Origin of the sequence: Legionella hackeliae, from assembly GCF_000953655.1 — a bacterium.
GTDB classification, from domain to species: Bacteria; Pseudomonadota; Gammaproteobacteria; order Legionellales; family Legionellaceae; genus Tatlockia; species Tatlockia hackeliae.
This window is the reverse complement of the sequence record NZ_LN681225.1, coordinates 2985172-3215857: the sequence shown is the minus strand read 5'-3', so window position 1 is coordinate 3215857 and position 230686 is coordinate 2985172. Positions and strand designations below refer to the sequence as shown.

Genomic DNA, 230686 nt, shown 5'->3' with positions numbered 1-230686 from the left:
AATTCGGCCAATTCCAATAGTTCCTACATAAGATGAGTAATCGAGAGAACTGATTTGCATTTGGAAAGGACCGTTGGCATCCACTGCTGGAGGTTCTACTTGATCAACAATCGTTTGCAGTAACGCTGACATATCACTCGCTTCATCTTCAAGTGCAAGTTGGGCATAGCCATTGAGGGCGGATGCATAAACTACTGGGAAATCAAGTTGTTCGTCCGTTGCGCCTAAGTTATCGAATAAATCAAATACTTGATCCATAACCCAGTGCGGTCTTGCTCCTGGTCTGTCAATTTTATTAATAACGACAATGGGATTTAAGCCGCGAGCGAATGCTTTTTGAGTAACAAATCGTGTTTGCGGCATCGGACCATCCACTGCATCAACAAGCAGAAGAACGCTATCTACCATCGAGAGAATTCGCTCAACTTCGCCTCCGAAGTCGGCATGCCCTGGGGTATCAACAATATTAATTTGATAACCGTTCCAATGGACGCAGGTATTTTTAGCAAGAATCGTAATGCCACGTTCTTTTTCTAACGCATTGGAATCCATGATTCGCTCAACTTTAGGAGCGCGCTCGTTCAGAGTTCCGGTTTGTTGAAGTAGTTTATCAACTAAAGTAGTTTTACCATGATCGACGTGTGCGATAATGGCAATATTACGAATTTTTTCAATCATAATGACCTATTGCGGTAAGAGTGTTACATGACTTAAGCAGTGATACAAACAAAGAAGACATGTGTTCATGAATTTATCATTATACATGGATTCATAGCGTTTGCCATTATAGCATAGTGATTTTCCTTCCCCCCAGAGGGAGAAGGAGAGATGTCATTAAAATGAAGCTACAGGGGATTGGTAGGCTTCATCAGCATGTTTGAGAAGCTCCATAGCATCAGAATTAATTTGTAGCCTATTTTGGTAGACCTGTTTTGGTTCGAATATAGCATCGAAGTTATTAAACATTTCGTAATAGGAATATCCCATTAAACCAAACGAAACCGCAGCGAAGGCTACCCCACCGACTGGATCCGCTGGTATGCTTGCTATAGAAAGGGTCATGGCAACAATAGAAATCGTGAACACACCCAGCCAGAATGCTACAGCCAGAGCGTTACCAACACGACTTAATGCTTCCAATCCTGGTATATTCTTATTTGATTTCTGAAGTTCCGCGATTTGAGCAGTAACTTGTGTATGATCAATTGAGTTTGTGGAAATTTGTTCCAAACAACCAATGACCTCTTCATAACCTTTGAGTAATTTCTTTCTCTGATAATCACTGTTGCAATTAACTATTGCACTACGATAGTTCGTCGCTACTTTGTCAAGATCACGTTGAGCCAGCGTAAATTTTACCTCTAAGCCATTACTTTGCTGCTTACTAGTCTCTGCTGCCTTTGCAAGAGTTGCTTTTAGCTCTTCCATGCGTTGATTCAGTCTATCAAGTTCCTCGGAAAAATTACGTCGAAAAAATAAAGCCATCTAAAATCTCCTCTAGTCGAATTATTAATGCATGGCCATAGGAATGCACATTAAAAAAGTCATGGCATAAAACACGGCTTTTTTAAATGCGTGACGCCCTTTTATTACTATTGCCATTAGTGTTAATGCAATAATCCCGGGATAGGTTAACTCAAGGATTGGGGCTAAAAAGGCGGCAATTCCTCTAAAATCCAGCAGAGAAATGATAAAAGATAAACCAGTTGTAAACAATAAGATCAAGTAAAACTTTTTGTCTTCAAGTTTTAAAAGCGAGCAAAGATAGCGCGCATAAAGATTATTTAGTGCGACTGCAGTAGTTAAACAGGAAAAAAACATCGCTATTCCCATAAAGAAGGTGGCGTAATTGCCCATCGCTTGTTTAGCAATGCTAGGTAACATCAGTTCTGGCTTAATTCCGGCAATTAATGGCGAATAATGTGAGCCTAAAAAAACAAATCCTAAATAAATAAGAGCCAATAACGAGGCACCAAGGATGCTGGGTTTAATGGCAAAGAGAAGTACTTGGCGAGCTGATGCATTCGGTAAAGATTGTTGAATTTGTGTGAAAATAAGTGCTGAGAAGAAAAATGCCGCGAAAAGATCCATGGTTTGATAACCTGTAATAAATCCATAATTAAAGGCTTGCTTGCCAGAGATTGACTCTGTGGCAGAGGGGGCTTTAAAAATAGCAATTACGATTAAAACGCTTAACGTGATGAGCAAAATGGGACTCATCCATTTGCCCAGGATTTTAACCATGACTTTGTCATTAAGACATAGGAAAAAAGTAATCACACAAAATAAAAGACTAAAATGGATGAGTTTAATTTGCGGTAAAAGATAGTTGAAACTTCCATAAGCAACTGTGATGCAGCGCGGTACTACCCCAAAAGATCCCAACAGCGATAACATAAAAAGAGGCAGTAAAAATGCTGCAACTTTACCTGCTTCTCCAAAGAATGCTTGATAATTACCTTGATATAATTTAATAACAAAAAGTCCGGTCAAGGGTAATAAAATGCCCGTTAACAGAAGACCAATGAAGCCTACCATCCAATGATTTCCAGCAGCCTCGCCAATTTGCAAGGGGAAAACTAAGTTCCCTGAACCAAAAAACATGGCGAAAATTGCAAAACCATAAATAAAAATGGATTTATATTGTTGCATAATCAAGTTCCTAAATTTGTTAGCGATGATGTTAAGTGTGATTGGGGGAAATTAGATGGCCGCGGGGGCCACATTGATTACGCTAACGACAGATGAAATCAAGGTAAGAAACAAACTTTCAGGTTTTTCTTTAAGTTGAAATGATAATAAAAAAGCAGAGGAAAGTTTCATTTCTAGCTAGTGTGCCTATTTATATTACAAACAAATTCCTTTATACACAGATTATGAGTGCTTTGCAATTGGTAGTCAAAAAATAAATTGCATTCAGTATGAATCCAGTGATGGGTGTTCACAAAGATGTTAGGATTGAAGCGACTTTGCGAGCAACGCGAAGCAATCCAATAGGTGCTTCTGGTAATTGGGAGTGTCTCATCAAAAAGAGCAAATTCCTTACAAAGAGTATATTAAAATCAAATTGTAAAAAATCTAATCTTTGGGGGGATTGTGTTATACTTACGCCCCTGAATTGATAAGTAATCATGTAGGTGAACTATGTTTCGATTAAAATGGTTGAAGAAAGAAAAGACGAAAACGAATGAAGTAATTACTACGGAAGTCGCAACCACTAACCCTGGGGAGACTCGTCCCAAAATAGCGAGACGCTCAATGAGTACACCTGATCTTCAACTTCAAAGAGCTGATGCTCAAAAGCAAGTTAAAGCAGAACAAGAAAAGAAAAAAGAAGGCTTTTTTTCTGGGTTGCGCAAGAGAACAACGACAACAATAATAACAAAGCCAAGTAATTTAACCCAAAGCGAACCAAGATCACGAAGAAGCAATACTCTTTTCGCCAGCCAAATGAATGAAGGCTCCAAGGATAGTGCTGAAATTAATACATTTCTTGTGGCTGTCAAAAAAAGTTGTCCAAGCACATGTAAAACAGAGGGAGGATATTTTAAAGATTTAGATGGGGAGAATATTAAAGTTTTAAATAAGGTCGCTCAATTAGGGAGTTTTTCGGAAAATGTTGAATTTTTGATTCAATTTAATACCTACATGGAGGGAAATATGACCGCAAAGGAGCTCTATTCTTTCCTGGATGGCTTAAACCTTGATGACTGTCAATACCACAAATATTTAATCAAGTGCAAAGAAAACGATCAATTAGATAATATGGATAATGCAGCAGAAGTAAAGCAGGCCTACCAGGAAGTTGCTGATACAATTCAAGGTATGCTCTTTTTCAATCTACATTCCAAGAGTTCTACTATTCGAGATGCATTATGGGCATCAAAGGGGCTTGATTACTAATTCCACGACGAGGTAAATCTGGATGCTATTTATTAATTATCTGAATAGCATCATCTCTATCTGCAGCAAGAATTTCCATGAGGTAGCGATGTAACACGGCAGCTTCTGAGGCTAAACCTATTAGCTGCTCGTTTTCATCAAGCACGGCAATTTCCCCCGCGGAGTTTTCTCCAAGTTTTTCAACATAATTAATCAACGGTTCATTTTTACGCACACAGAACTTAGGTTTCCTGGCCAAGTTACACAGGGGTAAAACCGGTGTGGAATGAAATGTTTCCAGTAGTTCATTGCAGCTTATTAAGCCCGCAAAACGTCTTCCTCTTTCTTCGAGTGCAATAACATTCAAATCAGTTGCGGTTGTTATTGCTAGGGCGGAGTCGATAGAGGTTTCCAGAGATACGCGCGGTGGATTGTTAAGTTGTAAATCACCAAACGTTAATTCTCTCAAACGGCCAATATCTCGAGGACCTAAAAGATCATTGCCGCGAATATGAAAACGCCAGGTTGAGAACGAATAACCAAACCAGTAGCGGGTTAAATGACTGGCAATAATGACAGTGATTGCCGTAGTCACTACACCCGTTTGCAACCCAGCAGTTTCAACCATCAATAAAACAATAGCAATGGGGGTTCCAATAATCGATGTGGCTACACCGGCCATACCAGCAACAACTGCCAAGTCCAGAGGAATTGTCGGACCAAAAATAGGAACTAATAACAGTCCATGAACTAAATATCCTAACGTGGCTCCAAGAAACAAGGATGCTGAGAACAATCCTCCACGAAATCCAGAGCCCACACAGGCTACTGACGCGGCAATTTTTGCCAGTAAAAGAACCAGCATTCCCCCTAATATATTACTGCCCGAAAGAATTTCGTTAATGCTATGATGTCCTGGCCCCATCACTTCAGGCACACGCAGCGAAATTAAACCAAGAAGTAATCCGCCGACAACCGGTTTTACAATGGTAGGCGCATGAACAGAAGAGAGAAATTTTTCAAAACTGGTTGTTCCGCGCATGACCGCAATACCAATAAGTGCTGCTGCGATCCCAGTGATAATGGCTAGGGGAAAATGCCATAGTGCGGGAGGACCTATATCGCTGGCTAGAAAAATAGGTTGGTAGCCGATGAGAATATAAATAATATGACTACTCATCGCGCTGGCCAGTAAAGTCGGTAATAAAGCACGCATCGCATAACCACCTACGACCAACTCTAACGCATAAAAAGTTCCAGCAAGAGGCGCTCCAAAAATTGCAGCAATCCCAGCTCCCGTGCCGCAGGAAACAAGAATTCTTAAATCACGTCGCTCGAGTTTTAATCGTTGGCCAATAAAGCTCAAACAACCAGCACCAAGCTGGGTCATGGCCGCTTCAAAGCCCACTGAACCTCCAATGGTGATAGAAACAACAGATAGGCCGACCAGTATCAAGCTATCACCTAATGACATTTTACCGCCTTCCAGAGCATTGGCTTCAACAGGGTCAACGATTGCTAAACGCTTGAAACGGCCTGCAGTCAATAATAGCCATCCCAGAAATACGCCGCCTATAAGAGTTACTAACATAATACGCCAAGACGGAACGGTAGCTGGACTATACAAATCAACATTGGTACCAAATAATATCGTTTGGATGAAACCGACACTCAAACGAATACCGGCAACGGCCGCCCCAATAAATAATCCACCAAAGGCTGCCAACGCCAATATTTTGCTATTAGCAAAATCCTTAGACGGCGATTCAGAGGAAAGAACTTTAGAACGAGAAGTCATGCAATCCAGCCCATTATTAACAATTATCCTTACTAGTTGTTCTAATCACGGTTTAAGGATATACCCAGGTCTCAATTAATAAAAGTTTTATGAGGTTTTTTAAAAGCTTGCTGGTTACTACCGTGAATTGTCGTCCCCCCTAGGTGCAAACTCTGTCGCTTATGTGCACACATGGGAGGATGTTCGAATTAAATTCGTATTCTAATAAGTTCATGCATTACATTTATACGAAAAATAATACACTTGATTCAGACCTTCCCTGGATACCTCGGACAAGCCGAGGCAGGTAGGTGGTAGAGGCCTGTTTGCTGAGGGCTCTAAAAGAGTGTCGAGGCGGGTAGATGAAGTCTGTTTGTTGGGGGTTCTAAAAGGGGCCGAGGGACGTAGGTGCTAGAGGCCTGCTTATTAAACAGACTTCAGGGCCAGCTTTTATAGGAACCTCATAAAGTTTGAGCGGTGACGCTACACTAGTCTACCTGCCTCGGCTTGTCCGAGGTATCTAGGACGGGCCTGAGACCATATTACGTTTACTAAAAAGTTAAACAAATGTACAATTGGTTATATTTTATCCCTTTAGAAATGAAATGAAACGATATTTTTTCAAACCGGCCAAACGAAAACTCAAATATTCAGAGTATTTGGACGAAATACTTATTCTCGCAAGACGTATTGGAGAAGTTTCCCCGGGTAAACAACTTTATTCTAGTGCTCAATTTGAGTTGGCACTTGTTTCTTTCGGTGATTTAAAAGCGCTAAAAAAAGAAATGGCTCCAGATATTGAGGTGGAATTCCCTGAATTAAAATCCGATTGGTTAGCTGGCTTTGATTGGCTAGACTTGGCGGTCAGTTATCATGATGAAGATGCAATTTCCTATTTTCAGGAAAGGTTGGAAAATAAAAATTTTTCTAAGATTTACAAGCAATATAAAGAAAACTGTCGGCCCGACTGTGCCTTACAGCGCTATGAATTAAATATACCGCAACTAAATTCATAATATTTTTCGCTAGGGATAGTGAATAATATTATGAAAAAATGCACTCATTGAACCTTTATTACGATAGCCATGCGGTTGATGGGCGTCAAAACGCAAGCCTTCTCCACATCGCAAACAGTGCCAGACTTGGTTAATTAAGACCTCCATGTCACCGCCAATAACAATAACATGTTCAATAACCCCGGGCTCATGAGGGGACGATAGTTGTTCGCAACCTGGTAATAATTCAATGACAAACATTTCAAAGCCTAATTGTTCGTCAAAGGGAAATAATGCATTAATGCGAATTTGCTCCTCATTTGATTGAGGGTTCAATTGAGATGCAGAGCGATCGATCAATGTTTCCGAGTTTAGCGTTGATTCTGCTAAAAACGTTGAAAAAGACACTTGAAAACCGGTAGCTATTTTCCACAAAATAGCCACAGTAGGACTAGATTCTTCCCGCTCAATTTGGCCTAGCATGGCTTTGCTAACGCCAGTTTTCTGGGCGGTTTTATCAAGACTCCAGCCTCGTTGTTGTCGTAATGCTTTTAACGTTTTAGCAATATGTCCCGACATTGACTGCATTCGGTAAATCTCCAGTTGTGCGTTATAGCGCACGATGATACAATGTGCGTTATGACGCACAACTTGCCTGTCATTGTAGCATAAAATTAATCGTTACTTTTTGATGTAGGATACTTATGTTTAAACATTTTTCTTTCTCAGCGCTGACAGCCGGCCTAGTGGCAGTTATGGTTGGATATACCAGCACGGCGGTAATAATTTTTCAGGCCGCAGCGGCAGCAGGTGCAAATGCTGCAGAGGTGAGCTCCTGGTTGTTAGCACTTGGAGTCGGTATGGGGCTGACTTGTATCGGCCTTTCTGTCTATTTTCGCATGCCCATTTTAACGGCTTGGTCAACACCGGGCGCTGCTTTATTGGTAACCAGTCTATCGGGGGTGTCGATGGCTCAGGCGATAGGGGCTTTTATTTTTTCAGGTTTACTCATCTTGTTATCCGGAGTAACAGGGTGGTTTGAAAAAGTGATGGCTTATGTTCCTCGAGCTCTAACTTCTGCCATGCTTGCCGGTATTTTGCTGCATTTTGGTATGAATGTTTTTGTCGCGATGCAAGATCAATTTTTGTTAGTCTGTGTAATGTTTATTGTTTATTTGTTAGGAAAGCGGCTATTTCCGCGCTATGTCATCCTGTGGGTGCTTTTATTAGGAGCTCTTATTGCTAACATGGAGGGACTGTTTCATTTCAATAACTTTCATTTTGTGTTATCTAAACCTGTTTTTACCTCGCCTGAATTTTCCTGGTCTGTTCTAATTAGTGTCGGTATTCCGTTATTTATTGTTACGATGGCATCACAAAATATTCCGGGTGTTGCGGTTATCCATGCTGCGGGCTATAAACCACCCATCTCCTCATTAATTAGCTGGACTGGATTAACCACACTGTTGCTAGCTCCTTGGGGTGGGTTTGCATTCAATTTGGCGGCAATTTCCGCGGCAATTTGTATGGGAGAAGAGGTTCATCCTGTGCCTGAAAAGCGCTATCTTGCTGGAGTGTATGCGGGTTTATTTTATCTAATCACAGGAATTTTTGGAGCAACTGTGGTGGCTTTATTCTCTGCCTTTCCAAAGGAATTGATTCTTGCCGTCACAGGTTTAGCGCTATTAACACCTATTGCGAATAGTTTAAAAGCAGTTGTTGATGATGAAAAACAAAGGGATGCTGCTTTAATTACCTTTTTAGTATCTGCCTCTGGTATTTCTTTGTTTGGAATTGGAGCTGCATTTTGGGGACTGGTTTCAGGTGTACTATCATTAACGTTATTAAACTATCGTAAATATCGTATTGAAAATGCTTAATATTCTAAAGAAACGACGGCACTTTTTTTTAAATGCTGAACAGTCGCCAACCCATTTTAACTTGTCGCGTTATTTGCAAGCACAGGGTTGGCATTATAGTCGTTTCAATTGGCAAGCAAGTTTCAGTGATAAGAATTTACAATTCAATAGTGAGGCCGCACAATGTTTGGAATATAAGCATTTGCTGGCACAATTAATCGCTCACTATTGTCCAGAGGTGATGCCACTAACTTATTGTATTAACGACGAAAATTGGCCCGTTATTTTGGCGCAAATCGCCGATAAGCATTATAACCATTCTGAGGAGGAGCTCGTTTGGATTTTAAAACCTGCTTTGCTGAATAATGGTGAAGCCATCAAAATTTTTCAGAATCTTGCTGACTTGGAGAGTCATTTTCTGCGAAGTGATAGATTTGGAGGCGAGCATGTGTTGCAACGCTACATTAACAACCCTCATTTACTAAGACCGCCTCAAGGGCATAAATATAGCATTCGTATGTTCGTTATTCTTACTAACTATGCAGGTGTTTATCTTTATCCCCAAGGCTATTTTAATGTGGCAATGCATCCTTTTAAGAAAAATAAGTTTGTTGATTTACGCCCACATCTAACCAATGAACATTTGCATCATGATGAGGAGAATGTCATTCAAATACCCGCCTGGCGTTTTGATTTTTTTGGCGCACTGTATCCTTCTATTAAGCAAATTATTACTGTTACGATAAAAGCCCTACAGCATCAATATTCGCAAGCATTTGTCGTTGACAAAGAGAAAGCTCTGGCAATCTTTGGTTTTGATTTCATAGTTGATAATGACCAACGCGTCTGGTTATTGGAGGCAAATCACGGGCCTTGCTTCCCAGTGGATGATAATCATCCTCTGCAAAAATATTTGTATAATGAGTTTTGGCAAGCATTTATCAAAACGTTTGTGTTGCCTATCGCATCTCCTGGGCAAGCCTTTGAAACTGAGCAATGTTTTGAAAAGATAAGTATCAGCTAAAAAAAGGGCGTAAGCGTTTGGCTGAAGCACGTTGCTCGAGTTCCTCTGAACTTTTAGCGGGAAAATGACCTAACGAGTAGTTAGGTGATGGCTGGTAAAGTGATGGCATCAGATTCAAGACCTGTTCAGCCTGCTTTAAAAGTTGAGATAAATTAGGCTCAATGTTCTGATTTTTATTCACTTTTTGATAAATTAGCTGTGATTGTCCAAGTCCATGTATGATTGCCTGATAAAATTGCGAAATTGGGCCTCGTAGAGCGGCAATGTGATCGCGCACAGGACCTAGCGCTTCTAATTTCACTAATTGTTTGATACTCGAGTCTAATTTATTAATTAGATTCATAAAAAGCTCTTGCTTTAAAATAAGTTTTTTTAGGCTTTTGATAACTCTATTCGGTGTAGTCGTTTTATTCTGCATATCAAGATGAGGATGATGTTGCACATCATGCTGCTGGCGTCGAGCAATTTTTAATAGTGCTTCCACCAATTGAGACAAGGCATGCAGAATGTGTTTTAAGTCATCACTTCCCAAAGCATAAGCCATGCGCTCCAGATTCACCGTTGCTGAGTGTCCAGGCTGAATTCCCAGGATATAAAGTAGATGATGATCAAGATTAAGCAAAGCAACAAGCGCATCCTCGCAATTTAAACGATATTGAAGAACCAATTGCAAACTTTGAGCAAGCTCATCAAATGAGGTTTCCCCGCTTTGCGAGTCGTTAAGAATGTCATCTGTAATTTGCTGACAGATTTGCAGCGATTGTCGAGCTTGGTCAATAAGGCTATTGGCTACATCAAAATTTTCAGGACTCATGGTATGTGTCGGAAAATAATCATGAGATTATTATACAATGTTTACTGAGATTATTGATTAATAAAAAGAGATTAGTTTTAGACTAAGCTCTTTTTAAAATTTATGGATTATTATTTTTAATTCTTGATTAAGATCTTGAGATTTACTACAGCATCAGAGGATTTAATTGTAAAAAAGCCTTTGTGGTTGGAAGTTCCCAGCGTTGCTACATAAGCTACCCTTGAGGTAACAGCATTAGCAGACGTTTGGCTAGATTCGCCAAATAATCCCCTAATCTAAATGAATTCAGCAAACATAGACTGGTTAAGTCACACGGATTCAAATTATTGATGTCAACTAAAGCTGCTGCCACGCTAGGCTTTAATCGTCATTAGGCCAGCCATTAATTTTTATATCTAAATGACTTAACAAGGCAATGACATCCGGGAATGAAAAACTTGCTTTGGTTACTGTATTAGATTGAATATCAATATTGTAATTGATGGAATGCGTGAAATCCGTGTGTTTTAAATTGGTGTGCATAAAGAGGCTATTTTGTAAGTCCGTCCCTACAAAACTTGCATGACTTAAGTTAGCTTCTCTAAAATCGACATCATGAGCTTTACAGCCTTCTATAATTAAATCAGCAAGTGTGAGCCCAAAAAAATTAGAATGACTGAGGTTGCTTTCATAAAAGTAGAGTGGGCTTGCGAGTTTTACTAATGGCCAGCTTAATTCTGTCCAATTGATTCCCACAAGTTTAGAGTGCTTAAATGCAACCTCTGAAAATTTACATCCGGGAAATTTTGATAGGGTGAGATCACAGGACTCGAAATCACAGTCTGTAAATTTTACTTTGCTAAACGTCACTCCAAGAAATTTGCATTTTTTGAATTGACAGTTCTGAAACTCGATGTTTTCAACTTGAGTTTCCTCAAATATTAATTGGTTGAAGGTTTCCTCAAAATAGCTATTAAGATTAAATGCAGTCATCATAAACTCAAAAAATAAGATCCCAACTCTATTAAATATCGAGAACTTTAAGCGTCACAATTTTAACATTTTCACGCGAATTAATACCACTTCAATCAATCACATGAGAGGGTTTAGGATTCTTAAACTCACCCCTGGATGCCAGCTAAGCTGTCATCCAGAGTGATGCTGATTCCGTGTGGAGGAGGTTATATTTTAAACTGCTCAACAGGTGGTTCATTAATTTCCGATTGATTAGAAACTTGCAGAAACTTAGCAATATCTTCTCTCTTAGCAGTATATGAGCGAGTTAATTTTTCATATAGGTCTGAATTATGTTTCGTTAGTTTACCATTTTTTACGCTACATACACGAACGAAGTCAGGTTTACCGGTTTCAGTCTGCTTATTACAAATTAACTCATATTCAACAGGGTACTTTGTATCATTATGAGTGCATACCTTAATAATTCTAACCTCACGAGTATTTTGACCGGTATTGGCTGTCGAAAGGGCATTGTCAAATGTACTATTATCATCTGTTACCGTAATTTTTTCCCGTTGACATAAGCGTACCACAGCATTTTCTGGTATCTCAGGAGCAACTTCAATAATTCTAATATTTCTACCTGCGTAATCCTTATCGATCGTTTTACTAAATCGAAAATTATCTACATAAGCTCCTGTAACGAATAAATTTTTGATATTAGCCGAACTAATCGTATCCTTTAAAATTGCCGCCTCAAAGTGATAATCAGAGCGAGTGACTTGAACTTCTTTACTTTGCTGAATCATAAAATCGTTTAGAGCATCTACACTGAATTCAACTAAAGATTTATCTTGTAGTCTAAAAACAGAATTCGTATAGGTAGTTTTTCCACTGCCATAAGGTCCTATTACAACTAAGGCATTCAACAGATTTTCAGTAGGCATTAGCGCAGCGATTTCAGCACTCACCTGATTTAAAGTACTTGCATAATTTTCCATTATTGTCTTATGCTGATTTCGCCTTGCAGCGACATACAAGCGATCTAATCTAGCATGTATATCATCATCCATCTCAGCTGTAGTAGCCCATTTAGTTACTCTATAAGTGCCATTTCCTTGTGGTTCTAATGCTGCTTCAAATGGATATGGCCAACCCTTTCTTCCTTTTTCTTCTTGCGCTTTTATCTGCTTTAACATGTCCTGAGAAATAATGTCATCTTTATCAAAGGCTATCGTTCCTTTATAAATACCCATCATTTGTTCATCATAGGCATCTTTATTCGGTGCTTTCCACAATTTTGAATAAACCAGCCAATGAGTTAGAAGCGGTACAGGACTTTTGGAGTAAAAATAATGTTTCTCAAAACGCGAATCTTCATACATTTTTTTATAAGCATTTGCCGCCTTCTCTCTTAATGAAAGCGTATTGGTACTACTCCCATTTTCAACTACAGTTGCTAGTAACAGGTATAACATGGGATTGGAGGTAATCAAGGTTTCATTAACTTTTGCACCGTTCACATAATTAAAATCATCGATGTAATCAATTAATAAATTATTCAACAATTCTATTGTTTTATTGGTTTGAAAAATTCTGTCATGAATCAAGGCATCAATTAAGTCTTGTATCTGCTGTGCTTTGAAAATCTTTTCTAACTCTGTTTTAACCAACATAATTTCCACCAAACAAAATAAGTAGGAATAGGCTAATCAATTGATCGATTTTAATACAACTAAAAACACTCTTTTTTTTATTCCATTTTGGAATAGGGTTGATAATTAATGATTCTCACCCGAATTAATACCACTTCAATTAATAACATTTTTAGATAGCATTAATCCTGGTGAGAATATTGAACGAGGAAATTAAGAAACCTTGATTGGTTTTAAATTTATCCCACAAGTGATAGTTGCTCGCATGGAGCGTTTTCAAGTTCAGTAATATAAGTTGAGAGCATATCAACAATAGTTTTTTCTGTAGCCCCTTTTATTTTAATATCAAATATCATGCCTATGTTTCGTCGCGTATAATGATCAAGTTTAAAATTAGCACCAAATGTTGATAATATTGTTTGAGCCTCAGTGGTTATAAAAGTAACTTGTTCAATGCAGATGGACTCTATTTCTTCCACAGAGCGAGAATCAACGCCTAAAGTTTGCCGAGTTGTTTCATCCCCAATAGCTTGGATCTCCCTGTTTTTTCGCTGGAGTAAGCCATTAGCGTACTTGCAATAGAGGTGAACTAAAAATAAATCAACATAATCACCATACAAACTCTTTAGAGGATCCAATTCAATTTTAATCTCGTTTAATTTTTTTTTGCAGGACGGGAGATCGTCTTCGTTTGAATGCGTTTCAATTTTATCGGCTATCTTTACTAACAGGGCGCAAAGATTATTTTTGTTGATCGCCTTTTGTAGAAGGCTATCGTATTCGCTTGTTAGTTTATCGAGTGAAGCCATCTTTGTTGGGGTGAGTGCATTTATACTAAATATACCTGCTAGAGCAAATTGGGCGGCTTCTGCACTAAACTGAACCTGAAGCTCTTTTTCAAGCGCACTTATTTCAGTCGATAATTTTTGTGCTTTCTCAAAATAATAATACCCTTCGTATAGAGAACTAAAAGCAAAATTCTGTACCCTGGGAATAAATATCACAAAGTTATGGTGATAAGAATAATACTGTATCCCTTTTGGAGACATGATGATGTCTCTAAAGCGCTTACTAGTCTCACTTAATCTTAAAATATCTTTTAATGATAGGTTTTTACTGATGCTTAAAATTAGATCGTCATTAAGAACTTGCATATTTAATTCCTGGCTCTTGTAAAATGACGACTTTATCACACCATTAGCTCAATAAATACAAATATTGGTCAGAATGCTTTTAAATTAACTCAATCCGTTGTTCTAATTGTAAAATTGCGCACAAAAACACAGACCCCAAAAGTTTAGGGTTCCTAAATTTTTGGACATGGCAGACTAAGATTTTTTGTGTCTTCTAATGTTTCTTAAATTTTTCTCTACCTTGAGATTTCTTTAGGTGAGAAGTCGATTTTTTTACCGTTGATTTATCAGAATCCACCGCAAAATTTGCTATTTCCATGAGTGCCTGCTGAGGACTGAAACTTGCAGTGGCAAGCATGGGGTCCAACAGCGGCTTAGTGATGTCAATTGCTGCTTTTGTAGGAGCCATGGTTAATTTTGTTGGATCTAACAATGCTTTTAAAGTTCTTGCCGTGTCCAAGGTTGATTTTGAGGAATTTTTAACTGACTCGGTAATGGGACGTAGGGTTTGTTCAAAGATTGCAAACGATTGTTGAAAATAATTAAGTGCTCTATGGCCATTTTCTATGGCAAGGTTCACTTGTTTTTCAATAAATTCTTCAGGACTTTTGATAGTAGCCAAATCTTCAGCTTTAATAAATTTAAAGTTTTTTAACGTTGTCAGATTCAGTTCGAGCATTTCAAGAAATGGTTTTTGCATATGCTTTGCTATTTCACTCCATTGCTCTAAATACCGCTGATTCATACCCCCCTCCCTGCTATGCAAATGAAGTATCTTATCTTTTAAGTTTAGGACTTAAGCTGCGAATTAGCAAAGTGCATCGCCATTTGATTGATGGCGATGCGAATCTCACGATATCAGGCTTTGATTGAAATCAAACCACTAAACTTTTTGCAACCACTTCACGCAAGTCTCTTGACAGCTCAAGTGAAGCCAATTGTCTGAGTTCTTGTTTGATTAGCTCTTGTCGTTTTAAATCATAGCGACGCCAACGAGTAAAAGGAGTGGCGAGTCTTGCAGTAATTTGTGGATTTATTTTGTCGAGCTTAACTATCATCTCTGTCAAGAAAGCATAGCCACTACCATCTTTGGCATGGAAGTTTCGTGGATTGCTTTGACAAAAAGCGCCAATTAATGCTCTTACTTTATTAGGATTTTTTATATTAAACGCAGGGTGTTTTAACAGCGTTTTAACTCGCGCTAAGGTATCGGGCAACTCACTGCTTGCCTGAATTGCAAACCATTTATCCAAGACCAACTCATCTTGAGACCATTGTTGATAGAAACTATCAATAGACTGTTCTCTGAACGACTCTTGAGTACAATTGTTTAATAAGGCAAAACTCGCCATCTGGTCAGTCATGGTTCGGGACTTGATAAATTGCTGTCGGCATACACTTAAACTACGTTTTTCATCCGCCTTCATCATTAACCATAAACAGATATTTCTTAATTGTCTTTGGCCATAGGCTTGTGCATTCATAGCATGACTTTCAATTTGCCATAAGCGTTGATAGGTAGAAGAAGCCTCTTCAATTAAATACATGCCTAATGTTTTACGGAAATAATCACGTGCAGCCTCAACGTTATCAACATCCACCCCAGTTAAACTCGCAGCAACCTCCTCAAATGAGGGGGGGGTTAGAATTTCTGCTCGCAATGCATTATCCAGTGACTCATCTAACAAAACATGACGATAGGCAGCAAGCAATGCATCAGGAATACCCCACTCTTGCTGAGGGGAGTTGAAATAAGTTTGTATGCAGTTTAATGCTAATCGCTGAGCTGCATCCCATTTTGCAAAACCATCTGTTTCAAAACGCAGTAACGCCAATAGCTCTTTTTCACTGGCCTGAGAATATAATTTAATTGGCGCTGAAAAATCGCGTAACAAAGAAACAATAGGCTCGCCTTTTAATCCTGTAAAGCTAAACGTCTGTTCTGCTTCACGCAGTTCTAAAACATCTTTTTCGATAGCTAATTTCTGACCATTTGCGTCAAATAACGCGACGCGAATCGGAATATGAAAAGGTTTTTTATCCGTGCACTCTGGAGTAGCTGGACATGATTGGGTCATGGTAATGGTCAAGGTGTCACCCCTAAAGTGCTTGGAAACCCTCACCTCGGGTGTTCCTGCCTGACTATACCAGCGTTTAAATTGGGTTAAATCAACCTGATTAGCATCTTCCATCGCGGCCACAAAGTCATCAATTGTTACCGCCTGACCATCATGTCTTTCAAAGTACAAATCCATTCCGCGGCGAAATCCATCTTTGCCTAACAAAGTCTGCTGCATACGGATAACTTCAGCGCCTTTGTTGTAGACCGTAGCCGTATAGAAGTTATTAATTTCTTGATAGGATTCAGGGCGAACTGGATGCGCCATGGTACCCGCATCCTCGGGGAACTGGGTGCTGCGTAACGTTTTCACATCTTGAATACGGTTAACATCGCGAGAATTCATATCTCGAGAAAACTCTTGATCACGAAATACAGTCAGGCCTTCTTTGAGGCTTAGTTGGAACCAATCACGGCAAGTGACGCGATTTCCTGTCCAATTGTGAAAGTACTCATGGCCAACAACGCCTTCAATATCGGCAAAATCTTGATCGGTTGCCGTATCGGAACGTGCCAAAATGTATTTTGAATTAAAAATATTTAATCCTTTGTTTTCCATCGCCCCCATATTGAAATCACTAACTGCAACAATCATAAAGATTGCTAAATCATATTCGCGTCCATACATCTCTTCATCCCAACGCATCGCACGCTTTAAAGACGCCATCGCATGCTCACATTTATCTTCATTCCCAGGTTCTACATACACATGCAAGTCAACATGCTTACCCGAACGAGTTTGGAATGTGTCTGAAATGTGCGCTAAATCACCTGCCACTAATGCAAAAAGATAAGAGGGCTTTTTGAAAGGATCTTGCCATTTCACCCAGTGACGTCCTGCGGGTAGATCACCAGAATCAATTAAATTACCATTGGAAAGTAAAACAGGGTATTTCTCTTTGTCTGCGGTAATAGTGGTGGTAAAGGGTGCTAATACATCGGGTCTATCCGGGAAAAAAGTAATACGTCTAAAACCCTCGGCTTCACATTGGGTACAAAAAAGGTGGTTAGAACGATAAAGGCCAGATAGCTGAGTATTTTCCTGTGGGCGTATGCGTGTAACTATCTTCAAAGTCAACTCATCAGGGCAATTTTTAATCAGTAGATCTCCCTCACGCAACTCATAGTCAGACTCAGTCAATTGCCGGCTATTTATATGAATACTAACCAGTTCTAACTCATCCCCATACAAGTGCAGCCCTCCTTGATGCTGACGCTTCAATTCCAATTGGCTAGTGACAAGAGCATGGTCATCATAGAGATCAAAATTAAGATCAACATTTTTTACTGTAAAAACAGGTGGTTGGTAATTTTTTAAATAAATAGTAGTGTCTGGCATGGAGTTTGCTCCTGTTCTTGCTATAGACCAAAAAATATTAAAATAATAGTTTGAATTTTTTATTAAATTTGTCTGACTAAGGCTATACTAAATTTAAGTAGTGTCTCGCTTTTACAGGCGAAATGCAAAAAAATTGAAGTTAGAAAAAAAGCTGAGCTATTTTCCCAAATTAGGCAGGGATAAGTAAAAGGGGATTGACTTATGAATACAAATGATTTTTTAACTGGCTATACTCAACGCTTTGTGGATAACAAAGAGGAGGAGCTGACCCTCAATGAATACCTCGAATTATGTCGCACAGACCCTTCTGCCTACGCTAACCCAGCCGAACGCTTGTTGATGGCTATTGGTGAGCCTGAACGCATTGATACACGCCACGATCCAATTTTATCGCGTCTTTTTTCAAATAAGGTTATTCATCAATATCCTGTATTTAAAGAATTTTTTGGAATGGAAGAACCTATTGAGCAAATTGTAGGCTTCCTGAGACACTCCGCTCAAGGCTTGGAAGAAACGAAACAGGTTCTTTATCTTTTAGGGCCAGTAGGGGGCGGTAAATCATCCTTGGCTGAAAAATTAAAAGATTTGATGCAGAAAGTTCCTTTTTACGCCATTAAAGGCTCACCCGTCTTTGATTCCCCACTTTCTCTGTTTGACCCGGAAGAAGATGGTGAATTACTTTTTGAGCGCTTTGGTATTCCACCGCGACATTTACGTTATGTCATGTCTCCCTGGGCTGTTAAACGCCTTCAAGAATACAATGGGGATATTAGCCAGTTTAAAGTTATTAAAGTAAAACCTTCTCGCTTAAAACAAATTGCCATTGCGAAAACTGAACCTGGTGATGAAAATAACCAGGATATTTCCTCTCTGGTCGGTAAGGTAGATATCCGTAAGTTAGAGGAGTTTTCTCAAGATGATCCTGATGCTTATAGTTATTCAGGGGGCTTGTGCCGCGCTAACCGCGGTTTATTGGAGTTCGTGGAGATGTTTAAAGCACCTATTAAAGTGCTTCATCCGTTGTTAACCGCAACCCAGGAAGGAAATTACAATGCCACAGAGGGATTATCCGCAATCCCCTTCGAAGGTATTATCCTTGCTCATTCTAACGAAGCTGAGTGGCAGACATTCCGCAATAACAAAAACAATGAGGCATTTATTGACCGTATTAATATTGTCAAAGTACCTTATTGCTTACGAGTCTCTGAAGAGTTAAGAATTTATAAAAAGCTCGTAGACCACAGTTCTCTTAAAGATGCCCCTTGTGCACCGGGGACATTAGATATGCTCGCTCAATTTTCTGTGTTAACTCGCTTAAAAGAGCCACAAAATTCAAGCATTTATTCAAAGATGCGCGTTTATAATGGCGAAAGCTTAAAAGACACTGATCCTAAAGCAAAATCTTATCAGGAATATCGAGATTTTGCCGGAGTGGACGAAGGTATGAGTGGTATATCAACCCGTTTTGCCTTTAAGATTTTGTCCAAAGTATTTAATTTCGATCACACTGAGATTGCTGCTAACCCTGTGCACTTGCTCTATGTTCTTGAACGTCAAATTGAACAAGAACAATTTCCTCAAGAGCTTCATGAAAAATATTTAACGTTCATGAAAGAATATTTAACACCAAAATACGTTGAATTTATTGGCAAAGAGATTCAAACAGCTTATCTCGAATCGTATTCTGAATACGGACAAAATATTTTTGACAGATATATTACTTATGCCGATTTTTGGATTCAAGATCAGGACTATCGAGATCCTGATACGGGAGAAATTTTTGATCGTAGTTCCTTAAATCTCGAGCTTGAGAAAATAGAAAAACCAGCTGGAATTTCCAATCCAAAAGATTTTCGTAATGAAGTGGTTAATTTTGTTCTTAGAGCTCGTGCCAATAATCATGGAAAAAATCCGGTATGGAATAGTTATGAGAAGTTAAAAACTGTGATTGAGAAAAAAATGTTTACCAATACAGAGGATTTATTACCAGTAATATCCTTCAATGCCAAAGCGTCTGAAGACGATAAGAAAAAACATGAGGAATTTATTGCGCGCATGGTAGACAAAGGCTATACCCGCAAGCAAGTAAGGTTACTGTGCGAGTGGTATTTGCGAGTCCGCAAATCACAATAACTAAGTGCAGAGCTTATCTTAATAATTAGTCTATCAATTCATTAAGATAAGCGATGAATAAGGATTCTAGTTATGTCGCAAATCATTGATAGACGGCTAAATGCTGGTAAAAAAAGCACAGTAAACCGCCAGCGTTTTTTACGCCGCTACAAGAACCAGATCAAACGTGCCGTTTCTGACGCAGTTGGTAAGCGTAGTATTACGGAAATTGATCAAGGTGAAGAAATCAGTATTCCTTCGCGTGATATCTCTGAGCCGCGCTTTCATCGTGGACAAGGTGGTCGGGTAGAGCGCATTCTGCCCGGTAATGATGAATTCTTAGCGGGCGATAGAATCAAACGTCCTTCAGGTGGTGGTGATGGCGGTGGCGGCGGCGGTCAAGCCAGTGATTCCGGTGAGGGTGAGGATGAGTTTGTCTTTCAATTATCTCGCGAAGAATTTCTAGATCTGTATTTCGAAGATTTGGAATTACCTGATTTAATCAAAAAAGAATTGGCAAGAATGACCACCTACAAAACTATTCGCGCTGGGGTGACTAGTAGTGGTATTCCGACGAATATAAACGTTGTGCGCTCTATGCGTCAGGCGACAGGTCGTCGTATGGCATTAGCCTCACCTTACAAGCGACAGTTACGTCAGGCTGAAGAGGAATTAAGCGAATTAGAAGCCAATCCCAATGCACAAAAAATTGATATTCTTCGCCTGAAACGGGATATTGAATTCCTTAAGAAAAAGATCAAATCAGTTCCCTTCATTGATACCATCGACTTACGATATAACAATCGTGTTCGGGTACCCTCCCCGTCAACGCAAGCCGTTATGTTTTGTGTAATGGATGTTTCCGGCTCGATGGATGAGGCTAAAAAAGACATCGCGAAACGTTTTTTTATCCTGCTTTATCTTTTTTTAACGAAGAATTATGAAAAAATAGAATTAGTCTTCATTCGTCATCATACTTCAGCGAAGGAAGTGAATGAGGAAGAGTTTTTTTACTCCCGTGAAACCGGGGGAACAGTAGTATCCAGCGCGCTCGAGTTATTATCTGCAACGATTGAAGCACGATATCCGCCCTCGGCCTGGAATATTTACGTCGCTCAAGCCTCTGATGGCGATAATTGGAATGCTGACTCTCCTTATTGCCAGGAGTTATTGCAAGAAAAAATTATGCCTTTGCTGCAATATTTTGCCTACATAGAAATTATGCCGCGTCATCATCAAAGTCTTTGGGAAGTTTATCAACAGGTTCGCAATTCCTATCCCAATTTTGCGATGGAAAATATTGATAATGTAGCTGATATTTACCCAGTTTTTCGCGAATTATTCAAAAGGAAAACCACATGAGAAAAAAACCTTTATCCATTGGAGCTGAATGGACCTTTGAGCTTATTCAAGCCTATGATAAAGAAATTGCTCGTTTGGCAAAAGATTTCAAATTAGACACCTATCCCAATCAAATTGAAATCATCTCTGCTGAGCAGATGATGGATGCTTATGCATCGGTGGGCATGCCCATTGGTTATCATCATTGGTCATTTGGAAAACATTTTGTTGGTGTTGAAAAAAGTTATAAACGCGGACAAATGGGATTAGCTTATGAATTAGTCATTAATTCAAATCCTTGTATCTCTTACCTCATGGAAGAAAATACCATGGCAATGCAGGCCCTGGTAATTGCGCATGCTTGCTATGGCCATAATTCTTTCTTTAAAAATAATTATTTATTCAAAATGTGGACGTCAGCAGATGCCATTATTGACTACCTGGTTTTTGCGAGAAATTATATTAGCGAATGTGAGCAACGCTACGGCATTGATGAGGTAGAAGCCATTCTTGATGCGTGTCATTCCCTTATGAATTACGGTGTAGACCGATACAAGCATCCTGCCAGTTTGTCCATTCAAGAAGAAAAAATTCGTCAACAAAATCGCGAGATGTATTTACAATCACAAGTGAATGAATTGTGGCGCACCATTCCTCAAAGCAAACAGGTTGATGAAAATGGATATAAAAAACGTTTCCCTGAAGAACCGCAGGAAAACATTCTCTACTTCATTGAAAAAAACGCGCCTTTATTAAAATCCTGGCAGCGGGAAATCGTGCGCATTGTGAGAAAAATTGCTCAGTATTTTTATCCTCAAGGACAAACTAAAGTCATGAACGAAGGATGGGCCTGCTTTTGGCATTACACCTTACTCAATGCCCTCTATGATGAAAGATTAGTAACCGATGAGTTCATGCTTGAAATTTTGCAAAGTCATACTAATGTGATTATGCAACCCTCATTTAATAGCCCTTATTTCAGCGGGATAAATCCTTACACTCTAGGCTATCACATGATGCAGGATATTAAGCGCATCTGTGAAAATCCTACAAAAGAAGATGAACAATGGTTCCCTTATCTAGCGAATACTGATTGGTTGACAAGCCTGGATACTGCGATGCGAAATTTCAAAGATGAAAGTTTCATTGCGCAATATCTATCACCCAACTTAATACGCGAACTTAAACTGTTTTACATCATAGACGATGACAGGCAACCTGATCTCTATGTCGGCGCTATTCACAACGAACAAGGCTATCAAACTATTCGGGAAGCATTATCCCGGCAATACAATCTGGGTTATCTTGAACCTGATATCCAAATTTACTCTGTTGATATAGAAGGGGACCGGTCCTTAACGTTACGCTACACACAACATCATCGCGTTCCGCTTGGAGACAGTACTGCTGAGGTGTTAAAACATTTATATACCTTATGGAAATTTCCTGTTGCCATACAATCTGTGGATGACACAGGGCAAGTTACTGCTGAATATTTTTGTCCTCAACCTCAGGCAAAAAATCCGCCAAAGGAAACTCATTAATCATGTTTGTTGGGTCAACACGCCCAGCAAACATGATGCATCACCGTCACATAATAGGATTTTGCACCAGAATCAAACGAACTATACTTATAAAGATATCTTAACTTTTTAAGTATTATGAAGAAGTTTTCTCCTAAAGAATTTGACCTCTTAATTCATCAAATTGGTTTACAAACTGATTGGGCTAGCACTCGCTTTTATAATTCAAAAGAAGGAAATGATAGAGGACGGAGATAACACTGGAGCCAGGACCAAACTTCAGGAACTTAATGCAAAAAATCTTCAAATTGGCACTCTCAAAGATATGCTTGCGGTTACGAAGGGTGAAAAACATATGTACAATCAACAGGGTGAGCGAGTGAGTTCCTTCACAGAAGCCGACTTTATTGTCCCTTCGGATAAACAACTGGTTAAGGAAGGTAATGAATTTTACTTATTGGATCAAGGTAAATCTCTCAATGATTCGAATAGAGACACAGCAAAACAAGATTTTTTACGAGCGCAATCAGAAATGACCAGTGTAAAAAATCTTATCGATAGCAATCGTACAATAGAAACAAGTGAAGTCGATAAAAAAATTGCTAATATCGCTCAAAAAATTGAACATTTACAGCAACAAAAATCTTTTGCTGAGAAAAATACCATGGGAACAATCTCAGATACACATGATTCAGACAAAGGCTTAGATCTTAGCTCATTAGCAAGCCAACAGGATAAAACACAAACTGAAACTCAAGATGATTTAGCGACCTATAAACACTAAAAAAACCACCCAACAAAGGGTGGTTTTGGTTTTAAAAACAAACTGTTTAGTCTGTATTATTCACTAGCCAATTCAATTGCGAAAGCAATTCCTAATTTAGCAAAATTAGTCATATGCTCAGGATAGAGTCTGTTCATTGTGTCTTCTTTTGAATGGATGTAGGGGTTGTGATCTTCAAAGCTTGTTTCACATGGAAATGCTGCTGGAATACCTACCTTAGTCCAGGAAGCATGATCGCTACAACCATAACCGCATTTTGAATAACTCACAGGAACTTTGACATAGGTCTGAATCAGATCCACCATAAAATTACTTAGAGTCTTGTCGGTGTAGTCACGGAATACCCACATTGTTTGATCGGTAGGATCATTTCGGAATCCAGTCATATCAAATTGAATCGCTGCTTTCACAGGGATTCCTTTTTCCTGGAAATCTTCTACGACATAGCTTGAACCTACAAGACCTCGCTCTTCAGCAGCATACCAAATAATGTAAATTGGGCGTTTGAATTCCATTTTAGATGCTAAAAGTACACGCGCAATTTCCATAACACTGGAAGAACCACTACCATCATCTCCAGCCCCTGGCATGCGACCATCTAATGTATCCATGTGGGCACCGATAACAATACCAGGCTCTTTCAGATCTTTTCCAATCACGGTCACTAAAGAAGGTTGCTTATACCAGCCAGTTTCTACAAAATAAGTCGTTGTATCTTCCCGACCATTCGCTATAGCCATTGCCTCAAATTCTTGCTGTAGCCACTGAGCAACCTCTTTTCCGCGATCAGTTGTAGCAGAACGATTATAGTAATTCGTTAAATGCGTTAAAGTACTCATGATGTTCTGAGTATCAACGGCCGCTAAAGCGGTATTAACTTCTGCTGGATGCTTAATTTCATACATCGCTTCCGGGATATTTGCTTTAAACTCAGGTTTTGCTAAGAGAGCCTGTGCCGTCTTTACTTTAGAACTCGCCGTCTTGGTAGTGAGATGATGGCTCACATTAATAAAACGTCCACAATGAACCTTATCAGCAAGCAGAGCAATTTTAGTTATGTCTGCAACAGGAACTTCAATAATCTTAAATTCTTTATTTTCAGCAAGCACGGGGTAAAAAGACAATTGGCTTGCGAGGCATTGTGGTACTTGCAATTGTTCAACAGTGGGGACAGAGGCAGCCGACAGTGAATTGGTTGCCATAAGTAAACTAGTGGATAGACCAGCTATCCAATGACTAAAACGCATCATCACTCCTTGTTAACGTTTAAAAAATCGCTTCCATGGTACATGAGGATGCAAAACTATGTCACCCCTATTTTCCAACTCCATCACTTTATTTTTTTATAAGCGATCTCCGTCGCTCGAGATGTTATTTTTTTGCCCTCGAAGTTATTGATAATCATTTTCATTTGTTATAAAGTTTCATTTCTTTTTATCTGCCTACTTGGTGAACAATGAAAGCAAAAAAAATCCCTTATTATCTTCTTTTGATATTACTTACTATGGGTGCAAGCTTAATTCTTGGTTTCTTAAGCTTTGGAGGCATGTTTGTTTTATCACCAGCATTATCACTAGCCCTTGGCTCTTTCGTTCTTTCTGTCGCTTACGAGGGCGAAATTTATCTACAAAATATCAAAGGTGCATTAAATAAATTATTCTTCAAGCGAGAGTATCTGAAACATCATCTAGCGAATGAATATTTGCTCACTCATTTTCCTAATACTGCCGATGAAAACTGCCCTGAATTTTTTAAAGATTATGAAAAGCAATTAAAATTATTGCATTTGTTTGCTCATAAAAAATTGGACAAGCAGAGTCTTGCTGATAAACAACGAATTGAAAAAACCTTGCGTAATATGGAGAAATGGTTTGCGCAACAACTTTCAGGACAAGTTTCAAACCAAACCCTCTCTGATTCTGAGACAACAACCGTCAATATCTACGAAAACCAACTGAAACAGTGGTTAAGTAATCATGATCAGGAAGAGTGGCAAACTAAATTAAAAGAACGTCGTGCTCACTTTAATAAAGTAAAACTTTTTAGTTTACTTGCCAGTATCTTTATGGGATTTGGTACGACTTATTTATTAGTGGAGGCCTTTGCTGCTATTCCTCTTTTAGCGGCTATTTCTATGACTGCACTTCCATTTTTGATTGTCCCTATGGCGATAATCGCTGGTGCTGCCTATGGCTTCCTCACTTACAATGCTGTAACGGATATGATTAATAATGACACTATTCGCAAATGGTATAACAAAATTCGTCATAATTTATCAGAAGGTCTTACTGTTCGTTCTGTTTTTATCGCCACGGTTGCTATTTTGTTAGTTGGTTTAGCGGTGGCTCTTACTGTTTGTACTGCAGGTACCTGGTGGACAGTTGTTAAGCATACTCGCCCCATTTTTACTTGGATGGAGAAAATACCAAGCTTTGTAATGGGGGTTATCCATCCAGTGGTTACCGGCATGTCCTCTTTAGTGTTTAACTTACAAAATACCAGCGAATCCTTGGATATCATTGATAAGGCTACTCAAGTAAAGCATGGATTTTTAAAGCGCTTTGGCAAATCAATTGTTGAGGGTTGGCAGAATCTTAAGGCCCGAGAAAACTGGTTGCAAATTGTTAACCCTGCGCGTATTTTGTTAAAGCTTACTGTTACTCCCCTGCGGATAGTCTTCTTTCTAGGTCATTTAATTAGTATTGGAGTTACTGCTGATAGGGTACCGGGAGTTCCTGAAATTGTGTCCGCTTTACTTGGAATCATCAGTGAAGGTTTTGAAGATGCACATTACTTCTTCGATCATAGCCATGACGGACACCAGCACCATCATGACGATGAACATCATCACCATCACTCAGACTCGCATGAAGTTGAAATGCAGGACATACATCAACATACCAATAAACCATCCAAACAGACTAAAGCACTGTTAAAAGAGCGTTTAAGCGCAGGCCATGGTCATGATCATAGTGTTGATATTCCTACACGAGTAATAAAAGGTTTCTTCTTCCTATTCTATATTGCTGCTGCAAAATGGGATTCTTGGGCAAGTCAAAGAAATGAAGGAACGTTTCGTCATGTTCTTGATTACAAACAAGCACGGGAAAAGCAAATGGGTGAGAAAGAAATCAGCCATGTTAATTTAAAGGGAGTCGAGCAACCTTCTGCTAATTGGAAAGCTCATCATGCCATTTACCGTATTGATCGATTTAAAGAAAAGCATTTAGGAAAAGTAGTTTGGCAGCAAGGTATTGCCCATGAAAAACTGGATGCGCTTAATACTCTGCAAAATGACTTACGTAACGGTAAATCGGTTGTAGAGCGATTAGAAGAGGAGAAAGGAAACCACGTTCACTATAAACAACGCTTTTTTGATAGACCGGACAGCAAAACCAAAACAAGTAAATTTATTGACGAATTACCCACACAAATTTCATCTCCTGCCGCTTAGCGTTCTCAATGATGCAGTACAACGTATGTTGGGTCGTTTGACCCAACATATATTTCACTTAAATCTCGTTAGACATTGGCCAATCAATATAGCCATGAGCCCCGCCACCATACCATAATTCTTTGGGAGCTTCCGCTAAGGACGCTCCATTTTGCAGGCGTGCGACCAAATCAGGATTAGCAATAAAAGGGCGGCCTAAGCAAATTAAATCCGCTGTATTGTCGCGACGAGCTTTCAATGCAAGTTCTAAATCATAACCATTATTAGCCATGTACTGTCCACTGAAGAGAGCTCGTAACTCAGTAAAACTAAAGTTAGCCGGAATATTGCGTGGCCCTGTAGTTACCCCTTCAACACAATGAAGATAAGATAAATTAAAATGATTAATTGCTTTAACCACATAAGAAAATGTCTCCATTGGTTTGCTATCCGCAATATCATTAGCGGGGCTCACAGGAGATAAACGAATCCCTATTCTTTCTGAAGGCCACACTGAGACAAGGGCTTCTAGCAACTCCAGCAAAAAACGTGTTCGATTTCCCAAACTGCCACCATAGCGATCAGTTCTGAGATTGGTTTTATCACGTAGAAATTGGTCGATTAGATAGCCATTGGCAGCATGTAACTCAATGCCATCAAACCCTGCTTGCTTAGCACATTGAGCCGCATGAACATACTGTTTTATCACTTCAGGAATTTCGCTTGTTACAAGAGCACGTGGAGTCACCAACTCTTTAAACCCAGTTTCAGTAAATGCCTGTCCCACTGGTTTAACGGCAGAAGGCGCGACAGGTAATTGATGATCGGGTTGTAAATCAGGATGTGAAATACGTCCCACGTGCCAAAGCTGAGCAAAGATTAATCCTTGTTCAGCATGAACCGCGTCGGTGACCAATTTCCAACCGGCAACTTGTTCTTGCGAATAAATACCAGGAGTAAATGCATAACCTTTGCCTTGCTGCGAAATTTGCGTCGCTTCACTGATAATTAACCCAGCGCTTGCTCTTTGGGCATAATATTCAGCATTCATTAGACCTTGGACATCATGTTTGCCAGCACGACTGCGAGTCAAAGGAGCCATCACAATGCGATTAGCTAATCGCAGTGAGCCAAGCATTGTTGGCTGGAATAAATCCGTTTTATTCAAAAGAACCATCCTTGTAGTAATCATCTAAGTATCAAATAAGTTAACGTAGACTAAAAGGAAATAAAAGCCTTCTCGTATTTAATCCTGGAGTAGATTTTTTAATCCCGCTAAATGAGATTGAGCTGTCGCTTTTGCTTTCGCTTCATTTCGTTCACCTGATTTGCCAAACCATTCCAGGCTATCTTGAGGCAGCTCCTCTAAAAAACGACTTGGTTGGCAGTCTTGTAATTCGCCCCCACGGCGACGTTTTTTAGCCAACGTTAAGCACAACGCTTTTTGGGCACGTGTAATTCCCACATAGGCTAAGCGGCGCTCTTCTTCGATTTGATCTTCGTCAATACTTACTCGATGCGGTAATAATTCCTCTTCCATACCCACCAAGTACACATAGGGAAACTCAAGGCCTTTAGAGGCATGTAAGGTCATTAATTGCAAACTTTCGCCATCATGCTCGTCGGATTGCTCTAAAATATCGATAAGAATCAGTTTGTTAACCACATCAGACAACTGTTGATCGGTATCTTTTGCAAGTAAACGGCCCACCCACTCAATAAGTTCCCATACATTGTCCATGCGTTTTTGCGCTTTTGCAGGTGCATCACATTGCTCATAAATATAAGCCTCATAACCACTGTCATCCACCATCTCACGCAATACCTCAACTGCACCGCGCTTTTTTAGTTGCTGTTTGATTTCCTCAAACCATTGCTTGAAATGGAGTAAGGCTGCCCGTGGTTTATCCGCAAGTAGCTCAGCTAAAGCCAAATGATCTGCACAACTGTAAAGACTTTGTCCTCTGCCTTGTGCGTAATGTCCTAACGCATCGAGACTGGTATCGCCAATCCCTCGTTTTGGAGTGTTAATTACTCTTAAGAAGGCGGCATCATCAGCGTCATTACACAGTAGTTTTAAGTAAGCAAAAATATCCTTAACCTCGCTGCGAGCAAACCACGATTGTCCTCCACTAATACGGTATGGAATACCGTGATGACGCAAAATTTTTTCAAAAATGCGTGACTGATGATTTCCTCGATATAAAATTGCATATTCGCCATATTGCGTACGATTGCGTAATTTATGACTAATCAAATCAGCCACAACTTGCTCAGCCTCATCATTATCATCTTTACATACCAAAACACGCAAAGGTTCCCCATGGCCTAAGGCACTCCACAATTTCTTGCTAAACAAATGGGTATTGTTGGCGATTAAATGATTGGCGACATGTAAAATTCGTGCGGTAGACCGATAATTTTGTTCAAGTTTAATCACTTTAAGTTGGGGATAATCTTTTTGCAGTTGTGCCAAATTTTCAGGTTTAGCGCCTCGCCATGCATAGATAGACTGATCATCATCACCCACAACAGTAAATTGTGCTCGAATCCCGGTAAGCAATTTAACCAACAAATATTGGCAGGTGTTGGAATCCTGGTATTCATCGACTAACAAATGACGAATTTTATTTTGCCATTTTTCCCGGACCTCAGCATGATTGGTTAACAAGTGAACCGGCAAGCGAATCAAATCATCAAAATCAACTGCATTATAGGCTTTCAAGGCCTGTTGGTAGACAGGATAAATGCGTGCAATCTCATCATCAACTGCAAGTTTTGAAACATCTTCAGGACTTAATAATTCATTCTTCCAGCGTGAAATTTGCTGTTGTATTTGAAATAAATAATCGCGTTCTGTGGCTTTATTTGCAGGTAAAAAACTTCGTAATAATTGCAGACAATCTTCACTATCAAAAATTGAAAACCCAGCTTTTAAACCACACAAAGCCACATTGTGCTTAATGATCGTTAAACCTAAAGTATGAAATGTAGCTACCTTTAACCCACGTCGAATCGTTGCGGGTAGAACAGAAGCAATACGGGCTCGCATTTCATTGGCTGCTTTGTTAGTAAATGTCACCGCACAAACACTGGTAGCAGCATAGCCACATTGTTCAAGCAAATAGGCTATCTTTTGGGTGATGACCCTAGTTTTACCACTCCCAGCACCAGCCAGCACCAACAAAGGGCCATCAATATAGCGCACTGCTGCCGTTTGTTGAGGATTTAACATTGTCTTTTTATCTCGAACAAAAAAAGATCATTATCTCGTGACAAATCGAGGCGTGCAATCTTCTTTATGCTAGAATATGTCCATTTTGCAGATCCACAGGTTCAATAATGAAAGAAATTGACTCTCTTCAGCGTTTTATTTTTGAGAATGCCAATATTCGCGGTGAAATTGCTCATCTACAAGACACTTATCAAACCATCATGGGACAACGTTCTTACCCTCCTATGATAAAAAATCTGTTGGGCGAAGCGCTGGTTTCCTGTCTTCTTCTGGTGGGAAGCATAAAGTTTGAGGGCAATTTAAGCTTGCAGTTCCAGGGCGATAAACGTCTGCCCTTGCTGATTGTTCAATGTGATCATCACCTGAACTTAAGGGCATTTGCAAAATATGAAGAAGACTTACAAATTGTTGATTATGCTGAAGCATTTTTGAAAGGACAAATTGTATTAACCATTAATCAATATAATCAAACACAAGCTTATCAAAGTGTCGTCCCCATTCAATCCACCTCCATGAGTGAAAATTTAATGGCCTATTTTGCCCAATCTGAGCAAATTGCTACTCGTGTATGGCTAGCTGTGAACGAAGACATGGCAGCGGGTATGTTGTTGCAATTAATGCCTGGTCAAGATACTCAGCAACGTGAGAACTTCTGGGAATATGCTGTACAACTTGGGCAAACCGTGAGTGAGCAGGAATTGTTGACCCTCGATAACCAAACGTTACTTTACCGTCTTTATAATGAAACAGAAGTTCGCCTTTTCGATGCCCGTAGAGTACGCTTTCAATGCCGTTGCAGTGAAGAAAAAATGAAACAAGTCTTAACCATTCTTGGCGAAGAAGAAGCAAAACAGTTATTGAAAGAAAAAGGAAAAATCGACGTAACCTGTGATTTTTGCAATAAGCAGTATTCGTTTGATGCTATCGATGTCACTATGCTATTTCGGAAATAAGAGGGTTATTTTGGAAGATTCATGCCCTTGGAAGTTCTAATGGCATGAATCTTCGTAGGATTAGATTACAAATCTATCGTTTTTTCATTGAGGGAAATAGTTCAGCCTCAAATGCCTTAAGTTCGCTACTAGATTCAGTCTCTACTTTAAAAAACATAAAATCCTTTTTTTGCGCCACATTGTAGAGTCCTACAGCGATGTAGGGAATAACCAGCATACTAACTGCAAGGCCCACGTTGTAGAAAACTTCTTTCCAACCGCGATGATGTTTAAGTTCTGATTGGGCAGCCTCTATGGCAGCTAATGCGTTCTTTTTGAATTCTTCAGCAGAAGTAGAGGAGCGTTCTGCATCGTCAAATTTTACATATTCTGCCTCTAAGGTAGTACAAAGATCCTTGGCAGCCCTTACCGCCTTCTCATACTTGTTAGGATTCAATGTGGATTTCGTTTCTAAATCTTTCTGTAATTTCTTTGCTTTATTAAGTTGCTCTGTAAAATATCCATCTACATCCAGACGATTGGCTAAATTAAAATTGTCAATGAATTGAGTCTCTTCTTCATGGCTAATGTAACCAGACCGCTTCAAAACTTCTACGATTTCTATTAAAAAGGGCTCATCAATAACTTTTTTAAATTTCGCATGAGAGTGTCTTCCTTCCCTATCAAAAGCATCCTGATGTAACAAGTGGTGCCCATCATGTTCTAATTTTACCCACTGAATCACGCCCAGTTCATCCATAAGTCGTCTTTCTGTCGTATATTTATCGCGTTCAGAAATGTAATAACAAGGCTCTTGTACGGAACGAAACCCACCAATCTTGTGATCAAGGATCAATCGCTCTTCATATTCACCATTGGGTTTCACATAGATAGTCAATGTGTCGTTAAAAATACTGAAATTTGCTTTTTTGCAAAGTTGAGAAAACGCACGAGGAGCCATTGTTAGATTCCTGTTATGGCAAATGTGATTTAATTTTATACAAAAAAGATTAAGAATTTATTAAGTAATAACACTTTAAAAAAGCAATTTTTAAAAAAATTATTTGGCATGGCATATGTATAAAAAATAATCTTTAGCTATTTCGGAGAATCCCATGTCAAGGCTAATCCTCGCGTTTAGTTTTTGGTTATTCTCCCCATTATTTGCCGGCAATGTTCATATTATTGCCGTCGGTGATGTGCTTCTCCATAAACCCTTACAAAAAACGGGGATGGAAAAAGGGTTTAGTACCTTGTGGTTAGCTGTCATTCCTCAATTGGATAACGCCGATATTACGTATGGAAATTTAGAAGGCCCTGCAGCTGAGATGCTTGACAGTCGAGGTAATAGTACGACAAATATTAAAGAGGCTTATACTGCTTTTCCTATGTTTAACTATCCGCCTTCCTTAATTAGTGCATTAAAACTCTCAGGCTTTGATGTGGTTTCCACCGCCAATAACCATACTTTGGATCGTTGGGGAACTGGTATCGATAAAACCATCGCCAATTTACAGACCAATGCAATAGCCTTTACTGGCACACGTCGGCAAAATAGCGAGGATGCCTGGTTTGCTGAAACAACGAGTAATAATGTCTCTATTGCCTGGTTGGCCTGTACTCAGGATACCAATGGCATTGCAGACAAACATCGCCAAGTTCTTCATTGTTACCGCGATAAACAACAAGTACTGCAATTAATTAGTGAACTCGCTAAAACCCACGACGCTGTTATTGTCACGCCCCATTGGGGGGTGGAATATCAAACTCGTCCTAATAAAGCGCAACAGGCATTGGCAAAAGAATTTGCTGAAGCAGGAGCGCTTGCGATTCTGGGGTCACATCCACATTGCGTGCAACCTTTTGCCTGGTTAACCACCCAAAATGGCAGAAAAGTGTTCGTCGCTTATTCTTTGGGGAATTTTATATCGAATCAGGGTAGTCTTAAAAATCGAAGCAGTGGTTTATTGTCACTACATCTTGAAAAAAATGAGAATGGTCGTATTTCGATTGCAAAGATTCTCTATCAACCCACGTTTATGGAAAATCGTGGCAATCAAATGCGTTTAACATTAGTCACTTCAAAAAAGCATCCTGCTTATCAATGGCTGAAAAAGGTGATTGGGGAGGGCTATCTAATTTTGCCCACCGAGGAGAAGGCAATGGCTAACACGTCTGCGCGCTCCTCATTGTAAGGGTGAATCAAATTTTGATAATACAATGCTATTTAATGATGAAGCCTCAAAGAACTCTCCGCGCATTGCTCGCAGTATTTGTTGCAGAGAAAGAAATTGGGCACTTAACTGAAAATACAAATCACCGGTCTGTCTCTCGTAGAGCTCTCCAACCGTAAGATAGGCCGCTTGACCAATATCGGCAAAATAGTCAAGGCTAACGTGACGCTTTTTGGCAATACCCGGGAAAAGCCCGCAGAACAATAGACTTTTGTCTCCCACATCTTTTAATAACTCAACTTGTCGACGCGGATTATTCATTGATTCCAGGAAATCCAAGGCAATAACGGATTCAATCAGTCTTGGTCCTTGAGAAAACCTCATCAGCAAAAATACCAGATAACTCTCTGTATTTTCGTTGAGAACCAGCTGTGTAGTGGCTTGCGCTTCATTAACCAGCGCATGCCATTGACTGATTTCGGTGGGATGCAAAATCAATTGCTTCATAGTATCCCCCAATCCATGCTTTTGCTTTTACTGTTAGTTTAGCAAACTACATACCAATATGCGGGAAACAATGTCTTTTATCTAAATACAGCAAGCGATAGGATTAATCTCGCTAAAAGGAGCCTCAGGTAGATAATCATTCGTGTAGCATTCATTCAGAGGAAACTGCTTATCAATGACTGCTAAATGCTGTGCATAACGTGCTACCTTTGCCCAATCGCGCTCGACATTCATTAAAGATCGCGAGAAAAAAGGCAATGTCCTTAAGAAAATTTTGCGATACATTTCACTGGCCAATTGTGGTTTTTGTTCGCACAGCAATTCAAACGCTTCGTCAGGGTTTTCCAGGGTATAGGCCATGCCACGCGATGTAGCTTTGAGAAATCCTTTAACCAACTCAGGATTTTTCAAGGTAGCATCAGGGACAATAAACTGAACAGAGCAAAAACAACAGCAACCCAGGCCTGCTAATTGATCAAGCCGTAAAAAAATGGTCTCTCCTTTTAAATAGTCCAATTCCACACGTTGAAAATTAATGAAACCCACTCCAATGTCTACTTTCTGACGACAAATTGCATCACTAAGATTCATGCCAATGCGTACTGTTTCATAACTACCAGCATCAATGCCGGCAAGTGTTGCCAAATCATCAATAATCTTCTTACCGAATTCACCAATATATCCAACCCGCTTACCGACAATATCATAAAAAGTTTTTATCCCGCTCGATTTTAAAGCGATTAGCCCTGTGGGTGGCTCATCAAGAAGAGTCCCAATGGAACTTACCGGGTAGCCTTTGGCGCGAGCAACTACCGTATGAATCATTGCTTTGACCCCAAAATCGACCTGCCCCAAACCAACAATTTCAGTCACATCACTGGGATCATTAGGTTCTAAAATAGCTAAATGAATACCCTCGTCTTTGTAATAACCTAGCGCTTGGGCTACAAAAAGCGGTGTATGATAGGGATTTGCATACCAATTTAATAATAATGTGGTTCTAGAATGAAGCTGATGCATTTGCCAAGTCTCCTTAATAATTAAAAATGTGAGATGGCAAAAGGCACACAGCAGTAGATGCGTGATTTCAAGGCAATCCTTACGCTGGTATTAACCAGTTCAAGTTCGACGGGTATTTCTCAGCCGTTACCGGCACCCCGAGCCATCTATAGATCCAGAAAATCGGTGGATACTTACCTGCTTTTCGGATTGCAGCTATGCTAAGCGAGCATTGGATTTCTTGTCAATGAATGAAAAATTATTTCACTCTTTTATTTGGATAAAAGCTTAGTTTTAATGGATAAACTTATGCACATTTCTACAGCTTGGTTCCTTTTAATGTGTGATTGAAGATTCCCGAGTGGATATAGCTACATTATGGAAAATACTAAGTAAAGGCAGAATCTACGCTTAATTAACTAATTGTTAACCGAATATTTTCTAATTGTTTTAATGATCCATGGCCTGGTTTTAGATTAAAGATACCGCGTTTAATTCTAAAAAATTTTCCTAAGTTTGAGGATTTATCTAAACAATCAGTTATTAATTCTTTTTTTCTCTTCAAAGATAATGTTTGTATGTGTTTCACAACACTCTCTTTATGCATAGCAAGGGCTTTTAATTGAGAAGGGGCAATGAATTGTTTTGTTGTAAGTGCTGATACTATAAGTTCAGCACTGTCTTTATGCTGAAGAAATGTTTGTATTTCGTCCTCGTGCATTATTTTTTCAGCAGGTAGTGTTTTAAAAAAACTAAATGGGTCGTCGATATTACCCGGATTATAGGTCTCCAAATTAACATCAGTGGCTTTATGATAATACCATTTACCGGGATGGCGAATTGAACTATAAATCCCGAGTTGTCTATCGGTGGGGAAAATTATTCCTGGTCTAATTTTAGCGTTTAGTAAATGTTCTTCTATTTTTTCCAAAGTTTTCTGACACTCCTTTTCAAATCCAGGAGAAATATAGATAGTAAACTGCATTCCTTCCTAGAATCGTAAGCTGTTTTTTACTTTTTGTTTTCTAAAATCGATGAGGTTCTCATAGATATTTTTTGTATAAATAAATAGCTCGTCTCTATTTAAAGAGTATTGGAAAAAGAAACTACGTAATTTAGGTAAGTTTGTATGAAAGAAATGAATCGCCATTCGCTACGGCGGTATGAATCTATTTCTTGATATATTTTATGAAAAGTCTTTCTTAAAAACTTTAGATTTGGAGAGTTCTGATTCTGTAAAAACCGCTTATGTTCTTCAAGAAGATGCTCGAGTCTGTCCTGTCTACCCTGTTTAAATTTTTCAATTACATTAAGGTTGGCTACTTTGAAACACATATTTTCTTGAGCAAGCAAAGGGAGGATTATTTCCCAGGCCTGATTCATGTCTTCTTGATGGACGCTAACGCGTGCTTTCCAATTGGTATAAAGTTTTCTATAGACCCTATTTGGTATTTGCCATGGACGAAAATTTATAAAATAGGATATGTCAGTTAAATATCTCTTAATGGTATATTTTTTACACAGATTACTGTTAGAAGAAATCACGTAATCAGGATCAATTAAATCAGTATATCTCATGGAAGCGTTTTCAAGACAGCATGAGAAATTGTAGCATTCTGTTCAAAAAAATCACAATTAATTCTCTAGTATAAGAAAACCCCATATCATTGAAAAGAATACATTATGATACATATCATTTCATTTTACTTCAAAATAGCATATTATGCGCGTTTTAGGAGGAGTCTATGGGCATCGTAAAAATATCTGATGAATTACATGAGGCAACAAAACTAATGGCTAGAGCTATGAGTCGCTCAATAAATTCACAAGCGGAGTATTGGATTCGGGTAGGGAAATTGGCAGAAGAGAATCCTACCATCACTTATCCTGAAATTCTTAAAATTATGGTAAATCAAGCCTCATTAGGTGAAATGCATTATGTTAGTGAAGACGCCTGAAGAAATAGAAAAAATGCGAGTAGCCGGAAACTTGGCGGCATTAGTACTTCATATGATTGAGCCTTATGTAGTTGCGGGTGTAAGTACGCATGAGCTTGAACAAAGATGTCGTAAATATATTATTGAAGACTTAAATGCAATTCCTTCGACCTTAAATCACTATGGATTTCCGGCGTGCATTTGCACATCCATCAATCATGTTGTCTGTCATGGAATACCCTCTGATAAAATTATTAAAGACGGGGACATTCTTAATATTGACGTTACAGTACAAAAAGATGGATATATTGGTGATACAAGTAAAATGTTTTTAGTCGGCAATGTCAGCCCCTTTGCTAAAAAGCTGGTGAAGATTACTCAAGAATGTCTTTATAAAGCCATTGATATCGTTCGTCCTGGTATTCGACTTGGAGATATAGGAAGTATTATCCAGGAGCATGCTGAAAAAAATCGATATTCTGTTGTTCGTGAATTTGGGGGGCATGGGATTGGTAAAACAATGTGGGAGAAACCCGATGTTATGCATTTTGGAAAACCCAATACGGGTTTACAACTACAGGCTGGAATGACCTTTACTATTGAGCCAATGATCAATTTGGGGAGTAAGGACATCAAAACTTTAGGGGATGGATGGACTGTTGTCACGAAGGACCATAAATTATCTGCACAATGGGAACATACAATTTTAGTCACAAGCAGTGGGTATGAGGTGCTTACTCTAAGACCAGATGAGCATATAGTTATTTAATAAAGGTGTAAGAAAGAATATATGAGGTATTCCCTTAAGCGGTGGGCAAATCAAGGAATAAGTTACCATGACAACAGGGTACAATGGCTTGCTATGTTATAAACAAACGGAAATTCATAGTCAGGGAAAACTGAAGTTTTTCCTTGAAAAACACAGTACAAAAGAGGGAACCTGGGGAAAGCTTTCCTTGCACGAAGGAGAAATTGATTTTGTATTTATGAATGGTCAGGGAGAAGAGCAGTCACGGATTAGACTTGATAAAAAACATCCTCAACTTCTTATTCCTCCTGCCATATGGCACAAAGTGGTTCCAGTGAGTGAAACATTTAATGCAACTTTAGAGTTTTATTGCATACCCCTTCGTTATTTTAACAAGAAATACGGTTTAGGGGCTGTGCATAGCGATTTAGTCTATGTCTACGAGACTTATTTAGGCCATTTACAAAACCTAACTATTTTGGATGTTGGCTGTGGGTCTGGCAGAAACTTGCTGTACTTAGCAAAAATGGGGCATCGAGTAACCGGGATTGATCACAGTCAATCTGCACTGAAAACTATCCACGATATCGTTGAAAAAGAAGCGTTGCCGGGGATTAATACAATATTATACGACTTAAATAAGCCCTTGGAACTTGAATCTGCCCACTATGATTTTGTTCTTGCAACGGTTTCTTTGCAGTTCTTAAATGCGCGACGCATACCGTCATTATTGGCTGAACTTCAAGAGATCACAAAGAAAAATGGTTATCATTTTTTAGTATTTCCTGTTCAATCAGAACTTTATTCACTCCCAAATATATTCACCTTTCTTCCACAACAAGACGAGCTTTATCATGTTTATCAAGATAGCGGCTGGTCTATTTTAGAGTATAAAGAAACGACAGGTCATCTGCACAAGAAGGATAAAGCAGGCAGACACATTCCCGGTTTGTTTGGTATCTTATTGGCGCAAAAAAAGACCTAAAAAAGATAGATTGTCTTTGCTGGTTCTTTCTACATAATCAACCGCTTGCTCACTTTTTAACAATCAGCTTGTACCTTGACCGGTCCATATTAGTATCTATCACATTTATTTATTAAAGTAAGCTATACTGAAAAAAAATGATTCTTTTAGGTGCTAAATGATGAAAAAAAATTCAGATAAAGATAAAGCAAAAAAAATATCAAAATCAAAGTTGAATAAAATTTCTGGTGGAAACAAAGTTACAATTGTTAGAACACCTATTATTTCTACTCCCGTAGAGAACCATCCAGGACCAAAACCTCCTCTAGATTGGGAAAATAATAAAATAGAGTGGTAATACGTTTGCCATTAAGAAAGGTCAGTCAGCAAACTCTGGGAATCTAGCTTTCATGTAAAAGTGAGGTGTATCAGGTTTGTGAGAAATTATAATGCCTCAGAGAAAGAGAAATTTGCGGTAATACCTGTAAGCAGTCCTATTTTATTGACTCCTTAAAGCCGATACAAAGTCTCATTACTCACTAATAGTATTGCCTCACTGGTGGTATGTTTAAATAAACCAGTCCAATTGTTGCTAGCCCCAATAGCCTTCAACTTTTCTCGACAAGCATATCCTTCTACATCTTGATATTTACCGGTGATTATTTGCTCTGTTAGAGTATGTCGCTGCCAATTTATTTGGTATAGCGTCGCTAACTCTTCTTGGATTTTAATTAATTTAGAAGATTGGGGTTGTTTTGTAAGGGCTTGAGCAAAATTTTGCATTTCTTTTAGATTTAAGTACAAACTAACAGGATTAAAATTAAAGTGGTGTTGGTTAATGACCAGAAATAAATTTTCCCACTGCTCTTGTTCGATAAAAAATTTACAATAGCAATATTTGATTTTATCACTAGTCATCCAATCAAATAATAAATCCCAGACAGGTTCTATTTTAGCTTGGGCTTTAAGCAATGTGGAAACGATATCAGCGACTGCATCTGTCATTAAAAATCGACTTACACTGGTAGCATAGAGCAGTGGTAATTTCCCCAGGTAAGAAACATTAACATCAGCACCATAGCCTACTAACAATTCGATAGTTTTCGCTGTATCTTGAATGCCAACTTTTCCTGGTTTTTTAATGGGTTTTTTAGGCCTTATATATTTGTAATTCTCAGTGACACGCCGCGTATTGATTTCTTGGGAATGGATTTCGATATTTAATATCGCGTCATGTAACATAGTTTTGCCCTGTGAATCGTTATCATTGATCATTTTTTGCAGATCGTTATCTTGTAATAAAAAAGTGACCATTTCGACATCGCTATCAATAATTGCTATACGTAACATGTCATGGAGCATTTTGGTATTACCCTCATTTTTGACATACGCGATGAGAAGTTTTTGTAATTTGGGTTGTTTTAAATCGAGCAATAATTGCCATAACGGCAAAAAATCTTGAATCAAATTGATGCGCAGTAGATAACAAAATTCTTCTTCCAGACTTTTTCTGGTTATCTGCATTAATAGCTGAGCAACTATTTCTATTCCCGGATGTCTTAAAATGTCGGATGTTTCTAATTGACCTTGGCCTACTGGCAGGAATGGAGTTCTATAACGGATTAATCGTTCTAAACCATAAATACCTTTTTCAGCCTGTAGATGGGGAATATCTAAGACGGTCTCGTAAACTCCATAATCTGTTACGCCATTATTGTATTTACGGGGCTCGAAAAACCTGCAAAACACGGACTTGAAGCCGTAATGACTGTATTTATCCATATTCGCTTTAACAATATCAAATGCATTCTTCCCATCCTCATTTTTGCGAAGTAAAGAAGCATCCGCGGCAACTAAATGTTTTACGATAGTAAAATCATAATATTGTGGATCAAGTGCTAAATGAATTGGGTAGCATCGAAAGGGCGGGGAATATTCATTCACATTCGCTTTCATTGTGATTAATTGCTGGGTGATCTGCGATTTTTTTTCGATAATAGTCGCGATAAATGGTGTAATTCCTTTTTGATCAGCGATAGTAAAATCTGCGCCATGTTGCAACAAGGATTCAGCGGTTGAACTATAGCCTTGTACATGAATAGCTTTTCGTAAAGGCGTAAAGCCATTAGCATCTTGAGCATTAATTTGGGCGCCGTTTTGTAGTAATTTTTCTACAAAGCCACCAAAAAAATTACGTGCTACCGCACTATGCAATGGGGTTTCTTGGCGGCAATTTGTGGAGTTTGTTGTTGCGCCATTCTCTAGCAACGCTTTAAATGCTTCATAAGAGTTGGCAAAATGCAAAGGCGTATTTTGTTCTAAGTCTTGAGCATCTAAATTGCTTCCACAATGTTTGAAAAAAGCGATTATTTCTTCTAAATCAACCCCGCCGATTGGCTCTTTTGGCATTTCAATTTGGCTAATCAATGTGCGAATAAAAGGTGTAACACGATGTGGATAGCGTGCAAAAGAGTCCGTGGTAATCTGTTTATATAAGCTTGCTCGATAGTGTTCTTGCGTATGCGGGTTAGCTCCCAATTTCATTAGTAACAGGACTAATTGTTCATTTCCGTCGAGAGCGACTTCTGAGAGGACTGTTAGTTCGTTAGTTATCCTAAGAGACACGTCTGCGCAATAACTTCCTAATACTTCAATGATTGGAACGGCATGTTCACCATGGACATGATAACAGATGCTAAGTAATGGCAATTGTGCCAAATTTGGGTATGCGCCATGATTTAGCAATAATTTGATGATGTTAATTCTTGTCCAAATATCTTGATATTTTTTACTGATAATTGCCAATTGTAATGGGGTTGTTCTGTCTTTAAATAAATGATTGAGATCAAGTGGTTTTTGATTGAGTAATACTTTTAATTCGTCGTATTTTCCTTCGGAAATGTAATGAAATAACTCGTCTTGGCTACTCGAATTAGTATAAACGAGAGGAAAATCCAGGCGTTCTGAAACAATTTTATGAAGCAATGTTCTGCCTTGTTCATCCTTTTGAGTGAGGTCGAATTGAAGTTTTTGTACGAGTACTTTTAGGTAGGGCAAATCTCTATGATGTACTGCTGCAAAGAAGGATGAAAGCGTAGTAAGTCTGAAGCTTGCGTTAGGAGTTGAGGTGAATGTAGTTTCTAAACTCCATCCTAAAGTTTTATAGAGAATCCGTTTCATACTCGTTTTGAGATGTTCTTAATTATTTATTTTAAAGATTACATTGCGAAACAAAAACTATCCATCCAAAGGAAAACTATATAATTCTTTAACAATTTGCCCTTGTGCATCCGCTAAACCAATCCCGATAGCAATAGCTCGAATAGTAACGCGTTGCTGCGATTTATTAAAATTATTAATTAAAGGAGTTAATGATGTACGCAATCTTGTCATATCAGTTGTTGTTAAATGATTGACGGCAAATATAGACATATGAGGTGAAAAATTTTCAAAAACATTCGGACTGCCAAACCGTAAAAAAGATAATTTTTTATCGTTATCGTGCACCCAGGATGGAAGTGGTGTGCGTTTATCTCGATACTTCATTAAATGAAGGACGACTTGATTACTAAGTTCTTGCAAATGTTTGTTGTTGGCGATAAACAACATGGTGTACATCCCGGAGCTCATTTCAATAGTTTTGGTTTGCATCCTGACCGGCTTGGTTTTCCTGGCGATATCTTGAATTTGCTGACGAAGACGTGTTACATAGCGGGAATCATAATTGGTTAAATACAAGGTAACGTGCACGGGATGTTTGGCCAAAAAAGGAGTAAAACGGTATTGTGAAAAAATATTCTTTTCACAAAGGTAGGCATTAAATTTTTGAATAAGCTCTAGCGCTGCGTTATCAGGGGCAAATTTTAAATAGATATTGACCGATTCAGAGTGTGTTTGTGCTGCAAAAATTTGCGCAGAACTCCATAAAAGCAGGCTTAAATATAAATTAAAAAAGAGAGTCGTATGCAGAATCTTTTTGCTGTGATGGGAAATCCTATAGCCCATAGCTTGTCTCCATTTATTCATCAACAGTTTGCAAAGCAAACTGAGCAATCCCTTGTTTATGAAAAAATGCTCATTGATGAAGATAGCTTTGAAAAACAAGTATCCGATTTTTTTGCGCGAGGAGGCAAGGGGTTAAATATTACCTTACCTTTTAAAGAGCGTTCTTTTGCTATGGCTGAAGTAAAAACAGCGCGTTGTTTGCAAGCAAAGGCGGCAAATACTTTATGGATGCAAAATGGATTGCTTCATGCTGATAATACTGATGGTATCGGCTTGATACGCGATTTAACACGTTACATGGACTTAACCAACAAACAAATCCTTATCCTAGGCGCGGGCGGAGCAGCACGGGGTATCCTCGGTCCTTTGTTAGATAGTGGTATTAGTGAGTTAACGTTGGCAAATCGTACTGTAGAAAAAGCACTTGCTCTGCAAAATGAATTTCAAGCTATTGATTGTTGTAGCTTAATGGAATTAAAAGGACAGTTTGATTTGATTATTAATGCGACTTCTGCAAGTTTGGAAAAAGAAACTATCCAGTTGCCTTTAGGGCTCTTAAAGTCAACCACCTATTGCTATGACTTGGCTTATAATGCCAAGGAACCTACGGCTTTTGTAAAATGGGCATCGGCACATCATTGTAAAAGCAGTGATGGACTCGGCATGCTAGTTGAGCAAGCTGCCGAATCCTTTTTTATCTGGCATGGAATACGAGTAAATACTAATGTCGTATTGGCTCAATTGCGTTCGTCATAATGCGCCTAAGCCTTAATTGGCAAAGAATTTTATGACATCTGGTGCGACAGAAAGCGTATCCTGATAGCCAAGATCGATTAATTCTCGAGTAAATTCTTTTTCAAAGAGTAAGAAACTTAATAAATCTCCTGAATGATCCTTGGCACCCAATACATTTAATAAAAAGCGTAATAATGTAGGCATATTATTGTATTGAGATTGAGCGATTTGCGACACGTCCATACTAGGTCTTAAATGCAGTGTTTCAATTGGGCGCCAGGGAGAGTGGCGTTTTTTCCACATAGATAAAAGTCGCGCAATATCATTCATGCGATTGACCATTTCAATGTCGCGATCAAGATTATCGAGGAATATACCGTTTAACATACCGCCTAAAATACGTGCAAAACCTATACTGCCATTTTTTAGCTGCTCTGGATTGGTAAATACGGGTAATTGTCGCGTGCCCAAAATTAATATTTTTTCGACTTGAAAACGAATGGCTCCTCTCAACGGAGCAACCAATCCCATACTGCCATCCCCATAATGAAAACCATTAAGACGCACTGTTGGGAAAAAAAGAGGCAAGGCACTTGAGGCAAGGATATGTTCCATGGTTAATGTGGTGCGCTGGCTCACATGGCGAGGATAATGCCAATCTACAAAATCAGGTGCATCGTAATGTTGATAGAATGAAATAGTTTGTTGAGTTTCATAACATTGGCTAATCACCTCCATGACTTCCAAGTGATTACTGGCAATATTAATCCGAATTAAATCAAAATCGATATTATCAAGCACAAACTCCTTTAAAGGACTGGTGTCAAGCAAATGACCGGTTTGACGTTGCTTAATAATTAGATGGCTCAAATTTCGTAAAACAGATTTACTTAATTCATAATTACTGGCGTTAAAGATACGATTACAGGATATATCTGCCCACATTGATTCAAGCTTTTCAACGCCAGTAGGAAAGTCATGGGCATTTTCAGCAAGTACTGCTGCATTAATACTGCCTACACTAACACCGCTAATCATATGAAAAGGTAATGGTTTAACCTGTAAAATATCATTAATGGCTTTCAATACCCCGGCTTGATAAGCACCGCGGGCTCCTCCTCCAGCCAGGTAAAGGCCTCTTTTTGTCATAACTACTTATTTTTTTTAAAGATATAAAAATATAGTTGACTATAGTGGCTTCTTGCAAGAGGAAGAGATAGAGACACTCAAAAATTAGAATTATTTAATAAAATTGGTTAATCATTGACTAGATTTAATTTTCTGCTAATGATCAATTGATATAGTAGAAGAAATAGCAGCAGGTGAAACGACTATGGGCGATGAAGGTAAAAAACTCCTCCAGCCGCAAGAGGAAAAGCTAATGCCTGCAGAAGAAATTTTAAAAAAACTGCAGGAGATTCAGGAAATACATTTTGTTGGTCGTCGGTTATCTGACAAGACAATTATCTTGATACTGTTAAAAAAACTTCCTCTCTTTACTAATTTTCTTCATAGTATTGATAACACCGGTAACACCTTAAGCAAATTGGCTGTCATTCAGGGACAGGCTGTTCAAAGTGCTCTGGCAGCTAGCCAAGGCTTCCAATGGGCAAATTTAGGCCTCGCTTTAGTCGATTTTTTTCGTATTCCATTAATTTATCTTGCTGCAATTTTAATTGGCCAAAAACCGCCGATTACTCTTAACAAAAACGCGCGTTGGCTATATTCAGCAGTGCTGTTAGCGTTCACTATTACAGCATTGGCAGTTCCTGTAGCAGCTCCGCCTATTGCCATGGTGACAGCCATTATTGGTCTTGGGGTTAGTATATTTTTACTGGCAAAACATTTAAGAAATTATCAACGCATTAAAGCAGCATTGCAGGCGATTAATACAAAAATTGCAGATAAAGAAGATGAACTCCAGGAGCTGCAAACTCTGGCAAAAAATTTACAACAAACAATAAAAGGCAACCCAGAAAAACTGGAGGAATTAAGAGCAGAATTTGTGCGCCTTGAAAAAATCTTTCAGGCGTTAGCTCAAGAAATGCAACCCTTGTACGACGAGCAAACGCATCTTTCGCAAAAGCTTGCCAAGATGAATGTTGTGAGCTTGATTGATAAAACAATGGCTATTGCTTTATCGTCTCTTGTCATTATTGGTTTAGCTATCAGTTTGGCGTTTCCTGTCATTGGATTGGGGATAGTTGCTGCAACGGCTGCCTTAGGTGGAGCTTATATTCTTGCCCGTATCTTAACACCCCTATTTATTGATTTGGGTAAAAAGCTAATGAATAAGTTGTTTAAAAAAGATGACGCTTTCTCAACAGAGTCAACAAAGGGGCTTTCTCCTAAAATGCAATTAGAGTCAACAGGTGTGGCAATGGTGAAGCTTCATAGTGAACAAGGTGCTATGCATGCACTGGAAGAACAAGTGTCATTGCTTCAGCAATTAGAATATCTTGAGAATAAATTACATGCTGCAGCTCAACATGAAGGTTCAGCCGAATTTTTGCAGGTCATGAAAGAGATAGCACGATTTGCTCAAGAGCATCCACTCAATTTAGAAGAATGGCGAGAGTTGTTAAGCCGTGAAGCAATCCAACCTTATATTCATCCGCTTCAACAAGCAATAATGAAAATGGAAATGATTGCGAAAGAGAAAGAACAGCTGATAAGTCATGAGCCGCTAGTGACTGCACTGCAGGAAAAAGGGATTGATCTTGCTCAAATTAAAGTGAAAAATTTAACGCCAGCCAAGCATGTACCGGGATTATTTCACGAAGAACATGACACTGCGCCACCCTCTACTCTCCAGAAAACAAAAGACTTTTCGTCAAGTCATTAGCATTGCAATTAGCACTAAAGTATTATAGCGTGATTGTATCCCTTATCTAAAAAACTAGGAAAAAATGCTCGCATTGTTTCGTGCACAACCTCGTGCCTTTCATATGATTTTTTTGTTGGAAATTTGGGAGCGCTTTGGTTTCTACACTGTACAAGGCATTTTAACTTTATATTTCATTCGATTTCTGGGATATAGCGATACGGTTGCTTATTACACATTCGGTGCTTTTTCTGCTTTAGTTTATGGCTTGGTGTCTTTAGGAGGCTATCTTGGCGATAATGTTTTAGGAACGAAGCGCACCATTGTTTTGGGTTTGATAACACTTGCTCTTGGTTATTTATCACTGGCCATTACAGATAAAGCGCATGTCTTTTTGGCGTTAGGCTTGGTATGCGTCGGTAATGGCTTATTCAAAGCCAATCCCTCAAGTTTACTGGCAAAATGCTATGAGGAAAATGATCCTCGTCTTCATGGTGGTTTTACGCTGTATTATATGGCCATTAATTTAGGATCAACGGTAGCTCTCTTTGTTGGCCCCGCACTGTCTAGCAGATACGGCTACTCCTATGCTTACTTTATTAGCTTTATTGGTCTTGTTTTGGGGCTGGCTAACTATCTGTTTCAACGACAATATGTAGCTCATGTAAATACGATTTCAGACAGGAAAACCATTAAATTTTGGCAATGGTTGTTAGTGATAGCAGGTATCATTGTTGTCACAATTATTTCAGCCTACCTGTTGCAACATGTGATTTTGGCTAAAAACCTTGTTTGGGTCATTACTGCTGTTGTTGTTATCGTGTATTTTTTATACATGCGCAAAGAAAATAAAGCGTCTTTTATGAGAATGTTAGTCGCTTTAATTTTGATGCTGGAAGCTATTGTTTTTTTTACGCTTTATCAGCAAATGCCGACATCTTTGAATTTATTTGCCGTACATAATGTGGTGCCCATTATGTTTGGTATTCCTATTGATCCTCAAAGTTTCCAAGCTTTAAATCCAATTTGGATCATAACGATGAGTCCTGTTTTAGCGATGTTATATAGCAAGCTTCACCAGCGCGGGATTTCATTTCCAATACCTTATAAATTTGCCGTGGGCATGTTTTGCTGTGGAATAAGTTTCGGATTGCTTTATTTTGCTCGATTCTTTCACGATCAGGCCGGAATAGTTTCATCTTGGTGGCTAGTAGCAAGCTATTTTTTTCAAAGTACCGGTGAATTATTGGTCTCAGCGCTTGGAGTGGCGATGGTTGCTGAATTAGTACCCTCTGGTATTGCAGGCTTTGTAATGGGAATGTGGTTTTTGACCTCTGCTATTGCAGGATTTATCGGAGCATCAGTCGCGTCGTTTACTTCATTACCTGAAAATATAACGCCTGGGATTGAATCGTTAATGATTTATACCAAAGTATTCGCCTGGATAGGTTTAGTTACTTTATCAATTGGTGTGGTAATGCTGGCGACATCAACTCATTTAAGCCGATATATCAAGAGAAACCCAAGTGTTGATATCTAAATGAAAGTGAATGTTCTTGCCATTAGTGGTATTTCTGGTGCTGGTAAAACAACGTTAGCAAAGGCCTTGGCCAAGCAATTAAAGGCTACTTGTCTTCATTTGGATGAGTTCGATGAGACATCAACAGCACCAGAAGACTACCTCCGTTGGTATGAGGAGGGTGAAAATTATGCACAATGGGATTACGCTACACTTGCCCAAACTTTACAGACATTAAAAACTGGAGAGATTGTTATACATCCTGCGTCAAAAAGTCTACTCAAACCAACCCGATATATTATTTTTGATGCCCCTCTAGGATATTTACATCAGCAAACAGGTAAATTCATTGATACCTGTATTCATCTTGAATTACCACTGGATGTTTCTCTGGCAAGGCGGACCATTCGTGATTTTAAACAAAACGGGAAGTCAAAAGAGGAGCTGCTTGCCGAACTGGATTTTTATTTACATTATTCCAGGAAATTGTTTTGTGATAAAAATTTAAAAGAAAGTGCCGATTTGATTATTGATGGTTTATTCGATACGGCACTTCAAGTGCAGACAATTAATGATTATTTAGGGCTTTCCCGGTAGTGCGGCGGTACATTGAACTTCAACCAATAATCCTGGCATTGCTAATTTTGAAATCCCGATAGAAGCACTTGTAAATGAATTCACAGGCATTAATTTTGCCCTTGCTGCAAAAAAATCAGGACCATTTTTTTCAATATCAACGATAAAACATGTCATTGCCAACATGTCTGCCAAGCTAGCACCGGCGGCTTTTAGAATAGTTTGGATGTTTTCAAAGGTTTTAATGGCTTGTTCTTTAATTCCAGGACCAACCAGATTGCCTTGTTCATCAATGCCTGCCTGCCCTGTAATATAAATAACCCCATTGTGGGTCACACAATTGGTAAAGCCCAAATAGTCATAGTTATAAACATGAGTCACTTCGATTAGTTTTTTTTCCATGTGTTATGGTCCTGTCATAAATATCATTAAAAGTATAGTAATGGATGAGGGATGCTGCAATTTGTAGAAACAAGTTCGCTATTAAAAAATACTCCAAAGGCTGGGTAAACTTACCCATATGTCAATAAGAGATCAATGTGTATAATAATTGCTCTCTGTTGTGTATGTTGTCAATACATAAAATCTCGAGGTCCCTATGTCATTGTTTAATGAAAGTCTATTAGAGAGCTGCAGGTCGGGCAATTTAAACCGGGTACAAGCACTTGTTGAGTCAAACATAGTGAATATTAATTATCGCAATGACTCTTCTCCGACCCCCATTGCTTTGGCTGCTCAGTATGGACATCTCGATATTGTCGATTATTTGTTTCATAAGCAAGGAATAGACGTTGTTTATTCTGATACCGATCCGGGTCTTTTATATTATATTTGTCAATGCAGAGATTTAGAGCGACGCCATGATTTATTGAATTGGCTGCTAATTCATGAGCGCTATAAAGCGTTAGATGTGAGTAGAGAGCATATTGATGCGGCCCTTGGACTTTCTTGTCCAGAGTTATCTACTGAAGTTTCAGAAGGTCTTTCTCCTTTCCATTATGCATGTATAGCAGGCAATGAAAAAGTAATGGAGAAGGCAACAACCTCTGCCATGAATCGTATTATTGAGAGTGGTAGTTTAAAAGGGGCGACACCATTCTATTTGCTCTGCTTGTATAGTAAATGGGATATTATTGAGTCACTTATTAAAAAAGGAATATCACCTGACTCGTTGAATAACCGTGTTTTGGCCAATTCTGGTTTAAAAGACATTACCTTGGCTTATATGCTTGCTGCCTATGAGCAATTTGATCTACTTGTCCAATTGGCTGAAGAAAGCAAGGAAGAAATTGATTTAGATGCAGCTCCGAGTGCCAAAGGGTGGGCAAGTGAAGGGCAAACCTTGGCTTTGTTATTACTTATCAAGAACAGACGAGACATTCTTATTCAATTGTCTGAGAAATATAAGAAAGTTCCTGCGTTGAGTAAGGGTATAACTGCTAATACTCCGGATAAGGGATTAAATGTTGCCTGGAAACTAGCATTTGATATGGACTATGAATTGTTCGCGACATTCATTTCAAATACTACAGAATATATCGATCTTAATTGTAACGTTGCTGGCGGACCCTACCGGGGAATGACCTTAGGATGGTTGATAGCTCGCGAGGACACAAAAGATTTATTTCAGAGATTGGCAAATTCTCAACAAGACCCCCTTGATTTAAATGCAATGCCGCAAGCAGAAGAGCATCGTTATAGAGGAGTTTCACTGGCCTCATTGTTATTAGATTTGGAACTATTGGATAAATTTGCTGAAGAGAGTAAGCAACCTATTCTTTTAAATGCAGCGACCTTCCATGATGATACCTTATTTGAACGCTTGGTATGTTTGAAGAAATTTAATACACTCAGGATTATAGTTAATAATTATTTGCAACAGCCCAATTGTGAAGACTTATTCTCTGAGATTTACAAAGCTCACTCGCCAGAGAAAACAGCAATTATACGTCTTTGTCTTGCAGAGGATTTGCTGAAGGGTACTCGTTCTTTATTGGCTGAAAAAAAGAAACTTGGTGAAGCATTTACCGAGTTTAATGTGTTATTTCAAAAACATCTGTTTTCTTTTTTAGAACACATAAAAGCTGTACCTGCCTCTTCACCCCAATATAAGGACGCACAATTACTGAAAGGCCATTTGTTACTAGAACTCGTACAAGCCAAGAAATTGGACGATAGTATTAATCTGGATTGGTATCAGAAAGAGCTGGAATCTTATGAATTTTTTCATCCTGTTCATGGCACCGATATAATTCTCACCGTGGCACTTGAAGCATTTACGAAAGCGGGCGAGTCTAACTTGATCATGCAACTATTTGCTGAAGAAAAAGCAAGAAATGAAAGACTGCAAAAAGAGCTTACTGCGTTAAAATCTGCAAATGCTCCAACCACTTCAGGCAATCGATTCGCATTATTTGGAGGAAATATGGAGATAGTGTCAACTGCTTCTTCAAGTTCATCAAGAAAAAGAAGCTTAGGAGAAATTGAAGTTGAGGACGTGAAAAATAATTCAAAAAAATTTAAAAGCAACACGAACCAATGAGACTTAATCTTAAGTGTTCAAACGATTAATTCTTAGATATTTTAAATTTTTTATATAAAATGTCGTCTTTTTTGCGCCCTTAATATTTGGTTAATAATTTGTCAGTATCATATGGAGAACATGGCCCAAGGTGCTTCAAAAAGGATGGGCTAAACTTCGTGTTTTGGAGGTAGGTAAAAGCATGGCAATTATTAGTCTGAGCACAAAAAGCCAAGATTTGATTTCTAAATTGTCCCAAAATCCGGATTATGCGGCGTTATTTACATCTCAGCAAACCACGATAGAACGACAACAGATACTTCAATGGATTGAAAAAACACACGCTATTGCCTCCAGTGATAAATATGCCTCTCAAGTAGCCTCTTTGAATGCCTCCTTATTAAGAGATCTTCATGATTCGCTTAATCCCCCAAGTAAGAAAAAAGACAAATCGGCAAATTGGTATAACAGAGCGAAATACGCCTTCCTGGCTATAGCCGGAACGATTTATTTTGGTTGTGAAGGTTTTGATGGTGTTACTGCAGTATTAGCTGTTTTTTCTTCAGTACCAACAATGGTAATCTTTGCTGCCGGTGCCTTCTTTTCAGTTCTTTCAATTTTCGTTTTTTATAGTTTTGATCTTGCTGCAATCTCCAAAAACTTAGGGGTAAAAAAGAAAGATACCTCTCAGTTATTGGACGCGTTGTTTACTGAGTCTAAACAAATTCAAGCGATGCGTGAGGAATTGCGAAATTCAGTGGTGACCACACAAGAGGAACTTGAGGAAAATAAAGCTCTAGCTATCGTTCTTTTAAAAAGATATCAAGCATTAGAAGAGACACGCAAACAACTCAAGCTAGCATTAGATAATCCCTATTTAATTGCCGCAAAAAAAGGAACAGCATTTGTTGTAGGATTAATATTCTTAAGCGGTGGTTATTTTGCTGGACAAACAGTAGCAATGGCTCTGGCTGGCTTGGCTTTAGCCTCAGTGACCCATGGGTTAGGAGTGATTATCGCAGCCAGTTGTGTTGTTGCTTTGGCAGCTTTTCTTGTGTATTGGTATGTTGAGCGCCCTGGAATTGAAAACCTTATTGGTCGTTGGAGAGGATTAGACCAAGAAAAAATTGATGTTTTATGCGATCCTGAGACTGTGAAGAAAGAGACTCGAGCACTGCAAAGTTTAGTTGATGGGCTTGAACTTCAACAGCAATTATTACAATCAAATACTGAACTTACAGCACAGAAAACCACCTTATCACATCAATTAGATGATTTAATGCAATTAAATGGCTTATTGACTATCAGGGCATCAGAGTTTGAGTCTCAAGTTGATGCTTTAAAAAAACAATTAAAGAGTCTCCAGTTGGAGTTAGATAGAGCGCATAACTCGTTGATTGGTGTTCAGGATGCTAGTAAGGCCAAAAATACACATAATGAGCGTATAGATTCTATTGTTGTGAGCTTGCCGAATGCCACAAAAAACGGGGATGCCAATACTGGTGTTAACATGAACACTTTTTTTGGTAAACCTCAATCTGAAGAAAAAGAAGGTACTTGTATCCACGCGAGCGAGCTTGGAGTTGAGGGTAAGGAACAAAAAGTTGCAAACTTCTGATTTCAGGACAGTACTAAATCTTTAAAGTAGATTTAACAAAAGGAATGGTAATTTTGCGTTGCGCTGCCAGGGAGGCTTCATCCAGTTGATTCAGTATTATCTGTAATTCATGCATGCCGCGACCGCAGCGGCTAAGCAAAAACTGACCTACACTCGTTGGTAATTCAAAACCGCGATGGTGGGCATGTCGTTGTAAGGTTTTAATTTTTAATTCATCAGTCAGCTCATGAACCTGCATCACTAAGCCCCAACTTAAACGCGACCGTAGATCAGGCAAGTCAATTTTTATCGCGGTGAGAGGTTGGCCACTACTCATGATTAAGGTTGTATGGTCATTGTCACGTATTTTATTGTACAGATGAAATAAGGCTTCTTCCCAGTCGGAGTTCCCAGCAATTAAATCAATGTCATCAATGGCAATAAAATTGTGCTTATCTACCCCATCAATACTTTCAGGTCCCCATTCTTTTAAAATTTGTAAGGGAAGATAAATCGCGTGTTGAGTATTAAGAGCTTGGCAACATGCTTGTAATAAATGTGATTTACCGCTCCCCAAATTGCCCCAAATTGTTAGTAAACGTTCACCAGTTCCTTTAAGACAATTAAAAATCTGTTGTTGTAATAAGTGATTATTTCCCCAGCAAAAATCCTCGAGGGTGGCATCATCATTTAATTGTATTGCTAACGCTAGTTGCCGGTTCATTTATCAAGAGCGTTCCGCGAGTAAGCTTTTTTGCCCCAAGTCCACACGTAATCGATATAGCTTGCCGCTGTAGTAATTGCCGTTGAAAAAAGAAGCACTTCTACTAGGTAAGGCGCAAAGGTAAAAAAAGCAAGCTCAAAGAGACACAAGGTGACTAAAGCAAGTTGCAATGACGTGTTCACTTTACTTAATAGAGTAGGCACGAAATCAAGCTGTCGTTGGACAAGCCAATACCAAGCTATGACGCCTAGAGAAATGGTCAAGTCGCGTAAAAATACCAAAACGACCAACCACCAGGGCAATGAACCAATTAGTGCCAGGGAAATAAAGCTTGAGGCAACCAGTAGCTTATCGGCCATCGGATCTATAAAAGAGCCTAAAGGACTTTGCCATTGAAAATGTCTGGCTAACCAACCATCAAAACCATCTGTAAGTCCTGCTACCAGAAATAAATAAAAAGCGTGCGTATATTCCTTTTCGTACAAAAAGACCAAGAATGGTACTATCAATACGAAACGCAATACGGTAAGCGCATTAGGTATATATTTTAGAACTGGAAATTTAAACATACCCTCGTCTGACTTAGATTTCTGCATTTTAGCGGCTATTGCCACTGGGTAGCACAACCAGGGCAAGTGATTTTGTTCAAGTGTATACAATCCTTTCGTCACTGTCACGTTGTTGGGCTTTGCATTTGCTCAAATTGCTGTTTTGAATCGCTTTTTAAGAGTAAGAGCGTCGTGTTATTAGAAATAACGAATTTCCAACTTATAAAGCTTAACATACTGATTAAACTGATAAGAAACATAAACGGTGTAACTTGTTGAATAGCCAAAAAGCCGCTTAATAAACTAAATAGCGCAGAAAAATTAAATTGAAAAAATAATGATAATGCCATTGCCATCACCATTTGTTTAGGAAAGGGGCGCACGATAGCCGCGGCAGTGGAGGCAACAATAAAGCCAGTACCAAAATAGTAAATCATCATGGGCAAAATTAAACAAAGCGAAATTGAATCGGCAAACAAGTGAAAAATTCCCATGCAAATGGAAGTGATAACAAATAAATAGACACCGATGCCTACTAACCGAGAACTTGCAAAATAACGCACAAGCAAACCACAAGTTGCTGTGCCCAAGAGATGCATTAGAGCCATTAATGTTTTGATTTTACCGTAACTATTTAAACTATAATCAGCTCCCTTGATTAAGATAAATGAGGCACTGGTATTAAACGCGGATTCTCCTGCCATCATTAAGGCAGCAATCATTAAATAACCGATAAATTGACGATTTTTAAATACCACGGCCACACTTTGACTTAGTGTGGTCGAATCATTTTTATCGGATTTAGTTTCATCAAATTTAGTGAAAAAAAGTAAGATAAAACTATAGAGTCCCATAATGAGGAAACCGATTCGCCATCCAAAATTGCTATTAATAAATGCTCCAAGTAAAGGGAGAAAACAAATGATTACGCCAGCAGCTGTAAATAAATAAGAAAATTGTCGTAACGCTTGTTGTTCGTTATGTGTTTCATTAATGATGCATCGCCCCATCAACAATGTGGCACCCACTGCAAGTCCTTGTAGTAGGCGGCAAAATAGAAGGGAATAAATGGTAAAGCTACCTGCTGCTAGGAAGTTACTAAGGCTATAAAGTATCAAACCCAGAATGAGAACAGGCTTTCTACCTAGACGCTCTGACACCATACACCAAATTAACACTCCACAGGCCTTTCCCACTAAGAATAGGCCAATGATTAATTGAGTAAAACGTGGTGTACTGACAAAATTTTCTGCAATTTCAGGCAATGCGGGTGTTAAAAAATGAATACTCAAGTTGCCTAAAAACCAGGAAAGTAAAATGAGAGTTGACGTTTGCTTTTTCATCCAGGACTCTGAAGAATTAGGGGTGAGGGAGAAACAAAAGAGGCGCTTATTTGATTTACAATGAGCATAAGGAAGTAAACGCCTGCAACAATTAAGAAAATAAAATTTAAAGACAATATACCGGCAATCCATCCTCCCAAAAGGATACCTGCCAAGTTACCCAATTTGGCACAGGAGTTAGCCAGGCCAAGCCAATACCCTTGGTTGTCTGCGTTATCACTAATTAGGGCAAATAAAGCAGGCAGCACGGCTGCAAGTACAACACCCCAGGAAAAGCGGACTACAGCTAATAAGAGAGGAGTTTGTATAAAGAGAAGAGCGATCATGAGGGCAATTGCCAATAGGAAATAACCACGAAAATAATTTTTAACAAGGCTGCTATTCCCGCGGCAGCGATCAAATTGGCGACCACACCAACTTGAGGTCAATAAAATTGCAACGGCAGGCAAAGAATACATTAACCCGATTACCCAAGGTTTTTTATGAAGTATTTGTGTCACGTAAAGTGAGAAAACAGGATCAGGCAAAAATTTTGCGACTTGTGCCAAAACAATTAGCAGAGCTAACACCGAAAAGAATGCTCTGAAGCTGGTTCCAGAAGAGATATTCGATGTTGAAGACAATTCTTTATAATGGCTGACTGGCAAATAATAGTGCATCATCAGGGTGGTTGCTAAGCAAAGCAGGCTAGTTAGCAGGAATAATCCATGAAAGCTCACAAGGCTAAGGAGCAGTCCACCACTTAAACCTGCACAGGATGTGGCAATGGCTTTTGCTGTTTGTAAACGTGTTAATTGCTGCGTTTTTTCATACCAACCACACAATGATAACGTATAGGTTTGCATTGCGGCAATGAAGCCTGCAAAGCCTCCTTGCAGGAAGCGAATAATCAGAATAAATCCAATAGTATTGGCAAAAGCCATAAGAAGTTGGGATATGACCAAGGCCCAGGCTGCTCGCATTAACATGGGTTTATAACCATAGCGATCTGCCAATTTACCCCATACAGGACTCATGATCATGTTAGCAATCATGGGCAGGGCGAATGCCATTGCATTAAACCATATTGCTTCATCGGTTGAGATGTTTGTTTGATTGGCGATAAATAAAGGTAAAAAAGGATTACCCATTTCTAATGCCAGTAACATGATAAACTGGCTGACCAAAATCAATCGTTGCAAAGATTTATTCATGACTATTTAAAGGATTAGCGATTAACGTTGCTATAAAATCAGGGTTTTCTTTATAAAGACGCATGGTGAGTAATGCTTTATGCTGCCATTGCTTGGAAAACAACAGATTTTTATGGTAATTGAAAAGCTCTTTATTGATGTCAGGGGAGAGTTTCTCCAGGAGTTTATACAGTTCTTGACGTACCAATTGCCATAAATCATGGGTGGAAAAACCATGATAATGCGCCAGATGTTCAATCCAATAAGCCAGGTTACTGGTAAGATTCCCATGAATAAATTTGCTGTTTAATGCGGCTAGTTCTTCCGTTGTTATTCGCGATTCAGGATGAAGTGTGGGTTTCGAAATGGATTCATAAAAACGGTGCAGGCAAATAGTAATATTTCCAAGATCCCGAATTACCACCGCAGTTGGTCGATGATTGGTGAAGGCAATCAGGGTATTTTGTTGATGAGCTTCAAGCGCAATACCGTAACGTAACAAAAGATGTAATTGTCCTGATAACAAACATTGGCAATACTGCTTTAAATAGTCGAGAGGCTCCAATCCACTGGCATTGATTATATCAATCAGAAGCGAGTTATCAGAGAGTGGTGTTTGGGCAAAAAGAGCCCCAACTGGCACTAAAATTTGCTCTTCTTTAAGTTGTGAGATTGGATTTTCACGCACGATGACGGCGAGTTGTTTGTGCTGATGCTCAGGAATAGTGTTACCGCTTACACGCATACCTGCTAAATCAGCAGCAATAAAAAGAGTGTGTTGATAATGGTGATGTTTTTCTAACAAACCATGAATCCATGAAGATAAGAGTGGACCATTTTCAATAGAGGCTGGTGAAACGGTGCGCAATGCTGAAGTTGTATGAACGGCTGCAGCCAGTTTTAAATGACATCCTGCGTTTAGTGGCATCATGGTACGAAATGACATGGATGGTTTGACTAGCTGATGGTGGGGCAGCAGAATTAATTCTTTATTGTCAATCAATTGAGAAAATTGATGTTGAATCTGATTGCGCCACTGCCACGGGTGCAGCGGCAGTGGTAGATAACAGTCAGGATCATAATGTTTAAAGGTTAATTGACTTTGCCATAGTTGATACTCTCTGGGTAATTGCTGGGCAATTAGAGCCTTATAATTTTTACTATGTTCTGGAAGATAGGTATGCTGTTGATGTAAAGCACACCAATGCAGACTGAGTTGTGCGTTAAATTCGGGGGAATATTGAAGGATTTCCCGGCGACTAAAACCTATCTTGGCGCGGAAATTAGGGTGATAGGGATGACCAAGACAGCCCCATTGTTCTAGAAATTGTAAAATTTCCTGAGTATCCTCTTTCTGACATAACCATGCCCAAAAATTTGTAAAACCGCTGGCTTGTTTCCTTATTTCCTGTTGCCAACATTGACGATAGGCTTGAGCCATCGCTTCGTTAGCTACAGTTTCATCTAATTCATGTTGGACTGCTCGCCAATTGAAGAATCTTGATGATGGCTGCTTGTGCTTAAGCTGCTCTTGCAATTGTTCAAGATAGTCATGGATATGGTGACTTGTAATGGGGGCCTGGATTAAGCTTTCAAGAGAGGCTGCTTGTTGTAAACGTCGGAGACATTCCCGATGTGCGTTACTAATGAAATATTCAATCGTACGTTGAGGAAGACCAATTCCGATTTCAAAAAGTAAAAATCGAAGTTGATGAGTTAATTCATGAAAATCACCATAGGCTAAGGCCATAAAAAACTCCCTTGCAAAACACATCATTAGTTGAATTTAATATAAATGATAATCATTCTCATTTGCAAGGAAAATTATTTCCTACATCGAAGGGGACATTATTTTCGTTTGATTGCTGTTACACAGGCTAATACACCAAAAAGCAGAGCAGCTATGAAGACAAAACAAAAGCGCATCCAAATGGCGATATTATTACCAACGGTAACATGTTTTGGGTCGTGCTTATGATAAAGCACAGGAATACTATCACCAACACGGTATTGATGAAGATAAAAACCTAAGTTGGCTGTTGTTGTTATTGTATCTCCAGTTTTAGTTTTGAAACGAATCACAGGATATTGCAGTGTTTCAGCACGGGCTACATTATTTTGTGAGGGTCTAGATTGAAAACTAACAACCTGCCCTTTTGTAGAAATAGTATTATGAGTGAAACGCCAGGCTTCAACAAAATAAAAACCGGCGAGTAGAAAAGTTGCGACACTGGCTAAAATTAGAAGAGCAGTTAAGGATTTCATAAGGTTTAATGTCGGATAATATGTTAAATATATAGCACACAAAAGAGAGTAACTTGAAGAAAATAATTGTAGAAATCGATAGTTATCGTTTTAGTAATAAAACAAATCACATAATCATTACACGAGGTATTTCAACTTGTATTGCCTTTGTTGTCCAGGGAAATTACTGCGAGGAAAGTGAGGCTAAGACGCTTCCCTGTTTTGGTTTATATCATTGGTCGGGTTTCCCTGCTAATTTCGAGGGTGACTGTATCGCATATGTGAAGGAAGAGCTTTTAGGTTTTTTTCAAAATATGCGTGACGAACTCTCAATCAGTGATGAAGAAATTATTCAGTTGCAAAGTTTAAGTTTTATTGGTGGTGAGACTAAACAATTCGACAATACTGGAGAACTTACTTTAAGCGGTACCGAAAAGGAAGTTGAAGCTTTAATAACAGCCCTTGAGAAATTTAATTTTGCTGAAGTAGGAATCAATCTTAAGCCTAATGCAATTGCCCACCATCATTTTATTACGAAAGATGAGCAGTCATTAGAGGTTAATGTTAGTCATAATAAACTAGAGACTTGTTATGAGTCTATCGAGACAGGGCCTGAGGAAGATGAGGCCTGTGATCATGCATCTTCTTCATTCTTTCTGTAAATAATAGCAATGTTACCAATTAACTGGATTAATTCGGCAGAAAGTTGCTGGCAAATTTCTGCCGCGATCATATGCCGCTCTTCTTTTTCAATCCCACTCAGTTTAATCTTAATTAATTCATGTGCGGTCAATGCTACATTTGTTTCTTCGATGACTGCAGAGGTTAGACCTTTAGCGCCGAGAAGGATGACAGGTTTTAAGTGATGGGCTTTAGCTTTTAATGATTGTCTAAAACTGGTGTCCATAGGGGACTATCCTTTAATTAAATGGCAAATTATTGCACGTTTTGCTGGGAAAAGGTAGTAAATTTCAGTATGATTCAGTAATTCTTTAGTGAGACAAAAGTTTATGCCCCGCTCCAAAAGTAGTAAACGCTGGCTACAGGAACATTTTGATGATGTTTTTGTAAAGAAAGCACAGGCAGAAGGCTATCGTAGCCGAGCAGTTTACAAGTTAAAAGAAGTTGATGAAAAGGAACATTTGTTAAAGCCTGGCATGACTGTGGTTGATTTAGGTGCGGCTCCAGGTGGCTGGACACAATATGTCTCTGAAAAACTGGAAGGACGCGGCACGATTATTGCACTTGATATTCTACCAATAGATGCATTACCTGGAGTAAATTTTATTCTTGGTGATTTTCGTGAGGATGACATTTTCCAACAATTAATAAATATGGTACCTGAGCATGGGGTAGACTTGCTTTTATCAGATATGGCCCCAAATATGAGTGGTTCGGCAGCAGTAGATATTCCGCGAGCCATGTATTTAGCAGAGTTAGCTTTTGATTTTGGTGCTAAGATGCTAAAACCAGGAGGCGCTTTATTAATGAAGGTTTTCCATGGTGCTGGATTTGATGATTTAATTAAACAAGCGCGTGCGCAGTTTGATAAAGTAGTGATTCGTAAGCCTAACGCTTCGCGTTCTCGTTCGCGAGAAACCTATTTGCTGGCGAAGGGCTATAATTTATAGTAACGTTATCGTTCGTAGAAATACGTCACAAAACGAGGTTAATGCTTTGAACGACATGGTAAAAAATTTATTTTTGTGGCTGATAATAGCAATTGTGCTGGTTTCAGTATTTAGTAATTTTGGCCCTCGCCACACGTCCGCTGAAAAACTATCTTATAGCAAATTTCTGAAGGAAGTTGATCAAGGCATGATTAGCACCGTGACCATTGAGGACAACAAAGTCATCAAGGGACTTACGAAAAATAATCATCGTTTTGTCACCTACATGCCTATGCAAGATGATGCATTGCTCGGAGAGTTGCTAAAAAATCAGGTTGATATTAGTGGCCAAGAAAAACAACAAGAGAGCTTCCTGCTGCATCTTTTTATCAACTGGTTCCCGATGTTGTTGCTAATTGGGGTTTGGGTTTTCTTTATGCGACAAATGCAGGGCGGCGGTGGCCGTGGTGCAATGTCGTTTGGCCGCTCTCGTGCGCGTTTGTTAGGTGAAGACCAAGTCAAAGTCACTTTTGCGGATGTTGCCGGAGTTGATGAAGCTAAAGAAGAAGTCAAAGAATTAGTTGATTTCTTACGAGATCCTTCTAAGTTTCAGAACTTAGGTGGTCGTATTCCGCGCGGGGTTCTACTGGTTGGTCCTCCTGGAACGGGTAAAACCTTATTGGCGAAAGCAGTAGCTGGTGAAGCAAAAGTACCCTTTTTCACCATTTCAGGTTCAGATTTCGTGGAAATGTTTGTCGGTGTGGGTGCTTCACGTGTTCGAGATATGTTTGAACAAGCAAAAAAACATGCGCCTTGCATTATTTTCATTGATGAGATCGATGCGGTAGGTCGACATCGTGGCGCTGGATTAGGCGGTGGTCATGACGAACGTGAACAAACACTAAATCAATTACTCGTCGAAATGGACGGTTTTGAGGGAAATGAAGGGGTAATTGTAGTTTCTGCAACTAACCGTCCCGATGTTCTTGATCCAGCATTACTACGTCCAGGTCGTTTTGACCGTCAGGTTGTTGTTCCTCTACCCGACATTCGTGGCCGTGAGCATATTCTTAAAGTTCATCTACAAAAAGTCCCTATTGATAAGGATGTAGAAATATTACCTATCGCACGCGGTACACCAGGGTTTTCTGGTGCCGACTTGGCGAACTTGGTAAACGAAGCTGCTTTATTTGCTGCTCGGGCCAATAAACGTAAAGTAGGTATGATTGAACTTGATAAAGCCAAAGATAAAATTATGATGGGGGCGGAAAGACGCTCCATGGTCATGGATGAAAATGAGAAAAAGTTAACAGCTTACCATGAGGCTGGTCATGCAATTGTTGGCCTTTCAGTACCTGAGCATGATCCCGTTTATAAGGTTACGATTATTCCTCGTGGAAGGGCGCTGGGTGTGACAATGTTTTTACCAGAACAAGATCGTTATAGTCATAGCAAACGCCGTTTGGAAAGCCAACTGTCTAGTCTCTTTGGCGGCCGAATTGCTGAAGAACTAATTTTTGGCACTGAGAGTGTAACCACTGGTGCATCCAATGACATTATGCGTGCGACTGAAATTGCGCGTAAAATGGTTACCACGTGGGGACTTTCAAATATGGGTCCGCTTACTTTCGGTGAGGAACAAGGTGAAGTATTTTTAGGTCGAACAGTCAATCAACATAAAGAAATTTCTGATAAAACCGCTCAAGAAATTGATGTGGAAGTAAAAGAAATCGTTGATAGAAATTATCAACGAGCAAAAGAAATTCTCTTGGCAAATATGGAAAAATTACACCTAATGGCCGAAGGACTAATCAAGTACGAAACTATTGATGCCAAACAAATTCAAGAGATTATGTCTGGACAGGAACCTTCTCCTCCCGCTGATTGGGAAGCTGCGAAGCTTATCGATAAGGATAAGCAAGGGGGCGATACCACTCCTAAAACAATAAACGGTAAGCCCGTTGATCACCCTGCTAGTGATCATTAGTCAATTAAAACTTGGCATCCAATAGAATACTCAAAATATTGGATGCCGCTTAATTAAATCTGTAATCAATAATGTTGTGATCCGATGAATAGCAGACAATTTCAACAATGGTGCGAATTATATCAACAACCATCCGCATATCAGCAAAAACCTTTAATCATGGGAATTCTTAATGTCACCCCGGATTCTTTTTCGGACGGTGGGAAATTCTTGCAGCGTGATCTAGCTGTGAAGCATGCGCTCAATATGATAGCGTCAGGTGCTGACCTTATTGATATTGGTGGCGAATCGTCTAGACCTGGTGCAGAATCTGTAAGTTGTGAGGAAGAATTAGCCCGGGTAATTCCTGTGATTGAACGATTAAGAGAAGAAACAGACAGTTGTATCTCGATTGATACTACAAAAGCACAAGTGATGGAAGCGGCGGTGGCAGCCGGGGCTAATATGATTAATGATATCAGCGCGTTAAGTACAGAGGAGTCGTTAAATAAGGCTGCAAAACTTAATGTTCCTATTTGCCTGATGCATATGCAAGGCGAGCCAATGACAATGCAGGAGCAGCCTCACTATGACCACGATATCCTTGATGAGTTGCATTCATTTTTTCAGAAAAAAATAAAGCGTTGTCTGGCAGCGGGAATAAAATTTGAAAATTTGATTTTGGACCCTGGTTTTGGTTTCGGAAAACTGCCTCAGCACAATCTGCGTCTGGTTAAGCACGTCGCGAGTTTTACTCAATACAATCGCCCAGTAATGCTAGGTGCCTCACGTAAAACTACAATCGGAGTAATATTACAAAAGCCTGTAGAGGAGCGATTATTAGGTGGATTAACAATCGCAATTGTTGCTGCCTTACAAGGAGTAGCTATCTTAAGAACCCATGATATTGATGAAACACAGCAAATGCTTACAATGCTGGGAGCAATTTTTAATGAGACAGCAGCCAATGGCTCATGTTAACTTTCAACACAATGATTGTGTTGAAATAAGATGTCTCATTGAGTGTCAGGACAATTTGACGCAAAATGAGAATAGTTTAATAGCAGAATAAGTAGGGGAATTAAAGGATGAATCAACGCAAATATTTTGGTACAGACGGAATTCGCGGTCGAGTTGGCTTATCCAATATTAATCCAGAATTTATTTTAAAATTAGGTTGGGCGTTAGGTCGTGTCATCGCCAAGGGAGAAAACCGAAAAGTTATCATTGGTAAAGACACACGGGTTTCTGGTTATATGCTTGAATCAGCTCTGGAGGCAGGATTGTCGGCTGCCGGTGTTAATGTGGGTTTGTTAGGGCCGATGCCTACTCCTGGAATAGCTTATTTAACACAAACTTTGCGCGCTAATGCGGGGATTGTTATTAGTGCCTCACACAATTTATTTGAAGATAATGGAATTAAGTTTTTTTCCGCTGATGGAAGTAAATTTCCCGATGAAATGGAGCTGGCTATAGAAGCTGAACTGGAAAAACCATTGGAAATTGTTCCTTCAGCAAAATTAGGGAAAGCTGCGCGTATTGGCGATGCACCTGGTCGTTATATTGAATTTTGCAAATCAACAGTTCCTTCATTGACGCGTCTAACGGGCCTTAAGATTGTCGTGGATTGTGCCCATGGTGCGACTTATCATATTGCTCCGAATGTATTTACTGAGTTGGGTGCTGATGTAGTAACGATAAGCAATAAGCCTGATGGTTTTAATATTAATGACGCTTGCGGCTCCACTGCCCCAGACGCTTTGCGTCAACAAGTTCTACAAACAAAGGCTGATATTGGTATTGCTTTAGATGGTGATGGTGATCGATTAATTTTGGTTGATGCATCCGGCAATATAGTCGATGGTGATCAAATCCTATACATCATTGCAAAAGACCGCCATCAAATGAACCTTTTACATGGGGGTGTTGTTGGTACTTTAATGAGCAACTATGGTTTGGAGAAAGCATTTCTGGAAATGAAAATTCCATTCCTGCGGACTAAAGTAGGTGATCGCTATGTGCTCGAAACCTTAAAACAACACGATTGGAAAATTGGTGGTGAATCCTCAGGTCATATCGTTTGTTTGGATAAAACCACTACCGGAGATGGTATTGTAGCTGCATTGCAAGTTTTGGCATGTATGATAAGAGATCAAAAAAGCTTACAAGAACTCGCAGCTGATGTTCAATTGCTACCACAAACATTAATTAATATAAAAACATCCAATGCGAAACAGTTGGCTGAACATAGTCGCGTTATGGAGGTTGTTGCCACACTTAGTAATGAATGGCAAGGTGAAGGACGTATTTTATTACGTCCGTCAGGTACTGAGCCTGTGCTAAGAATTATGGTCGAAGGCAAAGATGGCAACAAAGTAAAAATGCTGTCTCAGCAATTGACTGACGAAATCATGCACATTGAAAAACAGTATTTTACAATACCCGCTACCCCACCATACAACTAATAAGTTCTGCTTTGGTATCCTGTAAAAGCTTGACAGTTTTTGTAGGTTTGAAAAAGAAAGATTGCCGATAATTTGTTCGTTCTTGCTGATTTTTAATTAAATCAAACAAGAGCGAACAAAATTTTGCCAGCCATTCATTGACTATATTAAATCCACGATGCTTTTGTAGAATTTCATAGCGAGGATCGTCGACATTAGAAATTAAATATTGTAGTGCTGGATGTTTCGGATTCGATTCATATAACAAACATCCCTGATGGAGATTCTGAATAGCCTGTAGTAGCAATTCACTTTCTTTGGAGTGATACTTTTCTAACACTTGTTGTTGTTCATAAAGTGCCTGCAAGTAACGAGACAAGGCAGGATGTTGAACCGCAGCAAGTTCGTTATTATCATTCACTAAAGGCAGTGGAGGCTTAAATTGAATTAACTGTTGCCATTGATTCTGAGGATCAGCGCAAAGTGTTTGATAATGAGTTAAAACGTCATTATTGGGAGATTGCAGCTCAAAATGAATATCGCGTAAAAGTTGACAGGCTTGGTAGCAACTAGTCTCATCGAAGGTATGCATTTGCAATGCTATGTATAGTTGCTGATACCATTTTTGAAATGAAGGAGTTGCTCGCTGATTATTGGAACAAATTAACGAATTCCAGGAACATAGATCATCTTGATATTTCTTAAGCATTGTAAACTCTGTGTTTACTTCGTTCTCAGGCTCAATGGGTATTTCCATTTCAGTTGGCAAGTTCTGACAAGTGACTAAACTGCTAATTTGTAGATTAATCGTGTCTTGAATTTGCATAATTCTCGACTCATAAGTATTGCAATCAGGTATTTGAGTTTGACTAGCATTTTTAAGCTGCATCTCGGTCTGCAGTCGCTTTTTTTCTTTTCGAAGTGTGTCTTGCTCTGAACTGATCTTAATTATTGCTGCCAAGTGTGATAAACACGTTTTGCATAGGGTGATTTTTTCTTGCAGGATAAGTATTTCTTGTTGTCTTTGCAACTCAGTTGAACGTAGTTCAATAATCTCCTCATTGTTTGGTATGAGTGTTTCAGTTTCATCAGTCAATGAGTGATTTGTTCGTAATTCCAATATCTCACTGTCTGCCTCAATCAATTTTTCTAATAATTGTAGGCTCTTTTCAGCGTCATCAATACGTTTATCTAGTGAATTAAGGCTATCAGCAATTTCAGTAACTAATGAAACATTGCTAACATTTGTTAGCTTGCGATTTGGAGCGTATTCACTAAATAATTGAAGAATATGTTCTTGGAGTTTCTTAAGATCAATAAGAGAGTTTGGTGCGGTAGACGATTGATTTACAAGAACACTCGTGCTTGTTAATTGCTCACCAAGTAATTTGATCCGTGATGTTAATTCTCCACGCTGATGTAAAAGTTGTAGATAGTTAAATTCAGCCTGCGAACGTTTTAAATCGGTGTTGAATGAGGAGTTAGTACTCCATGAATACCAAGAATGAAGATTAAATGCTGAGTTTGTCCATTGCAGTGAATTTTGTTGTTTGATAAGGAATTCTTCTTTGTTGGGTGCAATTTCATAATCACTTTCCAGCATTGTTTTGATATCTTGTCCTAAATCACTCTTTGCGATTTTTACACCAACACTAAGCAATTCAGCTTTGGAAGTTTCAATTAAACTCAATTTGTATTCAATTTCCTTTTGAACCTCCTGATTAGAGAGATTCTCGGTTAATTCGCGCTGAGCCTTTGCAAATTCAGTTTTAAAATGAACTAACCGAGCTTTGATAGCTTTCATTTTTTCATAAATTTGCGGTGCATCTGTAGAGGTTTCAGTGACAATAATGTTTAACTGTTTCAAATTTGCACTAAAACTTCGTCGTCTATGTAAAACATCGGCAAGATTAAGCCTAACTGTTTTTAATACCAATGCATTGAGTTGTTCTTCAAGAATAGTTAAATAAGCACTAAGCACGCGCTGTTGCTGCGAAGGATGGGTTGGAATTGCTGTAGCAAGGAGAGGAGTTTTTGATAGAAGATAGGAATGGTAAGTATCAAAAAGAGGTTTTGCATTATGGTTAAAATAGCCTTTCTTTTGTAAAAGCTCAGTCTTGATTTTCTTAAGGCGGCTTTGAATGATTTTGTGTTGGCTAGAAAGAGCAGTAATTTCGAGTTTTAAATTTGCAACTTTTTGTAGTTCAGCTTGTAGTCGTTGCCATTCAACAATTTCAGAGTTAATGTCACACAAAACTAACCAATGAGAGGTGTATTTTTCATTGAGTTTTACATCTTTAACAAACAATTCCTTCTTTTTTTCGAAGATGAGCCTTAATGATTCCAGGGAGTAAGGCTGTTGTAAATTTGCTAAGTCATGAAGCAATTCCTTAATTTTGTCTGTCATCATAGCACCTCCTTGCGCATGTAATATTGATTCTAACTAAACTAATTAGATTGACAAGGGGCAAATAGATCTAAAATTCATCAAATAAAACATGCAAAAAAAGAAAAAACATATTAACACTAGGATTTAAATTAACTTTGCTGTATATTCTCGCACCATAATCCGGTGGGGGATCAATGAGGAAAAAAATAGTCGCTGGTAACTGGAAAATGAATGGAAACATTCACCAGATTAAAATGCTTTGCCAACAGTTAACAACATTAACAAAAGGCATTGATAATGCCAACTGCCTGGTATTCCCTCCTGCGATATATATGGCACTTGTGCAACAAGAATTGCAAGATAGCGCTATTAAATGGGGTGCACAAAATGTGTATCCAAGAGAGACGGGTGCCTTTACTGGAGAAATCTCAGGTCCTATGCTCAAAGGTTATGGTTGCAGCTATGTATTAGTAGGCCATTCTGAGCGTAGACAAATATTTGGTGAAGATGAAAAATTTGTTGCGGATAAATTCCACCATGTAAAAGAACATGGTATGATACCGGTTCTTTGCATTGGTGAAACACTCAAAGAGCGTGAAAAAGGACTAACACAAAGTATTTTGACTAAGCAATTGCTAGCAGTTACAGGAACTGATAACCATTGTTTTAGTAATTGTGTGGTAGCCTATGAGCCTGTCTGGGCTATAGGAACAGGGCAAACAGCCTTGCCTGAGCAAGTGCAAGAAGTTCATAGCTTGATTAGAGCCTTGGTGGCAAAGTTTGACCATAATGACGCCAAGCAGTTATCGATACTGTACGGCGGTAGCGTGAACGAAAAAAATGCCAGTGCATTGTTTGCAATGCCAGATGTTGATGGTGGTTTGGTCGGTGGTGCATCACTTAATGCACAACAGTTTGTGGATATTGTAAAATGTATCAATTGATTCTAATAATTCACGTGCTGGTTGCCATAGTCTTGATTGGCTTGGTATTGATTCAGCATGGTAAAGGTGCCGACATAGGTGCGGCTTTTGGCTCTGGTGCATCAAATACGGTGTTCGGTAGCCAAGGTACAGGCAGTTTCTTGTTCAAATTGACCGGCGGTTTGGCCTTGACATTTTTTGTCACGAGTTTGTCTCTGTCGTATATGGTATCCTCTCAATACCAGAAAGCAGCACAGCAAGCCATGCCTCAGCAAACCAGCGTACCGGAAAGTAAAATTCCAGTGCCGGTTGATAGCAGTAAGAGCGGAAAACAATAACTAAACATGCCGAAGTGGTGGAATTGGTAGACACGCCGTCTTGAGGGGGCGGTGGCGTAAGCCGTGCCGGTTCGAGTCCGGCCTTCGGCACCATTTTAATCCGAGCGATGTGGAATGATGCTATCACAATATTTACCAATACTAGTTTTTATCGTAATAGGGCTTGTAATAGGCCTTGTGATGTTGGCAGCAGGTTCACTGCTTGGCAAACATAATCCAGACTCCGTCAAAAATGCACCTTATGAATGCGGTTTTGGTGTATTTGAAAGCTCTCACATACCTTTTGATGTCCGATTTTATTTAGTAGCTATACTTTTTATTATATTTGATTTGGAAACTGCATTTTTCTTTCCTTGGGCTTTAGTTTTACGTAAGATTGGTTGGTTCGGTTTTTCCGCAATGATGATCTTTTTAGGCCTATTGGTAATTGGCTTTATCTATGAGTGGAAACGAGGCGCTCTTGAATGGGAGTAAGCGTCTTTATATTTCACAATAGGAATAACCATAACGTTACATTAAACCCAGATATTATAGAGGCTTGCTATGGCTGTTGCTGAATTGCAGAAGACTGGCTTTGTCACAACCTCAGTGGAGAAACTAGTAGGTTGGGCTCGAAGCGGTTCAATGTGGCCCATGACTTTCGGTTTGGCATGTTGCGCCGTTGAGATGATGCATGTCGGTGCTGCACGATATGATTTAGATCGTTTTGGCATTATTTTTAGACCTAGCCCACGTCAATCAGATGTCATGATTGTTGCTGGTACATTATGTAATAAAATGGCACCTGCTTTACGTCGCGTATATGATCAAATGCCAGAGCCCAGATGGGTAATCTCCATGGGGTCTTGTGCTAACGGTGGCGGATATTACCATTATTCATACTCTGTAGTTCGTGGCTGCGATCGCATTGTGCCTGTTGATATTTATGTACCAGGTTGTCCTCCAACTGCTGAAGCCCTGCTTTACGGAATTATTCAATTACAGAATAAAATTAGGCGTAAGCAGATAATTGAAGCATAGAACATCACAGGTGCATCAGATGACTAAATTAACAAATTTGGCTGAAAAATTAGCGGCGGAATTGAATGGCTTGATTGTCTCAGCAAAAGTAGCTCATGGTGAGATTACTTTAGAATGCGAAGCCAACTACCTAAAAACTGCACTATATCAATTGCGCGATCATGAGGCATTTGAATTTAATCAACTCGTCGACGTTTGTGGCGTGGATTATTTACTCTATGGTGATTATGATTGGGAAACAGAATCAGCTACTGAACATGGTTTTTCCAGAGGGGTAGAGCGTCAGTCTGCAAAAGCATATGCGCTTTCTAAGCCACGCTTTGCAGTTGTTTATCATCTATTATCTACAACAAAAAATCATCGTGTACGTGTGAAAGTATTTTTAAATGAATCACATTTAATAGTTCCTTCTGTTCATGACATATGGAAATCTGCCAATTGGTTTGAGCGTGAAGCTTATGATTTATATGGAATTTTATTTGATGGCCACCCTGATTTACGTCGAATTTTGACAGATTATGGATTTATTGGTCATCCATTCCGTAAAGATTTTCCCCTAAGTGGGCACGTGGAAATGCGTTACGATGCTCGCGTACAGCAAGTCATTTATGAACCAGTAGATATCGAGCCAAGAATACTCGTACCTAAGGTAATTCGGAATGATAACCGCTATATCGATCCAAAAACACAAGGGGATGAGCAATGATTGAATTAAAAAATTATACGCTCAATTTTGGTCCGCAACACCCTGCGGCGCATGGAGTATTACGGCTTGTCATGGAGCTGGAAGGTGAAACAATTGTGCGGGCTGATCCACACATTGGCCTATTACACCGTGCTACTGAAAAATTAGCTGAAACAAAACCTTTTTTACAAAATGTTGGTTACATGGACCGTTTGGATTACGTGTCCATGATGTGTAATGAACATGCTTACGTACTAGCAATCGAAAAATTGCTCGGAATTGAAGCCCCTATTCGAGCACAATATATTCGAACCATGTTTGATGAAGTGACTCGTATTCTAAACCATCTTCTCTGGTTGGGAGCTACGGCACTGGATATTGGTGCAATGACTGTATTTCTTTATTGCTTCAGAGAAAGAGAAGATTTATTTGATTGTTATGAGGCTGTTTCTGGTGCACGCATGCATGCCAAATACTACCGTCCTGGTGGAGTGGCTCGCGACCTACCAAATACCATGCCACAATATAAACCTTCGCGTTGGCATAGTGAGCGTGAAGTTGAGAGAATGAATGAACACCGACATGGTAGTTTACTTGATTTTCTATGGGCATTTACAGAACGTTTCCCTAAGTGTGTAGACGAATACGAAACGCTTCTAACGGACAATCGTATATGGAAACAACGGACTGTCGATATCGGTGTTGTTTCTCCTGATATGGCATTACAATGGGGCTTTACTGGTCCTATGCTTCGAGGCTCAGGTGTTGCTTGGGACTTGCGTAAAAAGCAACCTTACGCGGTTTATGACAAGATGGATTTTGATATCCCAGTAGGTAAAACTGGTGACTGTTACGACCGATACCTCGTTCGTGTAGCTGAATTACGCCAATCTAACCAAATCGTTAGACAATGTATTGAATGGCTTCGAAAAAATCCAGGTCCTGTAAGAGTAGATGACCATAAAATTACGCCGCCGACACGTGAAGAAATGAAACATGATATGGAAGCATTAATTCATCATTTCAAATTATTTACGGAAGGTTTCTGCTTACCTCAAGGCGAGGTGTATGCTGCAGTAGAAGCGCCTAAAGGAGAGTTTGGTATTTATCTGGTTTCAGATGGAGCCAATAAACCTTACCGTCTAAAAATTCGAGCGCCTGGGTTTGCTCATTTATCCAGCTATGATGAAATGGTTCGAGGACACATGCTTGCTGACGGTGTGGCAATTTTGGCAAGTCAGGATATTGTCTTTGGTGAGATTGATCGCTAGATTAAGCAGGCAATACCTGCATAACTAAAAATGTATTAGGGTTAGAAAACAATGTCTGAGAATTCAGCTAAATTACTTCGTCAATTTGTATCATCTGCAGGTATGGATGACATTGATCATTGGATTGCTAAATATCCGGTTACTGAAAGACAATCGGCTGTCATGAGTGTGTTGAGAATAGTGCAAGAAGAGCATGGCTATTTGACACCCGAATTGATGGATGCGGTAGCTGATTACCTGAATATGCCTGCAATAGCAGTTTATGAGGTGTCTACATTTTATACAATGTATGAGCACAAACCTATTGGTCGACATTTAATTAATGTATGTACCAATATCTCATGCAAACTTTGTGGCTCTTCAAAAATAGTTAGTCATTTACAAAAGAAATTAGGTATCAAACTTGGTGAGACAACGCCTGATGGTAAATATACCTTACGAACAGTAGAATGCTTGGGCGCATGTGTAAATGCACCTATGATGCAAGTGGATAAAGATTATCACGAAAGCTTGACCCCTGAAAAAATTGACCAGGTTTTGGAACAATACCAATGAACGATAGAGGTGAGTTGTCATGGTTGAATTAAATCAAATCTGTTACCGTACATTTCACTTGGACAAGCCTTGGACGTTGGCTGCTTATCAAAGTATCGGTGGTTATAGTGCGTGGCAGCGTATTCTGAAAGAGCAAATCCCACCTCAGCAAATTATTGAAGAGCTGAAAACATCTGCATTACGAGGTCGAGGTGGTGCTGGTTTCCCAACTGGACTAAAGTGGAGCTTCATGAATCGCAATACACCCGTACAAAAATACGTTGTGTGTAATTCAGATGAGGGTGAGCCTGGTACTTGCAAAGATCGCGAAATTTTAAGCTTAAATCCGCATCAGTTAATTGAAGGAATGGCGATTGCCGGTTACACCATGGGTGCAACCGTGGGTTACAATTATATTCGTGGTGAATTTTGGCTCCCATTTGAACGTACGGAGTCAGCTCTAAAAGAAGCTTACGAGGCAGGACTTCTTGGAAAAAATATTTTAGGCTCTGGTGTCGATTTTGACTTGTTCAACCACTTAGGTGCTGGTGCTTATATCTGTGGTGAAGAAACTGCATTATTGAATTCACTGGAAGGTAAAAAAGGCCAACCCCGCTTTAAGCCTCCATTTCCTGCAAACTACGGTTTGTATGGCAAGCCCACAACAATTAATAATACAGAAACATTTGCCTCTGTTCCTGTGATTATGGAAAAGGGCGGCGAATGGTTCCTTAAGCTAGGCAAACCCAATAATGGTGGCGCAAAATGCTTTAGTGTCAGTGGACATGTTAATAAGCCTGGAAATTTTGAAATACCGTTAGGGACCCCTTTTAAAACGCTACTCGAGTTGGCTGGTGGCGTGCGAGAAGGTCGAAAAATTAAAGCTGTTATCCCGGGGGGTACTTCAATGAAAGTATTACCTGGCGATGTCATGATGAATCTGGATATGGATTATGACAGTATCCAAAAAGCTGGTTCTGGTTTGGGTTCTGGCGCAGTAATAATTATGGATGAAACAACCTGCATGGTAGATACTCTTTATCGCATTTCTGAGTTTTATATGGATGAATCATGTGGACAATGTACACCTTGTCGTGAAGGCACAGGCTGGCTAGTTCGTCTTATTCATCGTATTAAAGAAGGCCACGGAGAGCCGGGTGATATTGAAAAATTGGCAAACGTTGCAGATAAGATTGAGGGACGTACCATTTGTGCTTTAGGAGAAGCGGCGGCATGGCCGGTGCAAAGTTTCGTAAAGCATTTTTATCATGAATTTGAATATTTCATTAAGCATAAACGCTCGATCGTCGCAGCATAATTGAGAAGGTTTAAACAATGGCCACCATTGAAATCGACGGTAAAACATTTGAAGTTGAAAACGGTAAGATGATTATTGAGGTAGCAGATGAAGCCGGAATTTATATTCCGCGCTTTTGTTACCATAAAAAATTATCAGTTGCTGCTAATTGCCGCATGTGCCTGGTTGAGGTTGAAAATGGCCGTAAGCCAGTGCCCGCTTGTGCTACGCCTATCACAAATGGCATGAAAGTTTTCACTAAATCAGAAGAAACTCTTCGTTCACAAAAAGCGGTTATGGAGTTTCTCTTAATTAATCATCCACTTGATTGCCCTATTTGCGATCAGGGTGGTGAGTGTGAATTGCAAGATATCTCAATGGGATTTGGCTATGACGATTCTGAATATCAGGAAAGTAAGCGATCAGTAGATGATGATAACCTGGGTTCGCTTATCTCCACGGAAATGACTCGTTGTATTCACTGCACGCGATGCGTACGTTTTGGCGAAGAAGTCGCTGGAGTCAGGGAACTAGGTGCTACAGGTCGTGGCGAGAAGATGCAAATTGGCACTTATGTACAACATAGCATGACGTCTGAAGTGTCTGGAAATATCATTGATCTCTGCCCAGTAGGTGCCCTAACTTCAAAACCCTACCGCTTTACAGCGAGAGCTTGGGAGCTTGTCCAACATGACAGTGTGGCTCCACATGACTGCCTAGGCTCCAACGTCCATTTGCATGTTCGACGTAACAAGCTTTTGCGTGTTGTTCCACGCGAAAATGAGTCTATCAATGAGACTTGGTTATCAGATAGAGATCGATTTAGCTACTTAGGATTGAACCATGAGGCACGGGCAAGTCAGCCTAGAATTAAGCGCAATGGCCAATGGGAAACAGTAGACTGGACTACGGCTCTTAAATTTGCTGCCGAAGGTATTAGTCGTGTTATCAAGCAACATGGTCCAGAACAATTTGCAGCATTTGCATCCTCTTCATCGACACTGGAAGAATTATATTTATTACAAAAATTAATGAGAGAGCTTGGGGTTAATAATATCGACCACCGTATCCAACAAGTAGATTTTGCAGACCAGGCCACACAGGCTACTATTCCCAGCAGCTCGTTAGACTACTTCGAATTAGAAAACCAAAGTGCTCTTCTTTTATTGGGTTGTAACATCCATCGTGAAGTTCCACTAGCTGGTGTGCGTGTTCGCAAGGCATTTCGTAATGGTGCTTCAATCTTTGCAATTAATCCTGTGGACTACGAGTATCATTTCGAACTGACCAATAAAATCATAGCATCGCCACAAGAATTGCCAATGCAAATGGCAAAATTGGTATTAGCGATGACAGATGATGTTACCAAGCTTCCTGAAGCCGTACAAAAATTGTTATTAGGCTTGCAAGTTGATGAATCTACCACGGCTATTGCAAATGCCTTACGTCAACCGAAGGCTGCTATTGTTACGGGTGCAATATGTGAGAATCATCCTGAAGCTTCCTTGTTACGTACGTTAGTCAATCAGATAGAACAGCTCGGTGTTCGAGTATTAAGACTAACAACTGGCTCTAACAGTGCAGGTGCATGGTTAGCGGGTATGTTGCCTCACCGAACAGTGGCTGGTAAGGAAGTTGAAGTTCCGGGGCTTGATGTGCAAGCTGCTTTAAATGCCAAGCTAAAAGGCTACTTCCTTATGGCAGTTGAACCGGGATATGATTTTGCAAATCCTTATCGCGCTCGTCAGTCAATGCTGGGAGCTGAATTTGTGGTTATGCTTTCAGCATTTCAACACGAGTCAATGCAAGATTATGCCGATGTAATATTGCCAATAGCACCCTATGCTGAAACATCTGGCACATATATCAATGTCAACCAGGCTTGGCAAACTGTGAAAGGTGCTGTAACCCCTCATGGCGAGGCAAGGCCTGCCTGGAAAATACTAAGAGTTTTAGGTAATTTGTTGCATTGCAAACAGTTTGACTATCTCTCTACAGAAGATGTACTGCAAGAAATTAAGTCGTTAGCGAATATGACAACAGAGACTAAGTATCAACCTTATTACCCTGAGTCATTGCCAGTGAATAATCAAGATTTGGTTCGCGTGGGTGAGTGGCCTTTGTATCGCTCAGATATGATTGTTCGACATGCACAGGCATTACAAGTTTGTGCCGCAGCAGAAACTGCATGCATAAGAATTCATCCAGAAACTGCTCAACGATTGAAATTAGATGAGGTTGCTACTGTATCTCAAGGTGATATTGAGATAACATTGCCGCTTAAACGAGACGAACGTATAGCCCCCGATGTCGTCTGGGTGGCAAATGCAATGCCAGAGACAATTGATCTAGGGCACTCTTTTGCTGCAATAACAATAAAGGGTTAGGATAAAAATATGCTACAAGATATTGGCATTCTGCTTTGGATCATCATTAAAATTGTGATCATTGTTGTACCGCTGCTGTTGGTAGTGGCGTATCTAACCTATGCTGAACGAAAGGTTATCGGCTATATTCAAGTGCGTATCGGTCCAAACCGAGTAGGTTGGCGTGGATTAACGCAACCTTTTGCTGACTTGTTAAAACTGATTACCAAAGAAATCATTGTTCCGACAAAGTCTAACAAGTACTTATTTGTTATAGCGCCACTCTTTGCTTTAGCACCAGCTTTAGCGGGTTGGGCAGTGATTCCTTTTTCTGAAGGAATCGCTTTAACAAATATTAATGCCGGTGCTCTGTATTTATTTGCCATGAGTTCATTGGGTGTTTATGGTGTTCTAATTGCAGGGTGGGCTTCTAACTCCAAGTACGCTATGTTTGGAGCCTTGCGAAGTGCTGCACAAACCGTCTCTTATGAAATCGCCATGGGCTTTTCCTTCGTAGGTGTCTTGCTTGCTGCGGGCAGCATGAATTTAACAGACATTGTAATGTCTCAACAAGGTGGTATATGGCATTGGTGGTTTTTACCATTATTGCCCCTCTTTCTGGCATTTTGGATTTCTGGTATTGCCGAAACTAATCGTGCCCCATTCGATTTAGCTGAAGGTGAGTCTGAAATTGTTGCAGGCTTTCATGTGGAATATTCTGGGATAGGGTTTGCATTATTTTTCCTATCTGAATATGCCAGTATGATTTTGATATCTACTGTCATAGCATTGCTCTTCCTAGGAGGATGGTTATCCCCATTCGAAGGAATACCTTTTTTAAATGATATTTTCTTTGTGGTGCCTGGCTTTATCTGGTTGTTTATCAAGGTCGCATTTTTCCTCTTCGTTTATCTGTGGATTCGTGCAACCTTTCCGCGTTATCGCTACGATCAGTTAATGCGTTTAGGATGGAAGGTATTGATCCCGGTGACTATAGTTTGGGTGATTGTTACGGCCTTAATGGTAGTAGCACAACTAAAACCATGGTTTTAACCAGTCATAATTGAGCAAGCTAATGAAACAAGCATACCGATACATTAAACACTATCTTCGCAGCTTTTTGCTTCTGGAGTTATTTACCGGTTTGAAATTAACTGGTAAGTACTTCTTTAAGAAAAAAATTACTGTGCAGTTTCCTGAAGAAAAAACACCATTATCTCCACGTTTCCGTGGGATGCTGGCTTTAAGACGTTATCCTAATGGTGAAGAGCGATGCATCGCTTGTAAGTTATGCGAAGCTGTATGCCCAGCTTTAGCGATTACCATTGAGTCTGAGCCACGTGAAGATGGTTCACGACGTACAACACGCTATGATATTGATATGTTCAAGTGTATCAACTGTGGCTTATGTGAAGAATCTTGTCCTGTTGATTCAATCGTTGTAACGCCAATTCATCATTATCATGTCAGTGAACGCGGTCAAAACATAATGACAAAAGAAAAATTGTTGGCTGTTGGTGATTTAATGGAAAAACAATTGGCCGCTGATCGAGAAGCCGATAAAGAATGGCGCTAATGGGGTGAGAAATGCATGACTTATTGGTACAAATAGTTTTCTATATCTTTGCTGGACTAGCACTGCTGTCTGCTGTGATGGTTATTACTCAAAATAACCCTGTTCGCTGTGTTCTATTCTTAGTGGTAACGTTTTTTGCAAGCGCTGTACTATGGATTATTGCTGAGGCTGAATTTTTAGCACTGATTTTAGTACTTGTGTATGTCGGGGCAGTAATGACATTATTTTTATTCGTGGTCATGATGCTAAATATCGATGTTGAATCGATGAAGTCGCATTTTGTTCGTTATCTGCCCTTTGGTTTGATATTAGTAGCATTACTGACAGGCCTACTACTCGTGGCAATTCCCGAAGAATCATTTAACAAAGCAGTTGAGACTACAGCGCACGCAACAGCAACAAGTGTAGACGATGAAAATTATGTCGCGCCTTTAAAGGCAGTCTCTAATACTGAAGAAATCGGCTTGGTTCTTTACACCGATTACGTCTTTGCTTTTGAAATTGCGGCAGTATTGCTATTGGTAGCGATTGTCTCTGCCATTACTCTTGCTCATCGAGGAGCTATTCGCTCCAAGCGTCAAGATATTACCAAGCAAATCATGACGCGCCATGAGGATAGAGTTGAACTTATTAAAATGAAATCAGAGAAATAACCAGGACAAATTAATGATACCAGTAAATAACTATCTGATATTGGCTGCAATTTTGTTTGGATTAAGCTTAGTCGGCATCATGCTTAACCGTAAGAACGTCATATTGCTGTTGGTTTGTATCGAACTCATGTTGTTGTCGGTAAATACCAACTTTATCGCCTTTTCTCACTATTACGGGGGAGTCACTGGCGAGGTTTTTGTCTTCTTTATCTTAACCGTTGCTGCTGCCGAAGCGGCAATAGGTTTAGCCATTGTGATGTTGCTCTATCGTAATCGGGGCAATATTGATGTTGACAAGATGAATCATTTAAAAGGTTGATAACGTGAGTATACAACAACTATGTCTCGTAATTGTTCTCGCACCTCTGGTTGGCTCAGTGGTTGCTGGATTATTTCGCAATCAAATTGGGCGTGTAGGAGCACATTCGGTAACTATTGCCGGCGTGGGTATCTCGTTAATATTGTCCATTTATGTTGCTGTAGAAATTCTTAGCGGAAAAGTTGACCCAGTAAATATAAATTTATACACTTGGGCAAATGGTGGTGATTTATTTCCCTATGCGTTTCATATTGGCTTTTTAATTGACCCATTAACCGTGGTCATGCTGGTCATTGTAAATTTTGTCTCATTTCTTGTGCATATTTACAGTATTGGTTATATGGTTGATGATGATGGCTATCAACGCTTTTTTAGCTATATCTCTTTATTCACATTTATGATGTTAATGTTGGTAACAGCCAATAATTTCTTACAACTATTCTTTGGTTGGGAAGGTGTGGGCTTAGTTTCCTATTTGCTAATCAGTTTTTGGTATCAAAAAGAATCTGCCATCGAAGGTGGCTTAAAAGCATTCCTCGTAAATCGTGTTGGTGATTTCGGATTTGTTTTAGGCATTGGTATGGTTCTGGCTTATACAGGCAGTTTAGATTATGAAACAGTGTTCCGCAGCGCAAATGCATTGACAAGCCAAACGATAGATATTTTCACAGGTCATTCTTGGTCAGTAATTACAGTGATCTGCTTATTACTTTTCGTTGGAGCAATGGGTAAATCTGCTCAAGTTCCCTTGCATGTATGGTTGCCTGAATCCATGGAGGGTCCTACACCAATTTCAGCGCTCATCCATGCAGCAACGATGGTAACCGCGGGTGTTTTCATGATTGCCCGCATTTCGCCATTGGTCGAATTGTCTACTACAGCACTTAGCACCATTTTAGTCATTGGTGCGACTGGTGCTCTATTTACTGGAATACTTGCCATAGTCATGAACGACATTAAGCGAGTAGTGGCATATTCAACGCTGTCTCAATTAGGATATATGATGGTAGCTATGGGTGCTTCAGCTTATAGCGCAGGAATGTTTCATTTACTAACGCACGCCTGTTTTAAAGCGCTATTATTCTTGGGAGCCGGTTCAGTAATCATCGGTATGCACCATGAACAAGATATGCGTAAAATGGGTGGACTTTGGAATAAAATGCCTATTACCTACATTACATTTGTCATCGGTAGTTTAGCGCTTTGTGCCCTGCCTCCTTTTGCTGGTTTTTATTCAAAAGATACCATTATCGAAGCAGCAAAACTTTCAGAAATCCCTGGTAGTGGTTATGCCTATTTCTGTGTGGCAGTCGGTGCTATGGTCACTGCAGTCTATACCTTCCGCGCTTTGTTTATGACATTCCATGGTACGCCAAGAATGGACGAACATACGCTGTCCCATTTACACGAATCACCATGGGTCGTATGGCTTCCTTTAGTATTGTTGGCGATTCCATCGCTAATCATTGGCTATATCCTTTACATGCCAATGCTTTTTGATGCTCCTTCATTATTAGGAAAGTCATTGTTTGTCTTACCAGAGCATAATGTTCTTGGTGAAATTGCTAAAGAAGTTTCTTCACCATGGAAAGAAGCGTTGCATTCAGTAACCACCTTAACTTTTTGGATTACTATAGCAGGAATATTGATCGCATGGGTTTGCTATATTGCTATGCCTCAAATACCTGTAATTTTGTCGCAAAGATTGTCCTGGTTGTATCGCATTCTTGTTAATAAATATGGGTTTGATGCCTTTAATAATCTTGTTTTTGTGCGTGGATCCAAAGCGCTTGGTCGCTTCTTTTATAATACAGGTGACCAAAAGCTTATTGATGGCATGATAGTGAATGGAACTGGTCGTACTGTAAGATGGTTTGCCCAAAAAGGACGTGCTATTCAAAGTGGTTATCTATACCATTATGCAACCGTAATGGTGTTTGGTCTGTTTATTTTCTTATGCTGGTTGTTACTAGGCTGATTATAAGGTGAAGGTATGCATCATTTGCTCAATTTATTGATCTGGTTGCCTATCATCGGCGGTGTGTTTGTATTTCTCACTGGTGATGATAACAATCCTAATGTATCGCGTTATTTAGCTCTTTTTACAGTGTTATTAACGCTGATTATGTGCATTCCTTTGGTCACTGGATTTGATTCCAACTCCTATACAATGCAATTTGTTGATGAATATCCCTGGATGCCTAGTTTAGGTATTAACTATAGTCTTGGCATTGACGGATTGTCTTTATTACTTATTGTATTGAGCATATTCACTAATCTTATTGTTATTTTAGCCACTTGGGACAGCATTCATAAACGCGTAGCTCAATACATGGCAGCTTTTTTGATTATGCAAGGCTTCTTAGTCGGGGTTTTTGCCTCTCTTGATGCGATTGTTTTCTATATTTTCTGGGAAGCAACACTTATTCCAATGTATTTAATTATTGGTATTTGGGGATCAGATAATCGGGTTTATGCCGCGATTAAATTCTTCCTATATACCTTTTTAGGCTCTGTTCTCATGTTAGCCTCATTTTTATACATGGGGTATATTGTGGGTTCATTCAAAATTGAAACGCTTTATGCGATTAAGTTAGGAATGACAGCGCAAACGCTTATCTTTATTGCTTTCTTTCTTGGTTTTGCAATTAAGATTCCAATGTTTCCTGTACATACCTGGTTACCTGATGCGCACACTGAAGCTCCAGCTGGCGGCTCGATAGTATTAGCAGCTATTTTATTGAAGTTAGGTGCTTACGGGTTTATCCGGTTTGCATTACCAATAGTACCCGATGCATGTAGTAAATATGCAATGGTTATGATTGCGTTATCGTTAATAGCAGTAGTCTATGTCGGATTAGTTGCTATTATTCAGCAAGATATGAAGCGCTTGATTGCTTATTCCTCTATCTCACACATGGGATTTGTTACTTTAGGCTGTTTCGCAATTTTTGCTATTGCTCATCAATCCGGTATTCGCAATGCTGCTTTAGTACTTGAGGGTGCAATTATCATAATGATTTCACATGCCTTTGTTTCTAGTGCAATGTTTGCTGGAGTGGGTTTCATATACGATCGTATGCACACCAGACAAGTGAAAGATTTTGGTGGGATTGTGAATACTATGCCTATCTTCGCCTCATTTTTTATGCTGTTTGCTATGGCCAATGCTGGTTTACCCGGTACCTCAGGCTTTGTGGGCGAATTCATGGTTATTTTAGGGGCGGTCAAAGCTAATTTTTGGATAGCTTTTTGGGCTGCAACCACCCTTATTATTGGTGCCGCCTATACATTATGGATGTATAAGCGAGTAATTTTTGGGCCGGTTGCGAATGATAAAGTCGCTAACCTAAAAGACCTTACAGGCTTTGAGATCAGTGCTTATGTACTACTCGCTTTGATGGTAATAGGAATGGGCGTGTATCCAAAGCCCATACTGGATTATGTACATCAATCTGTGAGCCATACTTTGGCTGAAGCCAACAAATCAAAACTATAACTAGCAAGGTTAAACTGACATGACAGTATTATTAGAGAATCTACACATTGCTTTGCCTGAAATGATTGTGCTAATTACAGCCTGTGTTGCCTTGCTGGCCGATCTATTTTTACGTGATCGCTTTGCTTCGATTGCATTTGTTATTGCAGAGATTGGTCTTATCTTGGCTGCTGCAGTTAGCTTTTTATTTCTTGGTAGTTTTAAGGTAACAATCTTAGGTGGTCTATTCATTAGCGATGATATCGCTCAGCTTATGAAGTTATTTATCTATTTAACTGTCTTTCTGTGTTTCTTATATTCAAGGCACTATATTGACGAACGTCAAATCCCATCGGGTGACTATTATATTCTCGGTTTGTTTTCGACTTTAGGGATGATGGTTCTTGTTTCAGCACACTCACTATTAACCATTTATCTTGGGCTAGAATTACTTTCATTGCCTCTTTACGCAATGACAGCAATTCGACGCACCAATAGTGATGCAGCAGAAGCAGCGATGAAATACTTTGTCATGGGGGCTATTGCCTCAGGTATGCTGTTGTATGGTTTATCGTTATTATATGGTGCTACTGGTAAGCTCGATTTAATGGACATAGCTAATGCTGTAGCTGCAAATTGGCAACAACAAAATACGCTCTTGTCCTTTGCTCTGGTATTTATTTTAGCGGGTGTTGGTTTTAAATTAGCTGCTACCCCGTTTCATATGTGGGCACCAGATGTTTACCAAGGTGCACCTACATCAGTGACTCTATTCCTAAGTGCTGCACCAAAAATTGCAGCGCTGGGTATGGCCTTCCGTATTCTCACGATAGGCCTTCCTGATGCCTCAGTACAATGGCAGCAAATATTGATTGTTATGGCCCTACTATCTACAGGATTGGGTAATATTTTGGCAATTACGCAATCCAATATTAAGCGTCTATTAGCTTACTCTGCAATTTCTCATATTGGTTATGCTCTATTTGGTTTATTGACTGCCACTACTGCAGGCTATGCCGCAGCGCTTTATTATATACTTGTTTATTCTATTATGACGGTGGCTGCCTTCGGATTAATTGTGTTGCTCTCCAAAAATGGGATTGAGGTGGAAGCAGTAGATGACTTAAAAGGGCTAAATAAACGTAATCCCTGGATTGCATTTATGATGCTAATCGTCATGTTTTCCATGGCCGGTGTACCACCAACCGTAGGATTTTTTACGAAGTTATTGGTATTAAAGGCACTTGTTGATGTCCATCTGACATGGGTTGCTGTGTTGGGCTTAATCTTTGCGGTTATTGGTGCTTACTACTATGTTCGTATCGTTAAAGTAATGTACTTTGATGATGCAGTTGACAGTACCCCAGTACAACTATCAGCCCCAATGAATTTAATTTTCTCCGCAAACAGTTTATCACTGCTATTGTTGGGAATATTCCCAGCCGGATTAATTAATGCTTGTTTGAGTGCATTTTCCTAAATGCTAGAAAAAAGGCCAGGTATTTTCAATTCCTTGCCTTTTTTGCAGTCAGTGTATGGTATTTAAATAGATGGTGAGTGGCCTGTTAGTGAATTTGTTACGATGCATTTATTCATAGAAGCTGTCACAAAATCAACACTTTTCAATTCGCCGTCAATTGAACATTGATCCATGTTCGCATAATGAAAGCTCACATCTTCAAGTGAACAATGCATCATTTTCATTTTACTGGCAATCGCATTAGTAAATCTACAGTTCTTAAATTGCACATTATTAAAAAGTACATCGTCTAGTATCACCCCACTAAAATCGACATTCTCAAATACAGTATTACTAATCTGTGACTTACTAAAATTCGCGCCTAAAAAGCTGCAATTAGTAATTTTAGAATTATTTACTTTTGCTTGTGTCAATTGCACCCCATCGAAATTGCCGGTGCTTAGAGAAGCATTCAACAGGTTACATTTATTCAATTGACTAGAGCTTAGATTTGAATTTTGTAGTTCAATAGAGTCAAGAACGCTCCCAGTGAAATCAACATTCAGGAGTTCACTTCGATAAAATTTACTCGATAAAAGATTTGCCATGCGAAAGGAGCTGTTTGATAGTTTAGAATCCATGATAAAAAACAGCGCATTAGCCTTATCAAAAATAAAGTTCCCTTTTTGCCAACTTAAATCAACTTCCAGGCGATCCTGACGAGGTCGATTCTGCCCTTGGTAAGCAATGCCGATGAAATCTTTCTTTCCTGAAAGCAGTTGAGCTTTAATGGTACAAGCGAGAATCTTCATTTCGGTTCGTCGGACTTGTTCCTGATTTAATGAGGTTGTTAGATGATCATTTTCTTTATAGAGCGTAATTGAGAAATGTCCTATTCGTTCGGGTAGCTGATCATCTCGACTTAATGCTTTTTCACTGGTTTTTCCTAAATTGATTGTCCATAATTCTTCAGCATTTTTGCTATAAAAAATACCAAGATGTGCAGGAAATGCATATTTCTTTTTATGACTACCTTTTAAACTTCGATGGGCATGAGTCAATTCGTGATAAAGAGCACGATAAGAAGGCGAAATGGAGTATACAATCTGTTGTTTAGTACCTTTTGCAAAAATAATTTCCATATTTTGGGTTTTAGGAATTGCAACTATCACTTTTTCTAATGCTTTTTTTGGCTCGGTGCCGTGGGATGAGTGAGCAGTTGGATCTTTAACATAATATGATTTCAAATCATCAAGATCAAATCCAGAGAATGCTTTAACTTTGTCAGCGGATCCTTGTGTTTGAAAGGCGAATGCATCCGAAGGTGTTTCAGGTACCATTGCTGCAACATAATCCTCATCAGGTTGAAACTCAATAATCCTACCACCTTGAAGGTGGTTTCTAAATTTATTCAGCAAGTTTAATCCTGCAGGAAAACTTAATAACTTAAAGAAATCAGCCAATAAAATAGGATGGATATTTGAGGACGATTTTTCTTCTATGTAGGTGCTGAGTATCTCAAATATTTCAAACTGCATTTGCGGTTTAAGCGGTTTGTTAGAGGAGTTAGGATTTGCATCAGTTGTTTTTGAATAACTAGTCCAAACAATAATTTTTTCCTCGTCTCGTAACATTCTATACTGGGAGATGGCTTTTATTCTTAATGAAAAAATTAAATTTAATTGTTCTTGAAAATTTTTTAATTGTTTAGCAACATCTTGTTTGCTTAATGGTAATGTCGGATCAAAATTTGTATTTAATATTTGATTCACTTTTAGATGAACTCGGTGTTCAAGTTCATCTAAATTAGAAAAGAAAGAGCCTAACATATCACTTGATTGAATTTTATCAAATTTTCTTGCAAGTTGTACTAACTCATCAGATTCAATACGAGGCATAGCGATGACTCTAAATATTCATACTAAAAGCATAGTCAAGTTTTTACTAAAAAAACTATTTGCGAGTTTACTAAGAGTAAAATTTTGAAATTTATTTAAAGAAATCTTTTAAAATTTTAAAAAAAAAAAATTTCGCTACTATAATTTTTAGATAAAGATCAGAGTATACTTTGCAAAAAAGTAACGTATAAAATATGAGAAGTAAGGGTTTTACTGAATAATTATTATCAAAAAATAATCAATAACTCCATCTCCAATTATCAAATTTTTTGTTTGCTGTGATGTATATGTAAATAGTAAGCGTAAAAGCTAAAAAAAACTTGATAACTAAATGAAGGGTGAGTATACTTGGCCTCAGTTGATGCGGGGTGGAGCAGCCTGGTAGCTCGTCGGGCTCATAACCCGAAGGTCGTAGGTTCAAATCCTGCCCCCGCTACCACTATTAGAAACCCCATTTATGGGGTTTTTTATTATGTTTAAAATGGTAATGTGTGATTAAATTATTGATTGGGCATTACTCAAACCTACTTTCTCTGGATAGTATCTGCACAAGTAAGAAAGGAGTTATGCTAGGCGCGCCATTTTCATCATGAACACAGATGAAGATCATTCCAAAAATAGTGCCTGCTGATTAAGACAATAGTGGGTAGCCGAGTAGCATATGATAAAAAGCGAAATTGAACAATTATTAAAACCTTTGATAGAAGATTTAGAGTACGAATTATGGGGTTGCGAGTACTTGTCTCAAGGAAAACATTCCCTGCTACGTATTTATATTGATAAAGAGAACGGTATTGGTATTGAAGATTGTGAGCGTGTAAGCAAGCAAATTAGTGCACTGCTGGATGTTGAAGATCCTATTTCTGGGAATTACAGTTTGGAAATATCTTCACCAGGAATTCCTCGTCCTCTTTTTTATAAAGAGCAATATGAAAGATATATAGGCCATGATGTTCAGATCAAAGTATTTAAACCGATAAATGGTAGCCGGAAACTATCTGGTACGATCATTTCGACAGATGAAGATACTTTAATATTGAAAATAGGTGACAAGCAGCTAGAAGTGCAATTTTCCCAAATAGTAAAAGCAAATTTGACAGGCGAGTGAGGCGAACAATGAGCAAAGAATTGTTATTAGTTGCTGAGGCATTATCTAATGAAAAAGGTGTAAGTAAGGATGTTGTGTTGCAAGCCATCCAAGCGGCACTTGAATCTGCTACTCGTAAGCTCACAGATAAAGATATTGGTGTAAGAGTAAAATTGGATCCTCGAACTGGTGAGTATGAAACATTCCGTTATTGGGAAGTAGTTGCTGAGGATGAGTTAGAATTTCCAGAAAGACAATTGACACTTGCTCAAGCAAAAGAGCGCTCTCCCTCAATAGAAGTTGGTGAACGTATTGAAGAGCCTATGCCTTCTGTGGAGTTTGGCCGAATTGCTGCACAAACTGCTCGCCAAGTGATTATGCAAAAAGTTCGAGAAGCTGAAAGACAACAAGTAGTCGACCAGTTTAAAAACAAATTGGGACAACTAATTTATGGTGTAGTGAAGAAAGTCACACGCGATAATATTATTATCGACTTGGGCGGGAAAGCAGAAGCGTTTATGCCACGTAGTGAAATGCTTCCGAACGAAATGTTTAGACCTAATGATCGTGTACGTGCTTACCTTTATGAGATCGTGCCACAGGCAAGAGGTCCGCAACTTTTTGTTAGCCGAGTTCGTAATGAAATGCTAGTTGAGCTCTTCCGCATTGAAGTACCAGAAATTGGTGAAAACATCATTGAAATCAAAGCGGCTGCTCGGGAGCCAGGTAATCGCGCTAAAATTGCTGTCAAAACAAATGACGGACGAATCGATCCAGTGGGTGCTTGCGTAGGTATGCGTGGTGCACGTGTTCAAGCAGTGTCCAGCGAATTAGGTGGAGAGCGCGTAGATATTATTTTATGGGATGATAATCCTGCACAATTGGTAATCAACGCAATGGCTCCTGCGGATATTTCATCGATTGTTGTTGATGAAGATACACATACTATGGACTTGGCAGTTCAAAAAGAACAGTTATCGCAAGCCATTGGACGTAGTGGTCAAAATGTTAGATTAGCAAGTCAGCTCACAGGTTGGACTTTAAACGTGATGACTATTGAAGAGTTCAACAATAAAAGCCTGGAAGAGTCGAGCAAAATTATTAATTTGTTTACTTCGGCATTAGAAGTCGATGAAGAAATTGCAAATCTTCTGGTCGCAAATGGTTTTTCTTCATTGGAAGAGGTTGCCTACGTACCTAAAGAGGAATTGTTGGCAATTGAGGAATTTGATGAAGAAATTGTGGAAGAGTTACGAAATCGTGCTAACGATATTTTGTTAACTCAGGCTTTAACGTCTGGTCAAAGTTTACCAGGAACTCCTTCCGAATCATTGCTAAATATGGAAGGCATGACGGAAGCCCTGGCTACTAATTTGGCAGCCAGAGGAATTACAACCATGGATGAATTAGCTGAACAATCAGTTGATGAATTGTTAGATATTAAGGACATGACAGAAGAAAAAGCCGCTGAACTTATTATGAAAGCACGGGAGCCGTGGTTTCAATAAAGAATAATCAGACTGGATGAATTGAGAGTCAGGACATAAAAATCCTGCTCTAGAGGATTTTCGGGCTTATCAAAAAGCACAAACATGCAATTTTGATTTAGAACTTTATAAAAGCTTGAAGCATTAGAATTTTTAGAGCAGTTTCTTCATGAAATTGCCGAAAGGGGGTAAATTATGGCGGATGTGACGGTTAAACAATTGGCTCAGGTCGTTGGTATCCCTGCTAAACGCCTATTAGATCAGTTACAGGAAGCGGGCCTGGCTTTTACTGATGATAACCAAACACTGAATGAAGATCAAAAACGAATCTTATTGAATTACCTAAGTGCAAATCGGGAAGTTCGTTCTACCCCTGAACGTATTACATTAAAGCGTAAAAGTTTAACGCAAGTCACTGTTGGCCATGATGTCCACAGTGGTAAAACGGTTAACGTAGAAGTTCGCAAAAAACGGACATACGTAAAGCGAAGCGTACTAGAACAACAGGAAGAAGCTGAAGTTGAGGTGGAAAATACAATACCTGCTGACGCAATGGGTGAAGTGACTGAAGAGATTAATGTAGCAGCGGAAGTAAATGAAATGCCAGAAACAGCTACAACAGCTCATGAAGAAGTAGTCATGGAACAAGATGAAGCTCAAGAGGTTATTTCAGAAAAGATGCAAGAGGAAGAAATTAAAGAAGAGGTTCATGAAGCTACTATACCAGCGAGTATAGCTGCAAACGGAGTAGATGTTGTTGAAGGACCTGTCGAACAACTGGAAGAGAAAGTTGAAAAGGCAGGGAAGAAGAAACACCACGAGAAAAAAGAAACTGAATCAGACTCTGATTTTAAACGCGGAAAGAAAAAGAGTAAATATGTAGCTCCTGAGCAGGATGATGAAGATCGTTTGATGCATGGTCGTCCGAAGCGTAATAAGCCCAAAAAACGCAAAGGCAATGAAAAATCTGAAAAATATAGAGAAGCAGAAGAGGCTCTCACTCATGGTTTTGCTATGCCTACAGCACCTGTTGTTCGCGAAGTAGCGATTCCTGAAACCATTACTGTTGCAGAGCTTGCAAAACGTATGTCTGTCAAAGCAGCAGAAGTTATTAAGGTGATGATGGGCCTTGGTGCAATGGCTACAATTAACCAGGTGATTGACCAGGACACTGCTGTAATAGTCGTCGAAGAAATGGGGCATAAACCTCATATGCTGAAAGAAAATGCTATTGAGGACACATTAGGTGATGTAATTAGCCATGGCAGCCATACTGAGTCTCGTGCGCCAGTTGTTACTATCATGGGACACGTTGACCATGGTAAGACCTCATTACTTGACTATATTCGACGCACAAAAGTTGCCGCAGGCGAAGCGGGTGGAATTACGCAACATATAGGTGCTTATCACGTAAGTACACCTAAAGGGGAAATTACCTTTCTTGATACCCCAGGTCACGCTGCATTTACAGCAATGCGTGCACGTGGAGCACAGGTAACGGATATTGTTATTCTTATTGTTGCTGCTGATGATGGTGTTAAACCGCAAACAATTGAGGCTGTTCAACACGCCAAGGCAGCTAATGTACCTATAATTGTTGCTGTCAACAAAATGGATAAACCCGATGCAGATCCTGATCGCGTAATGAATGAATTATCTGGCTATGAAGTTATCCCTGAGTCTTGGGGCGGAGATACCATGTTTATGCAGATTTCTGCTAAGACTGGGTTGGGAATTGATGAGCTTTTAGATGCAGTTTTATTACAGTCTGAAGTATTGGAACTGGAAGCGCTGACAGATGGCGCAGCTAAAGGGGTTGTTATCGAGTCGCGCCTCGATAAAGGTCGAGGACCTGTAGCTACAGTCCTGGTACAAAGTGGTACTTTACATAAAGGCGACATTCTTCTTGCTGGCTTACAATATGGTCGTGTTCGGGCCTTGGTTAGCGATAATGGGTCCCTGGTCGATAGCGCAGGCCCTTCTATCCCTGTTGAGGTTCTTGGTTTATCTGCTGTACCTCATGCTGGTGATGAAGCCGTTGTGGTTCCAGATGAAAAGCGTGCACGTGAGGTCGCATTATTCCGTCAGGGCAAATTCCGTGATGTTAAATTAGCTCGACGACAAAAATCTTCACTGGAAGGTATTTTTGAAACAATGACTTCTGCTGAAGTCAAAGTATTGAACATTGTCCTGAAAGCAGACGTTCAAGGTTCAGTTGAAGCAATAGCAGACGCGTTAGTTAAACTTTCTACCGAGGAAGTAAAAGTAGAAATTATTGCTAGCGGCGTTGGTGGTATTACTGAGTCCGATGTTCATTTGGCAATTGCCTCGAATGCTATTTTGATAGGTTTTAATGTCCGTGCAGATGGTGGTGCGAAGCGCCTTGCAGAACAAGAATCAGTATCACTGCATTATTACAGTGTTATTTACGACATCGTTGATCAAGTGAAAGGTGCTTTGACAGGTATGCTTGCACCGCAATTTAAAGAAGAAATCATCGGTATTGCAGAGGTTCGCGATGTCTTCCGCTCACCTAAGCTGGGTGCTATTGCAGGTTGTATGGTGGTTGAAGGGCTTGTGAAGAGAAACAATCCAATTCGAGTCCTCAGAAATAACGTTGTTATCTATGAAGGTACTTTAGAATCTTTACGTCGCTTTAAAGACGATGTGCTTGAAGTCCGTCAGGGTTTTGAATGCGGTATTGGCGTCAAAAACTATAATGATGTTAAGCCTGGCGACTTAATTGAAGTATTTGAAACAATTGAAATAAAGCGGGATTTATGAGGAACGATTTTAAGCGAACTGATCGTATCGCAGAGATGATGCAACGCGAACTTTCGCAACTCATCCGGCAAGAAATTAAAGATCCGCGGTTACCTGCCTTTGTAACTATTTCATCGGTAAAGGTAGCTGCCGATTTAGGGCATGCTAAAGTATATTTTACTGTGTTAAATAATGAAGTTGAATTAACTACTTCTATTCTTAATTCAGCGGCTAGCTATTTACGTTCAGCGCTTGCCAAGACTGTCAAACTTCGTACAGTACCGCAACTTCATTTTGTGTATGATGAATCTATTGAATATGGTAGACGCTTAAGTCGTTTAATTGACGAAGCCAATCCATCATCAGAAAGTGACGATGAGCAAGATTAGTTGTGATCAATCAATAAATGGTATTTTGCTGGTTAATAAACCTCAGGGACTTTCATCTAATGCTGTATTACAGCGTGTGAAGAGACTGTATCGCGCTAAAAAAGCAGGCCATACTGGTAGTCTTGATCCTTTGGCAACAGGGATGCTTCCTATCTGTTTAGGTGAAGCCACCAAATTTTGCCAATACTTATTGGATGCGGATAAAGTTTATGAAGCAACAGCCCTATTAGGAATTAAAACTGATACAGGGGATGCTTTAGGTCAAATTATCCAGGAGCGTAAAGATTTCTCCGTATCCGAACATGAGTTGCATCGGGCTATGTGTCAATTTACTGGTCATATTAAACAAGTTCCATCAATGTTCTCCGCGCTAAAACATAAAGGTGTTCCACTTTATAAATATGCACGGGAAGGTGTAAATATCGAACGTGAAGCTCGTAATATAATTATTCACCAACTTGAACTTACTGCATTTCATGACAAGAGTTTTGATATTAAAGTATCTTGTAGCAAAGGAACCTATATCCGTAATTTAGTTGAAGATATTGGTGACTACCTTGGCCCGGGTGCGCATATAACCCGCTTGCACCGCGTATGTACTGCTGGTTTTTCGAATGAAAGAATGTATGGTCTGGATGACCTGCAGGAAAAGTCAATGCCCGAATTATTAGGTTGTTTATTGCCTATGGAGCGAGCCGTTAATCATTTTCCAGCAATTGTCCTAAACCATGATGAAATTCTTGCTTTGCGTCAAGGAAAAGTATTGAAACATGATAATGACGAGGGTATGGACGGTTATCTGCGGTTACAGAATAATGAAAGACAATTTATTGGTTTAGGTGTCTTATCTTCAGGCGAATTAACGGTTAAGCGTCTCTTGACAGAGGAAGCAAGCAACGCTATTTTTTAAAATTTCACTAAAGTGATAGAACATAGTAAGCTTAATAAAATTTGCACAAATTATTAACTAATACTTGTGTCTGTGAGCGTGCCTTGGTAGAATGCTTCCCTTTAAAAGAACACTTGGCTTATCTCTAGGAGTGAATATGTCGCTAAACAGCGCACAAAAAGCAGAAATTGTTAATGAATTTAAACGCGGTGATAAAGATACTGGCTCACCTGAAGTTCAAGTTTCTCTGATGACTGGTCGTATTAAATATTTAACTGATCATTTTAAAGATCATAAAAAAGATTTTCATTCTCGACGTGGCTTGCAAGAATTAGTTAACAAACGTCGCAAGTTACTCAAATACTTGAAAAGAACTGATGAAGCTCGTTATCAGACTTTGATTCAAAACTTAGGTTTGCGGGATTCATATTAATAGTTGGAACCAAGTCAATGGGACTGACTTACGCAATTCTTAGTCAGAATGAAAGGCGCAGTTTTTCTGCGCCTTTTTTTTTCATTACTACGATTTAAGGGGTAATTTACGTGGCTAAAATCACTAAAGAAATACGTTTCGGCGAGCATACGCTCGTATTGGAAACAGGAGAAATAGCAAGACAAGCGGATGGCGCTATCTTTGCTAGCATGAATGGCACACAAGTGTTGATAACAGTAGTAGGTAGAAAAGAAGCAGTTGAAGGAAGTGACTTTTTTCCATTGACAGTAAACTACCAAGAAAAAGCATTTGCAGCAGGTAAGATTCCAGGCGGTTTTAATAAACGCGAAGGTCGTCCAAGTGAACATGAAACTTTGGTGTCTCGATTAATGGATAGACCATTGCGTCCATTATTCCCAGATAATTTTTACAATGAAGTGCAAATTATTGCTACGGTCATGTCACTAAATCCCGATGTCCCAGCAGATATCATTTCCATGATTGGAGCCTCTGCTGCACTGGCTATTTCCGGCATTCCATTCCATGGACCGATTGGCGCTGCTCGTGTTGGTTATAAAGATGGTGTTTATCTGCTTAACCCAAGTTACAAAGCGATTGCACAATCTGATCTTGATTTAGTGGTTGCTGGGACATCGGATGCAATCTTGATGGTTGAATCTGAGGCAAGTGAATTAAGCGAAGAAATTATGCTTGGTGCGGTATTATTTGGCCATGAAATGATGAAAGGGGTCATAAAAGGTATCGTTGAATTAGCAAAGGAAGCAGGCAAACCTACTTGGGATTGGACAGCTCCTGCGGTTGATACCGTATTAGAGTCTCGTGTGAGTGAGCTAGCTAGAGCTCGAATAGTCGATGCATATTTAGTCAAAGATAAAATACAGCGTCGTCAGCAATTAGCTACAGTTAAACAACAAGTTCTTGAGACGTTACTTAACGAGCAACCAGAGGTTAATCTCGCAGCTGCGGCTGAAATCTTTAGCACTTTGGAAAAAGAGGTAGTTCGTCAGCGTATTCTTGATGGCGAGCCACGAATTGATGGTCGTGATCAAAAAACTGTACGTCCAATTAATATTCGGACAAAATTACTCGAAAGAGCTCATGGTTCTGCCTTGTTTACTCGCGGAGAAACGCAAGCCATTGTTGCTGCTACTTTAGGTAACGAGCGTGATGCCCAGACTCTTGACCAGTTAACTGGTGAAAGCAAAGACAGATTCATGCTGCATTATAACTTCCCTCCTTATTCAGTCGGCGAAACCGGTATGGTTGGTAGTCCTAAACGCCGTGAAATTGGCCACGGGCGTTTAGCTAAGCGAGCATTAATGGCTGTATTACCAAAAGCAGGCGAATTCCCTTATGTTTTACGAATAGTTTCTGAAGTCACTGAATCGAATGGGTCAAGCTCAATGGCAACAGTTTGTGGTACAAGTCTGGCCTTAATGGATGCAGGTGTGCCGTTAAAAGCACCTGTAGCCGGTGTAGCTATGGGCTTAATTAAAGAAGGTGAACGCTTTGCAGTTCTAACAGATATTCTTGGTGATGAAGATCACTTAGGGGATATGGATTTTAAAGTCGCTGGTACAGAGAAAGGGATTACTGCTTTACAGATGGATATCAAAATTACTGGTATCACTAAAGAAATCATGGAACAAGCCCTCGATCAAGCATTAGCGGGACGTATACATATTCTAGGTGTCATGAATAATTCTTTATCTGAGCATCGCGAAGAATTATCTCAACATGCTCCACGAATTACCACGATGAAAGTTGCTGAAGACAAAATACGTACTATCATCGGTAAAGGTGGCTCAACTATTAAAGGTCTTAGCGAGAGCACTGGTGTTTCTATTGATATTGACGATAGCGGTACTGTTCAATTATTTTCGCCAGATGCAGCTGCTCTTGAGGAAGCTCAACGTCAAATCAAAGCTTTAATTGCTGAAATCGAAGTAGGCCAAACCTATAAAGGCAAGGTAAGTAAAATTGTAGACTTTGGTGCATTTATTAACCTATTACCTGGCAAAGATGGTCTTTTACATATTTCTCAAATTTGTAGCGATCGCTCACAAAAAGTTGAGGATGTAATAAGTGAAGGACAAGAAATTGAGGTATTCGTTGCTGGTGTTGATAAGCAAGGTCGCGTCAAATTGGAGTGGAAAGACAAACCTCAAGCTCCAGCTAAAGCAGCAAGCGATGAAGAAACCAAGAAAGCAGAAAGTCCCGAAGCAACTCATGAGAAAGAACCGGAAACTGCTAATACAGAATCAGATCATTCTTCTTCAGAGGAGGAATAACAAGTTTGTGATTCAATCCTAGGTAAATTGTATTATCCCCGCGTAAGCGGGGATTTTTTTTAATAATCGATTATACCTATCAATGGCTTTTGGCCCTATAAAGGTGTGAGGCTGGATTTGAGTCGTGCTTTAATAAAACTCTGTTAACTGCCGATTAACTGCAAGAATTCGATGCGGCTAGAAGTATTATTGCGCATGTCCCCCAACATAACAGATGTGGTCATAACAGAACCCTGCTTTTCCACTCCACGCATCATCATGCACAGATGCTTCGCCTCCATCACAACGGCTACACCTCGTGCTCCAGTTATTGATTGAATGCAATTTGCAATTTCTGACGTGAGTCTTTCCTGGATTTGCAGGCGTCTCGCGAAATAATCTACAATGCGAGCAATCTTGGACAGACCTAACACTTTGCCATTAGGGAGGTAGCCAACATGACATTTTCCAAGAAAAGGAAGTAGGTGATGTTCGCACATAGAGTACATCTCAATATCTTTAACAAGGACCATTTCGCTCATGTCAGATTCGAACAAGGCATCATTTATGATTTCATCCAACTGCTCATGATACCCTTTAGTAAGATAGAGTAATGCATTGACGGCTCTTTCAGGAGTATCTCTTAACCCTTCTCGTTCTGGATCTTCGCCAATTCTTTTTAAAATTTGTTTATATAGTTCCTGCATCGTATGGATCCTAGCCTGGAGGCCAAGTCATCTGTCGGCCACCCAGTAGATGTAAATGAATGTGGTAAACTTCCTGCCCGCCACCGGAATTAACATTAAATACCAACCGATATCCGTCATCACTTAGCTGTTCAACTTTAGCCATATTTTTTGCTGTAAGTATCATACGGCCTAACAATTGCTCATCTTTACTGTCTGCATCATTAATTGTAGCAATATGCTTTTTGGGGATCAGTAAAAGATGTGTTGGGGCTTGTGGTCGAATATCGCGAATTACAAGAATTTCTGGTGTTTCAAACACAATATCAGATTTTATATCCCCTGAAGCAATCTTACAAAATAAGCAGCTCATATTCATCCTGATAGTTTGGTTTTAACCTATAATTATACCCCGACTTAGCCAAGATAAAAAAGTGTTCCTGGGCTAGAATATTTGTTTGTTGATGATTCGGTATAATAACTTGGTTCTATCACCCCATTCGAACCAAAATTATACCGATTAATTGCTCCCTATTTGGGGTAATCTTTTGCCTTTTAGGGTTGTTTTGCGCATAATAGCGCGTTATTTAAAATTAGATTGGGGTGCTAGAAAATGGGTTTAATGGATATTAAAAGCGGTCGTGATATACCGAATGAAATCAATGTCATTATAGAAATCCCTATGCACGGGGAACCTGTTAAATATGAAGTGAATAAAGACACCGGTGCGCTCTTTGTTGATCGTTTTATGACAACAGCCATGTTTTATCCTGCCAACTATGGTTATATTCCCAAAACACTCTCTGAAGATGGAGATCCGGTTGATGTATTGGTTGTCACGCCAGTGCCACTAATCAGTGGTGCTGTGATTCCTTGTCGAGTTGTTGGCATGCTTAAAATGACAGACGAGGCTGGTGTTGATTCAAAATTACTGGCGGTTCCAACCAATAAATTAACGAAGATGTATGAAAATGTGAAAACCTACAGTGATTTACCACGTCACTTATTGTCTTCCCTTGAGCATTTTTTCCAGCATTATAAGGATTTGGAGGAAGGTAAATGGGTTAAACTCAATGGTTGGGAAGGACCTGAAGCTGCACGTGAAGAAATTATGGCAAGCGTTAATCGTTATACCGAAGAATAGTTTCTATAGAAAGGTAGACCAATAGTGGTCTACCTTTCTGTTCATGGAATTAACTGTTGTCTTGCTGTTGCTTTTGTAATTCAGTTTGAAAAGCTTGTTCTTTTAGAGCTACGTAGTTCTTATACCCTTCTGGATCAATAAAAGGATTTTGGTGGGGTTGCTTCTGATTGTATTTTTGCTCCATATTGAAATACCCGGCATGCGCCCCTAAAAATATGTCACAAGGTAATGATTTAAGAACCTGAAAGGCGTGGGCAAAATCTATTGCCATCTCAGGGTAAACTGTATTATTAACCAATTTATAGCCAGGATTTACGTTCGGACTACCTAAAATGACAACGTCATAAGTTTGATTGTGATCGTTAACTTTCATTGTCCATGTAGTACAGCCTTTCGTATGTCCTGCTGTAAGATGTGCAACCAATGTTACATTTCCTAACGTCACCTCATCATTGTCATGAAGTATTTTATCCACATGAGTAGGTTGATAAAGGTTGTCGGGATCATCGCCATACTGAAAATCAGTTTTACCGCCGGACTCTACTACAGGAACATCTTTATCCATGACCATGTATTGAGCATGCGTTTCGTTTTTAACTAAAGCACTACCTGCATCATGATCAGAGTGTGCATGACTGATTAATAAAATTTTTGTATCACTAAATTTAAAGCCTAATTTTTCAATACTTGCCTTAATCGCAGGAACATCCTTTTCAAAGCTGCTATTAATAAGAATATTACCCTGAGGGGTAACAATTAAATAACTAGCCAAGTCATTGTTACCGACATAATAAAGATTGCCGATGATTTTAAAAGGGGGAAAAGGCTTGGTACTGGGGTATGGATTGGCTTGTGAGAAGAATGGTAAACAGCTTAAAAATAAATACATTAAAGAATGCAGTGTAAATTTTTTACGATACATGGCGGTATAGATCCAGTAAAATAAATGAGGATTGATATTACAATCTCGCCAGATTTTAAACAATCAATTCACTACGTTTGATCATCCTGCAAAATACGTTCTAACTCACCGTTTGCCTGGCGTGCAAAACTGATTAACTCATGTTCTTTTTCAAAGAAGGCAAACGATTTTTGTAAAGTTGCTTCATCATGTTGGGCAAATGCTTTCGCTTTTGTTTTCAGAGTTTTCTCACCAAAGCCTAAAAATTTCATGACTTCCTGAGCCATAGACAACGAAGAGTCAAACGTTTCTCGTTTAAAATAATCAACGCCTGCTTTGTGTAGTTCATAAGCATGGCGGCGATTACGAGCCCGGGAATAAACCTTCAATTGCGGGAATTCTTGTTTAGCTAGCTTTACAATTTCAAGACTGGTATCTGGGTCATCAACGGCGACTATAAGCAATTTGGCGTGACCAGCTCCAGCATTTTTAAGTAAATCCAGTCGGGATGCATCACCAAAGTAGCCTTTAATACCAAATTTGCGTAGAAGCTCAATCTGCTCAGGATCTTTTTCCAACACAGTTAACTCAATACCTTGAGCATTTAAAAAACGACCAATAATTTGTCCGAAACGTCCATACCCTGCAAGAATAATAGGTTGATGAGTATCAATATCATCAAATTTATGAGGGGGTAAAATACTTAAAAATCGAGGAACAATGAAGTATTGATACAAGAGTACAAGGAAGGGGGTTGTGGCCATGGAAAGTGCAACTGCCAATGTAAAAAAGTTAGCATCTGCAACACGTATAACATGACTACTCGAAGCAAATTGAAACAGTACAAAGGCAAATTCACTTCCTTGAGAAAGCACTAGAGCAAAGGCAATGCTTTGTAACGAAGTAAGTCCAAAAAAACGCCCTAAAACTAAAAGAATAATAATTTTAATCAAAATAAAAACAAGCACGATACTTATCAAGGAGACGGGGTGACTGGTCAGAATATGAAAATTCATACTCATGCCCACAGAAATAAAAAATAATCCTAAAAGCAGACCTTTAAATGGTTCGATGTCAGTTTCTAACGTGCGCTTGTATTCTGAGTTTGCTAAAACAACGCCGCCTATAAACGCCCCTAATCCTGGGGACACACCAACCATCTCCATGAGTAAAGTAATTCCAACGATTAATGCCAGCGAGGTGGCTGTGAATACCTCGCGTAAATTCGTTTGTGCAATCAAGTAAAAAAAATGGTGCGAAAGATAATGACCAGCCAATATCAAAGCACCAATGATTCCAGCAATTAATCCTGCCTGGGACCAGCCTGTTAAACCAGTAACACTCTCTGAAGTTGTCACTGCACCATGGCTGAGCATAGGCATTAAAATAAGGATGGGTATAACAGCAATGTCCTGGAAAAGAAGAACTGCAAAAGAAACCTCACCGGTTGCCGTGTGCATCAAGTTTTTTTCTTGCAATATTTGCAACACCAAGGCTGTAGATGAAAGAGATAATGCCATGCTTATTGCTAAACTAACTCGCCAATCATAGCCTAAAAAAAGCCCAAGCCCGGTTAAAATTAAAGTAGTCAGGATGACCTGCAAACTACCAAGGCCAACAATGACCTTTCGCAGTTTCCATAACATGTCAGGTTCTAATTCCAAGCCTATTAGAAACAACATCATGATGACACCAAATTCGGAAAAATGCATGATTTGTTCGGCATTGGCGATTAAATTAAAACCAAAGGGGCCAATGAGCACCCCTATAATGAGGTAACCTAAAACGGAGCCCAATTTGAAGCGGCTTGCAAGAGGTACAATAATGCAAGCTGCTGCCAAAAAAATAAAAACATGGAAAAGTAAGCCATTATTCATTGTTATTCTTTTTTGAAAAAAATTAACCGTCAGCTGCTAATCAATCAACTGCTTATTAATGATTATTGAGATGCAGCACTCCCCTGGATATGGTGCCCAACACGTGGATATTTTGTAAATTACTCTTTAAAGGATTTTCATTCAGTATCGTCATATCTGCCAATTTACCTGGAACCAATGAGCCTTTGTCATTCTCAAGACCGTATAACACCGCAGCATCAAGGGTTAATGCTTTGATTGCATCAGTAATATTAACCGACGATTTTGCAGGTGGTTTTGGCGAACATTTAGGATTGTTTGGTTGCCAATTTTGTAATTCACCAGTATTGATAAATTTTATCATTTGCAATGGAACTGGAGGAGTGGTAGGTGAATTGGCTTGTACGCTTAGAGTGGTCATAATTTTTTTTGTATTGGCTAAGGGATTTGTGTAGTAGTTTCCCTCGGCATCGCGAAAAATATTGCATAGCGCCGCTCCCCAATAATAAAAATGAGGAGCAAACCAACTGACCTTTACATTTAATTGCCGCATGCGCTGTAATTGATCACTGCGCACAAAAGGCGCATTGATTATAACGGCATTAAATGGCTGTTCATTGGGCAGATTACGCATTTTATTAATTATGTTTAATGCTAAATCGATAGCAGCATCTCCGTTACATTCTAGTGCTACAGGTATCTTTTCTCGATCTGCAGTTTTAAGAAGTTGCTCAAGTTCTCGCGGCGATTTTGTGAGGGATTCTGGCCAACGGTTGTTGCTATGGAGATTGGGTTGTAACACTGGGCGTGTCAAAAAAGCAGCGTCATCTTGTGCCGCACCATCGACTTTAAAGAGTACAGGGCCCACATATAAACGCGGGAGATCTTGATATGTAAGATCCATTCGCTTCTTCTCAGCGATTGTTGAGGGCATTAAAATCACATCAACAGCAAATTCTGGTTGAAGAGTTAATTGCTCATAGGCTGAAATCCAAGTTGGATTAAACATTGTCTCTGTGACAGTGGTGTAACCTTGTTCGGTATATTGATGAACCGCCTGTTGGATGACTTTGGGAATGTCTTCCTTGTTAATGAGTTTAGTCAGCAATGTTATTAATGCGGTATCGCGAATGAATCCATTGTTATCCACTGCTATTTGTGTGTTGTTATCAAAAGTTGCTAATTTTTGTATAGCGGCTTGATTTAATAAGGCCTGATTGCCAGAAGCGTACAAGACTAGGGTAGGAGTATTGGACTGCAAATTGTTCAGCATGGTTTGATTTAATGCCGAACCAGTAATTCGCACGGGATCATAGCCATTCACAATTAGCCAACCTGCGGCGTTGGGCGTTTTATTTTTTAAAGCATTTAAGAATGCATCAATTGTTTTTATTTCTCGCCAGTCAGGACGTTGAAAAATATTTGTCGTGGAAAAGTCCACAGCATTTTGCGAAAGCCAGCCATAAAGAAGGAATTTGGAGTAAGTATCAATAAAACCAGGTACAACGAAAGCCCCTTGTAAATCGATGACCTGAGTGTCTTGTCCACGACAGTTTTTAATTAATGAAGCGCTATTTCCAACGGCTAATAATCGTTGTTTGCTAACGGCAACAGCAGAAGCAACGGGTTGTTTAGGATCCAAAGTTATAAAGGTTGCATTGGTATAAATGATGGTTGCATTTTGACAAAATAGTGGTGCTTCTTTCTGAGAGTGGCAACTAAGAGAGAAAAAAAGAATAGCCAATCCAATAGAAATTAAGAATACTGTAGGTCGCTTCATGTAACCTATCCTCTAATATGCATTAGCTTATCCTATCAAGTTCTTGATGAGGGGCAAAGCCTGTACCTCTAAATCTGATTTTCAGTCTGCAAACTTCATTAGGGAAAGAAGATGCATGTGTCTTATTATGGGTTAATTTTGTACAGCCAGCCAGCCTTATGATATAATCGCTTCAACAAATTCAGTGCTTGATTTGCCAAGTGAAACCGCATAATTTAGTGTGCTGTGTTTTGTAAATGTAGATAATTGGTCAAAACCAATCCTTAATTTACAAATCCAGCAGGGTGGCGTAAAGTAAGGCAAATTTTGTTTAGTTTTTACACGATTATTAAGGTTATCTTAAGCTTGTCCCGTTACAATGACCTTTTGCAAGTATTTTGGAACAGCAGAGAAGGAATGCAATGAGCAGTAAAAAACACGCGTTAACTATTTTTAGTTTGACAATGATTACTGTTGGTTCAGTCGATAGTATTCGTAATTTACCAGCAACAGCCCTATTTGGAAGTCAGTTGATTTCCTTTTTTATTTTAGGTGCTTTATTTTTCTTAATCCCAACTGCTTTAGTCTCTGCAGAATTAGCCTCTGGATGGGCAAAACAAGGCGGAATATATATCTGGGTTAAGGAAGCGTTTGGTAAGAAAACAGGCTTTCTTGCAATATGGTTGCAGTGGATTGAAAACGTCATCTGGTACCCCACCATTTTATCATTTGTAGCAGGAACAATTGGTTACTTGATTAATCCAGCTATGGCCAATAACCCTTATTTTCTGTGGTTGGTTATCATAAGCTCATTTTGGGGCGCTACCTTGATTAATTTACGGGGGATGCATTCTTCTGCACTGTTTAGCAATATTTGCGCTCTTTCCGGTCTATTATTGCCAATGGCATTAATCATTAGCTTAGGTGCAATGTGGATCGTTGGTGGTAATCCATTGCAAGTGCAATTTGATTCACACAGTATTAGTCCTCACTGGCAGGATAAATCAATGTGGGTATCCCTGACTGCCATTATGATGTCATTTTGTGGGATTGAAATTGCGACGGTTCATGCAAACGATGTCGAGAATCCGCAACAAGCGTTTCCCCGTGCTTTAATTTATTCGGTACTTATCATTCTAAGCACCTTAATTTTAGGTTCATTAGCCATTGCCGTGGTTTTACCCCACAATGACATCAATCTTGTAGCCGGAATTATGCAAGCTTTTGATGCATTCTTTGACCGATATCACTTAAGCTGGTTTATGCCGGTAGTTGCTGTAATGTTAGTAATGGGTGGATTAGGTGGCGTTAGCAACTGGATTATTGCGCCAACTAAAGGTTTGTTAGTTGCAGCAGAAGATGGCAATTTACCCTCGTTATTCCAAAAGGCTAATCGTAATGGTGCGCCTGTTGTTATGTTAATTTCGCAAGCTTTAATAGTAACTATTCTGTCGGCATTATTTTTGTTCATGCCTTCGGTTAACGGTTCATATTGGCTTTTGACTGCCTTGGCAGCACAGCTTTACATGCTGATGTATCTCCTTATGTTTTTTGCGGCCTTGAAGTTGCGTATTAGTGCTCCTCATCATCCTCGCACTTTCCGTATTCCTGGCGGAATAATTGGTATAGGCCTGGTGGGAGGCATCGGTATTGTGGGCTGTTTAGCAACATTGGCTGTAAGTTTTATGCCACCCGAAGGAATTAATGTCGGTTCAGTCAGCCGTTATGAATTAACCTTAATTGTTGGGTTGATACTAATGTGTCTGCCACCTTTCATCAGCACCTGGTTTCAGGCTCGCTCTAATGCAGCACAGCAATTAGAAACTGATGCAGCTGCTGCTTAATTAAAAAAAATGAGTGTTGGTCTATCTATTAATGAATTAGAAGCTCGTTTGCCAGAACTTGAATGGCAAATGAGTTCGTTAGGCCACAGTGTTTCCACAAAAATGTTACCCAAAGGCTTATTTCGCTTGCCAGATGAGGCTAGTCCATCGGCTTTTATTGATGATATCAAGACCGATCTTAAAAGGTTGAGTGACTCTCAAAATACACATGGCAGCTACTATCTTGCACAAAGGATACGGCAAAAAATTAATGTATTAGTTGGTTTATGTCGCTTGGAAGCGAAGCAACCCTCAGAGCGGCAGGGCAAATTTTATTTAAATGTCATTACATCGCGTCAAAATTTTGTCGGAGAATTAGAAAAAGAAATTAGCCTTTTAGCCCAACAACGACAGGCTATACTCAACCGTTTAGAGCAAGTGAACGTGGGTCTTCAACTAACGCTGAAAGCCGAGTTGGGTGAAATTGAAAAGCGACTGACTTTGGCACAGGAAGCAATGTCTCGCATTACCAAATGGTAACCTTTAATCATCCAGAAAGGATCTTCTCGTCTTTTGCAATTAGAGAGGCAAAATCTTCTGCAGACATAGGATAACCATAAAAGAAACCCTGACCTTCATCACAACTACAATTCTTTAAAAACTGCACTTGTTCAGGTGTTTCAATTCCTTCGGCAAGAACTCGAAGTTTAAGACTATGTCCCATTGCGATAATCGCCTCAATAAGCGATGCGTTATTATGATCAGTAGTACAATCTTGGGTGAATGATTGATCGATTTTGAGTTTATTGACTGGGAATGCTCTTAAGTAATTTAAACTTGAATAGCCTGTGCCAAAATCATCAATAATTAGGTTAATACCCAGTTCTTTGAGCTGCTTTAGCTTGTAGAGATTCTGCTTTTTATCATCCATAATGGTGCTTTCAGTTAACTCAATTTCAATGTACTGCGGATCAAGTTGAGATTTCTCTAAGGTCTCTTTTATAAATTCAACGAAATTATCCCTCAAAAGTTGAACGCCAGAGACATTAACGGCAAGTCGAAGTGGCTTAAGCCCTTGTTTTTGCCAGGCTTTATTCTGTTGACAAGCATTGGCGAATATCCACTCGCCCAAAGGGATAATGAGTTTTGATTCCTCAGCAATGGGGATAAATTCTAACGGTTGAATAACTCCTTTAACAGGGTGATTCCAGCGAACTAAGGCTTCAACACCGATAACTGCACCGGATTTTAGATCAACAGTTGGTTGATATTCCAAGAAAAATTCATTGGCTATCAATCCATTACGCATGTCCATCTGCATTTGCAGATTCTTTTGCATATGCTCATTGAGTCTATCATCAAAAAGCTTAAAATTATTTCGCTCTTTTTTAGCTAAATACATTGCCATATCAGCATGTTTTAGCAGTGTCGCAGGATCTTTTCCATGATTCGGGAACAAACTTGCCCCTATACTTGCGGTAATTACAATCTCATGATTAAGCAGTCGCAGAGGTTTGGTTAATCGACTAAGAATTTTTTGTGAAAGTTGGAGGATATCGTCTTTTTCATTAAGGATGAATAAGATTACAAATTCATCTCCACCAAAACGGGCTACCGTATCGCTTTGACGAGTACATAAGGTTAGTCTTCTCGCTATTTTTTGCAGTAAAATATCACCAGGATTATGACCAAGATTATCATTAATTAATTTGAAATTATCGATATCCAGAAAGAAGATAGCAACTTGATTGCCATAACGTTTAGCATAGGCAATTGCTTGATGAATTCTATCGTACAATAATGTTCGGTTAGGTAATCCAGTTAAAAGATCATGAGTTGCTTGATAAGCCAGTTGCTTTTCCATTTGCTTACGCATGGAAATATCACGAAAACTCCATACATAACCTACAGTGACATGACGTAGTTTATGAGGCTTGGAATGCCATTCAAAAATATTTTCTGTAGTTAGTACTACCTCACAATCAATTTCCAGCTCAGGATTGACCCGTAATTCATCTATTTTTGCAAGAAACTCTTGGGGATGTTTGAGTTGATGTAATATTTCGTCAATGAGGATAAAAGGATCGGATTTTACCGTGAGTTTCTCGCTAATTTTCCACATATCAATGAAATTTTGATTGTAATATTCGATGTGTCCTTTTAAATCAATCACGAGTAAACCATCCGTTGTCGATTCCAATGTGGATTTCGTGATAGCCAAGGATTTTTCCAATTCATGCGTACGTTTTGCAACACGGCGCTCTAATGACTGATTAAGACTATCAAGATCAATATTCTTATAATGTAATGAAAGAAAATTAGCGAGAATTTTATTGGAATAATAACAACTGATAAAAACCGCTGGCATGTATATTAACCCGCAAAACCCTAAAAGAATGTAAATATTACCTTGCCAAAATAGCCATAAAGTAAAAGGAATAAATGCTGGGAAAAGATAAAGAGAATAGGTTGAAATAACTGGTGAAAAAAATGAAAGTGAGCCCGATGTAAGACCAAAAATAAGTATCACGACAAAACTTTGATGGACAAGGCTTTCTGTCGGCATTAAAACAGAGCTGGCAAAGCCCCAACCACAGCCTGAGAGAAACGTAAAAATCGAAAACCATCTTAGCCAAACTACAGGATCATGTTGTCTTTTTTTGATTTTGTAAGACATTGAGATACCAAACCAAAAAAAACTGACCAGCAAGATATAAATTAGCCAGCCGAAAAGTAGTTTATGGCTAACTACAGGCCAAATTGCGATAGCGAGAAAAATTGCTGCACCTGATTGCGCCGCAATACCAAAGGGATTTTGCACATAAAGCAAATGCACTTGATCAGCTAAAATTTTATTGGATGGCGAAGTTCGAGTACTTTTCTTCCCATGAAATAAGGTGGTTTTATTGCTGTTTCTTAATCTCATTAATTAACCCAGCCTCCGACCATCCATTTGAATTTTAAGTGGCTGATGATCCACTGTTATGTAGATTAATTATAGTAGTAATCTAAACGACTGAGGATGCGGTTATACTTTAATAGGGGTTTTAGAGGAAAAGGGGGCTACTTCACCTTTATTTTAAATAAATAATACAATAAGTTAGCTCCTGATTGCATTGATATTATAGGTGCATTGCTGGCTATAAAGGAATGACAAGCAATGAAAGAAGGGTAATAATGCAAGAATATTGTAAAAAATGACAAAAGTCACAACCACAAGCATAAGAGGCATGGATGTTTAAAAAAATACTTGTAAGTAACCGTGGTGAAATCGCACTACGCATTGTTCGCGCTTGTAAAGAAATGGGAATTGAGGCAGTTACTATCCATAGCATAGCTGACCGCTATGCATTACATGTTAAGCGTGGTTCTCACTCTCATTGTTTGAGCAAGAAACCTCTGGAAGCCTATTTAAATGGTCATCGAATCATTGAGTGTGCGAAAGCAGTTGGTTGTGAGGCTATTCATCCAGGATATGGCTTTTTATCAGAAAATCCAGATTTTGCAGCAGCCTGTGAACGAGCGGGGATAGTATTTATTGGTCCCTCTGCCAAAGTGATTGCCACGATGGGGTCGAAAGTTGCTGCAAGACTTGCCATGCAAAAGGCCGGTATTCCAGTTATTCCAGGTAGTGACGGTAACTTGGAAACGATTGATGAGGCTATCGCTTGTGCCGAAAAATTGGGTTATCCAGTGATGCTTAAAGCGACCTTTGGCGGCGGTGGACGCGGTATTCGTCTATGCCATGATGCTGAGCAAATCAAACAACAATATGCTCGTGTGCAATCAGAAGCGAGTAAAGCGTTTGGTAATGCCCATATTTTTATGGAGAAATTCGTTTTCAATCCGCGTCATATTGAGGTGCAAATTCTAGGTGACAATAGCGGAACTATTTTGCATCTATTTGAACGAGATTGTTCTATTCAACGCCGTCATCAGAAGCTAGTGGAAATCGCCCCGTCAGTACAATTAAATGAGGAAACGCGCAAGCTTTTATACGACTATGCAGTAAGGGCCGCTAGTGCGGTAGGGTATACAAATGCGGGTACAGTGGAGTTCATTTTGGATGAGAAAAATCAGCCCTATTTTTTAGAAATGAATACACGTCTACAGGTAGAACATCCTGTAACGGAGCAGATTACAGGCATTGACCTTGTGCAGGAGCAAATTCGTATAGCAGCCGGTGAGACACTGACCCTCAAGCAGGAACAAATAGAACGCCGAGGTTTTGCTATAGAGTTTCGCATTAATGCAGAAGATCCACAAAACGATTTTCTGCCAAGTTTTGGCCGTATAACTCGCTATTATGCACCAGGCGGCCCGGGGGTGCGTACCGATAGTGCAATTTATACTGGCTACACTATCCCACCAGATTATGACTCTCTCTGCGCAAAGCTTACGGTTTGGAGCCTTGATTGGCCTTCTGCCTTACGTCGTGCTCGAAGAGCACTGGAGGAAATGCGAGTATTTGGTGTAAAAACCACCATTCCTTTTTATTTAGAAATGTTGAAATCAAAGGAGTTTCAAGAGGGATTATTGACCACCGGGTTGATTGAGGCTCATCCTGAATGGTTACGGTACTCTAATAAGTCATTACCACACCATAAAGCGGCGGTTATTGCTGCGGCTTTGGCACATTATAACAAGCAATCAGAGGCGCAATAAATTTTTATAGTTTGTTTATCGAACTATTAGATAAATTTGAAGTTAATTTTGAGGGCTAATTTATTAGTTTTATTAAAAAAAAATTTTATCTTAATTGTTTCTTAATGTTTGGGCGCTATGATTACTTTATCTGCAGAAAATAAAAGAATTTTTCATGGCCCACTGTAAAAAATTTATCGCTGGGATTGGCGCTATTAACTTTACTGAATCGTCAGCCCGACTTCTAAGACAAGCTTTATTATCCTGTGCCTATCAAGAATTGCAACAAGAGCTGAAAGAAATTGAAGACAGGAAAGCTCTTTTACCACAGCGGATTCAGGATAGCGATTTAGGCAATAAACAACTCATTGTTTATAAACAAAAACAGGATGAGGCTGCCTTAAGAATAAAGGCTCAACTAAAAGTCCTGGAGAATTTAGCTGCCGAAGCTCCCCCTTTTAAGTTAGAGACTAAAGTAGTCATCGATGAAGCCTTTATTCAAGATTTCGCAATAAATTTCCGAAATATTAGGCACTTGGCTGAAACATTGTCGGATGCACCGACCATAATTAAGCAACAACAAACCCGCTTATACACAGAAATTCTTTTTAAACTGACTCAACGAGAACAAGAAACTCAGTTGCAGACTTTATCTTTTGATGATATCCGCGAAATGATAAAGCAGGCATTGGTAATTTACGAGCGTGAAACGGATATTCAATTACGTAATCAGGCGCAAACGCTCATTCACATGGGAATTTTTGAAATTGTCCGGGGAGATTGTGAGCGCATAAAGGCTAAAGAAAAATTATCATCCTATGCTCAATATCAAGAGTTCCTTCTTTTATTAAGCGACAAGCTTCTTGATGTTGGTGTGTCCGACGTTATTGATAATTTAAGTGAATACAGGGATACAAAGGGACGAAATATTGCTGATTTACTGCAACAAATCGAAAACAAACTGAATATTACTCAGGATGATAGTTGGAATGACGATAGCAAGATTAAGGCTTTAAAAACCAAAAAGGCCCTTTTTCACAAACTGCGCTTTGGACAAGAAGACCGCCGGGAATATGTAGGCCAAGTGCAAAGCAACCTTGCCCGGGATTTGTTCTGGGGCAGAAATATTCGCGATACCGAATTATTTACGGTACGTGGTGTTTCTGAAGACGTTTTCTCAATGCTTGTCCAGCAAAATTTTCTAATTAATTCTAAATTCGAAAAAACGGATGAATCTTCACCCGATTTTTCTCTTGCAGAGAGAAGGTTAAAGGCTGTCATTGATGCTGTAAAAGTAACTCGAAAACCCAAGAAGAATGGACCGGAATTATTTCCAATTGGTAACAGTGGAGTGTTCGCAAAAAATACAGACGCCCTGAGTAAAATGGTAGAAACTGTCTCCCATGAATTAAAAGAAAAATTTACTACCCCAACATTTAAAATTATTAATGGATTCATTCAGGTTGATTTTTATTATACATCCCTGGATGGTCAAACCCTTAGTAAGAATATTTTAAGCACGGGAGGGATCGGATTTGAATCCACGACATTGCTAAAAACCTTAAGAGGACTTGAGAGCGCAGTTCCTGGTATAGAAGCTATTACGCTACGTGGCAAAACCTTAGCAGAAATTCGTAACCAGATTAAAACTCTTGGGAACGAGAAATTAGAAAAAGCATGCAGCCGACAGTTGGGACTATTAGAACAAGCCTTTAAGCGTGAAGATGTTAAAGAAATAGCGGACTTAAAATTAAGTAATGACGAAGAAGTTTTACTCCGCAAATTACTGGAGCTGCAATTTATTGCTCCAATTCACACGGTCACGGATAACTCAAAAATTCTAGAGGAGGCTCTTAAAAGAATAGGAGCCAATCAATTTAAGAATGCAGTAAAAATAGAGGGTTTAGAGGATGCTGTTAAAGGCGCTTATGAGCGTTTAGCTGCTCTAAATGCAATTAATGTTCCCAGTCATGCCTTACCTATATTACAAAAAGCAAAAACGCTTTTCTCCGAAGAAAGAAAAGAAAAACTTAATACTCTAAATGACCTATTAAAATCAACCAAGTCTGCAACCGAGAAAGAGAACGAACTAACTAAACTCTTTGTCGAAGAATACACAGGAATGTCTCAAACTCTGGGGCTGTCCTCTGAAACAGAATTTAGCCGATTGGAAGCGGATGTTCGCGGTATGGCTAGAGAAATCATCAAATTAATTGAGCGTACTGAGAAGGGGCTTCCGGCTTTAACGCCTAAGGAAGAAGCTGCTTATTTTGATGCAATCCAGCAAATAGCAAGAGAACTTTCTAAGATATCGCTGTCTATGCATGAGGTACAGTTTAAAATTCCTCATGGACTTAAGGCAAAAGAACCTATCACTCTTATTGATATCCACGGAAAGAAACACCAATTTACTCTTGACTTAAAGACAGAACAGTTACCTTATTCACTCATTAAACCCCCAGGTGCAAGTGATTTTATTTTTTCCTATGGGGGTAGTCGAGGTATTATCGCTCCCTTTGCGGGTTTGGATGAGGCCTATGCAGGAGTAGGCAAGAAAAAAGGACGTCTTTTTACGCATTCCAGATTGTTAGGTGTGGGACAATACGGTTCTGTCAAAGAGGTGGAAAGTTTGTTGTCCGGATTAAACCAGGTAACTAAAAAAGGCTATGCACTGGATACGGAACCGTTTACCGATGAAAGTCGCAGCAAACAAAGAACCCGTCCAATTACTGCTCGCAAAGATCCCTACTATCGTGTTGAAAGAGATCTTATGCAGAATCTTTCCGCTGTTGCTAAGGCCAGTGGAAACGCAACTGTAGGAGAAACTCAATATTGGCTTGAAATGGATAAACCCCGATTCAAAGGAGAATTATATGCACAAGACGGCTCTTTGCAGCAATACCGTCTGCTAACTGCACGGGCCAAGGGACAGACCTTTGCTGACAAAGCGAATAAAGACTTAAATTATTATCCCAAGGATAGACTGGCTTACCACGATCCTACTCAGCGAAAAGCCAATGATCTAGACGCTTTAACCGACATGCTTGCCTTATCACAAGCATTAGTCAGCGAAGCCTATAAACTTCAAACTTTAGGCTCCACTGCAGAGTCTAAACAGCTGGGTTTTGCCCATAACGACATTAAACCAGAAAATTTTATTTACAAACGTAAAGCGGATGGCAGCTTCGAAGTGCGTTATATCGATTGGGCTACCGGCGGATTTGTGCAAAAGTATACTGGAAAAAAAGAAAAACTTGATGAAATCTTTGTTGAATTATTCGGTGAGGGACTTACTTTTGAGTTAAAGGACAATAAGTGTACGGATAAAAATGGTCGTTTTGTACGCATAGAAGAAGGTTCTAAAATCGTCTATGGAATAAATCCAACTTTACAAATTCTACATGGGGCTCGTAATGGAACTTTACCCTACATTAGTCCTCAAGTATTAGGCAAGAATAGAGAAAAGCAATCCCAACCCGCTGGTGTGTATAATTCTGATTTTAATACGGTTTTTGAGGCAAACGATCCTACCTCGGACGATTGGGCATTAACCGCAATGACCTTTGGGATCTGTAATCTGGAAGCCTACTTTGCTTTGGTGAAAGGACGGGCGGTTGCTGATTACGTTATTCCAGGTATCTTAGCGTTAGAGGGACTTCCTCCGCATGAAAAACTAGTAATTATTGATGACAAAAAATTTACTGAATTTTTTGCATGCCGTAATCCAAGCGATAGTTCTGCATTCAATACTGGTGTTGTAGCTACTCATCCAACCCCCGTTATGTTTATTCCCTCAAATCAACGCGAGGGCGAGCCTTTACATTTATTTCGTAGACTCCAGGAGTTGCAACGGAGCTTGGCAAGCGACAAGGACGTGGATGAGTCTAAAACAAAAATTGCCAGGGAAATTGAGACGATTTTAAGTACGGTGTATAACGCCATTGCTTCAGGTAAGGGACTCAATAAACAAGAGTTGACTAAACAGTTGGATGCTGCCCAGCGTTGTTTACAAAACTATGAAAAAATTAAAGATACCAATTACCAAGAGGGTCTTCTAAAGCAAGAAGTATTACACTCTCTTTTAAAGGCAATCCATGAAAGACCAGTCTCTGCAGATGATTTATTAAAATCTTTCCCCGAAGATGGACCTAGTCAACTAAAAATATTGTGCACCTATCCTTCATCTGTAGAGCAGAAAAAACAGGTCGTAGAAATTTTTCAAAAGACGTTTAGCGAATCCGCGTTTGTTGACAAATTTATCGGAGAAAAAGCACCAGCCCGTGATCTTTTTAAGGACATGATTGCTCGGCACCAAACAGAAATTTTAATCAGCTTATTGGCTAAGATACCTGAGAATAAGAACGAAGACTTTATCAAGATTGTTTCTGAGGACGGGTTGTTGCATTATGCCGCTGAACAGGGATTAACAAAGGTATTTGGTAGCTTAGTAGACGCATTAACTCGCGCAGGAGCTACTCCAACGGCAATTCTTGATTTATCACTTATTGAATATAAATCCGGTCCTAAACAAGCTCACAATGCGTCACATCTCAGGTGGTCAACGTCTTGTTTTCATATTGCGATTCGCAATAATAATCCAAAGTTATTAGCTAGACTTTTAACATTGTTACCTGATGAGAACAATGATAAAAATATCATCGACGAGGCTCTACATTTTTGTGCGGTATTAGGAAATAAGCAATTATTTCAACAGATTGAAAAAGCGCGACTGCATGCCACCTCTCCTGTAACCGCAGCAAGAATTATGGGGATAAAACTGCCACCGGAATATTTATCACCCTATCATCTTTTCCTCAATAATGAGGCCACTTTAGCTGCCATTAAATGGAAGACGCTAACTAATCAACCGGAGCTTGGTAAGCAATTTTTGTTATCTTCAGATGGAAATCCATTGTTGATCGCGGCAGCAAAAGCAAATTTTGCAGGTGTTTTTCAATTGCTCGAATTGGGCAAAGCAATTGATTTTGAGGATTGGACAAAAGTTTTGTCCGAAACCGACGCGAATGGAAAAAATCTCCTAAATTACATGCTTGAATTAAATCAACTGGAGCATCTCAGTCGTTTTATTAATTTTATTAAAGAAACTACTGAAAATAGCAATGATATTTTGGTTCAGCTATTGAGTAACCCGCATCCCGTTAATCCTCTTAAAAACTTCCTGAGTCAACAAACAAATAGTGATCAGCATTTTGTAGTTGTCAAAATGTTGCTTGACACTATCTGTAGTAATTTTGCCACAGCAACTATAGAACAGCAGCAAGCGCGGGTAGTCGCTCTTTTAATCAATAAAGATTGGCTTATTGAGCAAGCAAAAGATACAAAAAATTTCGAAGAACTTAATAAGCTTTTACAAAATGAAGCGTTATCTATACCGTTCAAACAAAGCCTTTTCAAAACACTAAAAGAAGCCTCTCAAGACAATGTTGCCAGAACTTTTTATGAGAAGTTGCTTACAGAAGTTTCAAGAATCCCTGTCGAAATTGATAAAAAAACCCAATTAGAAATTTCAGGAGTGTTTGCTGAAGTCATAAGACAATCTTCTGATTTTGAAGAATTGTTTAAAGCGTTAACTGAAGAGCATAAGGTTGCAAGTGAGTTTGAAAGAGATGCTAGAGATCTGAAAGAGAAAGTACAAAAATATGCTGAGAAAGAGCAAAGGTTAGAAAGTACGCTCAAACAGCAACAAGTTGAGGCAACTGAACTTAAAGAAACATTGCATCAGACGAAGGATCAATTAGAGAAAGCAAGTGTTCTTACTTTGAAACTTCAACAAAAGTCTGAAAAGGCTACCAAGGATTATCTTGCAAAAGAAACCTTGCTAAAGCAGGAAATTGAAAAGGAGAAGAGTAGCGTTGCTGCTGTCGAAGAAGAACTGCGAGAGGCTAAAGAGCAGCACCAGCAAGAGCAAGAAAGGTTAGTGTGTGCGCTAAAAGAGGTCGAGAGTCACATAAACGTTCTGAAGCAGGAATTGGAAGAAAAGAGTAGTGAGTTAGACAGTAAAGGAAAGAGTTATCGTCAGCTTGAGGCTCAATATAAAGAGCTTGAGGAGAATAAGAATAGTCTTGTAGAGGAATTAAAGCATTCGAAGAGTGTCGAAAAAGAGACACAAGAAAAACTGTTAGCAGAGATTAAAACCCGAGAAGGCAAAGAGTCTGACTTACAAGAATTAGGGAAGCAACTTGACGCATTGCGTGATGAGAAAACAAAGTTAGGGCAAGAGCTAGAGTCGTTGCAGACACTCAACAAGCGTTTAGGTGAGGAAAATAGCGAGTTGCAACAACGAGTCAAAGAATACAAAGAGAATAGTGAAACATTAGACAGGGAACTGAAGAAGTACCTGAGCGAGGTTGTAACACTCAAAGAGGGCTTGCAAGAGACTCAGGAAAAACTACAGGAAGCAAGTGCTCGTACTTCGCAACTTGAGGAAGAGATTAAGACGAAGCAAGACGAGTATGATAGGCAGGAAGCTTCGCTTAAAGAAGAAATTGAAGAAACGAAGAAGACATCTGAAAGTGGAATTAAAGCGGCTGAAGAGAAGCTTCGCCAAGCTAAAGAGCAGCACCAGCAAGAGCAAGAAAGGTTAGTGTGTGCGCTAAAAGAGGTCGAGAGTCACATAAACGTTCTGAAGCAGGAATTGGAAGAAAAGAGTAGTGAGTTAGACAGTAAAGGAAAGAGTTATCGTCAGCTTGAGGCTCAATATAAAGAGCTTGAGGAGAATAAGAATAGTCTTGTAGAGGAATTAAAGCATTCGAAGAGTGTCGAAAAAGAGACACAAGAAAAACTGTTAGCAGAGATTAAAACCCGAGAAGGCAAAGAGTCTGACTTACAAGAATTAGGGAAGCAACTTGACGCATTGCGTGATGAGAAAACAAAGTTAGGGCAAGAGCTAGAGTCGTTGCAGACACTCAACAAGCGTTTAGGTGAGGAAAATAGCGAGTTGCAACAACGAGTCAAAGAATACAAAGAGAATAGTGAAACATTAGACAGGGAACTGAAGAAGTACCTGAGCGAGGTTGTAACACTCAAAGAGGGCTTGCAAGAGACTCAGGAAAAACTACAGGAAGCAAGTGCTCGTACTTCGCAACTTGAGCAAGAGATTGAAAATACTACAACTGCTTTTCTTGAGAAAGAAATTCTGCTTAAAAAACAAATTGAAGAAACGAAACAGAGCGCTGAAAGAGATGTGGCTGGGGTAAAACAAAAGTTAGCTGAAGCTGAAAAATCTTATCAGGTCACTCTAAATTCACTAAGTGTTTCTTTAAAAGAAGTTACAGAGGAAGTGCAACAATTGCAGAGCAGTCTTCAAGAAAAAGACCTCCAATTTAAGGTGAAGGAGGAAAGTTATAAGAAACTTGAGACAGAATCTGCTGAACTCAAACAGTTAAAAGAAAAGTTACAAAAAGAACTCTCTGATTCAAAGCGTCTCTCAGAAAGTACTATTAGCGAACTTCAAATGAAGTTGGATGTAGAGACAAAGGCCGGTGTAGATAAACAAGCCAAACTCCAGGAGCTGTCGCAACAACTTGGAAACTTACAGGCGACTCTTAAATCGCAAACAGAAGAACTGCAGACTAAAAATGGTGAGCTTGAAGACGTAAAGAGATTTTTAGAGTCTGAGCATATCCGGTTCTCGCAGGAATTAGAGACAATAAAAAAACAAATAGAAGAAGAGCGGTATAAAGCTCAAGAAGCAGAGACAAAGCAAAAACAAGCTGAAAAAAGTGCGGAAGAAGCACAGCTGGAAACGAGGCGAATATTGGAAGAAATGAAACGCCTTCGTAAGGAAATGGAAATTCAAGAAGCTAAAGTTAAAGCACGCGAGCAACGCGTCGCAGAGCGGGAGCAACAGGTCGAAGAGCGTGCTGCTGAGGTCGAGGCGCTTCATCAAGAGGTTTTACGTGTTGAGGAAGATGTGCATCGTCGTGAAGATGAACTAGCGCACGCAGAGATTCCTATTGAGAATCCCCGTGAACTTGCACGCAGGAAAGCGATTACTGCTCTGAAAGCTAAATTTGCAAGAAGTATTGATGATGATTTGTTAACAGCAATCAGCCATGCTACAAGCAATGAAGATTTAGCAAAACTGGGTCTAGATTTAAAGTATCTGGCAGTTTTAGAGCACGACGATTATTTACTGATTGCCGATGCAACAGATGAACGATTAACACAGTTACAAGAGGAACGCTCTGAAATTAAAACGGAACTGTTAGAACGTAACTATAAAGCAGTATTAGGGGAAAACAGAGAAAAATTGAGACGGATCTACAATAATCTCAATAAAATAGACACATTGGATAAAGGAATCACTAATGAGCTCAATTACCTGGTGCAGATTTCACCTCTGCACTGGTTTAGTCCAGCGTTTCAAGCATCACTCAAAAAGAATGCCCATGAATTAGCTCCTCATTATGAAAGGTTAGCAGAAGGATGTAATGTAGTTGTTGATTACTTAAAACCACTAAGTATTGAGCTAAAACATCAATTCCGTAGTTTACCCTCAATCGAGGAAATAGAACATCTGCCAGAGAACTCGCCAAAGAGAAGTGACATTGAAAGTCGCCGTGCATTATTAACTCGTTATTTACAGCGAGTGCAAGGGCAACTTGATTTGTATGAGCCTTTATACAAATTATTAAATGGTGATCCAGCAGCTTCGAATCCTCTATTGAGACAAGGCATTCGAAAAACCCTCAAATATGCTCAAGATGAAAAATACTCGTTAAAATTTTCATCGTTTTCCAGTGATTACCGTGATTATTCACAAGAGGAGAGAGCACTTCATTTGCAAGCAGGATATGAATCGAATGTGGAGGGAAATGTTACCGAGATATCGAGTAATACCGGTCTTGCACACTATCAGGTCGTTGAGTCAGCGAAACAAAATTATTTTCGTGAGCATATTATTAATCCTGACGATCAATTTTGTGGCTACTTTATTGAAGATCGTGCAAAAAATCTTGATAGCCCGCTCTATGGCGATTCGCTTAAAGGGTATCGTCCAAGTATAACTATTACAGTGAGTAAATTCCCGCAGGGGCCAGATTCTCGTGATCCGCAATTAATTGCCGCTCGTGTACAGTATGCCTTGGCTGTGGCGACACATTTATTGTCAGAGTTTGTTGAACCACCCACTGCAAAAGACCCTGTTATTATGCGAGGACCTAATCCAGAAGAACTACGTTACTTATGGACTGCTATGGTTTTAGTCGGTAAAGAAGTGTCAGGATTTCAATTTCCTCCTGAGGCAGTTGCAGTTGCTTCGGCAGTCTTTAAGCCAGGTCTTGAAATGGAGAAAACGGGTTTTTGGGGTGGTTGGACCACCCAGTGGAGAGCTAATTCTTGTTACGAGACCAGCTTTAGAGGCCAACCCTCGGTGGATATATGGCTGACTGGACTTAAAGAGGCAAGTAGACATCGTGCTAATTTCAAGGGAGAGAGCGATCGAATTAAGAAATTAGTCGGCGACGTGACGCAAACCTTTTTTGGTAATGCAAAAGCTAAGACCGTCGTTGAAGACTTAAAACAAGAAGTTCTTAAGAACGGCCCCAATGCCGGTGGTTAATTCCCTTAAAGAGGAATACAGGAAGGTTACCCTGTATTCTTCTTGTTTCTTTGGATAGATATCTTATCAGCGGTTTTTTCATTTAATGATTTATTCTTTTTAAACGTACAGGCTTACAGGAGACAACGTATGGCAGATTTTCAATATGTTGAGAAACATAATGGCCAATATATTCCTTTCCCAAAGAAACAAATCCGAGCGACTCATGACAAAAAATTTCCTTATGAAGCTTATACTGGTGCATGCGCAGGAACTGTTGCGTCTGTTTTGGAGCGATTAATTTTTCAAGCCTCGCCTTCCCTTCATTTTTTTAAAAGAAGCCCATCAGTACTTCTTCCCTCTCCTGAGAAGTGCATTATCAACCAATGTTTTTATGAACAAGATCCTGAGTATTTTTTTACCCGATTGGTTCGGGACAAGTTACACATTAGTCAAACAGGTTATCCTCAGAGTGAGGAGTATCGACATGATATCAATGATATAGCAAATACGTTGACAAATGATGGCGATAAAAATGAGATTATTTTACTGAATGTGATTTTAAGTGTTGACGCAAAAAAAGCGGGACCAGCAACTCAAGATCACATGATGGCGTTAATCAAACATGATGGACAATATATTTTTTGTGATCCCGATGCAGGTATTGCTATTTTTAATAAATCAGATGCGCTTAAGGCATGGTTGAAAGACGAGACAGTTGAGGGCGCTCTTAAGTATTGCAGCAATTATGTTGAGACAAAAATGTTGATATCGAGTCGCAAAAATGATGAAAATGCAATGGTGACCAATGTCAAAAGAAAGGTACAAACTATTCACATGCAATGTTACACTTACGATTCGATAGTCTCCTCAAGGATTCAAGCTAATTTATAACGAGGGTAGAATTAGGAGATGCAAGTCTCCTAATGGCTTAAAGAGAATAATTGTCAATTAGACGAATCTGACCAATTGTCACGGCAATGTAGCGTCGTCCCTGATATTCTTCAATATATTCAACATGAATATTATTTTGCTTTAATTCATTCGCGATCAGTTCACAAGAAGACTGTGGTTGATGAAATATTCTTGCAAATTTATCTGCCTCTATACGTTGCTCTGGTGTTAAGCGATTATTACGAGAGCTGAAAGCGAGTCTACTTTGTTCGCGAATAGTGGGACACGATTTTACATGAATTTCCATAAAAAAAGCGCTGACCATTTCTCGAATTAATAAATACTGCTGATAATCCTTCTCACCAAAATATGCCTGATGAGGTTTAACAAGATTAAGCAATTTCATCACTACGGTGAGAACACCGGTAAAATGTCCTGGTCTGTGTTTCCCTTCCATGAGTTGACAAAGTTCGGTTTCCTGAATTTGAAAGCGATAACCATCGCAATAGACAGCATTTTCCGTGGGAAGTAAACAATAATCCACATTTAATTCTTTCAATAAAGCAAGATCGGCCTCTATTGTGCGGGGATAATGCGTAAAATCATCGGAGCGATTAAATTGAGTAGGGTTAACAAAAATACTGGCAATAGTATATTCATTCTCTAACTTGCTTTGCTGAAATAAAGAGGCATGGCCTTTATGTAAGTTTCCCATTGTGGGCACAAACCCTATGGATTTAGGCGACATAGAACGACGGAAGGCTAACCAGTCTTTCATATCGTGAAAAATTTGCATGAATGCTCCTTGAACGGACTGTTGAACCGTTCTCTAAGTTAAAAGAACGGTCATTTCAGAGAGATTGTCTTTTAAAATGCATGCTCGATGGATGGAAACTGAGCTTGTTGTACTTGTAGCGCATACTCATTAATGGCCGCTAATATGACTTCCTTTGCCTTAGCATATTGCTTTAGAAAACGTGGTCTAAACTCAGTCTGTAATCCCAAAAGATCATGCCAAACCAGCACTTGACCATCAGTGCCTACCCCCGCGCCAATACCAATAGTAGGTATGGAAAGATTTTGAGTAATTGTTGTTGCCAATTGCTGTGGAACGCATTCAATAACAACCGCAAAACATCCGCAAGACTCTAGTTTAAGGGCTTGCTCTATCAGGGATAGGGCTTGCTCCTCATCTTTTCCTTGTACTTTATATCCACCAAGTTGGTGAATAGATTGAGGCGTTAAACCGATGTGACCAATGACAGGAACTCCGGCATTTACAAGATAGCTAATCGTTTCGCAGGTGTCTGCATCGGCACCTTCAATTTTAATTGCATGGGCGCCTGCTTGCAGTAATTGTCGTACATTTTGAATAGTATCGGCTTTGGAAACCCGATGTCCTAAGAATGGTAAGTCGCTAATTAGGAACTGTTGGCCAATACCGCGAGCAACGGCTTTTGTATGCAATACCATCATTTCCATGGTTGCCATCACCGTTGTTTCATAGCCATGAACAGCCATTGCCACAGAGTCGCCTACTAGAATGCAATCGATATGAGACTCAGCAACAATTCGAGCAGAGGGATAATCATAGCAAGTGATCATACTAATTTTGGATTGTTGCTGCTTTTTACGTTTAAAATCATGTATTTTCATGCTAGTCCTCCTTTATCTGAGGGGAAAAGCAAAGAAAATAAAAGCGTTAATATAGGTACCTGTCTCATGGATCAAGTCCTCCTGAAAGTGAATTTATAATTAAAAGTCACCGCAAAAGAGTCGGTGCTTTGTTGATCTTAAAGGACGCGCATGAAATTGCAATATGCGTTATCATTGTATTTTTAACCAGTATCGATTTTTTATGCTGTTAACCGAAAAATTAGATAAAGCGGGTGAACATCCTTTTAGTTTTACTGGAGGAGCCGGAATTCTTGAAGGTATCTTAACTGTGCCAGTTCAAATGAATGGCTCCTACGTTGCTTTTTTAGGGCATCCTCATTCGTTACAAGGTGGAACAATGAATAATAAAGTTGTTACTACCATGGCACGGACGTTTAAAGAGTTAGGCATTCCTAGCTTGCGTTTTAATTTTCGCGGCGTTGGCCAATCGGCTGGTGTGTATGATGATGGGATAGGTGAAAGTAAAGACATGTTGCTGCTTGTTAAACTGTGGGAACAGGAAAGAAAAAATTCACGAATTTTATTTGCAGGTTTTTCATTTGGTTCTTATGTCGCTTATCGTGCAGCTTCTCAGCATCCACATGAATTGTTACTGACTATCGCCCCTCCTGTGCATCATTATAACTATCGAGAATTTCAACCAGCACCTCATCCATGGGTGATTGTACAAGGGGATACGGATGAGGTTGTGCCTGCTTCTTTAGTGGAAGAGTTTGCGACAGGTTCAATACCTCCTCTTCCTGTTATTCACTTTGGAGAAACGGGGCATTTTTTTCATGGCAAATTGCTAGAGCTTAAGACTAAACTCACCGAAGCTATTCATACTCAGGGGTTATTGTGAGAGTGATTCAGCAGTATGATGCCGCAGTTGCTTCTGGTGACATTGAAAATGATCCCATACAACGTACTGTTTTAGAGTCAATGCAACGCTTGTCTGATGACTTGCAACTTCCTCGTCGCTCCTGGCTGAATTGGTTGCAAAAGTCATCACAGCCTGTGGGATTATATCTATATGGACCCGTAGGAGTGGGAAAAACGTTTTTAATGGATCTGTTTTATGAGCAGGTTGATGAGCAACAGAAAGCGCGGATTCATTTTCACCATTTCATGCAGCAAATTGACGGCCAATTACGTCGTTTGCAAGGGCAAAAAGATCCATTAAGGCGCATAGCTGCAGAGCTTGCAAAAACGATTCGTTTATTATGTTTTGACGAATTTCTGGTTCACGATGTAGCGGATGCTATGATTCTAGCGGAACTCTTGCAAGCGTTATTCGCTGAAGGAATTGTTTTAGTTGCTACCTCCAACACGAAGCCTGATGATTTGTATTTAAATGGTCTTCGACGGGAGCGTTTTTTGCCAGCGATTGCATTGATCAAGACTCACTGTGAGGTACTATTCCTAGGTGAAAAAAGAGACTATCGCCTGGGAAGAGAATCCTTGCATACAGCGTATTTATATCCTCTCAATGCACAGACGATGGCTAGTATTACAGAGCAATTTGCCGCGATATCCACGTCGACTATCACAGAATCAGGTGAGTTAATAATCCAAAAACGCTCTATTCCTTTCATTAAATGCAGCGAAACCGCGGTGTGGTTTGATTTTAATATCATTTGTAATATGCCGCGTAGTCAGTTGGATTATTTAGAAATTGCAGAGCGTTTTGATGCTGTTTTTGTCACTAATATTCCACGCCTAGGCGCACGCGATACGGTTTATGCTATTTTATTGACGCATTTTGTTGATGTGATGTATGACCGCGGAATTCGAGTCGTCATGTCTGCTGAAGTGCCACTTGAGCAATTGTATGTAGAAGGTGAGATGAGCCAATCCTTTAAACGGACATTGAGTCGATTGCAAGAAATGCAATCGGTTGATTATTTAAGAAGGCATCCACGGCGAGTATCGCAAAACCTGGTCTGAATAAAAATCATTAGCTATAAGCCTTATAAATTTGATCGGCTTCTTTTGATGATTGTTCTAAATTTTTTACTACTCCCCCGACATTCAGTCTGAAAAATGCAGACAAAACAGATTTTTCCTGGTAATCGAGTTGGATATAGTGATCTTGAATCAGTTCAATGGTGGGGTTTTTATCCGTATCAATACCTTTCTTAGCTAAATCTATTTTATATTGCAGTGAGTCTTGATTCACAGGACTTACGGTGGCTTCAAGAGCCTCAAGTTCCATTCCTTCAGTCTCAAGAAGTTTTTGAAGGGTTTGATAGCTGCCTGTAGACGTTGTAACTTCAATCGTTAACGCTTTCTCACGCGCGTTTCCTTGCATTAAATTCACCACAAATTGTACGGCGAGTATCATAGGGGTTGCAATCAATGTAGCCATTACAGAAAAAACAAGTTTAACAATATAGATAGGAATATTAATTGCTGAAGCAGGTAACAATAAAAAATAAGCAAGTTTATTGTGTTCTTTATTACGTAAGCACCATTGTAAAAATAGTAAAGTAGCCGCTGAACTTAACAAAGTGACATAATCAAACAACCCAACGTTGTCATATTTACCGTGAAATACATAAAATGCATCCTTGAATTTAGTGCCTAAAGACGTACGGAAGGTGCGTGCATGCGCGGTGTTTTTTGTCTCTATTATCCCTGAAAATGGATTGAAATAGTTTGCACGCATCGATGCCCTTCCCTTCACAAAGAACAAACCGTAACATAATTGGTCATATAATTAAAGCGTGAAATCAATGCTATAAGCTGGTAAGGTGTAAAATTTGGTAAAGGGAGATTAGGATGTCTATTAAAATAATTGATGCGCCAACATTAAACGACTGGCTTGCAAAAAAAACGGCTGTGTTGGTGGATGTGAGAGAGCCTGAAGAAAACGATGCGGAAAATATTCCTGGTGCTATTTTAATACCACTAAATACACTTTCAACTAAGAATTTGCCTGAGACTTCTAATAAAAAACTCGTATTTCATTGCAAGGCCGGCAAACGTAGCTACAATGCTTGTGAAAAGCTAGTAGCAAGCGATCCAAGCCTCGAGGTGTATAGTCTGGAGGGAGGAATTGGTGCTTGGGAGAAAGCAGGATATCCCGTCAATAAAAAGTAAAATAGGGCGTCGTACTGGCCAGATGACTATTTTTTTTCTAAAATGAGAATGATTCTCGATATCATTTGTGGTAAACTTTGGGTTTTAGTTGGTTAAAATAAAAATATGCGCATTACCGAGCTTGTAAAAGGTGACCGTGCACGCCTGATTGATTTCGGCCTAACCGGTGTTCAATACAGAAGACGCTTGCTGTCTTTAGGCATAACTCGTGGGGTAGAAATTTCGGTAGTCAGAGTAGCGCCTTTAGGATGTCCTGTACAAGTAGATGTCCGTGGTACTTCTTTGACATTGCGCAAGGAGGAGGCCGCCGAATTGATTTGGGAGCGCATATGACCCATATTTTGCTCGTGGGCAATCCGAATTGCGGTAAAACAACGTTATTCAATGCATTAACTGGTGCTAATCAACGAGTTGGCAATTGGCCAGGTGTTACCGTTGAAAAGAAAGTGGGGTCTTATTGCTTTAACGAGCATACTTACCATATCACTGATTTACCCGGTGTTTACTCATTAAGTTCTACGAGTAACTCAAGCCAGGATGAAAAAATTGCTGCGGATGCTTTGGTGACTTTGGAGGCCGATTTAATTGTCAATGTGGTAGATGCCTGCCACTTAGAGCGCCATCTCTATTTAAGCAGTCAAATTCTTGAGCTTAAAAAACCGGTAATTATTGTTTTGAACATGATGGATATTGCAATACAGCGTGGTATCCAGATTGATATTCTGGCTTTGGAAAAGCAATTGGGTTGCCCAGTTTTTCCTATTCAAGCTCATAAAAAGATAGGCCTAGATGCATTAAATCAATCTATCAGTCATATTCCTCCAGCGGCTAGACCATTGGATCTGAAATTTTCAAAAGAAGTGAATGATGCATTGTTGATTATCGAGCAACAATTGCAAACCAAACAGGTTGCGCCACAACTTGTTAGTTATTATGCCCTTCGAATCCTGGAGGGGGATGCTTGTTTGGTCGCCAGTGAAATTGATTCCTTGTGCTTTAGTGAAAACGCTTCTGATTTGGATATTGTTTTAGCAGATGCTCGCTATCAAAAAATTCATGACATTGTTTTGAAGATACAAAAAAAACGAAGTGATACCAGTGAGCATTTTACCGCAAAACTTGATCGCCTCGTGTTACATCGTTATTTTGCGTTGCCTATATTTTTAGCCATGATGTACCTGATGTTTCTGTTTGCTATTAATATCGGTGGTGCATTCCAGGATTTCTTTGATATCACGACAGATACTGTTTTTGTGCAAGGAAGCGCTTGGTTATTGCAACAATTGTCTATGCCGAATTGGCTTATTGCTTTGGTGGCAAATGGTGTTGGCAAGGGTATCAATACGACCCTCACTTTCATCCCTGTTATCGCTGCAATGTTTTTCTTTCTTTCATTATTAGAAGCTTCAGGATACATGGCGCGTGCCGCGTTTGTTGTCGATAAGATAATGCGCGCTCTAGGGTTACCTGGTAAATCCTTTGTACCCATGATAGTTGGTTTTGGCTGTAATGTTCCCGCTATTATGGCTGCGCGTACATTAGACTCTGAAAGAGATAGACTCTTAACTGTGATGATGAGTCCTTTCATGTCCTGCAGTGCACGCTTGGCTATTTATGCTGTCTTTGTGGCTGCTTTTTTCCCCTCGGGTGGTCAGAATGTGGTATTTTCTCTTTATATTCTCGGTATTTTGATGGCAGTGTTAACAGGGTTAGTTTTACGTAAAACGACCTTGAAAGGCCAAGCATCCCCTCTCATCTTGGAATTACCAGCTTATCATAAGCCAACGCTAAAGCGCTTGCTGAAAGAAACCTCATGGCGTCTAAAGCATTTTGTTTTACGAGCAGGTCGTTTAATTATTCCGGTGTGTGTAATTTTAGGTGGTTTAAATGCTATGACTCTTGAAGGTGGGATTAATGCCGGAGAAGCAAGCACGCAATCCGTATTATCTTTGTTGGGTCAGTGGCTCACTCCTATCTTTCATCCTATGGGTTTACACCAAGATAATTGGCCTGCAACAGTGGGTTTGCTTACCGGTATGTTGGCGAAAGAGGTTGTGGTAGGCTCCTTAAACTCTCTTTATGCTCAGATGGGAAATTTCGGACAGCTTGCAGCCGCTCATTTTGATTTTTTGGGGTCTTTATCCAGTGCTTTTTGGTCTATTCCGCTAAATCTAAGCGAGTTGGGCTCAGCATTGTTAAATCCTTTAGTTGCAAATATTCCAGATGGCAATGTCTCTCAATCGGTGTATGGCATGATGGCCGAACGCTTTGACGGAAAAGCAGGTGCTTACGCCTATTTAGTGTTTATTTTACTTTATGTCCCCTGTGTTTCTACCATGGCCGTTATTCGCCAGGAAGCAAATCATAAGTACATGTGGTTTTCCATTATCTGGTCCTTCTTTGTTGCTTATGTGAGTGCTGTTTTTATTTATCAAGTAGCAACTTACAACGCTCATCCACAACAATCCTTAGTATGGATTTTATTAATTTTGTTAGTGGTTTTGGGTCTGTGGTCCATTGTGCGTCGATTATCGTTTGGAGGCGAGGGTGTTACTACAAATTCGTGAGTTTATACGACGAGAGCAAGTCGTGAGTAATCAGCAAATTGCACGCGAATTTAAGCTTGATACTGATTCTCTGCAACCCATGTTAGACCTTTGGTTACGAAAAGGTGTCATTAGCTTTTGTCAGGAAAAAACAGCCTGCCAAACGCGCTGTTTTAAGTGTAAGATTCAACCACCAGTGTACTATCAATATAACTCCACCAAAAAATAACAGTTATTTTACATTTTTAACGTTGTTTTGTCTGTGCTCGACGAGTTGTTTTGGGCTAAGATAGAGTTATTAAGTGTTACTAGGTATATATGAAATGGCTACACCAGATATATCCCCAGAAGAGTATGCCAAGCTTGCAGAAGAAGGGCGAAAAATCTTACTTGAGAGCCAAGCTGATCCTGTTATGCTCGTTGAGCAAGTCTATCAGCTTTGGTGGCGCTGGGCTGATTTTGAGCTTTTTATTATAACTCCGACGATTCATACGATTGACCCTCCCTTGATTATCAAGCCTGAACTTATTCAAGGGACAGAGGAGCATGAGTTTGTTTATACGATTCATGATTATGGCCATAGGCTAATAACCTCAAAAAGTTCGGATATGTACACTGCTGGTATGTCCAATTGCAAGTTGTATCTGACGATCGAAAAAATGATTTATTTATTAGTAGAGCGCTTAAAAAGCGGTGGTATTAGTCATGAAACAGAAGTCCAGGTTGCTTTTAATGGTCATGAACTAGCGCAACGAAAAGCGTTTGAGTCTATCATTAATTTAAGTTATAACGTTGTGGTCACCAATTTTGATCCTGGCACTTGGGGTGAGCGTTACCTTCAATCTGTCAAACGTCTCGCAGACAAGGGGTACGGTTATCCCTCAGAGACTCCGCGAGAGTCGTTCCGTCAATCACATGCCCATGCACCGGGTTTATCTCGCTAATAAATATCGATTGTATTTGAATTGATTTAATAACAATACCGCGCTTATCGCGGTATTGTTATTAAAAGGGTTGAGATATTAGAAAGTAAATCCCTTAGTTTGGTCATCAACTCTTTTTGGCCCTATGCTTTGTAATTCAATGCCCTCGTCAACAATACAGATTTGGTCGAGTTCATCGTTGATAATATGTCTAATATTACCTCTGTCTGCCAAAGTTTTATCTTTATAGCTTAGTAATTCTTTGACTTGTGGTAAGGTCATTTCCTGAATGGCATTGCTTAATAAAGCAAGTACCGGCTTATCTATGGTATTTATTGCGGCAAAGCGATCAATTAGAGTTGTCATTAAGTGCTGTAACTCCTCTTCTCGGCGAATAATCTCTGACGTGGTCTCCTCTTTGCTACTACGAGTAGCATGAAAGGTTTCCCATTTACTGGAGGGAGTTGAGACCGCAGTAGGATCGAGTTCTCTTTGATATATTTTATTGACAGTTTGTTGACAAGCCTGGAGTTGCTTAGCGGTAATATTGATAATTTCTCCAGTATTAAGTACTGGTAATCTGGAGAGTCCAAAAATTTCTTGAAGTAATCGTGCTTGAGCTTCTGTTTTAGCAGTAAGACGCAGAGAAAGGGTACTATCTGGTTGCCACAAATATTCAAGTATCCCTGTTTGTTCAGGGGAGCTTCCTTTAAGTAAAGTATTTAATTTAACAAGTGTTTCACCTTGGACGCTTACTTTTAATTTAGGAAGTGTTACAAGCTCAAATATAGGTTCAGCTAATGCTGTTTGTCGTTTAACTTCATATTGCTTACCTACCTCCACCATAAGAAGAGCCAATGCAGAGGGTGTTAACTCGCAACTTAAGCCTTTTGTTGTAATATTGAAATTTAACGAAAGTTGGGTTTTTAAAAATTCTCGAACAGTTTTATTGGTAGTAGTTAGTGCATAATTACCGTTTGGCAATTTTTCTAATTGGAAAGGTACACGTTCATCTGGTTTTCTTATTTGCATTTGGTTCAGAAAAGTTTTGCTATCAAACATTACAGTTGTTGGTGAAACAATTTTTTCCAATCTATCGAGGAAAGTAATTTCATCTTTAGTTAATGACAACCGTTGCTCAAAGACGTTTAAAATCTGTTGGTTGCTTACAGCGGCTTTCCCTGACCATTTATCAAGAAGTTTTAAATAGTCAGTCAGTTCTTTAAAGTCCATGCCGGTATTGAAAGCGGCCTCTATCAGATTTATTTTGATCTCCGCAAAATATAAGTCAAATGTTCTAAGTTTTCCCGTGCTAATTTGCATGGATAAATTATCGATTAAACCTTGCAAATTACCGCCTTCTTTGCCTTGGCTTCTAAGTACTGCCAAGCGAGACAATAGTTCTTCAGCGGTTGGTGTGTTTGTCTGAATTCGATAGAGTTCTTGTCGCAATCCAGGATAACTTTTTATGACTTCTTCACTGGGATTTTCACCAGTGATCATCTTTCGCATCAGATGGACACCAATCATTCGCTCCGATAAGTCAGTGTCGTAGAAGATACTGTAATTGCGGTACATGATGTGACGTGCTAAACCGATTTTACTTGACCCTCTGAGAAAGGCAGGGGCACTAGCTCCTGGATTTGTAAAACTAAAATCATCTTGCAATGTTCCACAAACGCCATCGCCCTCATAAGGTTTTCCATAATCAAAACCATAAAAGAAGCCGTCAGCGAATCCTTTATTTTGTCCATCTTTGCCAATGCCATCTCTATCGCCAATGGCAAGACAGAAAATAAGGTTCCTGCCTAAGCCAGGTAAAGATTTACCATGTTTGACGGCAGCTTTGGGATCCTCTACTAAAATGCCATTATAGTCAGGCTCTCCACCGCCATGTAGAAAATCTGTTAGTTCGCGCAAACCATTTTTCCAGCCACAGGCTAACAAGGCATGAGGGCCTCCAGGACCTTTTAGCCAAACAATTTTTTGGTTTTGATTCTTATCGCTAAATATGCGAGCCAAATGAGTTCCAACATACTCGCGCAGAGCTTCCTTGTTAGCTTTGACACGTTCTTTAGCCGCTCCACTTTCTGCATAATCCAATTTGTACAGCCACGCACTTAATTGTTTGTTTTCCTTGATGGAATCTTTGATTTGTTCACAGAGCCATGAAATAGTAGGAGAGAGCCTATCTGGGTCATGAGGTGTAGGTACCAGCGTATTAATGAAGGTTCCAAAAGCTCTTTGCTTTTGACTTAATGCGGCTAGTCGTACGTCCTCTGAGGCATCTATGGGGAGTTCTTTGTCAATCTTGATAAGTGTTGCGGACAAGATTTTAAGGGCATCAGCTTCATCTCCTGTCAATTCAGGTGGGACAGAAAATTTTTGCAATTGTTCAAAAAAAGCTTCGTCTAGATCGATTGCTCTAAATCCTGGCTCTACCCCACTAGGCTTATGCCCATAACAGAATTGGGTGGGATTAAACATCGTACCAACACGACTTAACGTCTGTCTTGCAAGTAATTTGGCTTGAGTGGGATCAGCTTTGGTACTAATACTATTTACCGAAGCACTAACCTTGGAAGGTAGTTCTACTTTGGGTGAACTGATAATGGGTGCACTGATAGAAATTTTTGTTGCTTCAGGTGTTACGGTTTTTGGGGGTGGTAAAACCACGTCTTCGGATTTTTTTCCGAGTTGGGTCATCATGCGTAGGATTAAACCATCCTTTTTAAAATGATAATTAGGGCCCTTACTGACTGTGACGCCAAACTGTTCCTCACAAAATTTGTTAATTTGAGCCGCTTGAGCGCTTGCTCCTCGTGTGTCTGCCATCGCATGATACGCTGCGCCAAATGCCTCAAGCAAGGCAAAAATTTTGGCATCAGAAGAGCTTGTACTTTTAGCAATTTTATTTAGATTTTCCTGTAACTGGGCGACAATTTTTTTCGGTTCAGGATCAAATTTGCGTGTGGTAAGGTCGGCAATAATCGCCTTATATTCTTTGGTAAATTGCTCGCTACTAATCGAAGAGGCTGTGGATTTAGATGTAGCTAAGAACTTAATGTATTGTTCAGCAAAATCCTCGTCTATACCATAATTTTTACCCTTTTCCAGGGTTTTAAATGCACTTTTATCAAGCTGCATCGCTGCGAAAAAGTCTTGATTAATCTGCAGTCCGTCTAACAGCAGGCGATAAATTGCATCGCGTAATGCTCCTGATTGATAAAGAGCGGTAGTAAATGCTGTCCACGCCGGGGTCACTACTGGCGTTGGAAATTGGGCGTAAGTTAATAACTTATGCAATGCTCTATAGCCACAACTCCAGTTATCTACTTGCGAATTATCAGAGTTAACTCGAACGACTAAGTTGGGATGTACAACAGCTGGAAAAGCGGTGTAGTTTTTGACATGACCATCAACAATTGAAGTAGTATTGTAATGGATAGCATTGGTTAAGATGGCCTGAGCTCCGGGATCAGCTGGCATGGAGTCATGATAGTCAACATTGACAGTACCGGCTGTAGGGTCAACTCGAATTAACACCTCAGTCCAATGTGAGCCTTGGCCTCCTAATGATTCATTGTTTCCACAATTGATCATTAAAGGAATGGAATAGGGAGCAGGGTTTGCGCCATGTTTTTCTCGTTCAAAATGTAAGATCATACCTATATCGTCAGCATTTAAACGAGTGATGTGGACTCTGTCTTTTACGCCTAGTTTGATAAGAAGGCGCTCTAAATCTACTTCACTTAACCATTCGGATTGTCCTAATTGGCCGTTTAGCAGTTTTTCAGCAACTCCAAGATTAGTGGCTTGAGCATGCAGATCTCGTAGTGAGCGTCCAGCAACACTTTGCTTAATAAAAATCCCTGCTAGTGTTGCGTCTTTTTCATTAAAAGTAGTGGCTACTGGCGGAGTATCAGCGGAAAAAGCAACAAATTTATCCAGGAGGCCAACGAGCTTAAGGTATTGTAGCTGGTGCGTCTCTCTCGTTTCAGGATTATCACTACCGATGGCTGTAACAGCGAGATTCTCATCGTCGAGGTCATAGAAGAAATCAATCGCTGTAGCAAGCTGTGTATAGTTATCCGGTGTATTTAGCCACAAAGGATTATAATTCGCTTTGAATTTTTCTTTTAAATAGCGCTCAATAATGCGATCTTTCCTATCTTTGGCTAGAAGTTTACCCATTCCACTTGGAGTTTTCATGTCTAATCCTTATTCGATTAAGGTTTGAAATCATTAAGTTTTCAAAGCCGCATCGATTTTCTGTTGTCTATAAGAACAGGTTACCTCTTTTAAATTAAGCAAAAATTAAACTAATTGTAAAATTTTAGAAAACAAAATGTATTCAAAATAGTCATTCATCTTTCACTTTGCTTAGTAATTCCAACGGAAATGAATAGCAAAAAATATTTTTGTATTATTTTTATTCAATTTTGAGATATAATATGGCCCTTATTTACGGATAATTATTTTGAGGACTCTATTTATGGGAGAGAGTACAAAGGAAAATAAAGGAAATTCTTCTACTGTTTTTCCAGTAACCCAAAGTAATGGAAAAATTATTTATTTTTTTAGTGATTTCTCGGAGACACTGGGAAGCGGCGGCTCCGCGGATGTCTATAAGGGCTATCGTTGCGAATTAAAAAATCCTAAAGCAATAACAGGTCCTTCAGTTATTGATATCAATGATGTCATTATTCAACACAATAACCCAGTGGCCATTAAACTCTACAAACCAGGTTATACGCCATCTCCTTATCGAAAATCCAGCAATAGCTATCTGCCCCTTGAGGTGCGAGGCAGAATGGTACTTATCATGAAATTTGTTGAAGGGTTTCATATTAATCCCGCTATTGATGATAACCCGGAAATTAAGAGCATGACATTTTTCCAGGCAGTTGATGCGGCCTGGCAACTTGTTATTGGCTTAAATCCATTGCATTACAGGAATAGCAAGGGAACCTCTGTTGTTCATGGGGATATCAAAGGTTCCAACGTTAAAATTAAAATAGTAAAAGAAGCACCATCTGATGATCACAAACCCGCTAAGACAAAAATTGATGTTGAATATCTTGATGATGATTACAGTAAACCAATACTAGCTATACCACAAATAGTTCAAGGAACCCCGGAGCATTTGGCTCTCGAGTTACTCGATGGCGATTATTCTGAATTAAGTGACTTTTATGCGCTAGGCCCCTTATTGCTGTCAATTTTCGGCGCTAAAAATCCATTTAAAACAATGCTGGAGTTCAGGGACAATCATCCTGCAATGGGCTATGAAGGTTTGGTTAAACACTATGCCGAATTAGGGTATAACCCGGAAGGATTATTTGGACATTTTAAAGAGGTGCTAGATAACTCTCTTTGTGAGTTACTGAAAAAATTCCTGTTACAAATGGTTGCGCGAGAAAAAGCACTGCGACCGTCCTCTGATGCCATATTGGAATTTTTTACGGCCCTAAGGCAGAAGTGCTTATTTACGGAGCAAGGGGAAGATGCCAGTGTCTTTAGCTTGCGCATGAGAATAGCAGCTGGGGAAGCCACCTGGTTAGAAGATAAGAGTCAACGACAGCTATTTTACTCACTTGATCAAACGGTTCAGAACCGATTAATTCATTTATTAGGACCCCAAAAGAGTTTTTGCTTTTATGAGTTGTGTACACAAGATAAGGCTCTGAATCAAGAGGGGATAAGTAATCTGATTAGAGTTTTGTTAAAGCAATTGATAGAAAATAAGCAATTTAACAATTCCGTTTCTCAGTCACAGTCGTTTTTTAAATCCCCGGTAATGCAAAAAGAGTTACAATGGCTGTTGTCTTGCTATGAGGAAAAAAACTGGGAAGCATTTTTTTCTAAACAAGGTGATGTGTTTAAAAACACGCTTAAGCAGGCACCGCAAGAAATAATCCCTTTGATTACAATAGTTGTGGAGCAATTAACTAAGGAACAAAGCCATGCGGTCCCTCGACCCGCTCCTTTAAGCCAGGGTTCACATGCTTTGTTTATGAAAAAACGACCTGCAACCGCGTTTTCGTCCACTGAGAGAGCAATTGTTGTGGGCTATGAAAACTAACTAATCCGACAACATAGGCAGGTAAAATTAACAATAAGCGCCTCACGGTTTGTTGCCAATTTAAATTGCCATTCTTGGAAATGAGTTGCAATCGCCAGGCTCGCATACCTATTGTCTGGCCTCCGTAGCGTAGAGAGATCATGTAATAGGCCACAAAAAGGGCTATTAAACAAAACTGGTACCATCGAGTTGCGGCCGCAATAGCTGTGCCGTGATTAAATAAAAGGCAAATAGTGGTAAAGGCAAAAAATAAAGCGGTAATAATAAAACTATCGTAAATTTGTGCAGCCAGAGATCTCAATAACATAAGACTATTTTCCTTCGCTCATTGTTTTGGTCCCTAATGAGACCTGTTCTAAACAGTCAATATAAACTTTACTCAAATCCAGACCAAAATATTCAGTTTCGGGCAGGTCTTCCCAATGTCCTTCCTCATAGGCAATGACGATATCAAGAATTTTGCCGATGGGGCCTTTCCGCGATAATAACGCGAGTTTAATTTCTGCTGATAATGTAATTTTGTCAATTAAATTTTCTAAAGGACTATCCATCAAGCTATCTAAAACTGATAGCAATCCTGCGGTATAGGCACTTTGAGCACAGAGTTCTGGTTGTGTTTCTGCTAATTTTTGTGCCATGTGAGCTCGAATTAAACCTGATTCAACAATCTCTAAGGGCTTATTGGAGACATTGGTCATTGATAATACCATGACCCAATTTTTTAAATTAAATATTCCGAGTCGAACAACGGCTTGCTGAATAGATTCAATATCTTGATAACCTGAAAAGGCGACTGAATTGGCTACTTTTAATAATTGATAACTTAACATTGGATCACTTTGAATAAGACCAATAACGGTTTCCATATTAATGTCTTGCTGCTGCAGCTTTGTTATCAACTCCAGTAAGTTCAATTTATTTGCAGCAATTTCAGTTTTTTCCGGTGATTGTGGATGGAAGAGAAAATCACCACAATAAAAATCCATTTCCATCGCTTTTGAGCGTTCGAAACTATTAGGATGACTTAAGTCATAGGCAATCACTTTTCGTTGTCGCTCATGACTGTATTTAACCACTTTAGAGACATTGGCTGCAGTCATTAAATGTTCACTTAAGGCAACATAATCGGCGAAATTTAGCCAGGCAAGCTGTTGTGGGCTATCGATAAGCAAAGCTAAACGATAGGGTGAGGTTTCTAATTCTTCACGTGGGCAGCTGGTATTGATATCGGCAGCATGAAGTTTAAGAACGATAGGTTGTTCTATAGGAGATTCTGCTTTCTCAACTAAAAATTTAAGCGCATACGGAATAAATAATGGAAGATGTTTGGCTGTATTGCGCTGAATTGTTGCAAAGTGCTCAAATATATCACCATGCTCCTGAGCTTGCTTATTAGCAATAATTTCAATGCCGGCACATTCTAATCGTTGATTATAGATAGTGCGCTTAATTAGCATGGCTAATTCCCTGTAACCTTATTATTAAAAGCATAGTACGGGAATCGAAAGATCGCTAAAAACAGAGACTAGTACAGGCTTGAATCTTTGCGCAAAAAATACAGAGTGGTATACTGCACAAGTTTTTAATTTGAGCTTAGACTTAATGGCTTCCTGAAAAGGTAGCCAATGTGGAATTAAGGCAGGTTCAGGTAAATTTAGCTATAACTCATAAAGACTGATTATGCTATATTAATAGTATTTCTTTTAAGGATGATTTTGACAGTGAATCAAAAAAGACCAATAAATCTTGATTTGGGAACCATGAAATTTCCTCCAATGGCCATTGCTTCGATTTTGCATCGAATTTCTGGTTTGGTTCTATTCTTATTAATGCCGGCAATGCTTTATTTTTTGGCAATATCGCTACAAAGTCCGAATTCGTTTATGGCTTTACAGCAGATGCTTGGTCAGCCACTTCATAAACTCGTATTATGGGCTTTCAGTGCAGCGTTAATCTATCATATGCTAGCAGGTATCCGTCATTTACTGATGGATTTAGGCTATGGTGAGGACGTTAAATCTGGCCGTCGCAGTGCCATTTTTGTTATCACTTTGGCGATAATACTGACTCTTCTTCTAGGAATCTGGATATGGTAACCAATATTACAAGTTTAACTGGCAATGGTTTAAAAGATTGGTTGATTCAACGTGTTACCTCGATTTATTTTGCCGTTTACTCCTTATTTCTACTGGGTTATTTGCTATTTCATCCAAATTTAAGCTATGTAGAATGGCATACCTTGTTTCAACACCTTAGCTTTAAAATAGCAAGTCTTATCGCTTTATTTGCTATTTCCCTGCATGCCTGGATAGGAGTTTGGACTGTAACCACCGATTACATTAAATGTACGGCGATAAGACTCACTGTCCAAATGTGGGTTCTTTTATGGCTTCTAGGCCAATTCGTTTGGGGCTTACTAATTTTGTGGGGGCAATAACCATGGCAATTGCACGTAACAAGTTTGATGCAGTAATTATTGGTGCAGGTGGCGCGGGAATGCGGGCAGCGTTGCAATTAGCCAATTCTGGTTTGAAGGTGGCATTATTATCCAAGGTTTTTCCAACACGCTCTCATACCGTGTCAGCTCAAGGGGGAATTACTGCCGCCCTTGGAAATGCTGATGTAGATGATTGGCGCTGGCACATGTATGACACAGTCAAAGGTGCTGATTATATTGGCGATCAGGATTGTATTGAGTATTTGTGTAAAACTGGCCCTGAAGCTGTTTATGAACTTGAGCATATGGGGCTGCCTTTTTCCCGAATGGATAATGGTAAAATTTATCAACGCCCTTTTGGTGGTCAATCTAAAAATTTTGGTGGTGAGCAGGCCGCACGCACATGTGCTGCAGCAGACAGAACTGGACATGCTTTATTGCATACCCTCTATCAGCAAAATCTAAAGGCTAAAACCCATGTTTTTAGTGAATGGTATGCATTGGATTTTGTAAAAGATGCTCATGGGCGTATTGCCGGTGTTACCGCTTTGTGTATTGAAACTGGAGAGATTGTTTTTTATCAAACTCGAGTTTGTATTCTTGCGACTGGTGGTGCTGGGCGCATTTTTCAATCAACAACAAATGCTCTTATTAATACAGGCGATGGTTTTGGCATGGCTTTACGTGCTGGTCTTGCGCTACAAGATATGGAGATGTGGCAATTTCATCCCACAGGTATTGCTGGTGCAGGTGTTCTAGTGACTGAAGGCTGCCGTGGTGAAGGTGGCTATCTCATTAATAAAGATGGTGAGCGCTTCATGGAGCGCTATGCACCACGAGTGAAAGATTTAGCCTCTCGCGACGTAGTGGCGCGCTCCATGGCCCTGGAAATTCGCGCAGGTAAAGGTTTTGATCCGAAAGGTATTGATCACGTAAAGCTGAAACTGGATCATTTGGGTGCTGATTTGATCAAATCACGCTTGCCGGGAATCCGTGAGTTATCGATGAAATTTGCAGGTGTAGATCCCATTGTTGAACCTATTCCTGTTGTGCCCACTTGCCATTATAGTATGGGTGGCATTCCAACGAACATGCATGGCCAAGTCATTACCAAAAAGGATGGCGCTGATCATATTATGGAAGGGCTTTATGCAGTAGGAGAATGTGCTTGCGTTTCTGTACATGGTGCTAATCGCTTAGGTGGCAACTCTCTGCTTGATTTGGTTGTTTTTGGTCGTGCTGCGGGTCTTCATGTCGAAGAATTATGGCAATCCAACCAGTTGCCAGAGATGCCTTATATCACTGATGATGATATTGATGCTGCTTTGGCTCGCTATAACCGTTGGGAAAATTCAACAGAAGGCGAAAGTCCAACAGTAATTCGTGATGAAATGCAACGCGTCATGCAAGAAGATTTTGGTGTATTCCGCACTGGCGACATTATGACCAATGGTCTTCATCGTTTGGAAGCACTGCGTGAGCGTTTGAATAACGCAATGCTTAGCGATAAAAGTAAAGTTTTTAATACGGAACGCATTTCTGCACTAGAATTGGATAATTTGATGGCTACTGCTTGTGCTACGGCACATTCAGCGCTTGCACGTACTGAAAGTCGTGGAGCACATAGCCGAGAAGACTACCCTGCGCGTGATGATGCAAATTGGATTAAACATACTTTGTATTTTGAGCAAGGTGATACCATTGATTTTCGACCTGTAAATACATCACCTAAATATATTAAGGCATTTGAGCCTAAAGAACGCGTTTACTAGAGAGGATATACTGTGGCTGACATAAGAAATCTGTGCCTGTCTATTTATCGATATAATCCAGAGGCGAACACTGAGCCTTACATGCAGGATTACGAAATAGCAATTCCGGCCAAAAGTGATCCTATGCTATTAACTTTGCTTGAGCGTATTAAGGCCGAGCAGGATCCTACCTTGGCTTATCGACGTTCTTGTCGTGAAGGAGTATGTGGTTCTGACGGTATGAATATAAATGGTACTAATGGTTTAGCCTGCATTACTTCTCTTTCACAGTTAAAGACTGATAAAATCGTTATTCGTCCATTACCTGGATTTCCAATAATACGAGATTTAGTCGTGGATATGACGCAATTTTATCAGCAATATGAGCGCATTGAGCCTTATTTGCAGAACGATGGCGTCGTACCTGCTCATGAGCGATTGCAGTCGCCAGCAGAGCGGGCTCAGCTCGATGGGTTATATGAGTGTATTTTATGCGCGTGCTGTACCAGTTCTTGTCCTTCATTTTGGTGGAATCCTGAAAAATTTGTTGGGCCTGCTGGACTTTTACAAGCACGACGCTTTTTGGCAGATAGTAGGGACACAGCTAAGCAACACCGTTTGGATAAATTACAAGATCCTTTCAGTGTATTTCGTTGTCGCTCAATTATGAATTGCGCGAATGTTTGCCCGAAGGGACTCAATCCGACCAAGGCAATTGCTGAGATTCGTAAGCAAATGCTGACTCAGGAAACTTGATAGCGATTTTTTGTACTTGCTAGATCCAAGTACACCCCTTTGGAGACAATATATGAGCGGTAGTGACCTGCAAAAGCAATGGGCTTCTTCCTATTTATCGGGGGGGAGCATGGCGTATGTTGATGGTTTATATGAAGACTATCTAGCAGATCCTGATTCTGTACCAGCTGATTGGCGTGCAACGTTTGATGCATTGCCTAAACTGGATGGTGCAACAAAAGATATTTCGCATCGAGATATTCGTGATTATTTTTTGGAAAATGCCGATCGCAGACGCATGTCAATTGTTGCTTCTGAAGACAGTAAACAATATCAGGTCGCTCACTTAATTAATGCATACCGCGCTCAAGGCCATCACGCAGCCAAACTTGATCCACTGGAAATGGCTGAGCGAATTCACGTACCTAGTCTTGAGTTAAATTATCACCAGCTTGGCGAAGCAGATATGGATCGCCAGTTTTTTGCAGGTAAATATTTTAATGGAACTCAGATGTCCTTGCGGGAAATTTACCAGGCACTCCGAGATACCTATTGTGGTAGCATCGGTATTGAGTACATGCATATCTCCGATAATGAAGAGACGGAGTGGTTGCAAAAGAAATTAGAACCTGTACGTGGGCGCCCCAATTTTAATGTTAATAAAAAGCGTGAAATTCTAAATGACTTAATTGCTGCTGATGGTCTTGAGCGTTATTTAGGGACACGTTATGTTGGTCAAAAGCGCTTTTCTCTTGAAGGTGGGGATTCACTGATTCCCATGATGAAAGAGCTTATCCGTTTAGGCGGGACTAACGCAGTGAATGAGCTTGTTGTTGGTATGGCGCATCGTGGCCGTTTAAATGTGTTGGTTAATGTTTTAGGTAAAGAACCTAACCAACTTTTCCAGGAATTTGAAGGTAAAATTAAATCAGAGCGTACGGGTGATGTTAAGTATCACATGGGTTACTCATCTGATTTACGGACTGAAGATAATGCTATTGTTCACGTAGCATTAGCATTTAACCCATCCCATCTAGAAATTATTGGGCCCGTTGTTGAGGGATCAGCGCGTTCACGTCTGCGCCGTCGTAATGACCTGGAGAATAAAAATAAAGTCGTTCCAGTTGTAATTCATGGCGATGCTGCTTTCGCAGGCCAAGGTGTTGTCATGGAAACCTTTAATTTTTCGCAAGCACGTGGTTATTGTACGGGTGGTACTATCCATATCGTTATTAATAACCAAATTGGTTTTACTACAAGCAATCCTTTGGATGCACGCTCAACTCTATATTGTACTGATGTAGCAAAAATGGTTCAGGCTCCGGTGATTCATGTGAATGGTGATGATCCTGAAGCGGTTGTTTTTGCCACTCAAATCGCCTTTGAATTCCGCATGAAATTTAAACGCGATGTAGTGGTAGATCTTGTTTGCTACCGCCGTCATGGACATAATGAAGCGGATGAACCATCTGTCACTCAACCTGCCATGTATAAGAAAATTAAATCAATGCGGCCTCTGCGCGAAATTTATTCTGATGCATTGATTGCACAAAATTTAATAACTCAAAAGGAAGTTGATCAGCTGATTGAAGATTATCGGGACAGATTAGATAAAGGACAGGCTGTAGTTGATATTGTCCATGGTGATTATGAAGGTAAAATTTCTATTGATTGGTCTCCCTATATTAACGCGAAATGGACTGATAAAGCAGATACCACTATATCGCTCAATACTCTTAAGGAATTGTCTAAAAAATTAAGTGATTTACCCAAAGGTTTCGAGCTACATCCTGTAGTCAAACGCCTTTTAACCGAGCGTGAAAAAATGACTACCGGCGAAATTCCAATGAATTGGGGTTATGCGGAGACGATGGCTTATGCCAGTTTGTTAAATGAAGGCTATGGGGTTCGTCTTTCTGGGCAAGACTCTGGTCGTGGAACCTTTGCTCATCGTCATGCGGTTTTACATGATATACAAACTGGTGAATCTTATATTCCATTGGAAAAAACAGTAGCAAATCCGCATAAACCAGTTGTTATTATTGATTCAGTACTTTCTGAAGAAGCTGTTCTTGCTTTTGAATATGGATTTGCGTCTTCTGAACCCACATCATTAGTATTGTGGGAAGCACAGTTTGGTGACTTTGCTAACGGAGCACAAGTGGTTATCGACCAGTTCATTAGCTCTGGTGAGCAAAAATGGGGACGCTTATGTGGCCTTGTTATGTTACTTCCTCATGGATATGAAGGGCAGGGGCCAGAACATTCCTCTGCACGCCTCGAACGTTTCATGCAATTATGTGCACAACACAATATTCAGGTTTGTACTCCAACAACACCTGCGCAAATGTTTCATATGTTGCGTCGACAAATGCTGCGGAAGTTTCGGAAGCCATTGATTGTAATGACGCCAAAAAGCTTGCTAAGACACAAGTTGGCAGTGTCATCATTGGATGAATTAACAAAAGGCCAATTCCAAACAGTATTACCTGAAGTTGATAATCTGGACGCAAATAAAGTTACTAAGATAGTGTTATGTTGCGGTAAGGTTTATTATGATCTGCTCCAAAAACGTCGTGATGATAAATTAAGCCACGTCGCTATTATTAGAATCGAGCAGCTTTATCCTTTCCCTAAAAAGGCATTGATTCAAGAGCTTAAGAAGTTTCCGCATGCGAAAAAAGTAATTTGGTGTCAGGAAGAGCCTCAGAATCAAGGAGTTTGGTTCTCTTCACAACATAATATGAAAGATTGTTTAGATGAAGATCAATCTTTAAGCTATGCAGGAAGAGGGTTTGCAGCAGCTCCTGCAGTAGGAAGCCCAATATTACATGCCCAGCAGCAACAAGAATTAGTTGAGCAGGCGCTATTAGATTAACTGAGCACAATAATATAACAGAAGAAGGTATAACCATGTCTATTGAAGTTAAAGTACCTGCCTTACCTGAGTCGGTAGCAGATGCCACAATCGCTGCCTGGCATAAAAAAATTGGTGATATGGTCACTCGTGATGAAAATCTCCTTGATTTGGAGACAGACAAAGTTGTTCTTGAAGTGCCCGCTCCTGCCGATGGTATTCTTAAAGAAATTCTCTTTAGAGAAGGAGATACCGTTGAATCTGCACAAATCCTGGCGCGTATCGAAGCTCAAGGAGCTGCTGCAAGCAGCACGAAACAACAGCCAGTGAAAGAAGAAAAACCAGCAGCGAAAGAGCAATCTGAAACCATAGATGCTGAAGAGAAAGCAAGTGGACCTGCTGTAAGAAGGATGCTTGCAGAACACAATTTGCAACCGGGACAAATTTCAGGCTCAGGAAAAGACGGTAGAATTACGAAAGAAGATGTAATTTCTTATATTGAAACCAATCGTGAGAAAACTACAAAATCTACTCCAGAAAAACAACCTCAGCCTATGCCAATGGGTGCACGAGAAGAACGTCGTGTACCGATGACAAGACTACGGGCAAAAATTGCAGAGCGTTTAGTGCAAGCTCAGCATAATGCAGCTATGTTAACGACCTTCAATGAAGTTAACTTAAAAGCTGTTATGGATTTACGTGCCCAATACAAAGATCACTTTGAGAAAAAACATGGTGTTAAACTCGGCTTTATGTCATTTTTTACCAAGGCTGTAGTAGAGTCATTAAAACGCTTCCCTGCAGTGAATGCATCAATTGATGGTCAAGATATTGTTTATCATGGCTATTACGATGTTGGTATTGCTGTATCGACAGAGCGCGGTTTAGTGGTTCCGGTGCTTCGTGATGCCGATCAAATGAGCATGGCTGATATGGAAAAATCGATTGCTGATTCTGCAAATCGTGCCAGACAAGGTAAGTTGTCTATGGAGGAAATGCAAGGTGGTACCTTCACTATCACAAATGGTGGAGTTTTTGGCTCTTTATTAGCAACGCCAATTATCAATCCCCCTCAAACTGGTATCCTTGGAATGCATAAGATTGAGGATCGACCTGTTGTAGAAAAAGGTCAAATAGTGATTCGTCCGATGATGTATGTGGCATTATCCTATGATCATCGTTTAATTGATGGTAAAGAATCAGTCCAATTTTTAGTAAGTGTCAAAGAATTACTTGAAGACCCTTCGCGCTTACTGCTAAACGTTTAATTTTTAAATGAAATTTAACCGCAAGGCCCGCATTGACGGGTTTTGCTTTTTAAAGGGTGCTAACGATGAATTTACATGAATACCAGGCAAAGCAATTGTTTGCCAGCTACGGTTTGCCAGTTCCAAATGGTCAGGTTGCTTATAGTGTAGAAGATGCACTGCAAGTGGCAGCCCAATTAGCTACTCCGCGATGGGTTGTTAAAGCACAAGTCCATGCGGGGGGGCGCGGTAAGGCTGGTGGCGTGAAATTAGTTTCTACTAAAGAGGAACTGGCCTCTGTTACCAAATCACTGTTAGGAACACGCCTGGTTACTTACCAAACTGATGCAAAAGGACAACCCGTTAATGCGGTTCTAGTTGAAGAAACTTGTGATATCGCACGAGAATTGTATTTAGGGGCTGTTGTTGATAGAGCTTCACGTCGTGTAGTTATTATGGCGTCTACAGAAGGTGGTGTAGAAATTGAAAAAGTCGCACATGAAACGCCTGAGAAAATTTTCAAGGTTATTGTCGATCCACTCGTCGGTGTTATGCCTTTTCAGTGTCGCGATGTAGGCTTTAAGTTAGGACTAACGGATGAACAAATTAAACAATTCACTCAGTTGATGATGGCTTTAGGCAAGATGTTTGTAGAATGTGATTTAAGTCTTCTGGAAATTAATCCATTGGTTGTCACCAAATCTGAACGTTTGCTGTGCCTGGATGGCAAAATCAATGTGGATGGTAATGCGCTTTATCGCCAACCTAAATTGAAAGCTATGCGTGATGCGACTCAAGAAGATGAGCGTGAAAATAGAGCAACGGACTGGGAGCTAAATTATATTCCTCTGGATGGCACAATTGGTTGTATGGTTAATGGCGCCGGTTTGGCGATGGCAACAATGGATGTGATTAAACTACACGGTGGTGAACCCGCAAACTTCCTGGATGTTGGCGGTGGTGCTACTAAAGAACGTGTGAGTGAGGCATTCAAAATAATTCTGTCCGATAAAAATGTGAAAGGAATTTTAGTCAATATCTTTGGTGGTATTGTGCGTTGCGATTTAATTGCTGATGGTATTATTGCAGCAGTGAAGGAAGTCGATGTAAAAGTTCCTGTAGTTGTGCGTCTCGAAGGCAATAATGCTCAATTAGGCGCCGATATTTTAAATAAAAGTGATTTGAATGTAATCGCGGCAAACAGCTTGACTGATGCAGCGAAGAAAATTGTGGCGGCAGTTGCCTAATTATCATTAGAACGCTTTCATCACAAGGATGAAAGCTTCTGAACTTCATTTTCGAGGCTAGCAATGAGCGTATTAGTAAATAAACAAACAAAAGTAATTTGCCAAGGTTTTACTGGCAAGCAAGGTACCTTCCATTCTGAGCAAGCAATTGCTTATGGCACATGTATGGTAGGCGGGGTTACTCCAGGAAAAGGTGGTCAAAAACATTTAGGCCTTCCAGTATTTAATACTGTGCGGGATGCTGTGCAAGAAACAGGTGCTGATGCGTCTGTTATCTATGTACCAGCACCATTTTGCAAAGATTCAATTCTTGAAGCAGCCGATGCTGGTATTAAGTTAATTGTTTGCATCACTGAAGGTGTACCTGTTCTTGATATGCTTCAAGTAAAAGTTTATTTGGAGAATAACACAGAGGCTCGCCTCATTGGTCCTAACTGTCCTGGAATCATTACCCCTGGGGAATGTAAAATCGGTATTATGCCAGGCTCCATACACCTGCCTGGTAAAGTGGGTATTGTTTCTCGTTCTGGTACTTTAACTTATGAAGCCGTTAAGCAAACTACGGATAAAGGTTTTGGTCAAAGTACCTGTATAGGAATTGGTGGAGATCCTATCCCTGGTACCAATTTTATTGATGCTCTGGCTCTTTTTGAAAAGGATCCACAAACAGAGGCCATTATTATGGTCGGTGAGATTGGTGGTTCTGCAGAAGAAGAAGCTGCTGAATTTATTAAGTCCAATGTGAGGAAGCCTGTGGTTTCTTATATCGCTGGGGTTACTGCCCCTGCCGGTAAGCGTATGGGGCATGCTGGAGCAATTATCTCTGGAGGTAAGGGAACTGCTGCAGAGAAATTTGCCGCACTTGAAGCTGCTGGGGTTAAGACTGTACGTTCACCCGCTGATTTAGGTGATGCTATTGCCGAAGTTACCGGCTGGTAATAAGCAATCAGTCATAGTGTTATTTCTGCGATGATACTATGACTGAGCACTCCTATTTGTTTTTGAATTTTCTCTTCATAAGCTCATCAAATCGTTCCTTTTGTACGTCTGTTAATTCTGCCCGGCGTAGGGCCATCATGTCATCAACACTTCCTTGAATGCAATCTGGTGTTAGTCTATCGGTTATAAGTAAGCCCTTTAAGTGATCAATTTCATGTTGCAAAACCCGAGCATAAAATCCTGATTCAGTAGTTTTATGTTCTACTCCATTTTCATCGTAATAATGTAGATGTATTTTTTTATACCTGGGTACTTTTCCTGCTTTACTGGCAACGGAATAGCAAGCTTCAAAGTCGTCAACAAATCCTTCAGCCTCTATGCCCTGATAAGAAGGATTAATTAAGATGTGCATAGCATAGGGGATTACGTTGTTCCTCAAGAGTGCGGCATCTTCGGGAATATAAATGGCAACAATTTGTTGATGATGATTGACTTGGGGTGCTGCAAGGCCAACACCACCAAGTTGAAATAATTTTTCTTTCATCATTTGTATTAACGCTAAATTATCTGCTGACAACGGGAAAGTAACTGTCTCGGCAGGTGTTTTTAGCATGGGTATAAATTGTGATTGTTCAATAGTAACAATTTCAAGGGCATGAATAGTTAAGCTCATTATCAATCCTACAAAAAATAAAATTAACTTAGGCATGAGATAAACAAATGGTCTCTCTTAAACGGTAATTATGCTACAAAAAGTCTGGTTTGGTTAACTAATTAAAAGCGGGGATAGGATTAGGAGGCTGGTGTTCATCATGATTAGGAATTATGGGCTGCGGTAAGACATAGCCGCGATCAATGTTGTTTGAGGTGCCTGTGCCAAAAAGACCAAAACGATTTGCTGACGAGTTAGTTGCAGAAGAAATAGATATAAGTGAATTTTGCTCAACAGTATTTTCAAGATTCTTAAGAAGCGTTTTATATTTTGGAGTATAAAGATTCAGCGCTGAGAGTAAAGAGATAATACATTGTTTAATCCAGGCAAAACTGAATGTATTATAATGACGGTGTTTTTGCATGGTCGCAATAAATGAGGGTTTTTCGACTTCAGCTTTAATATCAGCCAAACGTCTTTCTATAGGTGCTTTACTGCTAGCAATTTTGATTAATGGATCAATCAAGTCTGTTTTCAACTGTAGAGTTTCTGCAGTTTCGTAGAACAAAGTTCTCTTCTTGCCATCAGAATTTCTAATAAGCTCAGCTGAGCCTATCTCTCTATTTGCCTTACCTAGATAGGCTTTAAATTGCTCGAGCGCACTTACCACCGCTTCAAATTGGATATATTTAGAGTAATTAAGACGTTCAAACTCTTCAACCTGCGCTTCTAATAAACGTTTAATTTCAGCATTAATATCTTGAGCAAGTTTTGCTTCCTCGATGATTTGAAGTTCTTTCGTGGATAGAAAATTACCCAGTGCAGTATTGTATTCTTCTCGCAAATGATAAAGGCTATATCGTGATGTTAGCCGGTTAAATTCACGTGCAAATGCTCTTTTCGTGTAGTTTTCTCGGATGACTTCATTCTGGTTATGTTGCTCATCTTTACAGTTTTCAAGATAAGCAATTCTTCCTTGCAGCGTTGCAATTTCAAACTGAATTGAATTATCTTCACCTTCATAATGGTGTAGCAAAGTCTTGGCCATACCAACAATATTTTTGAATGCATCAGCCTCTTTCCTGGTAGAGGTGGCTATTTCTTTAAGCCGCCTGCTCTCTATAGAAAAATCTTCTAACTCAATCTCTAGTGCATTATCGTCTGTAGGTTGAAACTTATCTGAGGTAAATTTAATAAATCCTTCGCCATCGACTTCCGGCTGCTTTGGAGACTCTCCAATGCTGGGAGGTATAGGAACATGGTGTTGTAAAAAATCTTCAATGCCCTGGAATTGGGGCTCTACTGGTTGAGATACCCAACCTAACTTATGTCGCTCCGCAAGAAGAATAGGTTGTAATGCTTTATAAAGTTTAATTAAGCGTGCTTTATTAATTTCATTTGCAAGTATGGAGGGAGGGAGGCCGGAGTTAAAGTTAAGATAGAGCTTTACCTCTTGGGTAAAGGCTCTAACCAAAGCATATTTGTTAGCTAAAGATATTTTTTCCGGAGTAAATTTATCATCAGTTAAAGCGTCGATGTCAATCGTTAATGCTGGATCATTTTTGAGAGGTAACATCTTGGCGGTTGCAGCTTTTAGCCGATCTTTAGCTGCTTCAACTCGATGAGTAAGTGGGGCTAATGTGCATAATAACGATAAATGTTCTTGAGAGTCGAGGTTAAGTGGCTCAATCAATCCTTGATGGAATTCATCAAGAACAGCTTTCATTGGTTTTGCCAGTAAGCCTGGTTCTAATCCTAACCTGTCTTCCCATTCGTCAGTTTCTTTTAAGATACGGACGAATAGATCGTTATTCAGTTCTTCTAAATGATCCATCGCGGCTTCATAAGAAAGCTGTGTAAACTGCTCAAGCTTGGCCTTTAGTTCTTTATAAAGGCGATACATGGTAGGGGTTTGAAGGAGTAAGTTAAAATAGGAGTTCGAATTTTCAATAATGCCTTCAATATTGAGTGCTGCCAGCTTAGTTCGCTCATTGACTTGCTTTTTGGTTTCATCCGATAAGTCCTGATTATATAATGCAGCATTAATATGTTCAGGGATAAGCATAAAACTACGTAGTGAATACCAAAGGCCACTGTATTTCACAATTTTATTTTGATATCTAGGCTCGGTTAGCTTAACTTCTTCACTTCCGACAACGTAGGTGTCCTTTTGCTTCATAAAAGCATTGTAAATAACAATGGCTTGGTCTTTTAATTCAGCTCCAATCAACGCAAAATGAGGATCATTGGCTAAGGCTTTGGCATGATCGAGGATGTCATCAATATGACCTTTAGCTTGAATCAGATGGTAAACATAGAGAGATTGACTACCTTTTTGGTCTAAGCTTTCAAGCTCTCTACAGATTTTCTCGATGTGAAACAAAGCATTAAAAATACGTTTAATGCCAAGAGCCTGTTGAGCCTCAAAGTGAACAAGCTCTGCATTTTCCACCTCTGGAAAGGGGAGCCCCTCTGCTGCTGGTTTTAATTTACCTCGGAGTGTTTTATTAAAAACATGGGTTAATTTAAATAATGACTCACGATAGGAGGCGATGGCTTTAGAATACTCAGTATGTTTGAGTACAAAATTTGCTCGTGCACTTATATTGGTATCAGGATGCAATTCTTGAGCGCAAACTTTGTTCTCATATTTTTGTACAGTGAGTTGCGTATAAAGGTTCGCTCGCTCTTTTGCTGTGGCAAGCATACATTCAAAGTGCGCCAATATTGGTGTCACGTTCTCATCAGTAAAACAATCAATAACAGTGGTTGGTTTTAATCCATCTTTTAGCAAAAATTTGTCAGATAATAATTCAATAATGGCTTTGTCTTGTTCCCTGGCTTTTTTAGCTATGGGTAGATTTTCAACTAAATAAGGCTGAAATAGACTATACCATCGACGTAACTGTGCTTTTACTTTAGGTTTATCGACTTCTTTATTCGGATTTTGATGGACATCACTCAGGAAAGTTAAAAAATTTATTAACGCCGTTTGGGTTTCTTTAAGCTGCAGAAATTTTCTTTCGTAGTAATGCGCTAATGCTTCTGTTTGTTCTAATGTCAGTGCTTCGGAATTGATTATCCATACATTATCGGGATCTCGACTAAATGTCAGATGCTGCTGGTCTATTGAGGCGGGATTAATTCCTAAAATTTTTGCTTCATTAAAACTGGTTAATTCCGATTTTTTCTTATAAGGATAAATATCAACATTGTCGTAATTTTCAACAGAATAAATGATATCGTTATTTAATTCGATATGAAGGGTATTAGTAGCCAACTCCTTCGTCAATGCAGTTTGCAGTTTAGCTTTTAGAGGAAGCAAACTTGCAACGGCCACAGCTTCCGCCTCGCCTGTAAATAAGCGCACCGGTCTTGTCAGTTTGCGGGTATAGACTTTGTTGTCTAATAAATCTCTAATGATTAGGTTGGATAATTCAGGATCAATCGCTTTAACATAGGGTAGGAGGAATTTATAATGTAACTTCAAAATCTCCTTCTGTTCTCTAGGAAGATTTAATAACGAGTAGCTTTTATATTGATGGTTTTCAATAACAGCAAAAAAATTGTTGAATGCAGCTTGGGCTGAGTCTAATTTTTTTACATTCGAGCGACAGGTTGCTATCCGTTGTCGAGTTTTCTCAAGGCGCAAATTAACAAAATGGGTATCTTCAATAGTTTGCAACTCCTCCCCTTCTGCGGCGAAATCAACAACTTTTGCTGCATAACCACACATTAATTGGTAAAAAGGTTTAATGTGAGTCATTAACGGTCGAGAAAGAGTTCCTGGGCTTAACAAGGTTTCGTCTTCCAAGCGATCTGCGAGACTAAACAACTCAGGTAGCAATTCATATTTTAATCGTCTCATATTGTGACGAATGATATCTTGGGATGATTTATTGGCATAACCTATTTGCTCAAGACTGCTCGTAGATAGGTTAATGATTTCGCGAATAATGCGAATGTAGTTTAAAGCCTTAAATGAAATAAACAGGTCGTCGCTTTGCAGATTTTCAATGGAATTTAGTAGCTTAAATGCTTGTTCCTGCAATTCATCTAATTTGGCTTTATCTATTGTCGGTTGGTACGTGGTAATCTGTGGTCCATAACGGTGCAAATAAGCTGTTAACTGTTGGATATATCCAGGTAAAACTGCCCCAAAATGAGCAAGGAAATCGTAATCATAATTTCCATCATTGTTGGGCTTCATTTGTGCTATTGCGATACCACCAGTCAGACCAGCTTTATAACCTATCGGATAATTCTTTACGGCAGAAGTAAATTCAATGGCTCCATCTTTATAAGAATCAGCAAAGGCTTTTACTGGGGCTAGAAGCTGTAAGGCACGTTGAATTTCGCTTTTAAAAATCTCATTAAAATCGATGTCGAGATGGGTTAATAAATAACTTGCCTTATACCCATGTTCAATCGTCTTATAGTAGAGCTTTTTAGCATCTTGAATTTTTTTATTACCGTCCCTGAAGTTTACCGACTGTAGATCTTCAAATGCTAATTGGGCGTGATAGAGTGCATTAATAAGTTGTTTTAGCTGGACAATTTGCCTGGGTTCAGCATCAAAATTGGTGAATGGTTCGCCTTCTGTATTAGGCTTAAGAAAAAAAGGTCTTGCTTGTATGCTAAGAAAGTGGCTTTGGAGAGTCGTGGTGATTTTTCCTCTTAACTCTTTTAGAAACGAGGCGATGTCTTGCTCTTTAAAATTATCAAGCAGTTTGAGATATCGTTCTTTATTGAAGAGCCTGAAATACCGTTCTAGCATTCTGTTTCTTAAATACGCATATTTGCGTACTAATAGTAAAGGATTATTATTAAGAAAACATTAAGATTGCAAAAATTTTCTTCACTTTTTATCTTTTCAATTTTTGTATACCATCTAGCATCAAGCTTATCATATTACGGATTTAAGAATGAGTAATTGGAAAACATTAGCAGATATTCGCCGCGAATACGGTGAGTTAACTTTATCAGAAGAAACAATATTGGAGTCGCCAATCGCGCAATTTAAACAATGGTTTGAAGAGGTTTTGCCTGTGGAAAAAAGCGATCCAACTGCGATGGTATTGTCAACTGTCGATGACAAGGGTTTTCCAGATTCAAGAGTCGTTTTATTAAAGGGATTAGAGGATGAAGCATTCATTTTTTATACAAATTATCAAAGCAATAAGTCATTGCAACTAAGCCAAACACCCTATGCTGCTTTAAATTTTTATTGGCCCCAAATGGCACGTCAAGTTCGTGTTCGAGGTTGGATAAAAAAGACCACCAAGCGGCAATCCGATCTTTATTTTGCCTCAAGACCATTAACCAGCCAGCTAAGTGCGGTTGTCTCTGCCCAAAGTCAACCAATTAGCGATAGAAAAGCACTTGAAGATGCTTTAAACAAGTTAATTGCAGAACATGGTCAAGAGCCGATTCTTCGACCTGTGAATTGGGGTGGGTACATGGTAATTCCTGAAGAAATCGAGTTTTGGCAAGGGCGAAATAATCGTTTACACGATAGAATTTTTTGCCACAAAAAACGAGGAAAATGGGTTTACTATCGTTTGGCACCATAAATGCATAATCAAGATTAGGCATTATTTATAAGTTGTTATTTTGTCAAGAAAGAGTAAAAAAAGTACACCATAAAGGATGCATTAGTTAAGAGGCGTAGAATGGGATGAAGTGAAGTGTGGATCATGTTTAGGGATACACTTCAAATTTTAGGGAAAATTTAATAGCGACATGATTTGCAAAGACGCTAAAGAGAGGGTACCAATATGAAAGAGACAAATGCGTTGTTACCACACATAAAATTGCGTTTTGACATCGAACATCCAAACCTGGAAGAATGTTATGCTTATGGTTATGAATGCGCTTTAGCTGAGGTGGGTGAGGAGGCTAATCCTTACCATCAAGGCAGCGCTGAAAATGAGCAATGGTCTGAAGGGTGGTGGGCAGGTTTTTATGGTGAAAAACCACTGTTTGAGCTTGCTGAAGAATTGTTAGAGCCAGAAGTTAATGAAAAGGATGCTGCCAACGATTATACCTATAACGCTATAAGCAGTTTGGTGAGCGCTAGTTTCCTTTCCAAGGTGCTAAAAATTACCGGTGCCATTGCCGCAACTGCTGTGGTAGGTTATCAGGTTCTTGATCTGGTTGCTTAGTTTATTCATCAAGTGGCTAATCAGTAACTCTGAATTACCTGTAACTTCCTAGAGCCCTGATTTATACAGGGTCTAGGATTAAATTCGATAACTGCAATATTAGCTTTTAAATCAGCAAACACTAAAATTATTTAAACAATTTTAAAACCATACTTCTCATTCTCGCGAGTTCTGCAGGATTAAATTCTTTATAAATCGGACTTCCAATGTTTAAACAGACCGTTACGTCATCTCCAATGCCTTTTAATAAATCCACCCCTGACAAGCGCAGCAAATGGATATCGTTAGAAATTTCTTTGGCCCATTGATCCAAATAGTTTTCATTCGTAAAAACAGGCAAGAAGAATTGATCATTGTCGACTAGGTAGAGAACTTCAGGCTGCTCAGGGTTAGATTTCTTGTCGATGGGAACAATAAAATTTGCTTTAATAAACTCAAGATAGGCTTTATTGGCCTGAACGTTTCCCCCTGATGTATCTAATGCATTCTTAATTGCTTCTTCAAGCTCATTCATTCACGTTACCCTGCTAAAAAAGGAAATAGTATACCTTATTATGAATTGTTAATGTCTTAAGAAAACTAAGTTTTGTATTTGATAGCGGTTTTAGTTAAATTTAGCATGCTCCAGCATGAAGTTCCAGATAGAGCAATGTGTTGAAATAATTGTCGGTAACAGTATAATGTAGGATTAATTTTGCTAATTTAATGACCAACCTACTGTTTTAATGCAACTTATTTTAGTTCGAGTCTTTCTAGGATGGAAACGGTAACAGAGTGAATTTATGAATATGATAGCAATGTCTCAGAGTGAAAAAGCGGGTCGTATTAATCGATTAGGTTTTGCCTGGATTGTGTGGGGATTAGCGGCAGCCTTCTATTTTTCAGACTACATGGCGCGAGTGGCTCCAGGCGTTATGCACCGAAGCTTACAAATCGATTTTGGTATTAATGAAGCAGGATTTGGTATTTTAACCGCTTCATTTTATTTCCCTTATATTCTCATGCAAATTCCAGTCGGTCTTACTGTCGATCGAATGAGTATTCGTGCAATATTAACCGTTATGTCTCTAATCACTGCCTTAGGCTGCGGCGTTTTTGGTCTGGCCGATGGCTTGGTAATGGCCTCTGTTGGTCGTATGTTAATCGGTTTTAGTGCTGCTTTTGCGTTTGTAAGTTCACTACGCCTGGCAACATCCTGGTTTCCACCCGCCATGTTGGGTTTATTAGCAGGTTTGACTCAAGCTCTGGGAATGTTGGGGGCTGCAGCAGGAGAAGCACCAGTTTCATTCTTGGTGGCGAATGTAGGTTGGCGTCATAGTATGCTTATCATCGCCTTTTTATTTATTGCTTTGGCAGGTCTTTTGTATCAATTTGTTCAAGATAAACCCGGTACCAAACGTCATGAAATCAAAAAATCTGAAGCAAGAATTAGCATCTTAAGTAGTTTGCGTATCATTTTAACTCACCGCCAAATTTGGATTAATGCACTTTATGCGGGGTTTTTATTTGGCCCAACGGCAGTGATTGGTGAAGCTATTGGCCCTGCTTATTTGCAGTATGGTCGTGGTTTAACTGCGCATACGGCAGCTTTTGCTACAGGGTTGATTTTTATTGGTTGGGGGATTAGCGGTCCTTTATCTGGCTGGTTATCCGATAAAATGGGACGAAGAAAGCCATTAATGATTTTGTCAGCACTCTGCGGAGTTATACTGACATCATTATTCGTATTTTATCCTAATCTTGATAAGACAATGGCATATATTATCTTTTTTGTCTTCGGTGTTACTAACACTGGTGTGGCAATCGCATATGCGGTCTCAACAGAAATTTGTGAGAGTAATGTGGTAGGAACTTGTATTGCTTTTACTAATATGATTTCAATCTTTGTTGGGGCATTAATGCAACCTTTAGTGGGTCGGTTGGTTGATTTAGCTTCAGGCGCTCGGGCGTACAATCTTGAGACGCTATTACTCTCTGATTTCCAGGCTGGATTAAAAATTCTGCCACTTTGTTCATTAGTCGCCTTAATCTTGGCGTTTATGGTTAAGGAAACTTATTGCACACCCATTCGAAAGATATAATAACTAACTGTAACTATGATTTTTTTTTTTAATATCTTGGCTAGTTAGTGAATCTCGTGTTTTAATTAGGGCGGTGCCTCTCGTCTGTGATGATATTCATTTATAGAGGCTGACATTAACACGGAGATAATATGAAAAAATTCATAGGATTAGTGGTTATTTTAGCCGTTCTAGTCCTCGGTTCTTATTATGGTATGGGCTATCTTACTGAGCAAAAAGTGAGAGAAAGCCTCAATTTTGTGAATCGATCCAATGGGCTTGCTGCTAATATTGTGGAATATGATCGCGGTTGGTTTACTTCCAAAGCCAATTTCGACTGGCGCGTCCATGTTCCTGAGCAAACCATCCAAAATAATGGCCAAACTCAGACAATTCCTGCAAAAGATTATACAGTGCAGATGCCTGTTACCATTTATCATGGTCCAATAATCTTCTCCGATCAGGGTGTGAAATTTGGTCTTGGCTATGCTCATACTGATCTAGACATGCCCAAAGAATATGTTGAACAATTTAACAGCTTGTTTACTAATCAATCAACGAAGCCCAATATTGTTATCGACTTCTTTGTAAACTATCTTGGAAATAGCAGCATTGACATGTCTGTTCCTGCTTTCAAGTTATTCGCAAAAGATGGTACAGCAACTTTTGAATGGTTTGGTATGTCAACAACCACTAGTGTATCGTCTGACTTAGATAAAGTGGGTGGCAACATTACCATTGAAGGATTGGCATTTAAGAAAGATCAAGTCAATACGAAAATGTCTTCTATCACCAGCGAATATAATCTTCATAGAACCGATAAGGGATTATTTTTAGGTGATGCAAGTTTATCTTTCCCCTCGTTTGTTGTGATGGATAGTGATAAGAAATTGTTTGAATTAGGACAATTTGATATTCACTCTGATTCTGATATAGAGGATGGTCTATTCAGTTCACACGTTAAAACCTCCGTGGAAAAAATCGTTGCGAATGATAAGACTTATGGACCTGGAAATTTGGAAGTAGCTATTCGCAATCTTGATGCTGATGCCTTGGCCAGATTAAACGAACAAGCCCAACAAGTACAGCAAGGAACTGACGCGGAACGTCAGCGTGCTATGTTGGCTATGTTACCAGAACTGCCAAAGTTATTTAGCAAAGGTGCTGAATTTGAAATTACTGAAATGAATTTTGTAATGCCTCAAGGAACTGTTGAAGGTAGTTTAATGGTTTCTTTACCGAAGGGTGAAATGGGTAATCCATTTGAGTTAATACAGAAGATTCAAGGTAATGGTAAACTAAAAGTTCCAGCTGCAGTGGTTAAGCAATTAGTTACAGAATCTATCAAACAAAAGATGATGTCGCCTCAGCAAAATCAGCAAAATGATCAGCAACAAGGCATTGCTCAACAAATACAACAACCGAGCAATCCAGATGCTACTGCTCAGGCAGCTGCTGGTTCAACCGACGTTTCGCAACAGGCAGTGACTTTAGCTGACAAGCAATTGGCAACTTTAGTACAAAATGGAGTCTTGACTCAGCAAGGAACTGACTACGTCATTGAGGTGAGTTTAAATCAGGGTCAACTAACAATTAATGGTAAGCCATATCGCCCTGAAATGATGAAATTTTAACAAATGCAATGGAAAATTATCGCTTGAGCCTGTCCCATCAGGCTCAAGGGTTTAATCCTGATTTTAAACTAAATTTACTATTTCTATACTTGTCAGGAATAAACCGATTCGGTAATATGCTCGTTTTTAAAGGAGGAGTTAAAAAGAATGACAACAATCAGTAATGAAGCTGGGGATGCAACAATGTCACTGGCAGAGAGTGTCACTCAATCAGTGCAGAAATATTTCGCCGAGCTCAAGGGAACTGATCCTGTTGATCTGTACCAATTTGTTCTTGAAGAGATTGAAACACCCTTGTTCCGTGCAGTTATGGAACATTGCAAATACAATCAATCACGTGCGGCAATAATGCTTGGCATAAGTCGCGGAACATTAAGAACAAAACTACGTCGCTATTTCGATGACAAATATGTTGGTACACGCGATTAACTTTCGCTTTTTGTGGGAAAAGGGAAGAATAATGTCTTCCCTTTTTTATTCAATTGGACCGTTGTAAAAAAAGTACCGCTAGACGGGGCACCACTGGTATAAGTTATTCACAAAATAATATCATTCTGCAAACATAGAGCTCACAGATTCCTCTACATTGACGCGTTTTATTGCTTGCGCCAACATGTCAGCAAGACTTACTACTCTAATTTTTTTACAACGCTTTGCATCTTCTGAGAGTGGAATTGTATCGGTAACAACCACCTCATCCAGCGATGAATTGGTGATGTTATTGACGGCAGGTCCTGATAAAACGGGATGAGTAATATAGGCTCTGACACTGGTTGCTCCATTTTGTTTTAACTGATAGGCAGCAGAACAGAGGGTTCCGGCAGTATCAACAATATCGTCAATAATAATACAATGTCTACCGGCCGGCTCACCAATGATATGCATTACTTCGGATTTGTTGGGTCCACTGCGTCGTTTGTCAATAATGGATAAATCTGCATCGTTCAGCAGTTTTGCCATTGCTCTGGCACGAACAACACCACCCACATCTGGAGAAACAACCATAAGGTTGCAAAGATTTTGTTGTTTAATATCTTCCAACAAAATAGGTGTTGAGTATACGTTATCCACAGGCATATAGAAAAATCCCTGGATCTGATCCGCGTGCAAATCAACAGTAAGGACGCGGCAAATACCAACGGAAGCCATCATATCTGCAACAACTTTGGCTGTAATGGGGACGCGTGCGGAACGCACTCTTCTATCTTGACGAGCATAGCCAAAATAGGGAACAACAGCAGTAATTCTTCCTGCTGACGACCGTCTTAATGCATCGGCCATAATCATCAGCTCCATAAGATTATTATTGGCTGGAGCGCAGGTAGACTGGATAATGAAAACATCACGACCGCGGACATTTTCAAGTATTTCAACCATGGTTTCACCATCGCTAAAAGTACCTACGGATGCTTGTCCAATAGGGATTTGCAGATGGGAAGCTATTTTAAGAGCCAGCTCTGGGTTAGCATTACCGGTAAAGATCATCATTGTCGACATGTGCAAAAAACCTTTGATTGAGTTTAATCAGGTAACTTAAACACATAGCAGAAGACAGCCAGAAAGATATAGTTATTATTTGAGCGATCCGGTGAACGCATCCTTCCCGGGTATCTTCTGCCGTCTGTTTACTTGAATCAACAAGATTGTGGCTGGGGTGCTAGGATTCGAACCTAGGTATGCAGGGATCAAAACCCTGTGCCTTACCGCTTGGCGACACCCCAATAAGTTGTAGATTCTTCTATTAATCATCCATGAACGTGCATTGCTGCGAACGTGCGTATTGTGCAAACTATTTAAGGTCTTGTCAAACAATTTTTTCTTTGGATTTATTGAATTGTTGGATTCACAATCCTTAAAGAAATGTCGAAATTAAAAATTAAGATTCCAGGCTCAATTTCAGTCTGGAATCTTAAGAATAAGTTTAGATCTTCCAACGTTTTATAACAAGTTTTATAAAGATCCCATTACCTTGTAACCGAATAACACTAGGAAGAACGGTTTTTCCGACAACAGTGTATTGGCCATAATCAATGATATATCCACCTTGCTTTAAAACAAGTAAGTGGTTAGCCGCATCACGTTTAGCGGATTGTACATGTCCAGGAGCGGGTAAGCCTCTAACCCAATAAAAAAGGTTATTTACTGGCAAGCGGACACCGGTTTGTTGTTTTAATAATTCCTCTGCATTTGAAGAGGACGCTGTTTTAGGGCCATCACGTAAAGTAACAAGCCCACCTTTTTTATTAATTAATACAGTTCCACTGCCTAAAGGACCAAACAGGCGGATTTGATATTGACTTAAACCGCGTTGAAGCCAATTCACAGAAGCATTCCAGCCTTTACTCTTGCTGCGAGCAGCCATGGCGCCCGAAATTTCCCAGGAAGTGATTGCACTTGCAGAAGAAGTTGCAGCTAATTTTGCTGTTTCTGCAGTTGAGGCATTCGCTTCTACTGTAGTTTTTGTTTGTTCTAAATTACCGTCGGTTTGCTCAAATTTTGCCATTTTGTTGTTTGCTGGCATTGATGTATCTACCCCGGCAGTTGTTGTATCGGATGGTGTCGCTTGCGCTTTAGCCACAGGAGCGGTATAAGAAGAGGTTGCGTCCACTGTAGTTGGGCGAGGTGTACATGCAACAGTTAACAGAACAGAGCCCAATAACGTTAATTTAATAGCATTCATTGCATCTCCTAAATTCCGTTTTCCATGAGTGTCAGATCTTATAATAGCCTGCAAGTTAGAAATTTTCCTTGTGAAATGATAAGAAGCGCTCTTAAGCAATAGTTTTTCAGAGCACAATACGATAGACTGCCAAAAGTTGCAATTGATGGGTAGTATTATGAAACATAAGGCAATCTATCCGGGAACCTTTGATCCAGTAACAAATGGGCACATTGATATTATTACGAGAGCCTCAAAAATATTTCCGGAGCTGGTCGTTGCTGTAGCCAGCAATAGTGCTAAACGCCCTTATTTTCCTCTGGAAACACGCATTGCTCTAATTGAAGAGGCCTTAGGTGATTTGCCTGGCGTTTCAGTCATTGGGTTTGACTGTTTATTAATTGATTTTGTACATCAGCAAAAGGCCGGTATTATTTTACGGGGTTTGCGTGCTGTTAATGATTTTGAATATGAATTTCAATTGGCAGGGATGAATCGAAAACTTTCACAAGATATTGAAACGTTATTTTTAACCCCTTCCGAACATGTTTTATTTATTTCCTCCACATTAGTGCGAGAAATTGCTCAACTGGGCGGGGATGTGTCGCAGTTTGTACCTTCTTCTGTTGAGCGAGCTTTTAGTCAAAAGCGAACATAATTTATGAAAATAATGAAGTTTTTACTGGTGTTCCTTATAGTAGCGAATACAGTAAATGCTGCAGATTATGCCTCAACCCCTTCAGCTTATGCGGTTGCCAGTGCTCACCCACTAGCAACGAATGCAGGACTGGAAATACTTGCGGCTGGGGGTAATGCATTTGATGCTGCTATTGCTGTTGCAGCGACTTTAGCTGTAGTAGCACCTTACCACTCGGGATTAGGGGGTGGTGGATTTTGGCTGTTGCACCAAGCAAAAAATAAAAAAAATATTTTTATTGATAGTCGTGAGACGGCACCTTTGGCAGCGCATGAGAATATGTTTTTAGATGCGGATGGCAACCCCATCGCTGGATTATCTCTTAATGGGGGATTGGCTGCCGCTATTCCTGGAGAACCTGCGGCGTTAGTCTATATTGCCAAGCATTATGGTCGTCTTCCGTTATCAATTTCATTAGCGCCTGCTATTCATCTTGCAGAGGAAGGGTTTATTGTTGACTATCAATTTACCTATTTTTCAACAATGGCCGATCGTCTACAAATACTGCGCCGCTTTCCCAATACAGCTGCGATTTATTTGAATAAAGGTCAACCCTATAAGCCAGGAGAGCGCTTGAAGCAGCCTGATTTGGCTAATACCTTAAAATTACTGGCAGAAAAAGGTCATGACGGTTTTTATAAAGGAAGAGTAGCCGAACAGCTGGTTAAATCAGTGCGCGCGGCGGGAGGAATTTGGTCGTTAGATGATCTTGCTAAATACCAAATCAAGATTCGTGAACCTTTACAAAGTGCTTATCATAATATGTTAATTATTACAGCACCGCCACCTTCTGCAGGCGGAGTAGCTTTAATAACCATGTTAAATATTCTGGCAGATTATCCTTTACAAACATTTTCGAAAGCACAGTGGGTCCATTATTTAACAGAGGCAATGCGGCTTTCGTATTGGCAGCGGGAACAGGCGTTGGCCGATCCAGATTTTATCACAGTACCATTGGATAGACTTTTATCCGCTGATAATGCCAAGCAATTACGCACATTAATTTTTAAAGATAAAGCGACACCAAGTGATCAATTCCAAGGCAAGAATGATTCGCAGGAGAAAATGAATACCACCCATATTTCAATATTAGATCGTGAGGGTAATCGTGTTGCGGCTACACTGACAGTTAATTTTATATTCGGGTCGAGTGTTGTTGGCGGTGGAACAGGAGTATTGCTCAATGATGAAATGGATGATTTTTCTGTTAAACCCGGCGTTAAAAATGTTTTTGGTATCGTAGGTAGTCAAAAAAATAGCATTGCTCCTGGGAAACGACCGGTGTCAAGCATGACTCCTACTTTCCTTGAGATGCCTGGCCGTATTGCTATTGTTGGGACTCCAGGTGGTAGCCGCATCCCGACCATGGTCTTACTCGCTTCTTTAGTATTTTATGACTATCAGGGTGCCATATCCATGGTTTCGGCCATGCGTTTCCATCACCAGTATTTACCGGATTGGTTGCAATTTGAGCCAGAAACATTTTCCCCGCAATTACAGCTGGAATTAAAAAATATGGGATACCATTTAATGGCTTTAAAGGAATATTATGGAGACATGCAAGCAATTACTTGGGATAAAGCAACCAATATTGTTACTGCAGCCTCGGATCCGAGGCACATAGGTTTGGCGGCTGTAATTGCAACAGCTCCGAGTGGCTATGGATTAGAGCATTAATTATCTTTCTCCCCAACCAGCTCTTTCATAATTTTGTGGACACGATTGACTAGTTCGTCTTTATTTTCAGTCGTGTATTTTGAAGCATCAATGGGTTGGCCAATGTGCACTTCAGCGGTTTGGTTAATGTTTATTTGCGTGGTTCTGGCAGGTAAAATGTTATAAGCGCCACGAATTCCAATCGGGATAATTGTTGCATTCGCCTCAATAGCAGTGATAAAAGCCCCTTTTTTGAAAGCGGCAAGCTTCCCTGTTTTGGAGCGTGTACCTTCAGGCGCTATCCACATCACGATACCGCTTTCTAATAATTTTTGAACTGCCTCAAGATCTTTAATGGCCTGGTGTTTGTTCTTACGGTCAATAAATGGAAATTCTGCAGCCATCATGCCTTTGCCCATGATAGGGATTTTTGATAATTCTTTCTTTGCCAACATGCGAATAGAATGATTGGGAAAAGCTTTAAAACTAAGTGGAATATCATACAGGCTGCTGTGATTACACATAATGATTGTGACTTCACCTGGTTTAGGTTCGACATGATGCGGATTAATCACTTTACAGGTTACGCCAACCAAGTTAAGTAAATTATTCGCCCAGTTGAGAATGGTTTTATCCACCCAGGCGCGATTAGTTTTACCAGTAAAACGTTTTATTATCGAGCTTCCACAAGCCTTAGCCGTGTAAAATATTGATAATAAGATTATCCATTGAGTACGAAGTTTGCTGATTTTCATAAGGCGTAATAATTATAGGTTTTGACAGATGATACTTCATGTTTAGAACGTTTCACAGTACAGAATTTACTCGGGATAAGCATTTAACAAGGGCTGACATTGAGGACAGTAAGCTGAACTTCGACTGCCAATAGTAATCACTTGAATTAAATGATTGCATTGATAACAAGGATAATTTTTTCTACCATAAACCTGCAGGCGATTGGTAAAATACCCCGGTTTTCCATCGCTGGCATAAAAATCACGCAAGGTAGTCCCTCCTGCATGAATGGCTTGTTGTAAAACCTGCCTAATAAATAGGACAAGTTTATTAAGCTGCTCTTGAGATAAAAGCCCCGCGGGAGTTTGAGGATGGATTCCGGCTAAAAACAAACTCTCTGTAGCATAAATATTACCCACACCGACTACAATTTCACTACGCATAATCAATGTTTTAATGGCCTGCCGTTTGTTTTTTGCTTTTTGACCTAAATAATTCCCATCAAAATCATTTGAGAGAGGTTCAGGTCCTAAGTGAGTTAGAAGTGGATGATTTTCCGGCTCGAGTGTATATAGCCAAAGACCAAAACGACGCGGGTCGTTATACCGTAATATGCACCCATCGTTTAGTATCATGTCAATGTGATCATGTTTCTCAGGTGCTAATTTGGGTTTAACAAAGCGTAAATGGCCTGACATTCCCAGATGAATAAGAATATATCCTTTACTTAAATGAATTAATAAGTATTTAGCGCGACGAGTAACAGCTAATATTTGCTGGCCACGACAAAGATCATCTAACGGAGGAACCATTAGTCTAAGCTTCGGTTGTCTAACATGAATGGCTGTTATAACTTTATTTACTAAGTCTGGCGTTATACCAAGCCTTGTGGTTTCTACTTCAGGTAATTCGGGCATTACTCTTTATCGTCGTGCTCAATGACTCGTCCTTTCGTGGATTCGTCGATTTTTTTGGGTGAAAATAGCAAGTTTTTAACAAAAAACACAATCCAGAGAACTGCGCCTATAATTAAACCCCATACTAATACGTATGAGAACATGATAAATAAACCTATGACTAATGCGATAGCAATACCGGCAATTAGAAAAGGAATAAGTTGCTGTAGAAGACGTTCGATTTTATCGTTCATGAATATAAGGTCCCTGATGAAAAACGGATATTTATCCTAATCTATTGAAATTATCGTCTACAAGTTCCATAGATGCAATGCGAATTGTGCAATTTGTGGTATCATATGAATAGGACTATAGTGAATATCACATTTTACCTGTAGTGATTTTATTTTTTAGTGGAGTAGACCCTATGATTTATGGCGTTTTGAACCTGTCGTTTTGGGGATATGTATTAGCAACTGTAATTCTTACGCAGATTACTATCGCTGCGGTTACAATTTATCTTCACCGCCATCAAACACATCGGGCGCTAACACTGCACCCTATCGTTAGCCATTTTTTTCGTTTCTGGTTATGGTTAACCACGGGAATGGTAACAGCCCAATGGGTAGCCATTCACCGTAAACATCATGCAACAACGGACATTGAAGGTGACCCGCACAGCCCTAAAGTATTAGGTATAAAGAAGGTATTTTGGCAAGGGGCTGAACTCTATAAAGAAGCTTCCAAAGACAAGGAAATGATTGCCAAGTATTCTCACGGAACGCCAACCGATTGGATTGAGCGCAATGTGTATTCTCGCTTTTCCTCAAAAGGCATTTTACTTATGTTTTTGCTTGATCTGGTTCTTTTTGGTTTGCCTGGGATAACAATCTGGGCTCTTCAAATGATGTGGATCCCATTGCATGCTGCTGGAGTTGTCAACGGTATAGGACATTATTGGGGCTACAGAAATTTCGAATGCCCTGATGCAGCAACGAATATTTTTCCCTGGGGATTTTGGATAGGTGGTGAGGAGTTACATAATAACCATCACACATTTGCTTCTTCTGCTAAATTCTCTATCAAATGGTGGGAATTGGATATTGGTTGGTTATACATTCGATGTTTGTGTTTTCTAAAGCTTGCAAAAGTTAAAAAATTACCGCCCAAATTGGCTAGAGAAGAAGGCAAGCTACACGTTGATCTTGAAACAGTTAAGGCGGTTGTTAGCAATCGTTTTCACGTGATGTCTCAATATTATAAAAGCGTTGTTCGTCCGATTCTTAAGGATGAAAAACGTATGCTCCAAACAGAAGACAAACATCTGTTACAACGAGCGGGTCGCTTATTGCGCTTACAAGATAGTTTATTATCTCCACGTGCCAAAGCACGTCTGCAAGCACTTCTTGCCAGTTGCGAACAACTGCAAATAGTTTACAGTTTTCGCCAGTCCCTACAAAATATTTGGTTAAAGACTGCAAGCTCCCAAAAAGAATTGGTAGACGCGTTACAGCAATGGTGTAAGCAAGCTGAAGAATCAGGCTTGGATGTTTTACGGCAATTTGCTCAACAAATTAAAGGCTACGTGCCTCAGCCTGTAAAAATTTAATTCAAAACGGGGGAGACCCCGTTTTTTTTTAAGAAAATGCATGGATTGCAACTATAGTTTTGTTTTTTTACGATTAATTTGTCATTTGAGTGCTAAAATTAAAATGTTGGCAAGGTTGACATTCATCTGCTTTTGCTTTGAAGTAAGGTATATATCCAATCACATATTTTATGGAGATGTTATTTATGGAAAAAATGACGGCCGTAGTTACTGGTGGAACAGGTGGAATTGGCACAGCCATTTGTCAACGTTTATCTGCAGATTGTCAAGTTATTGCTTGCTATTTCAAAGATGGAAATCATGAAGAAGCCAAACGTTGGCAGGCTGAGCAGCGTGCTGCAGGTTATGAAATCGATATCGTTTATGCCAATATTGCTGATTTTGCTGATTGTGAAAAATTAGCAGCCCTTGTTTTAGAAAAATATGGGCATGTGGATATATTAGTAAATAATGCTGGTATTACTGTGGATACCAGTCTTAAAAAAATGAGTGCACAACAATGGCAACAAGTCATTGATGCCAATTTAACCAGCGTATTTAACATAACTCGTAATATTTTGCCCTCTATGCTTGAAAAAGGTTACGGTCGCATTATTAGCATTTCTTCTATCAATGGGAGAAAAGGACAGTTTGGCCAATGTAACTATGCTGCATCAAAAGCGGCACTCTTCGGATTTGCTAAAAGCTTGGCTCAAGAAGTCGCAAATAAAGGGATCACGGTGAATACCATTTCTCCTGGCTATATTGAAACCCCCATGGTAGCAGCTATGAAAGAAGAAGTTCTAAACAGTATTATTGCTAATATTCCTGTTGGCCGTTTAGGAACCCCACAGGAAGTTGCTGATGCTGTTGCATTTTTGGCTTCTCCTAGATCAGGATTCATTACTGGTGCTAATTTAGACATTAACGGCGGTCAATACATGTAGTCTTTGCAAAATTGTTTTTAATTAAGGATAAGAATGCAAAAAGAAAAGGTTGTGCTCATTACAGGCGGTACTGGGGATATCGGTACTGCTATTGCCAAGCAGTTAAGACCTCTTTATGGACATATTGTTGCCTTAGATATCGTTTCCAAAGAAAAGGCTACGCATTGGCAAGAAGAGCTCACTCAAGGTGATTGTCATAATATTCATTATCGACAGATGGATGTATCTAATTTTAATGAGTGCCAAAAAGTAATCGGCGGCATTATTTCTGAATTCGGGCGTGTTGATGTTTTAATCAATAATGCGGGTATTACTCGAGATGCTGTATTTACCAAGATGACTAAGCAACAATGGGACGAAGTTTTAAGAGTGAATCTGGATAGCATGTTCAATGTTACCCACCAAGTGGCTGAACAAATGCGTGATCAAGAAAGTGGTCGTATTATTAATATATCTTCAGTAAATGCCCAAAAAGGACAATTTTCTCAAACGAATTATGCCGCATCTAAAGCAGGCATTTATGGCTTCACCAAAAGTCTAGCCCAAGAGCTTATGTCAAAAAATATAACCGTTAATAGTATTTCACCTGGTTATGTAAACACTCGCTTGATGAAAGGTATTCGGCCCGATATTTTAGAGTCCATTATCGATTTAATTCCTGCCAAACGCTTGGCTGAGCCCGAAGAAATTGCATGGGTGGTTGAATTTTTGGTCAACGAGAAAAGCCGATACATTACTGGCGCAAATTTAAGTATTAACGGTGGTTTACATATGTATTAGAGTGTTCTTGACATTTCAACCTAAGTCTACGTTCTGCGGCTCGTACGCGAAGGCCATGAATAAACCATGACACGTCGACGTTTAAGGGGCAATTGTCAATAAACCCTAGCCTGACGAATTTGTTTTCGTCTATAAGGATGCATATGTTGAGAGAAATATGGCAAGACTAATAAAGAAATATAAAAATCGTCGATTATATGACACTGAAAAGAGTCAATATATTACTGTAGAAGAATTACAACGCTATGTTGTGCAGAAATTATCTTTTAAAGTTGAGGACTCAACTACAGGTAAAGATATAACTAATGCTACATTGCTACAAATCTTTGTGGAAATGGAAAGTGGGGCTTCTCAATTTTTATCGCCAGAAATATTAAGGCAATTAATCACGTTTGCAAATCACCCAATGAGTCAATCGTTTAAATCAATGTTAGAGCAGATGTTTATAAATATGGAAAAAATGTTGCAAACGAATCCCTATCTGAGTGACTACAAAAAAGCATCCATGTTATGGGAACAGCAAATGCAACAGCTCTTTAAGCAATGGCAGGGATTTTTTGGTAACTAACGAATGCCTGGTTTAATTTTGCTGCACTGCAAAAAAAAATTTCCTAATTGCTTGACAAATCGTTAAGAAAAGTACTATTCTAAAATTGTGCGGTGCAACATAATCGGAGAATACAATGACACAAGCTTATTTTGAAAACTGGAGCGAAATAGCCAAAAAGATGCAAGAACCATTTCAAGCTCTAGCTGAACTTAATGTAAAAACTTTACAAGGTCTTAGCTACCTAAAACCTGATGAAGTGGCTACTACTAAAAAACCTGAAGAATTATTTGAAAAACAAATTCATCTAGCAATTGAAAACGGTCATAAGGCGTTGGACTATTTACAAAAATCATTCCAAATCATGGAAAAAACAATGCTTTCACTCGTACAAGAAGTAAAAAATAAAGCAGAAGTCAAGAAGTAATAGTCCAAATTTTTAAGCTACTACCTTAGGTAGTAGCTTTTTTTAAAAGCCCATCAATCGCTAAGCAAAGTAATCGTCACTACACTTCATCAAGGTCATTGCTAATTTGAACGGTTAAGTCTGGATCAATGGTATTTCCAGGAATTACTCGAGACTCATTAGCCCACTCCCCTAAATCAATCAGTTTACATCGATCGGAGCAAAAGGGTTTAAAGGTGTTTTTCAATTGCCAAGTATTTCGTTTCCCACACGTGGGACAAGAGATTTTTTGCTGGTTCATCATGGTCTTCATCTGGGTTAATTACGTTAGAATTAATGTCTGATTGCAACTAACACGGTCCATGCCAACAATATACCGCAAGAATGCAATATTATTGTTATAGATCGATAAGTGGCATAAGTAAATTGGCAATATGTTAACTGCAAGCCTAAAGAAAAGAAATTACTAATCCGAAGGACTAAGTTTGTTAACCAATTCTGCAATATCTTCCATGTTTGGTTTTGCAAATGGATTGCTCGTATAGAACAGGAAATCCTTTTTGTACATTGCCACAATACGAGCATTGTTTATTCTCAGTCTTATTTACAAGGCACTATCTCTTCTTCGGGTGCGATGTCTTTTTTTAGTAAGGCTTCTGGATTGAACGTGCGTTTATTGTTATCGGCTCCTTGCTCCATTGCAGCCTTATAGGTTTTGAAAACGTATTCACCTGGTGCATCAGTAATGGGTTTGAATGGCAATTTATTGAAATCAGGTGCGTCAATAAGGCGCCCCGATTCTTTCTGTAACCATTCCAACCATTCTGGCCACCAAGATCCTGGCTGATGAGTTGCAGATGCCATCCATTCTTCAGCTGTTTGATCTGTTCTTGTATTACGATAAAAGCCATATTTTTCACTACCAGGTGGGTTAATGATACCCGCTATATGCCCTGAGCCACCTAGCAGAAAGCGTTTTTTGCCCTTCATCAATTGGAAGCCAAGGTAAGTAGTTTGCCAAGGGGCAATATGATCTTTTTGTGTAGACACGAAAAAGGTTGGCACTTTAATTTGGGTAACATCTAATGGCACCTGGTTTAAATGAATCTTGCACGGTTTAACCAAATTATTGTGAAGATACATCCAACGTAAATATTGAGAGTGCATTTTTGCCGGCATATTCGTAGCATCTGCATTCCAATATAAGATATCAAAAGGTACAGGATTCTTACCTTGTAAATAATTTTTAACAAAGAATGACCAAACAAGGTCATTGGCTCGCAACGAATTAAAGGTACTTGCCATAAAGCGGCCATCGAGAAAACCTTTAGCGTGCATTTCCTCTTCAATGCGGCGAATTTGGTGTTCATCAATAAAGACAGAGATATCACCTGGGTCGCTGAAATCAATCATTGAGGCAAGGAAGGTCGCACTGCGAATAGGATGTTCATTCAAGGCATTTAAATAGGCAAGCATGCAGGCGATTAAGGTACCGCCAATGCAAAAGCCAAGCACGTTGACTTGTTCTACTTTGCACTGTTTTTGAATCGTTTTAACTGCGGTCAAAGGACCTTCGTTTAAATAGTCATATAGTCCTTTATCAGCATAGCTGGAGTCCGGATTGACCCAAGAAATAACAAATACAGTAATACCCTGTTGTACTAACCAGCCAATTAAGGAATTATGGGCACTCAGATCCAAAATATAATATTTATTAATCCAGGGCGGTACAATGAGTAAAGGAATCGCATTTACTTTCTCAGTCTGTGGACTGTATTGAATAAGCTCCATCATGTCATTGCGATAAATCACTTTTCCAGGAGTTGTCGCAATGTTTTCGCCAATTTTAAAGGCATCTGTATCGGTCATTTTAATGATTAAACGCGAAGAGCCTGTTTCGAGATCAGTCAGTAAATTCTGTAAACCACGTAACAAATTTTTTCCATGACTTTGAATAGTTTCTGCCATTAACTGTGGATTTGTATGCAGAAAATTTGCTGGTGATAGGGCATCTAAGTATTGCCTTGTAAAAAATTGTACTCTCTTGGCGAGTTGCTTGTCCCCATAATCTAGATGCTCGAAAAGAGAGTTTAAATGTTCACTTGCTAAAAGATAATGCTGACTAAGTAAGTTAAAAAATGGGTTATTGACCCACTCCTCACTATTAAAGCGTTTGTCTTCAATGGGCATAGGTTTGCCTTCAAGCCAGCAATTAAATTGTTCTTGCATTAGACTCATGGCATCTTGCCAATAAGCAATTTGCATCTGCCAAACTTGTTCTGGATTTTTTAAAATTACGGCTAATAGAGCCTGAAAATCTGTAGTAAGATCGATATATTGTTTGATTAGAGTAGGAAATTGCGCGGGTTGTTTTTTCATTCCATCAAGTAATTGAAGACTTTTCATCGCAACTGAGTGCATGAGATCACTAAGTTCTGTATCGTGGGTCATCCGAGCTCCTACAAGTAATTTTAAACTTAATTCATCTTACCTAGCTTAACAAATGCTTCATAAAAGCCAAACTGAATTCTAAGTAAAACAAGATTAATTTATAAGGTTAAATACAAAATATAGCTCTATTTTTTTATTTCTGCTGTCAAATTATTTTTATGCGACTGTACGAATCACTCAAAGAAAAGTTTATACCTAAATTCAAAAGATTGTGGAAAAAATGATAGTAACCCTGGCTTGGATGTGAATTTTTTATCCTGTATTTGATTGAAAACTGGAACTAGGTCTTCTAAAATGAAAGATATTTGTTCAATTGGGTTGATATTATAACAATATGAAAGCTATAGATATCCTCAGCATCACCTCCGTAGTTCCTGAACAAACAGTTTCTAGCCAAGAAATTATACATGAAGCCAACGGACATTTAAGCACAGACGTCCACTCAATGCTTGCTTCAATGGAGATCGACCAACGCTATTTCGTGGTAGAGGACTATCCACGATATCTATCAGGAAAGATACCTAGACGACTAATCGAGAATATTAATGATCTTGCGGTGAAATCAATTTATAAATGCGCTAATTCTATAAAAAAAGAGGTAAACATTTGCCTATTTATTACCGTTACCAATACAGCAATGAGGCCATTACGATCTATGGCATATCAAATAATAGCTAAAGTGGATCCAACAATACTTTCTCGTGAGGTTAGCGTTATCAATATGCAAAATCAAGGATACTCTTCGCTAGTGAAAGCTATTGAGGTAGCTCAATCATTTCTAACAACAAATCCTCGTAAGCAAGCCTTAATTAGGGTTGCTGAAACACATACCGCCATGAGTCCTCCCACTTTAATTGAAAAAACAATTGCGTTTAGTGAGATTCGGTCAATAGTAGAAGGAGAGGAAAAAGAAGCAGCGACACTTCGATTAAATAAATTAATTAATAGCCATCTACTTGGTGATGGGGCAGTGTCCATGTTGTTACAACTTGGCGAAGATAAACAAAATTTTGAATGTGTTCACCTTACAAATCAATCCTGTAAAGATACTGAGATTTTACATATGGATGAAGGAGGGAGTTTTAAGCCACTTTATGAGGGATTTCCACAATATTATTTAAGTAAAATAGTTCCTGCCCGAGGCCTATTTTACAGTAAGCGTTTATTTCAAAAACTATGTGGCGGCTCTGAAGGAAACTATATCGATAACATTGATTTCTTTCTGATTCATACCGGCAGTAAGAAAATTATCGACGGTGTTAGACATGCTTTTAGTTTGGAAGAAAACGAGAAAGTTTCTCATTCCTATTCAATTATTAAAAACTTTGGCAATTTATCCTCCTGCTCGATTGGATTTATGCTTGATGAAGCTCTTAACATACATAAAAAAACCGGTAACTTTTTCTTAATTTCTTTTGGCGTAGGCTTTAGTGGCAGTATTGCCAAATGGCAACTTAGAGGGGTTGTAGAAAACTAGACTGATAAATTGATAATTATAATAGGTCCATGTCTCTTGGCTGATAGCATTTTTATTGGCCAACTTTTTAGCATGGCAATGCAAAAAAGGAGTTGAGTAATGAGTAATACTGAAATTTTGGCGTGTGGGGGCTATTTACCAAAAAAAATTATCCTCAACGAGGATCTTGAATCAGTATTGACTACAACGGATACCTGGATTACGCAAATGACAGGTATCAAACAACGACACATGCTTGCGGAAAATGAGGATTTTCTGGATTGTAGCTATAACGCAGCATTTGCGGCTTTTACTGAAGCTCAAATTTCGCCAGAAGAGATTAATTTAATTATCGTTGCAACAACAACGCCTTATCGACTAATGCCGAGTACAGCCGCGATGCTACAACAAAAATTGCAGATCCATAATTGTATAGCATTTGATATGCAAGCAGCATGCTCAGGTTTTATCTATGCGCTGGCCAATGCTTATTATTTTATGCAAAGCAGCCCACACGTTGAATATGCCTTAGTGTTGGGCTGTGATGCCTTCTCTAATGTTATAGATCACAGTGACCGAACAACAGGAATATTATTTGGTGATGGGTTTGGCGCATTTCTATTAAAACGTTCGTTAGACTCCAATAGAAAAGGAATTTTTTATTGCAAGCTTGGCTCGGATGGGAAGGGGAGTGATGATTTATACATTCCTTGGGGGATTGGTCAGGGAATCGAGAATCTAACCGAGAAGAAACCGTATATTCTCATGAATGGTAAACAAGTTTTCAAAAATGCGGTTTTTCGTTTTACTCAAGAAATCAAACAAGCCTTGGAGAGCACTCATTTAACGATTGAAGATATCCAATACTTTATTCCCCATCAAGCAAATATTCGCATTTTGCAATCTGTAGCCAGTGCTTTAGATATTCCAATGGAGAAAATTATTGTTTCCCTTGATAAACATGCGAACACTTCGGCCGCGTCCATTCCTTTGGCATTTAATCAAGCTTATCATGAGGGGCGAATCAAGCGAGGCGATTTAATTTTACTCACAGGGTTTGGAGCTGGTTATACCTGGGGAACGACTATTTTTGAATTTTAAAATTACATAGATTGTCTACTAATCTGCAACAATTCTTCTCCTGGCGACTATTTGTAGGTTACAATTCCTCCAATTTATTCTCATCGCGTTACCCATGCAGCTAAAAGAGTTAAAATTAGCAGGATTTAAATCCTTTGTTGATCCTACTGTGGTCCCCTTTCCAAGCCAATTAGTGGCTGTAGTTGGGCCTAATGGTTGTGGAAAATCTAACGTTATTGACGCCGTACGTTGGGTAATGGGAGAAAGTTCAGCAAAAAATCTGCGCGGCGAGTCCATGACAGATGTGATTTTCAATGGCTCAACCCAGCGTAAAGCAGTAGGACAAGCCTCTGTTGAATTAATTTTTGATAATAGTCTTGGACGTTTAGCAGGACAATACGGTAGTTATCAGGAAATTTCTGTAAAGAGGGTTGTTACTCGTGATGGTGATTCTTCTTACTATCTAAATGGGAGTCGCTGTCGCCGTCGTGACATTACCGATATCTTTTTAGGCACAGGAGCTGGGGCACGTGGTTATTCAATCATTGGTCAAGGCACTATCTCACGCATTGTTGAAGCTCGCCCTGAAGAACTAAGAGCCTATCTGGAAGAAGCTGCGGGTGTCTCAAAATACAAGGAGCGCCGTCGTGAAACAGTATTACGCATCAATCATACTCGTGAGAATTTAGCGCGAGTTGCAGATATTCGAGATGAGCTCGATAAACAACTGCAACGACTCGAGCGTCAGGCAAAAGCTGCCGAACGCTATAAATTACTGAAAGCAGAAGAGCGTTTATATAAAGCTGAAATTTTAGCATTAAAATGGCAAACGCTTACTGAAGATCAAGTGACAAAGCAAGCTGTCATAAAAGAGTTAATGGCTGAGCATGAAAAGCATCAGGCTAATGCTGCGGATGCCTATAAGCAAAGCACAGTATTGCGAGAAAAACTTCAAGATGACAATGAAATTTTCCAGCAAATACAGTCCAATTTTTACCAGTTGGCAACGGATATTGCTCGTTTGGAAGAAACTATCCAACAAAATCAACGAGAAAAACAGCGCCTGCAAGCTGATCAGCAACAAATACAAGTAGACTGGCAAGCTGCAACTCGCCAAATAGAGCAAGATACGGAAATATTACAAAATAGTGAGAAATCATTAGATTTATTGTTTAATAATTGGCAAAAATTGCAAACTGAGTTTAGCGAGAAGCAGCAGTTGCTACAGAACGTGCAACAACAGCAAACAAGCTGGAATGCAAAAATACAAACAATACAAACGGAGCTAAACAAAGCTTTACGTGAAACTCAAGTTGAACAAGTGCGTTTGCAACACATTGCTGAACAGCGACAACAAATATTAACTCGCTTGGAAAAGATTACTGAAGAACAGCAGCTTGGCGAAATTGATGATCTTATTGAGGCGCTCAAAATTCAAAAAGACTCATTTACAACGCTGGAAACGCTCATGCAACATCGAGAGCATGTGTATCAGCAAGTGTCTTCAGAGTTAGCTTCATGTCGAGAGCAATTTCTAGAGACAGAAACCTTGGTGTTAGAAGCCCAAGACAATGTTCACTCGTTAACGACAAGGCACGCTACATTACTCGCTACACAGCAAGCAGCCTTAGGCCGGGCGCAAACTGTCACGCCCTCTCATCTGTGGAAGAATAATCCTCGTCTGGTTGAGAAATTGACCGTTGCCAAAGAATGGCAATATGCTTGCGAATTAGTTTTAGGAGAGGGTTTACAGGCAATCGTTCTTGATTCTTTGGATGAACTGTGGCCTTCACTCAAAGAAATGCCAATCCAGACGGCTGTATTTCTTACTCCAGAAGTCGATAGTCCTACCAGGAAGACTTTCCCACGTCTTAGTGAAATGATCACCGGTCTCAATCCCAATTGGTTGCTTTCTCTGAAGAGTATTTATGCGGCTACCAATCTGGATGAAGCATTATCCTGGTTACCTCATTTACAAGAGAATGAGTCAATCATTACCCCCAGTGGCTATTGGTTAGCCAAAAAATGGGTCAAAATTGCCATACCCTCTGAGCAAGAGCAAGGTGGATTGTTAGGGCGACAGGAAGAGTTAGTCACATTGAATGAAAGCCTGGTTGTCGCCCAAACCCATTTGTCCGGTTTGAAAGAAAAACGTCATCAACTACATGAGACACTCAAAACGCTTGAACAGCACCTTGAAATGGCTAAGCAAGATCTTTCCAAAGTTCGCGATGATTATAAAACATGTGAAGGGGAAATCGCTAACAAAGAGCGTACCCGTCAGCAAATAGAAACACGAACAAGTCTGCTAGCGATTGAAAAAGACGAACTTACAGGAAAATTGGAAGAACTTGCGATCGATAAGGAAAAAACAGAAAGCGCTTTATTGACAGCGACCCAAACTGCAACTCGTTATGAGCAGGAGCAAAAAACTGTCAACACTGAAAAAAATGTTTGGGAAGAAACCTTATCAAGTCAGCGAGACGACATTGATGAAACAAGATCTTTGTTGCATCAAAGTCAATTGGCTTATGACAGAGAAAAAATTAAAATTCAACAACTGACTGAAAATGTGAAACGTGAGCAATTACGTTTAGAAACATTAAATGACCGTATGGAAGCCCTAGCCTCTCGCTTAATGGCATTGGACGCACCAGCAACAGAACTTCAAGAGCGACTCGAGGAAAAGATTCTGCGACATAATGAACTTGAAACGCAGTTAACTGTTTTCAGAGAGGGGCTCAATGTCTTAACGAAAGAACTGGAGTCTTTTGAGACTTTGGTTCGTATGGAAGAAAAAAATGCTCAGTTGGTTCAGGAAAAAATACAGCAGGAGCAAATGCAAGAGCAAGCCCTTGCTGTTCGTGCCACTGGCATTATTGAGTCTTTGACAGAGCTTGATGTGCAGCTAAAAGAGTTGCTTGCTAACATCCCTGCGGATGTATCTCAGGCATTACGTGAGCAAATGTTAGACGAGGTTATTGAGAAAATTAAACGTTTAGGGGCAATCAATCTGGCCGCTATTGAAGAATATGAGACCGAATCTCAACGAAAACAGCACTTAGACGAGCAATATCAGGATTTAAGTGAAGCATTAGCAACATTAGATGCTGCGATTGAAAAAATGGATAAAGAAACACAGCAGCGATTTAAAAATACGTTTGACGAAGTTAATACTGCTTTTCAAGCACTTTTCCCCCGTCTTTTTGGAGGGGGACGTGCAATGTTAGAGTTAACTTGCGATAATCTGCTAGAAGCTGGTATTTTAGTGATGGCTCAACCTCCGGGTAAACGAAATAGCACCATTCATTTGTTGTCAGGAGGAGAAAAAGCAATGACTGCGGTGGCCTTGGTGTTTGCGATTTTTCAATTGAATCCCTCGCCTTTTTGTATGCTGGATGAAGTTGATGCGCCACTGGACGATGTTAATGTCGGCCGATTTTGTACTTTAGTAAAAGAGATGTCACAATTCGTACAGTTCCTGTTTATCACCCATAACAAAGTAACCATGGAATTGGCAAATCATTTAATTGGGGTAACCATGCGTGAACCTGGTGTTTCTCGGGTGGTTGCAGTGGATGTAGAACAGGCTTTGTCTATGAGCTCGTCTTAACAGTACATACGAGCTCTTTGAATAGAGGAGTTAGAAATGCAGGCAAATTGGAGTCTTATCCTTAATGTTCTGTTACTCATTGGAGTTGTGATTGCTATCGGGCGTTTAATGAAAGCAAGACGTCAAAGCTTAAATCCGGTTAGCTATCAACCTTCCTTAGGACAAGCAGAGACCAAACATTTTGATGATATTATTGCTGTGCGTAAGGTCAATAATAATGCTCAAGACAACCTTTTGGCACAGGGTGATAGTTTTGTTGAAACCACGCCTGCAAAGACCATGATTATGGGTGAAATGGACGAAATAGACGACGAAAAACCAGCGATAACCAATGAACCTGGCAAATCATTGATGATGTTTTTGCTAGCTAAGGAAAATCGTCAATTAGCGGGTTATGAACTATTACAGACTGTATTAGGTGCAGGATTACGTTTTGGCGAAGGGCAATTATTTCATAGACACCAATATGCAAATGGCCAGGGTCCTGTCCTTTGCAGCCTTGCTGCGGCTACCGCAACTGGAGTTTTTGATTTACAAAATATTGGTGCATTTAGTGTAAGAGGGCTATGTCTTTTCATGCAATCTTCAGGTAATCCAACAATTGATGCAGAGCGCCTAAGCATTATGTATGAAACCGCCAAGCAATTACGTGATGGATTGGATACTTATTTACTTGATGAAAAACGCCAGCCATTAACGGAGTCAAGTTTGGCTCATTATTATCGCCTTCTTAATATCAGTGAAGCTTATGAGCTGCCTGCCCTGGCTTAAATGTGCTTCTGAGCAACTTACATTACAAGTAAAATTAAACCTGGGGCCAGCTTATTAAGTATGCCCCCTTGCTCGAAGTGGTATTTCGCAAACGCACAAGCGTCCTGATGGTATTTCATGGCGCATGGATGAGACCTATGTTAAAAAAGGCCAGTGGGTTTATTTGTATTGGGCAGTTGATGAAGGAAATACCGTTGATTTCATGCTGTCAGGACAACATGACGAACCCCGCAGCGAAGGCATTTTATGAGAAAGCTATCGGTTCAAACAGTATTCCAGACAAAGTCGATTTAAAGCGTTTCATTCGGCAGATGCAACCTTAGCAGGAATTGAATTACACCATATGCTCCGAAAGGGACAACATCATCAATCTGCCAATCAAACTATTTTTCAACAGTTCCATGGGATCGCCGCATAAGGGCGCCCCTAAATAACTCCGGTCTGAGCCTAAATTGATTTGCGACAAAGCCCTTTCTACTTAATGAGAGTTCTAAGTTGTATGGGATAATACTAGATGTTTTTTGTAGTTATCCGATGCATTTCAGTTTTGTTTATAATAAAAAAGTATAAAATTCACTCACTCTCTGGTGACACGAGCCAATAATCAGTACACTAGGCTTTTTACTCTTTTAAAATTGCTATGAACCTAAACGATATCGCAAAATTACTTGATACATCTTGTGCCGGTAATCCACTAATAACAGGGATTTGCATTGACAGTCGTCAAGTTAAACCAGGAAATTTATTTATTGCTTTGCGAGGCGAGCGTTTTGATGGGCATGACTTTATGGCTGAAGTCGCTGCAAAGGGAGCTGTTGCTATAGTTTGTAGCGAAATTAATAATGAAATAACAATTCCCCAATTGAAAGTTCCGGATACCTTGCAAGCCTTGGCAAAAATTGCTACTGCTCATCGCCAAACCATTAATTGTCCAATAATTGCTCTAACTGGTAGCAATGGTAAAACCAGTGTGAAGGAAATGATAGCCACAATTTTACCGAAACCTGCCCATGCAACACCAGGAAATTTAAACAATCATATTGGTGCTCCATTGACTGTATTGCAATTAAATCCCAGTCATCGTTATGCTGTTTTTGAGTTGGGTGCTAACCATGTTGGGGAAATTGCCTATACTGCTGCCATTGTGCAACCGCAAGTGGCATTAATTAATAATATTGCTCCAGCGCACATCGGTGAATTCGGATCAATAGACGGGGTAGCGCGGACCAAAGGTGAAATTTATCAAGCCCTTCCGCAAGGGGGAACTGCAGTTATCAATGAAGATGACAGTTATGCACACTTCTGGGATGGCAGCTTAACCGGGAAAAAAGTGTTACGTTTTTCGTTAAATAAACCAGTTGATGTTTATTCAAAGAATATTGAATTTAATGAGCAAGGTTGTGCCCAGTTTGAGTTGGTACTGCCGTCAGGACATGGTCAAGTGACGTTACAAGTACCTGGAGAGCATACGGTGTCGAATGCTTTGGCTGCCGCGAGTTGTTGTCATGCTGCTGGCATTAGTCTGGCGGATATCATTCAAGGTCTGAATCAATTCCGTGGTGTTCCTGGGCGTATGACATTCTTACAAGGCAAAAACCAATGTTTAGTTATCGATGATACCTATAACGCTAACCTACGCTCCGTATTAACTGCTGTTTCTGTATTAGCGAAACGTCAAGGACGTCGTATTCTCGTTTTGGGAGATATGGGCGAGCTGGGAGGCTGGACTCAGGAACATCACGAAGAAATTGGCTATGCTGCCCAACGTCAAGGTATTGATGTATTAATGACTTGCGGTACCCATAGCGCACACACCAGTAAAGCGTTTGGAGACAGTGCCAAGCACTATAGCAATCAAGAAGAATTGGCCCAAGATTTGCTCAATAAACTTGATGCTAATACAACTGTATTGGTAAAAGGTTCGCGTTCTGCAGCGATGGAAAAAATTGTGCATCATTTGGTGGGTTGATTTATCCAGAATATGATATGCTTGGCAATTTTTTGCCCGGCCTAAAAATTCCGCGGGTCTTTGGGGCTACTCCCCCTAACTTTTAAATGAGGTATAGATAACATGCTTTACTGGTTAACGCAGCTATTACAAGGACAGTATCATGCGTTTAGAGTATTTCAGTATTTAACATTTCGTTCTATTTTAGCTGCATTAACAGCACTTCTAGTGGGACTATTTTGCGGTCCTTTAATGATTAAGTGGTTGAGAAATCTACAGATTGGGCAAATGGTACGTGATGATGGACCTAAAACTCATTTATCTAAAGCGGGTACTCCCACCATGGGGGGGGTTTTGATTCTGTTAGCCATTATTTCCAGTTGTTTGTTATGGGGAGACCTACGACAGCCTGCTTTATGGTTGGTGTTATTGGTTACATCGGGTTTCGGCCTGGTAGGCTGGGTTGATGACTATCGTAAGTTAGTGCGTAAGAATAGTAAAGGGTTGCCCGCGAGATGGAAATATTTCTGGCAGTCAATAATTGCGCTGGGTGCCGTATTCTACTTGTATTGGAATGCTGAAATTCCTGTGCAAACCCAGTTGACGGTTCCGTTTTTTAAAGATTTATTGATTGGTTTAGGCCCTCTATTTCCTGTCTTGGCTTATTTTGTCATTGTTGGCAGTAGCAATGCTGTTAATCTTACCGATGGTTTAGATGGATTAGCTATTGTACCTATTGTAATGGTTGCCGGGGCTTTGGGTATTTTTGCTTATGCGAGCTCCAATGCAATTTATGCGCATTATTTGACTATTCCTTTTGTTCCTAATACCGGTGAGTTAACTATTTTCTGTTCAGCGATTGTAGGTGCTGGCCTTGGTTTCCTTTGGTATAACAGCTATCCAGCCCAAGTCTTTATGGGGGATGTAGGATCTCTAGCACTCGGCGCTGCTTTAGGAATGGTTGCTGTTATTGTTAGACAAGAATTAGTCCTGTTAATTATGGGGGGGTTATTTGTTCTTGAGACAGTGTCTGTAATTTTGCAGGTAGGATACTTTAAATATACCGGTGGTAAACGTTTATTCCGCATGGCACCCTTACACCATCATTTTGAATTAAAAGGGTGGTCTGAACCTAAGGTTATTGTGCGCTTTTGGATTATGACCGTAGTGTTTGTGCTTTGTGGTTTAGCAACCTTAAAACTTCGATAGGTGCAATTATGAACCAACCACTTTACTTAATCGCAGGTTTAGGAAAAACAGGGCATTCTATCGCTGGTTATTTACGGCGACGAAATTTGCCTTTTGTAGTTTTTGATACCCGTAAAGAAGTAAAGGGATTAGCTGAGTTCGCTGCTGAATTTCCAGGCGTTGATGTATTTTTAGGGGAATTACCTAACACGATTTACCAACAATTGACGGCAATTATTACCAGTCCGGGGATATCCCTGGATGAAGTATTTCTTCAAGAGGCTTTTCGCCGTAACATTCCTGTGTTGGGTGATATTGAGTGCTTGGCACGTGAAATACATGCGCCAGTCATTGCTATTACAGGGACTAATGGTAAATCAACGGTCACAACATTAGTCGGAGAAATGGCCAAAATAGCCGGATTGTCAGTGGCAGTTGCAGGTAATATTGGTTTGCCAGTTCTTGATCTTTTAGATAATGAATATGATTATGATCTTTGGGTCCTTGAGTTATCCAGTTTCCAATTGGATTTAACCTACTCGCTTAGACCTGTTGCTGCGACTGTTTTAAATGTATCTCCTGATCACCTGGACAGGCACCATACCTATGGAGCCTATATTGATTCTAAACAACGAATTTATCAAAACGCACAATTCCTTTTATACAATCGTCAAGATGAGCATACTTATCCTAAAGTGGAACTGACGCATGCCAAAAGAGCAGATTACGGCCTTGATAAACCGACTGCTTCAAATTGGGGAATTGTTGAGAAAAATGGTATTCATTATCTTGCACAGGGAGAGCACTGCTTTTTAGCAGTTGACGACCTGCGCATCAAAGGGAAACACAACTGGCAGAATGCTTTGGCTGCGTGTGCTTTAGCTCGGGCAGCAGGGATAGATTTCGAACCTATCATTCATGTACTCCGATCGTTTAAGGGACTCCCTCACCGTTGTCAGTGGGTAAGAACTTTAAATCAAGTGGATTGGATTAATGATTCGAAAGGAACCAATATTGGTGCCACTATTTCTGCCATTTCTGGAATAGGAGGTTCCATGCAAGGGAAAATAGTATTAATCGCCGGTGGCCAAGGAAAGGGAGCTGATTTTGCTGAACTTCGTACCCCTGTTGCCGATTATGTGCGCTCAGTCGTCCTCATTGGAGAAGATGCGGACAAAATTGAAACGGCTCTATCTGATATAGTACCGATATTACGAGCCCCTTCGCTCGACGGTGCTGTTATGCTCGCAAAAGAGCAAGCAAAGCCAGGGGATGTTGTTTTATTATCTCCAGCTTGTGCAAGTCTTGATATGTTTCGTGATTTTAATCACCGCGGTGAAGTATTTACAGATTTAGTAGGTAAATTGTGAGTACGATGCATCCACGACATTATAATCTGCGCGGCAAACCAACCCATAAACCCATCGCTCTTTATGATAAATGGTTAATGGGTGCAGTCCTTGGCTTGATAATTATTGGCTTGATGATGGTGGCTTCGAGTTCAGTGATGATTTCTACCAAATATTATCATCAGCCATTTCATTTTTTAATAAGACAGGCATGCTATCTTTTTGCTGGTTTTATGGCAGCTCTCGTTGTTATGCGAATAGATAGCAGTACGTGGGAAAAAATGAGCATGCCCTTGTTACTGATTTGTTTATTAATGCTTTTGGTGGTTTTAATTCCTGGTATTGGTCGAATTGTGAATGGCTCAAGACGTTGGCTCGCGTTTGGACCAATAGGAATACAAGTTTCTGAGTTGGCAAAATTGACGATGATTTTCTATGTTGCAGGCTATTTGGTACGGCAACAGGAAAGCGTGCGTCACAGTATTTTAGGCTTTATAAAGCCAATGATCATTTTAGGTGTAGTCTCTATTTTGCTACTTAAGGAGCCTGACTTTGGGGCCACAGTAGTTATCTCTGGAACAGTGATGGCGCTTTTGTTCCTGGCAGGTGTAAAATTTCGTTATTACATTGGATTGCTGATTATCGTCATTTTCTGCTTGGCTATGCTTGCACTTTCCTCACCTTACCGGGTGGCACGTATTACGGCTTTCCTGGATCCTTGGGCTGATCAATTCAATAGTGGCTATCAATTGACCCAATCACTGATTGCGTTTGGACGTGGTGGATGGTTTGGAGTTGGTTTAGGGGACAGTGTACAGAAATTATTTTATTTGCCTGAGGCGCATACGGATTTTTTATTTGCTGTGCTGGCTGAGGAATTAGGCTTAGTTGGCGTACTTTTGGTATTAACTTTATATAGTATACTCGTTATAAGAGGTATGGCTATAGGGTTTACTGCTTACAGTCAAGAGCGTTTATTCGCTGCTTTTACAGCGTATGGACTAACTTTCTGGATTGGATTGCAAGCAGCAATTAATATGGGAGTCAATTCGGGATTACTGCCTACAAAAGGATTAACCTTACCACTATTAAGTTATGGTGGAGCTAGTATGGTAGTGAATTGTGTAGTTATGGCACTTTTATTGCGTATTGATCATGAGAACCGTTGGCAATCTTTAGGATTAAGAGCGCCGACTTAATAATCGACAGGGCGAATGCATTGTAAAACGGCTCTTTTTTAAAGCCAATGCAGCCTTATTATTAAAGGGGAATTTTGTGAATAACATAGGGCAGTTTCTATCACCACGGATGGGTCGAGTAGAACAAATTCATTTCGTTGGAATTGGCGGTGCGGGAATGTGTGGGATTGCTGAGGTTTTGCATAACCAAGGTTACCGTATCACGGGCTCTGATCTTAGCGAAAGTCGCACTGTACAACGATTGCAATCCTTAGGTATTAAGGTTTTTATTGGCCATCGCGTTGAGAATATTCTTGGTGCAGATGTGGTTGTACGCTCAACAGCCGTCAGTGCCGACAATCCAGAAATTACTGCAGCCAATGATCATTTAATTCCTGTTATTCCTCGTGCCGCTATGCTTGCGGAGTTGATGCGTTTTCGACACGGCATTGCTATTGCTGGTACTCATGGCAAAACAACGACAACAAGTTTAGTCAGTAGTTTATTGGCCGAGGGTGGTTTGGATCCAAGCTTTGTGATTGGAGGAAAACTGAATAGTTGTGGCTCTAATGCCCAATTAGGATCCTCCGCTTATTTTGTTGCTGAAGCCGATGAAAGTGATGCATCATTCTTATTCTTAAAACCGATGATGGCCGTTGTTACCAATATTGATGCCGACCACATGGGTACTTACGATGACAACTTCGATAAGTTGCGTAATACTTTCGTTGAATTTTTACACCATTTACCCTTTTATGGCTTAGCTGTATTGTGTATAGAAGATCCCGAGGTTTGTCGTATTCTTCCTTCTGTCCAAAGACCAACGCGCACTTATGGATTTCGTGAAGATGCGCACTATCGCGCGCTTAACTGGACACAAAATGGTTTACTCAGTGAGTTTAATGTACAAAGACCTGCACCCTATAAATCCTTGAACATCAAATTTCAATGGCCTGGCCGCCATAACGTTTTAAATGCACTAGCTGCGATTGCGATTGCTACGGAGTTAGGGGTAGACGATGAGTCTATCATTAATGGTTTAATGAAGTTCCAAGGGGTTGGCCGACGTTTCCAAATGTTAGGTGAGCGCCGTTTTGTACGTGGTTCTGCAATTGTTGTTGATGACTATGGTCATCATCCACAAGAAATACGATCTACTATTGATGCATTCCGTCATGTGTGGCCAAATAAACGGTTAATACATGTGTTTCAACCCCATCGTTATACGCGTACGCAATCGTTGTTTAGTCAATTTGTTGATGCACTAAGTTTATCGGACGAGTTGCTTTTAATGGATATTTATTCAGCCGGAGAGCAGGCTATTCCTGGCTTAAGTAGTGAATCTTTGCTTACACAAATTAGCCAGCAACAACCTAATGCCAGATTAGTTAATGATAAAAATCTGACACAAGTATTGGATGAATTGATTACTGATGATAGTGTTATTTTAATGCAGGGAGCCGGTAATATTGGTCAACTGGCACTTAACTTAATGCAGTCCTCAGTGCGAGAATCAGCGTGAATACTTTAAAAGACGCAAATACAGTGACTTATCAAGGACAGTTGCTTATTAATGAGCCTTTGGCTGATTATACAACCTGGCGAGTGGGTGGTATTGCGAGTAAATTGTATAAGCCGACCAGCATTACCGATTTAGCCATTTTCCTTAAGCAATTGCCGAAAGATGAGCCGTTGTTGTGGCTGGGTTTGGGGAGCAACTCTCTGATTAGAGATAGCGGATTTAAAGGAACAGTTATATTAACTCAGGGCTGCCTCAAAGAAATTAAATTAATTGGTGACGGACTTGTTCATGTCGAAGCAGGTGTGTCCTGTGCGACCATGGCCAGGTTTTGTGCGCGTGCCAATTTAGCCGGAGGCGAATTTTGGGCGGGTATCCCGGGTACTATGGGTGGTGCCTTGCGTATGAATGCAGGTTGTTTTGGTGGCGAAACCTGGCAGACAGTTATTGAGGTTGTAACGATAGCCCGTAATGGCGAGCTTCGAACACGCAAACCAGCAGAATTTGAGATTGCCTATCGTCATGTGGCAGGATTAGAAGATGAATGGTTCGTTGCCGCAACCTGTCGTTTAGTTAAAGGTGAAAAAGAGAAATCGTTAAACCTTATTAAAGAATTATTAGCTCATCGAGCAAACACACAACCGACTAATGAATATAATTGCGGTTCTGTATTTAGAAACCCCCCTGGTAACTTTGCTGCCCGTTTGATAGAAACATGTGGGCTTAAAGGCAAACAAATAGGGGGCGCAGTTGTTTCAGAGAAACATGCAAATTTTATTATTAACCAACATGGTGGCGCTTTAGCCAGTGATATTGAATCCTTGATTGAGTTAGTACGAGATACAGTGCATCAGCAAACTAATGTTGAATTAATTCGCGAAGTGCACATCATTGGAGACCTTTAATGTCTAAATTGATCAACCTGTTATTACTTTATGGTGGAAAGTCTGGTGAGCATGAAGTTTCGTTAGTTTCTGCAGCCTCTGTTTTGCGAGAATTGGATACTACCAAATACGCTATCATCCCTGTCGCCATGGATAAGGACGGACAATTCTACCTGAATAACTATGAAGAATTAAAAAGTCACAAAGAACGTCTGCCTGTAAAAACAGCGCGCTCACACCTTTTGCCAAGTTTACTTCTTAATGGGCGTTTGGCTGTTGATGCTGATGTGGTTTTTCCAGTAGCTCATGGTCCTTTATATGAAGATGGCTGCCTGCAAGGTTTATTGGAGTTAGCGGGTGTCGCGTATGTGGGTTGTGATGTTGTATCGTCTGCAATTGGTATGGATAAAGATATGGCAAGACGCCTGGCCTGCAATGAAACAATTCATGCTGCGCGCTACCGTATGCTATCTTGGTTCAGCACCCCTTTAGAGAGACAACAATTCTGTCAACAAACTGCAGCAGAATTAAATTGGCCTTTATTTGTTAAGCCCTGCACGTTAGGTTCCAGCGTGGGTATTCATAAAGTAAAAAACATTGCAGAATTAACCGCTGCCGTGGAGGATGCCTTACGATATGATGAAACCATTTTGGTTGAAGAAGGTATTCACGGGCGGGAAATCGAGATCTCTGTACTGGAGAATACTTCTCCAGCCGCCGCACCTCGCGTTAGTTTGCCTGGTGAAATTTGCGTTCATCATGCCGATGGATTTTATTCTTATACCGCCAAGTATCTAGAGAGTGAGCAAACTGAACTGCACGTTCCTGCTCAACTTACACCAGATATGATTAAGCGCATACAAACGATTGCAGCTGAAATTTTTACACGCTTAAAATGCAAAGGCATGGCTCGAGTGGATTTTTTTGTTGATGAGCGAGAAGGTAAAATATATTTTAACGAAATTAATACCATCCCTGGATTTACACCAATTAGCATGTACCCAAAGATGTGGCAGGCTAGTGGATTGGAATATTCAAAACTGCTGGATGAGTTAATTAATTTGGCGATGATCCATCAGCGATGCCGGCAACAATTAGTAACTGACTATCAGTAAGCAACTTGGTGCAAAACAGCTAAATAAAGATTAGGGTGGTAGGACACGGGGATGGATGCTGATACTGGACGGTTACGCTACGCGAGTTTTTTAACAATATTAATTATTTGTGCTCTTTTTTTAGCAGCCAGGTTAGTTTATTTGTACCTGGCTGATCCAAAAAGATTTCCTATTAATACCGTTAAAATTGCTGCAAGCTATCATCATATTACTCATAAGGATCTTGAGTCGGTACTGACAAACTATCTAGATTCGAGCTTCTTTTCCTTACCCGTTGGAAAATTATACGCCGATCTCGCTGCGTTTGATTGGACGAATCAAGTGCAAATTGAACGTATTTGGCCAGATACATTAAAGATTACTTTAGTGGAAAAAGTACCTGCAGCCACATGGAACAATGCCATGATGACTGCTGAAGGAGAGTTATTTAATGAGGGAGGCAGATTAGATGCTTCTCTGCCGCATCTAAGCGGTCCTGCGAATCAACAGAAGGAAGTCTTACAAGTTTACAAAAAAATGAGTAAGATATTATCAATATATGGTTTGCATGCAGCTTCACTTGAATGGCGTGATAATCAAGCTTGGGAGCTTACCTTAGCCAACGGTGTGCAGTTACGCCTAGGAAAGCGAGATTTGGAAACAAAGATTACCCGATTCTGTAAAGCATATCCTGCTGTTTTTGCAGAAAAATCGGATCAATTAGCAAGTGTAGATTTACGTTATCCGCGAGGCATGGCGGTGCAATGGAAAAAATAAGCGGGAAGATAATGGCAAAAAAAATAGAAAAAAATATCATCACCGGTTTAGACATTGGTACTTCAAAGGTAGTGGCACTTATTGGCGAAGTAGCTGCTGATGGTGCAATTGAAATTATAGGTATTGGGCGTCACCCCTCCCGCGGTCTAAAAAGAGGTGTTGTTGTTGATATTGAGGCAACAGTAAACTCGATTCAACGCGCCGTTCAAGAAGCAGAATTAATGGCTGGATGCGAGGTGAGGACTGTCTATGCGGGAATCGCAGGAAGTCATATTCGCAGCTTAAATTCTCATGGTATTGTGGCGATTAAAGACTTGGAGGTGTCTCAGGTAGATGTTGAACGCGTCCTTGATGCTGCTAAAGCAGTAGCCATTCCTGCAGACCAGAAGATTCTGCATATCCTTCCCCAAGAATTTATTATTGATAATCAAGGCAGTATTCGTGAACCTGTTGGCATGGCAGGCGTTCGTCTTGAAGCAAGGGTACATATTGTCACCGGTGCTGTGAGTGCTGCACAAAATATTGCAAAATGCGTCCGTCGTTGTGGTTTGGATGTTAGCGATGTAATTCTTGAACAATTGGCTTCAAGTCATGCAGTTTTGACGGAAGATGAGAAAGAACTTGGCGTTTGTTTAATTGATATTGGTGGTGGCACTACTGATATTGCGGTGTTTGCAGAAGGCGCAATCCAATACACCGCAGTGATTCCTATTGCAGGCGATCAAGTGACAAATGATATAGCCATGGCATTAAGAACACCCACAAAAGCTGCAGAAGCGATTAAAGTGAAACATGCTTGTGCAATGCCTGAAATGTGTAATGCCAATGAAATGATTGAAGTATTAAGTGTTAACGAGCGACCTGGACGAAAAATTTCAACCAAGGTGCTCTCAGATGTCGTGTCTGCGCGCTATGAAGAGTTATTTTCCTTAGTTCGCAATGAGCTGCGTCGTAGCGGCTTTGAGCAGCGAATTGCTGCAGGGATGGTAATGACTGGTGGTGGCTCTTGTGTTCAAGGTGCTATTGAGTTAGCTGAGATGTGTTTTGAAATGCCTGTGCGTCAAGGTTGTGCTCATCATGTTTCAGGACTGGTAGAAGCCACTGTTAATCCTTCCATGACTACAGGAGTTGGTTTGTTGTTACACGGCTTTCAACAACAATATGAAGGCGGTTATAATGTAACCACTTTGAGTGATAATGGCAAAGGAATGTGGGCGCGGATGAAAGAATGGTTTAATGGTAATTTCTAGTAGGTTTAATCCATATAAGTTACAATGATAATTTTTAGGATAGAACCTCGTTATTGGCAGAATTTTTGAGGGGAGAGGTCAAATGTTTGAATTAACGGAAAGTCAACCAGACAATGCCGTAATAAAAGTTGTTGGCGTTGGTGGCGGCGGTGGAAATGCAGTTCAACACATGGTGGCTGAAAATATCGATGGGGTTGAATTTATTTGTGCCAATACTGATGCTCAAGCACTCAAAAATTCGAATGCTAAAATTCATATTCAGCTAGGCGAAGAATTGACTAAAGGGTTGGGTGCCGGTGCTAATCCACAAATTGGTCGTGAAGCTGCAGAAGAAGATAGAGAGAGAATCAAAGAAGTTCTTGCCGGTGCGGATATGGTATTCATTACCGCAGGTATGGGTGGAGGTACTGGAACAGGTGCAGCTCCTGTCTTCGCTGAAGTTGCAAAAGAACTTGGCATCCTTACTGTTGCTGTGGTTACTAAGCCGTTCTCCTTTGAAGGCAAGCAACGTGCATTGGCTGCTGAAGAAGGTATTCGTCGCTTAGGCGAGCATGTTGATTCTTTGATCACTATTCCGAATAATAAGTTATTAAGTGTTCTAGGAAAAAATATTAGTCTTCTTAATGCATTTAAAGCCGCAAATAATGTTCTTCTAGGTGCCGTAAAAGGTATTTCTGACTTGATTACACGTCCTGGTCTGATTAATGTGGATTTTGCTGACGTGCGTACGGTGATGTCTGAAATGGGCATGGCGATGATGGGAACAGGTACTGCAACTGGTGAGCAACGAGCTCGTCAAGCGGCCGAGGCAGCTATTGCATCTCCATTATTAGAAGATGTCAACTTCTCCGGAGCCCGAGGTATTCTCGTTAATATTACTGCCGGTCTTGATATGTCAATTGGTGAGTTTGAAGAAGTCGGTGATGTAGTCAAAGAGTTTATTTCTGATGATGCAACGGTTGTTGTGGGTACAGTTATTGATCCTGAGATGACTGACGAAATGCGTGTTACTGTTATCGTAACAGGCCTTGGTGATCAGCGCGGTCGTCACCAACAACAGCAAACAATTGCAACACCAAAAGCTCGTATTACTGAGACCACTCGAAGCGATGGTTCATTTGACTATCAACAATTTGATAGACCTGCTGTCATTCGCAAACAGGCTGCAACGCCTGTAAGCGCAAAATCAAATGCTGAAACTTCGATACCAGATGTTGATTATCTAGATATCCCAGCTTTCTTACGTCGACAAGAAGAGAGTGTTGAGTAGTCCTTTTTGGTTTGCTTTTTGTGGCAACTGATTTAGAAATAATCATGTCATTCTGTCTCTGGGCAGAATGACTAAATTGGTTCAAAATGAAGCTAAAAAAAATAGACTAATCAATAAATTGTTGATATTATTTGGCAGTTTATTGCGCTTAAAAATGGGATATCAAAAAGGTGATTACTGAATGATAAAACAAAGAACTCCTAAGAAAGTCATTCAAGCAACAGGTGTAGGTTTACATTCCGGGGATAAAGTTCTACTCACCTTGCGTCCCGCTCCCATAAACACTGGTATTGTATTTAGACGTACTGATTTGAATCCTGTAGTCGAAATCCCGGCATTATATGATCAAGTAGGTGATACAATGCTCTGCACTTCATTACAACGTGATGGAGTTAAAGTGGCTACAGTCGAGCATTTGCTTTCAGCTTTTGCAGGTTTAGGTATTGATAATGCCTATGTGGATATTAACGCTCCTGAAATTCCCATTATGGATGGTAGTGCTGCTCCTTTTGTATTCCTAATCCAGTCTGCAGGTATTCGTGAACAAAGTGCTGCTAAACGATTTATTCGTATATTGAAACCAATTCGTATAGAAGATAATGGCAAATATGTTCAATTCCTTCCTTACAATGGTTACAAAGTGTCATTTACCATCGATTTTGATCACCCAGTTTTTAATGACAAGCCACAGACAGCAACCTTTGATTTCTCAGCAACATCTTATGTCAAAGAGGTGTGCCGCGCTCGCACTTTTGGTTTCCTTTCCGACTATGAAAAGTTGCGCGAAAATGATTTAGCCAGAGGCGGTAGCTTGGATAATGCCATTGTAGTTGATGATTATCGTGTTCTTAATGAAGATGGCTTAAGGTTTGATTCTGAATTTGTAACTCATAAAGTATTAGATGCCATTGGCGATCTTTATCTTTTGGGCTGTGGGTTAATTGGTGCCTTTGAGGGTTACAAGTCTGGTCATGGATTAAATAATCGTCTTTTGCGAGAATTGATGGTTCGTCAGGATGCTTGGGAATACACTTATTTTGATGCTGAAAATTACCAACCTACTGTGGCCGCTGATGCAGATTTTTTACCCGCAGAAGCCTAAGCACACTTAAAAGCTCGCCCATATTCATAGCAAGCGTTTGTAGCTATTACTTCATAAGTTCTTATTTTCTTTGCGCGGAATAAGGTGCTTAAAAATACTTCCTTTATACACAATGTTATCCACAGAATTTGTGAATAATATCTGTGAACTAGAGAATAGTATAAATAGCTACAGAGCTAATAAAAGGTGACGTTAAAAAAGAAAAAACTGGTGATGGATTTAATGCAAAAAAAAATATATCCACAGCAGGATTTGGTCAATGAGTACGACCTAATGACGATAAGATGTTATCCAAATCAAACTTAAAAAAAACAGCCCTGACACAAGAAGTTTTAAGTCATCCATCAAAAAAACTAGATATTTAAGCAAGTATTTATATGTTTGAAAATGAGATTTGCAACTATCCAGGTTAAATAATGCATGAGGTAGAATCACCTTTTGTTAAACTATTCTGGTAAATTGGCCAATTTTTGCAACGCTTCTTTAAGTGGTTCATAGTTGCATTGTTCGCTTGCACAGTGGATTACTGAGCGACTATTCATTGTGAGGGCTAATGTTTTTGAGGATTTCGTCGGCGGAAGAACATTCTTGGTATCTTCAATTATAAGTTTGATTCCAGTCAATTGATAAAGTCCAGCCTCCTTTCTTAGGCGGTCTCGTAACTCAGGAAGATTATATCGCAATTCTGTCGCCCAAGCTGCGTTGCTAACGGCTAATGTTAATGAACCTCTGACAAAACTGCCAATGTTGCAATAATTGGCGATGTGTGGGGGTAAATAACTTTTAATCAAGGTATTTAACCCTTCCAATTCCATCGAGTTTAAACAGATTTCCATCAATTGCGAATTTAAACAGCGATTAATGCGACGCATTCGAAGGCTCATTTAATAAAATTTTAAAGATACCAAATTTGAAGGAAATTAGCTTCTAAATATCAAGGTGTTCTTTAGAATCGCTGGGAAATATGAACGATAAATCACGTAAAGAGTAATTGATGACAGTTTCCGGTATCTGCAATATGATAGTGAAGTTTTTAATTACAATGATTGAAGGATGAGAATGACGGACAGTAATGTCGTATATTTTGCAAGACTCCATTGGGTATTGTTTTTTTGGCCTATTGCGCTGGCATGTTTTGCCATTTTGTTAGGATCGCAAATTCCTCAACTCAAAGAAGTTTCATTAATGTTTCTTGGTGTTGCTTTAATTTGGACGCTAATGACATGGGTAACTTACCACTTTTCATCGCTAACCATTAAGAAAAGTCAGGTAATTTTACGAACTGGGATGTTGGTAAGACAAACAATTGACATCCCTTTATCAAAAATTGAATCTATCGATATTCGTCAATCGATATTAGGCAGTATTTTTCGCTATGGCTCGTTAGTTATTACAGGAACAGGTGGAACTCGCCATGCTATGAATTTTGTTGATAGACCACTGACTTGTAGACGCTATATAGAACAACTCATGCATGAATAATGCGCATTGGTCGAAGTTTATTTTTAAGCAAGCTATACGCTCTGTTGTTGCCCTAAAGGGAGGGTTGCAACACCAGACGGATTTAGTTGAGCTTATAGACGGTAGCAAATGGATTTGTAAAGTCCTTAATGAAAATACATGGCTAGGGACAATAACGTCAGCTCAATTTGCCTACACCGAGCATGTAAGTGCTCAAGTTTCTCGAGCTTTAGAATGCACCTTCTCGCCGCTAAATCTGAGTGATTTACCCCAGGAAACCAAGGCTCGACATTTAATTGTTCCTTATTGTGAAGGACAGTTAATTACGGCAGTCACACAAGAGCAGGCCGCATTATTAGGTGGCCTGCTAGCACAATTACATGAACTATCATTACCAACCAAGGAGGCACAATTATTTCCACGAATTACCTTGCCAAAAGACTCGACTTCTCCCGCTTGGCTTAGGCAGCTAGCGCAGCGCTGCAATACCCTGCGAAATCATGAGAAAGCGAACTCGGTAGTAAGTCATCGTGACATTCATTTGCAAAACATCATTTGGAAATCGGAGACGAAACCCCATCTTATTGATTGGGAGAGTGCAGGACTAATTCATCCTTTTGTTGAATTGATCGGTTTGGCAACAAATTGTTGCGGCTTGGCTAACTATAGTTTCGACGAGAAGCTTTTCCGTGCTACTTTAGTAGGCTATGTTTGCAAGAAAAAATTACCTCAACCCACTGAGCCATTATGGAATATGTGCTTTCACAGTTGGCTACTTTGGTATGTCTATAGTCTAAAAAAAGGGTGGGATATTGGTGCCCAAGCTACTCTAAACGCAATTGAAGTGATTAAAACTTACATGCCTGAATTACGAAGAATTTATGCTGAAATTTAATGAGTTTTAAAGGGTGGATTTATTATGAAAACAATAGATTTACGTAGCGATACGATGACTAAACCTAGTCATGAAATGCTGCAGGTAATGATGCAAGCAGAAGTCGGCGATGATGTTTGGGGAGAAGATCCCACTGCAAAACATCTAGAGGCTCTAATTGCAGATAAAGCGGGTATGGAAGCAGCTGTGTTTGCTCCGTCAGGAACGCAATCCAATTTAATGGGATTAATGGCTCATTGTGAGCGTGGTGACGAGTATATTGTCGGCCAATCTGCCCACACTTATCGATGGGAGGGAGGCGGAGCGGCCGTATTGGGAAGTATTCAACCTCAACCGCTGGACTTCGCGAGTGATGGCAGTCTTCCTTTGGATAAAGTGACATCAGCCATTAAACCTTGGGATGATCACCATCCACGCACAAAATTGCTTTGCCTTGAAAACACAACGGATGGTAAGGTAGTCCCGCTCGATTATCTTCAAAAGATCCCTCAGTTTTGCCAAGAACATCAATTAAAAAGTCACCTGGATGGAGCTCGAGTTTTTAATGCTGTGGTTAAATTGCAAGTTCCTTTAATAGAAATTACCAAAAACTTTGATTCTGTTTCGATTTGCCTGTCGAAAGGATTAGGGGCACCTGTCGGGTCGGTACTTTGCGGCAGTAAAGAATTAATCAAACGAGCAAGACGTTGGCGCAAGGTGCTCGGCGGTGGTATGAGACAAGTCGGTATTTTAGCTGCGGCGGGAATTTATGCATTGGAACAAAATATAGAGCGTTTAAATCAGGATCATGAAAATGCGTTTGCTCTCGCGAGTGCATTGGCAGAATTGGATGAAGTGGAGGTTGATGAAGTTTCACTGCAAACCAATATTTTATTTATTCGATTCAAAGAGCGCTATCCAGAATTACAAGATACGTTAGAGAAAAAGGGAGTTTTTTTTCCGAAGCAAGCCAATAAACAAGGCTTTGTGCGTCTTGTTACTCATCTTGATATTTCAAAGAATGATATTGCTGCAATCATTAACGAGGTAAAAACTTTTTACAAAAAATGTTAAAGGCTCTGAATAATAGAATGTTAAAAACTGTTTTCTTCATTGCTGCTAAATTAGCAATAATGGTCAAATAGTTATTCCATGAATTGAGTAACATTGTTCATGTAAGTAAAACGATGTTGGATTAAGACATGAATTATGAGCGTCAAATAATGAAAGTCATCGAGTTTATCGGCAAGCATCTTGACGATAAACTCACCCTATCTCAATTAAGTGATATTGCATGTTTCTCAAAATATCATTTTCATCGGTTATTTACGGCCTATACAGGCTTATCTTTGCAGCAATATATACGTTGGCTTCGTCTAAAACGTGCAGCCCACCAACTTATTGTGGAGAAAAATAAACCTATTCTTGAAATAGCAATCAATGCGGGGTTTGAATCTCATGAGGCATTTACGCGAGCCTTTAAACAAAGCTGTGGACTTAATCCGAATGGGTTTAGAGCACAGTTGAGTTGGGCAGCATGGGAAACTCCTCCTTATTGTTTGCCACAGCAAAGTGAGTTAACCATGAATGTAGTTATTAAAACAATGAAGGAAAGACGTTTAGCCGTCTTAGAACATCGAGGTGATCCTCAAAAAGTAGGAGACAGTGTTAACCGCCTTATCAGTTGGGCAAAAGCGCAATCCATGCACTTGAAACCTAAAGCTGGAGAAGCTTTTGGACTTGGTTATGATGATCCTAAAACCACCTCACCTGCAGAGTTTCGATTTGATTTGGGTATTACCGTCCCTGAAAATTTAAAGCTAGAGGGTGAAATTATTGAAAAAAGATTGCCAGAAGGGCGTTATGCCGTGGCGGTACATAAGGGTGCCAGAGATAATTTAGGCGATACTGTCTATGGTTTGTATCGCGATTGGTTGCCAAACTCAAGTGAGGAGCTTGGCGATTTACCTTGTGTATTTTGTTATTACAATTTTGATCACGAAGTCGCTGAAACGGAATTAATAACGGAATGTTGGTTATTCCTGAAGTAAAAAACTGCTCCCCTTTATCTTCAACAATCTAATGTAAAGGGGATACATAAACCCTAGTTGATGGCTTCTATGATACTGGCTTTTAGATTAGGTGCTGAGGTAGTGTCATGGACAAATTGAACCAAACTTTGGTTATCCTCATTTAGTCGAATTAGCTTGTCTTCAAGCCCTGGCATAGAATACCAGCAACCTGAAAATTCAGATTTTAATTTTCCCATATCGTTTAAACAAGGAAATGCCACGTTTTGATAAGACGTGGTTGTGATTTGATCTGGGTGGATAGCTAAAAATAAGGTAACGGGATCTCCTAGTTGCGTGGTTTTAGAGTTAGTTGCCTCCCGCCAGTTTTTCCAATCCGAGAGAATTGTTTTTTTAAGACGCGTATGACTTTGATTTTCAATATCATTAAATTCATCAAGGGTTATATTTAGTTGATTCGTCTCAATGAATTCACTAGAGATACAAATTGTTTTTACTTGTGAAAGAACATTGGCAGTAGTTTCAGGTGAAATAAGCCAATTGTATCCCTTAGGGTATACCCCGCCCATCGAGTAAATAAGAATATTGTCTTTTATTGTGTTATCAATTTTTAGGGCTTTATCGATATTATGCAGTGGCCCTAATGCAACAATTATTAAGGGAAATTGGGGAGAATATTGTTTTGCAATTTTTGCGATAAATGCAGGGGCGGATTCCTTTTCAATAACGAGCTCATCAAATAATGCGCCATATTCTTTTTTATACGCCCATGCTTGTTTCTTATACCACGTTTTTTGCTCATCAGACCGATTTGGATAGCCATAATAAGGAGGCTATAAAGAATTAAGTGCAAGGAATTCTTCATTTGGATCTTGGCGAGTTACCCCAACGCCTGCGTAAACTGGAATATCAGGATAGCCACTTTCACTAAGAATCAGTTTTGCAATTCTTGCCTTCTCCAGGGGTTCAATATGAGTCGTGGTTAAGGCAAGTGGCTTATTATCACTGGTAATGGCAACTAATAAGGCTAGAGCATCATCAATATCACCGCCTATGTCCGTATCGATAATGTAGTCAACAGGTGTTTGTGCTGAAAAAAGGACAAGAGGTGACAATAAAATAAGCCTTATAAATAATTTATAACAATTTGTTATTTTTAACTTTAGAAAAGGCCGCATAGCTATAATCGAAAAGTTATTTCAGAACTGGTTAGGTTTAGTGCCCAACCAGTCTTAATAGGCATAGCTAGATGTTCAATCTTCATTGGAAGAGTAGCCGCAGCCTTCATGAGGACAAATAATCTGCCGACCCGAGCGTTTTGTTTCTTTGACCGTCAATAGAGGCCATGCGCATTTAGGACATGGTTTATCAATCGGTTCATTCCAAAGTGCATAGTCGCATTTTGGATAGGCGCCACAAGAGTAAAATATTTTGCCTTTTCGAGACTTACGTTTCAGAATCTTGGCTGAATGGCATTTAGGACACTCTACACCGGTATCTGCAGGTTTTTCGATAGGTTCTATGTGTTTACACTGTGGGTAATTACTACAGCCAATAAAGCGTCCATAACGTCCTGTTTTTATATGTAAAGGACCTTCACAATCAGGACAAACTCGACCCTCTACTATATCTGCCTCAGGTTTTTCATTTTCCTGGGCATTTAAGTCTTGCGTATAATCACACTCTGGATAACCCGTACAGCCAATAAAGCGACCGCGTTTTCCAAGACGAATGGCTAGAGGTTTTCCACATTTAGGACACGCCTCATCCAATGTTTCTGTTGTGATATCTTTGCGTTGGACCTGGGTATCCGTATTTTGAATTTGATCAATAAAGGGTTTCCAAAACTCTTCTAAAACGGGGACCCATTCTCGCTCACCACGAGAGATAGCATCTAATGTGTCTTCAAGTTGCGCCGTAAATTGATAATCGACATAACGGGTAAAATGACCTGTTAGAAAGCGATTAACAATACGGCCTACATCAGTAGGAACGAAGCGTTTTTTATCAACAATAACATACTCACGCTGCTGTAAAGTATGAATAATTGTCGCGTAAGTCGAAGGACGGCCAATATCATACTCTTCTAAGTCTTTTACTAAAGAGGCCTCTGAATAACGAGGAGGTGGTTCGGTAAAATGTTGATTTGCCAAAATATCTTTTAAACCAATCTTTTCGCCTACTTGAAGTGTGGGTAAGAAAACTGCGTTTTGATCGTCATCTTGAATGTCATCACGACCTTCTTCGTAAACAGAAAGAAAACCTGGGAAAATAATTGTAGAACCAGTGGCACGGAAGAGATTGCCCTGTCCACAACTTAAGTCCACAGCGACTGTGTCAATGATTGCATCAGCCATTTGACAGGCAACTGTACGCTTCCAAATCAAACTATAAAGTTTGGATTGATCAGCAGTCAGTGCTTGTTGCACCATTTCTGGGGTACGTTTAATCGAGGTAGGTCGAATAGCCTCGTGTGCTTCCTGAGCATTTTTTGATTTAGTTTTATAAATTCGAGGACTACTCGGACAATTATCTTTGCCATAACGCTCTTGAATAAAACTACGGATTTCCTCAATAGCTTCGTTTGCTAAATTAACCGAGTCTGTACGCATATAGGTAATCAAACCCATAGTACCTGAACCGATGTCTATACCTTCGTAGAGTTGTTGGGCAATCATCATTGTTTTACGTGCAGTAAATCCCAACTTTCTCGCTGCTTCCTGTTGCAGTGTAGAGGTAATAAAAGGGGAAGCAGGCCTGCGTTTACGTTGTTTCTTTTCAATATTATCAACAATTAGAATGCCCTGAGCTTGTTTGAGTAGACTCTCTCTAATCTGATGAGCTCTGGTGCCTTCATTGACAGTAAATTGTTGAAGTTTCTCAGTTTCGAAATGGGTAAGTCTGGCTTCAAATGCACTGTTGTTATGCTCGCATTGTGCTAGAATACGCCAGTATTCTTGCGGCACAAAACGCTCGATTTCTTCCTCACGCTCGACGATAAGCCTAAGTGCTGGGCTCTGTACACGACCAGCAGAGAGTCCGCGGCGAATTTTTTTCCACAGCAAGGGCGATAAGTTAAACCCCACTAAGTAATCTAGAGCACGACGAGCTTGTTGAGCGTTTACCAAATCCATGGATATAGAACGAGGATTGCTAATTGCATCCTGAATGGCTGATTTGGTAATCTCATTGAAAAAAATGCGGTGAACTTCTTTATTATCGAGTAACTTACGCTCTTTCATTAATTCGTAAACATGCCAGGAAATGGCTTCACCTTCGCGATCAGGGTCGGTTGCCAGAAGCAGCGAATCAGAATTTTTTAGCGCTTTGGCAATCGATTCAATATGGCGCAAATTTTTTTCAATGGGTTTATAGGTCATTGCAAAATGCTTGTCAGGATTTACGGAACCCTTACGCGCGGGCAAATCCCTGACGTGGCCATAGGAGGCCAATACATCATAGTCTTTGCCTAGATATTTTTGAATTGTTTTAGCTTTCGCGGGTGATTCCACGATAACCAAGTGTTTGCTCATAAAAAATTAACCTTTCCTTGTGTAGTTAAATTAATGTAAGGCCAGCTTGTCTTCTTTTTGGTATAGCACAAGATCAAGAAAAGCTAGTTGGTTGGCATCAAGGTTATCGGCAAGTGTATTGCGAATAGTCCACTTTGTTTCCTGCAAACTAACAAAGCGCGATTCAGAGAATAGCAGTTGATTAATAATTAATTCCATTGTTTCTTGAGCAATAATGCCCCAAAGAATAAGGCGTGTTAAAAATTGGTAACTTGCTTTAGTGAATTTTCGCTGTTCGTCTTCGGTAAAAATTCGAAGAGTTTTATTTTGTGCATCTTTTAGAAAAAGAGTGCGACTTTCCAGACTTGCATTTTCGATAGATTCTTCATCATCGTTAGCATTGACTGTATGGCTTTCTTTTAATTGGGCCAAGCTTTTTTCAAAAAAACTCATTAACATTTCAAACAAGCTATCTTTCATTACGCACACCTCATGTAGCCACCGGGGATTGCTTTCACAATACCCTCTAATTCTAATGTAGCCAGCGAGCTGACCACCTCTTCAATACCTAAGCCGCTTCGTGCAATGATTTGATCGACGGTTGTGATTTCAAAGCCAATGCACTTTACTAGGTTTTTGTTATCCGTGGCAAGGGATAGTGTTGCGTTAGTTTGGGCGACTTGCTTACTATCCAGATTTAACTCATCCATAATATCCTGCGTCGAAGTCACTAACTTAGCTCCTTGCTGTAAAAGATAGTGACAACCTCTGGCTTGTGGATTCAGAATAGAACCTGGAATCGCCAGCACATCCCGATTTTGCTCTAATGCAAATCGAGCTGTGATCAAAGAACCACTTTTGATTGCTGCCTCAACTACCAATGTGGCTAATGATAAACCGCTTATTATACGATTTCTGCGTGGAAAATGTCCAGCCATTGGTGGTGTTTTTAAGGGAAATTCACTTAATAACAACCCGGTTTGGCTAATTTTTGCCGTTAATATCTTATGTTGACGAGGGTAGGTAAAATCAATTCCCGTGCCTAAGACAGCAATAGTCTTGCCATTTACTTCTAGACATCCTTCATGGGCTTGAGCATCAATTCCCAAGGCTAAGCCACTGACAATCGTTAATTGATTCGTCGCGAGTTCCATGGCAAATCGACGTGCTGTTTCACCGCCAATCGCAGAGGGTTTTCGACTCCCCACCATGGCGATGCTGGGCTGCAAAAGACAGGATAATTCGCCTATTGCATAAAGAACTGCCGGAGGATCGGCAATTTCTTTTAATAAAGAGGGGTAATTAACATCTTCAATCGTCAGTAAATGATGACCGCTTTTTTCTGCCCAACACAAATCAAGTTGAATGTCTTTAAAATTAAATGTTTTAATGGCTTGAGCCATGCGTGAGGGGATGCCAGCTTGCTCCAATTCTTGTTGTGAGAGACGAAATAGTTCTTCCAGATTGGGCCATTTTAATAGCAACTTGGTGATGGTACGGGGGCCCACAAACGGTATTTTATTTAAAGCAAGCAGGTAAGGCTTATTTTTCATAGGGTGAATAGTCCGTTAAATAGCAAGAAGTTCACACTAGTCTTTACAGGCATGAGGTAGTTTGAAAAAGCTAAGCTTTGCAGCCAGATTTCCTTAAATACTGACATCTTGCAGCAATACGAGGTATTGGGTGATAATATCACGCATTATTCGTTTTAAATAGATAGTTATGACCATTCGTAAAATTCTTTATTTACCTGATGAAAGGTTAAGGTTAGTCGCAAAATCTGTAGAACATTTTGATGAGAATTTGCACGCTTTAATTGAAGATATGTTTGAGACGATGTACAACGCCAATGGTGTAGGATTGGCCGCACCACAAATCGGTGTGAGTCTGCGCTTGTCTGTTGTTGATGTCCTGGGTGATAAAACCAATCAATTGGTTTTGGCAAATCCAGAAATTATCGCATCTGAAGGTGAAATGGAGTATCAAGAGGGTTGTTTATCAGTACCTGGTGCCTATGATACGGTTGTCCGTGCAAAAAAAGTAACCATTCGTGCCCAGGATCGTTTTGGTCAATTCTTTGAAATGACTGCTGAAGGACTCTTGGGTGAATGTTTTCAACATGAAATTGATCATCTGAATGGCAAGTTATTTGTCGATTTACTCTCCCCCCTTAAACGGGCGATGGCGAGAAGAAAACTTGATAAATACAAACGTAATAAGTCGCGTAAATAGAAGCTCATGAAATAGAGCTAATCCTTGGGATCATGTGATTGAAGCTCCAAGTCTTCCTGCTTTTAACCGAGGAGTAAAATTGAAGATTGTATTTGCTGGGACTCCGGAATTTACACTACCTTGTCTTGATGCGCTGTACCAGTCATCTCATCAATTGATAGCGGTCTACACTCAACCCGATAGACCTGCTGGACGTGGCCGCAAACTGCAGCCTTCCGCTGTAAAAAATTGGGCATTATCGAAACAACTCCCCGTTTACCAACCTGTGAATTTTCGTAGTGAAGAAGCTGTGGCTGAATTGGCGGCTTTAGAGCCTGATGTCATGGTAGTAATTGCCTATGGATTAATTTTACCACGCAAGGTTTTGGCAATTCCCAGATTAGGATGTATTAACGTCCATGCTTCATTGCTTCCCCGGTGGCGCGGTGCTTCCCCTATACAGCATGCCATACTGCATGGGGATAGGGACACTGGCGTTACTATCATGCAAATGGATGCAGGCATGGATACCGGCGACAAACTAGCCGAGGTGCGTTGCTCAATTTCTCTGGAAGATACGGCTGGAAGTCTGCATGATAAACTAGCACAGTTAGCAGTTGAACCCTTACTGAGAACGTTGCATGCATTAGCGCTAGGGCAGACTAAGCCCGAAGTACAAAACAATAATGAGGCCACCTATGCGGACAAAATTAATAAGGAAGATGCAGCAATTAATTGGAATAAGTCTGCTTTTGAAATTCATAATCAAATTCGCGCTTACAATCCCTGGCCGATTGCTTATACTGTGGCTGGTGAGGAAACGGTGCGTATTCATCAAGCACACATTCTTGGAAGCACTGTAACTGCCAAGCCCGGTACGATTCTTTCTCTTGATAAAAAAGGAATGCTTGTGGCGACAGGTAAAGACGCAATCATGGTGGAAAAGATTCAATTTCCTGGTTCTAAAGTAATGAAGATCGCTGATTGGTTGAACGCTAATCGGTCCCAACTTCACGTCAATCTTGTTTTACAATGAAAAAAAATGAACGCTTACAAGCTTTAAAAATCTTGACGAAGGTCGTGCAGGATAAGACGCCACTTTCCTATCTCATGCAAACCAGTGATTTGACGCCCTTTACCAAAGAAATTTGTTTTGGTGTTTGCCGACACTATTTTCGTTTACAGTCGCTGGCTGATTTGCTGTTGGACAAACAGCCTAAGGCAATCGAAGTATGGATTGCTGTGCTTATGGGGCTATATCAATTGCATTTTATGCAAAAACCCGATTATGCCGTTGTTAAAGAAACAGTAAATCTACTGGATCAAATAAAAAAATCTTGGGCGAAAGGCTTAGTGAATGCTGTTTTAAGACGTTTTTGTCGAGAACAAAATGATTTATTGACTCAATTACAGGCTAATGATGCATTTGTATGGGGACATCCGCAATGGTTTGTTGAGCGTCTGCAAAAGGATTGGCCTCAAAACTGGCAGGACATTTTAACAGCAAATGACAGCCATCCTCCAATGAGTTTGCGTGTTAACACTACTCGCGAGACTCGGGAATCCTATTTGCATCAACTAGAGCAAGCAGGGATTGACGCCTATCCCTTGCACTATGCCGAAAGTGGGATTGGTCTTAAAACACCTTGTGATGTACATAGTTTACCGGGGTTTGATAAAGGCGAGGTCTCAGTTCAAGATGAGTCGGCGCAATTATCTGTGTCCTTATTGTTGTTACAACCTGGGTTAAAAGTCCTCGATGCCTGCTGTGCTCCCGGAGGAAAAACATGTCATATCTTAGAAACACAACCAGAGTTAGGGGTTTGTGTCGCCTTGGATATTGATGCGAAGCGTCTTGAGCGCGTTAAGGAGAATTTATCACGTCTACAATTGCAAGCAACTTTACTACAAGCGGATGCTGTAAACCCTTCTTCATGGTGGGATGGCAAGCTTTTTGATCGCATCCTGCTGGATGCTCCCTGCTCAGCAACAGGTGTAATCCGACGTCATCCTGATATTAAACTTTTAAGAACACCAGAAGAAATAGAAGCAGTTGTCAAATTACAATTAAATTTGTTACAAAGCTTATGGCCTTTGTTATCTCCAGAGGGTTTATTAGTGTATGCAACCTGCTCAATAATGAAAGAAGAAAATGAGCACCAAATTGCAAAATTTTTAGCAAGTCATCAAGATTGCATAGTGATGAAAGAAGACATGCCCTGGGGATACAATACCGGTTATGGCTGGCAAATTTTGCCAGAAGAAAATGGTGGTGATGGTTTTTTTTATAGCGTTCTGAAGAAAGGTAATCATGCAAATTAATTGGCCCCTAGTTATCGTTTTGATAGGCTTATCCTTGCCAGGAGTACTAATTGCTGTACCGCGTCTTATTAATCTATTGCTCCCGGATAATAGTGAGGAATTAAAAAAACGTGTGAGTCGTTTGGCTATGGGGCAAACATTGTTTATGGTTTTGTTAATGACTTTTGCGGGCAGTGTCTTGTCTACGAAAACAGGATTGAATGCCTCTCTTTTGGATAATTTGCTGCAAGGAAAAGCGGTTTTTACCCAAATACAAGACATGTTATTGCCGATATTTTTAACTACGGCCGGCGGATTACTTGTTTTTCTTGTTCTTTATTATGGTATAGCTGGCAGTATTTTGGATGAGAAAACATTCCAGACCATGCGCAAGGTCAGAGTTATCTTGGGTATTGATGGTTGCATTCTTTATGGCGGGGTTGTTGAGGAGATTATTGCTCGTTGGGGTTTATTAAATGTATTGACCTTTTTTGCTATTCTTTTTTCCAGATCACAAAGTCCTTTTGTTTATTGGAGTGCTATTCTTCTGAGTGGTTTTGTGATCGCGCTTGGACAACTTCCAGCCTATCTCGCGGCAGGTTGTCAATCCAGTCGACGGTTTATTTATAGTATGGTCTTGCTTAATATTTGGCAATCAATTTTATTTGGTTGGCTCTTCTGGCAATTTGGTCTGGTGGCTGCAATAACAGCACACATTCTTTTTCATATCGGATGGTTTCTCTACGACAGAGCGTAAAAATAATGTAAATTTACGCTATCTTAATAATGACTTAATTTTACTCACTTATTGTTTAGTTTTTCCTAATAACTAAGCAGTTTTATGGCTAATTATTTAAATGAGCTTGCTTCGACACAAGTTTATGAGGATTATCAAACTAGAACGGATAGAGTAAATATGCTCAAGCAATTTAAAGCGTCGGCATTAGCTGGAAGCGCAGTTGCTGCTTACCGCTTGGCCAAAAACTATCCACAAAATTCAGAGTCATTTTTGAAATGGATGAAAGTTGCCATTAACCAGAACTTAACCAATGCGATGTTGGATATGGCGTTAATTCTGGTAGAGCAAGGCTCTGTTGCCGGAGTACAAAAGGCTGCCGGTTATTTGGTGCAAATTTTACGTTCCAATGATAGTTATGTAAAAACATTGGCTGAGGATTTTTTGCACAATAACCACTTATTATCTGCGGAAGTGTCTCGCCAAATGAAAGGTTTCACTGCCGGTTTATCTCTTGCAGGATTCTTTGCCTGCGATAACAAATCTATTCGTCAGCCCGTATCTGATACAAACAACTCTATCGGTATAAGCTAGAACTTAATAAACGCTAATTCGTGTGATTCTTGAGAAGAGAATGATTTAGAGTGACGGAATAGATATCTTATGAAAGAATAGGTCATTGTGCTTTAGTTTTTGTTCTCATGAAACGATTGTTTAAGTTAATCCCCATAGAATTCTTAAAACCGGGCCGTTATCAGCCAAGAAAACACTTCGAACAAACAGCATTACAAGAATTAGCAGACTCCATTGCATCACAAGGTTTAATTGAGCCTCTAGTCGTTCGTGAGTTGGCTGGCGATAGTTTTGAAATTATTGCTGGTGAAAGACGATGGCGAGCAGCTATGTTAGCGGAGCTCGCAGAGCTTCCCTGCTTAATTGGTGAATACACGGATGAACAGGCAGCTGCTGTAACGCTTATTGAAAATATTCAACGTGAAAATTTAAACTTAATTGAAGAAGCAGAAGGGTATCGTCGATTGTTGGATGAATTTCATTTCCAACAGGAAGAAATAGCGACCCTGGTGGGAAAATCTCGTAGTCATGTCACCAATATCTTACGTTTGCTCACCTTATGCGATGCTATTCAAGATGAGGTCAAGTCCGGACAACTTTCTATGGGACATGCAAAAATGCTCGTGGGTTTGACCGGTGAGCAACAACGTTTCCTGGCACAACAAATTGTTGAAAATGAATGGTCAGTGCGCTATTTGGAAAAAAAAGTTAAAGAAATGAAAGAGGGTGCATCGTTGCCAAATCCCCAACGCGATAAAGATATTAAGCGTTTGGAGGCCAAAATAGCCGAACAAATAGGCGCCCCTGTCCAAATTGTAACCAATGAAGGAGATGGGGGGTGGTTGCAATTAAAATTTTTCAATAATGATACGTTAGCGGGACTTCTGGAGCGCATGGGCTTGCGCTATGATTAGCATTTCTTTATTAAATTTCAACAAGGAAACAAAATTGATGAAAAGGATGTTGTCGGGTACATTGTTAACCTTAGTGGCGGCATCTTCTTATGCCAGTTTCCAAAGTGGTGTAGATAGATTAATTAATCAAGTCTCCCCCTCACTGAATATTGGAGTAGAAGTAGTCGATTTGACGACTGGAGCTACGCTTTATCGTCGAAATCAAAACCGCACTTTTGTCCCGGCTAGTAATATGAAGTTATTTTCTGATGCAGCGGCACTCATGGTGCTCGGGCCAGATTATCGCTTTAGAAACCAATTAAGTACCAGTGCATCACAACTGCAGCAAGGTACATTAAAAGGTTCTCTTTATTTGCATCTTTCAGGTGATCCTTCGTTTAATCATGAGCGACTTGCAAATCTCATCGCTGGCTTAAAGAATTGGCATATTAATCGTATTCAGGGCAATGTCTATATCGACAGTAGTCATGCTTTTGTGAATCCTTATCCACCAGGGTGGATGGCTGAAGATTTGGTTTATAGTTATGGTGCTCCATTAGCACCGGTAATGATAGATGCCAATCGTTTAACGATTACCGTTAACCCTTCTGCCAAAGCTGATGAACCTGCGATTGTTGAAACCAATGATGCGAGTAAAAGTATCGTCATTAACAATCAGGTAAGAACCAAAGCGAAAGGGAATCGCTGTGGTGTTGGCTTCTCTTTGGATCAGCAAAACCATCTCACGGTTCATGGTTGTGTGACGGTTGGACAGTGGGCAGTACAGCAGCAAATGGCAATCCGTAATCCATTAGCCTTTGCCCAGGGCTTGATAAAACATCAGTTGGCTGAAGCAAATATTGTTTTGGAAGGAAACGTTTTATTGGGCAAAGCTCCTGCGGGGTCATTATTAATTGCCTCAGAATCATCCAAGCCAATTTCACAATTGATGGCCGATACGCTTAAACCTTCTGATAATCTGTATGCAGATAGTTTGTTCTTACATGCTGCTGAGAAATTACATGGTTCGCCTGTAAATTGGCCAGAAGCACAAGCCATTGTTAAAAAGTTTATGCAACAACAAACAGGTATTCAGTTAAATAATGCTGTGCTTACTGATGGTTCTGGTTTATCGCGTCATGATTTGTTAACGCCTAGTCAAACTGTAGGGCTGTTGCGTTTTCTGCATGACAAGTTTCCTTTAGCCTATGAGTATATTTCGGCGCTACCAGTTTCAGGACGTGATGGTACTTTGCAACGCCGTTTTAAAGGACCTGCGCAACAAGATCTGGTTCGTGCTAAAACAGGAACAATGCGCGGTATTGTTAGTCTTTCAGGTTATCTCTACACAGCCAATGCGCATACTTTGGCTTTTGCAATTTTTATCAACCATGTCCCCGGGACAAAATCTTCGATTTCTGGAAAGTACCGCTATGTGGTTGATGCATTATGTACTTATTTCTTACAACAAAAACCGGGTAATAACACCTGGGCAAAAGTATTCGCACCGCATGGTCGTTTGAAATTCCAACAAAACCCAACACAGGCTGAAGTTCAACGCGGACGACAAGCTCGTTGGCGTCGTTTAGAAACGGTGGTGAAAGATGCTCTCAAAGGCCAATTGGTGACAGTCATATATCGTGGAAATGAGTTAATTCTTAAAGATAATCAAGCGGATGCATCTCGCGTATTAAACGCTTTAAGAAATTTAAGGAATAAATATCCTTTTGCGGTAGCTTTATCATCAAAAGTAATTCCAACAGGGGTCGGCGTTAAACCACTGGTGCTGTGGATGGAAAAAACAGATCCTGATAGTGCTCAGCGTATCTGGACTATTCGCGAGTCTGTGAGTTAACTCATGAGTTTGCGGTAATTCTAAATTACCGCAAACTCCTCTTCAACATTCTGTCTAACGAATACTAATCATCAATACTCCAATAAAAATCATGATACCTCCAATGATTACGGACATATCCACATGATTTTCCCCAAAAAGTAGCCAGGTAAAAAGAATGATAAATAAGGGGTAAATTAATTCGATAATGCCTGCTAATGTGGCATTTTTAAAATGAATGGAATAGACAATAAAAAAGCTTGCTGCAAGGACAATAATAACTTCCAGGATTGTCAGCCATAACACATAAGAGTCGCTTAGCAGCAACGCCAAATCTTTCTTAAAGGTGGTGAAATAAGCCAAAAGCGAAAACACAAGGGCACCGGCTAACATTTCCAAGGCTAGTAAAGTCAATGGAGAGATGCTTCGGAGTACTTTTTCTGCCAGTGAGTAATTCAATCCCCATAGTAATGCAGCTGTTACAGCAAAGACTAACCACATAGTTATCTCCCTGCAATTTTAAGGCTGATGAGTAGGTTGGGCACAAAAATCGACTATTTTATTGAGTACTTGTTCGGATTTTAATATTCGTCGATGCCCTAAACCTTCTGTAAAAAAAGATTCGTAAGCGTCTAAGGTTTCCGTCAGTTTTAAGGCTTCTTTGTAAGAGACTTCTGTATCTTGCTTATCATGAACAATGAGGATAGGTTTTTGAATGCGACAAATAATTTCATTTAAATTGACATCATTCACTTTAAGTGCAGCCTCTTTTTCAATGTAGGACTGAAAATGATGTCGTGATGCAGAAGAGAGCTTCATGAAGGCGGTAAAATGATCAAAGATGCCCTGTAAATTGCAAGGGGAAGCAATCAAAACAAGTTTATCAACGGCAAATCCTCTATCAACAGCTAACATAGAAACTGGACAGCCAAAAGAATGAGCTATTATTCCGTAAAATTCTCCTAGTTCTTGCTGAATAGCTAGCAAAGTTCGGGAAAACTCACCTAGATTGGTTCTTTTACCAGGGGAATCCCCATGTGCTGGTCCGTCAATGGCTATCACTTGAAACCCTGCGGAAACAAGAGGCTCAACGAAAAAACCGAGCTGACTGCCTCGCCCATCCCAGCCATGGACTAATAAAATTTTAGGTCCCCTTCCCCAGGACCACGACTTAACCTGGCAGGCGAGAAATTTTTCTTCTCCAGTATTAATAAGATTCTTTTCCCAATGAGGTCGTGCGTGTCTTGTCGGGGTTAAAAAATGTTTTGCACTGAGAACCCCCGCCACATTAGGTAAGGCATAGCTAGTAATAGATAGACTAGAGCGATAAATCTTAAACCATAGGGGTAATTTCATCGTATTTCTCTCGAGCCAGGGTTTAATCTTCTTCCATAAAAGTAGGTTAATTATAGAGGCTAATCAAGCGAATTACTTCACCGCAAAATTAAAATAAGTCTTTGGGTAAGGTTCATTTTTTAGCGTGAAGTGCCACCATTCCTCCTTGTAAGGTTTGAAGCCAAAACGTAGCATTAAGCTTTGCAGCAAATGCCGATTTGTTTTTTGCGTGGATGTTAGATTTTGGTAATCAACGTGGGCGCTGACATCAAAGCAATCAAAGCGAGTCCCAGTATTGAGGGAATTATCGTTATTGTAATCCTTTCCATAACAAGCTGTGGGAGTCCCTGAGGATGAGCTTTTTGCGCCTAATTTAACGAGAGTGAGGTCAACTGTACTACCACGGCTATGTCCCGATGCTTTTGCAATATAGCCTTTATCAAAAAGGGTTTCTTTGTCCTCACGCGGATAATAACTGGATTTCATTTTTTGGTCGCCTGAATCTTGGCTCCACGTATAAAATGCATTGACTGCTTTTTGTGGGCGGTAGCAATCATAAACCTTAAAGGTATATCCCATGGCCAGGGCTGCCTTTTCTGCTTTGGCTAATTGTTGAGCAGCGGGTAAAGTTAAAATGCAACGATTTGCTAAATAACCAGGAACTGGTCGTCCCATAAAATTTTCTTTAGTCCCATAGCGTAGTTCTTCAATAACTTGTGGGGCAACTTGATTAAGATAGACAAATCCTTTTGGCAAGGCGTAAGCGCTTTGCACAGCGAAAAAAGATAACAAGAGTGGAGAATATCGTTTCATCATAAAACATTGTGAGAAAATGATTTCATGATACTGAGTTATTCATACAATAAAAAGGATAATTTCACGCAACTTAGGGTGTAACAAGAGTGTAAATTTACACCAAAAAAGTGCTCCAATAATACTCTCTTAAGCTAAGTTCTATACTTTATAGTAATAAGTTGTCTTTTTTAGGTAATATCCATGTCTCTTCTTTCTGATTTGGAAACCTATATTGTCCATAAGGGAAGTTCGGCAGAAGATGCACAAAAAATTAGCTTCTTCCGCGATATTGTTGAATTAATGCGTCAACAGAAGCTTACTATCTCTGCTTTAACCGAGAAATTAGCGGCCTTAACCTCCCTGCAGCGTAAATCATTGTTTTGGTTGGGTCGAAAGAAGAGCAGTTCACCGAATTCGCAAGCAGCTAGATTTATTAGCGATCTTTATCGCATCTTAGGTGTGCCTTTAGACGATATTTCTTTAGCAGAACTTGTCGCAGAAGGTCTTTCTCCTGAAAATCAAAAAATACTGTCTGAATATCCTTATCACTACTGGCAAAAAAATCGTATATCTCAAGTTGCCAAAGCAAAATTAGAGCATGAGTTAAAAGAATTATTAAAAGTAGATGGGGTTCCTTATCAAGGACTTTCTTTAGTTCAAAGTTTGACGAGATACTATGGTGAAGAATATCCCAAGCTTGAAGAGCATCTAACAAAACTGTTAGATAATACGCCTGATTATCTCCCCATGATGCTCCACGAGCTTTATGAATACTATTTTACTCAAACTGATCAAGCTCTGGCATTTGCTCAAAAAATAGTTGAAATTGTTGATGACAATCCTCAACTCTATCAAGCCGTCAGCAATTCACATCCGCAATTGGCTGCGGCATTACTACGCGTGTATCCTGAGCGATTTTTTGAGCTACCTCGACAACTACAAAGGCAAGTGAAAGGTTTCCTTGGTGTGGATACCCAAGATGCTATAGATAACTTAATTAATGCTGATCCTCTTTTGAATACATTGGATGAGGAAGGCAGGGCCCCTTTGTTGACTCTACTTTTTAGCTCAGCGGAAAGAAAAGCAGCTGCTGTAGAAGGTGCTCAGAAGCATGAGTTATTTGTTCATCTTAAAAGTACGCTCTCCAATCAATTAATCCAGGATAAAGATAATTTAATAGCTCTTCATCAAGGAGACATCGCTAATACTAAAATAAAAAAATACCTCTCCGACGGACCGAATGAGTACAAGAGCCGTTTTTTCCGCGGATTAATAGCCGATATCAACCAGCATGGTTTAACGGTTACCTTGCTCAACAAACACATGCAAGGCGTTAATAAAAACACTTTATTTGCTAATTGGAATGGCAAATATAACTCGCGAGCTGCTGAATTAATGCTAGAGCTCTATAAACTGGCCAATATGGCGAGAAATATTGAAGAGATTGCTTTTATTAAAACAAATTTACTTTCTCCTCGCGAAGATGAACTGCATCTGTACGATTATGAGGGACAGGTGGAGTTTGAACAACGCAAAGAGGAGTACTTCAATACCCAGATAATGCCGAATCTGCAAACAAAAATTGAACACGTACTTTTGCATCCTGAACAAGTCAATAACTCGATTATTAATCGTAAAATTGGCACACTCGTTCACAATTACGAGGCGATGGCTCAGTTCTCCAATGTTGCCTTAGCCAAACTGCAAAAAAGAGCCGAAGCAGTTTATCAAGATTATCTCATTAAAAAAGCGTTCCAACTTGCGAGAGCGGCTGAGGATGGAAAACTTATTTTCGACCCTCAAGGCCACATTATAATTTCAGTGCAGTTAACTGAGGATAACTATAAAGAGATTTATCGGCTAATTACAGGGGTAGGAGAAGGCGAAGAACAAGATTTAAGCACCCTTTTAGGAACAAGTTTAACCGCAAAAACACTGTGTAATTTAGACATTGCGCATGATCCTGAGCTTAAAGGAAAGTTTAAAAGCAGAGTTGATGTCGACAATGATATGGGGGAACTTTTAGATACTTATTTTATGTCTTCACAAAGAACAAGTGTCATTGCCTTGCAAGAAGAAATGATGATGCATATCTCGTTGGCCCTGCGAGCCCTTGAGAAAGCGGCAAAACCAGACTTGCTTACGGCCATCCAACGTGATGAGTTAATGTTGGATATTAATACGATGGTTTTGCAAAAATTTGCCGCGATTTTAAAAGGCGTGAGTCACGGGAATGTCATTAATTATGTTGACCTTAATAAAAGGATGGATGAAGCTCGAGCTGAGCTTGCCGCACTATCACGCGAAAAATTAGTCGCTGCAATCCAATCATCTCTCCATGATGTTCAGCAATTTGCGGATTTAAGTGATCAACTTGCGAGAAATTTGGATAAACATGCCTTTACCGGATCAACTGCAACTGGTTTGGATTATTTAAGAACGGATAGTGATAATAAAAGCGCTATCCATATCAGCGCTACAGAGAAAACAGCACACGATAAAAGGCTAGGTGCGAATGAGTTAGCATTGCGGGTTATTGCACGTTGTCATTATGACCCTAATAATCCTAATCTGGAGGGTAGTGTTGTCACTGCTTATGAAAATCGAACAATCGAGGGGCGAGTACCTTCTATCGCTATTAAAGAAGGATCTCATCAAGCAGCGGTAAACGATGTGGCTGATAAACTTGCTTATGCTCATGGAGTATTATCCAGAAGGGATAAAGCATACAATGGGCCTGTCATTTATAATTTGTTAACCTCACTGCATACCAAAGCCTACGATCGATCCTTTTTCGAAGGGTCTAACAGACAACGCGCAAGTGCAGCACGTATTCTAAAAGGTTCACATTTATATAATTCAAGACAGGTAGAAAATGGTGAAACAACAGCATTGATTTATGTGCAAAATATTCCTGTTAACCAGCACACGAATGAACTCAGCTATACAGCGTTTGATGGAGCTACGCGTGAAGCTGCCGTAATGACAGACATGGCATTACTAGCCACTTTAAATATTCATGCCGCAGCGTTTTCACCGGAATTACGTCAAAGTATTGCCTCAACGTTTGAATCGGCCCATGCTCGTTATTTACGGTTTTTACCCCAAGCAAGAGATGGGGATCATTATTTTAAAGATTCTATGGAAGGTAAGCTCACCATGGAAGATTTGGTTGCTAAAAAAGCGAAATGGCAAAACTCAGGCCCCATGATTCCAGCTGCTGATTTGCATTCATTAACGGTGCAAGCTTTATTTAAAATGATGACAAACAATGAGCATCAACGTAAACAATTTGGGATGTTGGCACAAGCACTGTCTGTGTATATTGAAACAGCTTCACTTGCAGGTTGTAAAAGCGCTAATGAACGCGCACAGGCTGTAGCCGGAAGAGTAGGACTTTTAAGAAGTATTGATTCTGAACCTCTTGATAGTTTGTCGGTTGAGAAAAAAGCAGTGATTGACGCATTAACTAACTATGTTTCTGGGCGAGAGCCTCTAGCTATTGTGCAAGAAAAGTTGGATAAAGCCTATAATAAGCATAATTTGCAGGGTGCTATCGCTGCAATAAGTATGGAAGATCAGGGAGCATCCTCGAAGGTTCAGGCAACGGGGAATTTAGATAATCCAGGTGTAGTCAATGAGTACAATACCAATTATGCTGAAACAGGTTATTTAGACCGATTATCTCAAAAGCATAGCGCAGTAATGCAAGCGCATACAGAGAAACCCAAGTTGGCAGACACTTACAAACAATTATTTGCCGAAAAAGTCGCACTACAAGTTCAACCTGTAGCACACTAATTTACTCTATGCTCCAGGCATCGCTCATCAAGATCCCTTTCCGGCAATCTTGATGTTGCGAGCTACTTTCTAGTAATACTCTACGCTTGTAGTTGTTACATCAACTGGTTCAGTATCAACAATATTTACTGAATCATACACAACAGGTGTCGTAACTATAGGAGTGCCAACAACACTACCACAACAGCTAGGTGTAGTAACAACAGCTGTAGTCGCAGTAGGACAACATCTCCTTGGCGTCGTTATAACAGAGGTACAGCAACGTTTTGTCACAACAGGAGTCGTCACAACGCGGGTTGTAACAACCGGGGCAACACTGACTTGTCGATACTCCACCACGTCAGTATTGGTGTAACCACAAGCTGTCAAAATGACTGACATAGGTACTAATGCTATCCGTTTCATAATTGACCTCAAGTCGGCTTCGGTAGATAAATTGTAGAATATTTGCTCATATTTTGCCAGTTACTGATAATCCTGAGGGGTCTTCTCATTGATATAACAAAGAAAAGCTAATAACTGGGCGACAGCAACATAGAGACTTCGTGGAATTTCTTTATTTAATTCTACCTGAGCCAAAAGCTCTGTTAGTTTTGTGTCTTGCTGCAGGGGAATGCCATGTTCTTTTGCAATTTTAATAATTTGCTCGGCAATGAACCCTTCGCCTTTTGCGGTTACTTTAGGTGCTGATTTACCATCATAATGTAAGGCTACAGCTTTAGTCTTGTCTTTCTTCATATTTTTATGTCCAATAAATGAAGATTACTAATATCAACTTCCTCAGTAAGTAAACCAAAATCAACATTCCATAAATTCAAAGATAATCCTAAAGGTTCTAGCAAGTTAGCGAAGACCGGTTGTTGTTCTGCTAGATAAGTAACAGTTTCTTTTTTCTCTGCGTTGATTTGAATATCAAGGGCTGTCTCGTTTAATTTAATCTTAGCTTGTATATCCCCAAGATTGCTCAGATGAATGGCAAAACTAATAGACCAGTTCGACTGGCTTGCCGTCAACGCGCTTTTTTTGCGTTGTTCCTCAATCTTTAGAGGGATAACTTCTAAACCTTTCAGGGTATGTACAGGCAATTCCAGCACTAAACTGTATGGTTCTCCTTTAGGATTAAGTAAATGCAGCAACTGGTTTGTTTCAACGCGAGCCAAGGTCTGCCCTGTTTGCTCTCTTAATACGGATAAAATATGTTCAACAGTTTGTCCGGAATAAGAAATTGGCGATAAATTCCGTTGTGGTTGTGGAATGATGCTTGGCAATGGGAATGCATCGGGTTCATAGTAGTTTGCTTTTGCTGGCAGGCGAGGAATTACAGCAAGTTGTCCGTTAATTAATTCAAATAATTTTAAGCATTGTCCTTTAAAGTCTCTGGTCAAAAATTCCTGGGAACTTGTTTTACGCCAATTAACCAAGGCATTTTCCCAAAAGATGCCGCTGTAGCTTATCGCTTGAGAAAGATGTTGTGGTAATTGACTTAATGAGGAAATTGAAGCGAGCAAATGCTGGATTTGCTGGTTAATTGCTGGCGGCAGATTAGATGCAGAGGCAAGACCTGCCAAACTTGCCAAAAAGTAAGTAGGCGATGCTTGCTGAGGTAGAGTATGCATCAGTGCTGTGTTAAGCAAGTTTAATTGCGGGGGACTACGCAAAATTTGCAGTATGGTTTCCCCCTCAGTTTTAACCACTTTAACTTGTAACAATTCGCCTGGGTCTATATGGTGTGAGGTGCGCGCATTGATATTTTGACCATTAATATTAATCAGGACCTGATTTTCACTCAATGCCTTTACAACCACAGTTTTTAAGATTTGTCCTACATAGAGCTCTGTGGATGCTTTAGTAAGCTTTAACTCTTGCATGGGCTCAAGCCTTACCATGGGCATGTTGTTTGGCATATCAATAGCCATATTTCGTCCTTTGAGTTAATTTGCTTGTCATTTATTAAGGCATTTCACTATACTGATGCCCACTGTATCGGCGAAGATATCGAACTCTTGATATTTAGCCACAGAAACGACAGGTTCGGGTCATAAGCGAGAAGGACTCACTGAAGTTCGTTCACGCTTCAGATTAAAGGATATCATCCCTGCATTCGGGGTGAGAAAGAAACACTGTTATTAGGTGAACAAACCTGATGAAGTGATACTAAGACAGGGTGTAATGATGCTAGATAGAGCCAGCGTAGTCGATGAACAATTTATTAACCGTGTAAAAGAAGGTAATTTTCCCACCATCAGAAGTTCAACCTTGCCTGCAGATGTAGGTATGGATAAAAAAACTGCAATAGAATTATTCGATTCACAGATCAAATCACGTCTGCTAGACCTTATTGCCCGTCAATTGAAAGAAAAAGGCTTGTCTTATTACACCATCGGCAGTAGCGGTCATGAAGGGAATGCTGTATTCGGCAAGATTTTCAGAGCCAGCGATATGGCTTTTTTGCATTATCGCAGCGGCGCTTTTTACCTGCAGCGGGCAAAACAAGTGGCAAGTACTGATGGTGTTAGAGATATTCTGTTATCTTTAGTTGCCGCGGCTGAGGATCCTATTGCTGGGGGGCGTCACAAGGTATTTGGCAGTGTGCCTTTAACCATCCCTCCACAAACTTCAACCATTGCGTCTCATTTGCCAAAAGCGCTAGGGGCTGCTTTGTCGATTACGCGAGCTAAGGAATTAGCCATCAATAGCAAACTTCCTGTTGATGCGGTTATTTTATGTTCTTTTGGGGATGCATCAACCAATCATGCCAGTGCACAAACCACGTTAAACGCATGTTCCTGGATTGCAACGCAACCCTATCCCTTACCCTTAGTCTTTATTTGTGAGGACAATGGCATTGGCATTTCAGTCCCCACCCCACAAACCTGGATAGAAACCTCGATAAAACAGCGCCCCGGACTGCACTATCTAAGTTGCGATGGTCTAAACATTGCCGACATTTATCAAAAAGCGGAGCAGGCTCAATATATTGCCAGAGTCAAAAAACAACCCGTGTTCTTACACATGAAGTGTGTACGTTTATTGGGGCATGCTGGGTCTGACATTGAATCCCAATACAATACCCAGAGTGAAATTGAGCAAAGAGAGTCAAATGATCCATTACTATATACGGCAGAGATTCTTCATCGTGAAGGATGGATGAGTTTAAAGTCAATGGTTGATTTATATCAGGATAACCGAGCGCTGATTGAGGCGAAGGCGATGGAAGCCATTCATTTGCCCAAAATGACTAGCGCCAAAGAAGTGATGTCATCAATAGTCCCTAAAACACGCAACAAACGTGCTTATTTACCGCCTGATGAAGCCAGACGTAAACAAGTTTTTGGAAACAGTTATAATCAGTTGGGGATGAAACGCAATCTTTGCCAGAATATCAATTTCGCTTTAACCGATTTGCTAATGCAATACCCCAATATGGTGGTATTTGGAGAAGATGTTGGCAAGAAGGGAGGCGTCTATCGTGTTACCGCTGATCTGCAGTCACGTTTTGGCCAACGACGAGTCTTTGATTCTCTACTGGATGAAACAACGATTTTAGGTACGGCTATCGGTTTGTCCCATAATGGTTTCTTACCAGTCCCTGAGATTCAGTTCTTAGCTTATTTGCACAATGCAGAAGATCAATTACGTGGTGAAGCCGCAACCTTATCGTTTTTCTCCAATGGGCAATATCAAAATCCGATGGTTATTCGGATTGCATCGTTGGCCTATCAAAAAGGGTTTGGTGGCCATTTTCACAATGATAACTCGATTGCTGTTCTTCGCGATTTACCTGGTGTATTAGTGGCTTGCCCGTCGAATGGACCTGATGCTGCAATGATGCTTCGTACTTGCATGAAGTTAGCGCATCAAGAAGGTCGCGTCATTGTCTTTTTGGAACCTATAGCTCTCTACATGACAAAAGACCTACATGACACTGGTGATAATGGTTGGCTATTTGAATATCCCTCGATTGATAAGACTATTGATGTCGGTGAAGTGGGCGTTCATGGTGAGGGTGATACAGTTATTTTAAGTTATGCCAACGGATATTATTTATCACGACAAGCGGCTAAAGTTTTAAAAGAACAACATAATATTGATGTAAAACTCGTCGATTTACGCTGGCTGAGTCCATTACCAACAGAGGCAATTATTCGTGAAGTTGCAAAAGCGAAGCGCGTTTTAATTGTTGATGAAGGGCGCCGAAGTGGTTCAGTCAGTGAAGGTTTAATGACTTTTTTAATGGAACATGCGCCTAATCGTTTGAAAATTAAGCGTATTACCGGTGATGATTGTTTTATTCCATTAGGTACCGCTTGGCAGTATTTATTACCCAGCCGAGATTCAATTATTGCAGCCGTTTTGGCCTTGCATTCAGTAAAAAGGGAGAAGGAACGTGGACGACTTGTTATTTCTTGATGAACAATTGCACGATGATGAGCGCATGATTCGCGACAGCGTTTCGCGTTTTGTAAATCAAGATGTTATACCCTTAATGGCTGACGCCTTTGAGCATGGTGAATTCCCTCGTCAATTAATAAAAAAATCAGCAGATTTGGGACTATTGGGATTAACTTTACCCGCAGAATATGGTGGGGCTGAGGCATCTTATGTGTCTTATGGTCTGGTCTGTCAGGAGTTAGAGAGAGGGGATAGTGGTTTACGTAGTTTTGTCTCCGTACAAAGCTCGCTTTGTATGTATCCTATTTTCCGTTTTGGCAGTGAAGAACAACGGAAACGCTTTTTGCCAGCAATGGCAGCGGGTGAAATTATTGGTTGCTTTGGTTTAACAGAACCAGATTCAGGGTCTGATCCTGCAAGTATGCGCACCCATGCTAAAAAAGTGGAAGGTGGTTGGCGTCTTAATGGGGCCAAGATGTGGATTACAAATGCTCCTATTGCTAATATCGCAATTGTGTGGGCTAAAACCGAAGCTGGCATACGTGGTTTTATTGTTGAAAGAGATTTTAAGGGATTTAGTACCCCTGAAATTAAACAAAAAATGTCATTGCGTGCCTCTATTACAGGGGAAATCGTATTGGAAGATGTCTTTGTTCCCGACGAAAATCTGTTACCCGCCAGTGATAAAGGCTTGGGGGCTGCCTTAAGTTGCCTTAGTCAAGCTCGTTATGGTATTGCCTGGGGTGCTATGGGTGCTGCAATGGCCTGTTTTGATATCACGCGAGACTATTTACTCGAGCGCAAACAATTCGATAAGCCATTGGCTTCTTTTCAATTGATTCAAAAAGATTTAGCCACGATGTATACGGAAATTATTAAAGCGCAATGTCTGAATTTGCAGATTGGTCGTTTAAAAGATCAACATCGCGAAACTCCCGTTATGATTTCGCTTGCCAAAGGAAATGCGTGTCGCGAAGCGTTAAATATAGCGCGTATGTGCCGTAATTTATTGGGTGGTAATGGTATTAGTCTTGAATATCATATTATTCGTCACGTGCTTAATTTGGAATCGGTCTTTACCTACGAAGGCACTGATAATGTGCATACCTTAGTTTTAGGGCGTCATATTACAGGTATTAATGCTTTTGGTTAGTCAAATAAACAGTTAGGGGTTACCTACCCTTAACTGTTCTTCTACATCCCTTGGCCTCAAAGAAAACTTTGTTTTGCAGCTATAATTAATTAAAAGGTGTAAAGCTGGGGATAAAATGAGTAATTTGGAAAAGGAAACAGTTGATACCTTAATTCAACCGGAATTGGATTTTCCTGACGAATTGCAATTGGAGGACACTTCCAATGAATTCAATCAAAATCAATTTCGCGGTGGCGATGAGGTGAATTTGCTGGGTGATGGGGTACCTGGGTACCAAACCAGCGGAGAATCAGATGGTGAGGACGAAATTGCTGAGGAGGTTACTCCTCAGCACCCTTGATTAATTAAACTTATTTAATAATGAGATTTGCGCGGCTACGGGTTCTGAATTAATGTCGCGAATAATAGCCTTAGATTCCTGTACTTCATAGGGAATGCCTTTTAATGTGTTAGTTAAATTATGTAAGAAATCTTCCCGTTTAATAATACTAGGCTTTGGTAAAGGAATAATAGCATCAACATGGTATTGACCATCAGTTCGCAAGTACGATGATACAGAATTGCCAACTAGCTTTTTCAGGATATTTGCAGTGGACGTTTGGACTTCTTGCTCCACATAGTTGTAACAATTTCTGCTAATGTCCTGTTTGATTGCCTCGTCTATTTTTTCCGCATCCTGACTGGCATCCTTAATGGAGACACCCAGGGGAAAATAAGCGCCATAGCCTTTTTTCGTGTAAGCCTGGGTCAGTTCTTGATGAGCTGATGTTTCATGTGTAGGATCATGCAAATGATACCACAAATATTGATCGGCATGATCTTTGTCAAGGTGAGCAATCATTTGCTGCATGATGCAATGTCCAAACCCGCTCACCACGATAACTCCTCCATCACATTCAGCCGCAGCAGCAATGACACCTTTCGAAAGCATATCATTTCTTTTAAGAGAATTTACCCCTACCGACAATTGCTCTTCAATAGACATATCAATCGCTAAAAACTCCAGACCACTGTCTTTAATCTCTAACAAAAGTGACTGTTTGTTTCCTAATGTACGCAATTTCTCTACTTCTGAAGCAAATTTTGGATCATTCGGGTTTGATGAGGAAACTACATCGGCCTGGCGGGGAATTAAGCCTCCTATTTGTTTAATAGTTGCCTCTAACGATTCAGTTTGAGGTATTTCAAAACAAATTTTTTTGTAGCCTGCTTTCCTTAGGTAATCTAGATTTCTAATTAAAAAATCTACCACAGATCTATCGGCATGGCTTTCGAATAAGACTAGTGGTGGAAGTTTATATTTGCTCATGAGGGTCACACCTATTTCTAAATCTCTATAGTTTAATTTTACTACTAATAGGTTAAGAAATGATTAAATGAGCTGATACTGTTTGTTTTTAATAATTCCATATTGTTTAACATTTGGTTTTGTGGTATTATTTTGGCTCACTTCATGAATGGTATCTCAATTATGCGAAAGAGTCTCTGCTTGTTGTTAAGTATTTTTTGCACGACAAGCTTGTATGCCAAAGGGGCTTTACCTCTTTTCAGTCCTTATGCGGATATTACAATCAACACCTATTGGGAACCTGAAACCCAAAACATGGAGCCGATGGATCTCGCTACAATTGCAACTGAAAATGGCATCAAAGCCTATCATTTAGCCTTTATTACCGATGGTGGCAGCTGTCAGCCTGCCTGGGGTGGTCAAGCAAATTATAGTCTTGATAGTCAATGGGGCAAGCGACTGACAGATCGCTTAGAACAAAATGGCGTCGATGTGGCTGTGTCTTTTGGTGGAGCAAGTGGAACTGATATTTCTTTTAATTGCGATGAGAAACAATTAGTAAGCATACTTGAGCAAGTCGTAACAGTTTATCAAGCGAAAACCTTGGATTTTGATATTGAAAATGGCACTGCGGATGTTAACAAACTCATGTCAGCATTGAATGTGTTTCAACAAAAATATCCAAAAATCCAATTAAGCTTTACCTTACCTACTTTACCGGAAGGATTAACTTTTCAAGGGAAAGAAATTTTAGCAGCAGCAAAAAAAGCCAAGCTAAATTATCAAGTCAATATTATGGCAATGGATTATGGTCCTGCTTATAACGACGATATGGCCAGCTACGCGATTGCAGCTGCAAGCGCGCTACATGAACAACTACAAACCATGTACCCCGAAAAGCAAGGGGAAACATTATGGCAACAAATCATAATCACCCCAATGATAGGCGTTAATGACGTCAATACAGAACAATTCACTCTGGCAAACGCCGATACGTTAAGAAAGTTTGCTGAGACTAAGAAATTAGGTGGCTTGGCAATGTGGTCTATCGCTAGGGATAAACCCTGTGCTGATAAATGGGCTAGCCCTGTTTGCAGTGGTAATCATTTACAAACGAAAAACTATGAGTTTGTCAAACATTTCTTAAGCTTAGGCCCCAAAGAACTCTGAACACCTTAAATTTCTGCCCGAAAAAACAACTTTGAATCCCTGAAATAAACTATCTTTATTGAGAAAGCCTCTAATTCTTGTTATTTCTACGAAGACAAGTTATTATTCGCTTCCAATCGGGGCGTAGCGCAGCCTGGTAGCGTACTAGCATGGGGTGCTAGTGGTCGAAGGTTCAAATCCTTCCGTCCCGACCATCAATTCCCCTTTTAAATCAGTAAGTTGTATCTTTGTAGTAAAACTTCTTAAAAATCAAAAATTCTGCTAGGTGTACTTCTGGGTGTACTTTGGTAGTTAGGGTGCTTATTCTTCTTTACACATCTCTAGTAACAGCTTTTATACCATTTCTAAATTTCTTTTTTCTTTTGCCGATATATTTTTAACAAAAGGATGAAATAGGTTAGCAACAATTAAATTTTTGCTTATGGTATAAACAAAAGGGGGAATTGTGCAAAAATTGAAGATGCAGACTCTAGACATTACAGACGACAACATTGAGAAAATAGCAGCCATATTCCCTAACTGTATAACTGAAACAAAAAAGAATGGTGGAGTGGTTCGCGCTATTGATTTTGATCAATTAAAACAAGAATTATCAAAATCTCCTATTGTTGATGGTATTCAAGAACGTTATCAACTAAATTGGCCTGGCAAGCATGAAGCATTAATTCTTGCAAATATCCCTACTTCTAAAACGCTTAGGCCGTGCCGTGAAGAAAGTGTAGATTTTGATAATACTAAGAATTTATTTATTGAGGGCGATAACCTGGATGCTTTGAAGTTATTGCAAGCGTCATATATTAGTAAAATTAAAATGATCTATATTGATCCACCATATAATACAGGCAAAGATTTTGTTTATGTGGATAATTTTAGTTTAAAAGAAAAAGAATATTGCTTGAACTCGGGCCAAGTGAATGAAATTGGAAGTCGAATGATATTAAATACTGAGACTAATGGTAGGTTTCATTCTGATTGGTTAAGTATGATGTATCCCCGCTTAAAATTGGCTAGAAATTTACTTCGAGATGATGGAGTGATCTTTATTTCTATAGATGATAATGAGGTAAATAATTTAAAAAGCCTTTGTGATGAAATATTTGGAAACGAGAATTTTATTAATCAAATTTCTGTTAAATCTAAACCAACAGCAGGTGCAAGTGGCGGAGGTGAAGATATTAGGTTGAAAAAAAATATTGAATACTTGTTGTGCTATTGCAAATCGAAATTGCAATTTGAAAAATTCAATGATGTTTTTGAGAAAAAGAATTTATTCTCTTATATCAAAGAGTATCAGGAAGAAGAAAAAAGTTGGAAATATACACGAATCCTGCTCTCGTTGGGTGAGAAAGAATTTTTTTCGGAGATTTATGATGGGGCTGGAAAACCTATAAAAATATATAAACATGATGATGTGCAAATTGCTACCATTTCCGATCTTTCTAAAAAAGAAGGACTACCAGAAGAAGATATATATATAAAATATTTCGATAAAATTTTTCGAGATACAAATGCCCAGAGTTCAATCAGAGAGAGAGTAATTAACGCAACAGATAGAAATAATACTTTTTAGAGTATTGAGTATATTCCCATCAGTGGCAAGAATAAAAATATTAAGACAACACTTTATTACAGAGGTAAAAATAAAGATTTGATTGCATGGCTTCATGATGTTGCCGAGAAAGAAAATGGCACAATTGTAAAAAAAAATAAAATAGGGACTCTCTGGGATGATTTTAATTGGAATAATGTATCTAAGGAAGGAGATATTCAGTTCCCTAATGGTAAAAAACCAATAGCATTTATCCAAAGAATGTTGACTCTGTGCACTAATCCAGATGAGGAAGAAATCATTCTTGATTTTTTTGCCGGTTCATCCTCAACCGCACATGCTGTTATGCAGCTAAATATGGAGGACGGTGGTAATAGAAAATTTATTATGGTTCAACTTCCTGAAAGATGTAATGAGAAATCAGACTTATTTAAATTAGGGTATACAAATATTGCTGAAATAAGCAGGCAACGCATACGCTCTGCTGGTAAAATAATTCAAAGCGAATATATAGATAAAAAAAAGGGCAGATTAATTGATTTAGGCTTTCGTTCATTAAAAATTAATGACTCCAATCTAAAAGAAGTTTACCACCAACCTATGAAACTAACACAAAGCGAGTTATCTGATCAAATTAATAACATTAAGATAAATAGGACACCAGAGGATTTGTTATTTCAAGTTTTAGTTGATTGGGGTATAGATTTAACTTTGCCTATTATGCAAAAGGTAATTTATAACAAGGAAGTATTTTTTATAGAAACAGGAAATACAAATACTTTGATAGTTTGTGTAGAAACTTGCATTAGTGAGGAGTTGGTAAAATCTTTAGCGGCCTATAAACCTGAAAAAATTGTATTTCGTGATGGAGGATTTAGAACTGATAGTTTTAAAATTAATGTAGAGCAAATCTTTAAACATTTATCACCTGAAACTGAAATTAGAATCTTATGAGGTGTCTAAAATAAAGGATATTGCATGAAATTAAAATTTAAAAAACAAGACTATCAAACAGAATCAGTTACTTCTATCGCTGATTGTTTTTTAGGCCAGCCTTAAATAGGAGAAGCACAATATTACATTGAGCCAAATGGACTAACACAATTAAAAAATCTCAATGAGAGTGGATTTTGTAATCATGAAATAATGCTAACTTCTAATCAATTGTTGAAAAACATACAAGCAGTTCAATCGAGACAATATTTACCAATATCACAAGGTTTAGAGCAGGATAGCCAAACTGGTTTTGTACCGAATTTGGTTATTGAAATGGAAACTGGTACGGGCAAAACTTATTGTTATATAAAAACCATTTTTGAATTAAATCGTAGATATGGATGGAGTAAATTTATTATAGTAGTTCCTAGTATAGCGATACGTGAAGGGGTAGCTAAATCTCTAGAAATAACGGCTGAGCATTTTTTGGAGGATTACCAAAAGAGAGTGAATTTTTTTATATATAATTCCAAAACATTGTCTGATTTAGAGAGTTTTTCATCTAATGCTGGGATTCGTGTAATGATCATTAATGTGCACGCTTTCAATGCAACAGGAAAAGATGCCAGGCGAATTCATGAAGAATTAGATGAATTTCAGTCCAGAAAGCCTATTGATGTGATTAAATTAACACGTCCTATTATGATTTTGGATGAGCCTCAGAAAATGGAGGGTGACAAAACGGTTGAATCTTTGAGGACCTTTAATCCTTTGATGATTTTACGTTATTCGGCAACTCATAAAAAAGAATATAATAAAATTTACCGACTTGATGCGTTAGATGCATATCAAAAAAAGTTAGTTAAAAAAATCTCGGTGTGTGGTATTTCAGTTAGAGGCATTCGAGGTAGTAATTCATATCTGTATCTTGAATCTATAGATATCTCACAAGATAAACCACCAGTTGCAAGAATTGAAATGGTAGTAAAGCATAAGACTCTGAAAAGACTCAATCGATTGATAGGCAAAAATGACAATTTATTCGAAATATCAAAGATGGATGCTTATAAGGGATTCCTTGTTGCGGATATAAATGCTAATACACGGACGCTGCATTTTTCAAATGGAGAAGTAATTAAAGTAGGCGAGGTGATTGGCGATCCAGACGAATCAGTGTTAAGACGCATTCAGATCCAAGAAACAATTAAAGCACATTTTGAAAAGGAACAAGATTTATTCCACAAAGGAATTAAGGTTTTGTCTTTGTTCTTTATTGATGAGGTAGCAAAATACCGTTGCTATGATGCACCAGATGGAGATGATCGAGGTGAATATGCCAAGATCTTTGAAGAAGAATATGATAGATATTTGAATCAAATTTTACAGACGGTGGATGGTGACTATAAGAATTATTTAGAGCGAATTGAGTCCTTTAAAACGCATAACGGTTATTTTTCTAAAGATAAAAAGAGCCAACGATTGGTTGATCCACATCTTTTTAAAAAGACTGGTGAAACTGATGACGTAGATGCTTACGATTTAATTTTAAAGGATAAAGAGCGACTATTATCACTGTCCCCTGAAACGTCTCCAGTACGGTTTATTTTTTCTCATTCTGCATTACGTGAGGGATGGGATAACCCCAATGTTTTTGTCATCTGTACTCTGAAACATAGCGACAGTTCTATTTCTCGTCGCCAAGAAGTAGGGCGTGGGATGCCGCTGGCCGTGAATCAACACGGTGAGCGCATGGATGACCCTACTACAGTACATGAAACAAATGTACTAACGGTTGTAACTAATGAAAGTTATGCCGATTTTGTTACTGCTTTACAAAAAGACATTCGAGAGTCGTTGGCTTCAAGACCAAGGGTTGCCGATACGACCTATTTTTTAGGTAAACAATTGAATACAGAAGATGGTACTATTGAGATGAATCGTCAATTAGCTGTGAAACTGGAGAATTATTTATTTGAGAACGAATATGTAAATGAGAGTAATTATCTAACACCCAATTATGTAAATGCTAAAATCGCACACACGCTTGCTCCGCTACCTGAGGAATTAAAACCATATACAGATCAAATTTGGATGCTTTTAGATACCATTCTGAGTGACGATATCAAGCCAGTAATTGAGGATGAGCGTCTATCTAAATTAAACAAACTAAATGCAAACTTCCACAAGAAAGAGTTTCAGTCTCTCTGGAAAAAAATAAATAGGAAAGCTATTTACACAGTACAATTTAATAGCAATGAATTAATTAAAAAAAGTACTATTGCTTTAAACGAAGGACTCAAAGTTGCGAAAATATCCTATGTTATAGAACGCGGGATTCAAAACAAAGATTTCAATACCGATGATCTTGCTCATGGCAAAGCATTTCAATTAAATCGAACTGAAACACCATACGATGGGGTAGTAGATAGATCAGGAGTAAAATATGATTTAATTGGTAAGTTAACCACTGAAACTAATCTAACACGTAAAACAATAGCCCATATTTTACAAGGGATTGATTCAGCTGTATTCGAGCAATATCAGCAGAACCCTGAAGATTTTATTCTAAAGGCAGCAAAGATAATTCAAGAACAAAAAGCCGCTGTTGTCGTGGAACACTTAACTTATGACGCTTTAGCAGGAACCTATGATTCAACTATTTTTACTCATAAAAAAATACGACAAGATCTAAGCAAGGCTGAACCAGTCAAACATCATATTTATGACTATGTTTTTACTGACTCAGACCAAGAACGTAAATTCGTTAAAGAATTAGATAAAAGTGCAGAGGTCATTGTTTATGCTAAGCTGCCTAGAGATTTTTACATCCCGACTCCCGTAGGAAAATATACTCCTGATTGGGCAATAGCATTTAATGAAGGTTCGGTAAAGCATGTATACTTTATTGCTGAGACAAAAGGCTCTTTGGATACCATGGAATTACGGCGTATTGAAGATTACAAAGTTAAATGTGCGCGTAAGTATTTTAAAAAGCTAACCTCTGATCAAGTGAAATACGATGTTATTAATGATTATGATCAGTTGATGCAGCTAGTTCGTTAAAACCAGTATCCGCGTTAGTTATTAAATTTTTAGATTAACAATTTTCATAATATTTTGCTCTTATAGCCCGAGCCGCTGACATTTCCAGGCCATTTATTTCTGAAAACTCAATAAGATATTCTTCTATAAGATTCAGGATAAGATCAGCCTCTTCGGCAATCCCCTTAATTTTATCGAAGAGACCTTGCAGGCTACGTGCAGAAGAAAAATCATTTTTGCTTTGATACATACATTTATGTATCAACCAATTCCTCTTCGGTAAGAAATTGGCTAAAACTTGTTGCAATGATTCGGGAAATATATTCTCTTGATCAACTATTTTAATAGCTTTTCCGAGAGTATAAGAACGGTATTCATCTAAAATCTTATTACCTTGTTCTAAAGGCAAATTATAAGGCTTCTTAACATGCTTTTTCAAAGTGATTGAATGGCTAAGTACATCTTCTAAATGTTGAATCATCCATACAGCTTCTCCTATTAGACAGTATAGAAGCATTTCATCCTGGCTAACAGGCTTCGTTTTAAATGTTGATGACATAATTGACTATGGGCTGATAGTTTAAAAGTCATGATAATGCCTTTTAATTCGGTTGATGGCTATCATTTTTGAACGATAATTCCGTTGCGTCTTTATCCAAGATAAGTTTTAGTAATGTTCAATCGAGAATGACCAAGTTCACGGCTAATAATGGATCTCGCTCGCCTATCAATTTGCTTCTCTTCATGATTGAGTTCTTTTGTAGGTTTTCCACCCGCTATAGGACAGATTAATCCAATTTTTAAAGAATCAAATTCTTTAGTCAATTCGGTATATCGGCGTTGAGCGTATGCATGACGCAGGCCATGCAATTTACAGACGCCCATTAACTTAGTTTGTTGTTGATAATGACCTAAATTTTGCTTATAAGTTCTTTCCGTAGGAATTAGGGACTCACCACGTCTTATCTGTTGCCAGACTTTTGATAGCCATTTCATTTGTTCATCATTGGTGATTTTAAGCAATCGACCGATACCGCCTTTTGTCCAACTGGGTTTGATATGCAAACAATCACCATGCCATGCTTCACTGACTACAAATTTCATGGATTCTTCCCTACGTAGACCAAAAAGCATTTGTGCTTCCAGTGAAAGGCGTATGTGCGGATCGGTACATAAGTCTAAATCGATATGGTGGATGGCTTTATTTTGAGTAGGAATATAAGTGCGCTTATCAATTTGATAGGAGTCATTACCAGTTTTAACCAGTTTAGGCTTATCCAGAAAATAAGCGAGTTTACGCAGTTTGGACATGTAATTTTTGATAGTTGCTGGACTCTTGCCTTGTTTTTTCCAATGTTCAACAAGCACATAAATATGTTTGGGCTTTAGGCCATTTAAATGGCTAACTTTAAAACCCAATTCATGCAGATCTTTCATGCAACGATTAATCATATGCTTCATATCCGCCTTACTGGCATAGGAATAACCCTGCATTTGTTTAATTAATTGGTGTACCGAGTAAAGTGCACTGCGCAGTTTATTGCTCATTGAGATAACTCCAAAGTGTGGTACGGGATTTCAGACCCATTTCATCCATGATGAGTAAGGACAAACGGTAATGGGATATTTGAGATGATAGTTGTGAACTTAATTGTTGGGCATAAAGATAACGCCAGCATTTCTTACTGGGTAACTTTGAGGACTTCATCGCTTTTTGCCAGCTAAAACAGATAGCTCTATAACCATGAGTGGTAATAAGACATCCGTTTCCTTGGGTTAATGTATTAAAATCCTGTATAAGCTTTATTTGGGCTTCGGAGCGAATAGGAATCTTCCTATCCTTGCTGTTAAAAGTGATTTCTCGTGTCAGTAGTAATTCATGCTCTTGGATATGTACTCCTGGCAAAATGCGCATGGCTTCGCTCAAGGTCAAGCCAAAATGAATTTGAAAACCTAAAAGGATTTTGGCAATGGGATCAGTGATCTTATCAAGCAAATCAGCAGAAGTTTTTCGAGTTTTCTTCTTAATTTTTTTAGTTTGCAAACCAAGGCTGAGATTATCAATCTTCTCAACATTATGACCCACATGACATAGAAATTTGCGGATGATGGTCATGTAATTCATAAGAGTCGAAGGCTTAACCTTTTTCTTATGCCAATGTTGAATCAGGTGTTGCAAATGGATGGAAGTCAAACCCGGCCAATTGGATGGCGCAAGGCCAAGAACAAAGAGATCCTCAATCATCCTAAGAATAACAAAGCGACGGTATTTTTTGCCACGAGGGCTACCGCTATTATCATGATCCAGATACTGGCTTGCTATTTGTCTTAAAGAGTGTTTGCGCATAATTTTATTCAATCAATTTATTTGCCCTGTCTTTGGTTTAGTGTTAATCGAGCGATTCACTCAAAGAGGATATCCAGCTTGCGCTGCAAGGCTCGAAATGGTGGGACAAATCAAGGTTAATGATTATTGTGGTACAACGGTTTTTTAGTGGTTTATCTCCTTATTGTTTAAATACAAAAACGCACGGCAATCCAACAGCAGCTGCCGCTGATCCATGGTTAATAAAGAAGTGATTATTAACTTATCTACCCGATGGTAGCCTATCCTAGAACTACAGATTCCCGACTAGACGTCCAGCCACAGGTTAAGGGATGAGAATGGCTTAGCATAAGACCCGAGGGTTTCGCCTGAGTTGCACAGGCTCATCAGTTATGCTTATGAAAAATTTAGCAAAGGTGAGATCTTGGGGCAATAGGTTTAAGAGGAATATTTTGTTCAATCCTGTGGTGTGGGATTGGATTTTATTTGTTAATTGTTTGATTTTAAATTTGAATTTTAAGGAAGTTTGTCTGCGTCACTGCATAAGTGATGCAGTGACGCACAATGAAACCACCTTCAAATATAAGTTAGGTCATTAAACAAATAAAACATTTGTATGTTGAGAAGTTATTCTTAAGGGTTTTATTATGTTGAAAATAGGCATTATAAGGAGGAAATAATAGGTATTTTCATATATAGTTACCTTAAATTGCAGATTAGTTAAATTCGCATTAATGTGCGATTTGATGTCATTTTGTTAATATATAACACTATTTGTATTGCTTATGTATATACAAGGAGCTACAATTAAAGTGAAGCTAAATAATTTAATTATTAGTAATAGGATTTTGCTCAAGCTAAAAAGCAAGCATAATGTTGATGTCAATGAAATTGAGGAATGTTTCTTAAACAGGACAAAAGGTTTGCTTATAGATACTAGACTTAATCATAAGACAACACCGCCAACTTATTGGTTTATCTCAAGTACGAATGTTGGACGAGAACTTAAGATAGTATACATTGAGTTACCGGATGGACGATATGAAATTAAATCAGCTTATGCTCCCAACCCTACAGAGGTGAGAATTTATGCACAATACGCATGATGAAAAATATGAGGCTGCTTGGGAAAATGGTGACTATGGAGCATCAGAGGAGTTTGTCCAAAAAGCAGCAAATGAAATTGAGAGAAATCTTGATGATAAATTAGGATTGCAAATAATTTCTATTAGACTACAAAAAGATTTAATAGAAAAATTAAAAATATTAGCGAAAGAAAGTGGTCTAGGATATCAACCTTTTATTCGATTGTTATTAACTAAATATGTTTGTGAACAATCAGAAAAATCAAATATTTTTTCAGAAATACAAAATGATAAATCGAAAGATATAAATTATATCATTGAAAAATCTAAATTCTAATTCAATTACAACAATACATTTTAGAGTATGTGGGGTCTATTTTGACCCTATATATTTATCTTTAGTTATGAGTTTATATTAATAACTTAATGTACTTAGATAATTGAATGCTTTATTAGATTGCTTTTATCTTTTTTCAGCTTTTATTATTTTTGAGTATTGCCAAGCCAATTTTTTTGACCTAACCAACTTGCAGGATAAGGCCAGTAAGCTCCTGACTGATTAGCTTCTGTTAACTGTTTTTGCAGTCTATCCATGATCAGTACAAAAAGGTTCTCATCAGGGTCAATTTGCTGAAATTGCTTCCATGCTTCAGCTTTATAGCTGGGTAGAGGATAGACTTCCCAGAATTGTTCGAATTTTTGGTATAGCTCTTTTAGGTTATTGCCGGGTTTCGGCGTGAAATCTGGTTTTGACAAATAGGCTGGTTTTCCGGTTTTCATTGATTTCAGATTCTCTGGTGGTGCTGACTGGTTCTGTTCTACTTGTGTGGGCGAGCTATTTTCAGGCTGAGATTTAGTTTCAATATCTACAGGTTCATATGGGTTAGCCAGAAGGCATTTCACAATGAGGTTTTTGGTTGTGGAACGAATTTCTATAATGCCTTGACGAGCTAGTGATTTAATTACGCGTTTCATTTGTTGGTGACTAGGGCAGCCTGTTTTTACGCCTTTGATTGGTGCGACATAAAGTGTTTCTCTAAGCGATTGGTAGCTGATTTTTCGTTTAATGCCGACCATGAATGTCTTTCTGTCCATGTAGGGACGGATGCCCATGAGATAGACCACTCTTTGCATGAGAGGGATTTCACTGAGTGCGTCCAGTTCGTAGGTGGTGACGAATAAGAAATCCATTTTTACTCCTGTTTTAACCTTCTATTTTTATTTCAATTGATATCAAACGCTATCAATCGATGACATTTAGATAACCAAGATGCATTAAACTTGATTCATTCTAGGAAATTGGTGGAGAGTGTCAATAGGGGAAATAGGTTTGATAGTAAATGATATTAAATGAACCTTTTATTTTTTTATTGAGAAGTTTTTTGCATTGGTAATTGGTTATTTTTGTTCAAAATTGTTTAAAAATTTTTTACTTCGCGCGCGTAAACACATAAAAAACAGATTTTGGAGTTATGAGGTGGGTCGGCCTGGAGAATTTTGCTTTGTCTGGTTTTTAGATTCGACAGGTTATTTCTCCTTGCTAGTACTGAATCTTCCTATGTCGGGTTTGTGCCGGGTTGATGTGTCGGGTTAAGGTCGGCCTTGTTTTGGACGGATTTAGGCTCATTGATTTTGGGAGTTAAAAAATTGTGGTGAAAGTTTAGTTTAATGGTTATCTATTGATGATGTTTATTTAAATCGGAGTGTTTGTCAAAGGTTTTTTCTACCTGTTATTGATTGAATATATATGAAGTTATTTTCAAACTGTGACAAATTGTCAGGGTTTAATTTAATCAAAATCAGACAAAGTCTTACCATTTATTTAAATTTGGTAAGACTTTGTCTGATTTTGAGATGGAAGATAAATTGTAAATAAATTTTGAGTAGATCGGGGGAACGTTTATGCGCAAAGATTTAATCGAATCGGCTTGGGCTTTTTGCGTTCGGCATTCACAAATACTCTGCTTTTTTTAAAGTTTAAATAGAAATTCTTTCGTTCAGCTTGAGTCTTGGTCTGTGTCTGTTCGATAATGTAAATTCGTAACACTTGTTCGGTATTTTCATTCATGCTGGTTATCTCATCCCCGCATTTTTCCCACTTACTGACCGCGGTATGTGATTCATGAACCACTGTTTTGCCAAATTCTCGTAGGGGCATAGAAAAATAAGAGCGAATGAATTTAACTTGATTGCCAGTTAATCTTTCTTCCTGAATTGCTAATTTTTTTATTAACTCATCAGCAATGTATTGGACATCAATTTTTGGAAGCCATTCTTCATTGAACTTAATCATTTCTACGTTTTCTAATTCGATAAGAAAGCCTAAGCCTTTATATAAAAACAGTGGTTCGATTTTTGTTTTCATCCTTTAGCCTAAGTGAAAGTTCATTATCCTAATAAGTACGGTATAGGTAGTTAGTAACGATTAATCTTATGCTGAATAAAATTTTTTGTAAACTAAGTTTACTTTGGCTGTTATTAAAATAAGATTGACCTCTTATTAGAGGCTATTAGAGAAGGAAAGTGGTTTTTATTAAATATATTTAAAAATCATATTGTTATATTTAAAAAATCATGGAGCATGTCTTTCTTGTTCTCTTTGGATAATGAAAGGATCTGTCCCTGTCTTTGTAAAGGAAGCCAGTATTTGGATTTAAACGTTATCATATTAGTGTAAAAATTTTATGTGATAGCATGTGCACTCATTTATGGCAAGTAATTGTAGCTAAGGTAGGCGATAAGAAATGAAGAAGATAATAAATTTAAAGACAATGAGTTATGTTGTTTTCACATTTTGCTTTTTAATTTTTTTGTATCAGGTAATAAGTGCTAATTATAAATTTTCCCTAGTCTGGTTTGTCGGAATTCTCACCCTAACGCTATTTCTAATAAGTTCTAACAATGAAAATGAACAAGGAGAGTCACTCATTCGGTTTTTTAAAGCCTTTGGAGTAGTTGCCACTTTTTATCTAGGGGGGCAAGAGTTAGAGCAAATTAGAACTAACGGAAATCAAAGTCTTCAAGCCAACATATTAAATTTGAAGATAACCGAGAGTAAGCTTGAGAATGAAACGTTTGCAGCGATGTTAAATACATTAGCATCACCTCAGCTAGAAGTTAGAGTTGGGGGAATCTATGCTTTAGAAAATTTGGCTCGAACCAATAAAGATTTTTATTGGCCAGTCCTTCATACGTTAATATCATATGTAAAAAACCATCGCTCTATTGATTCTAATGACAAAAGATTGCCATATAATGAAAAGATTCAAACTGATATTCAAGCAATCTTAAATTTTGTAGTCGAAGGAGAATATGACATGCCTCATACCACTTCTGATAGTCTTGATTTATCGCATATTCATTTGGTAAATGTGGACTTATCTAGAGGTAAGTTAGCTTATGTTAATTTTGAGGGCAGTATATTAGAAAATATAGATTTTAATGGAGCTGATCTGACCGAGGCGAATTTTAGAAATTCTAATCTTAGCAATGTGCATTTTTCCAATGCCGATTTAACTCAGTCAAATTTTACTAATGCCAAATTAACTCGAGTAGATTTTCTTGCTGCCAATTTGGAGTCTAGTAAATTTGGGAAGGCTAATTTTATTGATGGAAAGAAAAATTACACTTGGCTTTTTTCTGATGTCAAATTAGCGGGTGCAAATTTTTGTCTTGGGTTTGATACAGAAAAAAGAGATTCGATATTTGAATGTGCCTCAGGACTAAAGTGTAATGATTTTAAACTTTCTAAATTATTTAATACTACTAAGCTTCCGGAGGAGTTAACTTCTTGTAATTTTGTAATAAATCAAGATCCGAATGAGTTAAAAATCCGTGAAGCAATAAAGAGTGGGAATTTAGCTGCTATCCCAAGCTCGATTGGAGGCAGAGTTATTTATAAACGTATTCCTTCTGTATAAAACTTAAAAATGCAATTTATAGAGCTATATTGTATTCATTCATTTCTTGATTTTTATTTATGAAAGGGTAGGGGAAATGTGCTTCTACCTTATGGTTCTGTCTTGCTCTCATAGATGTCTTTATGGCGTTATATCGAACAGTTTCCAAAATGGAAATAGTTGCCTGGATCAGTTGTTTCTATTTTGGAAATAACTGATGTCCATGGCTTCATTCTTTGCTTGGTAAATCCTTTTTATTCGCTAAGAAATTATCTTTGCTTACGACCTTTTTGCCAGTTTTCTCTTCCAGTTCTAAACGTGCCTTTTTAGCTATGCCACCACCTTGTTTACTGGCTTTCTGATTTTCAGTCATTCCAGTGGCATTTGTAGCCTCGGCAATTTGTCTTGTTGATAGCTCTGCAAGTGCTGTGAAGATTAGCTCAGCTTCACTCATATGGTCTCGTAGGTTCTGGGATTTTAATCCTTTTGCCTGTTTGTGTTCTTTTACACTCAAGCCTGTCCATTCTTGATGAATGATATTAGTAAGGATTGCAAATTCACTGGGTTCGTCAATGCCGTGTTCTTTCCAATAATCCGTGAGCTTATTCCGGGTTTCCTGACCCGTCATGCGCTGTTGTATCCATTTTTCACTGTAGCCATGTTGTTTCCATGTTTCTCTGGCTCTATCAAGTGCTTGAGAGGGGTCGGACATTTCTTGCATGCGTTCGTAGCCGACCTTTGCTAACCATA

At 39.5% G+C, this 230686-nt stretch carries 192 protein-coding genes, 4 tRNA genes, 1 pseudogene and 1 riboswitch (2 of these 198 running past the window's edge); of the genes and pseudogenes, 124 read left to right on the top strand and 73 right to left on the bottom strand.

Annotation, left to right across the window (positions count from 1 at the left end; all coding sequences use genetic code 11):
• The 3 genes from typA to LHA_RS14205 form a co-directional block, all read right to left on the bottom strand.
• Nucleotides 1-678, bottom strand: partial view of a translational GTPase TypA gene (gene typA, locus LHA_RS14215; RefSeq protein WP_045107128.1) — the 5' end (the start) only. The gene continues 1143 nt to the left of window position 1, outside the view; the window shows 678 of its 1821 coding nt (coding positions 1-678); the start codon lies at nucleotides 676-678; its stop codon lies off the left edge, out of view.
• Between the two features lie 156 nt (nucleotides 679-834).
• Nucleotides 835-1485 carry a hypothetical protein gene (locus LHA_RS14210; protein ID WP_045107127.1) on the bottom strand — a complete coding sequence of 217 codons (651 nt, stop codon included), beginning with the start codon at nucleotides 1483-1485 and terminating at the stop codon, nucleotides 835-837.
• A gap of 24 nt (nucleotides 1486-1509) precedes the next feature.
• The gene (locus tag LHA_RS14205) at nucleotides 1510-2652 is read right to left on the bottom strand and encodes a branched-chain amino acid transport system II carrier protein (protein WP_052673735.1); all 1143 of its coding nucleotides are present in this window, start codon (nucleotides 2650-2652) and stop codon (nucleotides 1510-1512) included.
• A 492-nt stretch (nucleotides 2653-3144) separates the two neighbouring features.
• On the opposite strand from LHA_RS14205, the gene LHA_RS14195 reads away from it, so the two are divergent.
• Complete coding sequence (locus tag LHA_RS14195; protein WP_045107125.1) at nucleotides 3145-3903, top strand: hypothetical protein; 759 nt, start codon at nucleotides 3145-3147, stop codon at nucleotides 3901-3903.
• A 25-nt stretch (nucleotides 3904-3928) separates the two neighbouring features.
• Here the strand turns inward: LHA_RS14195 and LHA_RS14190 are convergent, their stop codons facing one another.
• Entirely contained in the window at nucleotides 3929-5680 is a 1752-nt protein-coding gene (locus LHA_RS14190) for a chloride channel protein (RefSeq protein WP_045107124.1), read from the bottom strand.
• Nucleotides 5681-6264: 584 nt separating this feature from the next.
• On the opposite strand from LHA_RS14190, the gene LHA_RS14185 reads away from it, so the two are divergent.
• Complete coding sequence (locus LHA_RS14185; protein WP_045107123.1) at nucleotides 6265-6675, top strand: hypothetical protein; 411 nt, start codon at nucleotides 6265-6267, stop codon at nucleotides 6673-6675.
• Nucleotides 6676-6684: 9 nt separating this feature from the next.
• On the opposite strand, the gene LHA_RS14180 is transcribed toward LHA_RS14185, so the two are convergent.
• On the bottom strand, nucleotides 6685-7242 hold the full coding sequence (locus tag LHA_RS14180; protein WP_045107122.1) for a helix-turn-helix domain-containing protein: 558 nt from the start codon (nucleotides 7240-7242) through the stop codon (nucleotides 6685-6687).
• Nucleotides 7243-7358: 116 nt separating this feature from the next.
• Here LHA_RS14180 and LHA_RS14175 point away from each other — a divergent pair, with 116 nt between their 5' ends.
• Together LHA_RS14175 and LHA_RS14170 are read left to right on the top strand one after the other, a co-directional pair.
• Nucleotides 7359-8534, top strand: coding sequence for a benzoate/H(+) symporter BenE family transporter (locus LHA_RS14175; protein WP_045107121.1), 1176 nt, complete (start codon nucleotides 7359-7361; stop codon nucleotides 8532-8534).
• Entirely contained in the window at nucleotides 8527-9537 is a 1011-nt protein-coding gene (locus LHA_RS14170) for an ATP-grasp domain-containing protein (protein ID WP_052673734.1), read from the top strand. The genes LHA_RS14175 and LHA_RS14170 overlap by 8 nt, the downstream gene beginning before the upstream one ends.
• Here the strand turns inward: LHA_RS14170 and LHA_RS14165 are convergent.
• The 6 genes from LHA_RS14165 to pepN all read right to left on the bottom strand — a co-directional run bounded on the left by LHA_RS14165 (nucleotide 9530) and on the right by pepN (nucleotide 17533).
• Nucleotides 9530-10351: a hypothetical protein gene (locus LHA_RS14165; protein ID WP_045107120.1), complete on the bottom strand. Its 822-nt coding sequence runs from the start codon at nucleotides 10349-10351 to the stop codon at nucleotides 9530-9532. The two genes, LHA_RS14170 and LHA_RS14165, sit on opposite strands and share 8 nt — an antisense overlap.
• Nucleotides 10352-10711: 360 nt before the next feature.
• Nucleotides 10712-11323 (bottom strand): pentapeptide repeat-containing protein, encoded by a 612-nt coding sequence (locus LHA_RS14160; protein WP_172480834.1) that lies wholly within the window; start codon nucleotides 11321-11323, stop codon nucleotides 10712-10714.
• Between the two features lie 188 nt (nucleotides 11324-11511).
• A complete protein-coding gene (locus LHA_RS14155; protein ID WP_045107118.1) occupies nucleotides 11512-12963 on the bottom strand; it encodes a hypothetical protein in 1452 nt (483 codons plus the stop codon).
• Between the two features lie 218 nt (nucleotides 12964-13181).
• Nucleotides 13182-14096: an F-box protein gene (locus tag LHA_RS14150; RefSeq protein ID WP_045107117.1), complete on the bottom strand. Its 915-nt coding sequence runs from the start codon at nucleotides 14094-14096 to the stop codon at nucleotides 13182-13184.
• A gap of 193 nt (nucleotides 14097-14289) precedes the next feature.
• Nucleotides 14290-14820 (bottom strand): phasin family protein, encoded by a 531-nt coding sequence (locus LHA_RS16380; protein ID WP_082060368.1) that lies wholly within the window; start codon nucleotides 14818-14820, stop codon nucleotides 14290-14292.
• Nucleotides 14821-14950: 130 nt separating this feature from the next.
• Entirely contained in the window at nucleotides 14951-17533 is a 2583-nt protein-coding gene (gene pepN, locus LHA_RS14140; RefSeq protein ID WP_045107116.1) for an aminopeptidase N, read from the bottom strand.
• A gap of 201 nt (nucleotides 17534-17734) precedes the next feature.
• On the opposite strand from pepN, the gene LHA_RS14135 reads away from it, so the two are divergent.
• From LHA_RS14135 to LHA_RS14120, 4 genes are all read left to right on the top strand, one after another.
• Entirely contained in the window at nucleotides 17735-19666 is a 1932-nt protein-coding gene (locus LHA_RS14135; RefSeq protein WP_045107115.1) for a PrkA family serine protein kinase, read from the top strand.
• Nucleotides 19667-19738: 72 nt separating this feature from the next.
• Nucleotides 19739-21007, top strand: coding sequence for a YeaH/YhbH family protein (locus tag LHA_RS14130; protein WP_045107114.1), 1269 nt, complete (start codon nucleotides 19739-19741; stop codon nucleotides 21005-21007).
• Nucleotides 21004-22530 (top strand): SpoVR family protein, encoded by a 1527-nt coding sequence (locus LHA_RS14125; RefSeq protein ID WP_045107113.1) that lies wholly within the window; start codon nucleotides 21004-21006, stop codon nucleotides 22528-22530. Before LHA_RS14130 ends, LHA_RS14125 begins: the two co-directional genes overlap by 4 nt.
• Nucleotides 22531-22747: 217 nt before the next feature.
• The gene (locus tag LHA_RS14120; protein WP_045107112.1) at nucleotides 22748-23293 is read left to right on the top strand and encodes a hypothetical protein; all 546 of its coding nucleotides are present in this window, start codon (nucleotides 22748-22750) and stop codon (nucleotides 23291-23293) included.
• A 56-nt stretch (nucleotides 23294-23349) separates the two neighbouring features.
• On the opposite strand, the gene lapA is transcribed toward LHA_RS14120, so the two are convergent.
• Nucleotides 23350-24540, bottom strand: coding sequence for an aminopeptidase LapA (gene lapA, locus LHA_RS14115; RefSeq protein WP_045107111.1), 1191 nt, complete (start codon nucleotides 24538-24540; stop codon nucleotides 23350-23352).
• A gap of 209 nt (nucleotides 24541-24749) precedes the next feature.
• Here lapA and LHA_RS14110 point away from each other — a divergent pair, with 209 nt between their 5' ends.
• Entirely contained in the window at nucleotides 24750-26747 is a 1998-nt protein-coding gene (locus tag LHA_RS14110; protein ID WP_045107110.1) for a hypothetical protein, read from the top strand.
• 58 nt (nucleotides 26748-26805) lie between these two features.
• Here LHA_RS14110 and LHA_RS14105 read toward each other — a convergent pair whose 3' ends face one another.
• Nucleotides 26806-27903, bottom strand: a complete 1098-nt coding sequence (locus tag LHA_RS14105) for an alkene reductase (RefSeq protein WP_045107613.1) — start codon at nucleotides 27901-27903, stop codon at nucleotides 26806-26808.
• Nucleotides 27904-27972: 69 nt separating this feature from the next.
• The gene (gene rep, locus LHA_RS14100) at nucleotides 27973-29961 is read right to left on the bottom strand and encodes a DNA helicase Rep (RefSeq protein WP_045107109.1); all 1989 of its coding nucleotides are present in this window, start codon (nucleotides 29959-29961) and stop codon (nucleotides 27973-27975) included.
• A 107-nt stretch (nucleotides 29962-30068) separates the two neighbouring features.
• On the opposite strand from rep, the gene hslO reads away from it, so the two are divergent.
• Entirely contained in the window at nucleotides 30069-30914 is an 846-nt protein-coding gene (hslO, locus tag LHA_RS14095; protein ID WP_045107108.1) for an Hsp33 family molecular chaperone HslO, read from the top strand.
• A gap of 73 nt (nucleotides 30915-30987) precedes the next feature.
• On the opposite strand, the gene LHA_RS14090 is transcribed toward hslO, so the two are convergent.
• The gene (locus LHA_RS14090) at nucleotides 30988-31854 is read right to left on the bottom strand and encodes a hypothetical protein (protein ID WP_045107107.1); all 867 of its coding nucleotides are present in this window, start codon (nucleotides 31852-31854) and stop codon (nucleotides 30988-30990) included.
• A gap of 154 nt (nucleotides 31855-32008) precedes the next feature.
• Here LHA_RS14090 and LHA_RS14085 point away from each other — a divergent pair, with 154 nt between their 5' ends.
• Nucleotides 32009-33088, top strand: a complete 1080-nt coding sequence (locus tag LHA_RS14085; RefSeq protein WP_045107106.1) for a CapA family protein — start codon at nucleotides 32009-32011, stop codon at nucleotides 33086-33088.
• Here the strand turns inward: LHA_RS14085 and LHA_RS14080 are convergent.
• From LHA_RS14080 to LHA_RS14070, 3 genes are all read right to left on the bottom strand, one after another.
• A complete protein-coding gene (locus tag LHA_RS14080) occupies nucleotides 33080-33574 on the bottom strand; it encodes a hypothetical protein (protein ID WP_045107105.1) in 495 nt (164 codons plus the stop codon). The two genes, LHA_RS14085 and LHA_RS14080, sit on opposite strands and share 9 nt — an antisense overlap.
• Nucleotides 33575-33655: 81 nt before the next feature.
• Nucleotides 33656-34594, bottom strand: coding sequence for an ABC transporter substrate-binding protein (locus LHA_RS14075; protein WP_045107104.1), 939 nt, complete (start codon nucleotides 34592-34594; stop codon nucleotides 33656-33658).
• A 58-nt stretch (nucleotides 34595-34652) separates the two neighbouring features.
• Nucleotides 34653-34744: riboswitch (TPP riboswitch) on the bottom strand.
• A 244-nt stretch (nucleotides 34745-34988) separates the two neighbouring features.
• Nucleotides 34989-35558 (bottom strand): hypothetical protein, encoded by a 570-nt coding sequence (locus LHA_RS14070; protein ID WP_045107103.1) that lies wholly within the window; start codon nucleotides 35556-35558, stop codon nucleotides 34989-34991.
• A gap of 760 nt (nucleotides 35559-36318) precedes the next feature.
• Here LHA_RS14070 and LHA_RS14060 point away from each other — a divergent pair.
• From LHA_RS14060 to LHA_RS17010, 4 genes are all read left to right on the top strand, one after another.
• On the top strand, nucleotides 36319-36531 hold the full coding sequence (locus LHA_RS14060) for a ParD-like family protein (protein WP_045107101.1): 213 nt from the start codon (nucleotides 36319-36321) through the stop codon (nucleotides 36529-36531).
• Nucleotides 36512-37279: a type I methionyl aminopeptidase gene (gene map / locus LHA_RS14055; RefSeq protein WP_045107100.1), complete on the top strand. Its 768-nt coding sequence runs from the start codon at nucleotides 36512-36514 to the stop codon at nucleotides 37277-37279. The genes LHA_RS14060 and map overlap by 20 nt, the downstream gene beginning before the upstream one ends.
• A 67-nt stretch (nucleotides 37280-37346) precedes the next feature.
• Nucleotides 37347-38243 carry an SAM-dependent methyltransferase TehB gene (gene tehB, locus LHA_RS14050; RefSeq protein ID WP_045107099.1) on the top strand — a complete coding sequence of 299 codons (897 nt, stop codon included), beginning with the start codon at nucleotides 37347-37349 and terminating at the stop codon, nucleotides 38241-38243.
• Nucleotides 38244-38400: 157 nt separating this feature from the next.
• A complete protein-coding gene (locus LHA_RS17010) occupies nucleotides 38401-38580 on the top strand; it encodes a hypothetical protein (RefSeq protein ID WP_147292370.1) in 180 nt (59 codons plus the stop codon).
• Nucleotides 38581-38732: 152 nt separating this feature from the next.
• On the opposite strand, the gene LHA_RS16240 is transcribed toward LHA_RS17010, so the two are convergent.
• Both LHA_RS16240 and LHA_RS14040 read right to left on the bottom strand, forming a co-directional pair.
• Nucleotides 38733-41402 carry an ankyrin repeat domain-containing protein gene (locus tag LHA_RS16240; protein ID WP_052673733.1) on the bottom strand — a complete coding sequence of 890 codons (2670 nt, stop codon included), beginning with the start codon at nucleotides 41400-41402 and terminating at the stop codon, nucleotides 38733-38735.
• A gap of 57 nt (nucleotides 41403-41459) precedes the next feature.
• Complete coding sequence (locus tag LHA_RS14040) at nucleotides 41460-42227, bottom strand: 2'-5' RNA ligase family protein (RefSeq protein WP_052673732.1); 768 nt, start codon at nucleotides 42225-42227, stop codon at nucleotides 41460-41462.
• On the opposite strand from LHA_RS14040, the gene aroE reads away from it, so the two are divergent.
• Nucleotides 42186-42983 (top strand): shikimate dehydrogenase, encoded by a 798-nt coding sequence (gene aroE / locus LHA_RS14035; protein WP_045107098.1) that lies wholly within the window; start codon nucleotides 42186-42188, stop codon nucleotides 42981-42983. The genes LHA_RS14040 and aroE overlap by 42 nt on opposite strands.
• 12 nt (nucleotides 42984-42995) lie before the next feature.
• On the opposite strand, the gene LHA_RS14030 is transcribed toward aroE, so the two are convergent.
• Nucleotides 42996-44111, bottom strand: coding sequence for a patatin-like phospholipase family protein (locus LHA_RS14030; protein ID WP_045107097.1), 1116 nt, complete (start codon nucleotides 44109-44111; stop codon nucleotides 42996-42998).
• A 232-nt stretch (nucleotides 44112-44343) separates the two neighbouring features.
• Here LHA_RS14030 and LHA_RS14025 point away from each other — a divergent pair, with 232 nt between their 5' ends.
• From LHA_RS14025 to LHA_RS14015, 3 genes are all read left to right on the top strand, one after another.
• Nucleotides 44344-45807 (top strand): hypothetical protein, encoded by a 1464-nt coding sequence (locus LHA_RS14025; RefSeq protein WP_156413551.1) that lies wholly within the window; start codon nucleotides 44344-44346, stop codon nucleotides 45805-45807.
• A gap of 64 nt (nucleotides 45808-45871) precedes the next feature.
• On the top strand, nucleotides 45872-47326 hold the full coding sequence (locus tag LHA_RS14020) for an oligopeptide:H+ symporter (protein WP_045107095.1): 1455 nt from the start codon (nucleotides 45872-45874) through the stop codon (nucleotides 47324-47326).
• The gene (locus LHA_RS14015) at nucleotides 47327-47902 is read left to right on the top strand and encodes a shikimate kinase (protein WP_045107094.1); all 576 of its coding nucleotides are present in this window, start codon (nucleotides 47327-47329) and stop codon (nucleotides 47900-47902) included.
• On the opposite strand, the gene LHA_RS14010 is transcribed toward LHA_RS14015, so the two are convergent.
• Nucleotides 47885-48283: a Rid family hydrolase gene (locus LHA_RS14010; protein WP_045107093.1), complete on the bottom strand. Its 399-nt coding sequence runs from the start codon at nucleotides 48281-48283 to the stop codon at nucleotides 47885-47887. The two genes, LHA_RS14015 and LHA_RS14010, sit on opposite strands and share 18 nt — an antisense overlap.
• 196 nt (nucleotides 48284-48479) lie before the next feature.
• Between LHA_RS14010 and LHA_RS14005 the strand changes: the two genes are divergently transcribed.
• Complete coding sequence (locus LHA_RS14005) at nucleotides 48480-50423, top strand: ankyrin repeat domain-containing protein (RefSeq protein ID WP_331709215.1); 1944 nt, start codon at nucleotides 48480-48482, stop codon at nucleotides 50421-50423.
• 181 nt (nucleotides 50424-50604) lie between these two features.
• Nucleotides 50605-52020, top strand: a complete 1416-nt coding sequence (locus tag LHA_RS14000; protein ID WP_147292369.1) for a hypothetical protein — start codon at nucleotides 50605-50607, stop codon at nucleotides 52018-52020.
• Nucleotides 52021-52033: 13 nt separating this feature from the next.
• Here the strand turns inward: LHA_RS14000 and hda are convergent, their stop codons facing one another.
• The 6 genes from hda to LHA_RS13970 all read right to left on the bottom strand — a co-directional run bounded on the left by hda (nucleotide 52034) and on the right by LHA_RS13970 (nucleotide 58051).
• Nucleotides 52034-52723 (bottom strand): DnaA regulatory inactivator Hda, encoded by a 690-nt coding sequence (hda, locus tag LHA_RS13995; protein ID WP_045107091.1) that lies wholly within the window; start codon nucleotides 52721-52723, stop codon nucleotides 52034-52036.
• Nucleotides 52720-53400 carry a CDP-alcohol phosphatidyltransferase family protein gene (locus tag LHA_RS13990; protein ID WP_231861936.1) on the bottom strand — a complete coding sequence of 227 codons (681 nt, stop codon included), beginning with the start codon at nucleotides 53398-53400 and terminating at the stop codon, nucleotides 52720-52722. Before LHA_RS13990 ends, hda begins: the two co-directional genes overlap by 4 nt.
• Nucleotides 53397-54614 (bottom strand): MFS transporter, encoded by a 1218-nt coding sequence (locus LHA_RS13985; RefSeq protein WP_045107090.1) that lies wholly within the window; start codon nucleotides 54612-54614, stop codon nucleotides 53397-53399. Before LHA_RS13985 ends, LHA_RS13990 begins: the two co-directional genes overlap by 4 nt.
• Entirely contained in the window at nucleotides 54611-55807 is a 1197-nt protein-coding gene (locus tag LHA_RS13980; RefSeq protein ID WP_045107089.1) for an MFS transporter, read from the bottom strand. The genes LHA_RS13985 and LHA_RS13980 overlap by 4 nt, the downstream gene beginning before the upstream one ends.
• Nucleotides 55800-57536, bottom strand: a complete 1737-nt coding sequence (locus tag LHA_RS13975; RefSeq protein WP_045107088.1) for an IucA/IucC family protein — start codon at nucleotides 57534-57536, stop codon at nucleotides 55800-55802. The genes LHA_RS13980 and LHA_RS13975 overlap by 8 nt, the downstream gene beginning before the upstream one ends.
• 98 nt (nucleotides 57537-57634) lie before the next feature.
• On the bottom strand, nucleotides 57635-58051 hold the full coding sequence (locus LHA_RS13970) for a DUF3592 domain-containing protein (protein ID WP_045107087.1): 417 nt from the start codon (nucleotides 58049-58051) through the stop codon (nucleotides 57635-57637).
• Nucleotides 58052-58104: 53 nt separating this feature from the next.
• Between LHA_RS13970 and LHA_RS13965 the strand changes: the two genes are divergently transcribed.
• Complete coding sequence (locus LHA_RS13965) at nucleotides 58105-58692, top strand: hypothetical protein (protein ID WP_045107086.1); 588 nt, start codon at nucleotides 58105-58107, stop codon at nucleotides 58690-58692.
• On the opposite strand, the gene LHA_RS13960 is transcribed toward LHA_RS13965, so the two are convergent.
• Nucleotides 58665-58937, bottom strand: coding sequence for a YhbY family RNA-binding protein (locus tag LHA_RS13960; protein ID WP_045107085.1), 273 nt, complete (start codon nucleotides 58935-58937; stop codon nucleotides 58665-58667). The two genes, LHA_RS13965 and LHA_RS13960, sit on opposite strands and share 28 nt — an antisense overlap.
• 103 nt (nucleotides 58938-59040) lie before the next feature.
• Between LHA_RS13960 and rlmE the strand changes: the two genes are divergently transcribed.
• The 4 genes from rlmE to glmM all read left to right on the top strand — a co-directional run bounded on the left by rlmE (nucleotide 59041) and on the right by glmM (nucleotide 64071).
• Nucleotides 59041-59661: a 23S rRNA (uridine(2552)-2'-O)-methyltransferase RlmE gene (gene rlmE / locus LHA_RS13955; protein WP_045107084.1), complete on the top strand. Its 621-nt coding sequence runs from the start codon at nucleotides 59041-59043 to the stop codon at nucleotides 59659-59661.
• Between the two features lie 55 nt (nucleotides 59662-59716).
• On the top strand, nucleotides 59717-61627 hold the full coding sequence (ftsH, locus tag LHA_RS13950; protein WP_045107083.1) for an ATP-dependent zinc metalloprotease FtsH: 1911 nt from the start codon (nucleotides 59717-59719) through the stop codon (nucleotides 61625-61627).
• A gap of 84 nt (nucleotides 61628-61711) precedes the next feature.
• Nucleotides 61712-62587, top strand: coding sequence for a dihydropteroate synthase (folP, locus tag LHA_RS13945; RefSeq protein ID WP_045107082.1), 876 nt, complete (start codon nucleotides 61712-61714; stop codon nucleotides 62585-62587).
• A 107-nt stretch (nucleotides 62588-62694) separates the two neighbouring features.
• The gene (gene glmM, locus LHA_RS13940) at nucleotides 62695-64071 is read left to right on the top strand and encodes a phosphoglucosamine mutase (RefSeq protein WP_045107081.1); all 1377 of its coding nucleotides are present in this window, start codon (nucleotides 62695-62697) and stop codon (nucleotides 64069-64071) included.
• Here the strand turns inward: glmM and LHA_RS13935 are convergent.
• Nucleotides 64052-66460, bottom strand: coding sequence for a hypothetical protein (locus tag LHA_RS13935; RefSeq protein WP_147292368.1), 2409 nt, complete (start codon nucleotides 66458-66460; stop codon nucleotides 64052-64054). The two genes, glmM and LHA_RS13935, sit on opposite strands and share 20 nt — an antisense overlap.
• Before the next feature lie 173 nt (nucleotides 66461-66633).
• Here LHA_RS13935 and tpiA point away from each other — a divergent pair, with 173 nt between their 5' ends.
• From tpiA to nuoN, 17 genes are all read left to right on the top strand, one after another.
• On the top strand, nucleotides 66634-67383 hold the full coding sequence (gene tpiA, locus LHA_RS13930; RefSeq protein WP_045107079.1) for a triose-phosphate isomerase: 750 nt from the start codon (nucleotides 66634-66636) through the stop codon (nucleotides 67381-67383).
• Nucleotides 67371-67700 (top strand): preprotein translocase subunit SecG, encoded by a 330-nt coding sequence (gene secG / locus LHA_RS13925; RefSeq protein ID WP_045107078.1) that lies wholly within the window; start codon nucleotides 67371-67373, stop codon nucleotides 67698-67700. The genes tpiA and secG overlap by 13 nt, the downstream gene beginning before the upstream one ends.
• Before the next feature lie 8 nt (nucleotides 67701-67708).
• Nucleotides 67709-67793, top strand: a tRNA-Leu gene (locus LHA_RS13920).
• A 24-nt stretch (nucleotides 67794-67817) separates the two neighbouring features.
• Nucleotides 67818-68174, top strand: coding sequence for an NADH-quinone oxidoreductase subunit A (locus LHA_RS13915; RefSeq protein ID WP_045107608.1), 357 nt, complete (start codon nucleotides 67818-67820; stop codon nucleotides 68172-68174).
• Between the two features lie 69 nt (nucleotides 68175-68243).
• Entirely contained in the window at nucleotides 68244-68720 is a 477-nt protein-coding gene (locus tag LHA_RS13910; RefSeq protein ID WP_045107077.1) for a NuoB/complex I 20 kDa subunit family protein, read from the top strand.
• Nucleotides 68721-68739: 19 nt separating this feature from the next.
• The gene (locus LHA_RS13905; RefSeq protein WP_045107076.1) at nucleotides 68740-69426 is read left to right on the top strand and encodes an NADH-quinone oxidoreductase subunit C; all 687 of its coding nucleotides are present in this window, start codon (nucleotides 68740-68742) and stop codon (nucleotides 69424-69426) included.
• Nucleotides 69423-70676, top strand: a complete 1254-nt coding sequence (locus LHA_RS13900) for an NADH-quinone oxidoreductase subunit D (RefSeq protein ID WP_045107075.1) — start codon at nucleotides 69423-69425, stop codon at nucleotides 70674-70676. Before LHA_RS13905 ends, LHA_RS13900 begins: the two co-directional genes overlap by 4 nt.
• A gap of 51 nt (nucleotides 70677-70727) precedes the next feature.
• Nucleotides 70728-71231, top strand: coding sequence for an NADH-quinone oxidoreductase subunit NuoE (gene nuoE, locus LHA_RS13895; RefSeq protein ID WP_045107074.1), 504 nt, complete (start codon nucleotides 70728-70730; stop codon nucleotides 71229-71231).
• Between the two features lie 19 nt (nucleotides 71232-71250).
• On the top strand, nucleotides 71251-72528 hold the full coding sequence (gene nuoF / locus LHA_RS13890) for an NADH-quinone oxidoreductase subunit NuoF (RefSeq protein WP_045107073.1): 1278 nt from the start codon (nucleotides 71251-71253) through the stop codon (nucleotides 72526-72528).
• 17 nt (nucleotides 72529-72545) lie between these two features.
• The gene (gene nuoG, locus LHA_RS13885; protein ID WP_045107072.1) at nucleotides 72546-74894 is read left to right on the top strand and encodes an NADH-quinone oxidoreductase subunit NuoG; all 2349 of its coding nucleotides are present in this window, start codon (nucleotides 72546-72548) and stop codon (nucleotides 74892-74894) included.
• A gap of 9 nt (nucleotides 74895-74903) precedes the next feature.
• Entirely contained in the window at nucleotides 74904-75926 is a 1023-nt protein-coding gene (nuoH, locus tag LHA_RS13880) for an NADH-quinone oxidoreductase subunit NuoH (protein ID WP_045107071.1), read from the top strand.
• Between the two features lie 22 nt (nucleotides 75927-75948).
• On the top strand, nucleotides 75949-76449 hold the full coding sequence (gene nuoI, locus LHA_RS13875) for an NADH-quinone oxidoreductase subunit NuoI (protein WP_045107070.1): 501 nt from the start codon (nucleotides 75949-75951) through the stop codon (nucleotides 76447-76449).
• Nucleotides 76450-76460: 11 nt separating this feature from the next.
• The gene (locus tag LHA_RS13870; RefSeq protein ID WP_045107069.1) at nucleotides 76461-77102 is read left to right on the top strand and encodes an NADH-quinone oxidoreductase subunit J; all 642 of its coding nucleotides are present in this window, start codon (nucleotides 76461-76463) and stop codon (nucleotides 77100-77102) included.
• A 13-nt stretch (nucleotides 77103-77115) separates the two neighbouring features.
• Nucleotides 77116-77421 (top strand): NADH-quinone oxidoreductase subunit NuoK, encoded by a 306-nt coding sequence (nuoK, locus tag LHA_RS13865; RefSeq protein ID WP_045107068.1) that lies wholly within the window; start codon nucleotides 77116-77118, stop codon nucleotides 77419-77421.
• A 4-nt stretch (nucleotides 77422-77425) separates the two neighbouring features.
• Complete coding sequence (gene nuoL, locus LHA_RS13860) at nucleotides 77426-79399, top strand: NADH-quinone oxidoreductase subunit L (RefSeq protein ID WP_045107067.1); 1974 nt, start codon at nucleotides 77426-77428, stop codon at nucleotides 79397-79399.
• Between the two features lie 15 nt (nucleotides 79400-79414).
• Nucleotides 79415-80920, top strand: coding sequence for an NADH-quinone oxidoreductase subunit M (locus LHA_RS13855; protein ID WP_045107066.1), 1506 nt, complete (start codon nucleotides 79415-79417; stop codon nucleotides 80918-80920).
• 19 nt (nucleotides 80921-80939) lie between these two features.
• On the top strand, nucleotides 80940-82379 hold the full coding sequence (gene nuoN, locus LHA_RS13850; RefSeq protein WP_045107065.1) for an NADH-quinone oxidoreductase subunit NuoN: 1440 nt from the start codon (nucleotides 80940-80942) through the stop codon (nucleotides 82377-82379).
• A gap of 62 nt (nucleotides 82380-82441) precedes the next feature.
• Here the strand turns inward: nuoN and LHA_RS13845 are convergent, their stop codons facing one another.
• Complete coding sequence (locus tag LHA_RS13845) at nucleotides 82442-84256, bottom strand: pentapeptide repeat-containing protein (RefSeq protein WP_045107064.1); 1815 nt, start codon at nucleotides 84254-84256, stop codon at nucleotides 82442-82444.
• Between the two features lie 362 nt (nucleotides 84257-84618).
• Between LHA_RS13845 and LHA_RS13840 the strand changes: the two genes are divergently transcribed.
• The 8 genes from LHA_RS13840 to pnp all read left to right on the top strand — a co-directional run bounded on the left by LHA_RS13840 (nucleotide 84619) and on the right by pnp (nucleotide 93616).
• Nucleotides 84619-84695, top strand: a tRNA-Met gene (locus LHA_RS13840).
• Between the two features lie 222 nt (nucleotides 84696-84917).
• Entirely contained in the window at nucleotides 84918-85364 is a 447-nt protein-coding gene (gene rimP, locus LHA_RS13835) for a ribosome maturation factor RimP (protein WP_045107063.1), read from the top strand.
• An 8-nt stretch (nucleotides 85365-85372) separates the two neighbouring features.
• Entirely contained in the window at nucleotides 85373-86851 is a 1479-nt protein-coding gene (nusA, locus tag LHA_RS13830) for a transcription termination factor NusA (RefSeq protein ID WP_045107062.1), read from the top strand.
• 174 nt (nucleotides 86852-87025) lie between these two features.
• Nucleotides 87026-89614 (top strand): translation initiation factor IF-2, encoded by a 2589-nt coding sequence (infB, locus tag LHA_RS13825; RefSeq protein ID WP_045107061.1) that lies wholly within the window; start codon nucleotides 87026-87028, stop codon nucleotides 89612-89614.
• A complete protein-coding gene (gene rbfA, locus LHA_RS13820) occupies nucleotides 89611-89982 on the top strand; it encodes a 30S ribosome-binding factor RbfA (RefSeq protein WP_045107060.1) in 372 nt (123 codons plus the stop codon). Before infB ends, rbfA begins: the two co-directional genes overlap by 4 nt.
• On the top strand, nucleotides 89969-90892 hold the full coding sequence (gene truB, locus LHA_RS13815; RefSeq protein WP_045107059.1) for a tRNA pseudouridine(55) synthase TruB: 924 nt from the start codon (nucleotides 89969-89971) through the stop codon (nucleotides 90890-90892). Before rbfA ends, truB begins: the two co-directional genes overlap by 14 nt.
• A gap of 136 nt (nucleotides 90893-91028) precedes the next feature.
• Nucleotides 91029-91304: a 30S ribosomal protein S15 gene (gene rpsO / locus LHA_RS13810; RefSeq protein ID WP_045107058.1), complete on the top strand. Its 276-nt coding sequence runs from the start codon at nucleotides 91029-91031 to the stop codon at nucleotides 91302-91304.
• A 110-nt stretch (nucleotides 91305-91414) separates the two neighbouring features.
• Nucleotides 91415-93616 carry a polyribonucleotide nucleotidyltransferase gene (gene pnp, locus LHA_RS13805; RefSeq protein WP_045107057.1) on the top strand — a complete coding sequence of 734 codons (2202 nt, stop codon included), beginning with the start codon at nucleotides 91415-91417 and terminating at the stop codon, nucleotides 93614-93616.
• A 143-nt stretch (nucleotides 93617-93759) separates the two neighbouring features.
• Here pnp and folE read toward each other — a convergent pair whose 3' ends face one another.
• Together folE and LHA_RS13795 are read right to left on the bottom strand one after the other, a co-directional pair.
• Entirely contained in the window at nucleotides 93760-94302 is a 543-nt protein-coding gene (gene folE / locus LHA_RS13800; protein WP_045107056.1) for a GTP cyclohydrolase I FolE, read from the bottom strand.
• Nucleotides 94303-94312: 10 nt separating this feature from the next.
• Complete coding sequence (locus tag LHA_RS13795) at nucleotides 94313-94654, bottom strand: histidine triad nucleotide-binding protein (RefSeq protein WP_045107055.1); 342 nt, start codon at nucleotides 94652-94654, stop codon at nucleotides 94313-94315.
• 240 nt (nucleotides 94655-94894) lie between these two features.
• Between LHA_RS13795 and ppa the strand changes: the two genes are divergently transcribed.
• The gene (gene ppa, locus LHA_RS13790; protein ID WP_045107054.1) at nucleotides 94895-95425 is read left to right on the top strand and encodes an inorganic diphosphatase; all 531 of its coding nucleotides are present in this window, start codon (nucleotides 94895-94897) and stop codon (nucleotides 95423-95425) included.
• Between the two features lie 49 nt (nucleotides 95426-95474).
• Here the strand turns inward: ppa and bla are convergent, their stop codons facing one another.
• The 3 genes from bla to LHA_RS13775 all read right to left on the bottom strand — a co-directional run bounded on the left by bla (nucleotide 95475) and on the right by LHA_RS13775 (nucleotide 99962).
• Entirely contained in the window at nucleotides 95475-96314 is an 840-nt protein-coding gene (gene bla, locus LHA_RS13785; RefSeq protein ID WP_045107607.1) for a subclass B3 metallo-beta-lactamase, read from the bottom strand.
• A 104-nt stretch (nucleotides 96315-96418) separates the two neighbouring features.
• Nucleotides 96419-98203 (bottom strand): monovalent cation:proton antiporter-2 (CPA2) family protein, encoded by a 1785-nt coding sequence (locus LHA_RS13780; RefSeq protein WP_045107053.1) that lies wholly within the window; start codon nucleotides 98201-98203, stop codon nucleotides 96419-96421.
• A 55-nt stretch (nucleotides 98204-98258) separates the two neighbouring features.
• Nucleotides 98259-99962: an amidohydrolase gene (locus tag LHA_RS13775; RefSeq protein WP_045107052.1), complete on the bottom strand. Its 1704-nt coding sequence runs from the start codon at nucleotides 99960-99962 to the stop codon at nucleotides 98259-98261.
• A gap of 401 nt (nucleotides 99963-100363) precedes the next feature.
• On the opposite strand from LHA_RS13775, the gene LHA_RS13770 reads away from it, so the two are divergent.
• Both LHA_RS13770 and LHA_RS13765 read left to right on the top strand, forming a co-directional pair.
• Nucleotides 100364-101785 carry an APC family permease gene (locus LHA_RS13770; RefSeq protein WP_045107051.1) on the top strand — a complete coding sequence of 474 codons (1422 nt, stop codon included), beginning with the start codon at nucleotides 100364-100366 and terminating at the stop codon, nucleotides 101783-101785.
• A gap of 9 nt (nucleotides 101786-101794) precedes the next feature.
• Nucleotides 101795-102304, top strand: a complete 510-nt coding sequence (locus tag LHA_RS13765) for a hypothetical protein (RefSeq protein WP_045107050.1) — start codon at nucleotides 101795-101797, stop codon at nucleotides 102302-102304.
• A gap of 7 nt (nucleotides 102305-102311) precedes the next feature.
• Here LHA_RS13765 and LHA_RS13760 read toward each other — a convergent pair whose 3' ends face one another.
• A complete protein-coding gene (locus tag LHA_RS13760) occupies nucleotides 102312-104690 on the bottom strand; it encodes an EAL domain-containing protein (protein WP_231861935.1) in 2379 nt (792 codons plus the stop codon).
• Between the two features lie 308 nt (nucleotides 104691-104998).
• Here LHA_RS13760 and LHA_RS13755 point away from each other — a divergent pair, with 308 nt between their 5' ends.
• The 3 genes from LHA_RS13755 to LHA_RS13745 all read left to right on the top strand — a co-directional run bounded on the left by LHA_RS13755 (nucleotide 104999) and on the right by LHA_RS13745 (nucleotide 116864).
• The gene (locus tag LHA_RS13755) at nucleotides 104999-106429 is read left to right on the top strand and encodes an acetyl-CoA carboxylase biotin carboxylase subunit (protein ID WP_045107049.1); all 1431 of its coding nucleotides are present in this window, start codon (nucleotides 104999-105001) and stop codon (nucleotides 106427-106429) included.
• 154 nt (nucleotides 106430-106583) lie between these two features.
• Entirely contained in the window at nucleotides 106584-115991 is a 9408-nt protein-coding gene (locus LHA_RS13750; RefSeq protein WP_045107048.1) for a coiled-coil domain-containing protein, read from the top strand.
• A gap of 129 nt (nucleotides 115992-116120) precedes the next feature.
• Complete coding sequence (locus LHA_RS13745) at nucleotides 116121-116864, top strand: hypothetical protein (RefSeq protein ID WP_045107047.1); 744 nt, start codon at nucleotides 116121-116123, stop codon at nucleotides 116862-116864.
• A gap of 37 nt (nucleotides 116865-116901) precedes the next feature.
• Here LHA_RS13745 and panC read toward each other — a convergent pair whose 3' ends face one another.
• Together panC and panB are read right to left on the bottom strand one after the other, a co-directional pair.
• Nucleotides 116902-117660, bottom strand: a complete 759-nt coding sequence (gene panC / locus LHA_RS13740; RefSeq protein WP_045107046.1) for a pantoate--beta-alanine ligase — start codon at nucleotides 117658-117660, stop codon at nucleotides 116902-116904.
• A gap of 71 nt (nucleotides 117661-117731) precedes the next feature.
• On the bottom strand, nucleotides 117732-118520 hold the full coding sequence (panB, locus tag LHA_RS13735) for a 3-methyl-2-oxobutanoate hydroxymethyltransferase (RefSeq protein ID WP_045107045.1): 789 nt from the start codon (nucleotides 118518-118520) through the stop codon (nucleotides 117732-117734).
• 202 nt (nucleotides 118521-118722) lie between these two features.
• Between panB and LHA_RS13730 the strand changes: the two genes are divergently transcribed.
• Nucleotides 118723-119382 carry an alpha/beta hydrolase gene (locus LHA_RS13730; protein WP_045107605.1) on the top strand — a complete coding sequence of 220 codons (660 nt, stop codon included), beginning with the start codon at nucleotides 118723-118725 and terminating at the stop codon, nucleotides 119380-119382.
• A complete protein-coding gene (gene zapE / locus LHA_RS13725; RefSeq protein WP_045107044.1) occupies nucleotides 119379-120467 on the top strand; it encodes a cell division protein ZapE in 1089 nt (362 codons plus the stop codon). The genes LHA_RS13730 and zapE overlap by 4 nt, the downstream gene beginning before the upstream one ends.
• A 10-nt stretch (nucleotides 120468-120477) precedes the next feature.
• Here the strand turns inward: zapE and LHA_RS13720 are convergent, their stop codons facing one another.
• A complete protein-coding gene (locus tag LHA_RS13720; protein ID WP_045107043.1) occupies nucleotides 120478-121188 on the bottom strand; it encodes a hypothetical protein in 711 nt (236 codons plus the stop codon).
• Nucleotides 121189-121301: 113 nt separating this feature from the next.
• Here LHA_RS13720 and LHA_RS13715 point away from each other — a divergent pair, with 113 nt between their 5' ends.
• From LHA_RS13715 to LHA_RS13695, 5 genes are all read left to right on the top strand, one after another.
• Nucleotides 121302-121622: a rhodanese-like domain-containing protein gene (locus LHA_RS13715; protein WP_045107042.1), complete on the top strand. Its 321-nt coding sequence runs from the start codon at nucleotides 121302-121304 to the stop codon at nucleotides 121620-121622.
• A gap of 105 nt (nucleotides 121623-121727) precedes the next feature.
• Entirely contained in the window at nucleotides 121728-121955 is a 228-nt protein-coding gene (locus LHA_RS13710) for a FeoA family protein (RefSeq protein ID WP_045107041.1), read from the top strand.
• Nucleotides 121952-124189 (top strand): Fe(2+) transporter permease subunit FeoB, encoded by a 2238-nt coding sequence (gene feoB / locus LHA_RS13705; RefSeq protein ID WP_045107040.1) that lies wholly within the window; start codon nucleotides 121952-121954, stop codon nucleotides 124187-124189. Before LHA_RS13710 ends, feoB begins: the two co-directional genes overlap by 4 nt.
• Complete coding sequence (locus LHA_RS13700) at nucleotides 124170-124397, top strand: FeoC-like transcriptional regulator (protein ID WP_045107039.1); 228 nt, start codon at nucleotides 124170-124172, stop codon at nucleotides 124395-124397. The genes feoB and LHA_RS13700 overlap by 20 nt, the downstream gene beginning before the upstream one ends.
• Before the next feature lie 94 nt (nucleotides 124398-124491).
• Nucleotides 124492-125112: a hypothetical protein gene (locus LHA_RS13695; protein WP_045107604.1), complete on the top strand. Its 621-nt coding sequence runs from the start codon at nucleotides 124492-124494 to the stop codon at nucleotides 125110-125112.
• Between the two features lie 78 nt (nucleotides 125113-125190).
• Here the strand turns inward: LHA_RS13695 and LHA_RS13690 are convergent, their stop codons facing one another.
• Nucleotides 125191-129303 carry a hypothetical protein gene (locus LHA_RS13690; protein ID WP_045107038.1) on the bottom strand — a complete coding sequence of 1371 codons (4113 nt, stop codon included), beginning with the start codon at nucleotides 129301-129303 and terminating at the stop codon, nucleotides 125191-125193.
• A gap of 283 nt (nucleotides 129304-129586) precedes the next feature.
• Here LHA_RS13690 and LHA_RS13685 point away from each other — a divergent pair, with 283 nt between their 5' ends.
• Nucleotides 129587-131176, top strand: coding sequence for a protein kinase domain-containing protein (locus LHA_RS13685; RefSeq protein ID WP_045107037.1), 1590 nt, complete (start codon nucleotides 129587-129589; stop codon nucleotides 131174-131176).
• Here LHA_RS13685 and LHA_RS16690 read toward each other — a convergent pair.
• Together LHA_RS16690 and LHA_RS13680 are read right to left on the bottom strand one after the other, a co-directional pair.
• Nucleotides 131106-131483, bottom strand: a complete 378-nt coding sequence (locus LHA_RS16690) for an RDD family protein (protein WP_082060365.1) — start codon at nucleotides 131481-131483, stop codon at nucleotides 131106-131108. The two genes, LHA_RS13685 and LHA_RS16690, sit on opposite strands and share 71 nt — an antisense overlap.
• A 4-nt stretch (nucleotides 131484-131487) precedes the next feature.
• Entirely contained in the window at nucleotides 131488-132633 is a 1146-nt protein-coding gene (locus LHA_RS13680) for an EAL and HDOD domain-containing protein (protein ID WP_045107036.1), read from the bottom strand.
• Between the two features lie 264 nt (nucleotides 132634-132897).
• On the opposite strand from LHA_RS13680, the gene sdhC reads away from it, so the two are divergent.
• From sdhC to sucD, 8 genes are all read left to right on the top strand, one after another.
• Nucleotides 132898-133272, top strand: coding sequence for a succinate dehydrogenase, cytochrome b556 subunit (gene sdhC / locus LHA_RS13675; protein ID WP_045107035.1), 375 nt, complete (start codon nucleotides 132898-132900; stop codon nucleotides 133270-133272).
• The gene (sdhD, locus tag LHA_RS13670) at nucleotides 133266-133613 is read left to right on the top strand and encodes a succinate dehydrogenase, hydrophobic membrane anchor protein (RefSeq protein ID WP_045107034.1); all 348 of its coding nucleotides are present in this window, start codon (nucleotides 133266-133268) and stop codon (nucleotides 133611-133613) included. Before sdhC ends, sdhD begins: the two co-directional genes overlap by 7 nt.
• Before the next feature lie 2 nt (nucleotides 133614-133615).
• A complete protein-coding gene (gene sdhA, locus LHA_RS13665) occupies nucleotides 133616-135385 on the top strand; it encodes a succinate dehydrogenase flavoprotein subunit (RefSeq protein WP_045107033.1) in 1770 nt (589 codons plus the stop codon).
• Nucleotides 135386-135397: 12 nt separating this feature from the next.
• Complete coding sequence (locus LHA_RS13660) at nucleotides 135398-136120, top strand: succinate dehydrogenase iron-sulfur subunit (protein ID WP_045107032.1); 723 nt, start codon at nucleotides 135398-135400, stop codon at nucleotides 136118-136120.
• A gap of 52 nt (nucleotides 136121-136172) precedes the next feature.
• Nucleotides 136173-138977: a 2-oxoglutarate dehydrogenase E1 component gene (locus tag LHA_RS13655; RefSeq protein WP_045107031.1), complete on the top strand. Its 2805-nt coding sequence runs from the start codon at nucleotides 136173-136175 to the stop codon at nucleotides 138975-138977.
• 35 nt (nucleotides 138978-139012) lie between these two features.
• Nucleotides 139013-140224 (top strand): 2-oxoglutarate dehydrogenase complex dihydrolipoyllysine-residue succinyltransferase, encoded by a 1212-nt coding sequence (gene odhB / locus LHA_RS13650; RefSeq protein ID WP_045107030.1) that lies wholly within the window; start codon nucleotides 139013-139015, stop codon nucleotides 140222-140224.
• A gap of 65 nt (nucleotides 140225-140289) precedes the next feature.
• Nucleotides 140290-141450, top strand: coding sequence for an ADP-forming succinate--CoA ligase subunit beta (sucC, locus tag LHA_RS13645; protein WP_045107029.1), 1161 nt, complete (start codon nucleotides 140290-140292; stop codon nucleotides 141448-141450).
• Between the two features lie 63 nt (nucleotides 141451-141513).
• Nucleotides 141514-142389, top strand: coding sequence for a succinate--CoA ligase subunit alpha (sucD, locus tag LHA_RS13640; protein WP_045107028.1), 876 nt, complete (start codon nucleotides 141514-141516; stop codon nucleotides 142387-142389).
• A 52-nt stretch (nucleotides 142390-142441) separates the two neighbouring features.
• On the opposite strand, the gene LHA_RS13635 is transcribed toward sucD, so the two are convergent.
• Both LHA_RS13635 and LHA_RS13630 read right to left on the bottom strand, forming a co-directional pair.
• Nucleotides 142442-143062 carry a peptide deformylase gene (locus LHA_RS13635; protein ID WP_102046664.1) on the bottom strand — a complete coding sequence of 207 codons (621 nt, stop codon included), beginning with the start codon at nucleotides 143060-143062 and terminating at the stop codon, nucleotides 142442-142444.
• Nucleotides 143063-143159: 97 nt separating this feature from the next.
• A complete protein-coding gene (locus LHA_RS13630) occupies nucleotides 143160-147818 on the bottom strand; it encodes a hypothetical protein (protein WP_045107026.1) in 4659 nt (1552 codons plus the stop codon).
• A gap of 148 nt (nucleotides 147819-147966) precedes the next feature.
• On the opposite strand from LHA_RS13630, the gene pdxH reads away from it, so the two are divergent.
• The gene (gene pdxH / locus LHA_RS13625) at nucleotides 147967-148614 is read left to right on the top strand and encodes a pyridoxamine 5'-phosphate oxidase (RefSeq protein WP_045107025.1); all 648 of its coding nucleotides are present in this window, start codon (nucleotides 147967-147969) and stop codon (nucleotides 148612-148614) included.
• A 204-nt stretch (nucleotides 148615-148818) separates the two neighbouring features.
• Nucleotides 148819-149205, top strand: coding sequence for a hypothetical protein (locus tag LHA_RS13620; RefSeq protein WP_045107024.1), 387 nt, complete (start codon nucleotides 148819-148821; stop codon nucleotides 149203-149205).
• A 127-nt stretch (nucleotides 149206-149332) separates the two neighbouring features.
• Here the strand turns inward: LHA_RS13620 and LHA_RS13615 are convergent, their stop codons facing one another.
• Complete coding sequence (locus LHA_RS13615) at nucleotides 149333-149719, bottom strand: SseB family protein (protein WP_045107023.1); 387 nt, start codon at nucleotides 149717-149719, stop codon at nucleotides 149333-149335.
• A gap of 268 nt (nucleotides 149720-149987) precedes the next feature.
• Between LHA_RS13615 and LHA_RS13610 the strand changes: the two genes are divergently transcribed.
• The 3 genes from LHA_RS13610 (at nucleotide 149988) to LHA_RS13600 (ending at nucleotide 153328) form a co-directional block, all read left to right on the top strand.
• Nucleotides 149988-151286 (top strand): MFS transporter, encoded by a 1299-nt coding sequence (locus LHA_RS13610; protein WP_045107022.1) that lies wholly within the window; start codon nucleotides 149988-149990, stop codon nucleotides 151284-151286.
• 131 nt (nucleotides 151287-151417) lie between these two features.
• On the top strand, nucleotides 151418-152899 hold the full coding sequence (locus LHA_RS13605; RefSeq protein ID WP_045107021.1) for a YdgA family protein: 1482 nt from the start codon (nucleotides 151418-151420) through the stop codon (nucleotides 152897-152899).
• Nucleotides 152900-153046: 147 nt separating this feature from the next.
• Nucleotides 153047-153328 (top strand): helix-turn-helix domain-containing protein, encoded by a 282-nt coding sequence (locus LHA_RS13600; protein WP_045107020.1) that lies wholly within the window; start codon nucleotides 153047-153049, stop codon nucleotides 153326-153328.
• A gap of 120 nt (nucleotides 153329-153448) precedes the next feature.
• Here the strand turns inward: LHA_RS13600 and LHA_RS13595 are convergent, their stop codons facing one another.
• The 3 genes from LHA_RS13595 to lolB all read right to left on the bottom strand — a co-directional run bounded on the left by LHA_RS13595 (nucleotide 153449) and on the right by lolB (nucleotide 155579).
• The gene (locus LHA_RS13595) at nucleotides 153449-154396 is read right to left on the bottom strand and encodes a ribose-phosphate pyrophosphokinase (protein ID WP_045107019.1); all 948 of its coding nucleotides are present in this window, start codon (nucleotides 154394-154396) and stop codon (nucleotides 153449-153451) included.
• 149 nt (nucleotides 154397-154545) lie between these two features.
• A tRNA-Gln gene (locus tag LHA_RS13590) sits at nucleotides 154546-154620 on the bottom strand.
• 200 nt (nucleotides 154621-154820) lie between these two features.
• A complete protein-coding gene (lolB, locus tag LHA_RS16685) occupies nucleotides 154821-155579 on the bottom strand; it encodes a lipoprotein insertase outer membrane protein LolB (RefSeq protein WP_231861934.1) in 759 nt (252 codons plus the stop codon).
• A 157-nt stretch (nucleotides 155580-155736) separates the two neighbouring features.
• On the opposite strand from lolB, the gene coaD reads away from it, so the two are divergent.
• Both coaD and ggt read left to right on the top strand, forming a co-directional pair.
• Complete coding sequence (coaD, locus tag LHA_RS13580) at nucleotides 155737-156216, top strand: pantetheine-phosphate adenylyltransferase (RefSeq protein WP_045107018.1); 480 nt, start codon at nucleotides 155737-155739, stop codon at nucleotides 156214-156216.
• A 12-nt stretch (nucleotides 156217-156228) separates the two neighbouring features.
• Complete coding sequence (gene ggt, locus LHA_RS13575) at nucleotides 156229-157932, top strand: gamma-glutamyltransferase (RefSeq protein ID WP_045107017.1); 1704 nt, start codon at nucleotides 156229-156231, stop codon at nucleotides 157930-157932.
• Here ggt and LHA_RS13570 read toward each other — a convergent pair.
• The 3 genes from LHA_RS13570 to LHA_RS13560 form a co-directional block, all read right to left on the bottom strand.
• Nucleotides 157929-158666: a lysophospholipid acyltransferase family protein gene (locus tag LHA_RS13570; protein WP_045107016.1), complete on the bottom strand. Its 738-nt coding sequence runs from the start codon at nucleotides 158664-158666 to the stop codon at nucleotides 157929-157931. The two genes, ggt and LHA_RS13570, sit on opposite strands and share 4 nt — an antisense overlap.
• Before the next feature lie 66 nt (nucleotides 158667-158732).
• Nucleotides 158733-159563, bottom strand: a complete 831-nt coding sequence (gene mutM, locus LHA_RS13565) for a bifunctional DNA-formamidopyrimidine glycosylase/DNA-(apurinic or apyrimidinic site) lyase (RefSeq protein WP_045107015.1) — start codon at nucleotides 159561-159563, stop codon at nucleotides 158733-158735.
• Entirely contained in the window at nucleotides 159563-159796 is a 234-nt protein-coding gene (locus LHA_RS13560; RefSeq protein WP_045107014.1) for a hypothetical protein, read from the bottom strand. The genes mutM and LHA_RS13560 overlap by 1 nt, the downstream gene beginning before the upstream one ends.
• Nucleotides 159797-159969: 173 nt before the next feature.
• Here LHA_RS13560 and LHA_RS13555 point away from each other — a divergent pair, with 173 nt between their 5' ends.
• The 5 genes from LHA_RS13555 to LHA_RS13535 all read left to right on the top strand — a co-directional run bounded on the left by LHA_RS13555 (nucleotide 159970) and on the right by LHA_RS13535 (nucleotide 163831).
• Nucleotides 159970-161151 carry a DesA family fatty acid desaturase gene (locus LHA_RS13555; RefSeq protein WP_045107013.1) on the top strand — a complete coding sequence of 394 codons (1182 nt, stop codon included), beginning with the start codon at nucleotides 159970-159972 and terminating at the stop codon, nucleotides 161149-161151.
• Between the two features lie 185 nt (nucleotides 161152-161336).
• Complete coding sequence (phbB, locus tag LHA_RS13550) at nucleotides 161337-162077, top strand: acetoacetyl-CoA reductase (RefSeq protein ID WP_045107012.1); 741 nt, start codon at nucleotides 161337-161339, stop codon at nucleotides 162075-162077.
• A gap of 33 nt (nucleotides 162078-162110) precedes the next feature.
• Nucleotides 162111-162857 (top strand): acetoacetyl-CoA reductase, encoded by a 747-nt coding sequence (gene phbB / locus LHA_RS13545; protein WP_045107011.1) that lies wholly within the window; start codon nucleotides 162111-162113, stop codon nucleotides 162855-162857.
• A gap of 157 nt (nucleotides 162858-163014) precedes the next feature.
• Entirely contained in the window at nucleotides 163015-163425 is a 411-nt protein-coding gene (locus LHA_RS13540) for a polyhydroxyalkanoate synthesis regulator DNA-binding domain-containing protein (protein ID WP_045107010.1), read from the top strand.
• A gap of 115 nt (nucleotides 163426-163540) precedes the next feature.
• Nucleotides 163541-163831, top strand: coding sequence for a phasin family protein (locus tag LHA_RS13535; RefSeq protein ID WP_045107009.1), 291 nt, complete (start codon nucleotides 163541-163543; stop codon nucleotides 163829-163831).
• A gap of 79 nt (nucleotides 163832-163910) precedes the next feature.
• Here the strand turns inward: LHA_RS13535 and LHA_RS13530 are convergent, their stop codons facing one another.
• Together LHA_RS13530 and LHA_RS13525 are read right to left on the bottom strand one after the other, a co-directional pair.
• A complete protein-coding gene (locus tag LHA_RS13530) occupies nucleotides 163911-164114 on the bottom strand; it encodes a DNA gyrase inhibitor YacG (RefSeq protein ID WP_045107008.1) in 204 nt (67 codons plus the stop codon).
• Between the two features lie 296 nt (nucleotides 164115-164410).
• Complete coding sequence (locus tag LHA_RS13525) at nucleotides 164411-166261, bottom strand: PHA/PHB synthase family protein (RefSeq protein ID WP_082060362.1); 1851 nt, start codon at nucleotides 166259-166261, stop codon at nucleotides 164411-164413.
• Nucleotides 166262-166595: 334 nt separating this feature from the next.
• Here LHA_RS13525 and LHA_RS13520 point away from each other — a divergent pair, with 334 nt between their 5' ends.
• From LHA_RS13520 to lpxC, 16 genes and pseudogenes are all read left to right on the top strand, one after another.
• Nucleotides 166596-167738 (top strand): 3-oxoacyl-[acyl-carrier-protein] synthase III C-terminal domain-containing protein, encoded by a 1143-nt coding sequence (locus tag LHA_RS13520; RefSeq protein WP_045107007.1) that lies wholly within the window; start codon nucleotides 166596-166598, stop codon nucleotides 167736-167738.
• 99 nt (nucleotides 167739-167837) lie between these two features.
• Nucleotides 167838-168818: a beta-ketoacyl-ACP synthase III gene (locus LHA_RS13515; RefSeq protein ID WP_045107006.1), complete on the top strand. Its 981-nt coding sequence runs from the start codon at nucleotides 167838-167840 to the stop codon at nucleotides 168816-168818.
• A gap of 94 nt (nucleotides 168819-168912) precedes the next feature.
• Complete coding sequence (gene smc, locus LHA_RS13510; RefSeq protein WP_045107005.1) at nucleotides 168913-172410, top strand: chromosome segregation protein SMC; 3498 nt, start codon at nucleotides 168913-168915, stop codon at nucleotides 172408-172410.
• Nucleotides 172411-172446: 36 nt separating this feature from the next.
• Nucleotides 172447-173181 carry a cell division protein ZipA C-terminal FtsZ-binding domain-containing protein gene (locus tag LHA_RS13505; RefSeq protein ID WP_045107004.1) on the top strand — a complete coding sequence of 245 codons (735 nt, stop codon included), beginning with the start codon at nucleotides 172447-172449 and terminating at the stop codon, nucleotides 173179-173181.
• A gap of 50 nt (nucleotides 173182-173231) precedes the next feature.
• A pseudogene (locus LHA_RS17705) lies at nucleotides 173232-173468 on the top strand (DDE-type integrase/transposase/recombinase); the annotation flags it as partial.
• Between the two features lie 353 nt (nucleotides 173469-173821).
• Entirely contained in the window at nucleotides 173822-175150 is a 1329-nt protein-coding gene (locus tag LHA_RS13500; protein ID WP_045107003.1) for a UDP-N-acetylmuramoyl-tripeptide--D-alanyl-D-alanine ligase, read from the top strand.
• Between the two features lie 102 nt (nucleotides 175151-175252).
• Complete coding sequence (mraY, locus tag LHA_RS13495; RefSeq protein WP_045107002.1) at nucleotides 175253-176338, top strand: phospho-N-acetylmuramoyl-pentapeptide-transferase; 1086 nt, start codon at nucleotides 175253-175255, stop codon at nucleotides 176336-176338.
• Nucleotides 176339-176346: 8 nt separating this feature from the next.
• Nucleotides 176347-177687: a UDP-N-acetylmuramoyl-L-alanine--D-glutamate ligase gene (gene murD / locus LHA_RS13490; RefSeq protein WP_045107001.1), complete on the top strand. Its 1341-nt coding sequence runs from the start codon at nucleotides 176347-176349 to the stop codon at nucleotides 177685-177687.
• 5 nt (nucleotides 177688-177692) lie between these two features.
• A complete protein-coding gene (ftsW, locus tag LHA_RS13485; RefSeq protein WP_045107000.1) occupies nucleotides 177693-178865 on the top strand; it encodes a putative lipid II flippase FtsW in 1173 nt (390 codons plus the stop codon).
• 76 nt (nucleotides 178866-178941) lie between these two features.
• Complete coding sequence (gene murC / locus LHA_RS13480) at nucleotides 178942-180366, top strand: UDP-N-acetylmuramate--L-alanine ligase (RefSeq protein WP_045106999.1); 1425 nt, start codon at nucleotides 178942-178944, stop codon at nucleotides 180364-180366.
• Nucleotides 180363-181268, top strand: coding sequence for a UDP-N-acetylmuramate dehydrogenase (murB, locus tag LHA_RS13475; protein WP_045106998.1), 906 nt, complete (start codon nucleotides 180363-180365; stop codon nucleotides 181266-181268). The genes murC and murB overlap by 4 nt, the downstream gene beginning before the upstream one ends.
• Nucleotides 181268-182362, top strand: coding sequence for a D-alanine--D-alanine ligase family protein (locus tag LHA_RS13470; protein ID WP_045106997.1), 1095 nt, complete (start codon nucleotides 181268-181270; stop codon nucleotides 182360-182362). Before murB ends, LHA_RS13470 begins: the two co-directional genes overlap by 1 nt.
• A 51-nt stretch (nucleotides 182363-182413) precedes the next feature.
• Entirely contained in the window at nucleotides 182414-183118 is a 705-nt protein-coding gene (locus LHA_RS13465; RefSeq protein WP_045106996.1) for a cell division protein FtsQ/DivIB, read from the top strand.
• Between the two features lie 11 nt (nucleotides 183119-183129).
• Nucleotides 183130-184368, top strand: coding sequence for a cell division protein FtsA (gene ftsA / locus LHA_RS13460; protein ID WP_045107601.1), 1239 nt, complete (start codon nucleotides 183130-183132; stop codon nucleotides 184366-184368).
• 82 nt (nucleotides 184369-184450) lie between these two features.
• Complete coding sequence (ftsZ, locus tag LHA_RS13455; protein ID WP_045106995.1) at nucleotides 184451-185638, top strand: cell division protein FtsZ; 1188 nt, start codon at nucleotides 184451-184453, stop codon at nucleotides 185636-185638.
• A 181-nt stretch (nucleotides 185639-185819) separates the two neighbouring features.
• Complete coding sequence (gene lpxC, locus LHA_RS13450; RefSeq protein WP_045106994.1) at nucleotides 185820-186740, top strand: UDP-3-O-acyl-N-acetylglucosamine deacetylase; 921 nt, start codon at nucleotides 185820-185822, stop codon at nucleotides 186738-186740.
• 446 nt (nucleotides 186741-187186) lie between these two features.
• On the opposite strand, the gene LHA_RS13445 is transcribed toward lpxC, so the two are convergent.
• Complete coding sequence (locus LHA_RS13445; RefSeq protein WP_045106993.1) at nucleotides 187187-187612, bottom strand: DUF721 domain-containing protein; 426 nt, start codon at nucleotides 187610-187612, stop codon at nucleotides 187187-187189.
• 187 nt (nucleotides 187613-187799) lie between these two features.
• On the opposite strand from LHA_RS13445, the gene LHA_RS13440 reads away from it, so the two are divergent.
• The 4 genes from LHA_RS13440 (at nucleotide 187800) to LHA_RS13425 (ending at nucleotide 191126) form a co-directional block, all read left to right on the top strand.
• Nucleotides 187800-188222 carry a PH domain-containing protein gene (locus LHA_RS13440; RefSeq protein WP_102046659.1) on the top strand — a complete coding sequence of 141 codons (423 nt, stop codon included), beginning with the start codon at nucleotides 187800-187802 and terminating at the stop codon, nucleotides 188220-188222.
• Nucleotides 188215-189096 carry a phosphotransferase family protein gene (locus tag LHA_RS13435; RefSeq protein ID WP_045106991.1) on the top strand — a complete coding sequence of 294 codons (882 nt, stop codon included), beginning with the start codon at nucleotides 188215-188217 and terminating at the stop codon, nucleotides 189094-189096. Before LHA_RS13440 ends, LHA_RS13435 begins: the two co-directional genes overlap by 8 nt.
• Nucleotides 189097-189120: 24 nt before the next feature.
• A complete protein-coding gene (gene ltaE, locus LHA_RS13430) occupies nucleotides 189121-190149 on the top strand; it encodes a low-specificity L-threonine aldolase (RefSeq protein WP_045106990.1) in 1029 nt (342 codons plus the stop codon).
• 128 nt (nucleotides 190150-190277) lie between these two features.
• Nucleotides 190278-191126 (top strand): AraC family transcriptional regulator, encoded by an 849-nt coding sequence (locus LHA_RS13425; protein WP_045106989.1) that lies wholly within the window; start codon nucleotides 190278-190280, stop codon nucleotides 191124-191126.
• Between the two features lie 53 nt (nucleotides 191127-191179).
• On the opposite strand, the gene LHA_RS16840 is transcribed toward LHA_RS13425, so the two are convergent.
• The 5 genes from LHA_RS16840 to dprA all read right to left on the bottom strand — a co-directional run bounded on the left by LHA_RS16840 (nucleotide 191180) and on the right by dprA (nucleotide 196170).
• Nucleotides 191180-191830 (bottom strand): nucleoside hydrolase, encoded by a 651-nt coding sequence (locus tag LHA_RS16840; RefSeq protein WP_102046658.1) that lies wholly within the window; start codon nucleotides 191828-191830, stop codon nucleotides 191180-191182.
• Between the two features lie 108 nt (nucleotides 191831-191938).
• The gene (locus tag LHA_RS16835) at nucleotides 191939-192220 is read right to left on the bottom strand and encodes a nucleoside hydrolase (RefSeq protein WP_158644251.1); all 282 of its coding nucleotides are present in this window, start codon (nucleotides 192218-192220) and stop codon (nucleotides 191939-191941) included.
• A gap of 138 nt (nucleotides 192221-192358) precedes the next feature.
• Nucleotides 192359-194638 (bottom strand): type I DNA topoisomerase, encoded by a 2280-nt coding sequence (gene topA / locus LHA_RS13415; RefSeq protein WP_045106988.1) that lies wholly within the window; start codon nucleotides 194636-194638, stop codon nucleotides 192359-192361.
• Nucleotides 194639-194668: 30 nt separating this feature from the next.
• Nucleotides 194669-195097: a DUF494 family protein gene (locus tag LHA_RS13410; RefSeq protein ID WP_045106987.1), complete on the bottom strand. Its 429-nt coding sequence runs from the start codon at nucleotides 195095-195097 to the stop codon at nucleotides 194669-194671.
• Nucleotides 195097-196170, bottom strand: a complete 1074-nt coding sequence (gene dprA, locus LHA_RS13405) for a DNA-processing protein DprA (RefSeq protein ID WP_045106986.1) — start codon at nucleotides 196168-196170, stop codon at nucleotides 195097-195099. The genes LHA_RS13410 and dprA overlap by 1 nt, the downstream gene beginning before the upstream one ends.
• A gap of 169 nt (nucleotides 196171-196339) precedes the next feature.
• Here dprA and def point away from each other — a divergent pair, with 169 nt between their 5' ends.
• The 7 genes from def (at nucleotide 196340) to dacB (ending at nucleotide 203186) form a co-directional block, all read left to right on the top strand.
• Complete coding sequence (gene def / locus LHA_RS13400; RefSeq protein ID WP_045106985.1) at nucleotides 196340-196849, top strand: peptide deformylase; 510 nt, start codon at nucleotides 196340-196342, stop codon at nucleotides 196847-196849.
• Between the two features lie 79 nt (nucleotides 196850-196928).
• Entirely contained in the window at nucleotides 196929-197864 is a 936-nt protein-coding gene (gene fmt / locus LHA_RS13395) for a methionyl-tRNA formyltransferase (RefSeq protein ID WP_045107600.1), read from the top strand.
• On the top strand, nucleotides 197861-199150 hold the full coding sequence (rsmB, locus tag LHA_RS13390; protein ID WP_045106984.1) for a 16S rRNA (cytosine(967)-C(5))-methyltransferase RsmB: 1290 nt from the start codon (nucleotides 197861-197863) through the stop codon (nucleotides 199148-199150). Before fmt ends, rsmB begins: the two co-directional genes overlap by 4 nt.
• Entirely contained in the window at nucleotides 199140-199886 is a 747-nt protein-coding gene (locus tag LHA_RS13385) for a CPBP family glutamic-type intramembrane protease (RefSeq protein ID WP_045106983.1), read from the top strand. The genes rsmB and LHA_RS13385 overlap by 11 nt, the downstream gene beginning before the upstream one ends.
• An 84-nt stretch (nucleotides 199887-199970) precedes the next feature.
• Nucleotides 199971-200459, top strand: coding sequence for an SEL1-like repeat protein (locus tag LHA_RS13380; RefSeq protein ID WP_045106982.1), 489 nt, complete (start codon nucleotides 199971-199973; stop codon nucleotides 200457-200459).
• A 107-nt stretch (nucleotides 200460-200566) separates the two neighbouring features.
• Nucleotides 200567-201352, top strand: a complete 786-nt coding sequence (locus tag LHA_RS13375) for a ParB/RepB/Spo0J family partition protein (RefSeq protein WP_045106981.1) — start codon at nucleotides 200567-200569, stop codon at nucleotides 201350-201352.
• A gap of 37 nt (nucleotides 201353-201389) precedes the next feature.
• The gene (dacB, locus tag LHA_RS13370; RefSeq protein ID WP_045107599.1) at nucleotides 201390-203186 is read left to right on the top strand and encodes a D-alanyl-D-alanine carboxypeptidase/D-alanyl-D-alanine endopeptidase; all 1797 of its coding nucleotides are present in this window, start codon (nucleotides 201390-201392) and stop codon (nucleotides 203184-203186) included.
• 54 nt (nucleotides 203187-203240) lie between these two features.
• On the opposite strand, the gene LHA_RS13365 is transcribed toward dacB, so the two are convergent.
• The 3 genes from LHA_RS13365 to LHA_RS13355 all read right to left on the bottom strand — a co-directional run bounded on the left by LHA_RS13365 (nucleotide 203241) and on the right by LHA_RS13355 (nucleotide 205316).
• Nucleotides 203241-203666, bottom strand: a complete 426-nt coding sequence (locus LHA_RS13365) for a DMT family transporter (RefSeq protein ID WP_045106980.1) — start codon at nucleotides 203664-203666, stop codon at nucleotides 203241-203243.
• A gap of 18 nt (nucleotides 203667-203684) precedes the next feature.
• The gene (locus tag LHA_RS13360; RefSeq protein WP_045106979.1) at nucleotides 203685-204521 is read right to left on the bottom strand and encodes an alpha/beta hydrolase; all 837 of its coding nucleotides are present in this window, start codon (nucleotides 204519-204521) and stop codon (nucleotides 203685-203687) included.
• Between the two features lie 72 nt (nucleotides 204522-204593).
• The gene (locus LHA_RS13355; protein WP_231861933.1) at nucleotides 204594-205316 is read right to left on the bottom strand and encodes a M15 family metallopeptidase; all 723 of its coding nucleotides are present in this window, start codon (nucleotides 205314-205316) and stop codon (nucleotides 204594-204596) included.
• Between the two features lie 180 nt (nucleotides 205317-205496).
• Here LHA_RS13355 and LHA_RS13350 point away from each other — a divergent pair, with 180 nt between their 5' ends.
• Nucleotides 205497-209096 carry a hypothetical protein gene (locus LHA_RS13350; RefSeq protein WP_045106977.1) on the top strand — a complete coding sequence of 1200 codons (3600 nt, stop codon included), beginning with the start codon at nucleotides 205497-205499 and terminating at the stop codon, nucleotides 209094-209096.
• A 69-nt stretch (nucleotides 209097-209165) separates the two neighbouring features.
• On the opposite strand, the gene LHA_RS17000 is transcribed toward LHA_RS13350, so the two are convergent.
• The 3 genes from LHA_RS17000 to fliK are packed head-to-tail and all read right to left on the bottom strand — an operon-like array spanning nucleotide 209166 to nucleotide 211012.
• Nucleotides 209166-209501, bottom strand: a complete 336-nt coding sequence (locus tag LHA_RS17000; RefSeq protein WP_147292366.1) for a hypothetical protein — start codon at nucleotides 209499-209501, stop codon at nucleotides 209166-209168.
• Between the two features lie 60 nt (nucleotides 209502-209561).
• A complete protein-coding gene (locus tag LHA_RS13345) occupies nucleotides 209562-209834 on the bottom strand; it encodes an EscU/YscU/HrcU family type III secretion system export apparatus switch protein (protein WP_045106976.1) in 273 nt (90 codons plus the stop codon).
• Nucleotides 209831-211012, bottom strand: a complete 1182-nt coding sequence (gene fliK, locus LHA_RS13340) for a flagellar hook-length control protein FliK (protein WP_045106975.1) — start codon at nucleotides 211010-211012, stop codon at nucleotides 209831-209833. Before fliK ends, LHA_RS13345 begins: the two co-directional genes overlap by 4 nt.
• A 256-nt stretch (nucleotides 211013-211268) precedes the next feature.
• Between fliK and LHA_RS13335 the strand changes: the two genes are divergently transcribed.
• The 3 genes from LHA_RS13335 (at nucleotide 211269) to LHA_RS13325 (ending at nucleotide 214981) form a co-directional block, all read left to right on the top strand.
• Nucleotides 211269-213506, top strand: a complete 2238-nt coding sequence (locus tag LHA_RS13335; RefSeq protein WP_045106974.1) for a thiamine pyrophosphate-dependent enzyme — start codon at nucleotides 211269-211271, stop codon at nucleotides 213504-213506.
• Complete coding sequence (locus LHA_RS13330) at nucleotides 213484-214641, top strand: acyl-CoA dehydrogenase family protein (RefSeq protein WP_045106973.1); 1158 nt, start codon at nucleotides 213484-213486, stop codon at nucleotides 214639-214641. Before LHA_RS13335 ends, LHA_RS13330 begins: the two co-directional genes overlap by 23 nt.
• Before the next feature lie 115 nt (nucleotides 214642-214756).
• Entirely contained in the window at nucleotides 214757-214981 is a 225-nt protein-coding gene (locus LHA_RS13325; RefSeq protein WP_045106972.1) for a hypothetical protein, read from the top strand.
• Here LHA_RS13325 and LHA_RS13320 read toward each other — a convergent pair whose 3' ends face one another.
• On the bottom strand, nucleotides 214982-215950 hold the full coding sequence (locus LHA_RS13320; RefSeq protein WP_045106971.1) for a hypothetical protein: 969 nt from the start codon (nucleotides 215948-215950) through the stop codon (nucleotides 214982-214984).
• 144 nt (nucleotides 215951-216094) lie between these two features.
• On the opposite strand from LHA_RS13320, the gene LHA_RS13315 reads away from it, so the two are divergent.
• From LHA_RS13315 to LHA_RS13300, 5 genes are all read left to right on the top strand, one after another.
• Nucleotides 216095-217099: a chitinase gene (locus LHA_RS13315; RefSeq protein ID WP_231861932.1), complete on the top strand. Its 1005-nt coding sequence runs from the start codon at nucleotides 216095-216097 to the stop codon at nucleotides 217097-217099.
• Nucleotides 217100-217216: 117 nt separating this feature from the next.
• A tRNA-Pro gene (locus tag LHA_RS13310) sits at nucleotides 217217-217293 on the top strand.
• A 251-nt stretch (nucleotides 217294-217544) separates the two neighbouring features.
• Nucleotides 217545-218669, top strand: coding sequence for a site-specific DNA-methyltransferase (locus LHA_RS16675; RefSeq protein ID WP_052673730.1), 1125 nt, complete (start codon nucleotides 217545-217547; stop codon nucleotides 218667-218669).
• A gap of 78 nt (nucleotides 218670-218747) precedes the next feature.
• Nucleotides 218748-219602: a DNA methyltransferase gene (locus tag LHA_RS16230; RefSeq protein ID WP_052673729.1), complete on the top strand. Its 855-nt coding sequence runs from the start codon at nucleotides 218748-218750 to the stop codon at nucleotides 219600-219602.
• 213 nt (nucleotides 219603-219815) lie between these two features.
• Nucleotides 219816-222647 (top strand): type III restriction-modification system endonuclease, encoded by a 2832-nt coding sequence (locus LHA_RS13300; RefSeq protein WP_231861931.1) that lies wholly within the window; start codon nucleotides 219816-219818, stop codon nucleotides 222645-222647.
• Nucleotides 222648-222681: 34 nt separating this feature from the next.
• On the opposite strand, the gene LHA_RS13295 is transcribed toward LHA_RS13300, so the two are convergent.
• The 3 genes from LHA_RS13295 to LHA_RS13285 form a co-directional block, all read right to left on the bottom strand.
• Entirely contained in the window at nucleotides 222682-223185 is a 504-nt protein-coding gene (locus tag LHA_RS13295; RefSeq protein WP_231861930.1) for a hypothetical protein, read from the bottom strand.
• Between the two features lie 92 nt (nucleotides 223186-223277).
• Complete coding sequence (locus LHA_RS13290; RefSeq protein ID WP_045106969.1) at nucleotides 223278-224174, bottom strand: phage integrase N-terminal domain-containing protein; 897 nt, start codon at nucleotides 224172-224174, stop codon at nucleotides 223278-223280.
• The gene (locus tag LHA_RS13285) at nucleotides 224164-224973 is read right to left on the bottom strand and encodes a phage integrase N-terminal domain-containing protein (RefSeq protein ID WP_045106968.1); all 810 of its coding nucleotides are present in this window, start codon (nucleotides 224971-224973) and stop codon (nucleotides 224164-224166) included. Before LHA_RS13285 ends, LHA_RS13290 begins: the two co-directional genes overlap by 11 nt.
• A gap of 791 nt (nucleotides 224974-225764) precedes the next feature.
• Between LHA_RS13285 and LHA_RS13280 the strand changes: the two genes are divergently transcribed.
• The gene (locus LHA_RS13280; protein ID WP_197541144.1) at nucleotides 225765-226058 is read left to right on the top strand and encodes a hypothetical protein; all 294 of its coding nucleotides are present in this window, start codon (nucleotides 225765-225767) and stop codon (nucleotides 226056-226058) included.
• Complete coding sequence (locus LHA_RS13275; RefSeq protein WP_045106966.1) at nucleotides 226042-226374, top strand: CopG family antitoxin; 333 nt, start codon at nucleotides 226042-226044, stop codon at nucleotides 226372-226374. The genes LHA_RS13280 and LHA_RS13275 overlap by 17 nt, the downstream gene beginning before the upstream one ends.
• A 146-nt stretch (nucleotides 226375-226520) precedes the next feature.
• Here the strand turns inward: LHA_RS13275 and LHA_RS13270 are convergent, their stop codons facing one another.
• Together LHA_RS13270 and LHA_RS13265 are read right to left on the bottom strand one after the other, a co-directional pair.
• Nucleotides 226521-227228, bottom strand: a complete 708-nt coding sequence (locus LHA_RS13270) for a hypothetical protein (RefSeq protein ID WP_045106965.1) — start codon at nucleotides 227226-227228, stop codon at nucleotides 226521-226523.
• 709 nt (nucleotides 227229-227937) lie between these two features.
• On the bottom strand, nucleotides 227938-228402 hold the full coding sequence (locus LHA_RS13265) for a hypothetical protein (protein ID WP_045106964.1): 465 nt from the start codon (nucleotides 228400-228402) through the stop codon (nucleotides 227938-227940).
• Between the two features lie 379 nt (nucleotides 228403-228781).
• On the opposite strand from LHA_RS13265, the gene LHA_RS16225 reads away from it, so the two are divergent.
• On the top strand, nucleotides 228782-229957 hold the full coding sequence (locus LHA_RS16225; RefSeq protein WP_052673728.1) for a pentapeptide repeat-containing protein: 1176 nt from the start codon (nucleotides 228782-228784) through the stop codon (nucleotides 229955-229957).
• Between the two features lie 208 nt (nucleotides 229958-230165).
• On the opposite strand, the gene LHA_RS13255 is transcribed toward LHA_RS16225, so the two are convergent.
• Nucleotides 230166-230686, bottom strand: the 3' portion of a protein-coding gene (locus tag LHA_RS13255) for a BRO family protein (RefSeq protein WP_045106963.1). 316 nt of this gene lie beyond the right edge of the window; only the last 521 of its 837 coding nucleotides appear in the window; its start codon lies beyond the right edge, outside the window; it ends in the stop codon at nucleotides 230166-230168.

Excerpts from the sequence above, each read along its gene's own strand:
- nuoN (WP_045107065.1), top strand. The coding sequence starts at position 80,940 with ATGACAGTATTATTAGAGAATCTACACATTGCTTTGCCTGAAATGATT.
- pepN (WP_045107116.1), bottom strand. The coding sequence starts at position 17,533 with ATGCCAGACACTACTATTTATTTAAAAAATTACCAACCACCTGTTTTT.
- LHA_RS13285 (WP_045106968.1), bottom strand. The coding sequence starts at position 224,973 with ATGCGCAAACACTCTTTAAGACAAATAGCAAGCCAGTATCTGGATCAT.
- LHA_RS14205 (WP_052673735.1), bottom strand. The coding sequence starts at position 2,652 with ATGCAACAATATAAATCCATTTTTATTTATGGTTTTGCAATTTTCGCC.
- LHA_RS13610 (WP_045107022.1), top strand. The coding sequence starts at position 149,988 with ATGAATATGATAGCAATGTCTCAGAGTGAAAAAGCGGGTCGTATTAAT.
- LHA_RS13855 (WP_045107066.1), top strand. The coding sequence starts at position 79,415 with ATGCATCATTTGCTCAATTTATTGATCTGGTTGCCTATCATCGGCGGT.
- dprA (WP_045106986.1), bottom strand. The coding sequence starts at position 196,170 with ATGAAAAATAAGCCTTACCTGCTTGCTTTAAATAAAATACCGTTTGTG.
- fliK (WP_045106975.1), bottom strand. The coding sequence starts at position 211,012 with ATGGCTATTGATATGCCAAACAACATGCCCATGGTAAGGCTTGAGCCC.
- LHA_RS13320 (WP_045106971.1), bottom strand. The coding sequence starts at position 215,950 with ATGAGCAAATATAAACTTCCACCACTAGTCTTATTCGAAAGCCATGCC.
- LHA_RS13870 (WP_045107069.1), top strand. The coding sequence starts at position 76,461 with ATGCATGACTTATTGGTACAAATAGTTTTCTATATCTTTGCTGGACTA.
- LHA_RS13760 (WP_231861935.1), bottom strand. The coding sequence starts at position 104,690 with ATGAGATTAAGAAACAGCAATAAAACCACCTTATTTCATGGGAAGAAA.
- LHA_RS14135 (WP_045107115.1), top strand. The coding sequence starts at position 17,735 with ATGAATACAAATGATTTTTTAACTGGCTATACTCAACGCTTTGTGGAT.
- hda (WP_045107091.1), bottom strand. The coding sequence starts at position 52,723 with ATGAACCGGCAACTAGCGTTAGCAATACAATTAAATGATGATGCCACC.
- nuoG (WP_045107072.1), top strand. The coding sequence starts at position 72,546 with ATGGCCACCATTGAAATCGACGGTAAAACATTTGAAGTTGAAAACGGT.
- LHA_RS14160 (WP_172480834.1), bottom strand. The coding sequence starts at position 11,323 with ATGACTGCATTTAATCTTAATAGCTATTTTGAGGAAACCTTCAACCAA.
- LHA_RS13505 (WP_045107004.1), top strand. The coding sequence starts at position 172,447 with ATGCAGGCAAATTGGAGTCTTATCCTTAATGTTCTGTTACTCATTGGA.
- LHA_RS14105 (WP_045107613.1), bottom strand. The coding sequence starts at position 27,903 with ATGGTTCTTTTGAATAAAACGGATTTATTCCAGCCAACAATGCTTGGC.
- topA (WP_045106988.1), bottom strand. The coding sequence starts at position 194,638 with ATGAGCAAACACTTGGTTATCGTGGAATCACCCGCGAAAGCTAAAACA.
- folE (WP_045107056.1), bottom strand. The coding sequence starts at position 94,302 with ATGCAGGAACTATATAAACAAATTTTAAAAAGAATTGGCGAAGATCCA.
- LHA_RS13620 (WP_045107024.1), top strand. The coding sequence starts at position 148,819 with ATGAAAGAGACAAATGCGTTGTTACCACACATAAAATTGCGTTTTGAC.
- LHA_RS14020 (WP_045107095.1), top strand. The coding sequence starts at position 45,872 with ATGCTCGCATTGTTTCGTGCACAACCTCGTGCCTTTCATATGATTTTT.
- LHA_RS13615 (WP_045107023.1), bottom strand. The coding sequence starts at position 149,719 with ATGAATGAGCTTGAAGAAGCAATTAAGAATGCATTAGATACATCAGGG.
- LHA_RS13380 (WP_045106982.1), top strand. The coding sequence starts at position 199,971 with ATGGCTAATTATTTAAATGAGCTTGCTTCGACACAAGTTTATGAGGAT.
- LHA_RS13685 (WP_045107037.1), top strand. The coding sequence starts at position 129,587 with ATGGGAGAGAGTACAAAGGAAAATAAAGGAAATTCTTCTACTGTTTTT.
- panC (WP_045107046.1), bottom strand. The coding sequence starts at position 117,660 with ATGCAAATTTTTCACGATATGAAAGACTGGTTAGCCTTCCGTCGTTCT.
- LHA_RS13425 (WP_045106989.1), top strand. The coding sequence starts at position 190,278 with ATGAATTATGAGCGTCAAATAATGAAAGTCATCGAGTTTATCGGCAAG.
- coaD (WP_045107018.1), top strand. The coding sequence starts at position 155,737 with ATGAAACATAAGGCAATCTATCCGGGAACCTTTGATCCAGTAACAAAT.
- folP (WP_045107082.1), top strand. The coding sequence starts at position 61,712 with ATGAATAGCAGACAATTTCAACAATGGTGCGAATTATATCAACAACCA.
- LHA_RS13905 (WP_045107076.1), top strand. The coding sequence starts at position 68,740 with ATGACTAAATTAACAAATTTGGCTGAAAAATTAGCGGCGGAATTGAAT.
- phbB (WP_045107012.1), top strand. The coding sequence starts at position 161,337 with ATGGAAAAAATGACGGCCGTAGTTACTGGTGGAACAGGTGGAATTGGC.
- LHA_RS13500 (WP_045107003.1), top strand. The coding sequence starts at position 173,822 with ATGAACCTAAACGATATCGCAAAATTACTTGATACATCTTGTGCCGGT.
- rlmE (WP_045107084.1), top strand. The coding sequence starts at position 59,041 with ATGCCCCGCTCCAAAAGTAGTAAACGCTGGCTACAGGAACATTTTGAT.
- hslO (WP_045107108.1), top strand. The coding sequence starts at position 30,069 with ATGAAAGAAATTGACTCTCTTCAGCGTTTTATTTTTGAGAATGCCAAT.
- nuoF (WP_045107073.1), top strand. The coding sequence starts at position 71,251 with ATGGTTGAATTAAATCAAATCTGTTACCGTACATTTCACTTGGACAAG.
- odhB (WP_045107030.1), top strand. The coding sequence starts at position 139,013 with ATGTCTATTGAAGTTAAAGTACCTGCCTTACCTGAGTCGGTAGCAGAT.
- LHA_RS14125 (WP_045107113.1), top strand. The coding sequence starts at position 21,004 with ATGAGAAAAAAACCTTTATCCATTGGAGCTGAATGGACCTTTGAGCTT.
- LHA_RS13270 (WP_045106965.1), bottom strand. The coding sequence starts at position 227,228 with ATGGATTTCTTATTCGTCACCACCTACGAACTGGACGCACTCAGTGAA.
- LHA_RS13975 (WP_045107088.1), bottom strand. The coding sequence starts at position 57,536 with ATGGCCTTAGCCTATGGTGATTTTCATGAATTAACTCATCAACTTCGA.
- LHA_RS13385 (WP_045106983.1), top strand. The coding sequence starts at position 199,140 with ATGCAAATTAATTGGCCCCTAGTTATCGTTTTGATAGGCTTATCCTTG.
- LHA_RS14195 (WP_045107125.1), top strand. The coding sequence starts at position 3,145 with ATGTTTCGATTAAAATGGTTGAAGAAAGAAAAGACGAAAACGAATGAA.
- LHA_RS13345 (WP_045106976.1), bottom strand. The coding sequence starts at position 209,834 with ATGAAGAAAGACAAGACTAAAGCTGTAGCCTTACATTATGATGGTAAA.
- LHA_RS13355 (WP_231861933.1), bottom strand. The coding sequence starts at position 205,316 with ATGATGAAACGATATTCTCCACTCTTGTTATCTTTTTTCGCTGTGCAA.
- LHA_RS13720 (WP_045107043.1), bottom strand. The coding sequence starts at position 121,188 with ATGCGTGCAAACTATTTCAATCCATTTTCAGGGATAATAGAGACAAAA.
- ggt (WP_045107017.1), top strand. The coding sequence starts at position 156,229 with ATGAAGTTTTTACTGGTGTTCCTTATAGTAGCGAATACAGTAAATGCT.
- LHA_RS13360 (WP_045106979.1), bottom strand. The coding sequence starts at position 204,521 with ATGAAATTACCCCTATGGTTTAAGATTTATCGCTCTAGTCTATCTATT.
- LHA_RS14185 (WP_045107123.1), top strand. The coding sequence starts at position 6,265 with ATGAAACGATATTTTTTCAAACCGGCCAAACGAAAACTCAAATATTCA.
- pdxH (WP_045107025.1), top strand. The coding sequence starts at position 147,967 with ATGAGTAATTGGAAAACATTAGCAGATATTCGCCGCGAATACGGTGAG.
- LHA_RS16690 (WP_082060365.1), bottom strand. The coding sequence starts at position 131,483 with ATGTTATTGAGATCTCTGGCTGCACAAATTTACGATAGTTTTATTATT.
- LHA_RS13655 (WP_045107031.1), top strand. The coding sequence starts at position 136,173 with ATGAGCGGTAGTGACCTGCAAAAGCAATGGGCTTCTTCCTATTTATCG.
- LHA_RS14010 (WP_045107093.1), bottom strand. The coding sequence starts at position 48,283 with ATGGAAAAAAAACTAATCGAAGTGACTCATGTTTATAACTATGACTAT.
- LHA_RS13530 (WP_045107008.1), bottom strand. The coding sequence starts at position 164,114 with ATGATGAACCAGCAAAAAATCTCTTGTCCCACGTGTGGGAAACGAAAT.
- sdhA (WP_045107033.1), top strand. The coding sequence starts at position 133,616 with ATGGCAATTGCACGTAACAAGTTTGATGCAGTAATTATTGGTGCAGGT.
- LHA_RS13275 (WP_045106966.1), top strand. The coding sequence starts at position 226,042 with ATGCACAATACGCATGATGAAAAATATGAGGCTGCTTGGGAAAATGGT.
- LHA_RS16380 (WP_082060368.1), bottom strand. The coding sequence starts at position 14,820 with ATGAATCAGCGGTATTTAGAGCAATGGAGTGAAATAGCAAAGCATATG.
- LHA_RS14015 (WP_045107094.1), top strand. The coding sequence starts at position 47,327 with ATGAAAGTGAATGTTCTTGCCATTAGTGGTATTTCTGGTGCTGGTAAA.
- LHA_RS13915 (WP_045107608.1), top strand. The coding sequence starts at position 67,818 with ATGCTATCACAATATTTACCAATACTAGTTTTTATCGTAATAGGGCTT.
- lapA (WP_045107111.1), bottom strand. The coding sequence starts at position 24,540 with ATGCGTTTTAGTCATTGGATAGCTGGTCTATCCACTAGTTTACTTATG.
- ftsH (WP_045107083.1), top strand. The coding sequence starts at position 59,717 with ATGGTAAAAAATTTATTTTTGTGGCTGATAATAGCAATTGTGCTGGTT.
- LHA_RS13910 (WP_045107077.1), top strand. The coding sequence starts at position 68,244 with ATGGCTGTTGCTGAATTGCAGAAGACTGGCTTTGTCACAACCTCAGTG.
- LHA_RS13695 (WP_045107604.1), top strand. The coding sequence starts at position 124,492 with ATGGCTACACCAGATATATCCCCAGAAGAGTATGCCAAGCTTGCAGAA.
- sucD (WP_045107028.1), top strand. The coding sequence starts at position 141,514 with ATGAGCGTATTAGTAAATAAACAAACAAAAGTAATTTGCCAAGGTTTT.
- LHA_RS14190 (WP_045107124.1), bottom strand. The coding sequence starts at position 5,680 with ATGACTTCTCGTTCTAAAGTTCTTTCCTCTGAATCGCCGTCTAAGGAT.
- aroE (WP_045107098.1), top strand. The coding sequence starts at position 42,186 with ATGCAGAATCTTTTTGCTGTGATGGGAAATCCTATAGCCCATAGCTTG.
- truB (WP_045107059.1), top strand. The coding sequence starts at position 89,969 with ATGAGCAAGATTAGTTGTGATCAATCAATAAATGGTATTTTGCTGGTT.
- infB (WP_045107061.1), top strand. The coding sequence starts at position 87,026 with ATGGCGGATGTGACGGTTAAACAATTGGCTCAGGTCGTTGGTATCCCT.
- LHA_RS13770 (WP_045107051.1), top strand. The coding sequence starts at position 100,364 with ATGAGCAGTAAAAAACACGCGTTAACTATTTTTAGTTTGACAATGATT.
- LHA_RS13600 (WP_045107020.1), top strand. The coding sequence starts at position 153,047 with ATGACAACAATCAGTAATGAAGCTGGGGATGCAACAATGTCACTGGCA.
- LHA_RS13535 (WP_045107009.1), top strand. The coding sequence starts at position 163,541 with ATGACACAAGCTTATTTTGAAAACTGGAGCGAAATAGCCAAAAAGATG.
- LHA_RS14130 (WP_045107114.1), top strand. The coding sequence starts at position 19,739 with ATGTCGCAAATCATTGATAGACGGCTAAATGCTGGTAAAAAAAGCACA.
- LHA_RS14165 (WP_045107120.1), bottom strand. The coding sequence starts at position 10,351 with ATGAGTCCTGAAAATTTTGATGTAGCCAATAGCCTTATTGACCAAGCT.
- LHA_RS14030 (WP_045107097.1), bottom strand. The coding sequence starts at position 44,111 with ATGACAAAAAGAGGCCTTTACCTGGCTGGAGGAGGAGCCCGCGGTGCT.
- LHA_RS13520 (WP_045107007.1), top strand. The coding sequence starts at position 166,596 with ATGAAAGCTATAGATATCCTCAGCATCACCTCCGTAGTTCCTGAACAA.
- ftsA (WP_045107601.1), top strand. The coding sequence starts at position 183,130 with ATGGCAAAAAAAATAGAAAAAAATATCATCACCGGTTTAGACATTGGT.
- ltaE (WP_045106990.1), top strand. The coding sequence starts at position 189,121 with ATGAAAACAATAGATTTACGTAGCGATACGATGACTAAACCTAGTCAT.
- ftsW (WP_045107000.1), top strand. The coding sequence starts at position 177,693 with ATGCATCCACGACATTATAATCTGCGCGGCAAACCAACCCATAAACCC.
- LHA_RS13290 (WP_045106969.1), bottom strand. The coding sequence starts at position 224,174 with ATGAGCAATAAACTGCGCAGTGCACTTTACTCGGTACACCAATTAATT.
- LHA_RS14000 (WP_147292369.1), top strand. The coding sequence starts at position 50,605 with ATGGCAATTATTAGTCTGAGCACAAAAAGCCAAGATTTGATTTCTAAA.
- LHA_RS14110 (WP_045107110.1), top strand. The coding sequence starts at position 24,750 with ATGAAAGCAAAAAAAATCCCTTATTATCTTCTTTTGATATTACTTACT.
- LHA_RS13710 (WP_045107041.1), top strand. The coding sequence starts at position 121,728 with ATGCGCATTACCGAGCTTGTAAAAGGTGACCGTGCACGCCTGATTGAT.
- LHA_RS13690 (WP_045107038.1), bottom strand. The coding sequence starts at position 129,303 with ATGAAAACTCCAAGTGGAATGGGTAAACTTCTAGCCAAAGATAGGAAA.
- tehB (WP_045107099.1), top strand. The coding sequence starts at position 37,347 with ATGACAACAGGGTACAATGGCTTGCTATGTTATAAACAAACGGAAATT.
- rpsO (WP_045107058.1), top strand. The coding sequence starts at position 91,029 with ATGTCGCTAAACAGCGCACAAAAAGCAGAAATTGTTAATGAATTTAAA.
- LHA_RS13470 (WP_045106997.1), top strand. The coding sequence starts at position 181,268 with ATGTCTAAATTGATCAACCTGTTATTACTTTATGGTGGAAAGTCTGGT.
- LHA_RS14005 (WP_331709215.1), top strand. The coding sequence starts at position 48,480 with ATGTCATTGTTTAATGAAAGTCTATTAGAGAGCTGCAGGTCGGGCAAT.
- nuoK (WP_045107068.1), top strand. The coding sequence starts at position 77,116 with ATGATACCAGTAAATAACTATCTGATATTGGCTGCAATTTTGTTTGGA.
- LHA_RS13960 (WP_045107085.1), bottom strand. The coding sequence starts at position 58,937 with ATGGACACCAGTTTTAGACAATCATTAAAAGCTAAAGCCCATCACTTA.
- LHA_RS14085 (WP_045107106.1), top strand. The coding sequence starts at position 32,009 with ATGTCAAGGCTAATCCTCGCGTTTAGTTTTTGGTTATTCTCCCCATTA.
- LHA_RS13635 (WP_102046664.1), bottom strand. The coding sequence starts at position 143,062 with ATGAGCTTAACTATTCATGCCCTTGAAATTGTTACTATTGAACAATCA.
- LHA_RS13845 (WP_045107064.1), bottom strand. The coding sequence starts at position 84,256 with ATGCCTCGTATTGAATCTGATGAGTTAGTACAACTTGCAAGAAAATTT.
- sucC (WP_045107029.1), top strand. The coding sequence starts at position 140,290 with ATGAATTTACATGAATACCAGGCAAAGCAATTGTTTGCCAGCTACGGT.
- LHA_RS17010 (WP_147292370.1), top strand. The coding sequence starts at position 38,401 with ATGATGAAAAAAAATTCAGATAAAGATAAAGCAAAAAAAATATCAAAA.
- LHA_RS13605 (WP_045107021.1), top strand. The coding sequence starts at position 151,418 with ATGAAAAAATTCATAGGATTAGTGGTTATTTTAGCCGTTCTAGTCCTC.
- LHA_RS13795 (WP_045107055.1), bottom strand. The coding sequence starts at position 94,654 with ATGAGCTGCTTATTTTGTAAGATTGCTTCAGGGGATATAAAATCTGAT.
- LHA_RS14080 (WP_045107105.1), bottom strand. The coding sequence starts at position 33,574 with ATGAAGCAATTGATTTTGCATCCCACCGAAATCAGTCAATGGCATGCG.
- map (WP_045107100.1), top strand. The coding sequence starts at position 36,512 with ATGTTAGTGAAGACGCCTGAAGAAATAGAAAAAATGCGAGTAGCCGGA.
- nuoI (WP_045107070.1), top strand. The coding sequence starts at position 75,949 with ATGAAACAAGCATACCGATACATTAAACACTATCTTCGCAGCTTTTTG.
- LHA_RS13755 (WP_045107049.1), top strand. The coding sequence starts at position 104,999 with ATGTTTAAAAAAATACTTGTAAGTAACCGTGGTGAAATCGCACTACGC.
- nusA (WP_045107062.1), top strand. The coding sequence starts at position 85,373 with ATGAGCAAAGAATTGTTATTAGTTGCTGAGGCATTATCTAATGAAAAA.
- LHA_RS13680 (WP_045107036.1), bottom strand. The coding sequence starts at position 132,633 with ATGCTAATTAAGCGCACTATCTATAATCAACGATTAGAATGTGCCGGC.
- LHA_RS13295 (WP_231861930.1), bottom strand. The coding sequence starts at position 223,185 with ATGTCATCAACATTTAAAACGAAGCCTGTTAGCCAGGATGAAATGCTT.
- lolB (WP_231861934.1), bottom strand. The coding sequence starts at position 155,579 with ATGAATGCTATTAAATTAACGTTATTGGGCTCTGTTCTGTTAACTGTT.
- feoB (WP_045107040.1), top strand. The coding sequence starts at position 121,952 with ATGACCCATATTTTGCTCGTGGGCAATCCGAATTGCGGTAAAACAACG.
- LHA_RS13595 (WP_045107019.1), bottom strand. The coding sequence starts at position 154,396 with ATGTCGACAATGATGATCTTTACCGGTAATGCTAACCCAGAGCTGGCT.
- LHA_RS13745 (WP_045107047.1), top strand. The coding sequence starts at position 116,121 with ATGGCAGATTTTCAATATGTTGAGAAACATAATGGCCAATATATTCCT.
- LHA_RS13935 (WP_147292368.1), bottom strand. The coding sequence starts at position 66,460 with ATGATGACAGACAAAATTAAGGAATTGCTTCATGACTTAGCAAATTTA.
- LHA_RS13570 (WP_045107016.1), bottom strand. The coding sequence starts at position 158,666 with ATGAAAATCAGCAAACTTCGTACTCAATGGATAATCTTATTATCAATA.
- bla (WP_045107607.1), bottom strand. The coding sequence starts at position 96,314 with ATGTATTTATTTTTAAGCTGTTTACCATTCTTCTCACAAGCCAATCCA.
- LHA_RS13765 (WP_045107050.1), top strand. The coding sequence starts at position 101,795 with ATGAGTGTTGGTCTATCTATTAATGAATTAGAAGCTCGTTTGCCAGAA.
- LHA_RS13775 (WP_045107052.1), bottom strand. The coding sequence starts at position 99,962 with ATGAAGCGACCTACAGTATTCTTAATTTCTATTGGATTGGCTATTCTT.
- rbfA (WP_045107060.1), top strand. The coding sequence starts at position 89,611 with ATGAGGAACGATTTTAAGCGAACTGATCGTATCGCAGAGATGATGCAA.
- LHA_RS13555 (WP_045107013.1), top strand. The coding sequence starts at position 159,970 with ATGATTTATGGCGTTTTGAACCTGTCGTTTTGGGGATATGTATTAGCA.
- LHA_RS14075 (WP_045107104.1), bottom strand. The coding sequence starts at position 34,594 with ATGCATCAGCTTCATTCTAGAACCACATTATTATTAAATTGGTATGCA.
- LHA_RS13365 (WP_045106980.1), bottom strand. The coding sequence starts at position 203,666 with ATGTGGTTAGTCTTTGCTGTAACAGCTGCATTACTATGGGGATTGAAT.
- LHA_RS13515 (WP_045107006.1), top strand. The coding sequence starts at position 167,838 with ATGAGTAATACTGAAATTTTGGCGTGTGGGGGCTATTTACCAAAAAAA.
- rsmB (WP_045106984.1), top strand. The coding sequence starts at position 197,861 with ATGAAAAAAAATGAACGCTTACAAGCTTTAAAAATCTTGACGAAGGTC.
- LHA_RS13315 (WP_231861932.1), top strand. The coding sequence starts at position 216,095 with ATGAATGGTATCTCAATTATGCGAAAGAGTCTCTGCTTGTTGTTAAGT.
- LHA_RS16225 (WP_052673728.1), top strand. The coding sequence starts at position 228,782 with ATGAAGAAGATAATAAATTTAAAGACAATGAGTTATGTTGTTTTCACA.
- LHA_RS13335 (WP_045106974.1), top strand. The coding sequence starts at position 211,269 with ATGCTAGATAGAGCCAGCGTAGTCGATGAACAATTTATTAACCGTGTA.
- glmM (WP_045107081.1), top strand. The coding sequence starts at position 62,695 with ATGAATCAACGCAAATATTTTGGTACAGACGGAATTCGCGGTCGAGTT.
- LHA_RS13750 (WP_045107048.1), top strand. The coding sequence starts at position 106,584 with ATGGCCCACTGTAAAAAATTTATCGCTGGGATTGGCGCTATTAACTTT.
- lpxC (WP_045106994.1), top strand. The coding sequence starts at position 185,820 with ATGATAAAACAAAGAACTCCTAAGAAAGTCATTCAAGCAACAGGTGTA.
- dacB (WP_045107599.1), top strand. The coding sequence starts at position 201,390 with ATGAAAAGGATGTTGTCGGGTACATTGTTAACCTTAGTGGCGGCATCT.
- LHA_RS13440 (WP_102046659.1), top strand. The coding sequence starts at position 187,800 with ATGACGGACAGTAATGTCGTATATTTTGCAAGACTCCATTGGGTATTG.
- LHA_RS13715 (WP_045107042.1), top strand. The coding sequence starts at position 121,302 with ATGTCTATTAAAATAATTGATGCGCCAACATTAAACGACTGGCTTGCA.
- LHA_RS14025 (WP_156413551.1), top strand. The coding sequence starts at position 44,344 with ATGCCTGCAGAAGAAATTTTAAAAAAACTGCAGGAGATTCAGGAAATA.
- LHA_RS13265 (WP_045106964.1), bottom strand. The coding sequence starts at position 228,402 with ATGAAAACAAAAATCGAACCACTGTTTTTATATAAAGGCTTAGGCTTT.
- LHA_RS14090 (WP_045107107.1), bottom strand. The coding sequence starts at position 31,854 with ATGGCTCCTCGTGCGTTTTCTCAACTTTGCAAAAAAGCAAATTTCAGT.
- LHA_RS13445 (WP_045106993.1), bottom strand. The coding sequence starts at position 187,612 with ATGCGTCGCATTAATCGCTGTTTAAATTCGCAATTGATGGAAATCTGT.
- LHA_RS13465 (WP_045106996.1), top strand. The coding sequence starts at position 182,414 with ATGGATGCTGATACTGGACGGTTACGCTACGCGAGTTTTTTAACAATA.
- LHA_RS13970 (WP_045107087.1), bottom strand. The coding sequence starts at position 58,051 with ATGAAATCCTTAACTGCTCTTCTAATTTTAGCCAGTGTCGCAACTTTT.
- LHA_RS13780 (WP_045107053.1), bottom strand. The coding sequence starts at position 98,203 with ATGAATAATGGCTTACTTTTCCATGTTTTTATTTTTTTGGCAGCAGCT.
- LHA_RS16240 (WP_052673733.1), bottom strand. The coding sequence starts at position 41,402 with ATGAAACGGATTCTCTATAAAACTTTAGGATGGAGTTTAGAAACTACA.
- LHA_RS14175 (WP_045107121.1), top strand. The coding sequence starts at position 7,359 with ATGTTTAAACATTTTTCTTTCTCAGCGCTGACAGCCGGCCTAGTGGCA.
- LHA_RS13985 (WP_045107090.1), bottom strand. The coding sequence starts at position 54,614 with ATGAAAAAGCAAACGTCAACTCTCATTTTACTTTCCTGGTTTTTAGGC.
- LHA_RS13375 (WP_045106981.1), top strand. The coding sequence starts at position 200,567 with ATGAAACGATTGTTTAAGTTAATCCCCATAGAATTCTTAAAACCGGGC.
- LHA_RS14210 (WP_045107127.1), bottom strand. The coding sequence starts at position 1,485 with ATGGCTTTATTTTTTCGACGTAATTTTTCCGAGGAACTTGATAGACTG.
- LHA_RS13540 (WP_045107010.1), top strand. The coding sequence starts at position 163,015 with ATGGCAAGACTAATAAAGAAATATAAAAATCGTCGATTATATGACACT.
- secG (WP_045107078.1), top strand. The coding sequence starts at position 67,371 with ATGTATCAATTGATTCTAATAATTCACGTGCTGGTTGCCATAGTCTTG.
- LHA_RS13900 (WP_045107075.1), top strand. The coding sequence starts at position 69,423 with ATGATTGAATTAAAAAATTATACGCTCAATTTTGGTCCGCAACACCCT.
- LHA_RS13435 (WP_045106991.1), top strand. The coding sequence starts at position 188,215 with ATGAATAATGCGCATTGGTCGAAGTTTATTTTTAAGCAAGCTATACGC.
- LHA_RS13410 (WP_045106987.1), bottom strand. The coding sequence starts at position 195,097 with ATGAAAGATAGCTTGTTTGAAATGTTAATGAGTTTTTTTGAAAAAAGC.
- LHA_RS14040 (WP_052673732.1), bottom strand. The coding sequence starts at position 42,227 with ATGGGCTATAGGATTTCCCATCACAGCAAAAAGATTCTGCATACGACT.
- nuoE (WP_045107074.1), top strand. The coding sequence starts at position 70,728 with ATGTCTGAGAATTCAGCTAAATTACTTCGTCAATTTGTATCATCTGCA.
- LHA_RS13525 (WP_082060362.1), bottom strand. The coding sequence starts at position 166,261 with ATGACCCACGATACAGAACTTAGTGATCTCATGCACTCAGTTGCGATG.
- LHA_RS14120 (WP_045107112.1), top strand. The coding sequence starts at position 22,748 with ATGATAGAGGACGGAGATAACACTGGAGCCAGGACCAAACTTCAGGAA.
- LHA_RS13980 (WP_045107089.1), bottom strand. The coding sequence starts at position 55,807 with ATGAATAAATCTTTGCAACGATTGATTTTGGTCAGCCAGTTTATCATG.
- tpiA (WP_045107079.1), top strand. The coding sequence starts at position 66,634 with ATGAGGAAAAAAATAGTCGCTGGTAACTGGAAAATGAATGGAAACATT.
- panB (WP_045107045.1), bottom strand. The coding sequence starts at position 118,520 with ATGAAAATACATGATTTTAAACGTAAAAAGCAGCAACAATCCAAAATT.
- rimP (WP_045107063.1), top strand. The coding sequence starts at position 84,918 with ATGATAAAAAGCGAAATTGAACAATTATTAAAACCTTTGATAGAAGAT.
- LHA_RS14170 (WP_052673734.1), top strand. The coding sequence starts at position 8,527 with ATGCTTAATATTCTAAAGAAACGACGGCACTTTTTTTTAAATGCTGAA.
- LHA_RS13630 (WP_045107026.1), bottom strand. The coding sequence starts at position 147,818 with ATGCTAGAACGGTATTTCAGGCTCTTCAATAAAGAACGATATCTCAAA.
- LHA_RS14180 (WP_045107122.1), bottom strand. The coding sequence starts at position 7,242 with ATGCAGTCAATGTCGGGACATATTGCTAAAACGTTAAAAGCATTACGA.
- sdhD (WP_045107034.1), top strand. The coding sequence starts at position 133,266 with ATGGTAACCAATATTACAAGTTTAACTGGCAATGGTTTAAAAGATTGG.
- LHA_RS13325 (WP_045106972.1), top strand. The coding sequence starts at position 214,757 with ATGAGTAATTTGGAAAAGGAAACAGTTGATACCTTAATTCAACCGGAA.
- murD (WP_045107001.1), top strand. The coding sequence starts at position 176,347 with ATGAACCAACCACTTTACTTAATCGCAGGTTTAGGAAAAACAGGGCAT.
- ftsZ (WP_045106995.1), top strand. The coding sequence starts at position 184,451 with ATGTTTGAATTAACGGAAAGTCAACCAGACAATGCCGTAATAAAAGTT.
- LHA_RS13730 (WP_045107605.1), top strand. The coding sequence starts at position 118,723 with ATGCTGTTAACCGAAAAATTAGATAAAGCGGGTGAACATCCTTTTAGT.
- smc (WP_045107005.1), top strand. The coding sequence starts at position 168,913 with ATGCAGCTAAAAGAGTTAAAATTAGCAGGATTTAAATCCTTTGTTGAT.
- nuoH (WP_045107071.1), top strand. The coding sequence starts at position 74,904 with ATGCTACAAGATATTGGCATTCTGCTTTGGATCATCATTAAAATTGTG.
- def (WP_045106985.1), top strand. The coding sequence starts at position 196,340 with ATGACCATTCGTAAAATTCTTTATTTACCTGATGAAAGGTTAAGGTTA.
- LHA_RS14150 (WP_045107117.1), bottom strand. The coding sequence starts at position 14,096 with ATGCAAGTTCTTAATGACGATCTAATTTTAAGCATCAGTAAAAACCTA.
- mraY (WP_045107002.1), top strand. The coding sequence starts at position 175,253 with ATGCTTTACTGGTTAACGCAGCTATTACAAGGACAGTATCATGCGTTT.
- LHA_RS17000 (WP_147292366.1), bottom strand. The coding sequence starts at position 209,501 with ATGAAACGGATAGCATTAGTACCTATGTCAGTCATTTTGACAGCTTGT.
- LHA_RS14060 (WP_045107101.1), top strand. The coding sequence starts at position 36,319 with ATGGGCATCGTAAAAATATCTGATGAATTACATGAGGCAACAAAACTA.
- phbB (WP_045107011.1), top strand. The coding sequence starts at position 162,111 with ATGCAAAAAGAAAAGGTTGTGCTCATTACAGGCGGTACTGGGGATATC.
- rep (WP_045107109.1), bottom strand. The coding sequence starts at position 29,961 with ATGTTAAATCCTCAACAAACGGCAGCAGTGCGCTATATTGATGGCCCT.
- LHA_RS13560 (WP_045107014.1), bottom strand. The coding sequence starts at position 159,796 with ATGAACGATAAAATCGAACGTCTTCTACAGCAACTTATTCCTTTTCTA.
- mutM (WP_045107015.1), bottom strand. The coding sequence starts at position 159,563 with ATGCCCGAATTACCTGAAGTAGAAACCACAAGGCTTGGTATAACGCCA.
- LHA_RS14155 (WP_045107118.1), bottom strand. The coding sequence starts at position 12,963 with ATGTTGGTTAAAACAGAGTTAGAAAAGATTTTCAAAGCACAGCAGATA.
- LHA_RS14070 (WP_045107103.1), bottom strand. The coding sequence starts at position 35,558 with ATGCAGTTTACTATCTATATTTCTCCTGGATTTGAAAAGGAGTGTCAG.
- ppa (WP_045107054.1), top strand. The coding sequence starts at position 94,895 with ATGGGTTTAATGGATATTAAAAGCGGTCGTGATATACCGAATGAAATC.
- LHA_RS13350 (WP_045106977.1), top strand. The coding sequence starts at position 205,497 with ATGTCTCTTCTTTCTGATTTGGAAACCTATATTGTCCATAAGGGAAGT.